Raw genomic sequence first — 230686 nt, forward strand, 5'->3', positions numbered from 1 at the left:
CGCCCCAGCTGGCGACCCAATGCTCCTGTGCCATCGCCGGCGTGCAGGCAAAGGCCAGCAGGAAGGCGGCAGCAATGCGTTGTAGAAACTTCATCGCGAAAAACCCCTCAATCGAAAGCTGTTAGTTGGCGGGAGCCGGCTCGGCCGCCCCTGCCTTGGCACCGCCGTCCGCACCGCCTTCGGCCCGCGGGCCATTCGGCGAGACGGCCATGCGGAATATCCCCTTCTTCGCCTCGGCGAACGGGAAGATCTCGTCCTTCACCGAGCGCAGCCACTTCTCGATCTCGGCCTCAAGGCGGTGAATCAGCGGCTGCTGCGCCGGATCCTCGACCAGATTCTTCATCTGGAACGGGTCGGCGACATTGTCGAAGAGCAGCCAGCGGCCGGTATCGCCCATCACATACGTGTGAGTCCGCGTGCGGATGCCGCGATAGGGCGGGCAATAGCCGGGGCGCGCCTGGCGGGCGGCGGCCTGCGCGCCCTTAAGCTTGGCGCCGGCACCTTCATTCTGGCTGATCAGGAAGACATGCTCGGGCTCCTGGATCGCCTTGCCGCGCATCGCATCCGAAAGGTCGCGCCCGGCGCAGTGCTTCGGGACCGGAACACCGGCCAGACCGCACAGGGTCGGATAGATGTCGACCGCCGAGAACAGCACGTCGGACTTCTGCCCGGCGCGCGTTACGCCGGGATAGCGGATGAAGAACGGCACGCGGCAGCTCTCCTCGAAGGGCACGCGCTTGCCCATCAGGCCCTGCGAACCCATCATCTCGCCGTGATCCGACGTGTAGATGACGATCGTGTCGTCCGCCATGCCGGTCTCTTCGAGCGCCTTGAGCACCCGGGCGAATTCCTCGTCGATGCTGGTGATCGAGCCGTGATAGCCCTGCGCAGCCTTGCTCAGCGCCCGGCCGGTGCGGACGCCCTTATGGATGTCCGCGGCCTTGGGCAGGATCTGGACGTTCGGCCGGGTGGGCTGCATGTCGTCGGGATAGAGATCGCGCTTCTCGGGCGGGGGATCGAAGGGCGGATGCGGCGGGTTCCAGGAGAGCACCAGGAACCAGGGCTTCTCCTTGTCCTGCGCCTTGAGGAAAGTGATCGCCTCGTCGGTCATCCGGGTCGGCTGCCAGCCCTCGGGGAAGATCTTCTCGCCCGTCTCCTGGTCAAACGTCCAGCTATGGTAGTGGTCGTTGGTGTTGCCCCAGACGTGCCAGTCCTCGAAGCCCATGCGGTATGGGCCCTTGGGGATGAACCGGAAATCCTCGCCGCCGACCTTGTCCTGTCCGTGGATGTGCCATTTGCCGACATAGCCGGTGTGATAGCCGGCCTGGCGGAAAGTCTCGCCGAGCGGACCAACTTTGGGATTGAGGATGTCCTCATTGCCCAGCACGCCGCTCTGCTGCGGATACATCCCACTCATGAAGATCGCGCGGTACGGCGTGCACAGCGGATAATTTGAGACGCACTTGTTCATCGAGCAGTTCTGCGCCCGGAATGCCGCCAGGTTCGGCGCCATCGCCTGATTATAGGCCTCGCCGGGCAGAGAGCAGGCGCGGTGCTGGTCGCTGAACACATAGAGCAGGTTCGGCCTGCGCGTCTTGGGCGCCGGTTTGGCCTCGAGCCCCGTCGTGGTGAGGGCAGCCGCGGCGGCGGTGCCCGACATCAGGAAGTCTCTGCGCTTCATGCTCACTCTCCAAAATCCCGCGTCATTTCACCGAACCCGGCCCGAAGGACGGCGGCACGTCGCCGGCACCCGCGCCCCAGGCCTTGTTCGGCGTGCCGGACAGCTGGAAGGCCAGCACGCCGCCCTTGGCGATGAAGTCCGCCGGCAACCACGACTTGCTCCAGGGCTTGCCGCCATAGGTGAGCCCGGTGACATAAGGCGCAGCCAGCGCGGCGCCGCTGCCGCGGATCGTGATCGTCGCCCCACCCGGCCGGCGGATCACCGCCTCGGGAAACAGCGGGCTGCCGATGACCAGTTCCGAGCGCCCCGGATAGAGCGGATAGAAGCCGAGCGCGGAGAAGACGTACCAGGACGACATCTGCCCGAGATCGTCATTGCCCGAGATGCCGTTCGGCGCATTGGTCCAGATCTGCCGCTGCGCGGTCCGCACGATCGCCTGGGTCTTCCACGGCTCGCCGAGGAAATTGTACAGCCAGGGTTGACCAATTGAGGGCTCATTGCCGAGCTCGGGATGGAGGCGCCCGGCCTTTTCGCGGGCATTGGGGCCGTCATCGGTGCTGGTGACGACCCATTCGCCCTTATCGTTCTGGAAATAGCGATCGAGCCGCTTCCGCGCCGTCTCGGTACCGCCGAGTATCTCGAACAGCCCGGCGGGATCGAAGGGCATCATCCAGAGATATTGCGCGGCACTCCCCTCGACAAAGCCGTCGCCGGTGCCCGGCTGGAAGGCCGGCCAGCTGCCATCGGCGTTGCGCTGCTGGATATAGCCACCCTCGGGCGTCGCCTTGGGATTGAACTGGTTGCGCCACCAGCCGGCGCGCGCGCGGAACTTGGCGACATTGGCAGTGTCGCCCGCCTGGCGGGCCAACTCGCTCACACCGAAGTCCGCCGCGGCATATTCAAGCGTGGTCGCCGCCGCGCCCCAGACCGGAGAGCCGACGGGCATGTAGTTGTGCTGCAACCACAGATCGAGGCCGGGGCGCTGGCCGAGGCCGTTCTTCGGCCCGTCCTTCCTGAGGTCGAGCGCGGTCGGCACCGTCGCCGCCTTGAGCAGCGAGGCATAGGCCGATTTGTGATCAAACATCGTGCCGCCAAAGGCGTGGATCGCCGCAACGGTGGGCGGTGCGGGATCGCCGTTCATCACCTGGGTGGCGCCGGTGATATGCGTCCAGCGGTCCCACACGCCGCCATTCTGATCGGCCTGGTTGAGCAGCGACTGGGCGAAATCGGAGCCGACGCGCGGATCGACCAAAGTCACCAGCTGGACCTGCGAGCGATAGACGTCCCAGCCCGAATAATTGCCGTATTGCGCCTTCTGGAACTTCGAGACACGGTGGATCTGCTTGTCGAAGCCCGAGTAACGGCCGTCGACATCGCTCAGCAGGGTCGGGTGGATCAGCGAATGATAGAGCGCGGTGTAGAACACCGTGCGCTCGTCCTTGCCGCCGCCCTTGATCGCGATGCGGCCGAGCATCTCGTTCCAGCTGGCGCGGCCGCGCTGCTGGACCTGCTCGAGCGTGGTGCCCGCCGGGTTCTCGGCGGCAAGATTGGCGCTGGCGCCGGCTTCGTCGACATAGGAAATTCCGACGCGCATGTTGACGGCCTTTGCGGCCCTGGGGTCGAAGCTGATCCAGCCGCCCGAGCCCTTGCCGACCGGAAGCACCTTGCCATAGCCGGTGCCACCCTTTGCGGTGGTGGTGCCGGGGCGAACGCTGTCATTTTCCCAGGTGCCGCCGACGGCGAAGGGCTGGTCGAACTCGGCGATGAAGTGGAGCTTGTAATAGCTGACCTGGCGCTGTGGCTGCTGGCCGCAGAAATTGCCGCTGGCCACCCAGCCCTTCACGGTGCGCTTCGCCGCGTCGATCTCGACATAGGCGTCGCCGCTGCCGACTTCGGAGGCCGAGGCGCGGATCATCAGGTTGGCGGGCTTGTCCGCCGGGAAGCTGAAGCGCGCCGAGCCGGTGCGCAAAGTCGCGCCGAGATCGACGGTCACGCCATTGTCCATCGCGACCTTGTACTTGCCCGGCAGCGCTGTCTCGCGATCATGGCTGAAGCTGCTCGTGTAGCGCTTCACCGAGCTCGCCAGTTCGGGTGACTGGTCGATCGGAATGGTGACCGGCATGAACGGAATATCGCCGCTCGCGCCCTGGCAGCCGCCGCCCATCATATGGGTCATGCTGAAGCCGCGCATCAGCGTGGCGTTCCACTCATAGCCGTTGGTCAGCGTTGGGAATTTGTTGCCTTCCATCGGCACCTGCTCGGGGCTGAACCCGACCATGCCGAAAGGCAGCACCGCGCCGGGAAACTCATTGCCCTCATTGGTGGTACCGATGAAGACATTGACCTCGGCGGCCGGATCCGCCGCCTTCGACGCGGTCTGCGCCTGTGCGATCGGTGCGGCGAGCGCGGCAGTAAGCATCAGCCCCTGATGAAGGGGACGCAGGGTAGCGCGCATCAATCTCTCCAAATCGGATGGCGACCAACCCGATCGCCTCTCTTCTCATGCAAATGTCGCAAGACTATCCCAGCGATCAGATCGGTCGCGTTCGCCCCGCTGCTTCGGCCTGCTTCAGCTTCTTGGTCAGCCGTTCGACGATATCGGGCCGGGCGTGCCACAGATTGTTGAGCTCGCCCGGATCGGACTTGAGATCATAGAGCTGGACCGTCGGCCCGCCCGGCACCGGATCGGCGCTGTCGGGCAGGCTGAACCCGCCCGAGCCAAGGCCCATCTCTAGCTTCCAGCTGCCTTCGCGGATGCTGCGCAGGCCCTTGCCCGATTCGTGGATGATGGTCTCGCGGATCGGCTTCTTGTTACGTCCCTCGAGCAACGGCAGCGCGTTGAAGCTGTCCTCGGCGGCGTCGCTGGGCAGCTTCTGGCCGGTGACCGCAGCGACCGTTGCCATGAAATCGGTGAGCGACAGCATCTCGTTTGAGACGCTGCCGGGGGCAACATGGCCGGGCCATTTGACGATGCACGGGATGCGGTGACCGCCTTCCCACACGTCCGACTTGCGGCCCCGCCAGTCGGCATTGGCGCGGTGGCCATATTGCTCGATCCGCACATCGTCCCAGGGCGCGCCATTGTCGCTGGTGAAATAGATCAGCGTGTCGCCGGCGATCCCGGCATCCTCGATCGCGGCGAGGACTTTTCCGACCATCGCATCGGTCTGGTAGACATAGTCGCCATAATCGCCGGCGCGCGACTTGCCCTTGTACTCGGGCAGCGGCAGCCAGGGATTGTGCGGCGAGGTCAGCGCGAAATAGAGGAAGAAGGGCTCGGCCTTCTTCGCCTGGCGGTTGACGATCTCGATCGCCTTGTCGGTGAAGTCCGGCAGCACCTGCTCGAACTTGAACCCCGGCGCCATCGCACCGCCGCCGCGATGATAGCCGAGATTGCCCCGGCCGCCATTGGCCGCGCCGCCTTCCTTGCCCGCAGCCTCGATCTTGTCGGTCGCCGGGGTCACCAGATGGTCGTTCTCGAAATAGGCATAGGGCGGCATGTCGAGCGACGCGGCCAGCCCGAAATAATAGTCGAACCCGTGATCGGTCGGCGCCGGGTGGAAGGGCTTGGAGAAATCCGTCTTTGGCTGATCACCGAGGCCGAGATGCCATTTGCCGACACCGGCGGTGTAATAGCCGGCCTTCTTCAGCATGCCCGCCACGGTCAGCCTGCCCTGCTTGATCAGCGAGGGCGCGTAGCCGGTCAGCGCACCCGACTTGTCGCTGTTGCGCCACGGATATTGGCCGGTGAGGATCGAGTAGCGGCTGGGCGTGCACACCGCCGACGAGGCGTGCATGTCGTTGAAGCGCATGCCCTGCTTCGCCATGCGATCGAGGTTCGGCGTCGGGATCTTCGAGTTGGGATTATAGGCGGCAATATCGCCCCAGCCCATGTCGTCGACCAGGATGAAGACGATGTTCGGCAGCCGCCGCGGCGCCGCATGCGCCATCGTCGCACTCGCCACCGCGAGTGCCGACGCCCCGCCGATCGCGCCTTGTACGAACCCGCGCCGCCCGACATTCGCCATCACTCAATCCCTCACCTGGTCGCAACCTGTTGCAGCGGCTTTTCACCGCCTGCCCAGCTATCTTATCGTCGGAATATGGCTGGCCGATCTCGGCATCGTCAATAAAATAATTTGTTTTGTTTTATTGCTCTCGGACGGTAAGAAAAGGGTGACGCGGCATGCCCGTGATCCAATAGACATGTGGGAGTAGGATATGACCAGTTTGCGCAATCGATTGCTCGGCATGGCCGCGCTCATCGGCACCGTATCGGTACCCGTTACCGTGGCTCCGGCATCGGCTTTCGCCGGCAAGGGTGCCCGCCCGGCACAGGCGACTCAGCCGCGATCGAAGCCGCGCAACGTGATCTTCATCCTGCTCGACGATCTGCGCTACGACGGCCTCGGCTTCCTGCAGCCGAACATCAAAACGCCCAATATCGACAAGCTGGCGCGTGGCGGCACCTACTTCCCCAACACCGTCGTCACTTCGTCGCTATGCAGCCCGAGTCGCGCGACGATCCTGACTGGCGAGACCGCGCGCAACCACGGCGTGGTCGACAATGGCGGTTCGGACGAGAAGGGCCTGACCTTCTTCCCGTCCTACCTCCAGCAGGCCGGCTACCAGACGGCGTTCATCGGCAAGTGGCACATGGGCAAGGATAGCGATGCCCCCCGCCCCGGCTTCGACAAATGGATCAGCTTCCGCGGCCAGGGCTTCTATTACCCCACCGCCAATCCCATGCAGCGCACGCTCAACGTCGACGGCAAGAGCGTGCCGCAAAAGGGCTATATCACCGACGAGCTGACCGATTACGCGATGGACTGGCTGGAGAAGGGCCGCGACCAGAAGAAGCCCTTTTTCCTCTATCTCAGCCACAAGGCGGTGCACGCCGATCCGCAGCCGGCGAAGCGCTACGAGCACCAGTATGACAACGTCAATTTCGACATCCCGGCGAGCGCCGCCAACACGCCCGAGAATTACAAGGGCAAGCCGATGTGGGTCTATAACCAGCGCAACACCTGGCACGGCCTCGACTTCTTCTACCATCAGGACCGGAAGATGTCGGATTATCTGAAGGACTATTACGCCACGCTCTCCGCGGTGGACGACAGCGTCGGCCGGGTGATGGCCTACCTCAAGAAGAACGGGCTCGAGAAGGACACGCTGGTCGTGTTCACCGCGGACAATGGCTACCAGATCGGCGACCACGGCCTGATCGACAAGCGCACCGCCTATGAGCCTTCGGTGCGCGTGCCGATGGTGATGTACGAGCCGGGCACCGTCCCCGCCGGCGTGGTCAACACCGGTCGCCTGCGCAACCTCGACTATGCGCCGACCTTCCTCGACCTTGCCGGCGCGCCGCGCCCGAAGCAGTTCGAGGGCGTCAGCGCCTGGCCGCTGATCACCGGCCAGACCCCGGCGAGCGAATGGAAGGCACCGGACTTCGTCTATGAGTATTTCTGGGAATGGTCGTTCCCGATGACGCCGACCACCTTCGCGATCGAGCGCGGCAATCTGAAGTATATTCAGTATTACGGCGTCTACGACACCGAGGAGCTGTACGACGTCAGCAAGGATCCGAACGAGATGAACAATCTCATCGCCGATCCGGCCTATCGCGCCAAGACCAACGAGTTGCGCGAGGCGCTGTACCAGCAGCTCGCCAACAGCGACGGCCAGCACAAGATCCCGTTCGGCTTCCGCAACCGCGAAGGCAACGTCCAGCGCCATGAGGGCGGCATCGGCTCGGCGCCGTTCCCCGAGCGGTGGAGCATCCCCTACAAGACCAAGGGCGACGCCGAACATAATTGATCGCACTGACGGGCGGCGTTTCCTCAGGAACGGCGCCCGTTTTGCACCCAGGGATATTCAGCGGAGATCGACGATGCGGATCCGATATGCGAGCACGGCAGCAGCATTGGCCCTGATGGCCTTCACCGGCCCCGGCCATGCACAGAACGCCCCAGCCCCAGCAGCAGCCCCGCCGCGCGCGCCAGCACCCCATGGCGCCCGGCCGAACATCGTCTTCATCCTGGTCGACGACATGGGCTGGCGCGACCTGGGCGTCACCGGATCGACCTTCTACGAGACCCCAGCGATCGACGCGCTGGCGCGCGACGGGATGCGCTTCACCAACGCCCATTCCGCCTATCCGCGCTGCGTGCCCTCGCGCTACGCGATCCTCACCGGACGCAACCCCGCGCGCGGTCAGGTCCCCGGTGGCCCGGAATCGATCAAGGCCTCGGACTATACGATCGCCGAGGCGCTGCACGACAATGGCTATGCGACGTTCTTCGCGGGCAAGTGGCATGAGGGCAAGACGCCCGCCACCCAGCCCCAGGCGCAGGGTTTCGACATCAATATCGGCGGCAGCTCGGCCGGGATGACCGGCACGCATTTCTTCCCCTACAACGCCGGCAAGCACATCCTCGGACCGGGGCTCGAGACCGGCAAGCCGGGCGAATATCTCGCCGACCGGCTGACCGACGAGACGATCAAGTTTCTCGACGAGCATCAGCGCACCAAGCCTGACCAGCCCTTCCTCGTTTATCTCTCGCACTACGGCGTCCACACGCCGCTCGAGGGCAAGCCCGAGCTCGTCGAGAAGTTCAAGAAGAAGCTCGCGGCAATGGGTGGACCCAAGCCCGACGGTTATCTGCAGCGCGACGGCGAGACCAAGAAATATCAGGACGACCCCGTCTACGCCGCGATGATCGCGAGCATCGACGAAAGCGTCGGCCGCGTCCGCGCCGAGCTGGAACGCCTCGGCATCGCCGACAACACGCTGATCGTCTTCACCTCGGACAATGGCGGGCTTTCGAACCGTGGCGAGCACACCAAGAGCGAACGCCCGACCAGCAACCTGCCGCTGCGTGCCGGCAAGGGACATGATTATGAGGGCGGCCTGGCGATCCCGATGATCGTCCGCTGGCCGGGCCATACCAAGGCTGGCAGCGTGACCAGCCAGTTCACCGTCAACAGCGATCACTATCCGTCGCTGCTTGCCGCAGCCGGGCTGCCGCTGCAGCCCAAGGTGCATGTCGACGGCATCTCGTATTTGCCGGTGCTTGCGGGCGGGAAGATGCCGGCCGACCGCATCATCTATTGGTACAGCCCACGCCCGCGCACTCGCCAGACCGGCGACAAGGTGAGCGGCGCGATCCGGATCGGCGACTGGAAATATTATCTGAGCTTCGATCCCTCGGTGCCGAGCGAGCTCTTCAACCTCGCCACCGACCCCTATGAGAAGACCGACCTGTCGGCGAAGCAGTCTGCCAGGGCGGCCGATCTCAAGGGCAAGCTGACTGCCTGGCTCGCCTCGGTCCATGCGCTCGCCCCGGTGCCAGAGGCAGCGCCGGGCGAGAAGGTGGGCAAGAAGGGCAAGCGCGGCGAGAAAGCCGGCGGGGACGACGACGATTGAGGTTCTTGTACGCCTCCTAAAAACCGTCACCCCGGCCTTGTGCCGGGGTCCACCGGGAGGCGAATTCTGGACAAGAGGCGCTTGCCCAGCACCTGCGGCGCAGTGGCCCCCGGCACAATGCCGGGGTGACGAAGAAGCAAGTTAGTCCCGTCGCTTTTGCGCGAGCTGATCGAGCAGTTCGTACTGCGCCCGGTCGGCGGCGGGCTTTGCCTGGGGCTTGACCCCCGGCCTGACCTGCAGGTGCATCACCTTATAGCCAGCCTTCGGGCTGTAACGCGGCCAAACCGGCAGGCCCGGGCCGTTGGGATCACCCTTCTTGGCGAAGTTGCTCCAATAGGAGGTCATGATGTCGCTCATCGCCTGGTGATCGGCGTTCCACGGCAGGTTGCGCGCGGAGAGGTTGCCGAACACGAAGGTGATGTCCGAGGCGTGGTGGGTGCCGCGCGGCCTTTTGCCCGGTTCCTGCGGGATCGGCTGATCGAAGCGATAGCGATAGACCGGCGCGCCGCCGGTCTTCCCCTGCAGTTCGATCCACTTCCAGGTCGAGTAGGTGATGAACAACGCGCTGGCGAGGTCGTGCGCCGAGGTCTCGATCTGCTCGGGCGTATCGCCGGGGAACAGCTTGCGCACCGCAGGCGCATCGGCGCCGAAATCCTCGTCGAGCTTCTTGAGGTAGTTCTCCTGGGTCGGCTCCAGGTTCTGGAAATACTGGTAGGAGCGATGCTCGTCGGCATTCCAGCCCGCCAGCAGCGGGACATGCGCCTGCTTGCCCGCGGCATAGATCGCCATCGGGTCTTCGGGGAAGAAATAGCCGTCCACATTCGGCCAGAATTGCAGGCCCTTCTTCGCCTTCGTCGCCTGGATGATCTGGTCGGTGGACATTGCGCGCAGTGCAGCGAGGTTCGACGCGCCGGCCGCCTGGGCGAAGGCTTCGCCGGTCTTTCCGGTCTCTGTCGCGGGCTTCATCCGCGTCTGCCATTCGGCGATGCCGCCACTCTCGCCGATCGCCCGGTTGAACAGCCCCTTCGACACCGGCGACGCCATCTGCGCGCTGACCGAGATCGATCCGGCTGACTCCCCGAAGATCGTGACATTGTTCGGATCGCCGCCAAAGGCCGCGATGTTCTTGCGCACCCAGGCCAGTGCTGCAGCCTGGTCGAGCAGGCCGTAATTGCCCGAGGCGTGGTGCGGCGATTCCTGGATCAGCTCGGGGTGCGAGAAGAAGCCGAACACGCCCAGCCGGTAGTTCATACTGACGACAATCACGCCCTTGTGCGCGAGCGCCGCACCGTCCTGCCGTGGCTCGGACGAGCCGCCGCCCTGGAAGCCGCCGCCATAGATCCAGACCATCACCGGCAGCTTCGCCCTGGCGGACGCAGCGGAGGTCCAGACGTTCAGATAGAGGCAGTCCTCGCTCTGCTGGGGATCGCGGAAGACCATGTCGTCGAACCCGCCGCCCTGCACGCAGCGATTGCCGAAGCTCGTCGCCTTGCGGACGCCGGTCCAGGCGGCTTCGGCCTGGGGTGGCTGCCAGCGAAGCGCGCCGACCGGGGGCTTGGCATAGGGAATGCCGGCAAAGACGCGGACCTTGCCATCCGGGCTGACCGAGCCCTCGACCGTGCCGGAAGCGGTCTGCGCCGTCGGCAACTGTTGTGCCGCGGCGGGCATTGCCACAGCCAGCGCGATGATTGCGGCTCCGCACCGCCAGACCCCGTTGCCCATCAGATCCCTCCCGTTGGTGATTGCGCTTATTTCGATTTCGGCCCGAAGGAGGGCGGCAGATCCTTGTCCGCAGCGCCCCAACTCGTGTTCGGCTTGTCCGACAGCTCGAAGCCGAGCGTGCCGCCTTTGGCGAGGAAGCTCTCCGGCAACCACGATTTGGACCAGGGCTTGCCGTTATAGGTCAGCGACTGGACATAGGGCGCATTGGTGCCCGCACCGTTGCCGAGGATCGTGATCGTCGCGCCCGGGCGCGAGACCACTGCCTTGCGGAACAACGGGCTGCCCAGGATCAGCTCGCCGCGCCCCGGATAGAGCGGGTACATGCCGAGCGCCGAGAAGACATACCAGGACGACATCTGGCCGAGATCGTCATTGCCCGAGATGCCGCCGGGGCTGTTGGTCCAGATCTGGTTGAGCGCCGTGCGGACGATCGCCTGGGTCTTCCAGGGCTGGCCGAGGAAATTGTAGAGCCACGGATCCCCGATCGACGGCTCGTTGCCCAGCTCGGGATGCTCCTTCCCTGCCCCTTCCTTGGTCTCGGGATCGGTGATGATCCAATTGCCCTTCTCGTCCTTGAAATAGGCGTCGAGGCGGGCGGTTGCGGTTTCCCTGCCGCCCATCATCTCGAACAGGCCCACCGGATCGTGGGGGATCATCCAGAGATATTGCGCGGCGCTGCCCTCGACAAAGCCCTCGCCGGTGCCGGGCTCGAAATCGGGCCAGCTGCCATCGGCGTTGCGCAGCTGGATATAGCCGCCCTTCGGGCTCGCCTTGGGATTGTAGAGGTTGCGCCACCAGCCCGCGCGCTCGCGGAACTTGCGGACATTGGCGGTGTCGCCGACCCGCCGCGCCAGCTCGCCCACACCGAAATCGGCGGCGGCATATTCGAGCGTCGTCGCCGCTGCCCCCCACACGGCAGCGTCCGCCGGCAGGTAATGGAGCTTCAGCCACTGATCGAGGCCCGGACGCTGGCCATAGCCGTTGCGCTGGCCGCCGCGCTTCACATCGAGCGCGGTCGGCACGGTGGCCGCCTTGAGCAGCGAGGCATAGGCCGATTTGAGATCGAACTTGTCGCCGCCAAAGGCATGGATCGCCGCGACCGAGGGTGGCGACGGATCGCCGTTCATCACGCCGGTCGCGCCAGTGATATGCGTCCAGCGGTCCCACACGCCGCCATTCTGATCGGCCTGATTGAGCAGTGACTGGGCGAAGTCCGACCCGACCTGCGGATCGAGCAGAGTCACCAGCTGCACCTGCGAGCGATAGACGTCCCAGCCCGAGAAATTGGCGTATTGCGCCTTCTGGAATTTGGAGACGCTGTGCACCTGCTTGTCGAAGCCGGTGTAGCGGCCGTCGACATCGCTGTAGATCGTCGGGTGGATCACCGAATGGTAGAGCGCGGTGTAGAAGACGGTGCGCTCGTCGGGCGTCCCGCCTTCAATCGCGATCTTGCCGAGCTGGGCATTCCAAATGTCGCGCGCCTGCTTGCGGACCTGCTCGAGCGTGGTGCCCGCCGGGCTCTCCGCAGCCAGGTTCGCGCGCGCGCCGGCCTCGTCGACATAGGAGATGCCGATGCGGACATCGACCGGTTTCTTCGCGCCGCGGAACGAGATCCAGCCGCCCGATCCCTTGCCGAGCGGGGGCGCCGGATAGTCGCCATAGCTGGTGCCGCCGCTGGCGCTCGTCGCGCCGGCCTTGAGCACCTCATTCTCCCAGGTGCCGCCGACCTGGAATGCCTGGTCGAACTCGGCGACGAAGTGCAGCGTGTAATAGCTGCGGCGCTTCTCCGGGGACTGGCCGCAGAAATTGCCGCTCGTCACCCAGCCCTTCACGGTGCGAGTGGCGGCATCGATCTCGATATGCGCGTCGCTGCTGCCGACTTCGGACGCGGAGGGACGGATCAGCAGGTTGGCGAAGCGGCCAGCCGGCCAGGTGAAGCGCGCAAAGCCGGTGCGCTGGGTAGCGCTGAGGTCGACCTGCACGCCGTTCTTCATCTTGACGCTATAGGCGCCCGGCGAGGCGCTCTCGTCGGCATGGCTGAAGCCGCTGGTGAAGGCGGTCTGCGACACCGAGAGCTCGGGCGAGCGATCGACATTGACGGTGACCGGCATGAAGGGGATGTCGCCACCCGAGCCCGCGCATCCCGCACCCATCATATGGGTGAGCGAGAAGCCCTTCATGCCCGTCGCGTTCCACTCATAGCCGTTCGACAGCACCGGCCATTTGCTGCCGGGCATCGCAACTTGTTCGGGGCTGAACGCGACCATGCCATAGGGCAGCACCGCACCGGGGAAGTTCTTGCCCTCGTTGGTGGTCCCGATGAACGTGTTCACTTCGCCCGCCGGATCGCGCGGGGCGTTGTCCGCCTCCTGCGCGCCCGCCGCCGTTCCGATGGCCAACAGGCCTAGCAGCCCTATCCGCGAAGCAAACTTACCCATTCATCCCCTCCGTAAATCAGGGGGACGGGCTTTTGCCCGTTCCCCCTTGTTCGATCGGCCCGGATCAGAGCCGGACGCGGACGCCGACCGTGTAGGTCGTCTCGTCATAGAGCGTCGAATAGCTCAGGCCCCTGAGGCCGTTGTAATTATAGTAATCGAGCGTTCGGCTCCCGAGGATGTTGGTGCCGCCGACATCGATGCGGATTGCCTGGTTGATGTCGTAGCCGATGCTGAAATCGAGCCGCCCTGCCCCGCGGGTGTAGACGAGCGCCGGCGCAGGCACGAGCGGCGGGAGCGGTGTGCCCGACAAATTCCCGGTCACCGGAGCCGACGGATCGATGGGTCGGAGGGTGGGCTGCGCCGTCCGGTCGACATCGAAATAGTTCGACCGCCACGTATAGACCAGCCGCCCGCTCAGCCCGAACTTCTCGTAGAGCAGACCGGCGGTGTAGTTGTATTTCGACACGCCCTGCAGCGGGAAGCCCGCCAGCGGATCGTTGCCGCCGATCTTCGAATCCGAAATGGTAAAAGAGCCCTGCGCGCCGAAGCCGCTCAGCGCACCGGGCAGGAAGTCGAAGAAATACTGGCCGCTGAGCTCGATGCCCTTGAGCTTGGCCTCGCCGACATTGCGCGGCCGCGAGATCGCGTAGTCGATGCCGGCATAGCTCTCGACCTTTGCGCCGGTGATCACGCGATCATGGATGTTGCGGTAATAGCCGGCGAGCGCGACATAGCCCTTGCCGATATAATATTCGAGCGTGGCGTCGAAGCTCTCGGATCGCTGGTCCTTGAGGTTCGGATTGCCTGCCGTGCCCGTGCTCTGCACAAGGTTGTTGAACGACTGGCGCAGCGTCGTCGCCGGATTCAGATCGGGGAAATCGGGGCGGCGGATCGACTTGGAGTAGCTGAGGCGCGACTGGAAGGCACCGTCGCGGAAACGCATCGTGCCGACCGGCAGCACATTCCAGTTGGTCGTATCCGAATGGAGCGGCGCGTAGGTCGTGGTCGCGCCGGAGGTCACGGCCTGGAAACCATCATATACGCGGTGCGCCTGGATCACGCGCACACCGATCACGCCGTCGATCGTCGCATCGCCACCCAGCGGTACTTCATATTCGGCCTGGGCATAGCTGGCGAAGGTCCGCTCCTTCGCGTCGAACCGGCGGCCCGGATCATAGCCCGGGCGGCCGAGCGGCAGCTTGAAGATGGGCCGGATCAGGTCGAGATTGCTCTCGGATAGCAGGAAGTCGGTGCTGGGCACCAGCGCGCGACCGCCATTGTTGAGATCGGGCGTGGGCGCCGACAGCGTCAGGAAGTTGCCGGGCAGGCCGAGCGTGCTCAACTTGACGACATTGGCCTCGTTGGTGCCGAAATTGGGCGAACCGTTGCCGGCGGGTGCCGGCAGGGGCGTGCTCGACTGGACCGACTGGAAGGCCGCGACGCGATTGGCGTAGCGCGCGCCGGCGCTGAGCTTTTTCAGCACGCTGCCGTCGAAGTCCTTGGCCAGATCGATCTTGGTCTGGAAGAGCGTGCCCGAAGCGGTGCTGTAGTTCTGCTGAAAGGCGTTGCGGAGGATCAGGTTGGCGGCGCTCTCCAGCGGACCGCTCGGCGTCGTGTAATGGGGCAGCCCCTCATCGTCGAAGTCGACGGTCATCGTCGCCAGGCGCTGGCCGACATTGATCGTGAAGTCCTGCGTGTCGGTGTCCGAGCGCTGGTACGACAGGTCCACCTTGGCGTGCCAGCCATCCTGGTCATAGACGAAGCCTCCGGCGACCTGCTTGTTGGTCGTCTCGTTGTCGCGCGCGGTGGACGACTGGTTCATCGCCGCGTTGCGGATCGTCATGCTTTTAGGCTGACACAGCGTCTGCACCGAGTTGGCCTCGAGCGTCTGGCGCCCTTGCTGATCGGTGTTGATCGCCGGGTTCTGGCCGGAATTGCTCGCGCGCGTGGTGATGCACTGATTGCCCGGCACCACATCGGTAACCGAGACGATCGCGGTCGTGCCGAAGCTGTTGGTATAGGGCTGGAAGTTGAAGCCCTGCACCGCGCCGCGATCACGGAAGCTGGTGTAGAAGCCCTCGACATAGGCCACCAGCGACGGCGAGGCCTGCCATTGCAGCGCTGCGTTGAGTTCCTTGCGGGTGACCTCGCCGGTCTGCGGCATGTCCTGCATGACGTTGGGCAGGAGCAGGCCGGGCGTGTTGTAGGGCGTCGTCTGCGAGCTGCGGCGATCGACCAGGATGGTCGAGGTGCGAGTATAGCCCTGCTTCGAATAGCTGCCATTCACCAGCACGCCGATCTCGCCGATCCCCGTATCCCAGCGGTCGGTCGCGAGCAGGCCGATCTGCGGCCCGATCCGGTCGTCATAGCGGCCGTAATTGCCGCGCGCGGTGAGCACCACGGTCGGCCTCTTGAACGCGAAAGGCTTGTTGAGCTGGAGGTCGATCGTGCCGGCCAGGCCGCCCTCGATCTGATCGGCGGTCTGCGACTTGGCCACGTCGATCCGGGCAAGCGCCTGGGCGGGCATGTCCTGCAGGTTGAAGCTGCGATCATTGGTCGTGAAGACCTCGCGGCCATCAACCGTGGTCAGGATATCGGGAAGGCCGCGCACCCGGACATCCGCGAGCTCATTGTTGCGATTGACCGACACCAGCACGCCCGGCACGCGCTGCAGCGCGGCGGCGGTGGTCGGATCGGGCAGCTTGCCGATATCGTCCGCGACGATCGAGTCGACGACCTGGAGCGCGTCCCTCTTGATGTCGGCGGCGCGGGTCAGCGAGGACCGGATGCCGGTCACGATAATCTGCTGGTCCTCGGCAACGCCGTCTTCCGGCGCGGTCGCCTGGCCCTGCGTGCCGGAATTCTGGTTCGTTTGCGCCGTCGCGTCGACCGCGGTTTGCGCGTGCGCCGAGCTTACGACCGCAAGCATCGACACCCCAGCCAGGATGCAAATCCTCATCTCACCTCTCCTGATTCTGATCGTTTTCGTCAGATTTTGAAGATGGGTATCACGCAGCAGTGGATATTAAAACAAAATACTTAATTTATAGACCGCGCAAAGGATGCCGCCCCTCACTGAGGGGCGGCGAAAGTGTCTACGGTGTCAGAATTGCGCTGCGGCGCAGCTCGCGAGCACGGGCTCGCCCTGCGCGTTCGGATGCAGCTTATCGAGAGTAATGTTCGGCCGCCACGCGGTCGGCATCGTGGTTCCGCGGACGCAGGCTTCGAAATCGATCACGCCGTCGAACGGCGCCGCTGCACTGCGGATCCAGGCGTTGACGTCGTTGCGGATGTCCTCGGACGCGATCGAATAATAGCCCGACTTGTTGTAGAAGGGGGTCAGCGTGCCCCCGATCACGTTGATCCTCGGCACATGATTATGCGCCCGGGTGACCAGATCGATCATCTTGTCGATGAGCATCTGCGCCGTCGTGTTCGGCGTCTGATTGTTATAATGCCCGACATCGTTGATGCCCTCGAGCAGGATGATCGTCTTCACGCCCGACAGGTTCATCGCGTCATAGCCCCAGCGCTTGTAGAGCGCCGGTGTGATGCCGACCCGGCCCGAACCGTCGTCCAGGCCACCGTCATACAGGATGCGATCGCTTCCGATCCCCGTATTGACCACCGCGAGATGGTCCGTGCTCGCCTGGCCGTTGAGCGTGTTGAACAGCAGGTTCGGCCAGCGGTTGTTCTGGTTGATGTCCGATCCGGTACCATCGGTGATGCTGTCGCCGATCGCGACGACAGCCTGGCTTCCCGCGGGTGCATCGACATCGACAGCCGTGGCGAAATGCCAGGACCGGTAGTTGGTCGGCGTGGTCAGGTTCTTGTTGGCGGCCTGGTTGCCGCTCGCGAAATACGACGTCTGGAACGATTTGAAGTGGCTCGTGTACAGGCTGATCGTCTGCTTCGGCAGGAAGAAGCTGATCGCGAGATCCTCATTGGCGTTGACCGCGAGCGGCGCCGGATCGCTATAGACTTCGGCGCCAGGCGCTATCGTCACCGTCGCTGCCCCACCGTTGAAGGTCAGCGTCTGGCGGCTGGTCGCCAGGATGCTGTCCGCCGTGCCGTCGCGCTTGGCAATGGTCGCCGCATTGATCTTGAGCGATTCCGTGCCGTGCTGGTTGGAGAAGCGCACGCGCACCCGGCTACCGCCGAGCGACATGTGGACGATGTTGCGATAAGTGATCCCGCCAGCGGGAATTGCCTCTCCGGGGGGCGTGTCCTGCGCACCCTCCCCCGCAGCCCAGCTCGCGACCCAGTTCGGAGTCTGCGCAAGCGCCGGCACGGCGACGAACATGCACGCACAGGCCGCCGCGAAATATCTACCAAGTTTCATGATGAATCCCCTGCTGTTGGGTGGCCAACATCCGCCGGTCCACCGCGCACCATCGCGGCCCTCGCAGACGACCGAAGAAACCCCGCCGACGACTATCGGCTGGCTGGACGAACAGGCATTGGCAGGAAGATGCGCACCCCTGCATGGGGTGCGCATCCTTCAGTTAGAAGTCACCGAGACGGTTGGCTTCCCAGGTCCAGGTGCCCCATTTGAGCGGGTCATAGGCAGTCGTGAACGGCGGGGCCCAATGGAGGTCGAACGCCGTGTAGTTCTCGATCGCCGTCGCGGTGATGTTCATCGCCGCCCGCGAGGAGAGCGCGCTCTCCCTTTCGAGGCACGACAGCGCCTCATGCTGCGGCGCGCTCTCATAGTTGATCAGGACCTTGACGCGCCGATAAGCCATCATGTTGGTGATCGTGGTGTTGTTCGGCAGGCCCCAGTTGGTCGCGTCCTTGGTGTGGTCGGGGCAATAGCCCTGCGGCGTGTTCACCTTGGTCAGCCGCACCTGGTAGATCGTCGAATCCAGCTCGGGATTGGTGAACGGGATCGGCTGGTTGTTGATGTCGACCGGCCAGGGATTGAGCATGATGTGCTTGTAGCCAAGGCCGACCGCATAGTTGATCATGCTCTGGATCGCGGCACGACCGCCGGTGCCGCGGTCGAGATAGCCCTGCATGTTCTCGAGCCGGAGATAGTCGGTATAGGGCTTGGCGTTGGCCGCCATCGCCTTGTAGCCGGCGGAGTCGATCCGCTCGCCGGTGTCGGGATCGCCGCCAACGCCGGGGACGATGATGATGCCCCGGGTCTCGGTGATCGAGCGGATGAACGTGTCATATTGCGCGACGTTGGTGACGTTCAGGAAGAACGGCACCAGCGCGGTGACGCCGCCGGGCACCTGGTCCAGCGCGGTGAGCAACTGCGCGTCGGTGTGGTTGAGCGCGGGATCGGAATTGCCCGAAAAGGCCTTTCCTGCGGTCCGCGCGTACACGAAGTGAAGCGGCCGGGAGAACACGCCCGGCGGGACCTGCGCCGAAGCAGGCGTTGCGGTGAACATAGCGACCGGCAGCGCAAGGGCTGCTGAGCAAGCGAGAGTCGTTAAGTGCCGTTTCAAGGTCATGAAAGCTCTCCTCTGTTTTTTTCTAAGGCGTCGCCTCCCTGGTTCCTGGCTCGTTGTGGGTCTGATTTCCCGTTAGCCGAGAGACGCACCGCGTTCGAGCATATGGCGAGCCGTCGATATTAAAAAGCATTTTTGTTTTTCTTTTGGTTCTAAATAAATTAAGTTATTGTAAGAACGATCTAATTACCTGAAACATGAGAGTAAGGGCTGCTGCGCCCTCCCCCCGCCAACCGTGCCGGTTGCCCACGGGCAGGCTTACCGGCGACTAAGGTTCAACCGCGCATGCCCGAACCGCACCCGGACGATTAGGCCCATATTCAGATAAGTATTTTGCTTTTTTAATTTGCTTTTTGAATCGGATTATCCCGAAATGCGGTCAGAGTCGCCCACCACAAGGGCGGCCGAACATGGGACGAGGATCATGGGCATCAACGCGCGCGCCCTGCGGGGCGCCCTTCTCGCTGTATTTGCGATACCGGCCTCCGCCTTCGCGCAGGACGCCGACCCCGCCGGCTCGGGCGCGCTGGTTTCCGCCGTGACCTGGCTGCAGGGCACCCTGCTCGGCACCGTCGCGACGGTGGTGGCGGTGATCGCGGTCGCGTCGGTCGGCTTCCTGATGCTCACCGGCCGGATAAACTGGCGCTACGGCGCCACGGTGATCCTGGGCTGCTTCATCCTGTTCGGTGCGGCGAGCATCGTCGCGGGAATCCAGTCGACCGCGCAATCGAGCCTTTGAAATGAACGGGCTGGAGCGCGATCCGCTCTTCGTCGCGCTCACGCGTCCGCAGATGTTTGCGGGCGTGACTTATAGCTATTTCGTCGCCAACGCGATCATCGCCACCGAATTGTTCCTGATCTTCAAATCGATATGGGCGCTGGTCGCAGCCCTGGCGGTGCATCTGATCGGCGTGCTCGCCTGCCTGCGCGAGCCGCGCTTCTTCGATCTATGGCTGGCGCGAGTCAGCCGCTGTCCGCGCGTACGCAACCACAAGATCTGGCAATGCAACTCCTACCGGCCCTGACCCGCGACCCCAGGGTGGTGGCGAACGAGGCACCAGCCGGACGGCATTTGCCCTATGCGCGCCACGTCGACGATCGCACGATCGAGACACGCGACGGCATGCTGATGCAGGTGATCCAGCTGCGCGGCCTGCTGTTCGAGACGGCGGACACCGAGGAGCTGAACTATCGCAAGCGGCTGCGCGATGCGATGCTCCAGTCGATCGGCTCATCGCGCTTCGCAGTCTACTACCATGTCGTCCGGCGCGCGATCGAACCCACGCTCGATGCCGAATTTCCCGATGCTTTCTCCGCCCAGCTCGACGCGGCGTGGCAGGCCCGCCTTGCCGAGCGCAGGCTCTACACCAACGACCTGTTTCTGACGCTGGTGCGCCGGCCGCTTCAGGGGCGCATGGGCCTGCTCGAACGACTGCGCGGCAGCTCGGCCACGGCCAACACCGTACAGGATCTGCGCGCCCTCGATACGGCGCGCGAGGCGCTGATCGCCACGCTTGGCAGCTACGAGCCGCGGCTTCTCTCGGTCTATCAGGCCGCGCAGGGCAATTGCTCCGAACCGCTCGAATTCCTGTCCTCCCTCTATCACGGCGAGGTCCGGCCGGTGCTGCTGCCGATGCAGGATCTCGGCGCCTATCTCCCCTATCGCCGCATCAGTTTTGGGCAGGAAGCCATCGAGTTCGGCCCCGCCGGCGACTCTCCCCGCAGCTTCGCCGCCATGGTCTCGATCAAAGACTATCCCGGCCAATCGGCCCCGGGCATGCTCGACGAACTGCTTCGCCTGCCCTTCGAGATCACGCTCTCGCAGAGCTTTGCCTTTGTCGAGCGCCAGGCGGCACTCGCGCGTATGAACCTGACGCTCAGGCGCATGCGCTCGGCGGAGGACGAGGCGGTAAGCCTGCGGGCGGAGCTTTCCGGCGCCAAGGATGAGGTCGCCGCCGGCCGCGCCGGCTTTGGCGAGCATCACATGACGATCGCGGTGCGCGGGCACAGCCTGGAGGAGGTTGACCAAGGCGTCGCCGAAGTCCAGGCAACGCTTGCCGAGATGGGCATCATCGCCGTGCGCGAGGAAATCGCGCTCGAGCCCGCCTTCTGGGCGCAGTTTCCGGGAAACTTCAAATATATCGCCCGGCGCGGCCTGATCTCGACCGCCAATTTCGCCGGCTTCGCCAATGGCCACAATCTACCCCATGGCAAGGCGGCGGGAAATCATTGGGGCGAGGCAGTGACCTTGCTGGAGACCACGGCGGCCGGTCCCTATCACTTCAACTTCCACCATGGCGACCTGGGCAATTTCACCGTGATCGGCCCGTCCGGCTCGGGCAAGACGGTGGTGCTCAACTTCCTGCTCGCCCAGGCGCGCAAGTTCAGCCCGCGCATCATCTTCTTCGACAAGGACCGCGGCGCGGAGCCGTTCCTGCGCGCGGTAGGCGGGCGCTACGACCTGTTGCGCCCCGGCACGCCCTCGGGCCTCAACCCGCTCCAGATTGCCGACGAGCCGGCCAACCGCCAGTTCCTGATCGATTGGGTGGCGCTGCTCGCGGGCGGCGCGGACATCGACGAGATTGCCCAGATCAAGGATGCGATCGACGCCAATTATGGCCAGCCGCTGGAGCAGCGCCGCCTGCGTCATCTTGCCCAGCTGTTCCGCGGCAGCCATCGCCCGCACGCCGCAGACCTGTGGGCACGGCTGCGTCCCTGGTGGGGCGAAGGCGAGCGCGCCTGGCTGTTCGACAATGAAACCGACCTGACGGACCTGACTGCCCACACGGTCGGCTTCGACATGACCCAGATCCTTGACGACCCCGCCGTGCGCACCCCCGCTATGATGTACCTGTTCCACAGGGTCGAAGAGCGGCTCGACGGCACGCCGGCGATCATCGTGGTCGATGAAGGTTGGAAAGCGCTTGACGACGACGTGTTCGTTCGCCGGATCAAGGACTGGGAAAAGACGATCCGCAAGCGGAACGGCATCGTCGGTTTCGCAACCCAAAGCGCGCAGGACGCGATCGAGAGCCGCATCGCCAGCGCAATCATCGAGCAGGCGGCGACCCAGATCTTCATGGCCAATTCAAAGGCGCGGCATAGTGATTATGTCGAAGGCTTTGGGTTGACCGAGCATGAATATGAGCTGGTGCGCACCCTGCCCGACAGCGCGCGCTGCTTCCTGATCAAGCATGGCAATGAAAGCGTCGTCGCGCGGTTGAACCTGGGCGGCGAGCGCGAACTGCTCACCGTGCTCTCGGGCCGCGAACGCACGGTGCGGCTGCTCGACCAGATCCGCGCCGAGCATGGCGAGGATCCGGCGGCGTGGCTGCCCCGGCTGGTGGAGCTCGCATGAGCTGCCCCGGCATCGTCGAAAGCGCCTATCTGCAGAGCGTCCTTGGCTTTGTCGACTGCCAGGCGCGGACGATCGGCGCCGCCAGCTATCAGGCGGCGGTGCCGGGATCGTCCTTCTCGCTGCTGAGCACGGGATTGCTCACTTTGTCCGTTGCCTTTTTCGGCTATCGGCTGGTTTTTGGCGACACGCCCAATGTGCGCGAGGGCGTGCTGGCCGTGGCCAAGATCGGTATCGTGCTGGCGCTTGTCACCAGCTGGAGCGCCTATCGCACGCTCGCCTATGATGTGGCGATGCACGCGCCGGCCGAGCTCGTGGCGAGCGCCGGCGCGGGCGCCGACATGCCGGGCACCACGGGCGATCTGGTCGAGCGCCTGCAACAGGTCGATGACGCGCTGATCGCGCTCAACGCGCTCCGCCCACCCGCCGCAAAAGGCCAGCCGGCCGCTGCCACGCGCACTCCGGCCGAGCCGATCAGCGTGATCGATCCCTTTGCGCTCGGTACGGCGCGGGTTACCTTCCTTGTGGCGACGATCGCTGCCTATGCCTCCGTCCGCCTGGTCACCGGGCTGCTGCTGGCGCTCGGTCCGTTCTTCATCCTGCTTTTGCTCTTCGAGGGCTCGCGCAGCCTGTTCGAGGGCTGGATCCGTGCGCTGGTCGCCGCGGCGCTGGGGGCAGTGGCCGTGACCATCCTGCTCGGCGCCGAGCTTGCATTGCTCGAACCCTGGCTCACCGACTTGCTTTCCCGGCGTGTGACAGGCCCCTCGGCCGACGCGGCAATGACCGAATTGTTCGTCACGGCCTTCGCCTTCGGCCTGACGATGCTCGGCGGCCTGGGCATGGCCGCACGCGTCGCGATGGGCTTCCGGATGGGCGTGGTGTGGCGCGGCATGACGGAGCGCATCGTGGCCAGCGCTGCCGGCGCCGAGCGGTTCGTTCAAAGTACATCCGAGCGAAGCCATCAGCCGCCTGCTGCGCATCAATCGCGCGCAGAGGCCGTGGCCGAAGCCGTGTCGCGTACCCAGCGGAGAGAGGCCGCGCCCGCCGCCTCTGCGGGCAACCCCACCGCACGCCTGCCCGACGCCACCAATCTGCGCGGGATCACACCGGGCAAGGCCACGCCGCTCGGCCAGACCAGCCGCCGGACCCGCACCCGGGTCTCGGCCAACGCCACACGACGGGATTCGGGAACATGAAGCACAAGGCGCGCGAGGCGCTGGACGCCTATTATCGCGAGGCCGGCAGTTGGGCCGAGGATCGCCAGGACATGCTTGGCCGATCCCGCCGCGTTGCCTGGGTCGTCGCCGGCGTCGCCTGCTCGGTTGCCCTGCTCGAGGCCATGGCGCTGATCGTGCTCACACCGCTCAAGACGGTGGAACCCTATACCCTGCTCGTCGATCGCCAGACCGGCTTCGTGCAGGCGCTCAAGCCGCTGGACGTGCAGACGATCGCGCCGGACAAGGCGCTCACCCAGTCGTTCCTCGTCCAATATGTGATCGCGCGTGAAAGCTTCGACGCGACCGCGCTCCAATCCAGTTACCGCAAGGTGTCGCTCTGGTCCGAAGGCCCTGCACGCAGCGCCTATGTGGCGGGCATGCAGGCATCGAACCCAGATAGCCCGCTCAACCGGTACCGGCGCACGACGCAGATCGAGACACGCGTGAAGAGCGTTTCGCCGATGGGCGGGAATGCGGCGATGGTGCGCTTCGAGACCGTGCGGCACGACGCGGGCGGCACGGTGCAGCCGGCCAACGCCTGGGTCGCGGTGCTCCACTATCGCTATTCGGGCGAACCGCTCCGGCTTGAGGACAGGTTTGTGAACCCGCTCGGCTTCGGAGTGACGCGCTATCAGCGCAACGCCGAGGCATTGCCTGCCGTCGAACCGGAACACTCCCCGCCCCCTGCAGTCACCCCAACGCCTGCTGAGGCACAGGCCGCGACGGGGACAGCGCCATGAAACATACCCTTGCGCTCCTGCTTGCCCTGCCGCCCGGTGTCGCCGCTGCGCAAGTGACCCCGCAACCCGATGCCGGCGACGCGCATATCCAGCTGGTCGACTACAGGCCCGAGCAAGTCATCCGCGTCGAAGTCGCGCCGGGCTACCAGGCAACGATCGAGCTCGCCGCGGACGAGCATATCGAGAATGTCGCCCTGGGCGACAGCGGCGCCTGGCAGGTAAGCGCGAACCGCCGTGGGGACCGGCTTTTCATCAAGCCGACCGTGGCGGGCATCACCACCAACATGGCCGTGGTGACCGACACGCGGCTCTATAATTTCGAACTTGTCCCCGGCATTGGTGTGGCCAGTGCATGGTCCGTGCGCTTTCGCTATCCCGGCGCCGGTGCCCAAAGTCCGGGCGCTGCCGGCGACAAGGTCGTCGGCCGCTACAAGGTGCGCGGCGAGGAGACACTACGACCGAGCGGCATCCATGACGATGGCGTCCACACCTATATCGAATGGCCCGAGGACAAGGCGCTTCCGGCGATCTACGCACTGAATGGTCAGGGGAAGGAGACGCTGATCAACGGCATGATGCGCGACGGGCGGATGGTGATCGACAGCGTGCAGGATGCGCTGATCTTCCGGATCGACAAGCAGAAGGCGCGGGCGGTGCGCGTCGTGCAGCAACCCTGATGGCATCGGCCTCGCCCCCAGTCGGTGATCCGCGCGACGTCGCGGATCGGACAACGCTCCCTACCGTGGCGCGCGCACGCGGCGGCGCGCCCGCCTGGGTGATGGCGCTCGTGGCAATCGGGCTTGGCCTGGTGTTGTTCGTGGCTCTCGACGCACGCCGGCGGACGCTGAGCGCCCCGGCGGTGCATCCGCGTACCGGCGAAGCGCTTTCCACCCCTTCCGAAATCGCGCCCCTGTTCATTCCGCCTGCGCCGGAGCCCGCCCCCGTCTTGGCGCTTCCGTCGCCCGTGCCGTCTCCCGTCCTGCCATCCTTGCCGGCAGTCCGGCCGCAGCCGCCCGTTTATTCGCCCCCCGCCTATCAGACGCCTCCACCGGCACAGGAGCAGCCGGCGCCCGCACGCGCCGCCGGGGAGCCGGCGCTGGTGATCGACTCCACTTCCGGCAATTCCGGCCGCCGCCCACCAGCGGATGGAGAACCGGCCGCCAAGCCCGGCGTCTCCGGCACGCGCACCGGCGTGGGCGTGCTTGCCAACCGCGCGACCACGGTACCCCAGGGCACGCTGATCCCCGCAGTACTCGAAACCGCGCTCGACTCGACCAGTCCGGGCCTCGCCCGCGCGCTGGTCTCGCGCGATATTCGGGGCTTCGACGGCAGCCGCGTGCTGATCCCGCGGGGCAGCCGCCTGATCGGTGAATTCGGCGCGGACACGCAGAACGGCCAGAAGCGAATGCTGGTCAACTGGACCCGCCTGATCCGCCCGGACGGGGTTACGATCGCCATCAACTCACCGGCAACCGATCCGCTCGGCCAGGGCGGCATCAAGGCAAGCGTGAACTCCCACTTCTTCGCGCGCTTCGCCGGCGCGATCCTGCAATCGGCGCTCAACGTGGGCGTGAACCTAGCCTCGCGCGCCGCCGACAGCTCGGTGATCGTGGCGCTGCCGAACATGGGAACCAGCGCGACACCGCCCCAGAACAGCAACGACATCAGGCCGACGTTGAAGGTGAAGGCCGCAGCGAGCATCTCGATCTTCGTTGCGCGCGACCTGGACTTCACAGGGGTCGAGGATCGTGAGTGAGGTCGTGGTGCCGCTCGACCCCCAGGTCTATCTCACCGCCTATCTGACGCCGCTGGCCGGCATATTGGCGCGCACCGACGTGACCGACATCTATGTGAACTGCCCGGGCGAGATCTGGGCAGAGTCGCTGGGTGGCGGCGTGGAACGGCACCTGGCGCCGGACCTCGATGAGGCGACACTGGCCAGGCTAGCGCGACAGATCGCAGCGCTTTCCCACCAGGGAATCAGCCGCGAGCACCCGTTGCTTTCGGCCAGCCTGCCCGACGGATCGCGCGTGCAGATCGCCGCGCCCCCCGCCACGCGCGGATCGATGGCGATCGCGATCCGCAAGCACATCTCGCCCGATCTTGCGCTCGACGATTATGTCGCGTCGGGCGCCTTTGCCGATACCCGGCGCGGCGTGACGCCGGGCAAGTCGGAGATCGACCTGCGCCTGGCCGACATGCTGGCCGTAGGCGACATTGCCGGGATGCTCGCCACCGCGGTGAAGGCGCGCAAGAACATCCTCGTCTCGGGCGGCACATCGACGGGCAAAACCACCTTCCTGAACGCGCTGATTCGCGAAATTCCCGCGGACGAGCGGCTGATCCTGATCGAGGACACGCCCGAACTGCACCAGCATCACGCCAATCTGGTCGGCCTGCTCGCGGTGCGCGGGGCGCTGGGCGAGGCGCGCGTGAACGCTACGGACCTGCTGGCCGCCTCGCTGCGCATGCGACCGGACCGGATCATCCTGGGCGAGTTGCGCGGCGAAGAGGCCTATACCTTCCTGCGCGCGATCAACACCGGCCATCCCGGCTCGATGACCTCGGTCCACGCTGATTCCGCCGAACGCGCGATCGAGCAGATCGTGTTGCTGGTGCTGCAGGCGGGCACCCAGCTCAGCCGCGACGATGTCCGCCACTATGTGCGCAGCACGGTCGACGTCTATGTCCAGCTCGAGCGGGTCGCAGGACGGCGCCGTGTGTCGGAAGTGCTGCTCGCCTAACCTTAGGTCGGGTAATCCGACATTTGCTGGACCTTATCCGCATAAGGGAACGGGTCGCCCGTCTCCTTCAGCCAGGCGAGGATCAGCGCATCGAGATGCTCCATCAGCGGCCGCTGCGCGGGGTCCGCGGCCAGATTCTTGAGCTGATAGGGATCGGCGACATTGTCGTAGAGCAGCCAGCGGCCTGAATCGGCGACCGCATAAGTGTGCGTCGTCGTGCGGATCCCGCGAAACACCGGCAAATTGACCAGCGGGGGGTAGCGGGCGGTGTTCGGTGGAGACTTGCGCGCGGGGCCGGGGCCGGGGCCGTCGCCATCGTCTTCCTTGCCGCCATCGTCGGCGTTCATCAGGAAGGCATGTTCGGGCGCCTTGGCGAGCGGCTCGCCACGCATCACCGCCGACAGGTCGCGGCCCTCGCAATGCTTGGGCACCGCTATGCCAGCCAGCCCGCAGATCGTCGGGTAGATGTCGATCGCGGCGAACAGCGTGTCGGACTTGGCCTTGGACTTGGTGACGCCCGGATAGCGCACGATGAATGGCACGCGGACCGCTTCCTCGAACGGACATTGCTTTTGCATGCGGCCGTGCGAGCCGAGCATCTCGCCATGATCGGAGGTGAATACGACGATGGTGTTGTCCGCCTGCCCGCTCTCGTCGAGCGCCTTGAGCAGCCTGGCGAACTGCTCGTCGATGCCGGTGATTGCGCCGTAATAGTCGAGCATCACCTTGCGCAGCCCGGCTTCGTCGCGAAGCGCAGAAACCGGATTCTCCATGTCCTTCATCGAGAAGCGGACATTGGGGCGCAGCTTGAAATCGTCGGAGTGATAGGGGCGTTCATGCTCCGGAATCGCCTGATAGGGCGGGTGCGGCGGGTTGTAGGAGACGACCATCATCCACGGCTCGTCCGGCGCCTGCTTCCGGCCTTCTATGATGCCCACCGCCTGATCGGTCATCGCAATCGGCGACCAGCCATCGGGCTGCTGGCGGGCGCCCGTGTCCGGATCATAGGTGAACGAACCGAAATGCGCGGTGGTCTTCTCCCACACGTGCCAATCGTCGAAGCCCATGCGATCCGGACCGACCGGGATGAACTTGTTGCCATGGCCGAGATGCCATTTGCCGACATAGGCGGTATGATAGCCCTGGCCCTTGAACAGCCGCCCGAGCGAGAGTTCGTCCGCCTTGATGTTCACATTGTTGCGCCACAGCCCGGTCTGGTGGGGCCAGCGCCCGGTCATGAACATGCCGCGATACGGCGTGCACAAAGGATAGTTGGAGACGCACTGGTCCATCGAGAAATTGGCGCGGCGAAAGGCGTCGAGCGCCGGCGCGATCACCGAGCTGTAGGGCTCGCCCGGCAGCGATGCGGCGCGGTGCTGGTCGTCGAAGACGTAGAGCAAATTGGGCCGCTTGCGTTTGGTTGCAGCGAAGCTGGTGCCCGATGCACCGATCAGCGTCGCGGTAGTCGCCTGGAGAAATTGCCTACGCTTCATCACGCACCTGCCTTGAATGTCACTGCCTACGGCCGATCGATGCCCTGGGGATGTCCGCCGCCGGGCGGCCCATAAGCGAGCGGCGGATCGGCATATTTGGACGCTTCCTGCCACCACAAAGCCTGCAATCCGGCGACCTTGTCGGGATATTGGGCCGAGACGTCGGTCGACTCCGAAAAGTCCCTGCTGGTGTCGAACAGCTCCCAATGCTCCTGCTCGAACGGCTTGCCCTTGTCGTGCACCGCGACGGCCTTCCATTGCCCCGAGCGGATCGCGCGGCTGCCGCGCAGCTCGAAGAACTGGACCGGCCGGCCAGCCTTGGCATCGGCCGAGGCGAAGCTCGCGCGGACCGAAGCGCCCGCGACCGGGATCTGCTTCTCGCCATTCACCGTGTCGGCAAACTGCGCGCCCGCGACATCGAGGATCGTCGGCGCGAGATCGATGATGTCGACCGGCTGGGAGCGGATGCCGCCCGCATCCTGGATCCCCCTGGGCCAGCTGATCACCAGCGGATCGCGCGTACCCCCGGCATAGGGCCAGACCTTGTAGCGCCGGAACGGCGTGTTCCCCGCCCAGGCCCAGGGGCGCTGGTAGATCGGCTGGGTTCCGGGTGACCCCATCTCGTCGAGATGCGCCAGCCGTTCCGCCAGGCTCGCCTTGTCATGATACGGCGTCCAGAACCCGCCATCGGCATCGCCCTCGGCGGCGGCACCATTGTCCGAGGCAAGGATGATCAGCGTGTTGTCGTAGCGACCGGACTGTTTGAGATAGGCGATCAGCCGTGCGAGCTCACTGTCGGTCTGTTCGATAAAGGCGGCATAGACTGCCATCGAATGCGCATATAGACGCTGCTGGTCGGGGCTGAGGCTGCTCCAGGCCGGGTCCGCCGACGAGCGCTCGGTCAATACCGCGTCGGCCGGTATGATCCCGACTTGCTTCTGCCGCGCGAACCGGGTCTCGCGCAGCCTGTCCCAGCCTCCGGCGTAGCGATTGCCGACCCGGTCGATATAGGATTTCGGCGCCTGGATCGGCGCGTGCGCTGTGCCGAGCGCGAGGTACAGGAAGCTCGGCTTGCCGCTCGCCTTGCCCGCCTTGAGATCAGCGATGGCGTGATCGACCAGATCGACGGTGAGATTATAGCCCTTGGTCTCGGGCGCCGCGATCGGCGTGTCTTCATCGACCAGCTTGGGATGCCATTGGTCGGTCCAGCCGCCCATATAGCCGTAATAATGATCGAACCCGCGCTGCCGCGGCCAGGTTTCCTTCAGCGCGCCGTCGTCGCCCGGCCCGCCGACAAACCCGGGCGTGAGGTGCCATTTCCCCAAGGCATAGGTATTGTACCCGCCGGCCTTCAGCGCCTCCGCAACGGTCTGCGCACGCAACACGAGCCCGCCCTGGAATTTCGAATTGTCGTGCGGGTAAAGCGCCTTGGCGTGGGACGGGAGATCCTCCATTCCCACGCTCTGGTTGTTGCGGCCGGTGAGCAGCGCGGCCCGCGACGCGCCGCAGATGGCACGCGTATCGAAATGGTTGAAGCGCAGACCCGCCTGCGCCAGCGCGTCGATCGTCGGCGTCCGGATCTCCGAACCAAAGGCGCCGAAATCCGAGAAGCCGACATCGTCGAACAGGATGACGATCACGTCCGGTCGGGTATCGGCCTGTGCCGGGCTGGCCACCGGCGCGGGAGCGCTCGACTGGGCCGTCGCGGGTGTCGACAGGCTCGTGGCCGCCAGCAGCGGCAGCACGCGCCACAAAGACGCTTTCCTCATTCCCTCTCCCCCGCGGCCTTGTTGGAAAATGCGCCGCAATCGGTTGTGCCCGCATTAATATGATATTTCTTTGCGGTGCCAGGCCTTTTTGATACGCAGGCGCGAAGAAAAGGGCTCGAGCCCTTCCAGCACCGAGAGGAAATCCGATGATCCGCGCCCGATTGTTCGCCGCCGCCCTTGCTGCGCTCGCTGCCGGCGCCGCGATGCCTGTGGCCGCGCAAGGCGTCCACCGCGATCGCGAGGCCGACATCCGCGGCGGCATCTATGTCACCTCGGATGCGTATAACGCGCCGCAAATGTGGAAGAATTTCAATGCCAAGGAGATCGATCGCGACCTTGGCTATGCGCAGAAGATCCACCTCAACGCGCTGCGCGTCTGGGCGAGCTACGAATATTGGCAGACCAACCCCGCGGACTTCCAGGCCAAGTTCGACCAGTTCCTGGCGCTTTCACACAAGCACGGCATCCGAATCCTGATCTCGCTGTTCGAGAATGACGGCGTTGCGCCGACGCCCGAGCATATGTGGTCGATCGATCCCAAAACTGCCTTCTCAATCCAGTCGCCCGGCAACAAGATCGCCAACGGGCCGGAGGAAGGCTGGGCGGAGCCTCGCGGCTTCGTCGAGTGGTTCATGAAGCGCTATGGCAAGGACGATCGTCTGATCGCGATCGAAGTGATGAACGAACCGCGCGCCGGCAAGGACGGTGCCAAGGGCACGCTCCCCTTCACCCACGCGATGCTGGCTACCGCCAAGGCGCTCCAGGGCAGCGTCCCGCTGACGGTGGGGACGGCGCGGATCGGCGAAGCCAAGGCGCTCATCCCGCTCGGCATCGACATTATCGAAATCCACAACAACTTCCCGCGCGACCCGGCGGACATGAAGAATGCGATCGAACAGGCGATGGCGGTCGGCAAGGAAGCCAATCTGCCGGTCTGGCTGACCGAATGGCAGCGGGTGCGCCCGGGCGGCAACGGCCGCGGCGGCAAGGGTATCGCCAATGCCGAGCGCGGCCCCGACTATGCGTCGCTGGCATCGACGGTGAATGCCTATCCGGTCGCGACCTTCTTCTGGTCGGTGATGGTGAAGCCCGCCTATCTGCAGCGCCAACGCCATATCGGCACGGTCAACGGACTGTTCTGGCCCGACGGTTCGGTCGTCAGCCTGAAGGACGCCCGCGCCATCGCCGAGGACCCGAAGCTGGTACTTCGCGAAAAGCCGATCCCGGAGACGTTCGGCATGGGTGGGGTTCAGAGCAAGCCGGACGACAAGGCGGACGAATAATCGGACTTGTCCGGCGATATACAGAACGCAGGACGAAGCGCGCTCGGGGCGCGCCGTCCTAGGCGTCAGCCCACATTCGCAAGAGGTTATGGTACACGCCGGTCAGCTCGATCACCGATCGATCGCTGCCGCCGAGCTGGCCGGTCAGGCGCTGGACGCTCTGGTCAAGGTCGAAGAGAAGCCGGCGTGCACCGTCATCGCGCACCATCGACTGCATCCAGAAGAAGCTCGCCACCCGGCGCCCGCGCGTCACCGGCGTCACGTGATGCAGGCTCGACGAGGGATAGAGCACGGCATGGCCGGCCGGCAGCTTGACCCGCTGCTCGCCGAAATGATCCTCGACCACCAGCTCGCCGCCCTCATAGGCTTCTGGCGCCTCGAGAAAGACGGTCATCGACAGGTCGGACCGGATGCGGAAGTCGCTGCCGCGCTGGATGCGGATCGCATTATCGACATGGGTGCCGAAGGTCTGGCCTTCGCCATAGCGGTTGAACAGCGGCGGAAAGACCTTGAGCGGCAGCGCCGCGGCGAAGAACAAAGGCGACTGGCCAAGAGCCTCGAGGATGATCGCCCCGCCTTGGCGATGGGCGTCGCTTCCTTCGGGCAACTGCTCGTTCTGCTTGGCGAGCGCCGACTGCGCGCCCGACGTGACGTTGCCGTCCACCCATTCGCCCGCATCGATAATGGCACGCAGCCGGGCCAGGGCATCGGCGTCGAGCAGGTCGGGTATCGCGATCAGCATAAGGCAGCATCAAGTTCGGGCCAGGACGACGCCTTCAGCCAGTCTCGCGCCTTCTGCACAAAAGCAGGTGTCGCAGTCTCGCGGCAACGAGCGAGCCAGCCGCGTGCCGCCTCGACCTGCCCTGCTTCGAGCAGCATCCGGGCATGGTTGAACGCGCCGCGAAAATCGCCGCCTTCGGCTGCCTGCCGGTAGAAATCCGCCGCTTTCACCATGTCGCGCGCCACCACCCAACCATCTTCGTGGAAACTGCCGACATAGTTGATCGCCTTGGCGTTGCCCATTGCAGCAGCCTTGTTGAACCAGGCTAACGCCGCCGCCTTGTCCTCGGTCAATCCCTCGCCGAGCGTGAGCGAAGTCGCGTAATTGTACATGCCCCATTCGAGACCGCGCTCGGCGGCGATGCGGAAGCACTCGGCCGCCCGAACCTTGTCGATCGCGGTGCCCCAGCCGAGATCATAACAGCGCCCGACCATGTTGAGCGCCATCGGATGGCCCTGGCCCGCCGCCTTGTTGAACCAGGCGAACCCCTCGCGCGCCTGCCCGTCATCGAGCAGCATCTGGCCGAGCACCGCCTGCGCCTCGGCGACACCGGCTTCGGCACCTGCCCGAACGAGCGCCGCCCGCTCCTCCGGCGAACCGGAGAGGCGGGCGGCGATTTCCTCCGAAGAGAGGCTGTCCAAATCTTCGGTCAGAACTTGATCCCCAGCGTCCCGAACGCCGAGCGGCCCGGTGCGATCGAGGCATAGTGCGAGGAATAGACCTGGGTGAAATAGGTCTCGTTGGTGATGTTGTTCACGTTGACGCTCACATCGAAATGCTCGTTGATCTTGTAAGCGATGCGGGCATCGAAACGCCAGTAGCCCGGGATGGTGCGCGAGAGCACCTTCGTGGCCGGGTTGATCGTCACAACGCCCGCCGCAGTCTGCGTCGCGCTGCGATTGTCGGCATAGCCGCCGAACTGGCGGCCCGTGTAGAAGGCACCGCCACCGATGCTCAGCCCGCCGGCGGGCTTCAGGTCGCCCCAGAAGGTGAAGCTGTCCTTGGCGGTCTGCGTCGCCTGGCGGCCAGTGGTGACCGAGGGGACGAGCACGACCTTGGCGGCCTGTGCGCCAACCGCCGCGGCGGTCAGCGCGGTGTAGCCGCCATCGACGATCTTCGGATCGAGATGGGTGTAGCCGCCGAACACCGTGAACCACTTGGTGACGTTGCCGTTGAAATTGAACTCGACACCGCGGATGCGGCGCTTGCCGATGAACTGCACAGTATTGTCCGGGCCCGTGGTGCGGGCGTTGTCCGTATCGGTCTGGAAGGCGGCGGCGCTGAGCGCGAGCTGACCGTCGAAGATGCTCGCCTTGGCACCCACTTCATAGCTCTTGGTCTTCTCGACCTTCAGGCTGTCGAGCAGCGCCAGGTTCGCCGTGGTGTTGGTGGTCGGGAGTGCGTTCGGCTCCTGACCTTCGCCCAGCAGGCTGTTCGGCGGCGTCGCCGCGGTCGCGTAGCTCGCATAGATGCTGGTATTCTGCGTCGGCTTGAACACCAGGCCCGCCTGCCAGTTGAACAGGTCATCGGTGCGCTCGAGCGTGACGGTCTGCGTGGCGCCCGCAGCGAGGCCGGGCGTCACCTTCGAAGTGAAGTGATCGTAACGCACACCGAGGTTGAGGATCAGCGACGGGATCAGCGTGATCGAGTCGAAGGCATAGGCCGAGACGGTGTTTGCCTCGTTCTGGGTCTCCGCGCTGTGATCGCCCTTTACGATCGGGGTCTGCACCGTCGAGGTATCGCTGGTGTAGTTTACCCAGGGGTCGCTCGGGTTCGGATTGAACAGGCTGGTGCAATAATAGCGTGCGATCGTCGCGGTATTGCAGCGTGGGCTCACCGTAGAACCGCTTGCCGAAACATAGGCGCCACGACGCGCCTTCTCCCAGCTTACTTCCGCGCCGATCGCGATGCTGTGCTTGACCGAGCCGGTATCGAAGCTGCCGAACAGATCGGTCTGGTTGCCCAGCGTCTCGGTATAGCCGTAGCGGGTGTTGCCACGCCGCCAGACATAGCCGCCAGTCAGCACGTCGCCGCGCGTGCCGGCGGCGCCCGTGGTCGGGTTGGTCGCCGCGGTGCCATAGACATTGCCCTGGCTGTCGTCGGGCAGCAGGAAGATGTAGTTCTGCTCGTTATAGCTGTAGCGCGAGCTGTTGCGCAGGGTGAGATCGCCAAAGTCGTGCTCGACGCGCAGCGAGGCCTGATGGGTATAGGCGTCGCGGAAGTCGCGGTCCTTGAGGCCGTAGAAGGTGTCGCGCTCGACGGTGCCGCTGACGCCACCCGCAGTAGTAATCCGGCCGATTGCCGGAGTGGTCCAGATCTCGCCCGTGCCCGGCGCGTTGCCGATCGTGTAGAGGAACGGCATGCCGCTGTCGGGCAGCTCGTGGCTCTCGAGATAATAATAGGAAGCGGTCAGGCGGGTATCGCTGCCCAGGCCGATCGTGATCGACGGCGCCACGCCCCAGCGGCGTGCCCAGATCGCGTCCCGCTCGGCGAAGTCCTGATCATGCCACATCGCCGCGACGCGCACACCGATGCCGCCGCCCAGATACTGGTTCACGTCGATCGTGGCGTGCTTGTAGTCGGCGGTGCCGGCACTGGCCGAGGCCGTGATGAAGTTGCGCTGCTGCGGCACCTTGGTGATGATGTTGATCGAACCGCCTGCGCTGCCGCGGCCGCCCAGCGTCGAGTCCGAGCCGCGCACGACCTGGACCTGCTCCACCGCGAACACGTCGCGGGTCTGCGCCGCGCTGTCGCGCACGCCGTCGACAAAGGTCGAGCCCTGGCTGTCGAAGCCACGGATGAAGGGGCGGTCGCCGATCGGGTTGCCGCCCTCGGCCGCGCCGAAGGTAATGCCGGGCACGGTACGCAGCGCTTCGGCCAGCGTGGTCGAGCCAGTCTGCTCGATCACGTCCTTGGGAAGGATCACGACCGAGCGCGGCGTGTTCTCCGCCGTTGCGGTCGCCTTGGGCCCCTGCAGCTCGGGGGCACGCGTGCCGGTGACTAGGATCTGGTCCTTGTCCTGCGCGCTGCGGTCCTGCGCATCCTTGTCGGCATCCGCCGGCACGGGAGTGTTGTTGTCGGCAGCATGAGCGGGGGCGGTCGCGATGAAGCCGACGCAAGCCAGCGCAAGATAGGACGCGCTCGTGCGCGCAGTGGTAACTCGACTCACGGAAAGCCCCTTTGCTTTAATTATTTCGGGGGCAGCTATTGCGAAGCGTTCTCAGAGTCAATTGCTAATGCGAGCGCTTCTTAGTTGCTTCACGTAGGCGCGGTGAAGCCGGCGTCGGCGGAGGGCCGCTACGGCGGTGGTACAACCCCTGCGTTCGCGGAGACGGCGTCTAGTCGAACACTACAGTAAGCGATTCCGCGAAGGGGCCGTTCTTGACGAGCTTGCCTGCCCCGCCCGGGGCCCGGCGGAGGTTGGGCCGCTTCAGGAGCGGCTTGAGCATCAGGTGCAGCGTCGCGCGGTTGATATGACGGCCGAAGCATTCGTGCAGATTATAACCAAAATGGATGTAATCGCTCGCGGGACGATGCGGATCGAAGCGCGCGGGGTCGGTGATCCGGCGCGGGTCCATCATCGCCGAGGCGAAGGCGGCGAGCACGGTGTCGCCTGCCTCGACCGGCGTTTCGTGGCTGGTGCCCGCCGCGATCACGCCATCGACCAGCACGTTGCGCGGCAGGCCGGGGGCGAGCGGATCGAAGCGCATCGCCTCGACGACATAGCCCCAGAGCAGATCGTCATCCCCTGCCCGCGCCGCTGCCTGCGCGCCGGCGAGTGCATCGGGGCGGCGCAGGAGCTGCTCCATCGCCTGGGGCACTACCATTGGCGGTTGCGGCGGCCCGCCGACGATGAAGCCCATCAAATTGGTGCGGATCTCGACATCGGAGAAGCCAGGCACGCCCTTCTTCTGCTGGGTGAGGCAGCGCGAGAGGATATCGTCCTTGCCGGGCGCGGCCTTTCGCTTGGCGATCTCGCTGTCGATATGCGCGCGCAGCGCCGGGGCGATCTGGTCGACATCGGCGCGGAGCGCAGGATCGCCCTTGGGATCGGCGAACTGGAACTCGAACAGCCGCGTTCCCCAGACGCGCAGGTCGCCGCCCACCGGCTCGGGCACGCCGAAATAGTCGGCGAGTACCGAAAAGGTCACCCGACGCACCAGCGTGTCGACCACTTCGACCCGGCCCGGTGCGGCCGCGACGATCGCCTCGGCCATCGCCTCGACCTTCTGGCCGAGCCCGGGCAGGTCGCCGGGGCGGACGACCATGCGCATCGCATCGGTGTCGCGGTGGTAGAGCGGCGTGTCCGCCATGCCGAGGAAGAAGGGCTCGCCGCCCATGATCACATCGAGCTTGGGCTTGTAGGGCGCGCCGAACACCGGATCGGTGCCGAACACTTCCTTCACGTCATCATAGCGCGAGGTGAGCGTCATCCCGCCGAACTTCACCACCGGCTTCCAGCGACGGAAAAAGGCGAAGGCATAGGGCATCAGCGCGAAGACCTTGCCCTCGATCCAGCGGGCCAGCCCCTTCTTGCCGGGGCGCAGCACGTCGCGCGAGGTGAGCGCGCTCACAGGCCGCTCAGATAGTTGAGCGCCGGCATGCTCGGCAGGAAGAAATATTCGCCGCCGGCCATCTGGACGAAGGTCTCGACTTCGATGATCCGGCGATAAGGCTCCTCCGGGATCGTCATCGTGCCCTTGGGGCCGATCAGCGGATCGGTCTCGTCATAGAGCACCGCGAAGTTCGGGTTGAGGATCCAGGTCTGCTGGACGAACTCGAACTGGCGGGTGATGTCGGTGTTGAGGCAGACGAACAGCAGTCCGCGGTCGACATCGTCAGGCGTCGGCGGGACGCTGATCGTCTTGCCATATTTCCGGCCGCGCCGAAGGATGCGGTGGTTGTTCGCCGCGTCGAGCAATGTCTGTTTGTCGGCCTCGGTCGGCGCCAGGCCGTCGCGCGGATTGGCACGGCGGACATGGCTGCCCATCGGGCAACCGGCGCCGTGGCGATCGCGGTCCCAGAAGCCGAAATCATTATTCTCGACCGGGATCGTCCCGCCGAGCGGACACAGCAGATTGCCGTGCGTGTCGCGCCCGACCACGCGCTCGGCGAGCCAGGTGGTGGTGACATGGCCCGAGCCTTCGGGATCACGCTCGCGGATATGCGCCGCGCCCGCGCGCATCGACTGCCAGAAGGCATAGACGTCTTGCTTCAATTCGCGGACGACCATGTAGCTGCCGTTCAGCCCGAGATCCTTGAAGCCGACTCCCTTGGGATGTTCGGGCAGGACCGAGGTGTCGCCGATGCCGTCGGCGACCACCGGGCCTTGCGCGATTTCATTGTGGCCGTTCAGATGCCCCATCAGGACCTCGCCGAGCGGCACGCCGTTCCAATAGTCCTTGGGGGCATTCTCGCCGGTCTTGTAGACGACGGTGCCGTCCTCGAACGGGATCGGCTGCGAGATGCCGTCGGCAAAGCCGAAATGCTCGCGGGCGATGCCCTGCTTGTCGAGCCGCAGGTCGAGCGGGAGCCGGTGGACGACAGCGACCTCAAGCGGGGCGAGCTTGTTGCTCACCTCGACGCACCAGGCCTCCGCCGCCTCGTCATGCTCGCAATAGAGGAGGAGGAGCGCGTGGACGGTCACCGGGGTCTTCACCCGCTCCTCGCGGATCTTTTCCCGATCGTCAAAGGCGCGCGCCCCCTCATCGACCGCGGCATCGTCGAGTGGAGTGTTGCCACTCCATTTGGGGCCGCCGGGGATCACCGTGCCCTGCCAGGCATCACCGCGCCGGTCGCCCAGGCGGCGCAGGCGGTCCTCCTGGAACATGCCTTCCTTGAAGGGGCGATCGAACGAGGCGAGCGCGTTGGCGTTGAGCCCCATCTTCTGGAGCCCCGACCAGGTGAAGCCCATCGCCACGGCGCGCGGATCGCGGCCATCGGCGTCGGACACCTTCGCGACTTCGGCCAGCGCCTTGAGCCAGGCGCCGCCGCCCTTCTTCTTCACGCCTTTCCAGCCAAGCTCGAGGAACAGCGCGCGCCCGGTGGGCAGGTCGGCAAAGCCGCTCACCACCAGGCCCTGTGCCTCGGTGTTGGTCGGCGCGGAGAGATGCCAGCTCGGCGCGTTGCCGCCCTCGCTCACAGGTCCATGATCCACGCGGCGGCCTCCTTCTCGCTGAGCTGCTTTTTGCGGAGGCCGCAGGCGATGCGGTAATTGCGCTCGACCTGCTCCGCGGTGAGATCCTTGTACGCCGAGTACCAGAAGCGGCTGACCGCCATCGAATGGCGTGCCCATTCCTTGAACTGGCGGCCATGGCTGGCGCCGTCCTTGACCAGGAAGCGCGTCGGCGGGAAGCCGACCCCGCAGCACCAGGCCAGGGTGAGGCCGGCATGCGCCTTCTCGATGAAGTCATCGAGATAGCTTTCCCAGGTCTGGTCGAAGTTCGAGAAGAACATCAACCGGCTATCGTTGTTGACCCGAGCCCAGTGCGCGAAGTGGATCGTGCGCATCGAGCCGAGATAGCCGTTGCGCGCGGCCTTTTGTGCCCGCAGCAGCAGATGCAGGCCGTGATGGCCGACCCGGATCAGGATCGCGCGCAGCACGCCCGGCTTGATCAGCACGAGCGAGCCCATGTGGTTCTGGGGGATCCAGTCCTCGCGCCGCGCCATTTCGCGCAGCATCTTGGGGTCGACCGGCGGGGCATCCTGCGAAGCGTCGCGCCGCTCGAGCCAGCGCAGCCAGACAAGGATGCCGGCAACCGTCACCGCGATGCTGGCGCCGCTCCACCCGGCCCAGATCGCCATGTCCCACCAGGCCGGCCAAAAGGCCTTTCCGCTGAGCCACGACCAGACCGGCGCCGAGACCGTCGCGGCGAGCGCGACATAGACCGCCACCGCGATCACCACGGGGATGAGCAGGTGCCGGAGGAAGAAGGTCAGGAAGCTGAACCGTGTCGGCGTCGCGGTGCCGGGCAGCGGCTTGCCCATCTCGTAGAGGATGCCGGTGAACACCAAGAACAGCGCGACGCAGAGCGTGACGTACGATTGCCAGACGAGCTGGCTCTTGAGGACCAGCCCGGGGATCGACAGCGCGAACACCACCAGCAGGACGAAGCCGGCGAGCCGGGCATAGTCGCTGAGGCTCTCGGCGAGCGGGATGCGGGCGGGCGCCTTCTGGTTCAGCCATCCGAATTGCGGCAGCAGCGCGCCGCGGATCCGGGCGTGGATCTCGGCCGCGGTCAGCTTGCGATAGGGGCTGGGGCCGCCGTCATTGCTGTGCGCCAGTTCGTTGCGCGTGGCGAGGAACAGCGTGCTCTCGTCGAGGATCCGGTCGCGCGTCATGCCGCGATTGCCGTGGTGGTAGACGGTCGGCGTGAGCGTCCGCGCCTCCAGATAGGGGGCGATCGGGGCGCGGCTGTCGGGCGCGGTCACCGCGTCGTAGAGCGCGCCGCAATCGTCGAGGGGGCGCTTGCAGCAGCGCAGGAATGCGCGGAGATCCGGGCCGATCGCCGCTTCGAGCTGCGCCCAGAACGGCCCGGGCGCGCCATCGAAATTGGCCTCGATCACGAAGAGCGGGTCATAGTCGAAGCCGGGATAGGCGGTGAGCGACATGAAGTGCACCGCGGGCACTGTCGTCAGGAAGTCGGCAAAGGGCCCGGTGCCGCCCGATGGGTTCTGGCTGCGCCGGTCGCGCAGCGCATCGAGCAGGCCCGAGAGGTGGTCGAAGCTTTCCGGCTTCACCTCCAGAGCCACGGATAACGTGGTTTGCCGCATCCCCTTACGCCCCCTCAAGCTTTGGCCGACTGTAGGGTCTGCATTTCGGTGAAGGATAGGAAATTTTCGACTTCGAGCCGAAGTGGACGCAACGTTCACCAATCGCGGCGATGTTGGCGCCACCAAATCGTCTTTCCACGACATGACACCGGTGGCATAAGGTCCGAAACAGGAGAGGATCGGCATGGACATCAGCAGGCGCGGTGCGTTCGGGGCAGTGTTGGCGGGAGGCGCGGCGGCGCTGCTTCGTCCGGACCAGGCGGATGCGACGCCAGTGGACGCTTCGGTCCCCGATTGGAAGCGCGGCTTCGACAACCAGCGGATCTGCGACCTGGGCGACGGGCGATTCCTCAACCCGCTGCTCGCCGGCGACCATCCCGATCCCGCCATCCTGAAGGACGGCGCGGACTATTACATGACCTTCTCCAGCTTCGATTCCTATCCGGGGCTGACGATCTGGCACAGCCGCGACCTGGTGAACTGGCAGCCGCGGGGCGCTGCGCTGACGAAGAATATCGGCGCGGTCTGGGCGGTCAGCCTGGAGAAGCACAAGGGCCGCTACTTCCTCTACATCCCCGTCAAGGCGAGCCCGAACTCGATCTTCGTGATCTGGGCGGATCATATCGACGGGCCGTGGAGCGATCCGATCGACCTGGGGCTGCACGCGCATATCGACCCCTGCCACGCGGTGGGCGAGGACGGATCGCGCTGGCTGTTCCTCTCCGGCGGCGACCGGGTGCGACTTTCGGAGGATGGTCTGTCCACTGCGGGGCCGGTCGAGCATGTCTACGACCCCTGGCACTATCCCGAGGAGTGGGATGTAGAAGGCTTCTCACCCGAGGGCCCGAAGATCCACCGCCATGGCGACTGGTTCTACATGATCACCGCGGTGGGCGGCACCGCGGGGCCGCCGACCGGGCATATGGTGATCGCGGCGCGCTCGCGCTCGATCCACGGGCCGTGGGAGCAATGCCCGGCCAATCCGCTGGTCCGCACGGTCTCGAACGACGAGGCTTGGTGGTCGCGCGGCCATGCCTCGCTGGTCGAGGCGCCTGACGGCAGCTGGTGGTCGATCTATCACGGCTTCGAGAACGGATACTGGACGCTCGGCCGCCAGGCGCTGCTCGATCCGATCGAATGGACCGCAGACGGCTGGTTCCGGATGAAGGGCGGCGACCTGTCGAAGCCGATCCGCAAGCCCAAGGGCGGCGCGGCGCTGCCGCACGGCCAACCGTTGTCCGACAGCTTCACGGGGCCGCTCGCGCTCGGGCAAAAGTGGAATTTCTTCAAGCCGGGTCCGGGCGAAGCGGATCGTGCATGCACCGAAGGTGGCGCGCTGGTGCTCAAGGCTTCGGGCAAGGCGCCGGTGGATTCCTCCCCGCTCCTGCTGATCGCCGGCGACACCGGCTATGAGTTCGAATGCGACATGGAGATCGCGCCGGGCGGCGTGGCCGGGCTGGTGCTCTTCTATGACGAGAAGCTCTATTGCGGGCTCGGCTTCGACGAGAAGAAGTTCGTGACGCACCAGTACGGCATCGAGCGCGGGCGCCCGGCCAATCCCTATGGCCGGCGCCTCAGGATGCGGGTGCGCAATGACAAGCACATCGTCTCGTTCCATCTGTCGGGCGATGACGGGAAGACGTGGAAGCGCTTCGATCGGGGAATGGAAGTGTCGGGATACCACCACAATGTGCGCGGCGGATTCCTGATGCTGCGGCCGGGGCTGTATTCCGCGGGTGCGGGCGAGGCGAAGTTCCGGGATTTCCGGTTCCGGGCGTTGTGAATTTCCGGAGCCTCAACCATTCTTCTTAGGCGTTCGCGATCGCGTCTATCCTAGAATGGCCGAAATTCGCATCTGGAGGGGGCGCCTTGGCCCGAAGGGTTTTCCGGTTCGATCCGAGGCTGGCGCTGGCCGCATTCCTGGCGCTGGGGATCGCGACGCCCTGTCTTGCGCAGGAGCCCAATTTCGCCCCTTCGTCCTGCGGCGCCGGCAAGCTTCCCCGCTATCCCCAGAATTTCGGTCGCGGCGTCCGCACGCACTACATCTTCAGCTACGGCCTGGACCGGGATATCGAGAGAATCCCCGTCGCCAAACGCGACATGTCAGTGGTGATCGAAATCAAGAAGGCGGCCGACGCGCGCGTCGCCGTCGCTGCCAGCAAACTTCCCGATATCATCGGGCGTGACCCGCGATATGATCCCGTCGGGATCTCGCAGGATGCCGTCGGGGTCTCGTCAGGCTATGAAGTGTCGGTCGACGCGAAGGCCTATGCGCATAGCGCGCAGGAACTCGACCGGGAATTCGCCGCCCTGTGCACGATCTTCTCGGAATATGGATATGACATACTGGACCTGCAGATCCGCACCGATGAAGAGGAATATGCTCTGCAGCGGCGCGAGGCCCTGGACTTCCGCCGCTGGGGGCATGCTTTCCTGCTGAACATCCACGAGGAAGAAGTGGAGATCTTCCTCAGGGGCGACTGGAAGACGCTCGGATTCGACTTCTTCCAGATTCCCACGGCGTTCTCGCGGATCAGGGAGCGGGATTTCAACTGCGGATATGTCGATGCCGACGACCCGCTGGAGGATCACGTCCACTGCGAGATCGGCGTGCTCGCCACCTCCGCAGCTGGCCCGGAATATGCGCGGGGCACGATGGACTTCGTTCGCAATCGGGACCGCGCAAAAGGCCCGATCGGCATGCTCATGATCTGGCAGGAGTCGCTGGCGAACATCCTCGTCAACTAGCGCAGATGCGGCAGCCGCCATTCGCCGAACAGCGCGGCGGTGCGCAGCGCGAAGATGGCGAGGCCACCGATCGCGCCGGCAAGGTCTTGGCGGAGCTTGAAGCGGTGGACGAGAACGACGATCAGCGTTGCCCCGGCCACTGCGGCGGTGGCGTAGAAATCCTCGTGCAGCACGGTCGGCACCCGGGCGATCAGCACGTCGCGGAGCATGCCGCCGCCACAGCCATTGACCGTCGCGATGATCACGACCGACGCGCCGTTGAGCTTGTAATCGAGGCATTTGCGCGCGCCCGCGACCGCGGCGAGCGCGAGGCCGCCGCCTTCGAACACATCGACGAGCAAGGGCGGGGTGAAATTGCCGACGCGACCGAGGATCAGCGACGCGACGACGACCGCGACGGTCGCGGCGACCGCCAGCGCGGCATAGCGCCAGTCGCGGAAGGGCGCGGGCGGATGCTCGCCGAGCAGCAGGTCGCGGATCACCGCTCCGCCGACCGCACCGACGAACGACAGCACGAGGATACCGAACAGGTCGAAATCCGCCTGCACTGCGGTCAGCGCGCATTCGACGGCGAGGACGAAAGTCGCGGCGAGATCGACGCCGTCGAGCACCTTGTCGCGAATACGGTCCACGGCGAGATCGTCGAGTTTCATCGCGGGCTCCTTCCGGATGGGCCGTGCGCGCGAGACTAATGGGATGCGGCGCGCTTCTCAACCGGTGACGCCCGCGCTAGGCTCGTCCCGGCATGGGCAAGAGGCGCATATTGATCGTCGGCGGGGGCACCGCGGGGTGGCTGACCGCCGCCTATCTCGCGCGCTTCCTCGACCTGGCGGACAATGCGCAGATCGAGATCACGCTGCTCGAATCACCCGAGCTCGGCATCATCGGCGTGGGCGAAGGCGCGTTCCCGACGATCCGGACGACGCTGCAATTCCTCGGCATCGACGAGACGCGCTTCATCCGATCGGCCTCCGCCACGTTCAAGCAGGGTATCCGCTTCAACGACTGGCTGCACGCGCCCGCAGCCGACGGCACGCGGCACCATTACCTCCATCCGTTCGAGGCGCCCTTCTATACCGAGGGGACCAGCCTGGTGCCCTATTGGCTGCTCCAGGACGAGCGCGCCCGCGTGCCCTTTGCCGAAGCGGTGACGATCCAGAACCGCGTCGCCGAGAACCAGCGCGCGCCCAAGAAACAGGGTGAGGGCGAGTATTCGGGCCCGCTCAACTATGCCTATCATTTCGACGCGTCGCGGCTCGCCAAAGTGCTGCAGGCGCGCGCGATCGAGCTGGGGGTGCGGCACGTCAGCGGGCTGCTCACCGATGTCGCGCTGGACGCGGACGGCGCGATCGCCCGGGTCAACACGCGCGAGCTGGGCGCGCTGGAAGCGGACCTCTATGTCGATTGCTCGGGCTTCCGGGCAGAGCTGATCGGCAAGGCGCTGGGCGCGCCTTTCAAGTCGGTGAAGCATGTGCTGTTCACCGACCGGGCACTGGCCTGCAAGATCCCCTATGCCGATCCCGACGCGCCGATCGAGAGCTTCACGATCGCGACCGCGCACGACGCGGGCTGGACCTGGGACATCGGGCTGGAGGGCGCGCGCGGGATCGGGACGGTCTATTCCTCGACGCACATGTCCGACGACCAGGCCGAAGCGGTGCTGCGGGCCTATGTCGGGCACGACGCCTACAAGGCGCGGATCATTCCGTTCGAGCCCGGCTATCGCGAGGCGCAATGGGTGAAGAATTGCGTGGCAGTGGGGCTGTCGGGCGGGTTCCTCGAGCCACTGGAATCGACCGGCGTGGTGCTGATCGAGGCGGCAGTGGCGATGATCGCCGAGCTGTTCCCGCATAACGGCCCGGTCGATGCGCCGGCGAAGCGCTTCAATGCGCTGATCACCGGGCGCTTCGAGCGGATCATAAACTTCCTCAAGCTTCATTATTGCCTGAGCCGGCGCGACGAGCCCTTCTGGCGCGACAATGCCGATCCGGCTTCGATCCCCGAGGGGCTGCAGGAACTGCTCGCGCAATGGCGCCACCGGCCGCCGGGACGCTTCGACTTCCTGCTCGACCTCGAGAGCTTCGCCTTCTTCAACTACCAGTACATCCTCTACGGGATGGACTATCGCACCGACCTGTCGGGCGGGCGCGGCGATTTCCCCAACATGGCGGCAGCGGAGAAGCTGTTCGCGCGGATCCGCGGGTTTTCCGAGCAAGCGACGGCGGACCTGCCGACGCACCGGGCGCTGATCCGGGCGATCAACGCGGGGTAAACTGCCCGCCCCGCGTCACGCAGGCGGGACGGGCAGCCGGGGGGGCTCAGGCGGTGGCGAGCTTGGGGTCGAGCGCGTCGAGCTCGCCGCTGGCGCGGGCCTTGCGGCCATAGACCGCTTCGAACAGCGGGGTCGCCATCACCGTGGTGATGATCGCCATCAGCACCAGCATCGAGAAAAGCGTGGGGCCGATGATGCCCTTTTGCAGCCCGATGTTGATGATGATCAGCTCCATCAGGCCGCGCGAATTCATCAGCGCGCCGATGCCGAGCGCGGTGCGATTGTCTTCGCCGGCGAGGCGGGCGGCGCCCCAGCAGGCGCCGAACTTGGCGAGGACCGAGACGATAAGGATGCCGAGCGCGATCGCCAGCAGCTCGACCGAATTGACCATGTCCATCCGGGTATTGAGCCCCGAATAGGTGAAGAACATCGGCAGCAGCAGGACGACTGCAAGCGGCTCGACCTTCTTCTTGAGCTCGGCGACGAACAGGCCGCGCGGCATGCACACGCCCATCAGGAAGCCGCCGAAGATCGCGTGGATGCCGATCGCGTCCATGATGAAGGCCGAGGCGCAGAACAGCATCATCGTGACGGCAAGCATCGCGCTGCTCATCTCGCCGCGTTCCTCGACGATGCGGCCGAGCGGGGCGAGGAGCTTGCGACCCCAGAGCAGCATGAAGCCGGTGTAAATTATGGCGCCGCCGATCGCGAGCACCGCCACGCCGGGGCCGGCGCCGAAGGTGGCGAGGACGAGCGCGAGGACGCACCAAGAGGCAGCATCGTCGAACGCGCCGGCAGTCAGCGACAGCGTGCCGAGCGAGGAGTTGGCCAGCCCCTGCTCGTTGATGATGCGCGCAAGCATCGGGAAGGCGGTGAGCGCGATGCAGGCGCCCATGAACAGCGTGGCGTTCGCCTGGCTGATGCCGGGGGTGAACAGGCCGGGCACGGTGAGCAGGAACGGCGTGACCAGGGCGGCGAGCAGGAACGGCGCAACGATGCCCGCGGCCGAGACGCCCGCGGCGCTCTTCGCCTTGGACTTGAAGTGATCGAGCTGGAGCGTGAGGCCGACCATGAACATGTAGAGGCCGACGCCCAATTGCGCGCCGGTGTAGAGCAAATTGCGCGTCTCCTTGGGGAAGACCGCGAGCTGGAGATCGGGGAAGAACAGACCGAACAGCGACGGGCCGAGGACCACGCCGGCGATCATTTCGCCTACCACCTGGGGCTGCTTGAGTAGCTTCTGGCCGAGCCAGCCGACCACGCGGCAGGCGAGGATGATGATCGCGAGCTGCAGGAAGAAATGGACGCTGAAATCGCCCGGCGCATAGCTTTTCGCAGCGTTCACCGCGGGGCCGTGCGGGCTGAGTACATCGGTCAGCGCGTGCCAGGCACCAGTCAGCAGATCGAGCATGAAACCTCCCCCAAATTCCCTTTGCGCGGCCGCTTTTCGGCCTGTCGCGTGGCTTGAGGGAGCAAGCCGCGGCGGGCCTGCGCAACCGCAAAGTGCGGCACCCCCCGGATTTTTCCGGCGCCCGGGCGCTTTATGTTGCAACGGGCGCACACAGTAGTAACGTACCTACATGACAACGCGGACAATCTAGGTACGTAGGTACAATATGAAGGTCATAACCAGCCGCGAATTCAACCAGGATGTGAGTGCCGCCAAGCGAGTCGCGCGCACCGAACCGTTGTTCGTCACCGATCGCGGGCGCCCTACCCATGTGCTGATGAGCATCGACCAGTTCCGTGCGCTGACCGGCCAGCGCGAGAGCATCGTCGACCTGCTCGCCCTGCCCGCCGGCATTGCGGATGCCGCGCTGGCACCGCCGGAGCGCTGGTGATGTTCCTGCTCGACACGCCGATCCTGTTCGAGCTGCGCAAGGCGAAGTCGGGCGGCGCCGAGGCGGGGCTCACCGCCTGGGCATCGCGGGTGGCGCGCGAGCGGCTGTTCCTCTCAGCGATCAGCCTGGTCGAACTCGAGACCAGCGCCGCCGAGGCCGCGCGGCGTGACAAGGCGACGGGCGCGGTGCTGCGCGCGTGGATCGACGAGCAATTGCTCCCGGCGTTTGACGGCCATGTCCTGCCGCTCGATGCCGCGGTCGCGCGCCGGCGCGGGCAGCTGGCGATCACCGAGACGCGCGATGCGCTGTTCGCGGCCACCGCGCTCGAGCATGGCCTGACGCTGGTGACGCGCAACACCGCAGCCTTTCGCGGCGCGCGGGTCAAGCTGTTCGATCCGCACGGCTATACCGAGGATGCCGATGAGGGCGACTGGCGCGATGCGGCAAGAACCGGTCCGCTTTGGCTCAAGAACCTGTTCGTCCGCGCCTAAGTCCAAAAGCTTTGCTGCAACCCTTTTAGGGGCGCGCGCGTAGTTTCACCTTCACCAACTAGTTAGACACTCTGTGGCAAGGGAGTTGCCATGGTACCCAAGCTGAAGCCGATCTTCCATGCGCTTGCGCCGCTTTTGCGGGGCGAAAAGCAGCGCCAGACCGCCGTCGACAAGGTCGACAGCGCCAGGAGCAAGCAATCGCCCGAGCTGCTGGCGATCGTTGAGGAAGTGGCCGCGCTGTTCGGTACCGAGATGGGCATCGCCACGCTGATCGACCGCCAGAGCCAGCACGTCCTGGTCTGCCATGGCGGCGATCTCGATTCGGGGCCGCGCGACATTTCGTTCTGCGGCCACACCATTGCACGCCCCGACGAAGTGATGTGCGTGTTCGACGCTGCGAATGATCCGCGCTTCGCCGGCAATCCGCTGGTGCTCGATACCCCGCATATCCGCTTCTATATCGGCGCGCCCTTGCTCTCGCCCGAGGGCGAGGCGCTCGGCGCGCTGTGCGCGATAGATTCGCTGCCGCGGATGAAGCTGCTGCCCGAGCAGAGCAAGCGGCTGCGCGAACTGGCCGACAAGGCAGCCGCGCTGCTAGCGGTGCGAAACTAGACGCTCTCGCGGCGGAAGTTGTTGTTTCGCAGCACGTCGTTCACGCGCTGCACCAAGTCGTCCGGCTCGAAGGGCTTGACCAGATAGTCGTTGGCACCGGCACCCATTGCGTCGTCGATCTCCGCCTCACCGCCCCTGGCGGACAGCATCAGGATCGGGGTGAGGTAGAGCGCAGGCAGCCGGCGCAGCGCCTTGAGGATATCGCTGCCCTGCATGCCCGGCAGCGACTGATCGAGGATCACCAGATCGGGCTTCTTGAAGGCGATGGTATCGAAGGCGAGCGTGCCGTGGTGGATCACGCCGACGATATGCCCGGCGCGGCTGAGCACCTGTTGCACCACCGCCCCGACCAGTTCGTCATCCTCGACATAGATGATCCGGGCCATGGCTCAGCCCTTCGCCAGCATCTCTTCGACGCGGAAGACGAGCTCGTCCGGGTCGAAGGGCTTTTTGAGATAGTCGTTGGCACCGGCGAAGCGCGCCAGCTCCTCGTCGCGATCGCCGCGGCGGCCGGTGAGCATCATGATCGGCAGATCGGCGAAATCGGGCATTTTCCGCAGCTCCTGGACAAGGAGAACGCCCGAGAGCTCCGGCATGTTGCAATCTAGTATCACCAGATCGGGGCGACGCGCCTTGATTACGCGCAGCGCCTCGGCACCGTCCTGGACAAGGCCTGCGCCGTGCCCCGCCGCGATGAGCGCATCGCGGGCGATCTCGCCCACGATTTCATCGTCATCCGCAATGATGATCCGCGCCATTCGTTCTTCTCGCCCAACTCTAATCTAAATTATAACGCGGGGAGTGCATTTGGTTGCAGCTCCGTGCCGATTTTTGTGCCGTTCGCGTCTTTCCCGCGTTTTGCTGGGAGAGCGCGGAAGGGTGCGTTAACGCTCTTTCCCTAACCGGGGGAGCAGCTGGACAGGAGGCTTGCCGATGGCAGAGATACTGACGCGCCGGTCGCACTGGATCCTGGCCGCCGCGCTCGCCCTGCTCGCCTGCTCCGCCGCTTCGGGCATCTGGCTGTTCGCGCAGAAGCAGAGCGCGGACAATTGGGTGCGCCACACCTTCCAGGTCGCCGACCGGCTTTCGCACGTTCGCATCCTGACGCTGCGCGCCGAAGTCTATCGGCGCGGCTATCTGCTAACGGGCGATCCCGAGGCGCGCGCGAATATCGACGCCGTCCGCCGCGAGCTGCCCGGCGAAGTCGCCGCGCTGCAGGAAATGACCGGCGACAATCCCGTCCAGAACCAGCGCATCGCCTATCTGGCCGGGCTGATCCAGCAGCGGCTGGTCGAAACCGAGCAAACGCTGCGGATGCGCGGCGCCAACCGTGCGGCCGAAGCCACCACGATCCTCGCCAGCGACGCCAACCGGCACGAAACCGCGCGGATGCTCACGCTGATCCGACAGATCCGCGCCGAGGAAGAGCGGCTGATGCAGCAACGGCTCGCGCGCGCGCACGGATATGAAGGACCGATCCAGGTCGCCGGCCTACTCAGCGGGCTGCTGGTGCTGCTGCTCGCCTATCTGATCGCGCGCGAGCGGCGCGAGCGAATGGAAGTGCTGCGCGATGCCAATCGCCGCCTGCACGGCGACATTGCGCGGCGCGAAGTGGTCGAGGCCGAGCTAGCCCTGCTCGCGATGAATGCCACCGACGCAGTGCTGCGCTTCGATCTCAACGGCTGCTGCATCTATGCCTCCCCCTCGACCGAGCCCGTGCTCGGCGTCGAGCCGGCGCATGTGCTGGGCAAGCAGATCGGCTTTGGCGTTTCGGCCGAGCATCGCGACGAGATGTTCGAGTTCCAGCATCTGCTCACCACCGGCGAGGTGGAGCGCGGCGTGATCACCTATCGGACCCACCCGATCGAGGAAACGGCAAGCGCGCAATGGGTGGAGGCGCATTGCGGGCTGGTCCGCGATCCGGCCACCGGCGAGCCGCGCGAGATCATCGCTTCGCTGCGCGACGTCACCCGCCGCAAGCAGCTCGAGCATGAACTGGAAGCCGCACGCGAGCGGGCCGAGGCGGCGGTGCAGGCCAAGTCGAGCTTCCTGGCGAATATGAGCCACGAGATCCGCACGCCGATGAATGGCGTGCTGGGCTTTGCCGACCTGCTGCTCGCCAGCGACCTGCCGCCCGAGCAGAATCGCCAGGCGCAGCTGATCGTCGATTCGAGCCGGGCGATGATGCGGCTGCTCAACGATATTCTCGACCTGTCCAAGATCGAGGCCGGCCAGATGGAAGTCCATGCCGAGCGCGTCGACCTGGGCCACGCGCTGAAGGGCTGCATCAAGCTGATCGAGCCTGCCGCCGCGCAGAAGGGGCTGGCGCTCGCCTTTGAGGTGGACCCTGCCCTGCCCCGCTTCGTGCTGGTCGACGGCCTTCGCTTGCGCCAGGTCGCGCTCAACCTGCTCGGCAATGCCGTGAAGTTCACTGGGCAGGGCAGCGTCACGCTCAGCGCACATCGCAGTGAGGGCGAGGACGGCACCGCGCGGATCGACATCGCGGTCAGCGATACCGGCATCGGCATCCCGCCCGACCGCCACGCCGCAATCTTCGAGCAGTTCGTCCAGGCCGAGCAATCGACCGCGCGCCGCTATGGCGGGACCGGCCTGGGGCTGGCGATCAGCAGCCGGCTTGCGTCGCTGATGGGCGGCGAGCTCGGGCTGCGCAGCACGCAGGGCGAAGGCAGCGTGTTCACGCTGTGCCTGCCGCTCGCCGCCGCCGAGGACGGCGAGGCCGGCGTGGTGACCCCCTCGGGTCCAGAAGGCCCGGCACGGACGCTGCGCCTGCTCGTGGCCGAGGATCACGACGTCAACCAGCTGCTGATGCAGGAGATGCTCGGCCGGCTGGGCCACAAGGTGACCATCGTCGCCGATGGCGCGCGCGCGGTGGAGCTGGCGGTCAGCGCGAATGCGGAGGGCGAACCGTTCGACCTGGTGCTGATGGACATGCAGATGCCGGTGCTCGACGGGATCAGCGCGACGCGCGCGATCCGCGCCGCCGGGCTGTCGGCACAACGGCTGCCGATCCTGGCGCTGACTGCAAACGCCTATGCCGACGACATCGCCGCCTGCCTCGAGGCAGGCATGCAGGCGCATCTCGCCAAGCCGATCCAGCTCGCCGAGCTGGGCGCGGCGATCGATCGCTGGGCATCGCCCGCGCCCGAGGCGCCGCCCGTCCCCGCAGAGCCTGCCGGCACCGAAGCGGGCCTGACCCTTTCGCCCGCGCTCTGGGCCAAGTTCGCCGCGCGCCGGGCCGAGCTGCTCGCCGCCGCCGAGGGGTTCGTCGCGAATGGCGGCGCGGACGATGCGGAGAACGAGGCGCTGCGCGGGCTGCTCCACAAGTTCGCCGGATCGGCGGGGCTGTTCGGCCAGGCGGCGCTGGGCAGCAAGGCATCGGCGCTCGAGGACGCACTGGAAGTAGCGCCGGCGGGCGAGCGGGCCGGCCTTACTGACGATTTCCTGACGGCACTTCGGGCCGCGTGAAGGGATCGCTGCCGGGCGGCGGCAGATTCCCGTAGCGATCCCCGGCACTGAACGCATTCTGGGTGATGTGTCGATATTCCGGGAAATGTTCGAGAATGGCCTGGTCGACCTCGGCATCAAAATAGCCGAGATCCCATTTGCCGAGCCATGGCAGCAATGGCTTCACTTGGCGGGTAACAGGCGCATTGGTGATCTCCACCGTCATGCCGAGCAAGCGGATGCCAGGCAGGATCGCCTCCCCCGGCCCAACCAGCGCGGAATGCAGCGTGCGCGGATTGGCGATGTCGTCGAACCAGGCGAACGCCGGATAATGGCCCGGCGCGACTCGGCGGGCGCCGCGCAGCCCCGCCAGTTCCCGCACCTCGGCCATGCGCTGCGGGTGCCAAGCGTCCCCGATCAGCGCGGGATCGGGATGGGACAGCAGATCGTCATAGCTTGCCAGCAACATCGGCAACGCGCCGTCGCTCTGGTCCCACTGCAGCACCGCGAAGAGACGCTTGCCGCCAGGCAACGCCACCGGCACTGCCTCGCCCTCCAGGTTCCAGCGCAGTCCCTGCGCCTCGGGGCCGGGAAAGGCCGGGCTGTAGTAGGAATGGATCGCGCTGACGCCGGATCCGGCGCGCTTGCCGCCGGGCGTATCCAGCGCAACGCTCAACCGATAGCGGAGAGCAGGTCCGCGATATCCGCACCCGCCGAGTGGCAGCGATACCGCGCCAAGCAGCCCTGCGCAGAACCCACGCCGACACCAGCCCCTCGCCATCGCCTGCATGACCGCCCTCCTGCACCGCATTTCTGGCGCGACGCCCCTTAACGCTTCGCAACACACGCCCCGAAACCGCTCAAAAAGCCTCAAACACAGACATGTGCGCCGCCGCGGCCAGCTTCAATCTGTCGCTCCAATGCAACAGTTTGCATCAATCGGAAATTGTAAACGGTTCCAGTCGATTCAGCCCGATTGACAGACGGTTGGATGATGATAGCGATAACATCGGGGAGGCACCCTGCCCGCCCTGAAATAAATAAAAAGTTGCGCCTAATAAGGCGGCACTGAGGAGGGGTTATGAGAAGCTTGAGGCATTCGCCTATACTTGCGCGTTCCGCATCCATTTTGGCCGTTGCTGCCGGGCTTGCGCTGCCCAGCCTTGCTCATGCGCAAGCCGACAACGCTGTCAGCACTGCCCAGACCGCCGATAGCGGCGGCCAGGAAGCGACGCAGGACGACGGCACGATCGTCGTCACCGGCATCCGCGCCAGCCTTGAACGCTCGATCCAGATCAAGCGCGAGGCCCCGGGCATCGTCGACGCGATCTCGGCCGAGGACATCGGCAAGTTCCCCGACACCAACCTGGCGGAATCGCTCCAGCGCATCCCGGGCGTGTCGATCAACCGCACCAACGGCGAAGGCTCGCAGGTTACCGTGCGCGGCTTCGGCCCGACCTACAATATGGTCACGCTGAACGGCCGCCAGCTCGCCACCGCGGCCGTGTCGGTGGTCGGCGGCGACCAGAATTCGGACGGTGCCCAAGGCACTAGCCGCTCGTTCGACTTCTCGAACCTGGCGACCGAAGGCGTGCGTACGCTCGAAGTCTACAAGACCGGCCGCGCGGCCGTTCCCTCGGGCGGCATCGGCGCGACGATCAACGTCGTCTCGCGTCGCCCGCTCGACGACAAGAAGAGCGGCTTCAACGGCAGCATCGGCGCCAAGGCGGTGTATGACACCAGCGTCAACGACTGCCTCGACTGCGGCTCGAAAGTAACGCCGGAGTTTTCGGGCGTGCTGAGCTGGAGCGATCCGGACCAGCGCTTCGGCGCGATGCTGTTCGGCAGCTATCAGAAGCGCAACTATACTTCGATCGCCGCCACGTCGAACGACTGGAACATCATCCCGTACAGCACATTCCTGACCGGCGGCTTCGCCCGCTCGGCCGGTGCGTGCCCGGCGGGAACGACGACCCCGACCCCGACCTGCACCGTGGTCAATAACGCGCCGACCAACCCGAACCAGCTCGTCGCGATCCCGAACGACAGCCGCTATCACTATGCCGAGGGCACGCGCGAGCGCATCAACGGCCAGGCAGTGGTGCAGTTCAGGCCCACCGACGCGCTGACGATCACCGCCGATGCGCTCTATGCGCAGAACAAGCAGGCGGAGACCCGTTCGGATCTCTCCAACTGGTTCAGCCGTCCGTTCGACGTGGTGACCTTCGACGGCAACACCACCGTCGCCACTGCGCAATATCTGCACGAGACGATCAACGGCCAGAAGGACGAAGGTTTCGAGGCCCAGTCGCGCGCGCAGAAGGGCAAGCTCGAGGATTACGGCCTCAACCTCGAATGGGAGATGGCGAGCAACTTCTCGCTGAAGGTCGACGGCCATATCTCGACTTCATCGAGCACCCCGGACAACGCCAATGGCAACTCATCGACGCTGGTCGGCATGGGTGCCAACGTGGTCGCGGCGCACTCGGTCGATTACTCCAACGGCATCCCGCAGCAGGACATCACCCTTGGCGCGAGCGGCCCGCTCGACGTCAACGATGTCGGCTCGCAGGTCGGCCGCACCTTCCGCTCGACGCAGCGCCAGAAGGTGAAGGAGCTGCGCGCGGACTTCGGCTGGGATTTCGGCGGTGACAGCCGTTTCGATTTCGGCGGCAACTACCGCACCACCGACATGCACCAGACCTTCGTCGCCACGCAGCAGACGCTGGGCGACTGGGGCATCACCAGCCCGGGCGACGTCAATGCACGGGCACCGGGTGCGCTCACGGCCTTCTGCCTCGAGTGCAAGTTCGACAAGTTCAATCCGGGCGGCGATCCCGAATCGCAGCTCGCCTTCCGCGGCGTGGCGTCGGATCTCTACTCGATCCTCTCGCCTTATTATGCCGGCCTCGGCAAGGCAGTGGGCGTCACCGCCAGCCAGGACAACCGGGTCAAGGAAGAGATCTGGGCGGCCTATGGCCAGCTGACCTGGAAGGGTGAGCTGGGCGGTGCGCCGGCGCGCCTCGTCGCGGGCGTCCGCTATGAGCACACCAAATCCGAGACCACCTCGCTCGAGGCGATCCCGGCGGGTATCGCCTGGGTGTCGGACAACGACTTCACGGTGTCGATCTCGAACCAGACGCAGTTCGTCAACGATGGCGGCAGCTACGACAACATCCTGCCGCAGATCGATTTCCAGGTCGAATTCCTGCCCAACATGATTGGCCGCCTGTCGTACAGCAAGACGATCGCCCGGCCGAACTACAACAACCTGTACACCGCGACCACCGTGGGCGGGCCGCCGCGCCCGACCTTCAATGGCGGCATCCCCGGCGCAACGACGGGCAATGCCCGGCTGAAGCCGCTGGAATCGGATAACTTCGACGCCTCGCTGGAATGGTATTTCAAGCCGGACAGCTATGTGTCGGTCGCGTTCTTCGACAAGCGGGTGCGCAACTTCATCGGCAACGGGCAGTTCACTTCCGACCTGTTCGGCCTTCGGGATCCGAGCTCGGGGGCGGCGGGCAGCCGCTCGGGTAGCGCCAGGACGGCGCTGACCGGTCTCGGCGCCGATACGAGTGACGCAAATCTGTTCGTCATGTCGGCGCTGATCCAGGCGACTGGATCCGTGGCCGCCGCGACTGCGCAGTTCAACGCCAACTACAACCCGGTAACGCGCCAGCTCAGCGATGCCTTCGTCCAGTCGGTCAACAACACCTATGACCTGAGCGGGAACGCCAGCGATCCGCTCTACCAGTTCCAGGTGACGCGACCGATCAACAACAAGGACGCCGAGATCTACGGTGTCGAGCTGGCGGGCCAGTATTTCCTCGGGAATACCGGCCTCGGCATCGCGGCAGCGTACACGCTGGTGCGCGGCGACGTGGGCTTCAACATCGGGGCCAACCCGGCGGAAGACCAGTTCGCGCTGCTCGGCCTCTCGGACACGTTCAGCGGCACGCTGATCTACGAGAAGCACGGCCTCTCGGCGCGCGTGGCCTATAACTGGCGCGACAAGTTCCTTTCGGGGATCAACCGCCAGGGCTCGCGCAACCCTGAGTATACCGCGCCCTTCGGCCAGCTCGATGCTTCGTTCAGCTACGAGATCACGCCGCAGATCGCGATCACGCTCGAAGGCATCAACCTCACCGAAACCGCGGTGCGGACCTATGCCCGCGACGAGAAGGAACTGTGGTTCGCGCAGGAGCTCGACCGGCGCTTCCTGCTCGGTGCGCGCTTCAAGTTCTGACGCTCGCACGATCGTAAAAGGGGGACTGGGGGCCGTCGCCATGTGCGGCGGCCCCTTTCTCTCGGATTGAGGCCTGCATCGCTTTGCGCCATGCTGGCCTCCCTCAAAGCTGGACCTTCCCGATGCCCCGACCGGTCGCCCTCGACAATGTCGCCCATGCCGATCTGCGCGTCGCGCTGCGTCACGGCGCCGCGCACGGCGACGCGGTCAACCAGGCGCTGATCTTCCCGACCGAGTTCGCCGAAGCCCAGCGCGAATTCGCCATCCTATTCCGCCGCGACCCGAAGGAGGGTCTCCAGGCGGTCGCCCTGCTCGGGCTCGACCGCGACGAGAATCTCTTCCTCGACGGTGACCGCTGGACCAGCCGGCATATCCCGCTGATCCTCCAGCGCGGGCCCTTCCTGATCGGGCTGAACCCGGAGGGCGGCGCACCGACCATCCAGATCGACCTCGACGATCCCCGCGTCGGCGCGACGGACGGTGAGCCGCTGTTCCTGCCGCATGGCGGACAGACCCGCTATCTCGATCATGTCGGCAAGCTGCTCGCCGCAATCCATGTCGGCATGGGCGACGCCCCGGCGATCTATGCTGCGTTCGACGCGCTCGGGCTTATCCAGCCGGTAGCGTTGGAACTGATGCTCGACGACGAGCGCCGTTACGTGATCCACGACCATGAGGTGCTGTCGGCGGAGAAGCTCGCCGCGCTTGGCCCGGACGCGCTCGACCAGCTCAACCGCGCCGGCCACCTCGGCACCGCGTTCCTGCTCGTCGCCTCACTCGGCAACATGGCGCAGCTGATCGAGCGCAAGCGTCAGGCGCCGGCGTGAACGCGCTCGCGGCCAGCGCCCCGCGGGTCCGCGAGCTGCACGGCGTTTCGCTGGATGCCATTCCCTATGCCGAGCTGCTGGCGGGCCAGACGCCGGTGATCCTGCGCGGCGTCGCCCGCGACTGGCCGTTGATCGCCGCCGCGCGCGAGTCCGACAGCGCAGCGATCGCCTATCTGGAACGCTTCGATGCCGGCCAACCGGTGGTCGGCTTCACCGCGGCGCCGGAGATCGCCGGCCGCTTCCACTACAATGAAGCGCTGACCGGCTTCAATTTCGAGGGCGCCCGGGTCGGGATGACCGACTTTCTCGAGCGGATCCGTACGGGCTTCGACGTCCCTGCCCCCGACAGCTTCTATATCGGCTCGACCGACCTCGACCGCTATCTCCCCGGCTTCCGCGCCGAGAACGACCTGCCGCTGGACGATCCGATGTTCGCGCACGGCGTGCTCGCCAGCATCTGGATCGGCAACCGCACCACGGCACAAGCGCATCACGACATGTCGCACAACATGGCGGTGTGCGCGGCGGGCCGCCGGCGCTTCACCCTGTTCCCGCCCGACCAGATCGCCAACCTTTACCCGGGCCCGCTTGAGCCGACGCCGGGCGGCCAGGTGATCTCGATGGTCGATTTTGCTGCACCCGATTTCGTGCGGCATCCGCGCTTCGAGCAAGCGATCGCCGCCGCACAGATCGCCGAGCTGGAGCCGGGCGACCTGCTCTTCTACTCCGCGCTCTGGTGGCATCATGTCGAGGCGCTCGAACGCTTCAACATTCTCGTCAATTACTGGTGGAACGAGGCGCCGGCGTTTCTCGACACGCCGCAGACCAGCTTGCTCCACGCGATGCTGAGCCTGCGCGACCGATCGGATGCCGAGAAAGCGGGGTGGAAGGCGATGTTCGACTATTATGTCTTCGGCCCCGCCGGCCAGGCCGCGGCGCATCTGCCGGAGCACGCCCGGGGACCGCTCGCGCCGATCGACGCGACGCTGGCGCGGCGGCTGCGCGCGCAGCTGATCAACAAGCTCAATCGCTAGGGGAATGGGGATGGACCAGGCACCGGTCAGGCGCGTCGTGATCGCGGGCGGGGGCACCGCGGGCTGGATCGCGGCGGCGGCGCTGATCAAGTTGCTCGGGCCGCTGATCGAAGTCACGCTGGTCGAAAGCGACGAGATCCCGACGATCGGCGTCGGCGAGAGCACGATCCCGACCGCGCGCACCTTCCACCAGCTGCTCGGCATCGATGAGCGCGAATTCCTGCGCGACACGCGCTCGACCTTCAAGCTGGGCATCCTCTTCCAGGACTGGGCGCGCGAGGGCGACCGCTACATCCACAGCTTCGGCCAGATCGGCAAATCGACCTGGATGGGCGACTTCCACCATTTCTGGATGCAGGCGCGCGAGGAAGGCTGGGGCGGCGAGCTTGGGGATTATTGCTTCGAGCTGCAGGCGGCCAAGGCCGGTGTGTTCGCCATCCCCGAACAGGGGCATATCAACTATGCCTATCACCTCGATGCCGGGCTCTATGCCCGCTTCCTGCACGGCTTCGCCGAGCCGTTGGGCGTCACGCGCATCGAGGGGAGGATCGAGGGCGTCGAGCAGCATCCCGAGACCGGCTTCGTCACGGCGCTCACGCTTGCCTCGGGCGCGCGGATCGAAGGCGATCTGTTCCTAGACTGCACCGGTTTCCGCGGGCTGCTGATCGAGCAGACGCTGCAGGCGGGCTATGAGGATTGGGGGCATTGGCTACCCACCGACAGCGCGATGGCGGTGCAGACCGAGTCCGTCGGCCCCGCCGTGCCCTATACCCGCGCAGTCGCGCACCAGGCCGGCTGGAACTGGCGCATCCCGCTCCAGCACCGGGTGGGCAATGGGCTGGTCTATGCGAAGGACTTCCTCGACGATGACGGCGCCCGCGCGCTGCTCGACAGCAGGATCGAGGGCGAAAAGCTGATCGAACCGCGGATCATCCGCTTCAAGGCCGGGCGCCGGCGCAAGATCTGGGACAAGAACGTGATCGCGCTCGGGCTCGCCAGCGGGTTCGTCGAGCCGCTCGAATCGACGAGCATCCATCTGATCATGATCGCGGTCACCCGGCTGGTGCAGCTTTTCCCGTTCGGCGGCGTCGGCGAAGGCGTGGCGGCGCGCTTCAACGAGCTCAGCCGCGCCGAGATCGAGAAGATCCGCGACTTCATCGTGCTCCACTATCATCTGAACCAGCGCGCGGATGGCGGCTTCTGGGACCAGTGCCGGACGATGGCGATCCCTGACAGCCTTGCCGAACGCATCGAAGCGTTCCGCGACGGCGCGATCGCCTGGCAGGCATCGGACGACCTGTTCCGCGTCGACAGCTGGGTGCAGGTGATGCTCGGCCAGCGGCTGGAGCCGCGCAGCTACCATCATATGGGCCGGATGATCGTGGAAGGCGAACTGCAGACTGCGCTCGGCAAGCTCAAGTCCGACATCGCCCGAACCGTGGCGCAGATGCCGGCGCATCAGGCATTCCTGGAGCGCTATGTTGCGGGGTGAGATTCTCCAGCCGGAACAGGATTGCCACCGGAACGGACTGCATAGAATGCATGAGCTATTGTAGTACAGTTACGTGTGCTCATCGATATTTACATGCAAAACTTCACAATCCGCCCCAATAGACTGATCCAAATTGGCGGATATCTAAACGTTTCGTTCGCCGAACAACTTGCAACGGTATAGCCTGCCCCGCATCAGCTATGGGGGGACACATGGCACACTGGAAGTTGCTTGGGGCAGCAGCAATCGTAGCCTCGGCGGCGATGCCTGCCGCCGCGCAAACCACCGCATCACTGGATGAAGCGCGCTTGCGCGCCGCGATTGCCGAGGCCGAATTGGCACGCGATGCTGCGGCGGCCGCGTTGAAGAAAGCGGACGACGCGATCGCGTTGCTGAAGCGTGCGCTACCCGATCCGCCTGCGGCGCTGGCGGCGCAAGCATCCGGACCTGCGCAGCCGCCCCTATATCGAACCAGCGAGGTTACCCTCCCGGCCGATTGCGACAGACCCGGCAAGGATAAATCGATCGGAGCCTATATGCTCCCACCACCGCCGCCGCCCGCCCTCGATTCCAGGCAAGTCGACAAGGACAAGGACAGCGGCAAGCAGAAGAAGGAAGCCTCATATGATCCGAGCGAGGTTGGCTCCGACCGAGGCGTCAACGCCTTCGTCTATCACTGCCTGGGACTGACACGGGCGACCGACTACGAAACGATCACCAATCTCAGTCTGCAATTCACCGGTACCAAGTCGAACGACAAGGCAGAACTGGTGATTGGCCGCACCGCACGCGCGATAAAATGGGCTAAGGCGAGTGACGGTAGCGACGGAATTGTCTCGACCTATAATCTCTATCGGCTCGGCACTTTCGGAAGCGCGGGCTCGAACGGCGAAGTGCCACTGGTGGACCTCACCACATCCAATTTTGCATCCGGTATCGGCGTGCTCGCAGGGTTCGAATGGGGCCGCACGCGCGCAGTCCCCTTGACCAAATGGCGCACCGATATCCATGACGGGATAGCCAAGGCACGACAGGAATGTATCGCCGCTCACGCCGTCATTGATCCGCTGACAGACCCGAACGCTACGTCGGACCAACCGCCACTGCTCGCCGCGAATCCACTGCCCTCATGCGAGGGGAAGGCGCTCGCGACGTGGATGTCTGATTCCAAGCGAGCCAATCAATATTGGAATGACATCGTCGCACCCCTCTGGGGATACAAGAAAGATCCCGAAATATTCATGGGCGTCGAGGGCCGCTATGCCTTTCAGGATCTCAGCTATTATCCGGTGAAGGACCCAAAAACCAACACGGTGATCGCCACGACGTGGCCTGCGGCGGTGGAGATTCACCCCGAGCCCTATTCGGTCAAACTCTATGGCGGTTTTAACTGGCAGGTGGGGTCTGAGAAGCATCGCATGGCAACGCTGGGACTTACCGGATCATTGAGCTATCGCCGTGAAGTCGATTTTATCGACGGCACCGCTGGAAAAACGATCTGTATGCCAGCGGCCACCGGCGCCAACTTCGAAATCTGCGAAACCGACAAGAGGCTCGCCCCGCCTTACAGCACAACCGGCTTTGTCGGCGGCGTTGCACTGAATCTGCAATTCAAGCGCTTCTGGTATCTGCCGCCAATCGCCCTTTCCCCGCGCCTTACCTACGCCGTAGACACGAAGCGCTTCGGCTACGAGGTGCCGGTATTCCTGTTGACGGACGACAACGGCAAGCTGAACAGCGGCTTCAAATTCACTTGCCGCCTGAAAGGTGAGACGCCGGAGGGATTCGAGCTCAAGAGGAGCTGCAACATCAACCTGTTCATCGGCGGCAGCTTCGGGATCGGCCAGACGCCCTGATCGGCGCTGCGCGTTCGCAGGCGGGCGGGGCCTTGCCGAATCCTGGATAGGGGAATCCGGGGCCTGCAATGCCACGGCTCCAGTGGACCAGCACGTCGCGCTCGGCGCGATCGCGACCAGCATCGCCTGTATCCGGCATTTCGCGCCCCCACTGACGGGTCTTGCCGCCAGGACGCGAGCGAGGGCGGGAACCGCGATTTCGCGTTTCCGATGTCACGTAGATAGCGCAATCTCCATGGGGTCGCCCTGGCCTTCTCCGGGATCGTCGGAAAACTTGACCTGCCATCGGTGTAGGGAAAGGATCGGCTCCAGCAGCTGGGGGACGTGAGATGGACCGACGGCAGTTTCTGGCGAGCGCAGCTTCCATGGGGCTTGTCGCCGTCTGGGCACCACGATCGGCCGCGAAGCCGTCGCAAATCGCATGGCGGGAGGATCGTGCGCTCTATCCGCAAGGCGTGGCGTCGGGAGACCCGGACGAACACAGCGTGGTCCTGTGGACCCGTCGCCCGTTCGACCAGGGCCCCGACCAAATGCTAACGGTCGAGGTGGCGCTGGATGCGGAGTTCCGCCGCGTTGTGGCCAAGGCGCGCGCGCCGGTGCTGGCGGCCTCCGACTGGACCTGCCGCGCGCTTGTCGGCGGCCTCTCGCCAGCGACAATCTACTGGTACCGCTTTACGGACGACAGGGGCGCGGGCAGCCGGATCGGCCGCACGATCACCGCGCCGCGCGCCAGCGATCCGCGCCCGGTCCGCTTTGCCTTTGTCTCGTGCAACAGTGTCAACGAAGGCGCCCAGAACGCCTATGCTCGCATGATCTGGGAGGACGAGCGCGCGCCCGCCGACCGCAAGCTCGGCTTCGTCCTCCATCTCGGCGACTTCATCTACGAAGTCGTCGAATATCCCGACGAAGTGCAGCATCGCTACGCCCGTACCGTCTATGATCTCGGCCGCATCCCCGATGGCCGCAAGGTCGGCAATTTCCACGTGCCGACCAATCTCGCCGGCTATCGCCACGTCTATCGCGCGCATATCGACGATCCCGACATCCAGGACGCCCGCGCGCATTTCCCGTTCGTCTGCATCGGCGACAATCACGAATTCTCGTGGCAGGGCTGGCAGAGTTTCATCAAGTACGGCTCCAAGGTCGAGCCGGCCCAGCAGTTGCGGGTCGCCGCCAACCAGGCGTGGTGGGAATATATCCCTTCGCGCGTCCGTAAGGCCTCGGGCGCCGGGCTCGATCAGTTCGCGCCGCCCGCGGTGACCAACGCGCCGATCGAAACCTTCGACGATCATGGCTTCGGCACCGAGGCCAACAACCGCGTCGCGGTCGGCAGCATGACTGCCTATCGCGCGCTGCGCTACGGCAAGCATGTCGATCTGATCCTAACCGACCTGCACAGCTACAAGGCGGCCGATCCGACCGATCGGCCCGAAGCCGCAGCGCTCGATTCGGGCGAGTATCCGGTCCTCCCCCAGGAGTGGATGGAGATCGTCGATGGCGGGAAGGACTATGCCGGGGGCAAGCCGCCCGCGATGATCGCGATCGGCGACAAGAGCATTCCCAATTTCCGCAAGGACGCGCTTCCCCATACCCTGCTCGGCCGCGAGCAGAAGGCGTGGCTCAAGGAGCGCCTCACCAGGTCGACCGCGACCTGGAAGATCTGGGGCGTGACCAATGGCCCGCTCGACATGCGCACCGATCCGCAGAACCTGCCCGCCGGGCTGGCGAAGGAGAAGTGGCCCGGCAAGGATTACGGCACGTTCGCCAACCCCGATTTCAGCAGCGCCTATGCCGAGCGCGCCGAGATCTACGACTTCATCCGCGACCAGAAGATCCCCGGCTTCGTCACCGTCTCGGGCGATCGCCACAGCTTCTGGGCCGGCTATGCCGCGCCTCGGCTGCCGCCCGCCGCGTTCGACCCGGTGGGCCTCAGCTTCATCACCGGCTCGATCTCCGCCCCCGGCCTCGGCGAAGCCTGCGAGTTCTTCAAGCCCTCCCCCTTGCGCGACCTCTACGTCCGCAAGCCCGAAGGCGCGCCGCCCGAGCACACGATCAACCTCACCATCAAGCGCGGCGTGCGCGCAGCGCTCGAATATGCGGCAAGCGGCGACATCGCCAGGGCGCGGGCGCTGACCAATCCCGGCGTCGCGCCGCATGTGGCGTTCGTCGACATGGCCGGGCACGGCTATGCGGTCGTCACCGCCGGCCCCGAAGCGATCGAGACCGAATTCGTGTGCATCGTCCGCCCGATCGCACGGGCGACCACGCCCGATGGCGGCCCGCTGCGCTACCGCGTTTCCCACCGCGCGATGCTGTGGCAACCGGGCACCGCGCCGAAGCTCGAGCAACAATTGCTCGAAGGGGATGCAAAGCTGTCGATTTGATGCCGTTCGGCCCGTAATGGAAAGGCGCCGCACCGATAGCCCGGTGCGGCGCCCATCCCCGAAACAGCGCGCCCGCTGCTATTAGAACTTCGCCGAGACGCCCACGGAATAGGTGGTGTCGTCGAAGCGGTGGTCACGCGGGAATTCCGGGCGGCCATAATAGCTGCGATAATTGTTCTTGGTGATGTTGGTCGCATCGACGCTGAGCGTGATGCCCTTCGCAACATCGAAACCAAGGCTCGCATCAAGACGGCCGCCGGGGCGAACCATGTTGAGCACGAGAGGGTTGGGCTGGAGCGAGGTGATCGGGCCCTGCGCCGGACGGATGGTCGTGCCGCCGTAGATCTCGTCATAGTAGCTCGAGCGGTGCGTGTAGACGACGCGGCCCGTCACCCCATATTTCTCGTACAGCGCACCGACCGTGAAATTATACTTCGACACGCCCTGGATCGACTGGCCGAGCATGCGGGCATCGACGTCTTCCTTGATCTCGCTGTCGGCGAGCGTGAAGTTCGCCATCATGCCAAGGCCGCTGAACGCGCCCGGCAGGAAGTCGAAGAACGCCTGGCCGGCGACCTCGACGCCCTTCAGCGTCACTTTGCCGACGTTACGCGGACGGGTGATATTGTAGTTGAAGCCGTTGATCGCCTCGACCTGGCTCTGGCTGATCACGCGGTCGGTGATGTTCTTGTAATAGCCCGCCACCGAGATGTAGCTGTCACGGCCGAAATAATATTCGAGCGTCGCGTCGAAGCTGTCCGACTTTTGCGGCTTGAGGTCGGGGTTGCCGCCGCTGCCTGCCGGCAGGATCAGGATGTTGGTGGAGATCAGGTAGCTCAGGCCCGGGTTGAGCGAGCCGAAGGACGGGCGCGCGATCGCCTTGGCATAGCTCAGGCGCGCCTGGAGGCCGCCGCCGAGGCGGAGGCGAGCGCTCGCATTGGGCATGAAGTCATTGTCGTCGGTCGAGGCAGTGTACGGCGTCACCACCGCGGCCGGGGTCGGATTGGCAGGCGTCGCCGCCGGCGTCACCAGTGCCGCGCCGCGAATGTCGCGGGTGGTATGGGTGTAGCGGGCGCCGACAAGACCGTCGATCGACACTGCCCCGCCCAGCGGAATGTCATAGGCCAGCTGGACATAGCCCGAGAGCGTCTTCTCTTCGGCGTTGAAGGCACGCTCCGGCTGGAAGGCCGGCCAGCCCTTTGCCAGGCCGTAATAAGTGCGGAGCTGATCCTGGATCGCAGGATCGCGCAGCATGTCCTGGTCCGGCGCGACGACGCCCAGGCCGTTGTTCACGGTCGGGATGCCCGAGCTGTGGATCATGAAGCCCGCCGGCAGGAACGAGACATTGGTGATCAGGGTGTTGCAGACGGTGCCGCAGGTACCGATCACGGCCTGCTGGTGATCCGCCTTGTGATCGGCGAAGCGCGCGCCGAACTGGATCTCCTTGAGGATCGAGCCGACCTGATAGGCGCCGTCGAACTTCGCGGCGAACTCGCTGCCCTTTTCGCGGATGCTGTCCTGGTTGAGCGGCGACAGCCCGAAATTGACGGGATTGCTGAGGCCCGGCGACGAGTAAACGGTGCCGCCATCGTCATTGAGGTTGGTGATCGTGCTCACCATGCCACCGCCGACCTTGAGCGTGTCGAGGATGAAGTTCTGGTTGCGGATCAGCGAGCGCTGGTACGAAACATCGCCCTTCAGCATGAGCGAACCCGCCTCATATTTGGCGCTTACCGCGCCGAGGAAGAGGTCGGTGCGGTCGTTATGCGCCTGGGTGCTGGTAAAGCCGCCATGGCTGCCGACCGTCATGCTCTGCGCGGTGCAGAGCGTCTCGCGGTGCACCGCGGGATTGGGGCCGGTCGCAGTGTACGGGTTGGCATAGAAGCCATCGGCGCCGACGTCATAGGGATTGCAGTCGCTGGTCGCCTGGACGTTGCTGAATGGGCCGCCGAACAGGTCGTCGATCAGGAAGATGCTCGCCCATTTCGAGGCATAGCTGGTGTAGAGGCCGGTCAGGTCGACCTGGAACTCGGGCGACATCTTCCACTGGATCGCGCCGTTGGTCTGGATACGGCGATAATTGCCTTCGTTGTTCAGGCCGCCGACGCAGGTCGGTGCCGCCAGCCCTGCCGATCCGCCCGCAACCGGGTTGGGTCCGTGGTTGCCGCTGCGATAGTCGCAATTGAACGCGATCGGCCGGTTGAAGTCCGTGCTCGCATAGGAGACGTCGAGCAGCGCGCCGATCTCGCCCGCGCCGGTGTCCCAGCGGTCCGAGACGAGCAGGCCGGCGATCGGGCTGACCTTGTTGGTGTTCTTCGAATAGATGCCGCGCGCATTGGCTGCGACGGTGAAGCCCTTGAAGTCGAACGGCTTGTGCAGGCGCAGGTCGATCGCGCCCACCACACCGCCTTCGATCAGGTTGGCCGAGCTCGTCTTGTATACATCGGCGCCGGCCAGCGCTTCGGCGGGCAGATCCTGGTAGGCGAAGCCGCGGCCGACGCCGGTGAAGATCTCACGCCCATCGAGCGTGGTCATGATGTCGCCGAGGCCGCGGATGATCGGGCCGACGATTTCGTTGTTGCCGCCCACGGTGACCTGCACGCCGGGGACGCGCTGGAGCGCGCCGGCAACGGTGCGGTCGGGGAACTTGCCGATATCGTCCGCGACGATCGAATCGACGACGTTGGCCGAGTCCTGCTTGATCTTCGCCGCAGCGCCGAGGCTGGCGCGCTGGCCCACGACCACGATTTCGCCCTCTGCGGGAGTCTCGTCGGACTGAGGCGGGCTGGTGTCCTGCGCGAATGCCGGCGCGGCACAAAGCACCAGCGCGAGCGCGGTGGCGGACTTCAGGGCAATAGTACGAGAGATCATGCGCTTTCCCCTCCATGGGCGAGCACGATTGAGTCGTGCCCTCATTAATATTATCATTCAGAAATAGCTGACCACGAAACGGGCCACAAGTCCCATTTCTTCGGCGGAATGAATACGGCCGCCCCCTGTGGCGCCGCCGCCACAGGCCTTATGGGCAGGCTGCCAGCACATATTACACTGCTTTATCCGATTTAGCATATTTATTGACGCCGACCCGAATGTGGCGCAATCAATCGGCTGCGTTCCCGGGCGGTGAACCTCCCCCCGAGATGCGCAGAACCAACAGCACCGGCACAAGCCGGAAGAGGGGAGAGAACCGATGAGGTCTTTGTTGCGCGGCGTGTTGCCGCGACTCCTGTGCATATTGGCGTTCGTGACCGCCGGCTGGGCAATGCCCGCCCTGGCACAACGCACCATGCTTGCGCAGGGCATGTATCCGCGAGCCGTGCAGCTCAGTCACAACGCCACCCCGGCGAATAACGGGCGGATCGTTGTCAGCTTCACCACCTTCACCGGCGGTTCCGGCATCCAGCCGATCTACGCCAGCGATGACAATGGCACGAGCTTCACCCAGATCGGCACGATCACCGATCCGCTCTTCTCGCGCGGCCTGTGCTGCGGCACGCTGTACGAACTGCCCCAGGCGGTAGGCGCACTTTCGGCCGGCACGCTGCTCTGGGCCGGTTCGGTGGGCGGCGACACGCCCGCCAACCCGATGCAGATCCGCATCTACAAGAGCACGGATCGCGGCGCGACCTGGAGCTATCTCTCCAACTGCGCGACCGGAACGGTGAATCGCTCCGCCGGTGGCCTGTGGGAGCCGGAATTCACCATCGCCGCCAATGGCGCGCTGGTCTGCTTCTATTCCGACGAGACCGTTACCGGTTTCTCCCAGATGCTCCAGCAGGTCACCTCGACCGACGGGCTCACCTGGACCGCACCGGTTCGCACCGTCGCCAGCGGCGTCGCCGCGGATCGCCCGGGCATGGCGGTCGTCCGCAAGCTGCCCAGCGGCCGCTATTTCATGACCTTCGAGCTGTGCGGCCCGGCGGGATGCACCGTTTTCTACAAGACCTCGCCCGACGGCATCAACTGGACTCCGGCCGGCAGCGTCGGCGCACGCGTCGAAAGCGAGGACGGCCACTGGTTCCTGCACACGCCGACCGTGGCCTGGGCCCCCGTCCCCGGCCTGGCCAATGGCCGCATCTTCCTGATCGGCCAGATCGAAAGCGGCGCGAGCGGTATCGGCTCGGGCAACGGCAATGTCGTCTTCTACAACGACACCGCCGATGGCAGCGGCAAGTGGAAGACCATGGCCGCCCCGGCGCCGATCGCCGGCCTGACCGGCACGAGCAACGTCTGCCAGAACTATTCTCCGCCGCTCCTGCCGCTCGCCGGCGGCACCACGTTGTTCGGCATGACGACTGACTATGACTCGTCGAATGTCTGCCGGGTCTATTTCGGCAAGGTCCCGACCTATGCCTCGTCCCCGACCCTGACGCTCGGTGCCGACGCCATCGGCGTCTCGCTCAACCAAAGCGCCAGCGGCAACGTCACCGTCACGCCCAGCGGCGGCTATCTCGGCACGCTGAAGCTCACCGTCTCGATCCCGAACTTCAACGGCACGGCGAGCTTCGACCACGACACGCTGACCTTCACCGGGGCGGCAGCGCAGACCGCGAAGCTCACGCTGCGCTCGGGCACCAGCACGGCTTCGGCCTCGGGCGGCTCGTCGGGCTTTGGCGGGCTTCCGGCGATGGCGTTCATCGGCTCGGTGCCGTTGTTGCTGCTCGCATCGGTGCTGCGCAAGGCAGTGGGCATGGCCGCGCTGGCGGCGATCCTGGCCCTGAGCGGATGCGGCGCAGCAAGCCGCGGCGACAGTGCCGGGTCGATCGTGACCCCACCTATTCCCACCAAATACACCGCGACCATCACGGCGACCGACACGACAAACGCCGCGATCAAGGCGACGGTCACGACGCAAGTCACGCTCTACAACTGAGCCGATAACCCGAACCTCCCTGCTCCCCGGGCGCGATCCTCGCCCGGGGTTCTTTTTTGCCTGTTCGACAGGCGCTCCTGGAGGAACGGGCAACCGCTCGCGCGCACCGCGCGGGCCATCGAACATCGGCGTCGAATTATGCGGGCCGGAACGCAAGCGCCGCTAGCGGGCGGGCCTGCGCAACAGGCCCCGGTCGCTCCGGCGCCGGCTATCCGCGAGCACATGATCGATTATGCGTCGCATATGGTCGCGGGCGCGATCGGGGTCTCCGGCACGGATCGCCTCCGACACCGATGCGTGATCCGCAAGACTCGGGGTCATGCCGCTGAAATGCGCAGAGGCCCCTAGCGTGGCGCGGAGCAGGCCCTGGAACTGCGCATAAAAGGGATTATGCGCCGCGGTCAGAATGGCGATGTGGAAGGCGACGCTGGCCTCCGTCATGTTGCCCCCGCCCCGCCTGGCAGCCACGATCTCCTTCAGTCCATGGTCGATGCGGGCATGATCATCGGCGGTTGCAGCGGATGCAGCGAGAGCCGCCGCTTCCGGCTCGATCGCAATGCGCAGTTCCTTGAATCGCACGACCAGGCCGCGCGAAAGCCCGCGCTCCACGAGCCAGCGAAGGATATCGGTGTCGAGTAGGTTCCAGGCCTCCTCGGGCTCCGGCACGATACCGCGCCGGGCGCGCACGCTGACCAGCCCCTTGGCGGCCAGCATCTTGACCGCCTCGCGAATGACGCTGTGGCTGACACCATATCGATGCGAGAGCTCGAGCTCTGTCGGAAACGCGGTCTCGTCATAGCGGCCGGCCACAATCGCCAGGCCGAGCCTTTCGAACACTGCGAAGGTCAAATTCCGGCCAAGCGCAGGAAGCAGTTCAGGCGCGGATTCAGAGGAGATCATGGCCCGACCTCCTTCGATCCGCGCGGCACAGGATTGGCAAAAGCACCGCGCTCGGGGCGCCTTGCATCTCGCGATGCAGGACGCCCCTCACGAGGCGATCAGAGCCTGAAGCGGACTCCAAGGCGGTACACCGTCTCGAGGAACCGCACCTGGTACGGATAGACGTCACCCTGCGTGTCGAAGGCGCGGCTGTTGGTGGCCGCCGAGCCCAGGACATTGGCGACGCTGAAGTTCACGCTGATATTCTCGACCGGATTGAGCGTGGCCGAGAGATCGAGCGTGCCGCGGCCCTTCTCGACCACCGGCAGCGTCGGCCCCAGGATGTTGGTCGTGGGATCGATGACCTGATTATAGGTCTGGAAGCTCGACCGATAGTTGTACGCCGCACGCAGCGAGATCGAGCGGTTCTCGTAGAATATCGAGCCGTTGATCAGATGTGAGGAAACACCCGAGATCGGCTGCAGCCCCGGCAGGGTCGCGGCAAGCGTCTGCGGAAGCTCCGACTTGTGATCGAGATAGGTGTAGTTCGCCAGGACGCCGAAATCATGCATCCAGTTCGGCAGCCAGGGCGCGCGCAGGAAAGTGCGGAAACCCGCCTCGAACCCGCCGATACGGCCCTTGCCGCCATTTTCCGGCCGCGTGATCTTCAGGCGATTATAGACCGGGTCGATGATCGTCGTGGTGGTCGTGTTGATGAACCCGGTCAGGTCCCGATAGAAGGCGCCGACCGTGATAGAGCCGTCCTTCGTGAAGTAATATTCGAGCGACGCGTCATAGTTGGTCGACTTGGTCGGCTTCAGGTCCGGGTTGCCGCCGGAGGCCACGCGCAGGCAGTCGGGATCGCTCGGATTGGTGGCGCAGATGTCGGAAGGCAGGCCCACCGTAATCGACGGGCTCAGGCTGGCGAATGCCGGGCGCGTGCGCGTCTGGGTGAAGGCGAGCCGCATCTGGATCTCGCGTGTCAGCTTCGCCCGCAGGCTGACGTTCGGCAAATAGTCGGTATAGCTGTTCTTGCGCGACACCGGCACGTCGACGCTGGTGCCGGTGACCGTCCCGGGGACGGTCGTGAAGCCGTTGATCTCATCGTCGGTGCGGACCGCGCGAATGCCGATCAGGCCATCCACCGGCACGCCGAGATCGAGCGCATAGCGCGCCTGGAGATAGGCCGAATAGCCCTTCTCATTGCCCTGGAAGGTCGGCGCCAGGAACGCCGGCCGCCCCTTGGCCACGCCGACCAGCGTGCGCAGATAATCGGCATTCGACCGGATGGTCTCGGGGGTCGGCGAGACCCAGGACAGGATCGAGTCCACATCGTCGCCCTTGCGGCCGGCGAAGTTGCTGGTGAAGTCGAGCGGCAGCACCGAGAAGAACTGACCTGCCGGCGCCGTTCCGTTGCGCGAATAGGTCTGCAGCTTCGCATCATGGGTGGTGAAGCGGATGCCCCCCTGGATCTTGGTCAGCCCCAGGCGCTCGACCGGATATTCGAAGTCGAGCCGCGCCTGGATGTCCTTTCCGTTCGCGCGCCGGCCGGATTCGTTGAACGCCGTCATCCGGTAGTTGGCGCGGTCATACAGGTCGTAGTTCGATAGGGTGACGGTGCCGCCGCCGACACCGTCGGGAGAGTCGAAATTATAGTTGCGGGTCGGCTGGACCCTGGTCAGCGTGAAGACCAGCGCCTGGTTGAACTGGCTGTAGGTCGAATCCGTGTACGCCGCATCGCCGGTGACGCGCAGCTTGCCCGGCCTCCAGACGAAGCCGGCGCCGGCCTGATAGGTGTCGGTCTTGCCGATGATCGCGTTCTGCGTGCCCGTCGGGAAGGTCCCCAGCGTCGCCGTGAAGCTGCGCACCATGTTGGTGCCCGGGAAATAGGTGATGTTGGAGAGCGTCGCACCCGCGCCGTTGTTGACGGTGAGGTTGCGCCCCGCGTCATCGCTGCGGAAGCCCTGGTACAGGCCATCGGCATAGATTTCGAGGTTGCTGCTCGGCCGCCACTGGAAGGCGGTATGCGCGGACGGGCGATAGCGGTCGCCGGGCGAATAAGTGATGTTGATGTTGTTCGGGTAACGGATCGCCCCGGTCGTGCCGGCAACGCCCGTACGGGTCAGGATCGACTGGCTCACCACCCGGGCGGAATCGAGGAAGTTCACATCGGCATAGGAACCCTCGATCAGGAAGCCCATCTCGCCAATGCCGGTGTGCCAGCGCGTGCTGAGCAACAGGTTCGCATCAAGGCCGATCTTCTGCGACTGGCTCCAGTGCACGCCTGATACGCCGCCCGCAATCCGGCTGCCCTTGAAGTCGAGCGGCATGCGCGAACGGACATCGATCAGGCCAGCGATCCCCGGCTCGACCAGATTGGCGCTCGCCGACTTGTAGACATCGATCCGCGCGATGCTTGCGGACGGGAAATCCTGGAGCGCCACGGAGCGCCCCTCGGCCGTGAAAATCTCGCGGCCGTTATACGTGGTGGTCAGATCGGGCAGGCCGCGTACACGAACACCCGATGCCTCGCCGCCCCCGCGATCGACCTGCACGCCGGTGATGCGCGCGAGCGATTCGGCGCCGGTGACGTCGGGCAGCTTGCCGATGTCCTCGGCGACGACCGAGTCGACGATCTGATCGGAATCCTGCTTGATCGCCTGCGACGTCGCCATGCTGCGACGGATCGCGGTGACCACGATTTCCCCTTCCCCAGCTGGCGCGGGCACCGTCTGTGCGCCGTCCTGGCCAGCCTGGACCTCCGTGGGAGCCGCCTGCGCCATCGCGGCAGCCGGCATGGCCAGCCCGAGCGCCGACACCCCGACAAACAGATACTTTCCGCGTGTAATCACGATTTCCTCCCCCATGCGTTTTGCAGGTTATCAATCGCAATTATCATATTGTATACATAAATCAACAGTTACGGATTATCTGTGCACAATCGCAGCATCGCGAAACGCGCGAGAGTCCAGGCACCACCGATGGGGTCGGGGAAATGAAAGGGTTGCAGGCGCCCGCCCAGGTTCGGGCGAGGCGCAGCCAGTGAGGCGCCAGGCCGTCGCTGCTAGGTGACCGCGCTCACAACCAGGAAGAACAGCGAAGGGCAGAACAGGCAGCCGATTCCGGTATGGAAGGTCGCCGTCAGCGCGCCATAGGGAACCAGGCGCTCGTCGGTGGCCGCCAACCCGCCGGCAACCCCGCTCACCGTCCCCATCAACCCGCCAAACGCCATGGCGCTGCGCGGGTTGTCGAGACCGATGAAGCGGGCGACCATCGGTGTCGCGACCATCACGAGGACCGCCTTCAACACCCCGATCGCGATCGAGAGCGCGATCACCGGCGAGGATGCGCCAAGCGCGGCGCCGGTGACCGGACCCACGATATAGGTGACCGCCCCTGCCCCCAGCGTCGTCAGCGAGACGGCGTCGCGATAGCCGAAGCTCCACGCGATGGTGACGCCCATGACGAACGGCACGATGGTGCCCAGCGCCAGCGCCACTACGCCGAGCAACCCCGCCTTGCGCGCCTCGACGACATCGACCTCGAACGCAGTGGCGACGATGGCGAAATCGCGCAGCATCGCTCCGCCCATCAACCCAAGTCCGGCAAAGGCCGGAATGTCGGCCAGCCCCTTCTTGCCGCCGGTCAGCAGGCCACCCCACCAGGCGAGCGCCAGCGCCGCAACAATGGCTATCGCGCTCGCATGGATCCGCCCCCGGGTCAGCCGGCGCGAAACCAGCGCGCTCAGCCACATCAGGGCTCCCACCAGCGCGAAGGAGAGAACCAGCGCCTGCTCTTCCGCGATCTTCTCGACGACGGCGATCATCGCGTACCGCCCGAAGCGCGGCCCAGCAGGCCGACCAGCGCGAAACAGGTCGCGACCACGGCGACGCCAGTGAGCAGCACCATCGGGCCACCTTCAACCGCCGCCAGCACATTCTGCTGCGATGCCATCGCCACGACGATCGGGATGTACATCAATGCCCAGAATTCGACGCCGAGGCGCATGCCGGGCGCCAGCTTGCCGCGCCGTTGCAGCCAGATTTTCGCGAGGATGAGCAGCAGCATCGCGATGCCGACGCCCCCGACATTCGCCTTGACGTGCAGCAGCCGGCCGAGCGCCTCACCCAGCGCCACGCCCAGCAGCGTGCACAGCGCCAGGAGCGCCGTTCCATAGATCGCCATACATCCCCCCTAGATTTTATCAGTTTTCCGGCGTCGGCTCGCGCTTCGCTGTGAAGCGGTCCAGCGCGGCGGAAGCGTTGAACATGTGCGCGCGCATGCAGCGCGCCGCCTCCTCGCCGTCCCCGCGCATGATCGCCTCCAGCACCTTCTCATGCTCGCCGCGCGATCGGACCGGACGGCCGCTCTCGCGCAACTGCGTCCGGCGAAACGCCGCCATGCGGTCGCGCAGCGCGATCGCCTGCTCCGCCAGGAAGCTGTTGTGCGTGCCCTCGTAGATCGTCCGGTGAAACTCCCAGTTCAGCCGGTCATAGGCATCGATATCGTTGCTCGCGACCATCGCCTCGGACTGGTCGTGCAGCAGCGCCAGCCGGCTGCGCTCGAGCGGCGTCATCCGCCATGCCGCGAGCCGAACGCACATCGCCTCGATCTCGGCGGTCATCTCGAACATTTCCACGATGCGCTCGGCGGTGAAGCCGGCGACGATCGCGCCACGCCGCGGGCGGATTTCGACCAGGCTGGCAGCGGCGAGCTGGCGCAGCGCCTCGCGCACCGGAGTCCGCGAGGCGCCGAACCTGTCACCGATCTGCTGCTCGTCCAGCGCCTGGCCCGCAACCAGCGTGCCGGCCGTGATTTCGTCGGCGAGCGCGATGCGGATACGCTCCGACAAAAGCGGGTTCGGGTTCGCGTCATCGCTCGACATCGTGAAATCCTGCATACGGAAAATGACTAGAGAAACGATCTTGCATACACTAGGGGATGTGACAACTGCACTTCTTCGCCGAACCCTGACCGCCGGGGGTGCCAAAGCTCTGGGGAAATTATGACTTCTGCCGTCTTCTCGATCTTTCAGGACCGCGCAAATCGGTCGCCCGAAGCGCCGTTCCTCCAGCTCGAGGACGGAACCGTCATCACCTACCGTGCCGCATTCGATCGCACGGCTCGCATCGCCAACCTGTTCCTCGCCCACAATGTGAAGCCGGGCGACCGGATCGCCATCCAGGCCGAGAAGAGCGCCGAAGCGCTGCTCACCTATCTCGCGTCGCTTCGCATCGGCGCGGTCTATCTGCCGCTGAACACGGCATATACGCCGTCCGAGATCCGCTACTTCCTCGGCGACGCCCGCCCCGCCCTCTTCCTCCACCGGCCGGAGGACGAGACCGTCATGGCTTCGCTCTGTGCCGAGCTGCGCGTGCCGGAACGCCTTACCCTCGATGCGGACGGCCGCGGTACGCTCGCCGAAGGCGCGGATGCGCAATCGGCTGCGTCCAGGATCCATGTCGGGCAGCCCGACGACCTCGCCGCCATCCTCTACACCTCGGGCACCACCGGCCGGTCCAAGGGCGCGATGCTCACCCATGGCAACCTCGCCTCCAACGCCGCGACGCTGGCGGACTATTGGCGCTTCACTGCGTCCGATGTGCTGCTCCACGCGCTTCCGATCTTCCATACGCACGGCCTGTTCGTCGCCACCAACACGACGATCGCTGCGGGCAGCTCGATCATGCTGCTGCCTCGCTTCGATGCCCGCAAGATCCTGGCGGCGCTTCCGGCGGCCACCGTGATGATGGGCGTCCCGACCTTCTACACGCGCCTGTTGTCCGAGCCGGAGTTCACGCGAGAGCGGGCGGCGCACGTCCGGCTGTTCGTTTCGGGCTCGGCGCCGCTTTCCGCAGAGACGCACCGGGAATTCTCGGCGCGCACCGGCCATGCCATCCTCGAGCGCTACGGCATGACCGAGACGAACATGAACACCTCCAACCCGTATGACGGAGACCGTGTGCCTGGCAGCGTCGGGTTCCCGCTCCCCGGGGTCGAGCTCAAGATCACCCATCCGGAGACGGGCGCCCAGCTGGCGCAAGGCGATGTCGGCATGATCGAGGTGCGCGGCCCGAACGTGTTCATGGGCTATTGGGAGCAACCGGAGAAGACCCGGGAGGACCTCCGGGCCGACGGCTTCTTCATCACCGGCGATCTCGGCGTGATCGATGCGCGCGGCTATGTGTCGATCGTGGGCCGCGCGCGCGACCTGATCATATGCGGCGGCTATAATGTCTACCCGGCGGAGGTCGAGGCGCTACTCGACGCCATTCCGGGCGTTGCCGAGAGCGCAGTCATCGGCCTTCCGCATCCGGATATGGGCGAAGGTGTTGTGGCCGTGGTGCAGGCGCGGGACCCCGCGCTGAGCGAGGACGCGATCCTGGAGGCGCTGGCCGGGCAGCTGGCCCGGTTCAAGCAGCCGCGGCGCGTCGTCTTCCTGCCCGAACTGCCGCGCAACACCATGGGGAAGATCCAGAAGAAGGAGTTGCGCGCGCAGTTCGAGCAAATCTTTGACGGCGTAAAGGCGTGACACCGGTTCGGCCGTTGATCCGGCTCCTGCTCGCGCTCCTCACATTAGGTTGGACCATGCCGGCATTGGCGCATGCTCCGGGCTGTGTCGGCGCCGAACCGGGCAAGGCCAGCCTGGTGGCCATGCCCGGCACCGGGCGCTCGTTGCTGCTCTATCTTCCGCTACGCATCTCGGCGAAGCAGCCGGCGCCGTTGGTGCTGTTGCTGCACGGCAGCGGCGGGAACGGCCGGGAAATCCTCGAGCATTCGCACCTTCGCGAGACCGCTGATCGCAATGGCTTCATCATTGCGGTACCCGATGGCGGCATCGCGCTGGCCAGGGGCTTTGTCTGGAATATTCCGGGCGTACCGTCCGTGAGCGGCCAGATGCCCACGCAAGGCGATGCCGACGATGTCGCGTTCCTCGGCAAGGCCATCGACCATCTGGTGGCGGACCGCTGCGCAGCGCCCGACCAGGTCTTCGTCACGGGCATATCCGGCGGTGGCCGCATGGCTTCCTGGCTGGCCTGCGTCGATGCCGGCCGGATCGCCGCAATCGCGCCGGTGGTTGGCTTGCGCGCAGGCAACCCGCTGGGCGACGACAGGACGCGCCCCGACCCGGCGACCTGCCGGCCGTCCCGGCCGATGCCGATCCTGGCCTTTGCCGGCGATGCGGATCGAACCAATCCGATCACCGGCGGCGGTTCTCGCTATTGGCAATATTCGATGCGGGCAGCCGAAGCGCGCTGGGCCGAACTCAACGGCTGCCGGAGCGCGGTCCCGTCCCGCCCCGTCGTCGGCGACGGGATCTATGAGGAAGGCTTTACCGGGTGCCGGCAAGGCGCCGATGTGCTGGCCCGCGTGACGATCGGCGGCACGCATGACTGGGTGGCCGACAACGAAGTGCTCTGGGCGTTCTTCGCCGCGCACCGCAGGCACCCCGCGCCTCGCACCCACTGACCCGGCCACACACCCCGGACGGCACCGCCGCCCGGGGGTTTCCCTCGACTATTTCGCCGGCATCGAGGCCGCATCCCCGGGATAGGCGGCGACCAGCGCGTCATATTCCTTGCGGCTGATCTCGATCATCGAACCGTGGCGGAAGCCTTCCGGCATCGAGAAGCGGTCCCAGGCCGGCACGCGCGAATTGCCCGACACCTGATACCACGGCCCTTCCAGGCGCGGCGCCTTGGACAGCCCATAGCTCGCCCCGGCATATTGCTCATAATACATCAGCCAGTCCTCGCCGTTGGGCGCGCGGATCAGCGTCGGCGCCTCGCGGAAATTGGGGCTGATCGAGGGTCCCGGCTCCGGGAACGGGCCCAACAGCGTAGGGCCGCAGCTGATCCGCACCGTCTTGCCCGTCGTCCAGTTGTACGACGGATAGCGCTCGTCCTTGATGATCGCGCAATAGCCCTTGCCGTCGTCGTTGGGCCTGACGATCGTGTCGATCGTCGCCATGTCCCAGTCGAACAGCCGCCGCGGCGGTGCGGCGAACGTCTTCAGATCCTTCGACGTCACATAGAGCGTGCGCTGGCTTGCCCAGTAGCGCTCGGGATCCTCAGGCACGCCCGGCACGGTCGCCGTGTGCCAGGTCAGCAGGAAATTGCCCGACGGGGCATCGAAATAAAGCTTGGGCGCGCCGATGCGCTGGAGCGGGTGCGGCAGCCCCGGAATATCGGCGAGCTTGGGCTCATAGGTACCGAAGGGGGTCCAGTGGATCAGGTCGGTCGAGCTCCAGAAGCGAATCGAGCGATCGTTGTCGCTCTTGTTGCCGACCAGATAGTAACGCCCGTCCGGCCCCTTCGCGATCGAAGCATGGCCATGATAGTCCTGCGATACCGGCTGTCCCGCGTTGAGCGCCCGCCAGTGCAGCCCATCGACGCTGACCGCATAATAGAGCACGCCGTAATGCTCGCTTGTCATATGGGCGAAGAGATAGGCCTTGTCCGGATCGACATAGGGCGTCTCCGGCGCGCCCGGCGGAACTGCGACAGGCGCCTGCTTCTGCGCCAGCGCCTCGGACGATGAAAGCGCCCCGGCAAGCAACAGGCTCAACAATGTTAGTCGGCGCGCGTCCGCGTTTCTCAACTTTCCCGGCATCTCTATCCCTCCTATTTTCCGGCTGGTGCAGGTTTTAGCCCAGTAATAATAAGATAAATAGGAATAGTAGTCGAGCTGCTTCGGGATCGCCCTAGCCCTCTTTAGGAGGGCGAAAATGAATCTGATCGAAGGGCATCAGGGACGTTCGAGACGCGAGGCTCGTGACAGTCGAAAGCTCGGCGCGCCCAATCGACTGGCTCCGTGAAACGTTCGCCCCTCGCAGGCCCGCAGGAGAATAGGCCGGCCTAGCGAGAGAGGCGCCTCCGATTAGAGCGGATCTTCTTGCCATAGTGCCGAACAAGGGCGCGCGATGCGCCGCCAGGCGATGCTCCGAAACCGCCCGTCAAAAGGCGCGCCTGCGCTTCGATCGCAGTTTCGATCTTTTCAGCTACCATCAAGTTCGCCTCGGCCATCGCGGCGCTGCCGCCATTTGCGATCTTGAACGTCCGCAAGGCGATTACGGTGTTGGCTTCCACGCTCAGACTCCAGAGGTCGAAGCCAAATTCCCAAGCGCTCGAAAATGCATCACGTGCCATGAGAGTCTCCAGCCTTGGAAAATGAAACCGCGCCTGGTGCCGCGGTCTGTGCCGGTTCTTCGGAAGAGTCCCGCGCGGCCCGGCGGGGGTCATCGTCATAGAGGCGGAAGAAATACCCGGGCATGTCCACACAATGCGCAAGCGCCGCGCGGGTTTCCTCAGCTCCGACTGTATCCTGGCCTGGAACGGCTCAGGGTTGGACCACCCTTAGTCCGCCCGCGCGGATCTTGAATTTCAGCGGCAGATCGAGCTGCTTCACTTCGCCGTCGAGCGCGATCTCGATCGTCGCGGCGTGCCCCCGCACGGTGAGCGCCTCGGTATCGCCGAGCGCGGCGAAGTCCTTGCCACGGTCTGCGAGGCCCAGCGCAGCGCGCAAGCCGAACCACAAAAGCGCCGGCCTGCTGGCGTGCGAGACGGCATAGACCGAGAGCTTGCCGTCGTTCACGGTCTCGCGCGACCCGACCGAGCCCGCGTCGAGCGAATAGCGGTTGTTACCGACGAACAGCAGCGGCGTGACGATCGGCGCGGCGCCCGCGCCCATGTCGATCCGCAGGCGGTGATGGTGCAGGCGCGACACCGCGTCCCAGGAAGCGGGCACCATGGCGAGCCATTTGGGCCAGCCCTTGCGATCCTGGATGGCCTCGCGATCGCGCACCATGAAGGGATAGAGGCCGACCGAGGCGTTGTTGACGAACCGCCGGCCATTGACCTCGGCAACGTCCACGGGCTTCGCCATTCCCTTGGCCGCCAGTTGCGCAGCCTTGGCGAGATCCGTGGGGATTTCGAGGTCGCGGGCGAAGTGGTTGAGGGTGCCGAGCGGAAGGATTGCGAGCTCGACATCCTTGCCCGTCAAAAGCTGGGCAGCGGAAGCAACGGTGCCATCCCCACCTGCGATCACGATCCGCGGATATTCCGTCGCAGCCCTTTCGATCGCGTCGGCCAGGCCATCGGCGGGAAGCATCTGGACATCGGCCTGGGCACCGGCGGCATCGAAGGCCGCTTCCACCTGCGCCTCGAGCCTGTCGCCCGCGGCCTTTGCCGCACCGCCTTCGCGATTGATCAGGACAGGCAATTTGGAAATCGTCATGCCTGCGTAACGAGCGCAGTCGGTCTTTGTTCAGGCCTGGGTGAACCCGATCGGCCAAATGCTCGTTTGCGGGTCATGGCCCGTATCGCACATCTCTCCGACATTCATTTTGGCGCAAACGACCCGGCGATCGTCGCCGGCACCGAAGCCTGGCTCGCCGAGCAGCGCCCGGACCTGGTGATCATCTCGGGCGACTTCACCCAACGCGCGCGGGTCGCCCAGTTCAAGGCCGCAGGCGACTATCTGGCGCGGTTGCGCGCCGCCGGCCACAAGCTGCTCGTCGTGCCGGGTAACCATGACATTCCGCTCTATGACGTCGTCCGGCGCTTCGGCGCGCCGCTGGTCCGCTACCGGCGCTACATCTCCGAGGATCTGTGCCCCTGGTATGAAGATGACGAAGTCGCGGTGCTCGGGCTCAACACGGCGCGTTCACTGACCTTCAAGGACGGCCGGCTCAACGAAGACCAGATTAGCCGGATCGAGCGGCTGTTCACGAACGTGCCGGCGACCAAGACCCGCATCCTCGTCACCCACCACCCGCTTTTCGCCATGCCGATCGGGTCGGGAGACGAGCTGAGCGAAGCCGTCGGGCGACACGAGAAGGCGGTAACCGCGGTGTGTCAGGCCGGCGTCCGCATCGCGCTCGCCGGGCATTTCCACCGCACCTATGCCGAGGCCGCGCGCAAGATGGTGGAGAAGGCGGGATCGGCGCTCGTCATCCAGGCCGGGACCGCGACCTCGACGCGGTTGCGCAACGACGAGCCGCAAAGCTTCAACTGGATCCACACGCACGGGCTGGACGATATCGAGCTTCAGGTGATCGTCTGGGGCGACGGCGTGTTCGAGCGCGCCAACCATATCCGCTATCGCTACGAGAATGCGGACTGGCAGCGCTCCAAGGCCTGACGGATCGCATCCGACCCAATCTCGTTCAGCCTCTGGCGCAGAGGCATCCGACCTTCCGCCGGGCAGCGTAGAGGACAATATGGACGAGTTCTTCACACGGATAGCATCGCGGGCCGCAAGCTGGATGGGGCATCCGCTTGCCTTCGTCATCTCGATTGGCTTTGTCCTGCTCTGGGCGGTGAGCGGTCCGGTCCTGCACTATTCCGACACCTGGCAGCTGGTGATCAACACAGCGACGACGGTGCTGACCTTCCTGGCCGTGTTCCTGATCCAGAACAGCCAGAACCGCGATGGCGCGGCCATGCAGGCCAAGCTCGACGAGCTCATCCGGGCAGTCGACAAGGCGCGCGGCGCCTTTGTCGGGATCGAGCATCTGACCGACGCGCAGATCTGCGAGATCCGCGACGCGCTCGAGAAGGACATGGCCGATGCCGATGAGAAGGACTCTACCGCGCGGCCGACCGTCGAGCGCCTGCTGGCGCGCTACTAGCCAGCGCCTTGGGGGAAGCGTTGCAGGCCCGGAACAAACCGCATCTCAGCGGATTGTCTTCGCATAGCTTTGTACAGGGAGAATTGAGATGGGTTGGATCATCGCACTGATCGTGGGCGGTATCGCAGGCTGGCTGGCCAGCATGGTGATGGGCCGCAACGCCTCGATGGGCATCGTCCTCAACATCGTCGTTGGCTGTGTCGGCTCGGTCATCGGCAACTGGCTGTCGGGTCCGCTGTTCGGCATTCGCGGCAGCGTGCAGGAATTCTCCGTCACCGGGCTCATCATCGCCTTTGTCGGAGCCGTGGTCCTGCTCGGCATCTTTAACCTGGTGCAGCGCAACCGGGTTCGTTGAGCGTTGAGGCAACGCCGGCTGCAATCGCGGACGGCGTTGCCTCGACCCTAATCGTCCAGGTTACCGCACCGGCGCGCAGCCGGCGCTCGGTGCGGGGAGGACGGGTGCCGTGCTGCCCGTGCGCCAGGTCCAGGACTGGCTTCCCTCCGCCCGGCGCCGACACATGACCTGCTCGTGGAGCGCATACATGCCCGGCATCAGGTCGTTGGACGCGCGCGGCACGTCGGCAAATTGCATGAAGGCGCCCGCGGCGCCGATCGCATTCCAGGCCGGGCCGTTTGCCGTAACGGGCTTTCCGTTGCGGGCAAAGCTCGTCCAATAGTCCAGCATCGCGCCGGAGAGCTGCCGTTCGGCGGCGGTGTCCGGGATCGCGGGCCAGAAGGACGGCGTGTTGGTCATCGTGCCGAACACGAACGGCACTTCACTGGCGTGAAAGCCGGTGAGGCCCGCGGCATCGGCGGCCGGATAGCTGTGGCTGAAATAATAGAGATAGGCCGGTTGCCCGATCGCGGCCTGCTTGCGCACCAGCCGCTCGGAGGTCCAGCCGAACACCGCGTCACGCGTGCTGTCGAGACCGTTCTGGGCGAGGTCGCCGGAGGCAGGATAGAGGCGGAGATAGGCATCCGCCAGATCGCCGTACCGCGCCCTGACTTCGGCGGCATAGGCGTCCGCGCTCGCCGATGGCGGCGGCAGCAAATGGCGCAGCGTCCGGATCTCGCCGCTGTTGAAGCCGGCGATCAGCGGAACCGGCGCCTGCTCGCCGCGATCAAAGGTGTCGACAAGCTGACGCTTGAGGATCTTCCCGTCGATCGTGCCATAGGGGACATAGCCCGTCGCGGCGGATGCCTCGACCAGCTTCTGTGCATCCATCGCGCGCAGCGCCGCGAGGTCGGGCGCCGCGAGCTTGCCCATCAGCCAGGTGCCAATGTCTTCGGCGGGGAACTCCTCGCCGCGCTTGGCGCGCAGTTCGGGCATGGTGAAGAGATAGCCGCTCTCGACGATCGCGCGGTCGAAGGTGCCGCGCGCCCGCGGCGAGGCGAGGAGATATTCGGTACTGAGCGCACCCGCGGACTCGCCGAAGACCGTGACATTGGCCGGATCGCCGCCGAACGCGGCGATGTTCCTGCGCACCCATTTCAGCGCCTCGATCTGGTCGAGCAGGCCATAATTGCCCGAAATGCCCTCGGGGGATTCCTTGCTCAACTCAGGGTGTGCGAGGTAGCCGAGCACGCCCAGCCGATAGTTGATCGAGACCAGCACGACCCCGCGCTTGGCGAACTCGCGGCCGTCATACATCTTCGAATGGCCCGATCCCCAGATCAGCGTGCCGCCGTGGATCCACACCATCACCGGCGCCTTGCGCGCGTTCGCCGGCGCGGTCACGTCGAGCGTCAGGCAATCCTCGGACATCGCCACCTTGCCGCGGTCATACGGCCCCGGCGCCATCGGTGGCTGCATGCAGGCGACGCCCATCGTCTGCGCGGCGCGCACGCCTGTCCAGCGCGGCATCGGGGCGGGTGCGCGCCAGCGGCGCTCGCCCAAAGGCGGCAGCGCATAGGGGATCGCGCGGAATACATTGGCGTCACCCTCGCGCAGTCCCTTCACCGATCCGGCCGGTGCGTTCACGACCGGCTGTGCCGAGGCACTGCTCGCTCCGGCGAACGCGGCGGATAGGGCGATGGCGGCTAGCATCAGGCGCGACAGGGTCTTCATGACAGGCTTCCTTCGTGGAGGCGTTCGGTGCGGCGGATCAGCCGGGCGAGGAACAGGAACAAGGCGGCGCCGATCAGGTACATCGGCGCGAGCGCGAAATAGGCCATCTGCAGGGCATGCGGCCCATAGGCCGGGCGGAAGAAGTCGCTGGCCATGCCGACATAGGTGGGCCCCAGGCCAAGCCCGATCAGGTTCATCACCAGCAGCAGCAGTGCCCCCGAGATCACCCGCCGCTCGGGCGGCACTTCGCCCTGCACGAAGGTGACGGTGGCAGAGAGGAAGAACGAATTCAGGAACATCGGCACGCACAGGAAGAGCAGCGCCAGTTGCCAGCCCGGTGCCCAGGCGAAGCCCAGAAAGAAGGGCAAGGCGAGCAGCAGCGAAACCGCGGGAATCGTCGCATAGGCAGCCTTGCTGCGCGCCGCGAACCGGTCGACCAGCCGGCCCGAGGCGTAGATGCCGGCGCCCATGCAAATCCCGACGACCAGCGCGTACCAAATCGCGACCTCGCCCATCGTCATGCCCTTTTCGCGCATGAGGAAGAGCACCGTGAAGTTGAGCAGGCCATAGGTGATGAAATTGCCCGCGCCGCTCGCCAGCGACGCGGTGAGCAGGAGCGGATTGCCGAAGAACTGCGCGATGGTCGCGAAGAAACCCGCTGCCGGGGCGGGGGCGCCTTCCTGCTGCCTGCGGCTCGGCGCCCGGACGACCAGGCAGACGGCAAGTGCAGTCACCACGCCGATCGCGCCGATGACGTAGAAAGGCAGTCGCCAGTTGAACGCCGCCGCGAGCGACGCGCCAAAGGCCACGCCCAGCGCGGACCCGAGCGGCGGGCCGAGGTTGAAGATCGCCATCGCCGTGGTGCGCCGCTCGCGCGGGAAACTGTCGGAGATGATCGCATAGGAGGGCGGCACTCCGCCCGCCTCGCCGACGCCGACCAGCATGCGCGCGGCGGCCAGTTGCATATAGCTGCCCGCCAGGCCGCAGGCTGCGGTTGCCGCGCTCCACAGCGCGCAGCCGACCGACAGCACGGCGACGCGGCTCGTGCGATCGGCCAGCCAGCCGATCGGGATCGCGATCAGGCAATAGAAGAGTGCGAAATAGAAGCCGGTCAGCAGCCCCAATTGCCCATCGCTGATCCGCAAACTGTCCTGGATCGGCTTGGCGAGGATCGAGATCAGCTGGCGGTCGAGGAAATTGAGCACATAGACAAAGCACAGCATCGCCAGCGTGACGCGCGCTGCGGCGCTGGAGCCCGGTGCCGCCTGTGGGCCGGTGTCAGCGGACGGAAACGACATGGCGGTCGAGCTCCCCCTCGGCATAAGCGGCGCGCAGCCGCACCTTGTCGATCTTGCCGGTCGCCGCCAGCGGCATGCTCGGCAGGCGGACCACTTCGTCAGGCAGCCACCAGTCGGCAACCCTGCCCCGCAGCGCCTCGACGAACGCCTGTGCATCGTCGGCCTCCCCGTGGCGAAGCTCGACGACCAGCACCGGGCGCTCGCCCCATTTGGGATGCGGCTTGCCGATCACGGCCACCTGCCCGACGCGCGGATCGCGACCGATGATCGCCTCCATCTCGGCAGGGTTGATCCATTCGCCGCCCGACTTGATCAGGTCCTTCGAGCGGCCGCGGATCGTGAGCGAGCCTTCGGCGTCGATCGTCGCGAGATCGCCCGTGTCGAAATAGCCTTCGGCATCCAGCGCATCCTCGGTTGCGCCGAAATAGCGGTCGATGATGGCGGGGCCCTTGACCTTGAGATGGCCGACCACCCCGCGCTGCTCGGGGAGCGTGACGCCAGCCGCATCGGTGAGCTTCAGATCGACGCCGATCGGCGGACGCCCGGACGAGCGCTCCGCAGCAGGCGGAAACTGCGGGGAGTCGGCCGTGCCGAGGGGCGACATCTCGGTCATCCCCCAGGTCGTCTGGACGCGGACGCCGAGCCGCTCTTCCATCCGCCGGATCAGCGCATCGGGGCATTTCGATCCGCCGATGATGACACGCTCGAGGCTCGGCAAATCCTCGCCGGTAACATCGAGATGGTCGAGCAGGCCGATCCATACGGTCTGCACGCCGCCGGCGATGGTCACCTGCTCGTCGCGGATCAGCGCGGCCAGGCTGGCGCCGTCGAGCTCGCGGCCGGGCAGCACAAGACTGGCTCCCACTGCCGGCGCGGAGAACGGAAACCCCCAGGCATTGGCATGGAACATCGGAATGGCGACCAGGATCGTGTCCTTCGCCGACAAGCAATAGGCGTCGGGCTGGATCGACATCAGCGTGTGGAGATAGTTGGAGCGGTGGGAGAACACGACGCCCTTGGGCTTCCCCGTCGTTCCCGAGGTAAAGCACAGGCCGGCGGGGCTGGCCTCGTCGAACCGGCCCCACGCGACCGCACAGCCTTCTGCCTCGACCAGCGCATCGAGTCCGTCAACCGGGATCCCGCAGGCGCTGTCGATCGGCGAATTCTCATCAAGGACGATCACCCGCTCGATCGCCTCACAAAGCGGCAGCAGTTCGGGGAGCATCGGCAGCAGGCTCCCGGCGATCGCCAGCACCCGGTCCGCCGCCTCGTTGATCATCGCCGCCAGATGCGCCGGCGTGAGCCGGGGGTTCAGCGTGTGGCAGACCAGACCGGCGTTCATCGTCGCATAATAGAGCTCGAGATGGTGCTGGCTGTTCCACGCCAGCGTGCCCACCCGGTCGCCGGGACGGAGCCCAAGCGCAAGCAAGGCGCCGGAAAGCCGGTTGCTGCGCGCCCGCAGCTCGGCATAGCCGGTGCGTTGCTGGATCGCGCCGCGCGACGCCGTGGCGACGGTGCGGGCGCCGTGCCATTTCGCCGCATGATCGATGAACTTGTCGAGGGTCAGTGCGAAGGATTGCATGTGCTGCGTGCTTACTCGGTAAAGGGGCGGAGGCCGTCCGGTATCGGGAAGCGGCGCGCGGGCCCCGACACCGGACGGTGGTTTTCGATCAGAAGGTCTTGCGCAGCCCGACCGACACGTTGCGGCCGAGATTGTAGCTTCCGCCCACGCCGTCCGTCGCCGGGAAGAAGGGGGGCTTCTGGTCGAGCAGGTCGTTCACGAGCAGGGAAAGCTCGGTTCCCTTCGCGAAGCCGATGTCCGGCAGCTTGACCGAGAAGTGGAGATCGATCGTCGTGTAGGACCCGGCGCTATACTGGGCCGTCCCGGTCGGCGTGGCGTAGAGGCCGGTGACGCCGTGGCGATAGTTGACGAAACCGACGCCGGTCACCGGGCCGACCTGCGCGCCGATCGTGCCGCGCAGCGTTGCCTTGGGAATGCCGAGGTCCAGCTGGTTCGACACCGCCGAAGTCGGCGAAAGCCGCGTGTCGAACTTCAGGATGTAGTTGCCGGCCAGGCCGGCGAAGACGGCGCCGAACTTGGTGGATGTGCGATAGCCGATGTCGAAGTCCAGGCCGTTGGTATCGCGGACGCCGAAATTGCCCTGGCGGAAGTCGAGCAGGTTTCCGATCGGCGGAAGCGCGCCAGCCGCGAAGTTCACCGGCACCGCGATCGACAAGAGGCTCGAAAGCTGGGCCGCGCTGGGGTTGCGGAAGACGACCGCCGCAAAGGTCGGATCGGTGAAGGCGATGCTGCCGCCCGGCGTGCCGATCACATCAGTATAATGGATGTCGTAGAAGGTCCCGCTCACCCGCAGGTTCGGCAGGAAGGCGGGCTTCAGGTCCGCGCCGACCGACCAGGTCCGGGCCTTTTCCGGCTGCAGACCGCGATTGCCGCCATAAAGCGCGACCGTATCAACCTGCGCTGCGCCGCGCGACGGATCGCGCAAGGCACTGCCCGCAATCGCGGCTGCGTTGAAATAATAGGCGCCGACCGTGGCCGCGACGTCGCGCAGACCCGGCGCACGGAAGGAGGTGCCATAGGTGCCGCGCAGCATCACGCCGTGCACCGGCTCCCAATTGACGCCGACCTTGGGGTTGGTCGTCGATCCAAAGTCGCTGTAGTCATCGTAGCGGGCGGACAGCGACAGCGCGAGGCTACGCATCAGCGGCGCGGCATTACCGTCCCCGAAGATCGGCACGAAGATCTCGCCGTAGACCGACTTGACGTTGCGATCGAGCGTTTCGGGCACCTGGCTGCCGCCATAGATGCCGCGCTGCCGGAATGCCTCGTGCCGATACTCCGTCCCTGCCGCTACCTTCAGCTGCCCGCCGGGCAAGTCGACGATCGTCCCGTCGACCTTGGCCGCGCCGAGATAGGTCCGCTGGTGGATCGTCAGGTCCCCGGCATAGTCCAGGATCTTGGCGACGACCGCCGGCGAAGTGCCGTTGCCGAACGGGTCTAGCGCGGTGGCAACCGTCGAGGCGGATGCCGCTGCGTCGAGCGCCGTGGGGTTGATCGCCGGCAGGTATGAGTCGTTCCGCGCCCAGTCGAACGTCCCATAGACGCTCAGCTTGAAGTCCCCCGCCAGCCTGGCGTCGAGCCCGGCGGACGAATTGCCCGCCCGCACCCGGAACTTGTTGTCGATATGGTCGGCACCGTAGAGATTGTCGGTGCGGAACTGGACGAACTCGATCGTGGCCCCGCTGCCCGGCGGCGTCCGGAAGAACGGGTTCTGCGAGAAGCCGGGGATATTGTAGAGGATCACGCCTCCCGAAGCCCCTGCGCCGGCCGGCGGCGGCGCCTGGACGGTGTCCTTGCGGTCGGAATAGAGAAGCTCACCCCACAGCGTGATGCGGTCGCTCAGGTCCTGATGGGCGGTGAGATATCCGCTGTGCAGCCGGGTTTCCGGGACAATGTCGGTAACCGCACCGTTGTCACACATATTGCGTGTGTTGGGCGCCAGGCCGGGGGCGGCATAGTAGATCGCATAGGCCGTGGTGTTCACTGCGACGTTCGCCGCGGGACAGACCGTGCTGCGCGAGTCGACGCCGCCATAGGGCCGAAAATCGACCACGCGGAAATCGCGGTCGGCGCCGGTGATGTTGCTGTTCTCGGCATATTGATAGGCCGCGACGAACGATCCGCTGCCCCAATCCTGGCCGAACAGGCCACTTGCGCTGAAGTTGTGATAGTCGTCGGCCATGCCGTAGCGCACCGACGCCTCCAGCCCGGATGCGCGCTTGCGGGTGATGAAGTTGATCACGCCGGCGACTGCATCCGAGCCGTAGATCGCCGATGCGCCGTCGGCGACGATCTCGAGGCGTTCAATCGCGAGATCGGGAATGAAGGGGAAGTCCGGGTTGGTTTCCTTCGTACTGGAGGCGACCAGCCGGTGCCCGTTCATCAGCGGCAGAGTCGCGCTGGCCGGCAAGCTGCGCAGGCCAGGCGCAAACGAGCCCGCTCCGCCGCCGCTGGCACGCGCCGTGGTATTGAAGCTGTTGAGTTGCGGAACGGTCGCGAGCAGATCCGCCGTGGTGTTCGCGCCGATTGTCTTGATGTCGTCGCGCGTAACGCTGATCAGGTTCGAGCCCGTCGGCGGCACGCCGCGGATGCTCGATCCGGTCACGACGATCTGTCCCTCGTCCTGCGCGGCAGGCGCCTGCGCTTCGTCCTGCGGGGCCTTGGCCGCGGTAGCGCCATCCTGGGCGCCGGGCGTGCTCTGCGCCCAGGCCGGCGCCGCCGCGCACAGCAAAGCTGCAAGCGCGCAAGCGCCCATGAGCGGCATGCGCCTGCTCAGATTCCGAGTCCTCATCCTGCAATCCTCCCCACGTCTTTTTTCGTTGGGAGCATCGTCCTCGCCAGCGCGAGCCTTGGCGATGACGGGTTTGACGGCCAAATTTAACCCAAGTGACCAGGCGTGTGTCAGTCAGGCGCCCGTGCGTTCGCTCAGCAACATCGAGGCCGCGGCGAGGCGCGCGCCATCGGGCTTGTAACGGTCGCGATATTGGGAGGGGGTCAGGCCGGCCCATTCGGTGAAGTTGCGCGAGAAGCTGCCGGGCTCGCTGAAGCCCACGCGATAGCCCACTTCGGTGATCGGCAAGTCGGTCACGAGCAGATAGGCGGCCGCCAACTCGCCGCGCAGCCGCGTCCGGATTTGCTGGAAGCTCTCGCCTTCGTGCGAGAGATCGCGGCGCAGCCGGCGTGGGCGGCTGCGCAGCCGCTCGGCGACTGCCTCGATCGGTACCGACCAGTTCCGCGACCGCTGGAAATCCACCAGCGCGTGCTCGGTGCGCGCCCGCCACGTGGTGTTGCCGGTGGGCGTGGCGAACCAGTCCGGGATGCTGGCATTATATTCCTGAACGTCGGCAAGCGTCCCGTGCCGCAGCCGCGTGCTCAGGTCACTGCGGTCGTAGAGCAGCGCGTCGAACGGCGCGTCATAGTGGATCGGGCAGCCGAACACCGCGAACCGGTCGAACCCGTTCGGCTGCACTGGCCGGGGGCCGCGCAACTGCACGCCGCGCAGGCGCAGCGGCCGTCCGATCAGCCAGCTGAAGAACTGGAAGATCCAGATGAAGCGGAACCAGACGAAGATGTCGCGGTCGACGCCTTCGATCGTATGGTAGACGCAGACATGCTTCGCGCCCCAGCGGTCCTCGATCAGTTGCGGGCCGATATCCTCGGACAGCGCCTGGGTGAAACGGATGCTCACCCGGATCGACTCGCCGAAGGTCTCGCAGTGCAGATAGGCAAGCGTGCGCTCCATATCGAGCGCGAGCCGGCAACGCTCGGCCATGAAGCCGATAAAGGCATCGTCCAGCGCCAGCTGGATTTGCTGGACCAACCGAAACACCGAACGGCCGTCGATCGCGGCACGCGCATCGCCATAGACTCTCGCGTCGATGCCGGCCTTGCGCAGCAATGCTTGCGCGTCCTGTCCACGCATCACCGCACCGGCCAGGAGGCTTTCGACTGCAACTCCGTCGAGCCCGGATACGGTTGAAGACCTCGACGCCAGGTCCGGCAAGTTCGCAACGTCGCTCATGCAAATCCTAGGATTCCACGATCGCCAGCGATGTGCCAGCGCATTCGGAATCACGGAGACTTCGTCCAAAGCCGAGAAAAGGCCCCGGCTGAAAATCCGAGGCTTATGACTGCCCTCCCAGACTACCACGATCCGCGCAAAGGATCGCCGCGGTCGCCACCAAGCCCCGCCGCCCCCTCGGAGCGATCCGCCTGACCCACGGCACCGGAACGATTGGCCTGCGGAGCGATTGCTCGCGCATTTGCCCACAAAGGTGAATGTGCCGATAGGCTTTGATTTGGCTGGGGAAATCGCGGATAGCCTGCGACCGGCCAACGCAGAGAGGGGATCGATGACGCAAGCTTCCGACCGCGAGTTCGCGGCCGCGCCTCGATCGGGCATGAACATCGGCACTGGGCTTGGGCTTTTGCTGGTCGTCCTGTTCTTCCTCGTCACCGGAGCGGTGGCCAACCGCAACATCACGGTGCTGCGCGACGACGATGCCAGGATCCGCCATTCGCACGACGTGATCGCCGGCCTCGATGATCTCCTCTCGACCGTGCAGGACGCCGAAACCGGGCAGCGCGGCTATCTGCTGACCGGCAGGGACCAGTATCTCGCGCCCTATAATGAGGCGGTGGCCCAAATCACCGGCAAGCTCGACACGATCGCCTCGCTGACCCGCGACAACATGACGCAGCAGGCCCGGATGGATCCGCTTCGGCGCCATGTGAACGCCAAGCTCGCCGAGCTCAAACAGACCATCGACATCAGGCGCAGCTCCGGCGAGGCGGCGGCACTCGCGATCGTCAACAGCGATCGCGGCAAGGTGGAAATGGACGCGGTCCGCGCCCAGCTCGATCTCATGCAGGCGGAAGAGGCCCGGTTGCGCCAGGAGCGGCTGGCTGAAATGGCGGACGCCTATCAGGCCGCCTGGGTGACCGGTCTCATCGCGGCCGCGGTCGGGATCGCGCTGACCGTGATCATCGGCGAGCTGCTGCGGCGCGCGACAAAGGCACGCGAACGCCAGCGGTGGCTGGAGACCGGCCAGGGCCGCCTGTCCGCCGCGATGCTAGGCGACCAGACCGCCGACGAACTGGGCGAGAACATCCTCGGCTTCCTGAGCGGGTTCCTCGGCGCGAATGGTGGCGCGCTCTTCGCCAGCGACGGCGCCTTCTATCGCCGGATCGCTACGCTGGGCGTACCGGCGGACGCCGACATTGCCGCAGGCTTCGCCCTCAAGGAAGGCCTGCTTGGTCAGGTTGCAGTGCAGCGCGAAGCCACGCTGCTCTCCGACATTCCCGACGGCTATCTCACCATCGGCTCCGCATTGGGCCGGGACAAGCCGCGGCACCTGGTGATCGCGCCGGCAATCGCCGATGACCTGACCCAGGGCGTCCTCGAACTGGGCTTCCTGCAGCCGGTCGGCGCAGATGTGCTCACGTTTCTCGAACTGGCCGCGGAATCGATCGGAGTCGCGCTGCGCTCGGCGCAGATGCGCACCGAACTCCAGAACCTGCTCGAGGAAACCCAGCGCCAGTCCGACGAACTGCAGGTCCAGACCGAGGAGCTTCGCGTCTCGAACGAGGAGCTCGAGGAACAGGGCAATGCGCTCAAGGAGCAGCAGGCCCGGCTCGAACAGCAGCAGGTCGAGCTCGAACAGACCAATGCGCAGCTCGAGGAACAAGCCCAGCAGCTGGAAGTGCAGCGCGACGACCTGACTCGTTCCAATTCGGCTGTCGAGCTGAAGGCGCGCGAGCTGGAACAGGCCAGCCGCTACAAGTCCGATTTCCTCGCCAACATGTCGCACGAGCTGCGCACGCCGCTCAATTCGCTGCTCATTCTCTCCAAGCTGCTCGGTGACAATCCGAAGGGGAATCTGACTGCGGAGCAGGTCAAATATGCGACGACGATCCAGTCCTCGGGCAACGACCTGCTCCAGCTGATCAACGACATCCTGGATCTTTCCAAGATCGAGGCCGGGCATGTGCAGATCCGCTCCGAAAGCGTGGCACTGGACAGCCTTGCCGCGGACATGCGCCAGGTCTTCATGCCGATCGCCGGCGAGCGCGGCCTCGACTTCGATATCCGCATCGCCGGCGATTGCCCCGCGGCGATCGACACCGACCGGCAGCGCCTCGAGCAGATCCTCAAGAACCTGCTCTCCAACGCCTTCAAATTCACCGAGCAAGGCAGCGTCGCCCTCGAGATCGACCTGAGCAGCAAGGATCAGATCGCGCTCAGCGTCGCGGATACCGGCATCGGCATCGCCGAGGATCAGCAGCGCGAGATTTTCGAGGCCTTCCGCCAGGCCGATGGCACGATCAGCCGCCGATATGGCGGGACCGGTCTTGGCCTTTCGATCTCGCGCGAGCTTGCCCGGCTGCTCGGCGGCGCCATCACGCTGACCAGCACCGCCGGCAAGGGCAGCCGCTTCACCCTCACCATCCCGACCGCCTATGACCCGGCACTGGTCGCGGAGCGCGACGAGCCCTTGTCCGGACCGGCCCCCTCGCCGCTTGCTGCGACCCCCGCGCTCGCGGCAAGAGACGAGAAGCCTGCAAAACCGACCCGTCGCCAGCGCAGGGTCGAAGACGACCGCGACAAGCTCGGCACCGGCGAGCGCATCCTGCTCGTGGTCGAGGACGACGGCAATTTCGCCGCCATCGTGCGCGACCTTGCCCATGAGATGGGTTTCCAGTGCCTCGTCGCGGGTACCGCGGAGGAAGCGCTCGAGCTGGCGCGGCGCTACAAACCGAGCGCAGTCGTGCTTGATGTCGGGCTTCCCGACCAGTCCGGCCTTGCCGTGCTGGACAGCCTGAAGCGCGACGTCGAGACCAGGCACATCCCGGTCCATGTCGTCTCGGCCGCCGATCACAGCAAGACCGCCTTGTCTCTGGGTGCGATCGGCTATCTGGTCAAGCCGGTGAAACGCGAAGACCTGGCCGGCGTGCTCGAAGGGCTTGCCGCCAAGCTCTCGAGCAGTGCGCGCAAAGTGCTGATCGTCGAGGACGATCCCGTTCAGCGAGACGCCGTCGCCAAATTGCTGAGCTCGGGCGATGTCGAGACGATCAGTGTCGGCACCGCAGCAGAATGTCTGGAACGGCTCAAGACAGAGACGTTCGACTGCATGGTGCTGGACCTCAGCCTGCCCGACGCTTCGGGCTTCGCGCTGCTCGAGACGCTGCATGCCGACCAGGCGCACGGCTTCCCGCCGGTCATCGTCTATACCGGTCATGACCTGTCCCCGGCGGACGAGCAGCAGCTCCGGCGCTATTCGGACTCGATCATCATCAAGGGTGCACGCTCGCCCGAGCGCCTGCTCGACGAAGTGACGCTGTTCCTGCACCAGGTCGTGACCGAGCTGCCGCCCGAGCAGCAGCAGATGATCCAGACCGCACGCAACCGCGATGCGATCCTCGAAGGGCGCCGCATCCTCATCGTCGAGGACGATGTGCGCAACGTCTATTCGCTGACCAACATCCTGGAGCCGCACGGCGTGACGATCGAAATCGCCCGCAACGGCCAGGAAGCGATCGACACGCTGGAGAAATCGAGCACCGATAGCAGTTCCACCATCGATCTGGTGCTGATGGACGTGATGATGCCGGTAATGGACGGACTGACTGCTACCCGCGCAATCCGCAAGGATGCGCGCTGGAAGCGGCTGCCGATCATCACCCTCACCGCAAAGGCTATGCCGGACGATCAGGAACGCTGCATCGAAGCCGGTGCCAGCGACTACATGGCCAAGCCCCTGGATGTGGACAAGCTGCTCTCGCTCGTCCGTGTCTGGATGCCGCGCTGAGGATCCCGCCCTTGTCCGATGCGATCGAGGATATCGAGATCCGGCTGCTGCTCGAGGCCCTGCACCAGCGCTATCACTATGACTTTCGCAATTACGCCCAGGCTTCGATCCGGCGGCGGCTGAAACAGGCGCGCCAGCAGCTCGGCTTGCCGAGCTTCTCGGCGATGCAGGAGGCCTTGCTCCACAATGAGGCCATGCTGCCGCGCCTGCTCGGCTATCTGACGGTGCAGGTCAGCGACATGTTCCGCGATCCCTCCTATTTCCAGGCGATCCGCGAGAAGGTGATCCCGCACCTCAGGACCTATCCTTCGCTCAAGATCTGGATCGCAGGCTGCAGCGGCGGCGAGGAACTCTATTCCTTCGTCATCCTGTTCCGCGAGGAAGGGCTCGAGGACCGCACGATCTTCTACGCGACCGACATCAGCCAGGATGCGCTCGAGACGGCTTCGCGGGGCATCTATTCGCTCGACCGGATCAAGGGCTTCACGGAGAATCACCGCCTGTCCGGCGGCAAGTCCTCGCTCTCGGACTATTACACGACCGGCTATGGCGGGGCGGTGTTCGACAAGAGCCTGCGGGACCGCGTGGTGTTCTCCGACCATAGCCTGGTCACCGACGCCGTCTTTTCCGAGATGCACCTCATCTCGTGCCGCAACGTGCTCATCTATTTCAATCGCGAGCTGCAGGACCGGGCGGTGGGCCTGTTTCGCGAGTCCCTGGTGCGCGGCGGCTATCTCGGGCTCGGCTCGAAGGAGAATCTGCGCTTCTCGGCCCATGCCGAGGGCTTCACCGACTTCGTCCGCGCCGAGAAGATCTATCAGAGGCGCGAAGGATGAGCGCCGCGCCCCGCGCAGTGGTGATCGGCGCATCGGCCGGCGCGATCCAGGCGCTGTCGCTGATCCTGCCCGAGCTGCCCGCCGACTTCCCGCTGCCCGTGCTGGTCGTCGTCCATGTGCCCGCCGACCGGAGCAACATCCTGGCGCCGCTTTTCGAGCCGAAGTGCCGGATGGCTGTCCGTGAAGCCGAGGACAAGGAGCCGGCGCTGCCCGGCGTCATCTATTTCGCGCCGCCCGACTACCACCTTCTCGTCGAGACCGACGGATGCCTGTCGCTCTCCACCGACGAACCGGTGCTGCACTCGCGCCCCTCGATCGACGTATTGTTCGAGAGCGCGGCGGATGCGTTCGGCGATGCGCTTGTGGGCGTCATCCTCACCGGCGCCAATGCAGATGGCGCACAGGGACTTCGCGCGATTTGCGATGCCGGAGGCACCGCGCTCGTCGAAGAGCCCGAGACCGCCTATGCCGATACCATGCCGCTCGCGGCAATCGCGGCCTGCCCCGCGGCGCGTGTCCTCACGCTCGAGGCGATCGCGGAATATCTCACGAAAGACCTCGCAGCATGAACAGCCCGTCGGTTAAGTTCCTTCTCGTCGACGACCTTCAGGAAAACCTCCTGTCGCTGGAGGCTCTGCTCGGCCGCGACGACTTGGATATCCTCAAGGCGCGCTCGGGCGACGAGGCGCTGGAACTGTTGCTCCAGCACGATGTGGCGCTCGCCCTGCTCGATGTGCAGATGCCAGGGATGGACGGTTTCGAGCTGGCCGAGTTCATGCGCGGCAATGAGCGTACCCGGCATATCCCCATCATCTTCGTGACGGCAGGCACCACCGACGCGCAGCGCCGCTTTCGCGGCTATGAGGCGGGCGCAGTCGACTTCATCCAGAAGCCGATCGAAGCCGACATCCTGCGCAGCAAGGCGGAAGTCTTCTTCGACCTGCATCGCCAGCGCCAGATCGTCGCGGCCCAGCGCGATGCCCTGGAGACGGCAACCCAGGCGCTCAAGGAAGCCGATCGGCGCAAGGATGTGTTCATCGCCATCCTCGCACATGAACTGCGCAATCCGGTCGCCGCGCTCCATGCCGGCATGCACCTTCTCCAGAAGCGCGCCGACACCGATCAGGCGCCCTTTATCCGCGAGCGGATGGAACGCCAGCTCGCACATCTGCGTCGCCTCGTGGACGATTTGCTCGACGTCTCCCGGATTGCAGAAGGCAAGATCTCGCTGAAGAAGGAGCGGATCGATCTCGCGACCGTCCTGCGCTCCGCGATCGAGGCGAGCCAGGCCAATATCGATGCGGCAGGCCATGCCTTCACCACCGACATCCAGGAAGAGCCGGTGTCCCTGGTCGTGGATCATACGCGCGTCGCGCAGATCATTGCCAATCTCCTCAACAACGCTGCGCGCTACACGCCGCCGGGCGGCGCCATTCACCTTCGTGCGCGCAGCATCGACCAGGAAGTCGAGATCGAAGTGCGCGACAATGGCGTGGGTATTCCGCAGGAGATGCAGGCACGCATCTTCCAGATCTTCGCCCAGGTCGAAGGCCAGCAGGACAAGGCTACCGGCGGGCTCGGCATCGGTCTGGCGCTGGTGCGCCAGCTGGTGGGATTGCACCAGGGGACGATCGAAGTCGCCAGCGAAGGCGCCGGCAAGGGCAGCAGCTTTACCGTGCGCATTCCGTTGTCGAGCACCGAAATACAGGCGGGCGAAGCCCTGCCAACGGGCTGAGGTCCGGCCGATCCAATGAAGCGGCTGGTCGCCTTCGACCTCGATGGCACACTTGCCGAGAGCAAGCAGTCCATCGCGCCCGACATGGCGGCCGCGCTGGCCAAGTTGCTCCAGGTCGCCGATGTCGCAGTAATCTCGGGCGCCGGCTGGCCCCAATATGAGCGACAGATAGTCGAAAAGCTCGAACCCGGCGCACGTCTCGGCGGCTTGTGGCTGATGCCCACCACCGGCACCAAGCTCTACCGCTTCGACGACGGCTGGCACCAAATCTATGCCGACAATTTCAGTGATGCCGACAAGGCGAAGATCCGCGCTGCCTTTGACCAGGCCCTGGCCGATACCAGCACCGCACTCCCCACCACGCAGATTTGGGGCGAGCGCCTCGAGGACCGCGGCAGCCAATTCACCTTTTCCGCCCTCGGCCAACAGGCCCCCCTCGAAGCCAAGGAAAAGTGGGACCCAGACCGCACCAAGCGCGCAGCGCTCCAGGCCCAACTCCAGCACCTGCTGCCCGATCTTTCGATCCGCCTAGGCGGCACCACTTCGATCGACGTGACCCGCCCGGGCACTGACAAGGCCCATGCCCTGCGCCGCCTCTCGCAAGAGAGCCACATCCCCATCCACGAGATGATCTTCATAGGCGACGCCCTCTATGCCGGCGGCAACGATGCCCCCGCCAAGGGCACTGGCATCGATACCATCCAGGTCCGAGACCCCGCCGAGACCCTCACCGCCATCGCCGCGATCGTCGCCTGCCTCACGACCATACGCGCCCATCAGGCCCAGGTGCCCCGGCCAATCCAATAATCCCTCATTGCCAATAGCTTGCGCGCATTGAATCCAACGACGCGCACACCCACATCCCAGCTATCGTTCAACAACGGAAAGGAGGTGGTCGGATGTCTCATTGTCACACGCCGCGCGCGGCAGATTCTCTGAGCACGACCTCCACCGCGGGGGTCCGGCTCGTCTGAGCTGTCCGCGTCGGATGACAATGGAAGGGCCGCACCGAAAGGGCGGCCCTTCGCATATCATTCCCGCCTCACCAGGCCAAAACGCGTTCCTGTCCGCTATCCACCGGCAATTATGCACTTTCGCGCTTCGCCCGCGTTGTAGCTCCGAACGGAGCATCAGATGACAGACCGCAAGATCGTCGCGATAGGCTTGCTCACCCAGGCCGATCTTGAGCGGCTGGGGAATTCGTTCCGCGATGCCATCCCGATCAACGATGACCATATCTTCGCCGACCTGCTCGACCGCCTGGACCAGATCGAGGTCGAACCCCTGGGCCGGGGCATCGTGCTCATGCCGCCGGTGAAAGCCTGAACGCGAACGCAAGCGATCAAAAATCGAGAGCCCGAGACCTAGCCCAACTTCCTTCGAGATTGGGAAGGGCTGGCAACGCGTTTGCAGCACGATCTCAAGGAACGCGGGGCCAATGGTCCCGTACGACGGTGCCGGCGACGTTGACTGTGGCCGGCACCATTTTCCAATCACATCGGCGAGATTCTCCCGATGCAAGCCGCGCGCCCCGCGAATGGCCTCACTTCGGCAGCGACGCCATCCAGGCCTTGAGCTGGGCGAGCAGGCGGTCGCGCATTGCCGGCTGGCTTGTGGCCAGATCGGTCGTCTCGCCGGGGTCCTTCACCACATCGTACAGCTGCGGATTGGTGCCGCCTGGTCCGGCGAGCAGCTTCCAGTCGCCATCGCGGATCGCGAAGGGCGGCGCAGTGTCCTTCGCCTGGGCCGGGCTCGGCGGCTGCTTCGCGGCGCCCGCCTTGCCATAGGCCCAGAATAGCGGCGTGCGGCTGGTGACAGGCGTGCCCGCCAGCACCGGCGAGAGATCCACGCCCACGCTGCCCGCGGGTGCCTTGCGGCCGAGAATGGCGGCAAGCGTGGGCAATAGATCGACACCCTGCCCCACCGTGGTCTCGTCGCGCGTGCCGGGCTTCATATGGCCGCGCCAGTACATAATCAGCGGCTGGCGGATGCCGCCTTCGTAGAGGCTGAACTTGCGGCCGCGCAGCATCCCCGAACTGCCGGGCGCCGTCGCGCCCTTCTGGTAGTAGCGCTGGAGCGAGGACGGGCCGTTATCGGCGGTAACGATGACCAGCGTATTCTCGAGCTGGCCCATCTGATCGAGCCGATCGAACAGCCGCCCGAGCGTCTTGTCCATCTTGACCAGGCTGGCGAGGAAGCGGTCGTCATCCGAGCTTTCGCCCTTGCCCATCACTTCGCTGAGTGAATCATCGTCGGGCGCCCAGGGATCGTGGACGTCGTTGAGCCACATGTTGACGAACCACGGCTTGTCCGAATGCTGCGCGACGAAATCGACCACCATGTCGGCGTACAGGCCGGTGAGCTTGGTTTTGATCTCCCAGAAACGCGCGCCGTTGCCCAGCTTGTCCGACTGCTTGGCGAGGTCGCGTTCCTCGTCGGAGACCAGCACGCGGGGGCCCAACCCCTCGAACGTGGTGAAGCTCTGGTCGAAACCATAGGCGGTCGGGCGCGGTGCGTCGCCGATGTCGCGGCCGCCGCCCAGATGCCATTTGCCGATATGCGCCGTAGCGTAGCCGGCATCCTTGAACAGCGCGGCGATGTTGGGGGTCTTGGGATCGAGCCAGTCGACCTGGCCGAGCGCGGCATTGTCGGCGCGCGACGCCGTGATGCCGACAAAGCCGACCGTCGCGGGATAGCGTCCGGTCAGGAAGCCGGCGCGCGACGAGGAGCAGATCGGCGCAGCATCGTAGAATTTCGTCATCAGCACGCCTTCGCGCGCCAGTCGGTCGAGATTGGGCGTCTGCACCTTCTTGTCGCCCATTACCGACAGATCGCCAAAGCCCATGTCGTCGACCAGGACGAACAGGACATTGGGGCGCTGCGCGTCCCGCGCAGGCGCAGGCGCCGCACGATCCTGGGGCTTGGGAGTCGACTGGGCCAGCACCGGCGAGGCGGTGCCAAGCAGACCGACCAGCAACGCCGCCGACATGATGCGCATTTTGCGGTTGGAGATCACTGCAATCCTCTCTCTTCCTTGTGTCCGAGGCGCTGCGCGGCGGCGGATCCGGTCCCGCCGCCGCGCAACCCGTTACAGGCGGACGCGAACCCCGACCGAATAGGTCGTCTCGTCGTACATGCCCTCGAAGGTCAGGAACGACTGGCCCAGATAGTCGCGGGTCTTGGCATGCAGCACGTTCGTGCCGCCAACGTCGATGCGGATCGCCTGGGTGATGTCGTAACCGATGTTGAAATCGAGACGGCCCGCCGGGCGAACATAGCTAAGCAGCGTGTTGTTGCCGACCGGGCGCACCGAGATCGATCCGGTCTGGTCACTGTCGAAATATTTCGAGCGATAGGTATACACCAGCCGACCGCTGATCCCGTACTTCTCGTAGAGCAGCCCGGTGGTGTAATTATACTTCGACACGCCCTGAAGCGGATTGCCCGCCAGCGGATCATTGCCCTCGATCTCCGAGTCAGCGAGCGTGAACGCCACCTGCGCGCCCAGACCCGAGAGCGGCCCCGGCAGGAAATCGAAGAAATACTGGCCGCTGACTTCGACGCCCTTCAGGCTCGCCGCGCCCAGGTTGCGCGGGCGAGTGACGTTATAGTCGATGCCGCCGATATTCTCGAGCTTCGCGCCGTTGAGTACGCGATCCTTGATCTTGCGGTAATAGCCCGCGACCGCGACGTAGCCGCCCTTGAAATAATATTCGAGCGTGGCGTCGTAGCTGTCGGACTTCTGCTCCTTGAGGTCCGGATTGCCCGCGCTGCCGCTGTTCTGCACGAACGGGTTGTTCGACAGCGCCGTGGTGACCGCGGGGTTGAGATCGCCGAATTCGGGGCGGCGGATCGACTTGGCATAGCCCAGGCGCGCCTGGATGCCGTTGTCGAACTTGAGCCGCGCCGTGACCGTCGGCAGGAAATCCGTATCGGTGGTGCTGGCCGACACCGGGCGATAAGTGGTGACGCCGCCGGTGGTGCTCGCGACGAAGGTGGTGATGTCGCGGTCCGTGCGGGTCAGGCGTGCACCGACGATGCCGTCGATCGCAGCGCTGTCGCCGAGCGGGATCTTGTAGTTGAGCTCGGCGAACGAGGCGATCGTCTTCTCGCTCGCGTTGAACTGGCGATCCTTCTGGAAGCCCGGCCGGCCCTTGGGCAGGCCGACATAGGTGCGCAGCGCATCCTGCCCGGCATCCGACAGCAGGAAATCGGGATTGGGGACGTAGAAGGCAGTGCCGCCATTGATGCCAGGCGCAGGCGAGCCCAGCGCCAGGAAGTCGGCAGGCAGACCCGAGGCCGAGACCAGCACGGCCTTCGCCTCGGTCGCAGTGCCGATATTGCCGCCGGGCACCGCGGTGTTGAGCTGGAGCTGGTAGCTGTTGGCGGCGCGCCGGGCATAACGCGCGCCCATCTTCAGGTTCGACAGGATTCCGCCGAGTTCGACTTCGCCGTCCAGCTTGGCCGCGAAGAGATTGCCCTCGGTCAGGCCGAATTGCTGCTGGAAGCTGTTGCGCATCGACAGGCCGGCCGAGCTCAGCAGCGCGCCACCCGGCACGGTCATCTGCGCGATGCCGTCCACGTCCGGCGTTAGCGTCAGGCTGGTCAGGCGCTGGCCGACGTCCTGGATGATCAGCGTGCGATCGTTGCGCGAGGTCTGGTACGAAACGTCGAGGTTCGCCTTGACGCCTTCCTGCTCCACCTTGAACCCGCCGGCGATCGACTTGTTGACCGCAGTGATGTCACGCGCCTGGGTCGTCTGGTTGGAGACGATGTTGTTGAAGGTCGCGCTCTTCAGATAGCAGAGGTGCTGTGGCACCGGCGCCGGCGTGGCGGTGTTGTTCTGCCCCGTCGCGGTGACATAGGCATCGAAGCAGTTGGTGCTCGCCGTGACGTTGCTGATCGTGGTGCCGGTGGTGAATGGCTGGATGTTCGCGCCGTAGTGCGCGCCGATATCGTGCGAGCGCGTGTAGAGCCCGTCGACATAGGCCTCGACATTCGGGCTGATCTGCCACTGGAACGCGGCATTGACTTGGGTACGCTCGAGCTTCCCCTCCTCGGGGAAGTTCTGGATGATGTTGGGGATCAGCAGGCCCGGCGTGCTGAGCGGGGTCGCCGCCGAGCTGCGGATGCCGCTCAGGATCGTCTGGTCGCGCTCATAGTCGTTACGCGACCAGGTGGCGTTCACCAGCAGGCCGATCTCGCCGATGCCGGTATCCCAGCGATCGGTCGCCAGGCCGCCGAACTGCGGACTGAGCTTGTCGGCACGCTTGCCGTAATTGCCGCGTGCCGACAGCACGACGGTGGGATTCTTGAAGTTGAACGGCTTGTTGAGCTGCATGTCGATCACACCGGCCAGACCGCCTTCGATCAGGTCCGGGCTCTGCGACTTGTAGACATCGACGCGCGCCAGCGCCTCGGCAGGCAGGTCGCCCAGGTCGAACTTGCGGCCCGTGGTGCTGAACACCTCGCGGCCGTTGATCGTGGTGAGCACGTCGGGCAAGCCGCGGACGCGGACATCACCGAGCTCGTTGTTGCGGTTGAACGACACCTGGATGCCGGGGACGCGCTGCAGCGCGGCGGCCGTGGTGGGATCGGGCAGCTTGCCGATATCCTGCGCCACGATCGAGTCGACCACCTGAACGGCGTTCTGCTTGATTTCCGCGGCACGGGTGAGCGACGAGCGGATGCCGGTGACGACAATCTCGGGGCTCGTACTTTCCTGCGCGGAAGCGGCCGCATCGGGCGTGGGAGTATTTTGTGGCTCCGCCGTCTGCGCCTGCGCAACGTTCGTTACCGCGAGTGCAAGCAGTGAAGCCGCACACGTAAGTCCAGTCCGAGTGAACATATTCCCCTCCCTTGTAGCTGCATCCTGTCGCCGGTCTTTCGCCGATCGATCCGAAAGCGCTGTCCAGAGGGCGGCGCGCTCCGCGAGGAGGTAGCGTCGCCCGCAATCATAAGGTCCGGTCAGTCGCCCCGGCGCGTGGCCCGAACGCTGACGCGATAAATATGATTTGTTATGTATATTTTACACCGTATCGGTGTGGCAAGCCGATGAAGCCCGAAAAATGCAATAATTATAAGATATATAATTCTTGCAATTCCGCCGACTTTGGCTTGGCTGCGCAAAGCACGGAGTGCGACTCGATTTGGTCAGGCATGTGTCAGGGGACGCGCGCCTTGATCGAGACGAGTGGTCCTATCGCTAGCGGCGGAGACTGAAATGGCCAAGACGATCGACCTAACCCGCCGCGCCTTTGCGGCCGGTGCGATGATCGGCACTGCGGCGCTGATCGGCACCCGCGCGGCGCGCGCTACGTTCGGCGGGGTCGATCCGTTCACGCTCGGCGTCGCCTCGGGCGACCCGACGAGCGAGGGCGTGGTGTTGTGGACACGCCTCGCCCCCTCCCCGCTCGATCCGGCGGGCGGAATGCCGCCGCACCGCGTGCCCGTCCGCTGGGAGATCAGCCCCGACGCGCAGTTCAAGGCCGTGCGGAGCGGCACGGCGATCGCCGATCCTGCCTGGGGCCATTCGGTGCATGTCGAGGTGCAGGGCCTGGCGCCCGGCCGCCCCTATTTCTACCGGTTCATCGCCGGCGGCATCACCAGCCCGGTCGGGCGCACGCGTACCGCGCCGGCGCGCGGCGTGATGCCCGACAAGCTGCGGATCGCCTTCAGCGCCTGCCAGCATTACGAGGCCGGCTATTACGCCGCCCATCACCACATCGCCGCGGAAGAGCCCGATCTCGTGCTGTTCCTCGGCGACTATATCTATGAGGGCAATCCGGGCACCAAGGGCGTCCGCCAGCACCGCAATCCCGAGCCGATCGACCTCGACGGCTATCGCGCGCGCTACGCCACCTACAAGCTCGATCCGATGCTGCAGGCCTCGCACCATGTCGCGCCCTGGGTGACGACCTGGGACGATCACGAGGTGCAGGACAATTATGCCGGCGACCGCGACAAGCATAATGGCGACCAGGCCGCGTTCCTCTTGCGCCGCGCCGCGGCCTACAAGGCCTATTACGAGCATATGCCGCTGCGCGCCGCCCAGCGCCCGAACGGGGCGTCGATGCGGCTGTACCGCACGATCGACTGGGGCGGCCTCGCGCAGTTCCAGGTGATCGATGATCGCCAATATCGCGACGCCCCGCCCTGCCAGCTGCCGGGCACAATCGAGAACCACCTCGATTTCGCAGGCCAGCGCCCCGATTGCGCCGAGCGCTACGATCCCCGCCGCACCATGCTCGGCCACGCCCAGGAAGCCTGGCTGGACGCAGCGCTGGGCCACACGACAGCGCGCTGGAACGTGCTGACCCAGCAGACGCTGATGAAACAGGAGCTGCGCATCCCGCCCAACCACCCCGAAGCGGGCCCCTCGGTCTACAACACCGACGGCTGGGACGGTTTCGCCGCCGCACGGGACCGCGTGACGCGGCGCTGGCGCGATGCAAAGACCCCCAATCCGCTGGTGGTGAGCGGCGATATCCATGCCTTCGTCGCCGGGGACCATCTCGATCCTGACGATCCCAGCCGCGTCGTCGCATCGGAATGGATCGGCGGATCGATCTCCTCGGGCGCCATTGACGGGATGCTCAAACAGTCGCTCGCCGCCAACCCGAAGTTCCACTTCGGCGAGAACCAGGTCCGCGGCTACAGCCGGATGGACCTGAGCGCCACGCAGTGCGAGGTCACCTTCCGCGCGCTGATCGACGTTCGCGATCCGCAGTCGGAGGTTCGTGACCTGGCGAAGTTCCTGGTGGAAGACGGCCGGCGGGGCATGAAGGTCGTCTGATCCTCCGATGGCCGCGCTCGGTCGCCGGAGATGCTCGCATAACGCTTCCATGCCTGGCAATGCGGGGATCGTCGCGCACAATCACGCCCCTAACAGCCAGGTTGGTTATTCTCGATTCGCTTCATCGCTCGGCGGCGATGTCGGCCGAGTGGTCCGCGGAAATGATCAGCCCATCGGCGAGCCATTGGCCGAGCATCTCGCCGGCGCGCGCGATGCCGGCCTCCTCGCCAAGCGCCTCGGCCAGCGCGGCGCATAGTTCCGCGAACGGCATGCCCGCCCGAGCCCAGAGCACCGCCTGGCGTTCGAGTTGGTCGACCACACGGAAGCGCGGCGCCTCCCCGTCACGCCAGGCCAGGATCGCGCCCGCTTCGGGCAATGAGGCGACTGCGGGCGGCTCCGCGCCCTCCAGCGCCGACCAGATCGCTGGCGCATTGGTAGTCAGGTCGGCGAGGTCCAGCGAGGGGGAGAAGCCCAGCACGGCACGATCCCAGTCCACCGCACCGAGATCCGCGCCGGAAAGCGCCGCTGCGTCGGGCGCAACAAAGGCCTCCGCGAGCGCGAGGTCGATCCAGGCAAGCTCGGCGACCTCCGGATCGGCGGGATAGAGCAGCGCCAGCGTCGCGGGAAAATCGCGCGGATAGGCGTCGAGCGTCCAGCTGCTCGGAGGCACGCGTGCGACATGGGCAATCACGGCCTGGTGGAATGCATCCCCGCCGATCCAGTCACGGGTCCGGGCGAAGCTCTCCTCGATACAGGCGACGAGTTGCGCGCGGAAATTATTCTGATGGATGCGCAAGCCTGGCGCGACATCGTCGCCGCCGAGCCGATCCGCCGCCAGCGGATCCTCCCGGATCAGCCAGATGCGCATCTCGCGCTGCAGCTCGAGCAGGCTCATGCCGCCGCCCGCATGCCATCGGCCGCAATGCGCCGGGCGGTGTCGAGCTCGGCGAGCAGCTCATGCAGCGGTGGGATGGCATCGTCGCGTTCGATCATCGTCGCGACAGCGCCGAGCCGCGGCAGCACATGCGCGTAGAGCTTCCACACCGGATCCGGCACCGGCTGATCATGGGTATCGATCAGCAATTCGCTGCCCTGACTGTGCCCGGCGAGATGGACCTGGCGCACCCGTGCATGCGGTATGCCGTCCAGATAGGCGAGCGGATCGAAGCCGTGATTGCTCGCGCTGACGAACACATTGTTGACGTCGAGCAGCAGGCCGCAGCCGGTGCGCGCGCAAAGCTGGTCGAGAAACTCCCATTCGGTCATGTCGGCCGGCGCGAAGTCGATATAGGTCGAAGGGTTCTCGATCAGCATCTCGCGCCCCAGCGCATCCTGCGCGCGCGCGATGTTGCCCGCCACCACGTCGAGCGCTTCGTCGGTGTAGGGCAGCGGCAGCAGGTCGTGCGAATTGAAGCCCTCAATCCGCGACCAGCTCAGGTGATCGGAGACGAACAGCGGCTCGACCTCATCGACCAGCGCACGCAGCCGGGCGAGATAGGCGCCGTCCAGCCCGTCGGCCGAGCCTAGCGACATCGAGACGCCGTGCAGCGCCACCGGATAGCGCTCGCGCACCTCGCGCAGGATGCGGCGCGGGCGGCCGCCCTCGACCATGAAATTCTCGGAGATCAGCTCGACGAAATCGACCGCGACCCGAGTCTCGAGGAACTCGGCATAATGCGGCTTGCGCAGGCCCAGGCCGAAACCGGCAAAGGGAGCGATCATCGGAATGCCTTTCGAGGTGAAGGGAAAGCCGGCCCGGCGCTGGGGACGCCGGGCCGGCGCGCGCTCACTTGGGCGCGGTCAGGCTGCCGCCGGCGGTCTTGCACGCCTTGGCGGTGACAGCCTTGAAGCCCTGGCCCTTGCAGTCGTTCTGGCCCTTGCAGTCGTTCTTCGCCGTCTTGCAGTCCGAGGTGCCCTTGCAGGTATTGATGCCATAGCAATGGACGACCTGGGCGGCGCCGGCGCCGGACTTGGCAATCGCGGCGGTCGGTGCGGCGGCGGTGATGGCGATAACGGCAGCGGAGGCGGCGAGGCTGACGCCGGTGCGGACGATGGTCATGGGGGTGCTCCAGAAAAGGGTTCAGCCGGATTGGCATTCCATATTCGGCGCAGTCCGCCGTACGGTTACAGGCCCGTGCGAAATTACCAACGCAGCAGGCGGGGTCCAAGCAACGCGCCGAGCGACGCGGCGAGCAGGATGCCCAGCGAATACCAGGTCAGTACGAAGATCGCCGACACTTCGGGGCAATGGATGCAATAGACCGTCGCTGCGAAGGCACCCGCCGCCAGCCCCGCTGCCGCGCCTGCCGCGCGCAGGCGTGTCGGTGCCAGGCGGCGGAAGGACCAGAGCAGCCCGATGAAGATCGGCATCGCCAGCGCCAGCACCAGCCAGGGGCAGATCATCCAGCTATGTCCGAGCCACATGGCGAGCCACTTGCCCGGCGGCGTGCGCGCCAGTTCGAGCGCGCCAAGGCCCGCGAGCAAGGTCACGGGAATTGCCAGCAACCAGGTCCAGCGCAGCCTCTGGCTGTCCGGCCGCGCGAGCTGGGCGATCATCACCACTGCGGCGATCGCCAGCGAGAAAGTATAGCTCCATTTCACCCAGAAGGCGGTGCCGCGCATCGCCAGACCAAGGTCGGGGCGGATGCCGAGCACCAGCGCTACCAGCCCGGCCGAGACCAGCCCGCCAAGCGCCAGCCCGATGGCGAGCCGCCAGCCCACCGCGCGCCGCCGCACCGGCGGGACGTCCCGCGAGAGCTGCGCGATCAGGTCGTCGGTGTTCATCGCGCACCTCCCTGGATGCGCGCCACCAGCGCCTTAAGGCCGCGATGCACCGAAACCTTCACATCGGATTCGCCGATGCCGCCGGCCCGGGCGGCCTCGGCGACACTCAGCCCATCGAGCCGGGTCGCACGGATCATCCGGGCCTGTTTGGGCGGAAGCGCCGCGAGCATCTCCTCGATGTCGAGCCGCGCCAGCAGCGCGGGCTCCGGATCCTCGGCGAGCAGCATTTCCTCCATGGCTTCGATGGGTTGCAGGCGGCGGATACGGCGAAAATGGTCCACCATCTTGTAGCGCGCGATCGCGAACAGCCACGCGGTGAAGACGCGTTCGCGGTCATAGGTGGCGCGGCGGTCATGCACTGCGATCAGCGTTTCCTGCACTAGGTCCTCGATATCGTCGGCGGAGCCATTGGCGCGGCGCCGGTAAAAGCCATGCAGCACGGGCACGAGCAGGCGCAGTAATGCCGCATGCGCCGCGGCGTCGCCGCCCAGCCCATCGATCATCAATCCGCGCAGCACGTCCTCGTCCGCTCGCATTCCTCCTCCTTGCAGAACCATTCGGCGTAGCCGGGCTGAAGGTTACACCGCGCCGCAAAATTTTTTCGTGGTGAATGTGTAACGCGCGCGCCGCCGACGACGAATTGGCAGATGTGACCGGGTTCTCCCGCCTCCTCCCCGATCACCGCGCGGCCCGGCACCCCCTGACCAGGGCCGCGCGCCGGAGGCATGGTTCATGAAGGACAGACATCATGCGTTCGACCAACGCCACGCTCGCCGCCACCCTCGCCATCGCCGTCGCGGGCGCCGCGCTTGCGCCCACCGCCTCCGCCCAGCCCGCCATGGAGAAATGCTATGGCGTCTCGCTGGCCGGCAAGAATGACTGCAAGGCCGGCGCCGGCACCAGCTGTGCCGGCACTTCCAAAGTGAATTACCAGGGCAATGCCTGGAAGCTGGTCAAGGCCGGCACCTGCACCGCGATCAAGACGCCCAAGGGCAATGGCTCGCTGACCCCCAAGGCCTGACCGCGCGCGGCCGGCCGCCATGCGCGACCGGCCGCCGCCTCCGGAGATTTCCCCATGACCTCGCTGATCGCGCTTCACGCGCGGCTCACTCGCCGCGTCTCTTCGCTGGTGCCGGACGCCTTGCTGTTGCTCGTCGCGCGGCTGGGCATTGCCGGCGTGTTCTTCATGTCGGGCCGCACCAAGGTGGACGGCATTCTCCATATCACCGACGGAACCTATGAGCTGTTCCGCACCGAATATGCGCTGCCGCTCGTCCCGCCCGCGATCGCGGCAGTGGCGGCGACCTGGTCCGAGCATGTCTTCTCGATCTTGCTCGTGCTCGGGCTGGCGACGCGCTTTTCGGCATTGGCGCTGTTCCTGATGACTCTGACCATCGAGATCTTCGTCTATCCCGATGCCTGGCCCACCCATCTGAGCTGGGCGGCGATCCTGTTGCCGTTGATGGCGCGCGGCGGCGGCGCCTGGTCGCTCGACGCGCTACTTCTCCGGCTCTCGCGAGCGCCCTGATTACCGCCAATCCGACGGCCATGCGGGTCTTGGGCGCAACCGGCCTAAAAGGGTTTCACGACAACCAACGCCGCGATGAATATGACCGCGGCGGAAATGAATGCCGCGACCATGACACCGTGTAGGCGCGTATTTGGCTGTTGCCCCCTTCGAAGCTGTCGCAGCAGGCCCGACTGGACGCCGTGCAATCCCGTCAAAACCAGGACCAGGGCCAGCTTCGGCCAGAGCCACGGACTTGCGAACCAGGCCCCTTCGGCCGCGATCATGGCACCTGTCAGCCATACGGCGAGCATGGCAGGCACCGTGACCCGGCGGTCCCAGCGGTGGGCGAGCGCAACTATAGCGGCATCGCCCCGTCGAGCGGCTGCAACGGCGAACGACTGGGAGAACAGGCCGCCGATGAAGATCAGGACGGAAGCCACATGCGCCGCCTTCATCCAGAGGTACGGCATCACGGCAGCTTCTCCAGCTGGGCGCTAACGACCTTCTGCTTCCGCAGCAGCAGCCCGGCGTTGAGAAACCCTCCGAACGGGACGAAGGCGGCGAGGCTCAATCGCATTATCTCGCGTCGGGACCAGCCGCCGCCCGCGCTGGCTGAAATCACGTTCCAGGCATAGGCGATGAACGCCGCTCCGTGCACCGGCCCCATGATTCTGGTCGCCAGCGAATAGCCGGAGGCGTGCTTGAGCGGCACTGCGACCAGCAAGAGAAGCAGAAGCGTAGTAGCTTCGACAAATGAGGCCAGGCGCAACCGCCGAAGCTGCGCGAGATCGTCGGCGGTCGCCGCGAATGTGGCCGGCTGCGGCATGCCAATCCTCCGGGCTATAAATTCGCGGGATCGGCGCCACTGCGGCGCAACAGCGCGACAAGCGCATTCTGGGCACGCCGGTCGGCTTCGGGATCGCGATGAAAGCGCATCGAACTGTGGTGCGCGAGATAGATGCCGCAGAGTTCCCAGACGACCTGGTCCACGTCCTGCACATGCAGATGACCCAGATCGACCGCCTGCTGGACATGGGTTCGGAGCAGCGCCCGCCATGTCGTCTCCAGTGCGACCACGCGGTCGCGGACCGGGCCCGCCACGTCGTCGAGTTCGAACAGCGCGGCCGCGATGGGGCAACCGCCGCGCAGTCCCGCACGGGCCGACCAGCCGAACCACAAGCCGACAAGCGCCATCAGACGCGCAAGGCCCGCGGGATTACGCATCGCCGGTTCGACAACGTGGTGATTTGCAAGCTGGACGGTCTCCTCGAGCAAGGCGAGCTCCAGCGCCTCGCGCGACCGGAAATGTGCGAACAAGCCGCTCTTCGACAGGCCGGTCGCCTCCGCCAGACGCCCGATCGTGACCGCAGCCAGGCCGCCCTGGCTTAGCGCGTTCAATCCTTCTTCGATTACTCTGGTTCGAGTCGCTTCGGCTTTCATGCCAATTTAGTACGAACGATCGTGCTATTTGGCAAGCCAGCTTACCCGCCGGCGTCCTGCTAGCGCGGCACGACGCGCCGATTAGCCACGCCAAGGCCGGGTGCCATGACCGTCGACCTGACGGGCCGCTAGAACTGCTTCCTGATGGCGATCCGGACGGTTCGGCCAAGAGGGTCGATATCCCCTCCCAAATAGCCGTCAGGCGTACGCCCGTCGGGCAAGGCAACCCGCGGGTAGGAATTGAGGGCGTTGTGAATATCCAAGGAGAACTTCAACCCCCTGGACCAGCCGCTCCCCCGCGTACCGACGAGATATTCGAGGTTCAGGAAAGACGTGAGATCGAAGACGACCGGACTGGTCCGGCGCAGGGTTTCGTCCGGGCTCGTGATGAAGCTCGCGCTTTTCCAGGTTGCGTTGAGCGACGATCCAAAGGCGCGCTTCCCGACATTCAAGCGAAAGGTGGCTGAGTGCCGGGATGTCCCGGACTCGGCCAGCCAATCGATTACCGGCAACCCCGGCCGGATCAGGCTCTTGCTCGCCAGCTGCAGCTGGTACGTCAGGGCCAGATTCGTCTGAAGCGGATTGCGTGCCGGGAGGGGCCGCGTGCGCCGGGAGGCGCTGCGCCGGCCCGTCAATCGAAGGCTGATGCCCGATGTCAGCACCGCGTCATCCTGCCGGGCGACGCTGATGGACCGAGCATCCACCGAGAGCAGCTTGCCGGCAGCGTCGCGGACGACGCGCTCGGGGAAGGCGGCCTCGATGTCCGGGGTCAGTTCGGGAAAAGCCGTGGACGCATTGCGCGCGGAAGAGCGGCGATAGCCGACGCTTAGAGACAGATCCTGCCTGACGAGGGGTTTGACGGCCATCGTGAGCGTCAGGCCGCTTTGCCGTCCGGGCCTGAGCAAGGGATTGCCGCCGATGGTCCAGGATATGTCGATAGTCTCCAGTCGGGAATAGTCGAAGATGCGGCTGACGGTTGTGACGAGCGGCCCGTTCAGTTGGTCCGATGCGGGCACGATCTGCATGCGATCGAGTGCACCACGGACCTCAATGCCTCTCAGCGGTATCCAGCCCAGGCCACTGCCATAGCTTAATGCGGCACCGCTCCCGCCCATCGATTGCCGATTGAACGAGAAGTCCGCGTCCAGATTGCCAAACAGGGCGAACGCGGAACCGGTGCGCGAGATCGGAATATTCACCGAAATCTGTTCGGCGGACATGGCTTGGGAGAAACTGCTGGAGAGGCTGTTCGCGGTTCCGATTTGCGAGACCAGGCTGTGCGAGCGGCTGACACTGGCACCTAGGCTCCAGGAGACCTCGCCGGCGGGCAGCTGCAGGAATGCCTTTTGGAGGTTGAGGCGGATGTTCGTGCTCGTGGCGCGTGAGCGGCTCCGGGACGCCTGCAGGAAGGAGACCCCGATCGGCCCGAATGGATCGAAGGCCGCATCATTGTCGTCGAGGCGCCTCTGCAGGCTCGCTACGGCCACACCGGTCTCGACAAGATTGCTGCTGGTGGAGTTGGACATGCTGATCACAAGGTCGGTCTGAACGCCCCATATCCGCCCAGTCAGCGAGAGGGATCCACCCAGGCTCTCGGCACTGTTTTGGCTCCTGAGCGCACGCGTGCCGTTGAATGCCCGCTCCAGCGTGACGGGGGCGCCGTCCAACGACCAGGGACTGCCGGCCGGCAACACAAGGGTGATCCAGGGAATGCCCGACAGGCCATTGCTCGTGGTGCGCATCGCATTGAGCGACAGCGACGCGGAAACTCCGCCCAGCGGCCGCGCCACATTGAGGTTCATGCCGCTCGTCCGGCTCGATGGCTGCAATGTATCGAAGTCGTCCGCGTCGAACGCTTTCCCGAGTGTCGCCGAATAGGGGGGATTCAATGGGCGCAATGCTTCGCCGCGGGGTAGATCTACGACGTGTGCTGAACCTGCCTGCGAACAGGCCGCGTGACAATCGAACGCTATCCGCGCGATCTACAACCGCACCTCCTACTGGAACGTCCGGGTCGAGATGATGCAGGCGTGGAGCGACCAGCTGGACGCCCTGAAAAAGCAGGCTTCGGGACTACCGGAGGGGCCAAAAATCGAGGCCCCCAAAAGGCCCCCAGCGGAGCCCCGAAAGGCCCCCGCTCGCACGCGAACGACTGCGGGCCTGGCGGGTCGCATCTAGCGATATTTTCGTTATTTCTCTGGGCACCATCCACCCATTCGCTGGAATCTCAGCGAATGGGTGGATGGTGCCCAGAAGAGGAGCGAGCCGGGGCGCACGAGCGGTCAGTCGGCTCGCTTCCGTGGGCGCGGCGGGATTAAATCCAGCGTTTTCAGTGATGGAGGGTTCGAGTGCCAGAAGAGGACTCGAACCTCCACGCCCTTGCGAGCGCCAGCACCTGAAGCTGGTGCGTCTACCAATTCCGCCATCTGGGCACGGGGTAGGCGTGGGCCTCTACGGGTGGGGCACTGGGCTGTCAACCGCCACAAAGGGCATTTTGCGCAGCCGGCGTATTTTTCTGCCGTTCTCCCCCATGTGCTCTCGGGAACTCGGCTGCGGCGGACTCAACCGGAGCGCGGGCGAAGCGTGGTTTTGCTCATGACATGGGCGTCGACGGCAGCCCGGCTGAACAGCATCGGCTGCATCCTGCCCGCGATCCACGGTGCATAGGCATCGCGATAGTGGGGCGAGCGCGGGTCGTTTGACTGGCCGGGGAAGTTCAGCATGAGCGAATTGTCCCAGGCGCCGACATCGATCACCTGGAGATAGCTCGCCCCGCCGCTCACGGCCCAGCCGCGCAGCCAGCGCGCCATCACGGTGTAGGAATCGCCGCCGGTGCCCTCGCCTTCGATCGCAGGGAAAGCGGCGGCGATGGCGGGGATGCGGGCGAGCGGGTGCGCGATGCGGACCTTGTGCAGCGTATCCCAGCGCCACGTGGCGGAATTCGGCCCGAGCTGCTCCTGCGCGGTCTTCCAGGCGGCCACGAGCGCGGCATCGAACAGCGCGTCGCGTGCGGCTGGGGGATTGGGGCCAAGGCGTGCGTCAGGCTTGGCGAGGAGGCCAAGCAGGACCGGAGGGGCGATGCCGTCGACCAGCCCCCGCGCACGCTCCGGCACAATCGCGGCGAGCATCCTCCGGCCGAGCTCGCGCCACAGCATCTCGTAGAGCACGGCGGCGGCGCTATCCGGGGCAATGCGGGCGTCCCAGCCGCGCAGCATCGCGAGCGCTGGCTCGGCACCCGGCGAACTGCGTGCGGGCAGCAGCGCCAGCAACTGCTTGGCGGGCGTCGACAGCGTGTCATGCTGAAGCGCGACGCTGTCGGCCAGGCTGTGCTTCGGCTGGGCTGAGAGCACGTCGGCGATGCGGTTGTAGCGATAGGGATCGCGGAACGAGAAGGCCGGGATGCGGTCGCGCGGCCAGCCCGCGGGGAGATTGTTCTGGTTGGCCGAGGCGAACCAGCCCTTTGCCGGGTTATAATCGTTGGGCAGCGCGCGGAAGTCGCGCATTCCGGTCCAGTCATAGCGCCCGTCGCCCGGGACCGGCAGCAGCCCGTCGCCCTTCCGGCGCGCCGGGATATAGCCGATTGCCTGCCAGCCATGATTGCCGTCGACATCGGCATAATGGAGGTTGGTCGGCGAGGGATGGAGACGGAAGGCAGCCTGTTGCAGCCCCGCCCAATCCTTTGCGAGGTTGATCGCGATCATCGCGAACACGCCGCTCGCGCCCGGTTGCATCCCGATCGAGGCGAGCACGGTCGCGCGGTGCCGGGCGGGGTTATGCGAGACCACCGGCCCCTGCACCGAATAGCGCAGCGTCGCCGCCTTGGGCGCGCCGCCCTTTACCGGGATCGCGATGTCGACCCGCTCGAACTGCTTCCAGCCGTCGCCGTGGCGATACTGCTCGGGGTTCGCGGGATCGAGCTCGAGGATGAACAGGTCTTCCTGGTCGATATGGAAATTGGTGCGGCCAAAGGCGAAGCGATCGGTATGGCCCTGCATGATCCCGGGCAGGCCGGGCGCACCGCCGCCGATCAGGTCCAGCCCGGGCGCGGTGAGATGCGCGACGTGGCGCGGGCTTAGGCCGCCGATGCCGAGATGCGGATCGTTGGCGAGGATCGGGCGACCCGTCGCGGTGCGCTGCGGCCCGACGGTCCAGGCGTTGCTCCCGGCATTGGCGCGGTCGTTCGCGCTGGCGGCGATGCCGCTCTCCGCGTCGGGAACGATCGCGCCGAACGGCGGCGAGCCGAGGTTGAGTACGCCAAGATCGGCTTCGGATACCGCCGCCGCGTCCAGCCCATCGGGCACGCGCATCGGCCAGGGCGGATTGAGCGGTGCGACGATTGCGTCGAGATCGAGCAGCCCGAGCGCGGCCAGCCGCGCGCGGCGCACCTCGTCATCGACATTGCCGACCGAGGCGTTGCGGGCGCGCATCAGGTCGCGCAGGTCCCATTTCAGCGGGGCGACGCCCAAGATGCGATATTCGAGGGGAAGCCGCGTCGGATCGGCAAGGACTTCGTCGATCCTTGCGTTGATCCCGGCGACATAGGCGCGCCCGCAGGCCAGGACATCGGCGGGAACATCGGCCAGTTCCTGCTCCAGATCGCCGCGATAATGGAACAGCCGCGCCGCCGCGTCATACGGCGCGAATGCCGCGCCAAAGGCTTCGGCCAGCCGCCCCATCTCGCGGCGATGCGCCAGGTCGAGCTGGAACAGCCGATCGCGCGCGACGACATAGCCCTGGCCGAAAAAGGCGTCGGGGATCGAGGCTGCGCGGATGTGCGGGACGCCGTAAGGATCGTCGAGAATCTCGATCGGCGCGGCGAGCCCGGGCGCGGCAAGGTCACGCGTTTCCGAACGGCGCCAGAGCCCTGCGGCATGGCCGGCGGCTGGGGCCAGCGCGGCCGTCGCAACCGAACCGAGCAAGAAAGAACGGCGGTTCAACATCGACCCTGACTCCTGGCACCTAGGCGATACAGGCTAGTGGCGCGTCCGAGGCCGCGTCCTATGACAAGCGCTGGTTCGACCATAGTGCCGGGCTATGGAGAAGCGCGAAAGCCATAGGCTGCGCTTATGCTCCGCCCAAACAATAGACGGGCATAGAGCCTTGACGCTATTCGCCATCGCCCGGCACCTTCCGTGTTGGAAATCCGCGTAATGACATCGCACGCAAGATGCAGATGCAGCGGGGCCGCAGGAACGGGAACGTCCAGTTCCGCCGAGTGGCGGGCGTACAGTGCTTAGGGGATTCATATGACAGTTCGGTTGAAGCTTGGTCGACGCGAGCGAAAGGCAGCGTTTCTCTGCAGCATGAGCATGCTGGCGATCGCCGGCTCGGCGCACGCGCAGACGGCGCCCGCCACGCAGGATCCGCCCCAGGTCACCGCCCCCGCCGATGAGGGCGAAATCCTCGTCACCGGCTCGCGCATCCGCCGCGACGGCTTCCAGAACCCGACGCCGCTCACCGTGCTGACGCAGGAAGACATCCAGAATACCTCGCCGACGAACAACATCGCCGACTTCGTCAACCAGATGCCGCAGCTCGCCGGCTCGACCAAGCCGGCCAATTCGCGCCTCAACCTGTCGAACGGCTCGGCGGGCATCAACGCACTCAGCCTGCGCAATCTCGGCGAAGGCCGCACACTGATCCTGCTCGACGGCCGCCGCTCGGTCGGTTCGACCATCTATGGCTGGGTCGACATCAACACGATCCCGCAGGCGCTCGTCGAGCGCGTCGAGATCGTTACTGGCGGCGCATCGTCGGCTTATGGTTCGGACGCCGTCTCGGGCGTGGTCAACTTCATCCTCAACAAGAAGCTCGAGGGGCTGAAGATCGAGGCCGACAGCGGCATCACTACCTATGGCGATGGCGGCAATTATTCGGGCAGCATCGCGGGCGGCAAGTCGTTCGCCGGCGGCCGCGGCCACATCCTGCTGAGCGCCAATGTCGATCACCAGGACGGCATCTTCGAGGTCGGCAACGAGCGCGAGTGGAACCACACCGGCTATGTGCGTGCCGAGAACCCGGCCTGGGTGTCGGGCAGCAGCACGTTCAACCGCTATTTCACCACGCTGCGCAATGTCGGCGCGTCCAACTCGACCCCGGGCGGCCTGATCACGGCATCGGCCGGCACCAGCGCGAACGCCCTGCGCGGCCTGTATTTCGGCTATGGCGGCGCGGTAAACACCTTCGACTATGGTAGCTTCACCTTCCCGGCGTTCACCCGCGCGGCCGGATCCTCGGCGCCGAGCGTGACGCAGAACGGTTCGTGGCAGGTCAACGACTCCGGCACCCGCATCGGCCTGATGCCGAAGGATGACCGCTGGGGCGTGTTCGGCCGGCTGAGCTACGAAGTCGCCGACGGCGTCGAGCTCTTCGCCGAGGGTTCGTACAACAAGCAGAAGGTCTTCTTTAACGCGGGCCCGAACCTGTCGACCGGCATCACCTACAACACCACCGGATGCACCACCGTCCCCGTTCCGATCACCTGCAATGCCTTCGCGCTGCAGTCGCTCGGCGCGGCGCGGCTCGCCGGCGTCACCAGCGTCACGGTGGCGACCACGGCGGCCGATCTGCCGTTCCGCGGGATCGACAATGAGCGCAAGGTGCAGCGCTACGTCATCGGCGCCGAGGGCAATTTCGAAGCATTCGGCAAGGCCGCCCATTGGGACGTCTATGCCCAATATGGCCGCTCCGATCTGCGCGAGCAGCTGCGCAACATCATGCACAATACCCGCATGGCCAATGCGACGGCCGCTGCCTACGCACCGGCGGGCAATGCGCGCGGTTATGCCACCGGCTCGATCCAGTGCCTGATCAACGTCGATGCCAGCACCACCAACGACGATGCGGCCTGCGTGCCGCTGAACCGCCTCGGCGTGGGCGTTGCCAGCGCCGACGCCATCAAATATGTGCTCGGCGATCCATATCGCGATCAGGTGATGCAGCAGTTCGTCGCCGGCACCAACTGGTCGATCACGCCGTTCGCCACCTGGGCGGGCGATGTCAGCGTTTCCTTCGGTGGCGAAGTCCGCAAGGAGAAGATCCGCGGCACCGTGCCGACCCAATATCAGCCGGTCATCACCACCACCGGCACGACCAACGCGTGGTCGGTCGGCAACTATCTGCCCTTCACCGGCGAATACAGCGTGAAGGAAGCCTATCTCGAAACCGTGGTGCCGCTCGGCCTGGGCCTCGAGTTCAACGGTGCAGTCCGCGCCACCGACTATTCCAACGCGGGCTATGTCACCACCTGGAAGCTGGGTGCGACCTGGTCGCCGATCCCGGACATCCGTGTTCGCGTGACGCGTTCGCGTGACATCCGCGCACCCAACCTCAACGAGCTCTACCAGGCCGGCACCGCCAACAGCGACTCGGTGCGCAATCCGAAGTACACCGCAGACGGCCTCAACGGCCCGCAGACCTTCGGCTATTCGGGCCTCGTCACCGGCAATCCGAACCTCCGTCCGGAAATCGCCAATTCGTGGAACATCGGTGCGGTCCTCTCGCCGCGCTTCCTGCCGGGCTTCTCGGCGTCGGCCGACTACTTCCGGATCAATCTCGAAGGTGCGATCGACTCGATCAGCGCCCAGGAGATCATGAACCGCTGCGCCGAGGGCATCGCCGAATATTGCTCCGCGATCAGCGACGATCCGGTCCGTTCCACGCCAGCCGCGCCGTACAAGCTGATCCGCAGCCAGCCGTTCAACTTCGTGCGTAAGCTGGTGCGCGGCATCGATTTCGACCTAGCCTATCGGATGCCGATCGGCTCGGACAGCTTCACGATCAAGGGCGTCGCGACGCGCTATATCGAGAATTTGTCCGACACCGGCATCGCCGGCCAGGTGGCGATCAACACCGTCGGCGCCAATGGGGGCCAGGCCAGCACGCCGACCTGGATCTTCCGCGGCAGCGCGACCTATGAGACGCAGACCTTCTCCGCGACGGTCACCGGGCGTGGCGTGAGTTCGGGCGTATATTCGGCCACCGGTATCGAGTGCACCACGAGTTGCCCGGTCACCACCACGACGTCGACCTATCAGACCTATGACAACAACCACGTCTCGGGCCTGTTCTATGTCGACCTCAACCTGACGCAGACTGTGCCCTTCGGTAACAACAAGGCGCAGTTCTTCGTCAACGTCACCAACCTGTTCAACCGCTGGCCGCTGCTGGTGCCGGAAACCGGCCTGGCCGCGAACAGCACCTATTCGGACATGCTCGGACGCCAGTTCCGCGCCGGCATCCGTATCGAACTGAAGTAAAATGCTATCGGGGGGGGAGCGAGTATTTCGCTCCCCCTCCCTTCCTTGCGACGATCACTGGAAATTAAACTTTCGGCGCAATCTAGCCGAAGATCAGTTAATACCGATCTGCGCCTTTAGGCGGTTCTGCGAGTTCGAGGGAGGACGAGTGGCGTCGGAAGCTGACCCAGGACGATCAGAAGAACTCGTGCGGGTGCTCTACGATGAGCTCCACCGCATCGCCGGGCGCGAGCATCGCCGCGCGGGCAGCCCGATGACCCTGCAGCCGACCGCGCTGGTGGGCGAAGCCTATATCCGAATGCAAGGACGCTCCGAATGGGCCAATCGGGCGCATTTCCTCGGCTGCGCAGCCACGGCCATGCGGCATGTCCTGCTCGATGCGGCGCGGGCGCGGTTGCGGGCCAAGCGTAACGCTCCGATGGCGAGCCTGACGGGCGCATTGGCGACGCTCGCGGCGCAGCCCGCCGAGGACACCGAGATGGTGCGGCTGGGTGATGCACTGGCTGCGCTGGGCCAGCACGATCCGCAGCTCGCCAAGCTGGTCGATTGCCGTTTCTTCGCCGGACTCGACGAAGTGGAGACCGCCGAGGTCCTCGGCGTCACCGACCGGACGGTGCGGCGCTGGTGGATCCGCGCACGCGCCTGGATCCACGAAGAGATGGCGGAGCGCTGACGCTCGCCTCGACCTAGTGCATTGCGCGGACCCGGGCATCGATCCGCTTCATCGCCTGCACGCCATAGGTGCCCACCGGCCCCATCGCAGTGAAGGCGGCGATGCCACGCGCGACCGCCGCCTGCGCCGCTGCCTTGTCGCCGCGCTTGAGCGCGACCACGGCCTCGGTCAGTGCCAGTTGCGGCGCCAGCGGATTTGCCGGCGGCATCGCCGCGATCGCAGGCCGCACCCGGCTGAGCGCAGCCTCGGCGCCCGTTGCCTCGCCCAGTTCGGCAAGCGTCTGGGCCTCGGCGAGATCCAGCACCATGACCGACACCGATCGCTCGCCGAGGAATCGCACCGCCATCGGCCGCGCCTCGGCGAGCGAGATGCGCGCCTCGGCAAAGCGACCGCCGGCGATCTGGGTTTTGGCAAGCTGCAGGAGGTCGTTGGCGAGACCGGGCGTCTGGCCGAACAGCCGGCGGCGGCGCGCGACGACATCGGTGGCGATCTTCTCCGCGCCGGCGAGGTCCCCGCTGCGCAGCCGCCAGGCGCCGCGAATCTGCTCGATGCCGAGCGCCTGGATCATGTCGCGCCGCCCGGGCTGCGCCAGCGCGCGATCGACGCGGGCGAAGACCGACGCGGCCTCCGCAGGGCGGTTCGCTTCGACCAGATAGACGAGGAAGTTGTTGTACCGGGTGAGCAGCGCGCTGTCGTTGCCAGCATAAGCGCGCTCGCCCGCATCGAGGTTCGCCGTCAGCAGCGCGATCGCCGTATCATAGTCGCGCGCGCGCCGGGCGATCGCCGCCCGGGTCGAGATCACATCCTGGAGGTCGGCTGCGTTACGCTCGGGATCGGCGGCGAACACCTTGTCCGCCTGGTCGAGCAGCGGCGGCGCTTCCGCACCGGCGCCGGTCGCCACCGCCGTGTCGGCGAGGCGGATCTTGAGGCGGGCCGTGAGCAACGCATCGTCGGCACCGATGCCACGCGACAGCGCCTCCTTTGCGAGTGCGTAACCGCCCTTGGCGTCGCCCAGATTTATGTAGAGGTCGACCAGTGCGTTGATCGCACTGCCCGAGCGGGCGCTGCGGTCGAGTGTGGCGAGCATGCGCAACGCCGATTCGTCGAGCGTCTGCTTGAGCGTTAGATCGTTCGAATAGCCGCCCTGAGCGAACATCAGCGTCAGCGTCTGAACGATCGAGTCCGAGCGTTGCGCCTCGGCGAGCGCTGCATCACGCTGGATCGCTGTGCGATGGGCCTGCAGCGCGATGCCGCCGGCGCCCAGCAGCAGCGCGACGAACACTGCCGCCACCGCGGCTACGGCGACCCGGTGGCGGCGCAGGTAGCGCGCCAGCCGATAGCGCCGCGAACCGACCCGGGCGCGCACCGGCTGCGCGGCCTCGTAGCGGCGGACGTCCTCGGCCATCGCCTCCACCGAGGCATAGCGATCGGTTGGGACCTTGCGCATCGCCTTGAGCACGATCGCGTCGAGATCGCCCCGCAACCGGCTTGCGGCTATCGGAGCGTTGGGGCCTGCAATGCGGCTGGGCGCAGCCGGCTCCTCATTGAGCATGCGGCGAACGAGCGTGGGCAGCGAACCGCCCGTGCCACCCCAGGGCATCATGCCGGTGAGCAGCTGGAAGAGCACCAGGCCAAGCGCGTGGACATCGGTAGCGACCGTGACGACTTCGTCGGCCAGCTGCTCGGGCGCGGCATAATCCGGGGTCATCAACGCCATGGTCTGCAACGTGTCGATGCCGCCTCCGTCGCCGATCAGCTTGGCGATGCCGAAGTCGAGAAGCTGCACGCGCCCGCTTGCATCGACGAGGATGTTGGATGGCTTGAGATCGCGGTGGACCACCAGATTGGCGTGGGCAAAGGCTACCGCCTCGCAAATATCGCGGAACAGGCACAGCCGCTCGGCCAGGCCGGCGCGGTGCTGGGTGCACCATATGTCGATCGGGAGGCCCTCGACATAGGCCATCGCCATCCACGGCCGGCCATCCTCAGTCATGCCGCCGTCGATCAGCCGCGCGATGCCCGGATGTTCGAGCCTAGCGAGCACGCGGCGCTCGCGATCGAACAAGGCGGCGTTAGGCACGGCGTCGAGCCGCAGCAGCTTGATCGCCACGCGCTGTTCGAACGCCGCGCCGTCGCGCTTCGCCAGATAGACTTCGCCCATGCCGCCACGGCCGATCGGCCGCTCGATCGCGAACGCACCGATACGCGTGCCGGCGGCAAGGCCTGCAGCCTCTGCTTCCTCACTCGGCAATCGGGGCGGCGCGTCGAGGATGCCGACCTGCTCGCTGCTGCGGAGCAGCGCAGTAACGCGGCGGGCGACATCCGGATCCAGCCGCGCCAGCGCCGCTTCGCGCGCCGCCGCATCGAGCGGCTCGATCGCATCGAACGCATCGGCCACGGCACTCCAGGCTCCGGCCTCGCTCGGCTTCATTTGGTTCCCCTCATCCGCGCACTGCCCCTGCGGGAACATGAAGCTATCGCGCCCTGTCCGGTTTGGCGAGCCAAAGTCGTTTGGTCTGGCAGGGAAGCCGGAGCGTCGATGCGCGGCCAAGCGGAGGGATGAAATATGTCGGTGCTGCGTCTCACATCTGCATGGCCGGTGGCGATGCTGGGCTTCCTCGCGATGCCGGCCAGCGCACAGGTAATTCTCCTCGATGGCAAGTCCACCATCGGCGCCGATTCTGCCTCGGGTCAGAGCATCCGCATCGTCTCGGTCAATCCGGGCAGCGCGCGGGTGTCGATCGACACCAATCCCGATGTCGCGCTTATCTGCGACGACAAGGCACCGAAGACGACCTGCTTCGCCTGGGTGAAGACCGGATCGGTGATCCGGGTGTCACTGCGCCGCCCGCCAAACGCGCGCACGCTGCCCGGCCAGGGTGTGGCGCCGAGCCCGGCGCAATGGGCACAGGATTGCGCGGGAACCACCGGGCCAGATTGCATCGTCAGGATGAATCAGGCGCGCACGGTATTCGTCGACTGGGCGGCCGGCGCCGCGAAGCGGGGGAAGTGATTATGAAGCGGGTCATCACAATCGCCGCGCTCCTCCTGGCTGGATGCGGCGGCAATGCCGGCTCGAACAGCGCCGCCACGGGCGATCCGGTGAAGCTGACGTCGGGCAGCAGCTGGGATGCTGCCGACGCCTGCGCATCGCTCGGGCGCGACAAGGCCGCAGCGGCGGGCGGCACGGCCGTCGCCGACGCCAAGCTCGACAAGATGTCAGCCGGCGGAAACGGGCTGGCGGTCGTTTCGATGTGCACCTTCACCTACGCCAATGGCGCGATGCTGACCGTTCTCACGCGCGAGGCACCGGACGACGACGCGTCGCCGGACGCGATCGAGAATGCCCGCACCGGCGGCGGGCTGACAGCGCCGGCGGATCCCGTGCCAAGGCTTGGCAAGGCGGCCTTCTGGAACAGCAAGACCCTGCAGGCGCAGATGTTCATCGACGATCGGCGCTATGTCGTGATCAATTTCTTCAAGCTGCCCGCGGGCGAGGATGCCAAGGCCCGCTCGCTCGCCGTCGCCAAGGCATTGCTGTGATGCGGCGGGCAGGCGCCGCGCTGGTCGCGCTGCTGCTCGTGATGGCAGCGCCGGCCTGGGCACAGTCGCAAGAGATCGTCGGCGACATGGCCGGCCCCTATCAAATCATCCCGACCGACGGCGGCGCGGCGTGCGGTATCCAGCTCACCGCCGAGCGCATCGGCGATGCCTGGCGTGCCCGCCCCGATCCGAACTGTGCCGCCCGCGTTCGCGCCAGCGCGGCGGTGGTCGCCTGGCGGCCGATGGACGGGATCGTCCTGCTCGATGCCAAGGGCGGGGCGGCGATGACCTTTGTCGAAGACGAAACCGCCCTGCCCAGCAGCCCCGATCTCCGGGCGCCCAAACATTATCTGGTGCCGCGGATCGCGGGTTATACGCGGATGCCGCGCCCTGCCGAGCTGGTCGGGCAATGGACACTGCGCAGCCGCGGGCGTGCGCCCTGCCTTATTACGCTCAAGGAGGCGCGCGTCGGGAACGGCAAGCCGAAGCGCACGATCGCGCTGGGCCAGGGCTGTGCCGGCAAACCGCTTCCCGGGCGCCTCACCGAATGGTCGATGGAGGACATGAAGATCATGCTCTGGGGCCCGGATGACATCATGCTTATGCTCAATCCGGTGGCCGACAACCGCTACATCGCCGAGCCCGGTGCCTGGGTGCTCTCCCGATAAATGCAGCCACACGCATAAATAGTTCGTCCGGCATGTCCGGTCTGCGCGGCGAATCTCGTTTCCTCAATCGACAACGGGAATGGCGCGACTGAGGGGCCGTCGGCGCGCAGGGCACAGAGATGCCGATCCTTCCCGAACCGTCACTGCAACGAAGAGGGAAAGATTCATGACGACCTTTGGGATCAAGAGCCGTACCGCGCTGCGCGGATTCGCCACCGTTTCGATGGGCGCGATCGCGATGATGCTCGCTACCGGCGAAGCACAGGCGCAGAACGTCCAATGCCGCGACGGCGCCGACAACCCCGTCGGAACGGTCGCGCCGGGCACCACCAATACCGTGGTCTGCGGCAATGCGACTGCGCAGGGCGTCTCCAACGTCGCGATCGGCTTCGGCGCGACCACGCAGGGCCCCGGCAACACCGCGGTGAACGCCGCGGTCGCAGTCGGATATTCGGCGGACGCCACCGGTGACACTGCGATCGCGATCGGCGCAGTCGCCGAGGCGCTGGCCGATGATTCGATGGCCGTGGGCTTCGGCGCGAGCGCCACCGGCAACGATTCGCTGGCGCTGGGCCTGGTCTCGCGCGCGAGCGGCGAATCCTCGGTCGCGGTCGGCTCGACCAGCCTCGCCGCGGGCACCGAAAGCATCGCAATCGGCAAACTGGCGACGGCGAACGGCGCCTTCTCGATCGTGATGGGATCGGGCGCGAACTCTGCGCAGGGCGACAACATCATCCTCGGCCGCGACGCCACCGGCACCGACTATGGCTCGATCGCGATCGGCTATAATTCGCAGGCGGGCAACCAGGCGCTGTCGGTGGGCTTCATCTCCGCCGCGACCGGTAGCCAGGCGTCGGCGTTCGGCCTCGCCGCCGTTGCCAGCGGCAACTACTCCACCGCACTCGGGTCGGGCACCACGGCATCGGCGGAGGGCGGAGTCGCACTCGGCTATGGCGCGACCAGCTCGGGCGCCAGCGCCGTCTCGCTCGGCACCTTCCTCGGCGGCAACTACACCACCGCCGCCGGCGTAAACAGCGTCGCACTCGGCGCGGGCAGCAACTCGACCGGTACCGGATCGGTCGTGGTCGGCGCCGGCGCCACCACCAACGACCAGGATTCGATGGCGCTCGGCTACAATGCCGTGGCCAACAGCTTCAATTCGACCACGGTCGGCTCGGGATCGCATTCGGGCCAGGCGGCGACTGCGCTCGGCCAGAATGCCAACGCCGCCGGTCAGGGCAGCACCGCGCTCGGCCTCGCGGCGACCACCAGCGGCCAGTTCGGTGTCGCGGTGGGCTTCACCTCCTCGGCATCTGGCGCACGTACGGTCGCGGTCGGCCTTAACGCCACGGCGTCGGGCGTCCAGTCGGTGGCGATCGGCGGGCAGAGCGGCGGCGGTACCAGTACGCTCGCATCAGGAGCGCGCAGCATCGCCGCCGGCTCAACTGCATCTGCCACGGCGAACGACAGCGTCGCGCTGGGCTATGCGGCGAGTGTCGTTGCGGACGGCGCGGTCGCGCTGGGCGCGAATTCGGTGGCCGACCGTACCAACACCGTGTCGGTGGGCGCGGTTGGCGTCGAGCGGCAGGTGACCAATGTCGCGGCGGGCACGCAGGCGACCGACGCGGTCAACTTCGCCCAGCTCACTGCGGTGCAGGGAACTGCCAACACCGCGCTCGCCAACGCGGCGACCGCGCAGGCCACGGCCACCAACGCGCTGGCCGCAGCGACGACCGGCGGCGCGACTGCCAACCAGGCGCTCCTCGCCGCCAATGCCGCGCAGGGCAGCGCGAACACCGCGATCGCCAATGCAGCGACGGCGCAGGGTACCGCCGATACCGCACTCGCCAACGCGGCAACCGCACAGGGGACCGCCAACACCGCCCTGGTCAACGCAGCGGCGGCGCAGACCACCGCCAATACCGCGGCGGCGAACGGTGCCTATTTCCGCACCAACATGAGCGGGCCCGGGCCGCAGGCGACCGGCGCCAACTCGATCGCCGTGGGCAGCAATTCCGTGGCAGGCGGCGAATCGTCGGTGGCGATCGGCAACGGTGCGCGGGCGGTGACGGGCCAATCGGTCTCGATCGGCGCGGGCAATGTTGCGAGCGGCAACGGCGCGGTGGCGATCGGCGATCCCAACACCGCCACCGGCCAGGGTGCGGTGGCAATGGGCCGCAACAACACCGCGACCGGCCAGGGTGCAGTCGCGCTGGGCAATGCCAGCACGGCCAATGGCGCATCGGCAATTGCACTGGGCGATGGCGCGAATGCCGGCGCGGCAGGCAGCGTCGCGATCGGCCAGGGTGCGGTGGCGACGCGCGCCGGCCAGGTCGCGCTGGGCTCGGGCACGTCGACCTACACCATGTCCGGCATCAACTCGTCGGCGAGCAAGGCGGCCCAGTCGGGTGCGCTGAGCCTGGTGACCAGCGACGCCGCCGGCAATCTGGCCACCTCGTCGATCGACCTGACCGAGATCGGTACGCTCGGCACCCGGATGACCAATGCCGAGGGACGGATCGATCTCAACGCCCGTCGCGCCAATGGCGGCATCGCCGCCGCGATGGCGCTGGCCGGTACGACGATCCCCGGCGACATGAAGGTCGCGGTCTCGTTCAACCTCTCGACCTATCGCGGCGAGCAGGGCTTTTCGGGAGCTGCCGTCGCCAAGGTCGATGACCATGTCTGGGTGAGCGGCGGCTTCGCCGGCTCGACCGTCAAGGGATCGACCGGCGGCCGGGTGGGCATGACCTTCGGCTGGTAAAACCCTGGGCAAATCGCGGCCGCGCTCGTTCGTCACGAGCGCGGCCGTTTTGCGTCATCCTCTCACAATCCGTGATTGCGTGCGAACCGCTCGAACAGGCCCGGCCAGGGATGATCCCTGCCCGCTTCCCTGAGCGGCAGGCCATGGCCACCCTTCTCGAATATGTGCAGCTCGGACGGGATTTTCGCGGCCTGCAACGCGGCGAACATCGCCAGGCTGTTGGCGGGGCTGACCACCGGATCGTCCGCGGCACAGGCGACGAAGGTCGGCGGCATGTCGGACATCAGGCGGTTCTCCGCGGAGAAGCGGGCGATCCGCTCCGGAGTCACATCGCCGCCCAGCAGTTCGCGCTTGGAATCCCCATGTGCGGCGGGCTCGGTCAGGGTGATGACGGGGAAGAACAGACCCGCGACGGTCGGGCGCGCGGAGTGCGCGTCGGCGTCGTCAACGGGTTCATAGGTCTTCAACGCCGACCGGCTGGCGAGCCGCGCAGTGAGATGACCGCCCGCCGAGAACCCCATCGCAGCGACCCTCGCCGGATCGATCCGCCACTTCTCGGCGCCCGACCGGATAAGCCGCATCGCGCGCTGCGCATCCTGGAGCGAGACGTCGGGCCCCGCTGCCCAGCGATCGTGCGGCAGGCGATAGAGCAGCTCGAATACAGTGTAGCCGCGCGCCGCGAACGCCCGCGAAATCCCCGATCCCTCGCGCCCCACCGCGACGCGGACATAGCCGCCGCCGGGGACATAGAGGATCGCGCCGCCATTGGGCTGCGCGGCCGGCACAACGTTGAGCATCGGCGTCGCGACATGCGTCCAGGCGATGTCGTCCGCCGGACCATTTGCCGAGCGCCGGACCGTCGTGTCGCGCACGCTGAGCCCCTCCCCGCCCGGCGGCGAGCCCGGCCAGATCGGAAACCGCTCGATCGGTGCGGCCGATGCTGCGTGGGGCGCCGCCGCGACTGCAACGGAGCCGGCGAGCAGCGTTCTGCGGCTGAGGTCCATGCTATTTCTGCAGTGCCTTGAAATCGTCGATATACGCGTAGTTGAACGCCGCGCTGCCATCGGGGTTCGGCTGGATCGTGCGCCCGGCGAAGACGCTGTTCAGCAGCCAGGGCGTGGTGTTCTCACCGAAATTGCGGCTCATCGAACTGGCCTGCTTGAAGCCGTAGGTGGCCACCGCCAGGCGCCCCGAAGCCCGGAAGATCGCCATCTGATCACGCAGATAATGTTTATGGTCCTCGAACCACGGGCTCGCAGCGAGGAATGCGTCCCATTCGGGCTTGGGGAAAGGCGTCTCCAGCGCGGCCTTGATGACCTGCCAGTTCTTCGCACCCTGCGGCAGATGGTACTTCGCCACGAAGCCAGCCGAAGCCGGGGTCTTCATATGCTGCTCCCACCAGCGGACGATCGAGAATTCGGTGGAGATGAACTTCTGGTCCGGCCGCATCCGCGCGGTCACATAGTCGACGAAGACCTTGGATCCCTCGATGTCGGGCAGATGCGGGTGGATATCGACGCCATCGATCTCGGGCGTCGCCTTGACGAACGCCATCCAGCGCTCGGTCGAGGGCGTCCGGTTGATCTCGAGGTCGAGCCGGTTGAGCGCGCCCATGTACAGGTGCGTCCTGCACCCGCTCGCGCAGTGCGCCTTGCGGTACGCAATGACGCGATTGGCCAGCGCCTCGTAATAGACGTTGAGGTCGAGGTCGCGATCTTCGCGGCGGCTCTCGATATAGGGCTCGTTGCCGATCACGAGCATGTCGATCTTGCCCATCACCAGCGGCAGCACCTGATCGAGCCATGCAGTCTCGCGCGCCATCTCGGCGCTGCCCGGCGCGGGGAAGTCGCGCATGTTGCGCGGAAACTTCAGCGACAGGATCGTCTTGTAGCGCGCGCCGACCTTGAGGATCGTCTGGACCGCGCCATGCTCGGCCGCGGGGATGCGATCGAGCTCCGGCATGGTCAGGAACAGCCGCACCCAGTGCGCGCCGGCCTTGTCGAGATCGCGAGAATCCACGTCCTCGAAATGCTCGTTATAATTGGCGCCCAGCGCGCCCTGCGCATGCGCCGCGGGAATGCCTAGTAGCGCGACGCATGCGGTCATAAGCTTTTTCATTGCTTTTGCAGTGCCTTGAAGTCGTCGATCCAGGCGTAGTTGAACGCCGCGCTGCCGTCGGGATTCCGCTTGGCGCTGCGCCGGACGACGACGCTGTTCAACTGCCAGGCAGCCGCACCCGGGGTGAGCTTGTCCGCCGGCGCCAGCCCTTGCGGAAAGGCGATGGTCGCGACCGCGAGGCGGCCGGTATCCCGGAAAACCTGCATCTGGTTCGCGACGAAATGCTTGCGGTTCTCGAGCCACGGGCTCTGCGACAGGAACTCGTCCCACTGCGCCTTCGAGAAGGGCGTCTCCAGCGACGCCTTTACGATCTGCCAGTTCTGCGCGTTGCGCGGCGCGCCATATTTGTCGGCAAAGGCCCTGGGAATCTCGCCGCGCATGTTCAGCTCCCAAGTCTTCACCAGCGAGAAGTCGGTCACGACGAACTTCTGCTCCGGGCGCATGCGGGGCAGTATATATTTCAGATAGGCCTTGGAATCATCGACTTCGGCGATGTGGGTCTGGATCGCCACGCCGTCGATTTCAGGGGTCGCCTTCACGAAGTTCATCCAGCGATCGACCGTCTTGCCCCGCTCGGCAGGCATTTCCAGCCGGATGAGCGCGCCCATGTAGAGGCGCGTCTTGCAGGTCGCCGCGCAATTCTTCGCGCGGTGCGCGATCACATGCTTCGCGATCGCTTCGTAATAGGCGTTGAAGCTGTCATCGCGGTTCTTCTCGGGGACCTCGAGAAAGGGATCGTTGCCGATGACCAGCACATCGACCTTGCCGGTCACCAGCGCCAGCACCGAATCGAGCCGTGCGACGTCCTTCAGATAGGCATCGCTACCCACCTGCGGCGGGATCGTCCCGACATAGCCGAGCTTGAGCGACAGGACGGTGCTGTATCCGCGCTCGGAGACTTCGAGCACCTTGTTGAGAACGGCGTTGCTGCCGACGCCCTTGTCGAGCTGCGGCAAGGGCAGCGACATCCGCACCCATTTCGCGCCCGATTTTTCGAGGTCGCGATAGTCCAGTTCGCCGACCTGGTCGTTGAAACTGGCGCCGAGCGCGCCTTGGGCGTGCGCGCTGGGTGCAGTGGCGGCGCCGAGCAATGCGGCGGCGATCGTTAGAAGCTTCAACATCTTGCCTCCCCCTTTTTGTTATTTCGCGATGGTCTCCGGCGGCGCGAGATAGGCCGTGGCGAGCCCGCCCAGGTCAAAGACCAGCGAGTCGAGCACCACGCCCGGATCGAGCGCATAGACGCGCAGGCGATGCTCGCCCGCGGTCAGCGCCGGCCAGTCGGTGACCGACGTGATGGCATTGCGCTGCACGCCATCGTCCCAGTCGCGCTTGGCCTCGGCATCGACGATCTGGAGCGGGCCGCCGTCGATAGAGACCGCGTAGCGCAGCTTGTTCTCGGCATTGAGCGCGAAGCTGGGCATCAGCGTCGTGCGCAGCTTGGCGGCACCCGCGGTGCTCACCCGGAAGCGATATTCGGCATAGGGCGCCTTGGCGGGTTCGGCGGCGCTGGGCAGCTCGACGCTGCTCTGCAGCGCCTGCCCCGAACGGCCGAGGCCCGGCATCGCCTGCCAGCCGAGCCCGCCGACGGGCTGCAGCTTGGCATAGCGCTGCGCCGAGAAGGCGATCACACCATTATCCTCGACCAGCATGCCCCTGGGCGCAGCGACGTTGCGCGCCTCAATCGCGATACTGCGGCTGGCGCCGGCGGCGGAGACGGTCAAGGTGCCCGTCGCGGTCTCGCCCGCCCTCAGCTTGCGCCAGTCGATCGAGACCCAGAGCCGCTGGTCGCCGCCCGGCTGCGCTTCGCGCTCGATCTTGATCCAGGGCGCGGAGCCGGTCGCTGCGATATCGAGCGATCCGGTGCCGGTGTTGAACGCGTCGATGAAGTGGCGCGCATCGGTTGCGCGCTCAAACCGCGGAAGCCGGTCGTTCGACGCGCCGGGATTGCGCCAGCGCTGGACCCGCAGATGCGTATCCGCGGCATCCGCAGCCTCGGCCGGGCGCTCGGCCCAGGCGTCGATCGATCCCTCGACCGCGACGCCCAAGCCGGGCGTGGCGGAAGGCGTCACGCGGGTCAGCGGCGGCATGTTGAATACCGATTGCATCCGCGGCTCGTCGCTCATGAAATGCGTCCATTGCCCGCCGCCGACTGCGTTATACGCCTCGGTCGCCTGCTTGGTGCGCTTGAACGCGTCGATCGCGGCATCGGCCTGGAGGTTGGCGCTCGCCCGTCCTTGGTGGGCATAGAGGAAGCTGCGATCGGCGCTGAGCATCTTGATGTTCATCATCGCGCTGCCGCGCACCGGATAGAGCACCAGGTGATAGAAGCCGTCGCGCTTCTCCGCCGGCAGCGCCGCCGCGATCGCTTCGGCACGCTTGTCGAGATCGCGGAACTCGGCGGTACGCTTGCCGGCCTCATCGCCGTACGCGACCGGCGAGAATTCGGTCGGGCGCGGCGCGGTCTCGGCGTCGTTCCAGCCCATATGCTCGGGCTTCCGGGCATAGTTGAGCCGGTAATAGTCGCCGAGCAGCGCCGCGATCGCGTCCGCCTGCTCCGCACCGAAATTCTCGGCCGCCCAATGCTTCAGCCAGCCCTGCTGCCCGAGCTTCGCGGTGCCGTCATAATCATAAGCAAGGTCGAAGAAGTAGTTCAGGCCCTTCTCGCCGGGCTTGATGTCGCCGACATTGACGACCCACAGGCGCCGGGAATTGGTGGCATAGGCCTTGCCCATCTCCTCGCCGATCAGCGCCGGCGGGGTGGTGTCGAGCCACAGATAGTCGTTGGGCACGCCCCAATAGGAGATGTGGTAATAGACGCCGCCGCCGCCCGGGCGCTGCTGCTCCGCCTTGGTCGAGAGCTGGCGGATATAGCCGTAATTGTCGTCGACCCAGGCGAGCGTCACATCCTCGGGCACCTTCATGCCCTTGCGGTAGATGTCGAGCACCTCCTTGTAGGGCACGAAGATCTGCGGGACCTTGGTGGGATCCATCCTCACTTCGCTGAACAGCCCGCGCTGGTCACTCACCACCCTTTCGAGCAGCCGCACGCCATCGAAGCCCTTGTTCATCTCCGCCGGGCTGTCGTGGATGCCGCGCATGCCGACGGTGTAGACATTCTCATACTGGTGATTGGCCTTCACCCGGTCGCGCCAGTATTCGAGGATGTTCTTGCCGTTCTTGGCGTAGTTGAACTCACCGCGCTGCTCGAAATTCCATTCGGCGACATTGTCGCGCAGCATCGGCTCGGCGTGGCTGGCGCCCATCACGATCGCATAGCGATCCGCCATCTCGGCATTGCCCGGTACCTGGTTGAAAGCCGAGCTGACCTTGTGCATCGCCGGCCACAGGAAGTTGGCGCGCAGGCGCAGCAGCAGCTCGAAGACATGGGCATAGGTCGTCGGACCCATGTCGCCGGTCGGATCGATCTGCGTCGCCCAGGGGCGGATCGACCAGTCCTCGTCGTTGATGAACAGGCCGCGATAGCGGACCGAGGGCGAACCCTGGACGAAGGCGCTGCCGGCAAGGCTCAGCCGGTCGCGCTTGGTCGGCGCGACATTGGCCCACCACACCCAGGGCGAGACGCCGATCTGCTCGGAAAGATGGAAGATACCGTACGCGGTGCCGCGCCGGTCCGCGCCCGCGATGACCAGCGCGCGGGCGACGCCGGGCGCCGGGTTCTCGACCATGGCGATCGTGTAGGCCTCGCTCTGCCCAGCGACCTTGTCGACCGCGATCCGCTTGTCCGCGATCAGCTTGTCGATCAGCGGCGATCCGCCGATCGTGCCCGCCAGGATCGCCAGCTTGCCGCGCGGCGCTTCCTGCGAGACCTGCGGCTTCACGCCCGAGACCTTCTCGACATCGCCGGCAAAGGCGCGCGCGGCGATCTCGACCACCGGGGCGTCGCCCGCGCTGATGAAGATCGTCGGCGCCGCACCGTTGGCGACCAGGTCGAAGCCCGGAGCGGACGCGGGCGCCTGCTGCGCCAGCGCTTCCGCCGGGGCCAGGCCGGGAACGGTCGCGGCGAGGCTGAGCGCAGCCAGGATGCGGACAAGGGCCAATTTACTCTCCTGTTTATCGTTGGGGCGCGTGGCCAGGCTTATTTCAGATACGGGCCCCTGGCGTTCCAGCCGATCTCGGTGGCGGCCAGCGTCCAGCTCTTGCCGCGGTCATTATTGCCCTGGAAGAACAGGAAGGTGCGGTTGCCGTACTGGAAGATGCCGGGATGGCCGGATTCCGACGCGTTCCAGCTCCCCTTCGGGCCATTGGCGAGGAACGGCTTGTCCGACAGCCGCTTCCATTTCACCCCGTCGGTGCTCACCGCAACGCCGATCTGCTGCGGCTCGTTGTTATAGCCGCCAGCGTAGAACATGTAGAGCTTGTTGCCGCGGCGGATGACGCTCGGCGCCTCGATGCAGCTGCGCTCCCAGGCGAGCTCGGGCTCGAGGATCGACTTGTCGTTGTTGAGGTTCGTGAAGTCGCCCTTGGTGAACTTCGAGTTCAGCGGCGCGCTGGCGACGCCGACCTTCTGCACCTTAAATTCGGGGTCGCGCGTGGCGTAATAGAGCATCAACCGGTTGCCCATCACGAACGCATCCGCATCGATCGCGCGGCCGACGCTCCACTTGGCGGTGGCGGGATCGGGATGGAAGACCGGGTTGCCGGGATCGCGCTCGAAGACGATGCCGTCTGACGACCAGGCATGGTTGATCGCGTCGCGCGGGCCGTTGCCATAGGTCTGGTAGAACAAATGGACCTTGCCGCCGATCACGACCGCGCCGGGTGCGGCGATGCCATTGCTCTCTGCCTGCTGCTTCGGAAGGATCTCGCCGACCTTGGTCCAGCTCTTAAGGTCGCGGCTCTCGGCGATGCCGATCGCCAGGCCCTTGGGGAAGTCCTTCACGCCCACCGGATTCTCGCGCGGGGCGGGCGCGGTGTAGTACATCAGGAAGCGGCCGCCGAAGCGGATGACGGTAGGATCCTTGGCCCAGGGCGTGCCCAGCCGGCTTGAGTCCGAATATTTCGCGACCAGCCTGGCCTCTTTCACCGGCGCATCCTGCTGCGAAATTGCCGTGATCGGGAACGCCAGCACGCCGGCCGCGAGCCCTGCGCCCGCCAGGAAAATCTGCGCTCGGCGCTTTTCGGTGCTCATCCGGTCCCCTCCTTGTTTTGGTCAGGCCAATATAGTAACATTTATCTGACCAATCTAGCCAGAAATACGCGTTGGCGGCGAATTGGCCAAGCTTGAGGGGGAGATTTGGATGTCGCGTTGGTTTTTGGGTGGCCTCGCCGCCGCCTTGCTGGCCGGAGGCACCGCGGTTGCGCAGCAGTGGCCGGTGGAAACGCCACCGGGCGCGCCGGTGATTCCTTATGAGGATCCGGCCAAGGCGTACCTCTTCGCGCACATGACCAGCGAGCATTACGGCGTACTCTATTATTCGGTCAGCCTCGACGGGCTGCACTGGCGCCGGCTGAACGGCGGCGAGCCGGTGTTCCCCGACTATCACGGCCATCCTTCGATCGCGCGCGCGCCGGACGGGCGCTACATTCTGGCGGGCAACAAGAGCGACAGCGACAATCTGATCCGCTTCTGGAGCTCTCCGGACCTCATCCACTGGGCGCCCTATGGCACGGTGCAGCCCGATCTCTCGCACGTCCGCGGCTTCCCCAACCCCTTGCCGCGACTGGGCGCCCCGAAGCTGTTCTTCGACAAGCTCTCGGGCAAGTTCCTGGTGACCTGGCACACGCCCAACGTGCCCTGGGTCAAGGAGGATCCGGAGCGGCTCTGGGCCAGCCAGCGCACACTCTACATGACGTCGCGCGATCTCAAGACCTTCGACGGACCGCCCAAGCTGCTGTTCGACTGGGACATCGCGACGATCGACACGTTCATCGTGCCCGGCGACGACGGCAAGGGCTATTGCGCGATCGTCAAGGACGAGCGCTATCCCTCGTATAACTGGACCACGGGCAAGGCCGTGCGAGTCAGTTGCGCGCCGTCGCTGCTCGGCCCCTATCCGATGCCGGGCGCCTCCATCAGCCCCAATTTCCGCGAGGCGCCGACGCTGATCCGCGCGCCCGGCGGCAAGGACTGGCTGATGTATTATGAGCAATATGCCGGGGTGAGCTACGGCGTATCCAAGGCGCCGCGGCTCGAGGGACCGTGGTTCCAGATGCAGGGCAATAGTGGCGTGGAGCGGTGGAACCGCTTCTCGATGCCGGCCGGCACGCGCCACGGCTCGATGCTGGAGATCAGCCGCAAAGAATATGACGCGATCCTCGCCGCCTTCCCCGAAGCGCGGAAGCCCTGAGCATGAACATGCGCGCACAGCCGCTGGATGCTCCCATGGCCCGGCGCCCGAGCACTGGTTTCGCGGGATTGTCGGACCGGGGAGAGGGACGCATGCAACTGGGGCACAACCTCACCTTCGGGCTGGTCCATGCGATCGGCGGGGCGATCGCCGGCGGGCATTATGACGACAAGCCCTTCCCCACTGAGGCCGAACTGGTCGAGCAATATGGCACCAGCCTCTCGGTGACGCGCGAGGCGGTGAAGATGCTCACCGCCAAGGGGCTGCTCGCCAGCCGCCCGCGCCAGGGCACCTATGTCCAGCCGATTTCGGCCTGGAGCCTGCTCGATACTGACGTCCTTCGCTGGCTGCTCCAACGGCGTCACGCTGCTGAGGTGCTCCGCCAGTTCAACCAGCTCCGCGCCGCGATCGAGCCGACCGCGGCGGAGTTCGCGGCGCGCTTCGCCTGGCCCCGCGACGTCCGCCGCATCTCGGAAGCGTTCGAGCGTATCGCGCAATGCGAAGCCGATCAGGAAGATCCGCTAGAGCCGCAAATCGCCTTCCACGCCGCGATCCTCCACGCCTCGCGCAACCCGTTCTACGCGCAGCTTCAGGATGCGGTCGGCACCGCGCTGAGCCTGTCGAACCGCATCCTGCGGCGGTCGAACAATGGCGCGCTGGATCTCGGCGCCTATTCGGCTGTGCGCACTGCGATCGCGGGCGGAGATTGGGAAGGCGCGCGCGATTCCATGCACGCCATCGTCGCCGCCGGAATCGAGATTCTCGGCGATTCCGGCCTGGAAAGCGCATCTCCCCGTTCTGACGGAGAGCATCCCGCCTCGTAGCGGGACGCCCGATTTTCTACGCGACATGAAGCACTTGGCGGGAATCTGGCCTGACAAAAGGCAAGATATTGTCAGGCCAATTTTAGTATGATAATTCGGATAGATAAGCCCCGAGTGCGCAAACTCGGACGATATGGGAGGGGATAACATGGTTCGGCGAAATTCTGGTTTGTTGATTGGCGCGTCTGCGCTCGCACTGATGGCGATGCCGGGCGTGGCGGCCGCGCAGGAAACGGCAGTCCCGCAGGTTGACGATACCACTGAGCAGGAGATCGTCGTCCAGGGCTATCGCGCCAGCCTCGCGACCGCGGACGCCATCAAGAAGGATTCCGACGACATCGTCGATTCGCTGGTCGCGGAGGATATCGGCAAGCTCCCCGATTCCACCGGCGCCGAATCGCTCGCGCGCATCACCGGCGTGCAGGTCGACCGCCTGAACGGCGAAGCAGGCGGCGTCCGCCTGCGCGGCCTGCCCAACATCACCACCACCTATAATGGCCGCGAGATCTTCACGGCCGAAGGCCGCAACGTGGCTTTGCAGGATTTCCCGGCAGCCTCGGTGTCGCGCTTCGACGTGTACAAGACCGCGGGCGCCAACATGGTCGAAGCCGGCATCGCCGGTGAGATCGACGTGAAGTCGCACAAGCCGTTCGATTTCAAGGGAACGCGTATCGTCGGCGGCGTCACCGGGCTGCACTGGCGCCAGTCGCAGGAGTTCGGCGTCGATGCCAATCTGCTGATCAGCAACCGGTGGAATACCGGCATCGGCGAGATGGGCCTGCTGATCGAGGGCAGCTACACCGACAACAAGTTCGTCGACTCCTATCGCGACGACAACACCGCGATCTTCCGTCACGCCGCGAACGTCGTCGTCAACGGCCAGCCGAACTATCCCAACGTCCGCTATCCGCAGCGCGTCTCGTTCCAGTATCCGAGCTCCGATCGGTTCCGGCCCTCGGCGGCGGCGTCGTTCCAGTGGCGCCCGAGCCAGAATTTCGAATTCTACGCTGACTTCCTGTTCCAGGGCTTCCGCGCGGCGGGCGAGTCGAGCGCGCTGCATTTCGACACGGGTAGCAATGCGCCTTTGTACGACGTCACTCTGTGCCCCAACAGCACCGATCTGGTCTGCCAGATGACGATGCGCGGCGCGGGTAACGGCATCACCGGCTACCAGGTCGCCCAATGGAACAAGACCGACACCTATCAGGGGGGCAGCGGGTTCATCTGGAAGGTGCCCGGCGGTGGCCGGATCACCGGCGATGTCGCGAAGACCGATTCGCGCAACTGGAACCGCAACATGCAGTTCAACATCTTCACGAACTCGCTGGGCACGCGCGTCTTCAATTTCGACGACCAGTCGGGCGGCGGCGGCGCGTCGGCCTATGTGACCGACATCGATCTCTCCAATCCCGCCTCGTGGCGCATGCTGAACTTCGCGGAGAATGGCGCCAACAACCACGGCACCAGCTTCCAGGCGCGCCTCGACGCCGATCTCCCCATCAAACTGGCGATCTTCGACCGGCTCCAGGCGGGCGTCCGTTACAGCAATCGCGACGCCGATTCGTACAATGACCCCGCGGAGAACCGCACGCCGGTGCTCGGCGCGACCGACCCGCGGATCCAGTATGTGAACCTGCCGCTCGACTTCAACATGTCGATGATCGGCTTCCGCGGCGATCCGACGGTGCACCCGCGGACCTGGATCACGCCGACCCGGCAGAGCATCATCCACAATGCCGACTATCTGCGCATGCTGGTCGGCCAGCCGGCGGGCTATCCGAAGATGGACTGGGTCTATAGCGCCGGCGAGAAATCCTATGCGGCCTATATCCAGACGCACTATAAATTCCCGCTCGGGACGATGGAAGTCGATGGCCAGATCGGCCTTCGCGCCGTTCGCACCACCAACGACGTCCTCGGCACGCTGAAGATCGGCAGCGGCGCCGGGCAGCCCTATTCGAAGGACAATAATTACCTCGACCTGCTGCCCAACGTCAGCGCCCGCCTGAAGCTGTCGCGCACCCTGCAGGCGCGCCTGTCCTTCACCAAGACGCGCACGCGGCCCGACTTCGGCTCGCTGAACCCGACGCTGACCGTCAATGCCACGCTGGCTTGCGACAACAGCGTCACGCCGCCGGTGTGCAACTACCGCACGGCGAGCGGCGGCAATCCGGACCTCCAGCCGATTCAGTCGACGAACTATGACGCCTCGCTCGAATATTATTTCTCGCGCTCGGGCTCGGCGACGGTTCAGATCTTCCGTCGCGACGTCACCGGCTTCATCAACAATGCGACCGTGTTCATGACCGACCCGGATCTGGGGCCGCTGCGCGTCGACCGGCCCGAGAACGGGCAGAAGGGCTATATCCAGGGCGTCGAGGCGGGCTTCCGCACCTTCTTCAAGCTGCCGTCGCTGCCACAATGGGTGCAGAATTTCGGCATCCTCGCGAACTTCACCTATCTCGACCATGGTTCGGAGCTGTCGCCGAGCGCAGCCGCAACCCTGCCGGGCGTCCAGCCGCTCAGCGGCGTGTCCAACTATCTGGCGAATGCGCAGATCTTCTACGACAGCAAGCCGCTCTCGCTGCGCCTCTCCTACAATTGGCGCTCGAAGTTCCAGACCTACGGCGTTGTGACCGACCCCGCGGTGACCACCCAGCTCACCCTGCCGACCGTCGAGAAGGACGAGCCGACGGTGGACTTCTCGGGTTCGCTCAATCCAACGGACAATGTGTCGCTGAACGTCTCGATCGCGAACTTGCTCGGCTCCAAGCAGCGCACCACCCGCGCGTTCAATGCCAAGGGCGATACCTACCCCGTGTCCACGCGCTATCTCGAGACAGTCTACCGGGTGGGCGTCCGCTTCCGTTTCTGACCTAACCGAAAACCGGCTCCCCGTCGGTTATCTGGCGCCGCACGCGGCTCGCTTCGTGCGGCGCCCTTTTCGACCAGTCCTGTCCCCCTCCCGATCCGATCGGGAGGGCTCGTCGCACGCGTCTTCTGATCAGGGCGGCGGAGTCCCGCGCCGGTCGCCTGATACGGACAAGCGGGAATAGGAGAGAGACAATGATCAGGCGAACCAAGACTAAACGGACCTACAAGCACGCGCTCAGCCGCGCCGCGCTCCTGGCCACGCTGGCCGTGATGGGCACCACCAGCGTCGCGCAAGCCCAGACGCTGCTCACCAGCGATGCCCGCTATCCGCGCGTCCGCCTGCTCCCCAGCGGCGAACTCATCGCCTCGGTGCTGTCCTTCCCCGGCGACGACAATATCAAGATCTTCTCGAGCACCAATTCGGGTGCCAGCTTCACCCAGGTCGGCACGATCAACGACCCGGAATTCCAGACGCTCAAGTCGAGCAGCCCCAACCTTTTCCGCGTGCCGCAGGCCGTCGGTTCGCTGGCGGCAGGCACGCTGATCCTCGGCATCGTGGTCGATACCCAGAAGACCGTCACGAGCCGCGCCAAGATCAAGATCTACAAGAGCACCGACGATGGCCGGAACTGGAGCTTCGTCTCGGTGGCGGTGTCGTCCGCCAACAGCCAGGGCCTGTGGGAGCCGGATTTCTCGATGGGCACCGACGGTGCGCTCGTCATGCACTATGCCGACGAGAGCAGCTCGTGCTGCAGCCAGAAGCTGGTGCGCCGGCGGACCTATGACGGGGTCAACTGGATCGACCAGACCAACGACGTCGCCCTTATGAGCGATTTCAACCTGCGGCCCGGCATGCCGGTGGTGTCCAACCTCGCCGACGGCACGCGGCTGATGACCTATGAGGTTTGCGGCCAGGCCGCGCCGCTCAACTGCGCGACCTATTACAAGACCTCAACCGATGGCTGGAACTATGGCAGCACCAGCACCATCGGCACGCGCATAACGGATTCGCTGGGCCGTTTCTTCTCGAACACGCCCGTAAACAAGGTGCTCCCCGATGGCAGCATCCTTTGGATCGGCCAGTATATGCGCGTCGCCGACGGCAGCCCGTCGGGGCTCAACGGCACTGTAATGTTCAAGAGTGCGAGCGGCAGCCCGAACGGCCCCTGGGCAACGCTCGCGGCGCCGGTGACGCTGGCCAACCCCGTCACCAATGGCTGTGAGGGCTTCTCGCCGGGCCTGCAATGGGTCGCGTCCGGAGCGACTATCGTAGAGCTGCAGACGCGCCTCGAGGGCGGTGTCTGCAAGGTCTATTTCGGGAGCGGGCCGGCCAACTAGGCGGCATCGAGTGGCGGTCCCTGGCCACGCAGCACGTGCGGCGCGGCCAGGGGCCAACCCCTTGCAACATCGGAGCGCTAGGCCGTGAACACAGCAAATAGTCGGCGCTGGGCACTGGGCACCGCGCTTCTCGTTTCCGGTGCGCTACTGACAGGCTGGCTGGTGCTTCCCTCCGGGCGCTCGCCGAGCGAGGCCGGCGTGGTGAGGCTCGCGGACCGCGCGGGCGCGCCCGCCGCCTCGCCATCCGAAGCGCCACGCCCGACTGGAGCAGAGGCAACCCGCGCGCCGCCAAGCCCGCAGCGCAACTCGGAGCTGGCCGACGACAGCCAGTATCTCGTGGTGCGCGAGCCGCGGGACAGCGGCTGGGCCGATCGAAGCGAGGCAGCGCTTCTCGCCTTCATGCGCACCATCCCCGCGATCGATCGCCGCGCGCTCGTGGCCAAGTGTTCCACCAGCATGTGCGAAGTCTCCGGTCTGGCGGACGAAGACCCCGCGACGGGTTCGATGGGCCCCACATGGGCGGCAATGGAACGGGAAACCGCGGCCGAAGCGCTCGGCAGGCAAGGCCTCGAGCGCACCGCGACGACCCTGGGGACCGGCAGGGTTCGGGAGGCATTCGCGATCTACTATCGACGCATCGCTTCCCCAAATGCGCAATAGCGGCCGGCGCACAGCCGGTTACTGGCCGGAAAGCGCCTGTCAGCAGTGGCCGGGAAGAAAATCGACTAGGTTGCCGATAAAGGCGCGCGGGTCTGTCAGGCGCGGGTCGGCCATCGCCTCCAGAAAGCGGCCATGCTCCGGATGCTCGGGCAGGAACACCGCCTTGCGCGTATAGTCCAGCTGCGAGAACGTGCCCCAATTGGTGATCCGGCCGAAATAGACGCCGTCGGCGCCGACCTTCTCTGCAAGGGTGATCATCTCGCCCATCTCGTGATAATTCTCGACCTGCGCGACAAAGCCCAGGTGAAAGGCGTCGATCAGCCCTTGCCGGCGAAGCTCGCCTGCGAATGCCAGGTTTCGCTCCATGACTTCCCAGCGGGCGCCGCGACGAAGCGTCTCGTGCGTGGCGGCCGAGGCGCCGTCGAGGCTGATCGACAGCAACTCCACACGACCGTGCAGCGCGGGGAAGCGCTCCCATTCGCGCGGCGTGAACAGCATGCCGTTGGTCATGACGTGGAACTTGAGCTCGGGATATTCCTCGACCGTCAGCCGCTCCATCATCCGGCGGAAATTCTTGCTCGCAAAAGGGTCGCCCGAGCCGGTGACGGTGACGCGCCGCGTGTCCTTCAGCATCGGCAGGATGACCCGCTCCTGCAGCGCATCATATTGCATGCGCGTCGCCTCATCGGCCGCATATTTGCTGGTGCGGCAGCTCGGGCAGCTCAGATTGCAGGTCTTGTCATAGGCAAGATTGACCTCCTCCGGCCCTCGCTCGACCCGGGTTTCACCTGCCTCAACGATCCGCCGCCATCCGCTCGATCGGGCGGCAAGGTCCGCCGCCGGCGGCAGGCTGTTCGACTGGATCGCCGGGCAAGCCATCTTGTCGCAGTAGCGGTAGCTCCCGTCGTGCATGCTGGCGCGGATCGCCTCGGCCGATTCCGAATTCCAGACATCGCGCCAGTCGGCGGCCTCGTGAAGATTGCCGATGCTCGGCTTGAGGAAGCTCGCGCAGCACAGGTGGCTGCTCGTCTCGAGCACTTCCAGCCGCTCGAACGGCACCGGGCAGATCTTGCCCTTGAGCTGGTATTTGGGGTTCTCGGGCTCGGCCAGGCCCTGGATGAAGAAGGTGACACCCGTGACAAGCGGCGACTGCGGGTTGACCGCGAGGAGCGGCATCATGAACCCGATCGCCTCGTCCAGCTTGCCGGAATGCGCGGCGCTGAGCGCCAGAACGATGATCGCAGCCTGAACCATGGCCGGATCGCGCCTGGCATAGAATTGCAGGGCTGCCTCGGCCTGGCGGGGAAGCTTCGGGACCGCAGCAAGGAATTGGGGGAAGGCCTCCCAAAGCTCCGGGCGGTCCATGTCCTCCAGCAGGTCCTGCGCGATCACCGCAAAGATCTCGATGGCCTTGTCCGTCTCCGGATCGGTGCGGGGAGCGATGTCGGTGATCGCGTTCATGATGTTCCCTGATTGCTTTCGCTGGTCGTGGGGCCGGACATGACGAGCAACTCATAATCTCATCATGCGAGGCGGCTGCTTGCCAGCCGCGAATGCGGATATTTGGGCCGACAGAAGCTCTTCCGGCGGCCCTTTACCCCATTATAGGCCAGCCCCCCGCGACAGGGGCTTGCTGGCGCGCGCTAATTGCGTCGGCAACCGGATTCCGATGATCACCGAAGGGCACCGGCCTCCCAGGAAAAATTCGACCGTAATGGCGGAAACGCGGTTCCCGCGGCTCTCAGGCGGCAGCGCATGTGCGCTGAGACGGGAAGCATGGGGGCATTACAATGAAGTTGGATCGTTCGGTTCTGTTTTGTGGTTCGGCAATCGCCGCAATTGCGATCGCCCTGCCCGCATTCGCGCAGGACCGGGGAAGCCCATCGCCCACCCAGGCCAGCGAGCGCGCAATCGGCGAAGGCACGATTGCCGGCACCGTTGCGACGGAAGCCGGCGGCAACCTGCTTCGCAATGCCGACATCTCCATCGATGCGGTCGACAAGCACTATTCCGTCGTGAGCGGTGAAGACGGCTCCTATGAAGTGAAGAACGTGCCGGCCGGCCCGGTCACGGTCACGGTCAGCTTTGTCGGCTATGTCTCGCAGACGCAGGACGCCGTGATTGCGCCCGGCGGGAGCGTGCAGCTGGATTTCAACCTCGCCCAAACCGGCCGCAACGGCCAGGCGGCGCGCGAGAACGAGATCGTCGTCAACGGCGAGCGCGAAGGTCAGGCCAGCTCGATCCAGGCGCAGCGCCGTGAAATGCAGATCGCCGACATCATTTCGACCGAGGCCTATGGCGATGTCGCCGGCGGTAACCCGGCGGAGATGATCAAGTACATGCCGGGCGTCGATGTCGATGGCACCAACGGCACCTCGATCTACGCGTCGCTCCGCGGCCTTCCCGGCGAGTTCACCCGCACCCAGCTCAACGGCATGGACGTGATCTCCGCCAACGCCAACTCGCCCACCGGCTATGCCAATTCGGCCGCCGCCGCGCGCGTGTTCAGCTATGAGGCGATCGGCATCTCGGCGATCGATTCGATCGTGCTCTACAAGACGGTCGGCGCCGACCAGAACGCCGACGCACCCGCGGGCATCGTCGATCTGCGCACCAAGCACGCCTATAATCGCAAGAAGCCGGTCCTCACGTTCTCACTGAGCGCGTTCACGTCGGACGACATGCTCGACAAATATAAGCATACCGGCCCGAAGTCCGACGGCTGGGGCTCCAAGCGCTTCCTGCCGAATGGCAGCCTGTTCTTCGCCGACAGCTTCTTCGACCACCGCTTGGGAGTGATGTTCTCGCTGGGCTTCAACGACCAGTATCTCGGCTACGAGCAGAACACGATGAGCCGCAGCTATGCGCCGACGGCCAAGAGCCCGTCGCCGCTGGCCTATTCCGCCTATGAAACCGCCGCCAACCCGCGCGAGACCACGCGCCGCACCGGCTCGCTCCAGCTCGATTTCAAGGCGAACGACAAGCTGAGCTTCGGTTTCCTCTCGATCCTCTATCGCGGTGACGTCTACCAGAACACCACCGGCGACGTGACCTACACCACCGGCGCGCGCAGCGGCGTGACCGGCGACCCGCTGAGCAACTTCACCACCACCACCGGCGCCAAGATGACGGTCAGCGGTGGCGGCCAGTACAAGATCAACAACGGCAACATCCTGGCGCCGAGCTTCGAATGGAAGAGCGGCAATTTCCACCTGGACGGCAGCTTCGCCTATTCGGACAGCCACAGCTATTACAACACGCTGCACCGCCAGCAGGTGGGCACCGCACCAACGCTGACGCTGTCGGGCACGCCGCAGTTCAACATGACCAAGAACAGCCCGGGCCTGATGGGCACCGACTGGACCGTCACCCAGACCGCCGGCCTCGACTGGTCGAACCCGGCCAACTACACGATCAGTGCCCCGCAGATCCGCACCAGCGGCGGGCAGGATGCGTTCATCTATGAGAAATCGGGCCAGATGAACGCCCGCTATGAGGGGCATCTCGGCAATGTGCCGCTGACGCTGCAGTCGGGCTTCAAGATCAGCAACGTCAATTACCGCTTCGGCGACGACACCTTCCTCGACAGCATCTACAACTATGTCGGCCCGATGACGAACGCCCAATTCATCCAGGCCTTTGTCAGCCCCTATCAGCGCACGGTGTTCGACCAGTCGGGCTCATACCATTATTCGCTTAACGGCTCGAGCTACATCCCGACTTTCGACACCCACAAACTCTATCTCGACTTCACCAACAACCCGAGCAATTGGGCCAAGGCAGTGCCGACCGCGGCCAATTATGCGGCCGCCGCCTATAACAACACCACGCGGTTCCAGGAGAACATCAAGTCGCTATACGGCATGGCGACCGCGGAGCTCGCGCCGCGCCTGAAGTTCCGCGCCGGCCTGCGTGCCGAATGGACCAGCAACACCTCGTTCGGCTACACCCAGATGCCTGCGGCGGATCTCAAGACGCATCTCGATCCGGCCACCGGCAAGGCCTGCGCGGTCGCCGCGACCGGCGTCGCCACCACCATCCCCTGCATCGACATCCAGTACGGCACCAACGGGATCCAGAAGACCACGGGCCGCTATTTCAACCTGTTCCCCTCGGCGTCGATCAAATGGACCTTCGGCGAGAGCAACGACATCGACGCGGGCTACAGCCACACCATCCTGCGCCCCGGCCTGAACGCGACCGCGGGCAATGCCAGCTATGATCCGCTCGGCGGCGATCTCGGCACCGGCCTGATCACCATCCCCAATCCGGGCCTGTCGCCGGCGACGTCGGACAATTTCTCGGCGCGCTACTCGCGCTATTTCAAGAGCGTCGGCCTGTTCAACGTCGGCGTCTATTACAACCGGATCAAGGGCCTGGCGGTCGCCCAGTCTGACCTGACTGCCGACGAAGCGGGCTCCGCCGCAGCGCAGGCGCTGGCACAGCTCGGCATCGACGATCCGACAGGCATCTATTTCACCACCTACAAGCAGGTCAGCCTGGTCACCATCAAGGGCATCGAGGCGAGCTTCCAGCACAGCTTCAGCTGGCTGCCTTCGCCGCTAAACGGCCTGTCGGTGCGCGGCGCCTTCATGCACAACGAGCCCAACACGCATGGCGACGACCCGCTGCTGCGCCTCGGCAACAATATCGGTTCGGCCGCGGTCATGTATGAGAAGGGGCCGGTGCGCTTCTACGTCAACCTGCTGTGGAACGACGACAAGCTGCGTTCGACCACGCCGAGCTGGTTCCAGGCGCGCACCGATGTGAGCCTCAACCTGCGCGTCAAGGTCACGAAGAACTTCGAGCTGTTCGGCACCATGTCGAACGCGCTCAACAAGCCCTACAACGTCGTCGTCCCGGGGGTTGCGCCGGGCACGCAGACGGCGGACCCGAACCTGGCCAATCACACGGCGATCGAGAACTGGTTCGGTCGCTCGGGCACCATCGGCATCCGCGGCCGCTTCTGATCCCGGGAGAGACCGCATGACGCTCGTGCTCGATCGCCGCAAGCTGCTCGCCGGTGCCGGCAGCCTCGCTTTGTTTAGCGGGCTTGCCCCGGTGTCCTGGGCGGCGCCGAAGTTCAGTCGCTACCCCTTCTCGCTGGGGGTCGCCGCAGGCGATCCCTGGCCCGACGGGTTCGTGATCTGGACGCGGCTGGCACCCGAGCCGCTGGCCGAACATGGCGGCATGCCGATGGCCGCGGTGCCGGTGCGCTGGGAAGTCGCCGAGGATGCGCGGTTTGCGCGCATCGTCCAGTCGGGTGCGGCAGTCGCCCGCCCCGAGCTTGGCCATTCGGTGCATGTCGAGCTCGGCGGGCTCAAGCCGGCTCGACCCTATTGGTATCGTTTCCTGGTCGAGGGCGCCGAGGCGAGCCCGGTCGGCACGGCGCGGACGGCGCCGGCCGCCGGCGCGACGGTCGATCGCCTGCGCCTCGCGGTCGCCGGCTGCCAGGCCTATCCGCAGGGCTGGTACGAAGCGTGGCGCCATATCAGCCAGGAGCCCGATCTCGATGCGGTCTTCCACTATGGCGACTATATCTACGAAAGCGCGATGCACCCGGCGACGAAGAACATGCTGATCCGCGATGCGGGCGGCAGCATCGTCTCGCGCGATCATTTCGGCGACGAGATCTACAGCGTCGACGATTATCGGCGGCGGTACGCCCAATATAAGAGCGATCCCGATCTCCAGGCAGCGCACGCCGCCGCCGCCTTCGTCATGTCGTTCGACGACCACGAGGTCGACAATAACTGGGCGAGCAGATTCGATCAGGACGGCACCCCGCCCGAGGCGTTCCTGCTGCGCCGTTTCGCCGCGATGCAGGCCTGGTACGAGAATGTGCCGGTGCGCCGCGCCCAGATGCCCGGGCCGGGCGGGATCACCATGTACCGCCGGCTCGACTTTGGCGGGCTGCTGCGCATGCATGTGCTGGACACGCGCAGCTACCGCGACGACCAGCCCTGCGAGAAGCCGGGCGAGACGGCCTGCCGCACCACCAGCGGACCCGAGACGACGATCATGGGCAAGGCGCAGGAGGCCTGGCTCGACCAGGGCTTCGCCAGCAAGGCGCGCTGGAACCTGGTCGCGCAGCAGGTCTTCGTCATGCCGCTCTACGTCACGGCCGCCGACGGCACCCGCCAGCTGCGGCCCGGCCCGGACAATTGGAGCGGCTATCCGGCGGCGCGAGCCCGGCTCGTCCGCTCGATCGCGCGCCACAAGCTGAGCAATGTCGTGATCGCCACCGGCGACGCGCATATCCATGCGGTCGGCACGGTGCCGATGCGCGACGATGCGCCGGACGGCCCGGCCGCTGCGGTCGAGTTCCTCGCCACCTCGATCACCTCGGGTGGTGACGGCACCCCCGGCGAAACGCCGCGCCACAAGACGCTGCGGGCAGCGAGCCCCAATGTCGCGCTGCTCAACGACCAGCGCGGCTACCAGCTGTTCGACATCACTGCGAAGGAATGGCGGACGGATGTGAAGGTGATGGACCAGGTTCAGGCGCCGGGTGGAGCAATCAGCAGCCTGGCCCGCTTCGCAGTCGAACCCAACCGGCCGATGCTGCATCGTCTCTAACCACGTCGATCGCCCGAGGCGCTGAGCGACCAAAGGCGGCAAATCCACGAACCAGCCTGCACCAGGAGGCCGCCTTTCCAAGGCGGTCCCCTGGCAGCGCCGCTCCCCGATATACCCAAGCCGCCACCCGGCCGAACGTCCGTTCGTCGGGAAATCCACCGATGTTGGAAAATGGTGCCGCCTACAGGACTCGAACCTGTGACCCCCGCATTACGAAGGCCGGTGACGGGCCGGCCGGAAAACACGGCTTTCTGCCGTTTTTGGCTGGCGAGAAAGGAAAGTTTCACCCCGACCCATGTCAGACCCAAACCCGACTAAGATCAGGCCTGCTCGCCTTCTAAGCGGGAGATGCTTTGGCAAGAAGCAGTTCACGAAAGCGACCTGCGCCATACCTCAACCCCCGGGCTTTACCGCTGCCTTGAGAATATCCCGGCTGCAGCTGAATGATCGGCATTAGGGCTTCGCCCAACAGCCACTTCTGCGGCGATCTGGGCGGAAGCGACGCCGCGAACATTGCCACGCTCGCCGCCTAAACTTTCTTCGGCAGTTTCTTGATCTGGAGCTCAAGCTCAGCGAGCACGTCTGCGGCATCCTCTTGGGTGCGCGTAATCATCAGCTCGCCCATGCGATCTCGAAATCGGCGGTCGTAGACACTCCCCTTCAGAGCGGCAGACTGTCTAGCATATCGGGTGAGGTCGCACATTTCGATGGTGATTGATCCCTTCCTGGAGTCCGAAGGGGCTGCGTAAACGACCGGACCGATCCAGTGAATATGGTCATCATATTCGTCGAAGTGTGGATGGACGATAATGTAGTCTGTCGATTTGCTGGGGAAGGTCTTTCGGTCCTTGTTTTTCAGGACACCCTTCACAGACTTCGCTATGTTGCAGTCTTTGCAGGACACCGCGAGATTACGGGGCTCGAACATGAAGGCAGGCTTGGTTTCCCGCGAGATCACGTGCTCTCCATCCCACACCGCGTTGTTATTAGTCGCAATGTGGTGGCCGCAGTAGCAACACCGCTGGTGCTGCTCTTCGATGTAATGATCCTTAATTGCCTTTCTCACCGGCCCCGCTGCATCGGTTGACCAGTAGGCTGCCACCTTCTGATCCGCCGGTATGCTGTTGTAGGCCGCGACGATATCGGCGACTGCGCCGTCGTACTTAACTGGCTGCATTCTTATTTCCGATGGCGTGAGCCGCCGCCTTGCTGAGGCCATCGACTACCATGCGTACGCCATCCTCGGGATCAAGTTTGGAGGTGATCTTCTCCAGGTGGGCCACTTGATCGCGGAATGCCGGGCTATCCGCCTCACCATCAGCAGCAACCCGCATTGCATCCAGCATCAGGTCGCGAAGATGGAGATTATTGTTGGAGGTGAGCTGAAAGGCTTCGGCTAACTGGAAGTCTGACGATTGCCCAGCAAGCTCGGCCGCAGAGGGCGCATCAGGATTGTCCAACGCGACCAGGGTGGCGTGAGAAGGCAGCTCCGAAATCACGAGCGGAGAGTGCGTGGCGATGATGAAGTGGCATCCACGGTAGCCGCGAAACGTATCGAGCAATAGGTCGATATATTTGATTTGCCAGTCGGGATGCAGGCTTAGTTCGGGCTCATCGATTAGGACAAGGCTACCGTCTTGGATCTCGGAAGCGAGCGAAAGCAGCGCCGTCGCGATACTGATTTGGCCCGAGCTCGCACGCTTTAGGTCGGTTATGAGGCCGCTGTCCTGCTCCACCTCTACAGCCGTCAGCTGCAAGAACCCGGCACGGCGAATTGGCTGCAACAATGCGAAGTCAGGATCGACGTAACCGTCCGCTTCGAAGTTTGCAGTCAACCGGACAAAACCTCTATCCTTAATCCTGTCAGCATAGAGGATCGCATCGATCAGCTCCTCTTCAGTTGCTTGACCAGACTTAACAACCTCTTGAGATCTTCGAAGACGGCTACTGTCGCGCATTACCTCGCCGTTGAGAATGGGGCCGCCGTCATGACATGCCCGAAGCACCTCACGTGACACTCTCAGTCGGTACACCACTGTCAACTTTGGCTTGAGCTTCAGAAAGTCGAAAACACGACTGATGCGGGCGCGACTCACCGCCGGATTGCTCTTGGTTTCAAAGAGGCTGTTGAGCGAACGGAAAAGTAGATTCTCGATCGATGCCTTTCCGGTTCTGTCGCGGAGGCCAAGATAGCGATATCTGGACTCATCCATCGGCTGCACGGAAAACGTGGCAAGGCGCGGCACCGGAAACTTGTCAAATGGCGTGATCGTGAGTGCTACGATGCGCTCGGGCAGGGGCACCTCATCGAGCGTGACTTGAACGCCATCGACGAGCGCCGTCGCCCTTCCCTCGTCCACCCGCTCAAGGACAATAGTACTGGAGCCTACATTATAGGATAGCCGCTGGAGCGGCAGCTGCCGGGTGCCGCTCACGCGTCCCTTCGCAGCATTCTCGATTGCGAGCATGCAGTCGATAATTGAAGCGAGAAGGTGAGTCTTACCGGTGCCGTTCTGACCGATGATCGCTGTCAAGCGGCCGACTTCATCTGGCGCGCGCTGAGGCTCGTGCGCGAGTTTGATCTGCGGATGCATCAATACGCGATCGCGGCGCCACATCATGGTTACATCGACCGGCGCAGCTTCGGCATTGAGCAGTTGGAAGTCGAGCATAGGCGACGCTACCGAACCGGCACCTTCGTGTGAAGGCAAGGAACCCACCGAATTGCGTCAATTTGGTTGCGACATAACTGGCCCGCATGATCGTCACGGAGCGCAATCTAGGCCCAGAAACCGATTGCAACCGCCTCAGGATAGTGGAGCGACAGTACTGAAGGTCCAAAAAATGAGCCGTGAGTAAGGCACGCGATCACATATCGCGCCCGCCCCTTTTGAACGAAATGCACCGAGCTCTCGCTCGGGTTTCACAACAAAATAGGAAATGGTGCCCAGAAGAGGACTCGAACCTCCACGCCCTTGCGAGCGCCAGCACCTGAAGCTGGTGCGTCTACCAATTCCGCCATCTGGGCACGGGGTAGGCGAGCGCCTCTACGGGGGACAAAATGTGCTGTCAACCGCCGCGAGCACAATTTGTGGATCAATTCGTCGCGCTCGGCAAAATGACGAGCTAGTCCCTTGATCCATCAGCGATCGCAGCAAGAATAGCCCATCGTGGCGCCACTGCCAGCAGGAGATCGGATGTGCTCGAGGATGACCGTGTTCAGGCGGTGAAGCAGCTCCTGTTCGAGCACGTGAAAAGCCCTTCCCTTCGCCACATCAAAGACCCGTATGTTCTCATCAAGCTGGCGCAGCAGATTGTGAACAAGCTCGATCGCGGGAACTCAATGTGGACCAAGTGGAGTGGCCTGCGGGACCAGCTCGCACAATCGGCAGTGCCGTGCTGGATCCCGGTTTCCGATCTGCGAGACCACCTCAACCGTATGGAGGGGCCGAGGCTGACCCTCAGCGACGTCGAGCAGCGACTAAGAGCGTTCGAGGAAGAGCGCTACAGCGAGTTCCCGCGCGATGAGTTCCAGACCGGTTGCCTCGCGATCTACGAGGCGGAGAAGGCCGAGGGGACAGAGCTGCCGGCGATCGTTGGCGTGTTGCGCGCGCACATCGAAAGCGAAGAAGCTCGCCTGGAGCAGGAGCATCGTGACCGATACGCGAAGCTGAAGGAGGAGCAACGTCTGGCCGCTGAGCAACGCTTGCTGTCTGGCGCCGATTGCAAATGGACGCCTTGGGCGGGCACCAAAGATCTTTACTGCCGAGTAGGTGGCCGACTATTTCGCTTGGCACCTCGGGATGACAAGTTCCTGGACCTCTTCCGTGTTGAGGAGATCGATTCCAGCGAAGGGCACCTACTCGGCCGGTACATGAAGCGCGGCGACGCTACGAAGGCGGTGGAGCGAATTGCATATCAACCGGAAACCCACCGGTAGTGCCGGCCGATGCGATAAACGCCTTATGTTAAGTCGAAGCGATCAGCCGATACGGATGTACCCCTTCGCCGCATCATTGCGCAGGTCAGCGGGCAGAATACCTAGTGAAAGCGCCCCACCGACTGTCCGCGCGCGGGGATGGGAGTAGAGTTCGTACCGCCCGTGCGCCATCGACCCCGCCTTCTTAGGGTTAGCATTCATAATCAGCGTCAGAGATGCGTCAGCCGCCAACTTTGCTCCTGGTGTGGCCTTCGGACCTTCCTTTGCCGAGCCGCGAATAAGCAGCTTGGCGACAATTGAAGAGACCTGATTGCTGTACCCATCCCGTGCCCTCTCTTGCAGCCGGTCGCGCAGCCAATCTGGCCCGAAGAACAGCCAACCCTTCGACTGAATATGTTCTGGCAGCCGCTCTTCGTCGCCGCGCTTCACCTTGCCCGCCACCATCGCAAGGCGCACCTTCGTGGTGTCCCTGCAGCGTCCAGTCTCCACCATCTGCGTGCGCAGACGGTTAAGCACCACGCTGTGCAACTCAGGCTCACGAAACAGTTTGTAACGCTTGCTGGCATGGCCGTCTTGAAGTTCGGCCCATTTCACTCCGGTTGAGTCGAGGAAGCTCTTGCACTCGATGGCGAGCAGATCATCGGTTGCCGCCTTGTAAGCGACCACATCGATCTCCCACCGCGGTGAGGATGCTCGCCCCACCGCGGCTTTTTCCTCCTTGGTCAGTTCGACCTTGAAGGACGTTTGAACCCAATACCCTTCCGCGAAAAACAACTCGGCAACCAGCTGTTCAAAGGCATCCATATTCGTCCCTCCTTCTGGAACAGCTTCGGCGATTACTCAGCGGAAGATCAAACGATAAGCCTGTACCGCCCATCGTCGCTCCGATGCCACCTCACGCCCGTGAGTCGTTTCAGGATGATACCGGCGTGACGCCTGTTCATTTCCAGTGTCGCGAGAGCGCCTGTTATTCGCCTACCCTGGTCGAAGCCGTGGAATATCGCCGCGCCGATAAGCAGTTCGGCGAGTTCATCATCGTTCATCGATTTCTCATGCTGCCGCTTCAGGGCACGCAGGCTGCGGAAAATTGCATTGAGCTCATCGGCGGTCATGTCGGCCGGGGCGGATTCATTCGTCATGGTGTTGCTCCGAAAAAATAGAAGGGGGATGCCCCCGCCCGCGATCCAGCCTGAGCCAGTCGCGAGCGGGGTTAGGGATTAGGCCTGCATCTTCTTCGCGCCGGCCTCGACGGCGGCCAGCAGGGCGTCCTGGGAGAGATGCGAATAGCGCATCGTAGACTTGTGATCCGCGTGCCCCAGCACTCTGCCCACAGCGAACAGGTCGATGCCGGCCGTGACCATTGCAGAGGCGGCAGCGTGACGCAGGTCGTGGAGCCGAAGCCCCGCCAGCTTCGCTTCATCGCGTGCAGTCTGCCAGACCCGCTTGATCGCCACGAACGGCTTTCGGGTCTCGGGATTCGGCACGACATAGGGGCAGCCGTCGAAATGCGGTGCGGCCTTCAGCACCTCAATCGCCGCGCCCGACAGCGGCACCCGCCTCGCTTTCCCCGTTTTTGACATGGGAATCAGCCACTGCCGCCTATCGAGATCAACGTTCTTCCACTCTGCGTGCAGCAGCTCGGACAGCCGGGCGCCGGTATAGAGCAGCAACGGCACGATGATCTTGAGCTGCGGATTGACCGAAGCCTCGCACGCCGCGAGCAGCCGCTTGGCTTCGTCCGCCGTCAGGCTGCGATCCCGAGCGTTGTTGATTGGCTTGCGCGGGATGCCCTTGACCGGGTTGCGGGTAACGCCCGGCAGGTTCCAGCGGATCGCCAGTTCGAAGCTGCGGTTGAAGATGACGCGCACCTTCTCGACCGAGGCCGGTGACAGCGGCCCCTCCCCCTTCTCCGCCAGCCACTTCGCAACCTCGGGCTGGGTGATGTCGGAAAGCAGCACGCGATCCCATCTGGGCCGGATATGCCGGCGCATATAGCCCTCGATCGTGTCGTAGGACCGAGCCGTCCCCTTCACGAAGTCGAGATGCTTCTGCGCCAACTCGGAATAGGTCGGGATCGCCTTCTTTTCGGCCTTCTTCGCTGCCGGGTCGCCGCCGAGGGTGACTTCCGATCGAAGCCGCTGGGCCTCCCTTTTGATCTTGTCGAAGCTTGCATCGCCATAGCCGGCGATCCGGTGCTGCTTCTGCCGGCCGTGCTGGTCCTGATAGCGCAGGTAGAAGGTCTTCCCGCCACCGGCGCGGCATTCCAAGGTAAATCCTTTTATTCCAGTATCATAGTAATCTGTTTTACGCTTGTCCGCCTCGCATTGGGCGGTGAGGCAGAAAGCCGCGTCGAGCTTGTGGACTGGCATCGTCGTTTCCTTTGCTGAAATGAAGTTGGCGCGCGCATGCAGAGCGGCGCGCAGGGGCACGTCGCGGGGTCGCGATGGGGGTAGGGATCGGGATGGGCCGCGAAGGGCACTCTCGGGCCGCCTCGGGGCAACGGTGGGCGGCGAGGAGGCCCGGAGCCGGGGCTAGTAGATTTCGCCGTTGATCATCACGGGCTCTCGTGGATCGATTGGGGCTTCAGTCCTCGCTGAGGATGCATTTCCCACGCTCACGCCCGAGTAGGAATCGCCGATCGTTTGCACCGACCAAGCGGTGCGTTCGGAGTTATCTTCCCGCTGAAAATGCAAGCCATCGACAATGCGGTTCGCGTTGCGCTTCAGGTACCAGCCGAGCTTGTTTCGATTGATGGCGCCGCGCTCGACGAATGGCAGCTCCATCATAGCATCCAGCAGTGCACCATTATCGCGCTCCGCTCGATCGACGACTTTGCGCAAGGTCATCGGCTTTGATCCGAACGCAAGCCTCCACGCCTCCATGAACCGGGCGAGCGATTCCGCGTCCGGATCGGATCGCACCTGTTGGATCAGGCTGGTCGCAGGGTCCGGCTCTCCGAGCCAAAGCAAAGGCTGCCGCACCTTGTCGGACCAAGCCCCGAAGCTGGCGATATCCGGTACGTCGGTGCGAGGGCGGCCCGCAGCCTGCCAGGCTTGGACGATGGTCAGAGCCAGAGACACAAATCGCCCTCGGTTCGCCCTCACAGCATCGACGGGCCGCCCAGCATAGCTGAGCGTCGCAGGCGAACCTGTCGGGGGTCGCAGCTGGATCGTCACTACCCGGCGGGACATATCGCGCACGGGTGACACGTTGTTGCCGGTCCCCATGACAAATACATTGGTCGCGGCTGTAACCGTTCGGCTCACACCGAGCACGCGATCGGTGACTGTCTCGCTGGTGAGCATCCGGTTGATCATCCCGAACGGCAGCCAGTCGGTCTGCATGTCATCGAACGAGATCACCGCCGGCTTGCCCAGCAGTGCGGCAAGCATGCTTTTCGAGGCCTCTTTCGCCGTTGTCGGATAGCTCATGTTGAGCGGCTCGCCCGGTCCGGCGAATGGCGTGATCAGCGCGCCGAGATAGCTCTTGCCGCTTCCAGGCGTGGATGCCGAGATGTTGAAAGCTGGCGCGAGCGGGAGCGAGGAGCGGACAGCAGCCGTCAACATCGCACAAAGCGCAGCAGATCGGTCGCACTCTGAAGCGAAATGAAACTCGCTGATCAGATCCTTCAGCGCGCCTAGCGCATCGCGCGCTGCAGCCTCCGACACGTCCGACACGACGAACGCCTCTCGGTCGAACACGGCGTAGACTTTCGACTGCGCGTCGTAGCCGGGTTCGGCGACGAGTGTGTCATCTGCCTTGCGGAAATAGGGCTGACGGGCAACGCCATCGAGGACCGGCAGGTGATCATAGGTTTGGGCGTTCAGAAGTTGCCGAACGATTTGCGTTGGAGGATCAGACGGTTTCCACTCTTTCGACCGACCGTCGAACTTCTCCCAATCCGCGACCCTCGCCAACGCCTTGGTCAATACGTTGTCGTTGACCAGCGAAACGGCAGCATCGCCCTTCGCTGTCGCGTTGACCGTGACGATCACACCGCCCGATTGATAGAAGGTGTCCAGGCGCAGCAATGATCGCTCCGCCGCGTCCAGCACGCGCAGCATTTCCCCCGAGACAAGCCTGATGCTTGGCTTGCACCGTGCATGCGCCGCCTCGATTCCCAGACGTTCAAGCAGCCGGTCGATCTGCACCCGCTCGGTGTGCGGATAAGGACAGAAGAATTTGCCGATAGGCCGCATGGTGGTGGGCTCGGTATAGATCGCCGGGCCTGGATCATCGCTGCCATGTTCCTGCGCCCAGGGGCAGATGAGCGAGTGCTTTCCGGCCCCCAGGCCCGGCAGATAGAGCCCTTCTTCCTGTAGTGCCGCGACTACAGGGTTCTGATGCGGCGCGGGGTTGTAGACGTCGTCGCGCTCTCGAGCCGAAGTCGCGCTCGGCGAAACACTTTTCGCAGCCGGCGAGGTGGAAACCGGAGAAGGAGGTAAGGAGGGGCTCGCACGCTCCCCCTTTCCTTCTTCACCCCCTTTCGCGCCGTCCGACGCGGGAAAAGGAACGGTCTGTGCTGCCTCGTCGGATGCCGCCGGAGCTGGCGGAATGGTCTGGGACCATACAATCATGGAGAGGTCGGTTCGTGACCCCGGGGAAGTGCTGTTCAAAATACCCTCGTGGATTTTGGGCATGGAGCAGCGACGTGGACTCCGCGAGCGGGCCACGGCGTTACGCCAGCGCTGGATGATTTCAGTAGTTGCGGCTCAGTCAGCGCGTACTTCGCACTCGCCGCTTACGGTCGATTTGTATTACTTTACGCTTCGTCTTCGGAGGCACCCAAAGGATCGTACCGCCATTGTGCCAGGCCGGGCCGGCACAGATCCGTGCAAAGTTTGTACCTGCCCGAGGGCAGACGATGCCAAAGGTTGATCGCCCAGTCGTTACCTTCGTACATATCGAGCAGGCGCTTCAGCAGCGTAGCGCTGTCCCGGTGATGCTCGGCGATCACTTCGTGGATGAGATCAGCGGGCAGTCCACTCCGCATCGCTGCCGACAAGATGCCGACTGCGACGCCGGGGCTCATCCGGCTTGCTCGGCCAGGAATGCTGACCTGGGCACGCATCGCCTGCTCGAATGCTCCGGCCCCAAGATAAATGTCATTGCCAGTGTATATAGTCATTTTTGAATCCGATTAATTTTGAATAAAAATAGCGGACGTGGGTATTTCGCGAATATTCTACCCCCGCCACCGAGCCGCCATCTTCGACGAGGACTTGGCTGCGAAAACACCGCAACCTCATCGCAGCGGTAAAAGGTGCGTCAGGACTCACTCGATATTTAACCTCCCTGGTCAGGTCGACAATAAGCCTTCGCCTATTGAACTGGGCAGGGCGTAATCCTTTGTAAATAGGCAAAAAACACAAAATTTATCATGCAAAAAACGCATAGGCCGAATTGCCGAAATTCAGCTCTATCCATGCGATTTTTGCACAGGTCTATGCGATTTTCGCATCGACATATTCCTAGGCGGGCGTAAGCTGCGGGGGCTCTTCGCGTTCCAAAACCGGCGGAGCGAACACTGAGCGCATCGAATTGGCGAATCGGAATCGGCCTGAAGGATCACGTGATGAAGAAAGAAACCAAGCTCGTCCCATTTCGCCTGGCCTGGGTTCAAACATTCTTGGCCGTGCGAAACGAAGGCTCGTTCAGCGCGGCTGCACGGGTGATAGGATGCGATCAAAGCTCAGTGTCGAGGTCTATCGACCAGCTGAACACCTTCCTTGGCGGTAAGCTGTTCGATGGACATACGCCGCCCAAGCCCACGGCTTTGGGACTGGCCTTCGAGGCAAAAGCCGTGGAATTGATGGATTGGGCAAGCGCCTGCAGAAAACTGAAGGACTTGGAGGCTGCGCCGCCGCAGCCAGCCCGCAAGGGGCTTCGCAATAGGCTGTGGGATTTGCTTGCGCGTTAGGATCGCCTCGGCATTACCGGCGTTGCAGCTGACGCAACACGGCAACCAGAACGGCCAAGCCCGCGATCAAAATCGGCTGCTGGATCGCCATGCTGGCGACGATACAAAGCGACAGCAATGCGAACGTCTCACGCGGGGCGGCGCAGAAGCCCCAGATCACGCCGACGAGCAGGACGAGCATCAGCGCCACCGCGATGGCCTGCGCGGCCGCAATGACCAGCGAGGCGAGAAGGATCCACCCAATCAACTTCATGCAGATATCCTTGAGCTGTGCCGGCGTCGCACTCGCCGGCATTTCGGGGATCAATTCGCGTAAGTGCGGCAGAGGGCGATCAGGTCAGGATCGGCGCCCTCGTCGTCTTCGATCAGCAGGGTGAAGACAGCCTCGTTGCCTGCCGTGACCAGCAACTCGAACCAGCCGCCCCGATCAATCAGGGCATCGTGCAGCGGTCGGTAGGATTCCTCGCCGAACAGATGGCCGTCCAGGTCGATCAGCACCGACCAGCCCAGTTCGTCGGCAACATCGGCAGCGGCACAGCCGGCCGGCACGATCAGGAAATAACTCGTCTCGCGCACGTCGAAGTCAAGGGCGTTGATGTGGGTGACGCGTTCGCCAAGAAGGCGGCGCAGCTTGGGATCAAGCGGCAGGGTAAGGGCGCGCTCGAGCGAGGGGGTGTCGAACAGGGAAAGCATGGGCGTTCCTTTCAGGCATGAAAAAGCGCCCGCGGCGGGATGCCGGGACGCTGGATGGGCCGCTGACATTCGAGGATTCGTTGGAGTTGCGCGCCCGAGACGGCGTCCGATTGGGCTCCGTAGTGGACGCCGAGCGGCGTTAGCCCTGAACTTGACTCACTTAACGGCGCTGCTAGCCGGAACATCGGCGAAGGCGCGGATGATCGCGATCAACGTCGGGTCGATGCCATCGCGGTCAGGGATCAACAGCACCGCGCCACTGCCATCGTCGCTGGTCACGTAGGCGACTTCGTACCAGCCCTGATCGGCTTCGCAGTATTCCCAGCTAGGCACATAGGCTGGGTCCGGGAAGCGAGCGCCATCGACTAGGTTGGTGGCGATCGGGATGCCCGCCGCCTGCTCGATCGCTTCAAGCTGATCTCCGGCCACGATCACAAGGAGGGGGCCGAGCTCACCGACGCCGCAGCCCGCCTCATCAAGTCGCTTACCGTACCGCGCTAAGCGGCGCCGCAGCGACGGGTTTATATAGGTCGCCAAGGCATTCGCCATGGCGGCGGGGGTGTCGATTATTTCCATAGGCAGAGCTCCAGAATCAAAAGGCCCCCGGAGTCTTTCGACGCCGAGGGCCCGATGGGTGTGGGAAAGGTAATGGGACTAATCGAAGTCCGGATCGTCCAAGGCGAGAGCGCCCCTCTCCACTCCGTTCTTCATTACGACGCCCGCTGTGATGAGCGCCGCAGCAAGGCTGAGGCCCAGCACAGGGCTCACCGCGATCAGGCTGAGCAGACCGCCCAGCATCAGCAGACCAACGGTGGTCTTGGTGCGAAAGATCAGGCCGGCGACCACCAGCGCAACTATGACCGTTTTAATCGCCGCCATCGCCAGCAAGAAAGAAGACCGCCAACAGGAACCGCCCGACTAGCGCGGCCCGCCCTCGAACGGCTGCATCTCATGAATCATCGAGACGCATTCGTCGAACATTCCGGCGATACCCTGGAACTTCCAGGCTTCCTTACCGGCCGGGCTGACAAAGCGCGCCGCCTGGGCGCCTGTGTAGCCGCCACCTGGCCCTTTGGCATTGATCTCCAAGCACGCCCAATCGCGGTTCTTCGAGTTAACCTGCTCGAAGCGCCCGAACTTAGCCGAATCAGGGTCCTTCATCACGGAACGAGCCATATTCTTCATTTCGGTGTGAGCTTCGCCGCAGCCGCATAGGACGATCGCAGCAAGCACGATTATCTGTTTCATTATGCCTCCATTGGAATGTGGACGCGCAGCATCGCGTCAGGGCGCGGGTGCGCTGACGTGTCGTGTCGATGCTGGCATGGATATCGCCCCCTGTTGCGGAGCGACGTTCGGCTTAGACCCTCGTGCCGCCCCTATGTACCTCTCGGAGCGACGGCCGAAGCCGGATGTTGGAAACCCGCTGAGACAACGAGCGCATGCGCCTTTACCGTTGCCGGCTGGACATACGCGCATGCCACCCGGCCTCCGCTTTCGCGGTGACCGAGTTGTCTCAAGAGGGGTTTCCACGCCCCACCCTCCCGGCTTTCACGGGAAGGCGTTGCGATCATGGTCAGCCTCAACGGCGTTCGCAATAGGCGTTTGCGGCGAGAAGACCGAAGGCTGGGGGCACCTTCATATAAGATGGTCCAATTTGCGCGCCGCATCTATGAAACGCCCAACACCTTAGTGCGAGACCTCACGCAGCAGGATCTCAGCTTGGGCAAGCACGGTCTGGACTGCCTCATCCGCCAAATCGGGCGGGTAGCCATATTTTTTAAGGATACGCTTCACCAGTACCCTCATACGTGCGCGAGCGCTTTCGCGCTGATGCCAGTCTACAGTCACGTTGCCGCGCAGTTGTTCCAGCAGCTCGTGGGCGATCAGCCGGAGCTTTTCGTTGCCCATCGCCTCCACCGCGCTCTCGTTTTCGGCAAGAGCATCGTAGAAGGCGATTTCTTCCGGACTAAGCCCCTGTTCCTCGCCCCGCGCGCGGGCGGTCTGCATATCCTTGGCTAGCGCGATGAGTTCCTGAATCATCTCCACGGCGGAAATCGCGCCCGCATGATAACGGGCCACGGCCTCTTCCAGCCGGTTGGAGAACGCGCGACTTTCAACCAGATTGGTCTTGGACCGGCTGACAATCTCGCCGTTGAGGAGCTTCTTCAACGCTTCCAGCGCAAGATTCTTTTTCTCCATCTTCTCGACTTCCATCAGGAATTCGTCGGAGAGGATCGAAATGTCGGGCGACTGGATGCCGGCCACTTTCAGGATGTCGATGATTTCCGAAGAGGCAACGGCGCGGTCCACCAGTTGCTGGACGGCAAAGGAACGGTCCTTCTCACTGATTTTGCCGGTGGCTGTGGTTTTGGCCAGCGCCGCACGGATCGCCTGAAAGAAGCCGACCTCATCGCGGGTCGTCCGCGCTTCGTCACTTGCGGAGGCGAGGGCATAGGCTTTTGAAAGTTCCAACACCATGTCGAGATAGCGGCGATGGGCGCGCTTCTTGGCCTCGGCATCCTTTTCCTTAGCGGCCTGTGATTCCTGCCATTTGAGCACCCAATCGATCGCCCCACCAAGACAGATAAGACGCTCGCGCGGCTGGCCATCGATACCGGGGCGATAGTCAAAGCCGTGGAACAGGTCCCGGATGGCCTCATACCGTTCCATCATCGCGGCAACCGCGGCGGCTTCGTCGATGCCGGTCTGGTCGCGGTCTGCATCGGTATATTGGGCAAGCGCACTGCGTAGATTCTGCGCCACGCCGATGTAGTCGACCACCAGCCCGCCGGGCTTGTCCTTAAACACTCGGTTCACGCGGGCAATCGCCTGCATCAAGCCGTGGCCGCGCATCGGCTTATCGATATACATCGTGTTCATGCACGGCGCGTCAAAGCCGGTCAGCCACATATCGCAGACGATCACCAGCCGCAGCGGGTCATCCGGGTTACGCACCCGCTTGGCGAGGTCGTCCCGGCGCTTCTTCGCGCCGATATGCTGTTGCCAATCGAGAGGGTCGGAAGCGGCCCCGGTCATCACGATCTTGACCGCGCCCTTGTCATCATCGGTCGAATGCCATTCCGGGCGAAGCGCGACAATGCGATTATAGAGCGCCACGCAGATGCGGCGGCTCATGCAGACGGCCATCGCCTTTCCGTTCATCGCCTCGGTGCGCGCTTCAAGGTGCGTCACCATATCCGCCGCAACCTGGGCCAGCCGCTTGTCGGCCCCGACCAACGCCTCCACGGCAGACCACTTCGCCTTCATCTTCTCGGCTTCGGTCAGCGAGGCATCTTCGATCAACGCTTCGATTTCCGCATCGATCAGGGGCTTTTCGTCCTCGTTCAGTTCAATGCGGGCAAGGCGGCTTTCATAGAAAATCGGCACGGTGGCGCCATCTTCCACGGCGCGGCTGATGTCGTAAATGTCGATGTATTCGCCGAAGATGGCCGGGGTGTTGATGTCCGCCGCCTCAATCGGGGTGCCGGTAAAGCCGATGAAGGAGGCGTTCGGCATCGCCTGCCGGATGTAATGGGCATAGCCATAGCGCCGCAGCCCGGTTTCCCGGTTGAGCTTCGAATCAAAGCCATACTGGCTGCGGTGGGCTTCGTCCGCGATGACGATGATGTTGCGCCGGTCCGACAGCAGCGGGAAACTCTCTTCCCCGCGCTCCGGCGAAAACTTCTGCACGGTGGTGAACACCACGCCGCCCGCCGCCTTGTCGAGAAGCTGCTTCAAGTCCTGCCGACTGTCCGCCTGTTCGGGGTTCTGGCGGATCAGGTCACGGCACAGCCCGAATGTGCCGAAAAGCTGATCGTCCAAATCGTTGCGATCCGTCAGGACAACCAGCGTCGGGTTTTCCAACGCCTCGGATTTCACGGCAAGCCCGGCGAAGAACGCCATCAACAGGCTCTTGCCCGATCCCTGCGTGTGCCAAATGACGCCGATCTTGCGATCCCCGTCCGGGCGGGTGGCCTCCACCGCCTGCCGCACCGCTTTTTGCGCACCGTGGAACTGGTGATAGCCCGCGACGATCTTGAACGGTCCTTCGCCCTTGTCGCCAAAGACAATGAAATCGCGGATCAGCGCCAGCAGGTTTTCGCGGGTGAACACCCCGCGCAGCAGCGTTTCAAGTTCCGGGGTTCCCCGGTGAGCAAAGTCCTGGCCGTCCACTGTCCGCCACGGCATGAAGCGTTCGGCGTCGGCGGTGATCGATCCGATCCGGGCTTCCATGCCATCGGACGTGACCAAAACGGCGTTGGTGCTGAACAGGCTAGGGATTTGGTGGAGGTAGGTTTGTAGCTGATTGAAGGCGTCCGCGATCGTGGCGTTCTGCGACGCGGCATTCTTCAACTCCAGCACGGCAAGCGGCAGGCCGTTGACGAACAACACCACGTCCGGGCGACGGTTGGTCCGGCTCTCGACCACGACAAGCTGGTTTACCGCGAGCCAGTCGTTGGCGTCCGGGTTGCCAAGATCGATCAACCAGATTTTCGTGGAAGCGGTCTTGCCGTCATCCCCGCGAAACTCGACATCGACGCCTTCGGTCAGCAGCTTGTGGATACGCCGGTTTTCCTCGACAAGCGAAGGAAGTTCGCCAGTCAGCACCCGGCGCATGGCCTCATTACGCGCGCCTTCCGGGGCATCCGGGTTGATCCGCGCAACTGCTGCTTCCAGCCGCTCGACCAGCGCGACATCGCCAAACGAACGCCGCTCCGGCGCACTGCCATCGGGCGCGATCACAGAGCCGTGGAGGTAGGACCAACCGAGCTCTTGCAGCGTTTCCAGCGCGGCGAGTTCGACAATATCTTCGGTAATGCTCATGAGGTTGCGCTACCCACTGCCTGGCTCAGCACCGCCGAGCGGATTTCTTCGTTGTCAAAATAGGCAGTTTCCAGTCCCTTGGCCCCGGCGAAGTCGGCTTCAAGGATATCCTCTGAATCCCGAAAATCAGCATTGCTGAACCGGCAGCCCGTGAACGAAGCTCCCCGCAAGCTCGCACGATAAAACGGCCCATAGCTCGACTGCGCCCGAGCAACGCTGCCGTCCTCCTCCTCCTCCCATTCTTCCATGTGCGTTTCTGGTGGCGGCTCGCTCCAATGAAGTTCCGAGCCATTGAATCGCGAATTTTGAAGGTCGACTTCGTTAAACGAACAATCGACGAAATGTGAAAAATGGATCGCAAGATCGCCGAGGCCTGATAGCGGGTTGTAGGGCGAAAAGGTCACATTACGGCAGTTCAAGTGATCGAACGAAACCTTGTTCAGCTTGACCGAACTGTCGCCAAATCGCTCCCCCCAACGTCCATCGTAAAATGTCGAGCCTTCGAGGCTTTGGACGCCAACGCGAGCGAAACCAAAGTCAGTCAGACGCGCCCCTGACATATCGAGCGCAAACACGCCCATCCGATTGAGACGCCGGATTGCCCCGGCGATCCGCAAATGCGCCTCGGGATGATCCCATCGCTTGTAGTCGTCGATCACCTCGCGCTGGCGCGCAATGTCCTGCCGTTTGCTCCGGCGATGCTCGAATAGTGCGAAGACGATCAGGATGAAAAAGACATCCAGCGTCATCCCGCCCATTTCGGGCCAAAGATTGTTCGGGTCCTGCGGATCGAGCCGCCACCAGATAAAGGTGATCGTCGCGCAGGCGGCGAATAGCCCGATCGCCATGGGAAAGTTCGTATCGTTCCAGAACGACCGCCACTTCCGCGCAGCGCGGGATCGGCCAAACTTGTCGCGCCAGAGCTTTAGACGGGAGCGCTTACCTCCCATTCTTAGCCCGCCAGCTTGCTGCGAAAAACTCGATCAGGCGCCGCGCGCCAGTCTCCGCGACCGCCCGGTTGACGCTGTTGCTCATAAGGAACTTGCGGAACTCCAGCTTGAGGCGAAGCTCGGACGCGGAGCGTTCGGGCCAATCTGTTTCAGCTGTACGATCATAGAGCGAGATGATCTTGGGAGCCCAACCAGCCAATACTTCGGGAGGAAACTCGCTATCGTTGCGCAAGGTATTCCGAAGCAGGCCCGCAACGGCATCTTCTGACACTTCCTGCGCTGCGGCAGGCTGTGGCTCGCGCTCGGCCAGCGCCCTGTCTGCCGCATCCTCGACGGCCTTGGCCTCGGCGGCATCCCGCCGCTCCTCAGCTATCAACCGGGCTAGCCAGTCATTGCAATATTTCGATGCGCCGCCCGGATCGGGGAAGAGGTTGGCGTGGTGAATGTTCATCTTGCGCAGGGTGTTGACGCATTCCACCCGGTTCTCGTTCGGCACATGGATCTTGGCGATATAGCGGGCCACGTCCATCGGCTCGTCGGGGTTGATGACCTCGTTCTCGGCTAGTTCGTTGAGGATCGCCGAAACCAGATTGTCCTTGCCGCTGGGGGTGATCGTGAACAGCCCGGCCTGATTGACCAGCCGCGCGTTTTCGTGGTGCGTCGGCTCAAAGATGATTTGCGAGAGGTTTTCGTCGGCGCGGATGGCCGCCATGTTCAGACAGAAAACCGCGCGCGATGGATTTTCGACACCTTCCACGTCCGGTTCGTCAAAGGCGAAGAACAGCGCGACATATGGCGATTTGGTCCAGTCGATCAGTGGGGTGCGCAGCCCGTGGTGCTGGCCGAAGGCCCAAAGCTCCTCATCGTCCAGCTTGCTGCAATCCAGCCCTCGCCCGCGCATGGCAAGGCGGAATTGCGCCAGCAGGTTTTCCTGATGCGGCCCCGGCACCGCGCCGCCGTCGAACAGTCGGGCGAGCGTGGACGACAGATGCCAGTTATGCCCGGCCTGCCCGCGGTAGACGAATTCGCTAGCCGCCCGGTTATGATCCGGCGAGCGCATGGCGGCGATGAAGGCTTCCCAGCTTTCCACCCGGCAGGCGGGCACCAACCCGTCAATCGCCACATCCCCGAAAGTGTAGGTGGGGAACAGCGGCAAGGCGCGAAAATAGGGATCGGCCATCAGGCGACTTCAGCCTTGGGCGCGACCCGCACCATGCCAGACATCAGCCTGGGCAGGAGATAGTCGCGGGTTTCGGCGAGGGTGCGGCTTTCTTGAGTCGACAGTTTTAGCTTCTGATCCATCGGCCCTGCGATGGCCTCGAATGCTTCCACAACCGCGTTGCTGGACTTTACGATCGGCAGCCTCTCAAACTGCTTGCGGTTAATCGCGCCGAACACGGTCCCGGTGTGTTCGTACAGTTCCAGCTCCGGCTGGAGTGAGCGGAGCGTGTAGAAGGTGTAGCTTGTGCTCCCAGATTTGTGTCGCGCGCACGCAACGCCACGGCCAATACAGCATCGTTCCCACGCCATATTCAAATCGCCGACTGGGGCACGAACGCTGATGAGCGTATCACCGGCGTTTGCGATCCGGCTCGGAGCGGAACAAAACTTGCGATTTTCCGGGTATCTGAAACCGAAATCGGTTCGCCCCTGGAAGAATGGCAAGCCATCCCCGGTATCGTTGTATGTGTCTCCTGGCGGCGATTGCCCCATTGTAAGGTCAAACTCCGCGCCAAATTCAGCTTGGGTCCACCCCCCCGGCAAGCCATCGTCGCCGAAGGCGGCGGGGAAGAGGGCGGCGAGGTCGGCAGCGCGCGCGGGGTCTGGGATCAGGCCGCCCATGATCGCCACCGGATCGGCCTCGCCAGCCGCTTTACGGCGCGTGGGGCCGAAATCGACAAACCAATCCCGAAAGATCGCCTGCGCCATCCCTTCCAGCGTCTCATTCATCCGTCGATTGAGTTCGATTTTCCTTACGAGTGGATCGATGATTTCGACAATACTGTCTTGCTGCGCCTTGTCATGAAGATAGATTGGCAACTTATGCTGCGCAGTTATGCCAATGTATGCTCTAGTTGATCCATCACCGGCCCATGATTTCATGGTCTTCTGGAATTCATGCGAATCGAAAACGTATTTGAGATATTCAGGCGACAGTTTGCTTCTGTCTTTCACGCGATAGTATGTGACTTGCGGTGTAAGCATCACAAATGGGAACGGATTTTCCTGTATGATCGCCGTTCTGCCAATTGTTGCCTTATGCGAAAGCAGTACATCACCAACCTGTGCAAAGCCCTTTCTCAAGGATTTGGCCTGCTTCTCTGTGATGTGATAGCACGTCTCGAAATCAACCCTTCCGTCGACAAGGTCAGTCGCCATCACAAATGGTATGCCAGTTGGCACATAATCTGTAGATTTTGGGTGAATTGATCCGTGGTTTCCATCAATTGGCCGATGGATTATTCCGGCATCGATCAAACCCTGGACGGTTGTCGCCACGGGATCACTCATTCGGACTTACCTGACCAAGAGCGAGTTCAATGGCTTGGTCGAGCAGGCGGCTCTCAGCGAAGTTGACGAAAACCTGCGATCGCATCTTCTCAAACTTTTCCGAGAAGGGAATTCCATCGTCCTCCAGCGCCACACCCTCGACATAGCGCCCCGGTGTAAGAACATGGCCGTGGTTGCGCACTTCCTCCAGCAACGCTGAACGGCAAAAGCCGGGAATGTTCTGATATTCGTCCAGCCCCGCGTCAGGCTTTGCCCGCCAGCGGTGGTAGATATCGGCGATCGTGGCGATGTCGCTTTCGGAAAACTCGCGGCGGGTTCGGTCCACCATGTGGCCAAGGTTGCGAGCATCGATAAACAGGATTTCGCCGCGCCGATCCCGATGGCCGTTCGCGCTCTTGTCGCGGGCCAGAAACCACAGGCAGGCGGGAATTTGCGTGGAATAGAAAAGCTGGCCGGGCAGCGCGACCATGCAATCCACCACATCGCCCTCGATCATCGCCTTGCGAATGTCACCCTCGCCGGATTGCTGCGACGACATCGAACCATTGGCCAGCACAACGCCTGCCGTGCCGCGCGGAGCCAGGTGATGGATAATATGCTGCAACCACGCGAAATTGGCGTTGCCCGCTGGCGGCTGCCCGTATTTCCAGCGCACGTCGCCCTCAAGTTGGGGCTGCCACCAGTCCGAAATGTTGAATGGCGGGTTGGCCATCGCATAGTCGAACTTGAGCGTGGGGAAGGCATCGTTGAGGAACGAGCCTTCGTTGTTCCACTTGATGTCCGCATCGATGCCGCGCACCGCGAGATTCATCTTGCAGAGCTTCCAAGTGGTATGGTTGCGCTCCTGACCATAGATGGCGATGTCGCTGCGACGGCCCTGATGGTTTTCAATGAACCGTTCGGACTGAACGAACATGCCGCCAGAGCCGCAGGCGGGGTCATAAACCCGGCCATGATGCGGCTCCAGCATCTCCACGATGGTCTGCACCACGGATCGCGGCGTGAAGAACTCGCCCCCGCGCCGCCCTTCCGCCCCGGCAAACTGACTGATGAAATACTCGTAGGCGCGGCCCAGCAGGTCTTTCGATTTTCCGTCCGCGCTGTGCATCCCGACCTTAGAGAACAGGTCGATCAGTTCACCCAGCATCGTCTTGTCGAGTTGTGGGCGGCCGTATTCCTTGGGCAACACGTCCTTGAGCACGGCCGCGTTGGCGCGCTCAATGGAGTCCATCGCGTTGTCGATCAGATTGCCGATGTCGCCCACCCGCTCCTTGCCGGTGTTCACATCGATGAAGGTGATCTGAGGGCGTTTGGCGTTGGCCTGCAAATGCTCCCACCGCGCTTCGGGCGGCACCCAGAAAACGTTGGCAGCAAGATATTCTTCCGCGTCTTCCGGATCCGCAAATTCCTCCTGCTCAAGTTTCGCGTGATAGGCAGCGAACGCTTCGGAAATGTACTTGAGGAAGATTAGTCCAAGGGCAACATGCTTGTACTCGGACGGCTCCAGATTTCCGCGCAGCTTGTCGGCCGCCTTGAAGAGATCGGCTTCGAAGCCAAGGTCACTACCGCTATTCAACTGAGAAGCCATTCCGAGAATATCCCCCACTCTGCAGGCGTGGGTAGCGGAGGCGCGAGCCCTTCTGCAACAGATCGTGTCGCGATCGATGCTACATATTCGGTTGAAATCGGTTCTACGTGGCCCTCACCCGGCATCCAGCCGAAAGCACCACCCACGCGGTACCCAAGCGACAACCCAGCCGAACGCCCGTCCGCAAGGGAGCGCCCGCAGGCCTTTGTTTCAACGCTATAAAGTGGGTGGTGCCGCCTACAGGACTCGAACCTGTGACCCCCGCATTACGAATGCGATGCTCTACCAGCTGAGCTAAGGCGGCCAATCCGGGGCGCTGAGCCCCGAAGGAGCGGCGCGCTTACCAGCATGTTTTGTAGCTGACAAGCGTTGCGAAAGCGTTGTCGCGAAAACCCCCGTAAAACCCCGCCTTTACGCGACGTTTACCACATGGCGGGCACAAGGCGTCCTACAAATACAAAGGGGCCTGTTGCCCCGAGTGGAGCATTTGGCATGGATATGGCGCGCGGCATCAACCACCCGCTCGACTCGCATCCCGAAAACGGCGCGGACGACGCCGTCAACGATCGGGCGCTGGAAATCAGCAATGACGAGCGCCGCATGCACGTGCGCGCCTATAATCACTGGGTCTCGCTGCTCCACGGCCGCGCCTATCCGGCGATCGAGGATCTCGATCCCGACAACATTATCGACTTCGGTGCGCACTCCGTGCTGCTCGACTTCTCCAAGGGCGTCGACGATCCCGCGATTCGCTTCCTCGGCCGCGCGCTGCGCGAGGAGACCGGCCTCGACACCTCGATCACCCATGTGAACCAGGTGCCCAGCCGCTCGCTCCTCTCGCGCCTGACCGACCATTATCTCCAGATCATCGCCAATCGCGCGCCGATCGGCTTCGAGGCCGAGTTCGTCAGCTCGCGCGGGCACAACACGCTCTATCGCGGCATCCTGATGCCCTTCTCGTCCGATGCGGACGCCGATCGGAGCACGATCGACTTCATCTACGGCGTGATCAACTGGAAGGAACTGGTCGACGCCGAGACCCAGTCCAGGCTCGAAGCCGAAGTCGAGGAAGCCCGTCGCACAGCGCCGCGCAGCCTGGTTGCCGCGCCCGTCTGGGCCGATGGCCCGAGCGCAGGCTTCGCACCGAGCGAGCTGGCTCCGGCCGTGGCAGCCGAAGAGCCGCTGGTGCTCGATTCGCCGATCGCCAACGATGCCAGCCTGGCCGACAAGCTGCTGCTCGCCCGCGAATCGGCAGCCGCCGCCCGCGCATCGGACACGCGCAGCCGCTCGGCGCTCTACCGCGCGCTCGCTCGTGCCTATGATTTCGCGCTCGCCTCGGACGACGACGCCGAGACCTATGCCGAACTGCTCGAGGATGCCGGGCTGACCGTCCAGGCACGCGCGCCGATGACGCCCGCCGTGAAGCTCGTCTTCGGCGCCGACTACGACAAGACCCGCGTCACCGAATTCGCCGCGGTGCTCAGCCATGCCAAGCGCGCCCATGTGCCGCAGGGCGGGCTCGATGCGTTCCTCGACGCTGCCGAAGGTGGCATCAAGGGTGTGGTAAAGGCCGAGCGCGACTTCCGCCGCCCGGCACCCAAGCCCGACATGTTCGCCCAGATCGCCGCCGAGCTGCGCAGCCGTCCGCCGCTGGCGCATGTCGACATCGAGATGCCCGCGAACAGCGAGTTCGTCGTGCTGCTGGCCCGCGCCGGCAAGCGGGGCCTCGACATCGTCGCCCGCGTCGAAGACGAGCCGCTCACCGAGCGCGCCGTCCGCAAGGCCGCTGCCTAGGCTTTTATCGCCCGTCTCGCCGACACTTTCGTGCGCTTCCTCCGTAATGTCCGCATGATTGTAATTTTCTTGCGCACGAGTCTTGAGCCGGTCACCGCACAGGCGTAGGCCTTGCTCTCATGAAGAACATGATGACGTCGCTGACGCAGGCGTTCGAGGCGCGGTTGCTCGAAGGGGCGCTGCCAGGAGAGTTGGAAGATTTCGGAGAGGCCGAGCGGGCCGAAGCGGCGAATTTCGTCGCGGAAGCCGCCGCAGTGCGCCCCCCCGATACCGCGAAGGTCGCGCTGGAGAGCTTCCAGGGCGATGAGAGCCGCCGGATGCGGCTTGCGGTCGTCAATGACGACATGCCCTTCCTCGTCGATTCGATCTCGGGCGCGATTGCCGCGCACGACATCGCTGTCCACCGGATCATTCACCCCGTCATTGCCGTCGAGCGCGACGCCGCCGGCAAGCTTGAATCGATCGGGACGGGCAAGCCCGAATCGATGATCTATATCGAGATGGAGCGCGCTGATGCGCGCACCCGCCGCAACCTGGCCGCCGAACTGGAGCGCACGCTCGCCCAGACCCGCGACGCCGTGCATGACTGGCGTGCGCTGCAGAGCGCGATCGGCGCCGACGCCTCCACCGTCGGCTCGCGCGAAGGCACCAAGCTGCTGCGCTGGTTCCAGGAAGGCGCGATGACCTTGCTCGCGCACGAAACCTGGCGCACCGACGGCACCCGCGACAATCAGCTCGGCATCGCCAAGCACGAGCTCGAAACGCCGATCCTGGCGGACGCGTCGCGCAAGGCCGCGGTCGCCTATTTCAAGCAGGGCGGCGAGGCGCCGCTGCTGCTCAAGTCCAATTCGATCTCGCCGATCCACCGCCGCGTGCCGCTCGACATCGTCGTCGTGCCGATCACCACCGGCAGCGACGTGACCGGCCTGTCGATCCATGCGGGCCTGTGGACCAGCGCGGCGCTGTTCGCCGATCCGGACGAAGTGCCAGTGCTGCGCGCCCGCCTCGAAGGGCTGGAGCGCAAGTTCGGCTTCGATCCCAAGGGCCATACCGGCAAGGCGATGACGCATGCGCTCACCGCGCTGCCGCACGACCTGACCACCGCATTCGACGCCGATTCGCTCGAGCATCTCGTACTCACCTCGATGTCGGTCGCCGATCGGCCGCGTTCGAAGCTGGTGCTGGTGAAGAGCCTGCTCGGCAGGCATCTGTTCGCCTTTGTCTGGCTGCCGCGCGACGAAGTCACCACTACGCGCCGTGAAGCGGTGGGCGGCATGCTCGCCGAGGCGGCCAACGCCAAGATCATCAACTGGTCGATCGCGCTCGAAGACGGCGAAGTCGCGCTGATGCGCTACACGCTCGATCTGCGTCAGGGCGGCACCATGCCCGATGCCGATGCGCTCGACCGCCAGCTCGAGCGGATGATGCGCGGCTGGGTGCCTGCGGTGGAAGCCGCGCTCAGCGAGGAGGCCGGTGTCACCGGCGCCACCCGCCTGGCGCTGCGCTATGCCCAGGCCTTCCCGCCCGCCTATCGTACCACCGCCACCCCCGAAGAGGCGGCGCGCGACATCCTGTGCTTCGCCAAGCTCGATGGGCCCGGCGACCGCTCGGCGCGGATCACCCCGGTCGCGGGCAAGGCCGGCGAATATCGTGTGAAGCTCTATGCCCAGGGCGGCGCGCTGGCGCTGTCCGACGCGGTGCCCGCCTTCGAGAATTTCGGCTTCCGCGTGATCGAGGAAGTGCCGACCGAGCTGACCGGTGGCGCCTTCGTCCATGATTTCGCCGTGTCCGCGGCTGCGCTGAAGGGCGACGTCACGGTAATCGAGGACGCGCTTGCCGCCGTCCTCGAAGGCAATGCCGAGAATGACAGCTTCAACCGGCTGATCGTCGAGGCGGGCATGGCGCCGGCGTCCGTCGTGCTGTTCCGGGCCTGGTTCCGCTATCTGCGCCAGACCGGCATGAATTATGGCATGGCCACGGTGGTCGACGCGCTGCGCCGTGCGCCCGGTGTCGCCAATGCGCTGATCGAGCGCTTCGACGCCGCACACAATCCGGCGCGTGCCGGCGACGACAAGGCGGTCGAGGCCGCTACCGCCGCGATCGAGACGGGGCTGGCACAGGTCCAGGCGATCGATGACGACCGCATCCTGCGCACGATCCGCGGTGTCGTCCTCGCGACGCTGCGCACCAATGCCTATGCGCCCGCCGCCAGGGAGGCGCTGGCGTTCAAGATGGATTCGGCCAAGGTGCCGGGCCTCCCCGCCCCGCTCCCGTGGCGGGAGATCTGGGTGTACTCGCCCCGCGTCGAGGGCATCCATCTGCGCGCCGGCCCGGTCGCGCGTGGTGGCCTGCGCTGGTCCGACCGCCGCGACGACTTCCGCACCGAGATCCTTGGCCTGATGAAGGCGCAGCGCGTGAAGAACGCAGTGATCGTGCCGACCGGCGCCAAGGGCGGCTTCTACCCCAAGCAACTCCCCTCGCCCGCCACCGACCGCGACGCCTGGTTCGCCGAGGGCACCGAGAGCTACCGGATCTTCATCCGCACCCTGTTGTCGATCACCGACAACATCGTCTCGGGCGCGGTCGTCCACCCCGAGGGTGTGACGATCCTCGACGGCGAGGATCCGTATTTCGTCGTCGCCGCGGACAAGGGCACCGCGACCTTCTCCGACGTCGCCAACGCGATCGCGATCGAGCGTAACTTCTGGCTGGGCGATGCCTTCGCCTCGGGCGGCTCGCACGGATACGACCACAAGGCGATGGGCATCACTGCCAAGGGCGCTTGGGTCTCGGTCCGCCGCCACTTCCTCGAAATGGGCACCGACATCCAGTCCGAGCCCGTCACCGTCGCCGGCTGTGGCGACATGTCGGGCGACGTGTTCGGCAACGGTATGCTGTTGTCGAAGTCGATCAAGCTGGTCGCCGCCTTCGACCACCGCCACATCTTCCTCGATCCCGATCCCGATCCGGCGAAGAGCTGGGACGAGCGCGACCGCATGTTCGCGCTGCCGCGCTCGAGCTGGGCGGACTATAACCCCGCGCTGATATCGAAGGGCGGCGGCGTGTTCCCGCGGACCGAGAAGTCGATCCCGCTTTCGCCCGAAGTGCAGAAGCTGCTCGGCCTCGACGTAAGCGAACTCGATCCGACCTCGCTGATCACTGCGATCCTCAAGGCCCAGGTCGGGCTGCTCTGGTTCGGCGGCATCGGCACCTACATCAAGGCGGCTTCCGAGAGCCACGGCGATGTCGGCGACCCGGCGAACGACCGCCTGCGCGTCAATGCCGAGCATCTGCGCTGCAAGGCGATCGGCGAGGGCGCGAACCTGGGCGTGACCCAGGCGGCGCGCATCGCCTTCGCCTCGCTTGGCGGACGGATCAACACCGACTTCATCGACAATTCGGCCGGCGTCGATTGCTCGGATAACGAGGTCAACATCAAGATCGCGCTCAACCGCGAGATGATCGAGGGCCGTCTTGAGTTCGAGGATCGCAACCAGCTGCTCGTCTCGATGACCGACGACGTCGCGCATTTGGTGCTCGAGGACAACCGCCTGCAGACGCTCGCGCTCTCCTTCATGGAGAATGACGGCTATGTCGCGCTGCCGAGCTATGTCCGCGTCATCGAGATCCTCGAAGGCTCGGGCCGGCTCGACCGCGCCGTGGAGGGCCTGGGCTCGAACGAGGACCTGCTCCGCCGCGCGCAGGACAAGAATGGCCTGACCCGCCCCGAGCTCGCCGTCCTCCTCGCCTCGACCAAGTTGGCGCTGCAGGATGCGATCGAGCATGCCGCGCTCGGCCATGATCCCGCGCTGGAGAGCGACCTGTGCAACGCCTTCCCCAAGGCGATGCAAGAGCGCTTCGGCAAGGCGATCGAGGAGCATCGCCTGCGCAGCGAGATCGTCGCCACCAAGCTCGCCAACCGCGTGATCAACCGCCTCGGCGTGCTCCATCCCTTCGAGCTTGCCGAAGAGGAAGGCGCGGCGATGGCCGATATCGCGGCCATGTACGTCGTCGCCGAGCGGCTGTTCTGCCTGCCCGCGATCTGGGAAGCGGTCGAGACCGCCGAAATCTCCGAAGGCGCGCGCATTGCGCTGCTCGACGAGATGGCAGTCGCGGTGCGCGGCCAGGTCGCCGACCTGCTGCGCGTCTGCAAGCCCGGCGCCAGCCCGGCCGAAGTGATCGCGCGCCTGAAGCCCGGCATCGATGCGCTCGACAAGGCCGCCAAGGGGCTGCTGTTGGACGAGGTCAAGGCGCAGTCGAACCGCATCGCCTCGCGCCTCGAAGCCGCCGGCGCGCCGAGCGAGCTGGTCGCCAAGGTGGTCAAGCTGTTCGAACTCGACGGTGCCGTCGGTCTGGCCGATCTCAGCGTCCGTATGGGCCTCGAGGTTACCCCGCTAACCCGCGCCTTCACGTCGCTCGGCCAGGCGCTCGGCCTCGACTGGGCCCAGTCGACTGCGGCGCGCATCACCACCGGCGATGTGTGGGAGCGCCTGCTGATCGCGGGGCTCGCCCGCGACTTCCAGCAGATCCGCCTCGATTTCCTGGCCCGCGGCCAGGGCGAGGAGCCGCAGGCTGGGGTGGATGCCTGGGTCCGGGCCAATGCCGGACGCGTCGATCAGTTCTCCGCGCTGGTCCGCCGTGCGCGCCAGTCCGCGGTGCCCAATGCCGCAATGCTGGCGCAGATCGCTGGCCAGGCGCGCGTGCTGCTCGGCCGCTGATAAAGAGAAACCCGGCCGGTCTGGTGACCGGCCGGGCTCTCGCATTTCAGGACACAGGCGTCAGGCTTCCGGATCGGTGCTCCGGGCCGGCGTGGCGCGCAGGATCATGTACATGCCGCCCAGGCTGGCGATCACGCCCAGTCCGCAAATCACCGCCAGGTCGATATAAAGTCCCGACATCCAGTCCTCCCCAAGTCTTTTCTGGAAGGGAAGCTGCGTAATTTCTTGGAACTCGGCAAGAAACATTCGTAGCTGCATTGCAGCGCAACCTTGCTGCATCTGCGAGAAGGCGTGTCGGACCGGGACGCAATTCTGCGCGTCTTGGTCGCCCCATCCGCCCGCCACGCCACGCAGAATCTATCACCAAAACCGGGGCCCGAGGTTTGCAATTGCGAATCGTTCGCGTTACGGACCGGCATCGAATCGAACCGGAATCGCTCACCCGACATGCACGCCCCTACCGCCCAGGCAGATCAGGCCAAGGCCAAAGCAAAGCGCGCTCGCAAGAGCTTCTGGCTGAAGCAGCTCCATACCTGGCACTGGATGAGCTCGGCGATCAGCCTGGTCGGGCTGATGCTGTTCGCGATCACCGGCTTCACGCTCAACCACGCCAGCGACATCGAGGGCGCTCCCAAGTCGCTCGATCGTGCCGCGCAATTGCCGCCCGCGCTATTCGCCAAGGTGAAGAACGACGACCAGCCCGACAGCAAGAAGCCGATCCCGGCCGATGTCGCGAAGTGGATCGAGGGCCAGGTCAAGCTCGAGGCGAGCGGCACCGCCGAATGGTCCGCTGACGAGATCTACCTCGCCAAGCCGCGCCCGGGCGGCGACGCCTGGATCGCAATCGACCGCGCCACCGGCGCCGTCACCAGCGAGACCACCAACCGCGGCTGGATCGCGTATCTCAACGACCTCCACAAGGGCCGCAACTCGGGCGGCTGGTGGAAGCTGTTCATCGACATCTTCGTCGTCGCCTGCATCGTGTTCACGCTCACCGGACTGGTGCTGCTGTGGATGCACTCGAAACATCGCAAGAGCACCTGGCCGATCGTCATCGCCGGCCTCGTCATCCCGGCGCTCATCGCCATTTTCCTGATCCACTGAGAAGGACCGTTCCATGCAGTTCCGTATCACCGGCCTGACCCTCGCCGCGATCGGCGGCGCCTTCCCGGCCGCTGCGGGCGCGCAGACGCTCGACGTCACGCTGACCCTGCCGCGCATCAACGTCGCCGAATATCACAAGCCCTATGTCGCGGTCTGGCTGGAAAAGGCCGGCGGCCCCACCACCACGCTCACCGTCTGGTACGACGTCAACAAGCGCAACGACGCAGGCAAGAAGTGGCTGTCGGACGTGCGCATGTGGTGGCGCGCCTCGGGCCGCACGCTGACGCTGCCGGCCGACGGCGTCTCGGGCGCCACGCGCGCGCCGGGCACGCACAAGATCAGCTTCGTCGGCGGCCGCGGCAAGGTCCCGGCTCTGGGTGCGGGCGCCTATACGCTGGTGGTCGAAGCCGCACGCGAAGGCGGTGGCCGTGAAGTCGTCCGCGTGCCGGTCACGATCGGCGCGAATGGTGCCGGCGCGGGCAAGGCTGCCGGCAAGGGCGAGCTCGGCGCCGTCGCCGTCGCCGCACACCGCTAACAGGAGGGATCCGCATGCAGTTCTTCCGCCATCCGCTCACCACCGCCGTTGCGATTGCCGCAATGGTCGTGCCGCAGATCGCCGCCGCCGCCCCGCGCAGCTGGCTGCTGCCGTCGGCGACCAACTTCAACGGCGGGGACGCCTGGGTCACCGTCGATGCAGCACTGTCGACCGATCTCTATTATCCGGACCACCCCGGCCAGCCCTGGACGCCGATCGCGATCGCGCCGGACGGCACCAATGTCCAGGTCGAGAATCTCAGCAAGGGCAAGCTGCGCCTCACCTTCGACCTGCATCTCGCCACGCAGGGCACGTACAAGCTCGCCGTGCTCAACAACGGCGTGATGGGCAGCTACATGCTCGACGGCGAGCGCAAGATGCTGCCGCGCGGCACGACCACGGATACGCTGGCCCAAGCGATCCCGGCAGGCGCCACCGAGGTTTGGACCGCCGAGAACAACAGCCGTGTCGAGACTTTCGTCACTTCGGGCGTGCCCAACGACACGGTGTTCAAGCCGACCGGCAAGGGCCTGGAGATGGTACCCGTCTCGCACCCGACCGATCTTTCGGTGCAGGATGCCGCGACCTTCCAGTTCCTGCTCGACGGCAAGCCCGCCGCCGGCATCTCGGTCAGTGCGATCAACGGTGGCGTGCGCTACGCGCCGAGCATGCAGCAGCTCGAGCTCAAGACCGATGCTGCCGGCAAGGTCACGATCAAGTGGCCGGCCCCCGGCATGTGGTGGGTGAGCGCAAGCATCGGCGCCCCCCGCGCTGAAGGCGGCCCCGGTGGTCCCGGCGGCCCCGGCGCGGGTGGCCCGGGTGGCCCCGGCATGCAGGGAGAAGGGCCGCGCGCACCGATGGGCCCGCCCCAGCGCCGCGCCAGCTATGCGATGACGGTCGAGGTCCTCGGCTGATCCGTATCGCAATTCCCCAAGGGCTCTCGCCTGCGGCGTTCCATCGCCGCCAGGCGGGAGCCCCGGTTATTTCCTGCGCCGGCGAGACGATGGGCACCAGTTGGTCGGCCCGCATCGTCGCCGCGCCCGACGGTATCGCCGCCCGCATCCAGGCCGAGCTCGACCGCGTCGTCGCCGAGATGAGTCATTGGGACCCGGCCTCGGCGCTCTCCCGCTTCAACCGCAGCGAGCCGGGCCGATGGCAGCCTCTGCCCGCCGGTTTCGCCGAGGTGCTCGCCGCCGCGCTCGACATTGCGGAGAAGAGCGAAGGCGCCTTCGATCCGGCCATGGGCGCGCTAGTCGACCTCTGGGGCTTCGGCCCGCCCGGCCCGCGCAACGGCCTTCCCGGTGACGCCGAGATCGCCGCAGCAATCACTGGCCGCGCCCATATCGAGCAGGACGACCGCCGCGCCCGCCGCACCGCCCTCGCCGCACTCGACTTCTCCGGTATCGCCAAGGGGCACGGTGTCGATCGCGTGGCCGAAATGCTGCGCAGCATGGAGATCCCCGACTTCCTGATCGAAGTCGGCGGCGAGCTGCGCGGTGAAGGCATCAAGCCCGATGGCCAGCCCTGGTGGGTGGATTTCGAGCCCGTGCCCGGCAGCCCGCTGGTCACGCTTCGTGTTGCCCTGCACGGCCTGTCGATCGCCACCTCGGGCGACTATCGCCGCAGCTTCTCGCACGACGGGCGCAGCTATGCCCACACGCTCGATCCCCGCACCCGCCGCCCGCTGAAGAACCGGGTTGCCTCGGTCAGCGTGCTGCACCCGCGCTGCATGCTCGCCGACGCTTGGGCGACCGCACTGAGCGTGCTTGGGCCCGAGGGCATGGCGCTGGCCGAACGCGAAGGCCTGGCGGCGCATATGGTGGTGCGCGAAGGGAACGGCTTCGCGGAACACCTGTCGCCCGCCCTGGACGGAATGCTTGCCTAAGCGCGCGTTTGCGCCAGCAACCAGGTACGGATCGCGCTGGCGAGGTTGGGCGGATCCTCGCCCGAGATCCGGGCATGATCGATAGCCGCGACCAAGGCATTAAGCGGCAACGACCGCTCCGTCGCAGCCGCCTCCAGCGCATCCCAGAACAGCGGCTCGAGGCTGATCGAAGTCTGGTGCCCGGCAATCGTGACCGACCGCTTGATCGGCCCCTCAAAGCCACCCGCGGGCGGCGCGATCTTCATTCCGTATCGAACAGTGCCGCCAGCTGCTCGACCATCGTGCCGGCCAGCTGCTCGGCATCCATGATCGTCACGGCGCGGCTGTAATAGCGCGTCACGTCATGGCCGATGCCGATCGCGACCAGCTCGACCGGCGAGCGCGCCTCGATCCAGCCGATCACCTGGCGCAGATGGCGCTCCAGATAGGAGCCCGAATTCACCGACAGGGTAGAATCATCGACCGGCGCGCCGTCCGAGATCACCATCAGGATCTTGCGGTCCTCGCTGCGGCCGATCAGCCGCTGGTGCGCCCAGAGCAGTGCCTCGCCGTCGATATTCTCCTTTAGCAGCCCCTCGCGCATCATCAGCCCGAGCGCCTTCTTGGCGCGGCGCCAAGGCTCGTCGGCCTGCTTGTAGACGATGTGGCGCACGTCGTTGAGGCGGCCCGGCTGGGCGGGGCGGCCATCGGTCAGCCACTTCTCGCGGGACTGCCCGCCCTTCCAGGCGCGCGTAGTGAAGCCGAGGATCTCGGTCTTCACGCCGACGCGCTCCAGCGTGCGCGCCATGATGTCGGCACTGATCGCGGCGATCGAGATCGGCCGCCCGCGCATCGAGCCCGAATTGTCGATCAGCAGCGTGACCACCGTGTCCTTGAACTCGGTGTCCTTCTCCATCTTGTAGGAAAGCGACTGCATCGGGTTGACCACCACGCGCGCCAGCCGCGCCGCGTCGAGCAGGCCCTCTTCCTGGTCGAAGTCCCAGCTGCGGTTCTGCTGCGCCATCAGCCGGCGCTGGAGCCGGTTGGCAAGCTTGGTCACCGCGCCCTGCAGATGGAGCAGCTGCTGGTCGAGATAGGAGCGGAGGCGATCCAGTTCCTCGGCATCGCACAGATCGGTGGCCGCGATCACCTCGTCGAACTGCGTCGTATAGGCGCGATACTCGAACTGCGGCGGCAGGTCGCTCCATGGGCGATTGGGGCGTACGGGCAGCATGCCCTCATCGCCTTCGTCGCCGGGCTCGCCGTCGCCATCCTCCATTGCGTCGGACTGCTGCTGCTCGCCGTCCTCGCCTTCATCGGAGTCGCGCTGCTCGCCACGCGCCTCGGCCTGGCCCTCGCTTTGGCTCGACTGGTCCTCGCCTTCCTCGTCGCCGGGCTCGTCCTGGTCTTCTGTGCCCTCGTCCTCGCCGCCGCCGTCATCGGCTTCGTCGGGGATCAGGTCGCCTTCGGTCAGCTCGAGATCCTGGAGCAGCTTAGAGGTGAGCGAGGCAAAGGCCTGCTGGTTGTCGATCGCCAGCGCCAGCGCATCGAGATCGGAGCCTCCGCGCTCCTCGATCCAGTCGCGGATCAGCGCCATGCCGAGTGCCGCGGCGCCGGGCGACTCGCGCCCAGTCAGGCGCTCGCGAACCATCAGGCTGATCGCCGTGGAGAGCGGCACTTCCTCGCGATTGCGCGCCCGGGTGATCGGATCGGCGCGCAGCTTAACTTCGAGCGCGTGGTCGAGATTGGCAGCAATGCCGGCATAGCCGCGCGACCCCAGCGCCTCGACCCGCGCGGTCTCGACCGCATCGAACACCGCGCGCGCCACCGGCTCCTTGGGCGCGGCCTTCAGATGCAGGGCATTGTCGTGGTGGCGCAGGCGCAGCGCGAAGCTGTCGGCAAAGCCGCGCGCCTCGGCCACTTCCTCGGCGGGCAAAGTGCGCGACGGCGTCGGCACCTTGATCTGGCGCCCGTCCTGGCGCGGCGCCTCGCCGGTGAAGCTCAGCTCGGCCTCATGCTCGCCCGAAAGCGCGCGCACGGCGCCGCCCAACACATTGCGGAAGCGTTCGAGGGGAGAGTCGGCAGCCATTTGCCAGCGCTATAGCCGCGGCGTTCCGCCAAAGGAAAGCCGCGCCGGGATGGTTTTCCCGGCGCGGCCCTCTCAACTCACTTCACATCGAGGAACGGCATCGGCGCGCCGCCGCCCATATAGGTGGGCATCACGCCGTTCCATTTCTCCACTGCGCGCATCTTGACGATCTCCGGATTGGTGCGGATCGCCTCCGCTTCGACCTGGATAGCCTCTGCGTCGCCCTTGGCCTTGGCGATGCGTGCATCGGAATTGGCGCGGGCCGTCGCGACATTCGCCTGCGCGGCCAATGCCGCCTGCTCGTTGGCGATCTTGGCGTTGATCTGCGCGAGCACGCTGTCCGGCACCACGATGTTGCCCGCCCAGTAGATCTGCTCGATCTGCAGCCCCACCGGCGCGAAGAAGCCCTGCACCCGGCGCTGCGCCGTGGCGATCAGCTCGGCCTTGTGGCTGCCGTAGATCTCCTCGACCCCCAGCTGCGCCGCGCGCTCGACGATGGCGTTGCGGATCGCATTGCGCAGCGGCCCGGCGATGATCTGGTCCATGTCCGTCCGATAGCGCTGGAACAGGATCGAGGCGCGCTGCGGATCGACATGGTAGGAAACCGCCACATCGGCCTTGAGCGACAGGCCGTTCTTGTCCTGGAAGTTGAAGCTCTCATTGACCGCTGTCTGCTCGGTATCTGCCGCGGTCCAGGTATAGGTGCGGGTGAACACCGGATATTGGTAGATATGCGTTCCCGGCGGCGCGAAATACCAGCCGACCGGGAGTGAGTTGGCCGAGACACCCCCGGCGATGTTGTTGACCCGGATGCCGACCTGGCCCGGCTCGACGCGTGCGAAGCTGGTCATCGCCGCCCAGGCCAGAACAATCGCCACCACGCCCAGGCCAATGCGACGGCCGACACCGCCGCCACGTACCACGCGGCCCATGGTACGGCCGATCGCCTCCGCTGGATTCTCCGATTCATATGCCACCTGTTCTTCTCCCTTTGGGGAAAGTCCGCCCCAGATGCGGTCGTTCGTGGCGGGACGGCGGATATGCCGCCCGCGCAGGGCCGAACGCGGCCGAGCTCGCTCGACGCGGGTATCGATCGGGATGGGTGGGTCGGGCGGATGCATACTTCCCGAGGGAAGGGCGCAGGCGGGACGACACAGCGGCAACCAAATCGCGTGCGATCCACTGGATCGACACAATCCGAAAGCTCATGCCAACGTCGCTAGTCCCTGCTCCTCAAATGCTCCGAACGAGATGGAATCTACGCTTCCCACGGCGGCGGACAAGCGGAATCGGCCTGCACGCCAGGCTATCGTGATTGCAGTTTTTGCAACACAATCCGTGAATGCTTAGCGAAACCGCAATCGCTCGCGCAGCCGGCGCCACCAACCGCGCTTCGGCGCCAGCGGCGGCGCGTTGAGCGGATCGGGCTCGCAATTCCCGACGCCCATCCGGCTGTGCACCAGGTCCTTCAGATAGGCATATTCGTCGCCGGTGATCGGCCCGCCCTCGCCCCCGCGCGCCGTCCAGCGGCGGGGGTCGAGCGGATCGTCTTCCGGCGTGTCGCTCAAGCCTTGGCGACCACGCTTTCGGGCAGGTCCTTGCCGAACACGCGCTGGTAATATTCAGCCACCTGCGCGCGCTCCGCCTCGTCGCACTTGTTGAGGAAGCTCAGCCGGAAGGCGAAGCCGACATCCTTGAAGATCTCGGCATTCTGCGCCCAGGTGATCACCGTGCGGGGCGACATGACCGTCGAGATGTCGCCGTTGACGAAGCCCTTGCGGGTCAGGTCGGCGACGCGGACCATATTCTCGACCAGCTCCTTGCCGCCGGGCTTGTCGAAATCACCCGACTTGGCGAGGACGATCTGCGCCTCGACCGCGGCGGGGAGATAGTTGAGCGTCACCACGATGTTCCAGCGGTCCATCTGGCCCTGGTTGATCTGCTGGGTGCCGTGATACAGCCCGCTGGTGTCGCCCAGGCCCACGGTGTTCGCGGTGGCGAACAGGCGGAAATAGGGGTTCGGGCGGATCACGCGGTTCTGGTCGAGCAGGGTCAGCTTGCCCTCGGTCTCAAGCACGCGCTGGATCACGAACATCACGTCCGGACGGCCGGCGTCATATTCGTCGAACACCAAGGCGGTCGGCGTCTGCAGCGCCCAGGGGAGCAGGCCCTCGCGGAACTCGGTGACCTGCTGGCCGTCCTTGAGCACGATCGCGTCGCGGCCGATCAGGTCGATACGGCTGATATGCGCATCGAGGTTGATGCGGATGCACGGCCAGTTGAGGCGCGCCGCGACCTGCTCGATATGCGTCGACTTGCCGGTGCCGTGATAGCCCTGGACCATCACGCGGCGATTATAGGCAAAGCCCGCCAGGATCGCGAGCGTGGTGTCGGCATCGAAGACATAGGCCGGATCCATGTCGGGTACGCGCTCATCCGCCTCGCTGAACGCGGGCACTTCGAGATCGCTGTCGATCCCGAACAGGTCGCGCACCTTCACCATCTTGTCGGGCGCTTCGAGGATCGTGGTTTCCCGGCTGTCGGGCTGGGTGTTGGGGATGTCCGCCATGTCTTCGTCCTTCTGTCGCGTGAGCGACTAGATGCTCGCGTGCCGCACTGCAACGGGGATCACGCAAAACGCGTGATCGGCGGCTTCCGTCGCAAGCCCTTTCCTCGAATCGGCTTTCATGGGATCATGACGTCAAAGCAACGGTCGCGCGCAAAACCGATTCTTTCGTCTCTTGGGGAAGTCGATGAACTGGAAGCTGCTGTTCCTGGCGCTGCTCGCGCCGCTTGCCGGCTGCGACTGGGGCCAGCAACCTCCTCCGCCCCCGCGGCGCCCTCCGCCCATCGTCCGCCCGGTCGATCGCGAGCCCGACTGGCTTGTCGCCGTGCCCTATTGCGAGGGCGCGCTGCGCCGCGGCCAGTGGCTGGTGTGTGACAATAAGGGGCTGAACTGGCTGCACCGCACGCTCGCCAACCAATGGGCGGAAGACCGGCAGGGCGCGAGCCGCCAGCAGCTCTGGGTCCAGCGCCAGCAGCTCCAGGCGCTGGCAAGCGAGCGCGACGCCTGCGAGACGGCGGACTGCGTCGCCACCGCCTATCGCCGCTATCTGCGCAAGCCCGAGCGCTGGACGCCGGAGCCGGGCTGGCGCCCCGCGCCGCCGCCGCGCCCGATCTATCACCGCCCGCGCGAGAAGCGCTGGAACTGGCGCGACGACAGCTCGACCTGCGCCTCTAAGATCGGCTGGCAAAAGGCGTCGCTGCTCGCGCGGCAATGCTCGGTGGTCAATCCCGACGGCCAGTGCGGCCCCCAGCGCAGCTGCGCGTCGCTGAAGACGATGATCCTCGACGGCTGCTGGGACATGGGCGATCGCAAGCCGGGATTCTGCGGGCGGGTCTAGCCGCGTCCTACATCGGGCGCGGCACCGACTCGGCAAAGGTCACGAAGTACGGGCCCAAAGCGGGTTTTCGCGGCGCTTAGGTTGACTCGGTTCGGAGGAACGCCGCGCGTCTCGCAACATCCTTGCGCGAGCGGGATCCTATTTTTCCTACAGGGTCAAAGAGCGGCCGACGGCAGATCGAGGCAAGCAGGCGAAATCCTACATTGCAAGGGGCGGCGGAAGCATTCCTGTTCCCCGGCGAAGGCCGGGGCCCAGCCTCGACGTCTGTCGTTAGGCGCGTGAACCTCTCGAACGGCATTGCAACTGGACCCCGGCCTTCGCCGGGGAGCAGCTTGGGGTGACGGCCTGGCATGAGGACGGGCCTAGCTAATCGTTCTCGAACCTGGGCAGCCCGAACAGGTCGACGAAGCGCTGGCCGAGCGCGATGTCGCCGGTGACCACCACCCGCCCCTCGCGGATCGACTCGGTCAGCGGTGCCGGCCCGTAGAAGGTCGCGGCGAGGAAGGTCGGCTGGCCTTCGAAGATCACGTCGGCACCCGCCGGATCGCGGCGCTCGATCACCAGGCCGCCGTCGACGATCGCCGCGCGGAACGGCTCGCCGCCGATGCGGAAGCCCAAGTCGATCGACAAATCCCGCGCGGGCTCGCGCGCCATCATCGTCTTCAGCGAGAGCATGAAGGCGCCGTTGCTGAGCGGCAGGCGGACATCGTGCGCGGGCGATCCCGCTGCCCAGCGGCTGAGCGCGAAGATCGGTTCTTCGAGCGCGGCGCCCCATTTGGTGAGTTCATAGACCTGGGCATTGACCGGCGAAGGCAGCTGCTTGCGGCGCAGGATGCCGGCCTTCTCCAGCCCCTCGAGCCGCTGCGTCAGGATATTGGCGCTCAACCCTTCGAGCGCACCGCGGATTTCGCCGAAGCGACGCGGGCCCAGAAGCAGCTCGCGAACGATCAGCAACGACCAGCGTTCTCCGATCAGATCCATCGCCAGCGCGGTGCCGCACGCGTCCTGATACCAGCGCCGCGCCTTGCCGAAATCGTTGTCAGTTACTTTTTGTGACTCCATGGTTGCTTTTAATAACTCAGTCGGGCATCAGGATCAAGCAAGCGATTCGCTGACCACCCAAAGCGGAGGTTTAGTTCGATGCCATTGGTTCCCGCCGCAGAGCTGGCCACGCGTGAGACGACACGCTGGCCGGGAGAGTCCGAAGACTATCGCGCGGCGCGTACTTCGCTGCTCGCCGCGGAGATCGACCTGCGCCGCCAGATCGAAGCGGTCGCCGAGCAGCGCCGCGCGCTGCCGGCCGGCCCCGAGGTCACCCGCGACTATATGTTCGAGGGCGAGCACGGCCCGGTTTATTTCGCTGACTTGTTCGGCGCGCACGATAGCCTGGTGGTCTACACGTACATGTTCGGCCCCCAGCGCGAGCGGCCCTGCCCGATGTGCACTTCGCTGCTGTCTTCGTGGGACGGCGAAGTGCCCGATATCGCGCAGCGCGCCGGCTTCGCGGTGATTGCGCGCTCGGGCATCGACAAGCTCAAGGCGTTCAAGGCCGAGCGCGGCTGGCAGCATCTGCCGCTCTATTCGGACGCGAGCCAGGACTTCAGCCGCGACTATGGATCGATCGCGCCCGACGGCAGCGACATCCCGCAGTTCATGGTCTTCACCAGACGGAACGGCACGATCCGGCTGTTCTGGGCGGGCGAGATGGGTCCCGACAGCGCGGATCCCGGACAGGACCCGCGCGGCGCGCCCGACCTGATGCCGCTGTGGACGATCCTCGATTCAACCCCCGAGGGCCGGGGGACCAGCTGGTACCCCTCGCTCAATTACTGATCCCAGGAGAGAGAAAATGACCCAGATGATCTTCGTCAACCTGCCCGTCAGCGACGTGGCCAAGTCGACGGCCTTTTACGAAGCAATCGGCTGCACCAAGGATGACCGCTTCAGCAACGAGCAGGCATCGGCGATGCAGCTCAGCGACACGATCGTGTTCATGATCCTGTCGAAGGACTTCTTCCAGACCTTCACCTCCAAGCCGATCGCCGACGCGCACAGCGTCACCGAAGCGCTGATCTGCATCTCGCGCGACAGCCGCGATGCCGTGGATGCGATCGTCGAGGCAGCGCGCAAGGCGGGTGGCAAGGCCGATACCCGCGACGCGCAGGACATGGGCTTCATGTACGGCCGCAACTTCGAGGATCTCGACGGCCATATCTTCGAGCCGATGTTCATGGACATGGAAGCCGCGATGGCCGCCTTCCCCGAAGGCCCCGCGCATGAGCCGGCCTGAGCCCATGAAGCGCGAGCGCATCATCGGCTGGGTGCTGAGCGGCCTGGTCCTGCTGTTCCTGGCGATGGACGCAGGCGGCAAGCTGATCGCCCCCGCGATGATGATCGCCAACAGCCCGCCGCTGGGGATTCCGGCCGATACCGGGCTGTACCAGCAGCTCGGGCTGATCCTGGCGGTGTGCGGGATACTCTATGCCGTGCCGCGCACCGCGGTGCTCGGGGCGATCCTGCTCACCGGCTATCTGGGCGGCGCGGTCGCGATGCAATGGCGCGTCGGCAACCCGCTGTTCAGCCACACCTTGTTCGGCGTCTATCTCGGCGTGATCGCCTGGGGCGGACTGTGGCTCCGCGACCCGCGCGTCCGCGCGCTGATCCCGATCGCCGGCTGATATTCGACACTTCAGAGTCCAAAGGAGAGGACCGATGGCAGACAAGATCACTACCGTCCTGTGGTTCGACCATGTGGCCGAGGAGGCCGCGAACTTCTACGTCTCGCTGCTGCCCGACAGCAAGGTCGGCAAGGTGCACCGCGCACCGGGCGACAATCCGAGCGGCAAGGAAGGCGCGGCTTTGGTCGTCGAGTTCACCCTCGCCGGGCGGGCCTATGCGGGCCTCAACGGCGGCCCCAATTTCAAGCCCAATGAGAGCGTCTCCTTCCAGATCCTCACCGAGGACCAGGAAGAAACCGATCGGCTGTGGAACGCTATCGTCGGCAATGGCGGCGCCGAGTCGATGTGCGGCTGGTGCAAGGACAAATGGGGCTTCAACTGGCAGATCACCCCGCGCCGGCTGATTGAGATAAACTTCGGCGACGATCCCGAGGCCGCGCGGCGCGGCTTCGAGGCGATGATGACGATGAAGAAGATCGACATCGCGGCGATCGAAGCCGCGGCGAGGGGCTGAGCCATGACCATCGAGATCACTGCGCTCAACTGGGTGCCCGATTTCGCCCGCGGCTATGTCCGCGACCTGCGGCCGCGCTGGGCGTGCGAAGAAATCGGCCTGCCCTATGCCACCAGGCTGATCAGCCCGGTCCCGCCCAAGCCGGCCTGGTATTTCGAGGAGCAGCCCTGGGGCCAGGTACCGGTGCTCCACGATGGCGATGTCCAGATCTTCGAGAGCGGGGCGATTCTGCTCCATCTCGCCGAGAAGGACACGCGGCTTTTGTCGCATGACCCGCAGCAGCGCGCGACGAGCATCGCCTGGGTGTTCGCCGCGCTCAACAGCGTCGAGCCGGGGCTGTTCGAGCTGGGCAATGTCAGCCTGTTCTCCAAGGACGAGGAATGGGCGAAGCTGCGCCGGCCGAGCCTGTTGGAGGATATCGGCAAGAAGCTTGATCGCCTGGTCGATGCGCTGGGCGAGCGGGAATGGCTGGGCGAGGCGTTCAGCGTCGCCGACATCGCGATGGTCACGGTGCTCCGCAACGCCGACCGCAGCGAGCTGGTGCTCTCGCGCCCGACTTTGGCCGCCTATGTCGCGCGCGGCATGGCGCGGCCCGCCTTCCAGCGCGCGATGGATGCGCAGCTGGCCGATTTCCAGCCCGCGCCGGTCGCGGCCTGACAGCTACCTGAGAGGAGAACCGAAATGGCGTATATGGACGGTTATGTGCTCGCGATCCCCGAGGGCAACAAGGAAGCCTATCGCAAGATGGCCGAGAAGGTCGCGCCGATCTTCACCGAGTGCGGCGCGCTGAGGGTGATGGAAGGTTGGGGCGACGACGTGCCCCGCGGCAAGCTCACCGACTTCTACATGGCGACCAAGGCCGAGGAAGGCGAGACGATCGTTTTTTCCTGGGTGCTGTGGCCCGACAAGGCGACGCGCGATGCCGGCTGGGCGAAGCTGATGCAGGACGAGCGGATGCAGCCCGACGGCGAGTCCCCCTTCGACGGCAAGCGCATGTTCTGGGGCGGCTTCGAGCCGATCCTCGATACGGGAGAAGCCAAATGAACGCGCATGGAAGCTGGATCTGGTACGAGCTGCTGACCAAGGACGCAGGCAAGGCCAAGACGTTCTACGACGCAGTGTGCGGCTGGAACATCGACGCCCAGCCCGCGCCGGGCGGCATGGACTATCGCATGATCAACGCGGCGGACGGCGCGGCGGGCGGGCTGATGCAGCTGAGCGCCGACATGCTGGCCGGCGGCGCGCAGCCGACCTGGCTCGGCTATATCGGGGTCGATGACGTCGATGCCTCGGTCGCGGCGGTGGTCGAGGCCGGCGGGCAGGTGCATCTCCCTGCCTTCGACATTCCCGATGTCGGCCGGCTGGCGATGGTCAGCGATCCGCAGGGCGTGCCCTTCTACGTGATGCGCGGCGCCACCGAAGGGCGCGACAGCACCGCCTATCAGCGGATGGGCTTTGGTCATGTCAGCTGGAACGAGCTGCGCACCACCGACGATGCCGCCGCGCTCGATTTCTACGGCAAGCTTTTCGGCATCGAGAAGGTCGGCGGCATGGATATGGGCGAGATGGGCGAATACAGCTTCATCGCCAACGGCGACACCAAGGGCGAGGCGATGGGTGCGGTCATGCGCGGCGAGCCCGGCGGCAAGCCGGCCTGGGGTTTCTACTTCCGCGTGCCCGACATCACCGAGGCGCAGGCGAAGGTGGAAGCCGGCGGCGGCAAGGTCGTGTGGGGCCCGCACCAGGTGCCCGGCGGCGAATGGGTGATCAACATCGCCGACCCCGAGGGCGTGAGCTGCGGCCTCGTTTCGCCGAACAAAAGCTGATCGACGTGACGATCACGATCACCGCCTTCGATCGCTCCCCCGATGGCGGCAAGGGCCTGGCGCGCGATACGCGCGTGCGCTGGGCGCTGGAGGAGGCGGGCCAGGACTATGACGTCCGGCTCGTCACCTTTCCCGAGCTCAAGCAGCCGGCGCATCTGGCGGTCCATCCCTTCGGCCAGATCCCGACCTATGAGGAAGGCGATCTCGCGCTGTTCGAAACGGGCGCGATCGTCTTCCACCTCGCCGATCGCTTTCCGGGGCTGCTGCCCGGAGATCCCGACGCGCGGGCGCGCGCGATCACCTGGATGTTCGCGGCGCTCAGCAGCGTCGAGCCGCCGGTCCTCGAACTCATCACCGTGCGCTTCATCGAGGGCGACAAGCCCTGGGCCGAGGAACGCATGCCGCTGGTGATGGACCGCATTCGCGCTCGCCTGAAGCAGCTCGCCGCACGACTTGGCGACAGCGAGTGGCTCGACGGCGAGTTCAGCGCGGGCGACCTGATGATGATCTCGGTGCTGCTGCGCACGCGGCCCTCGGGCATTCTCGACGAGTTTCCGAACCTCGCCGCCTATGTGGCGCGCGGCGAGGCGCGCCCGGCCTATCAGCGCGCCTTTGCCGACCAGCTCGCGGTCAACACGCGGCCGACCGACTAGACGAACGCGGGGGACGCCCGGAGGTGTTGATAGGCCTCGATCACCCGCTGGAGCCGCGTCTCATGGCTGCGGTCGCCGCCGTTGCGGTCGGGGTGGTACTTCCGCACCAGCTCCGAATAGCGTTTGCGCAGCGCGCTGCGGTCGGCGTCGATCTCGAGGTCGAGGACCTTCAGTGACTCGCGGTCGAGGCCCGAGAGCGGCTTGCCGTCTTTGCGCTCGGCGCGGTCCTTCATGCGGTCCCGAAACCGTGCGCCGATCGCATCGAGCGGGTCGGCGAAATCGGCCCAGCGCGGCGGGCGGTCGGCGCCGCCGGTGGCGTTGAACGCACGCGTCTCGCGCTCCCAGCCGGCATAGGGCCGCTGGGCGTCGTGGATCTCGTCGGGGCTCATGCCCTGGAAGAAGTTATAGCCCGAGTTGAACGCGCGGACGTGATCGAGGCACAGCCAGCGAAACTCGCCCGGCCCGTCATAGCCGCCGCGGGTATGGCCCATCGGCGCGCGGAACTCGCCCGGCTCGTTGCAGCCCGGCTCGGCGCATAGCCTGCCCGTCGCCTCCACCCGGCCATGGAAACGCGCATTGGGCCGATCTTTCTTCGGGTGGCTTTCGGCCACGGTACCTCCGTTGAACAAACGCGCTATATAAGCGCGATGACCGACACTGCCAGCGGCGGACTCGCCGATATCATCACCGCCCGTCTCATCGCCGCGCTCGCTCCGGCGCACCTCGAGGTGATCAACGACAGCCACCTGCATAGCGGCCATCTCGGCGATGACGGCACGGGCGAATCGCACTGGACCGTTGTGGTGGAAAGCGGGGCCTTTCAGGGCCAGTCGCGCGTTCAGCGCCAGCGAATGATCAACACCGCACTTGCCGACCTTCTCGTCCACCGCATCCACGCGCTGGCGATTCGGGCCCGCGCACCGGGAGAGGGATGATGCCGTACAAGCTCTGGTACTGGGCGGAAATCCAGGGCCGGGGCGAATTCGTCCGGCTGGCCATGGAAGCCGCCGGGATCCCTTATGTCGATGTTGCCCGTGAGAAGGGCAGCGACGCGCTGATCGCGGACATGAAGGCGCGCGACGATCGCCCGCCCTTCGCTCCGCCCTATCTCGACACCGGACAATGCGTGATCGCGCAGGTTGCCAATATCCTGCTCTGGCTGGGCGACCGCCACGGGCTGGCGCCCGACGATGTCGTGACGCGCTACTGGCTGCACGAAGTCCAGCTGACCGTCACCGATTTCGTCGCCGAGGTGCACCAGGTCCACCACCCGGTCGGCGTCGCGCTTTACTACGAGGACCAGAAGGCCGAAGCGAAGCGGTTCGCCGAGGAATTTCGCGAGAAGCGCATGCCCAAATTCCTCGGCTGGTTCGAGCGCTCGGTCGCCGGCGAATGGCTCGCGGGCAATCGCTGGAGCTATGGCGACACCTCGATCTTCCAGCTGATCGAGGGGCTGCGCTACATGTTCCCCAGCCGGATGGCGGCGATCGAGGGCGATTATCCCAAGCTCGTTGCAATCCGTGACCGCGTCGCCGCGCTGCCGGGGATCAAGGCCTATCTCGACAGCGAGCGGCGAATCGCCTTCAACACCCAGGGCATCTTCCGCCACTATCCGGAGCTCGATGCCGCCTGACCCGAAAGGGTAGGTTTCCAAACTGTAGCTGTCCGCGCCAGGTGCCGCGGGCTATGCAGTGCGGGACGAGAGGGCAGACATGACCGACGAGCTTTTCACCCAGATCATTACGCCGACCACCCATGATTTGGGCGGCTTCAAGGTCCACCGCACGCTGCCGTCCAAGCCGCGCACGATGGTCGGGCCGTTCATCTTCTTCGACCAGATGGGCCCGGCGCGGCTGACCGTCGGCACCGGCATCGATGTGCGCCCGCACCCGCATATCAACCTGGCGACGGTGACCTATCTCTATGCCGGCGCGATCGACCATCGCGACTCGCTCGGCACCTTCGCGACGATCGAGCCCGGCGCGGTCAACCTGATGACCGCGGGCCACGGCATCGTCCATTCCGAGCGCTCGCCGAGCGCCGAGCGCGCCAAGGGGCCGGAGCTTTCGGGCATCCAGACCTGGCTGGCGCTGCCCGAAGCGATGGAAGAGATGAACCCGGCGTTCGAGCATGTCGCCGCGGCCGACCTGCCGATCGTCGAGGACATGGGCGCGCGCTGCCGGGTGATCATGGGCGAGCTGTGGGGCGTGAAGGCGCCGACCACGACCTATGCCCAGACCATCTATGCCGATATCGAGCTGGAAGCGGGCGGCGCAGTGCCGATCGATCCGTCCGCGACCGAACGCGCAATCTATCTCGCGTACGGCGATGCCAGCATCGACGGGATCGAGATGGAAGTCGCGACGCTCTACATATTGCGCCCGGGCATCACGGCGATCCTGCGCTCGGGCAGCGGCGGCCGGGTGGCTTTGTGCGGCGGCGAGGATTTCGCGACGCCGCGCCACGTCTGGTGGAACTTCGTCTCGTCGAGCCGCGACCGGATCAACCAGGCCAAGGAAGACTGGAAGGCCGGCAACTTCCCCACGGTGCCGGGCGACGACAAGGAATTCATCCCGATCCCCGAAGTGCCCAAGACGGTGAGCTATCCCTAGCACCAAGCTCAGCGTCTGCCGCCGCAAGGCACGCTATCCCTCGCGGGAGGCGGCGCTGGCGGCGATCGCGAAGAGCGGCTGGGAGCTGCGGCCCTATCGCTGCGACCGGTGCTTTCAGTATCATCTGACCAGCCGGACCAAGGGCAAGCGGCCGCTTCCCCCATCTCCATAGCCGTCATCGCCGCGCAGGCGGGTATGACGGTTGAGGATTGGCACCGCGCCCTCTAGCCTCCCGCAAAACAGGAGAGGCGACATGGCGGACTTCGAACTCCAGCGGATCGCATTGCCCACGGGCGTCGAGCTGAACGTGGCGATCGCGGGCGATCCGGCGAACCCGCCGATCATCCTGCTCCACGGCTTTCCCGAATCGCATCGCACCTGGCGCCACCAGATCCCGGTGCTCGCCCGCGACTATTATGTCATCGCGCCCGACCAGCGCGGGTTCGGCGGCTCGTCCAGGCCCGAGGGCGTGGCGAACTACACGCCCGACAAGCCGGTGGAGGACCTGCTCGCGCTTGCCGACCATCTCGGCATCGGGCCGTTCACCTTGGTTGGGCATGACTGGGGCGGCGCGATCGCCTGGATGGCGGCGCTGCAGAATCCGCAGCGGATCACGCGGCTGATCATCGTCAACGCGCCGCACCCGCTCGTCTTCCAGCGCAGCCTGTTCGACGATCCCGCCCAGCGCGAAGCGAGCCAGTATATCACGGCGTTCCGCAACCTGGATTTCGAGAAGTTCATCGACCGGATCGGGCTGGAGACCTTTTTCGACACCAGCTTCGCCAAACATGCCGACGCCGCGCTGCTCGCACCGGAAAAGCCCGCCTATCTCGCCGAATGGGGCCAGCCCGGCGCGATGACCGCGATGCTCAACTGGTACCGCGCCAGCGCGATCCTGGTGCCCGGGCCGGAGGAGACACCCGCCCGCCCCGTCTGGCTCGACGCGCCCTTCCCGCCGATCACCCAGCCGACCCTGGTGATCTGGGCGATGCAGGACAGCGCTTTGCTCCCCAGCCAGCTCGACGGGCTCGAGGCGCTGGTGCCCGACCTGACCTTGGTGCGCATCGCCAGCGCCGGCCATTTCGTGCCCTGGCAAAAGCCCGAGCTGGTGACCGAGGCGATCCTGGAGTGGCTCGCCTAGCAATCAGTTTTACAGCCGCACCTCCGCCGCCGCGTCGAGCAGGATGCCCTGTTCGCTGCTGCGTTCCTCGCCCGGGCGGACCCAGGCGGCATGTGCATGGGCAGTGGCGACGACGATGCGCGGGCCGCCATCGGGCCAGGTCCGTACGCTCACGACTTGCTCGCCGAGCGCCCGGTCAGGCTCCATCGCCACCCAGGCAAGCGGGCGTTCGGGCGTCGCCTGCGCACCGGCGGCCTCCATCGCGACGCGGATGCGCGCGGTGCTGGCATCGGGGACATATTGCCAGACGACCGAGTGCATCAGCACCCGTGTCACGCCCTCGGCCTGCGGTTCGGCGAGGCGCGCCTCGACCCAGTCGGCGGCATCGGCGCGTTCGAGGTCAACGCCTTTTTCACGGATCATCGCTATGGCGCGTTTCAGCCGTTCGAGCCGCATCGGCGTCTCGGCCCAGACATAGGCGGACAGGCGGGCCTCGACGGCGGGATCGGTGACGTCGAGCGGCTGCACGTCACAGCCCCGCGTCGAGACGATCTCGAGTGGCGGCAATTCGGGGGGATCGCCGAGCCAGGCAGGCGCGATGGTGACGGGCGAGTCCGCCGGGCCGAGCATCGCGCCGCCCAGATCGAAGCGATAGCGGTCGATCAACAGGTTGAGACCGCCACTCGATCCGATCTCGAGGATCTCCAGCTTGGGCCCGAGCCGGCGTGCGACTTCGATCAGCCCGACGATCAGCGCCCCCGAGCGGCCGGGCTCGTTGGTCTGGGGCGGACCGTCGAGCCAAGGGAGCAACGCCGCGTCGTTGCGGGCGAGCACGCGGTTGAGCGCTTCGGCGCTGACCTGTCCCGCGAAGATTTCCCCCAGCTCGGCATCGGCGTCCGCCAGCACCAGCGCGTGGAGCCCGCCGATCAGCCGCAGCGGCAGCGCGTCGCGAGTCGGCTCGCCCGGCCAGTCGAGCACGCGGCGCCCGGTCTCGCTGCCGCGGTCGAGCCTCTCGGCGATCGCCGCGCAGATATCGGCATAGATGAGCGCGTCCATCTTGCGGCAGTAGAATTCCTGGATCCGGAACGCGCCGCGATTGGTCTCTTCACTGGCCACAAGAATAGCTCCTCGGCCGGTCTGTTGCGCCCTGAGGGTGCCCCGAGTAAAGCCCCGGCTTCGATGACCGAACCGCTGATCCTTGCCGTCCCCAAGGGACGCATCCTCGACGAGGCGCTGCCGCTGCTTGCGCGCGTCGGCATCATCCCCGAGCCCGACTTCGCGAACGAGAGTTCGCGGGCGCTGCGCTTCAAGACCAACACGCCGGCGATCGACCTGATCCGGGTGCGCGCGTTCGACGTGGCGACCTTCGTCGCGCACGGCGCCGCGCAGCTCGGCATCGTTGGGTCGGACGTGCTCGCCGAGTTCGACTATTCGGAGCTCTACGCGCCGGTCGACCTGGGGATCGGCCATTGCCGCATCTCGGTCGCCGAGCCGGCGGACCTGGCGAGCCAGGACGATCCGCGCGGCTGGAGCCATGTCCGCGTCGCGACCAAATACCCGCACATCACCCGCGCCCATTTCGAGGCGCGCGGCGTGCAGGCCGAGTGCATCAAGCTCAACGGCGCGATGGAGCTGGCCCCCGTGCTGGGGCTGGCACCGCGCATCGTCGACCTCGTCTCCTCGGGCCGCACGCTCAAGGAGAACGGGCTGGTCGAGGTCGAAGTGATCGCCGAGGTCAGCAGCCGGCTGATCGTCAACCGCGCGGCGTTCAAGACGCGCGCCACCGAAGTCGTCCCGCTGGTCGACAAGTTCCGCAAGGCGGTCGCCGAATGATCCGGCTGAACGCCAGCGATACAGGCTTCGCCGCGGCGTTCACCGAACTGGTCAACGCGCGCCGCGAGGCCGACGAGGATGTCGCGCGCGACGTGACCGCGATGATCGCCCGGGTGCGCAGCGAGGGCGATGCGGCGGTCAAGGACCTTACCCAGCGCTTCGACAAGTTCGACCTCGATGCCCAAGGCTGGAAGATCGACCGCGCCGATTGCCTCGCTGCCTGGCAAGGCCTGACGCCCGAGCTGCGCGACGCGCTCGAACTGGCCGCCGAGCGGATCGCCACCTACCATGCCAAGCAGAAGCTCGAGGATCGCGACGAGATCGACGCCCAGGGCATCCGTCTTGGCGCGCGGTGGCGGGCAGTGGATGCGGCGGGCGTCTATGTGCCCGGCGGGCGGGCCGCCTATCCCAGCTCGGTGCTGATGAACGCGCTGCCGGCGCGCGCCGCAGGGGTCGGCCGGCTGGTGATGGTCACGCCGACGCCGAACGGCGAGATCAACCCGCTGGTGCTCGCTGCCGCGCATCTCGCCGGCGTCGACGAGATCTGGCGTGTCGGCGGGGCGCAGGCGATCGCGGCGCTGGCCTATGGCACCGAGAAGATCGCGCCGGTCGATGTGATCACCGGCCCCGGCAATGCCTGGGTCGCCGAGGCCAAGCGCCAGCTCTACGGCGTGGTCGGGATCGACATGGTCGCCGGGCCGAGCGAGATCGTCGTGGTCGCGGACAGCAAGAACGACCCCGACTGGATCGCCGCCGACCTGCTCAGCCAGGCCGAGCACGACCCGACCAGCCAGTCGATCCTGTTCACCGACGATGCGGCGTTCGCCGACCAGGTCGCCGAGGCCGTCGAGCGCGCGCTGGCACAGCTCGCCACCGAGAAGACCGCGCGGGCAAGCTGGGACGCCAATGGCGCGATCATCGTCGTGTCCGACCTCGTCGCCGCGATGCCGTTGGTTGATCGGCTGGCGCCCGAGCATCTCGAACTCGCCTGCGACCGCGCCGAGGGGCTGTTCGACATGGTGCGCCATGCCGGATCGGTATTCATCGGCCGCTACACGCCCGAGGCGGTGGGCGATTATGTCGCGGGGCCGAACCATGTGCTGCCGACCGGCCGCCGGGCGCGTTTCGCCTCGGGCCTGTCGGTGCTCGATTTCATGAAGCGGACAAGCTTCCTGTCGCTCGACGAGGAGGGGCTCGCCGCGATCGGCCCCGCCGCAGTCGCGCTCGCCAATGCCGAGGGGCTGCCGGCGCATGCGGAATCGGTCGCGATCCGGTTGAGGAGCATCTGATGCGCATTCCCGATCTCGACGACGACGGCTGGTGCCTGGGCAGCGCGGCGGAATATCACGCGCTCGATTCCGAAACCTTCGAGATTCCCGACGAAGCGGCGCGCACCGGCCTCAAGCCCGGCGACTTCGCTAAGCTGATCTTCGTGATCGCTGTCGAGGAAGACGAGGAGCCGATCACCGACCGGATGTGGGTGGTGGTGCGCGAGGCCGCGGACGGCGGCTATTTCGGGCTGCTCGATAACGAGCCCGACATCGACGAGAATGACGAATTCTGGCTCGGCACCGAGCTGCCGTTCGGCCCGGAACACGTCATCGAGGTCGAGAAGGGCAATGCGGAGAGCAGCGAATATGCCGCCCGCACGCCGCTGCGGAGCTGGCCGCGCGACTAGGGGAATACCCCCTTTCCCTTTGGCCCTTTGCCTTTGGCGGCGCACACGCCTATCTGCGCGCCATGCCTAGCCCTACCGCAAAGTCCCGTTCCAAGGCGCGCGCAGCCGCGCGCCTCGCCGCCGTGCAGGCGCTCTATCAGCTCGAGATGGAGAAGCCTTCGATCCCGGCGCTGCTCCACGAATTCCACCAGCACCGCCTGGGCGCGACCATCGAAGAGGTGGAATATGCCGAGGCGGACATCAATTTCTTCGACGATATCGTCGTCGGCGTGCATGAGCGCGTCGAGGAAATCGACCGGATCATCGCCTCGAAGCTGGCCGCCGACTGGAGCATGGAGCGGCTCGACAAGCCGATGCGCCAGATCCTGCGCGCCGGCACCTATGAGCTGATGGCGCGCAAGGACGTGCCGGTCGGCGCGGCGATCAGCGAATATCTCGACGTGACCGACGCGTTCTACGACCGCCGCGAAAAGGGCTTCGTCAACGGCATTCTCGACGCCGTGGCCAAGGAAGTCCGCGCCTGAACGAAGCCCAGTTCATCGCTGCATTGCGCACCCTGCCGCTCCATCCCGGGGCGGAGGGGCTGCGCGACGATACGGCGGTGATGGAGGTCGGCGGCGAGCGGCTGGTCCTCACCCATGATGCGATTGCCGAGGGCGTGCATTACCGCCCCGGCACCGACCCGTTCGACATTGCCTGGAAGCTCGTCGCGGTGAACCTGTCGGACCTCGCCGCCAAGGGCGCCGAGCCGCTGGGGGTGCTGATCGGCGCGGTGCTGGTCGAGCGCGCCGAGCGCTTCGTCGAGGGGCTGCGCGCGGTCCTTACCGAATATGACGTGCCGCTGCTCGGCGGCGACACGATCTCGGTTTCCCCGGCGACTTTCGGCTGCACGGCGATCGGCCGCGCCACCAGTCCGCGAGTGCCGCGGCGCGACGGCGCGCGGCCCGGCGACGCGCTATGGGTCACCGGCCCGATGGGTGCGGCGATGCTCGGCTTCGAGGCCGGCACCGGCACTGCCTATCTGCGCCCCCGCCCCCGCCTGAGCGACGGCCGCGCACTCGCCGCGCATGTCCACGCGATGATGGACGTCTCGGACGGGCTGTTGCTCGACGCCAGCCGCATGGCGGAGGCGAGCGGCTGCACCGCCGAGATCCGGCTTGCGGACGTGCCCATCGCCGCCGGTGCCGATCCGCTGCGCGCGGTCACCTGGGGCGACGATTATGAGCTGCTGTTCGCCGCACCCGCCGATTTCACGCCGCCGGTGGCGGCCGCGCGGATCGGCCATATGACGGAGCGCGGCGCGGTGCCGCTGCTGCTCGATGGCGCCGCCCCCGATTTCCCCTTGGGCTACCAGCATCGCTGAGCGGCTTGCGCTAAGGCCAAGCGCTCGATAGCCTCCCCCCACCGGGCCCTTTCAATACCGGCACACAGACCGGCGCGGCTCGATATCCAATAGGGGAAGGGCTTGAACGCATGACGATTGTGTACATCGCCATAGCCTGCGGCGTGCTCGCAGTGCTTTATGGCTTGTTGACGAGTCAGCAGGTGCTTAGCGCGCCCGCGGGCAACGAGAAGATGCAGAGCATCGCCGCTGCCATCCAGGAAGGCGCCAAGGCCTATCTCGGCCGGCAATATATGACGATCGCCATCGTGGGCGTGATCGTTGCCGTGATCATGTTCTTCACGCTGGGCACGCTCTCGACGATCGGTTTCGTCCTGGGCGCAGTGCTTTCGGGCGTTGCCGGTTTCGTCGGCATGAACATCTCGGTGCGCGCGAACGTCCGCACCGCGGAGGCCGCGCGCGGCTCGCTGCAGGGCGGCCTCACCCTCGCCTTCCGCTCGGGCGCGATCACCGGCATGCTGGTGGCGGGCCTCGGCCTGCTCGCGATCTCGGTGCTGTTCTGGTACCTGGTCGGCGTCGTCGGCGAGGCACCCAATAGCCGCAAGGTGATCGAAGTGCTCACCGCGCTCGCCTTCGGCGCCTCGCTGATCTCGATCTTCGCGCGTCTCGGCGGCGGCATCTTCACCAAGGCCGCCGACGTCGGCGCCGACCTGGTCGGCAAGGTCGAGGCCGGCATCCCCGAGGACGACCCCCGCAACCCCGCCGTGATCGCCGACAATGTCGGCGACAATGTCGGCGACTGCGCCGGCATGGCCGCCGATCTGTTCGAAACCTATGTCGTGACGCTCGGCCTCACCATGGTCTCGATCGCGCTGCTGATGAAGAACCTGGTCGACGAGAAGCTGCTGGCGCTGATGACGCTGCCGCTAATCGTCGGCGGCGTGTGCATCGTCACCTCGATCATCGGCACCTATATGGTCCGCCTGGGCAAGAGCCAGTCGATCATGGGCGCGCTCTACAAGGGCTTCTGGACCACGGTGATCCTCTCGGTTCCCGCGATCTGGTTCGCCACCCAGTACACGCTGGGCGACATGAACGCCGTTATCGGCGCGCTGCCGGTCGACCCGAGCGCATTCCTCGAATCGACCGATCACGTGACCGCCGAAGCGGCGCTCGGCCTCGCCGCCGGGCCGCAATTCACTGGCACCAGCCTGTTCATCTGCATGATGATCGGCCTGGCGGTGACCGGCCTGCTGGTGTGGATCACCGAATATTACACCGGCACCAACTATCGCCCGGTCAAGTCGATCGCCAAGGCTTCGGTGACCGGCCACGGCACCAACGTGATCCAGGGCCTGGCGATCAGCCTCGAATCGACCGCGCTGCCGACGCTCGTCATCGTCGTCGCGGTGATCGCGACCTTCCAGATCGCGGGCATCATCGGCGTGGCCTTCGCCGCGACCTCGCTGCTGGCGCTGGCCGGCATGGTCGTCGCGCTCGACGCCTATGGCCCGGTGACCGACAATGCCGGCGGCATTGCCGAGATGGCCGGCCTGGAAGACGAAGTGCGTCACAAGACCGACGCGCTCGACGCAGTGGGCAACACCACCAAGGCCGTGACCAAGGGCTATGCCATCGGTTCGGCCGCGCTCGCAGCACTCGTGCTGTTCGGCGCGTACACCACTGACCTCAAGGAGTTCTTCCCGACCGTCATGGTCGATTTCTCCCTGAGCAATCCGTACGTGATCGTCGGCCTGCTGCTCGGCGCCTTGCTGCCCTATCTGTTCGGCGCCTTCGGCATGACCGCCGTCGGCCGTGCGGCGGGTTCGGTGGTCGAGGACGTCCGTGCGCAGTTCCGCGACAATCCGGGCATCATGCAGGGCACCAGCCGGCCCGACTATGCCCGCACCGTGGACATCGTCACCAAGGCGGCGATCAAGGAAATGATCATCCCGTCGCTGCTGCCGGTGCTGTCGCCCATCGCGATCTACTTCATCATCACCGCCGTTGCGGGCCAGGGCCAGGGCTTTGCCTGCGTCGGCGCGATGCTGCTCGGCGTGATCGTCTCCGGACTCTTCGTGGCCATCTCGATGACCTCGGGCGGCGGCGCGTGGGACAATGCCAAAAAGTATATCGAGGACGGCAATTACGGCGGCAAGGGATCGGATGCGCACAAGGCGGCCGTGACCGGCGACACCGTGGGTGATCCCTATAAGGATACTGCCGGCCCGGCGGTGAACCCGATGATCAAGATCACCAACATCGTCGCGCTGCTGCTGCTCGCGGCACTGGCCGGACACGCCGCCGGCTGATCCGACCAACAAGAAGAACTGGCCCCGCCCGGACAGGCTCCGGGCGGGGTTTTCTTTGGTCAGATCTCGGCTTCGGGATTGCCCTCCGGTTCGAGCGCAGGCGGGATGCTGGTGCACTGCGCCTTCGGGTCCGCCGCCTTGGCCTTCACCAGCGCCTCGGCCTCACGGAAGCGCTCGATCACTTGCGGCATGACCGACAGGTCGAGCGCGCCGCCACGAACATAGTCGTGGTAGAATTGGTGATCGCGGAACACGATCTCCTCGATCGAGAAGACCAGGCTCCTGCGGTCGCCGGCAAAGGCCTTCAGATCTTCCCAGCGCAGATAGATCGACGCGCTACGGAGCCATGCCGGTATCTCGGCGAGGCCACCGAGCGGCGGTTCGCCGTCGCTTATCATCTTTCGGAGCGTGAGCAGCCGTGGCCGCTTCATCTTCCGCGTCTCCAGGGCCTCGATCTCGACCGAAAGCAGCGCGGGATCGAACTGCGTTGGTGCAGGCGTCTTGCGCTGCAGGCCATAGGCCTCGCCGAAGCTGACGTGGAGCGTGATGTCGTCGAGGTCCGCGCGCCCGACCTGCGGCCAGCCCATCCGGCCCGACTGAATCCAGTAGATGCGCAGATTGGTGATGGTGCCGTCGGGATCGACGCGCGCGCCCGCATGCACGCTTTCGGAACCGCGGTTTCCGCCCTTCCACTGCCAGGTCGGTCGCTTCGGCTTGAGCGGGTATTTGAAGGCAGGCGCGGCGCCATAGGGGCCCGGCAGATTGAACTCGACATCGGCGGCGCATTCATAGGAGAGCCCGTCGGGCCGGCCCGATGCGAGGGCCGCCGACGAGCAGAGACCCGGCACCAGCAGCGCGCACAGGCCGGCGAATTGCGGCATGCCGATGCACCGCATCACCGCTTCGGCCCGATCACGACGCGGCCGATCAGCCGCCCTTCCCTGTCGTCGCCCAGCACTTCGATATCGACCGACTCGTCGCTCTGGTTCGGCCGGCCGAAGTTGCGGATGACATGCGCAGTGACCACCGACGGGCCATTGGGATCGATCCGGTCGCTGGCGAACACGTTGGCGCGGATCGTGTAGGTGCCGTTCGGCGCGTGGCGGATGAAATATTCCTCGGGGCCATAGCCATTGGTCATGTCGTTGGAGAGATGCCCGCCGATCGCAGTGCGCGGATTGTTATAGATCGCGCGCTCGCCGGTCGGTTCATCGACCCACAGGTCGAGATCGGTCGCATCGGTGTTCCATTCGGCGATCACCCGGATATCGGCGTCGAGCAGTGTCACCAGCCGGCGATCGAGATCGATGTCGCCGCCCAGGGCGCGCAGCTTGGGGATCAGCGCATTGGCTTCCATCAGCGCGATCGTCTCGACGCCCTCCCAGATGTCCGGCCAGGGAGTGAGCGCGACTTCCGAGAGCAGGGCCACCGCGCGCTCCAGATCGGCGCGGGCATGTGCCGGCACCGCGGCGGCGCGCCGGGCAAGGGCAAGCGCGAGCAGGCGCTTGGGCTGCGGGCGGGTCGGATCGAGCGCCGCCTCGCGTTCGCGCAGCTCGATCGCGCGATCCCAGGCGCCGTAGCGCTCGAGCCGGGCAGCGACCAGGCCAAGCGTGACTTCGTTGGCGACCGGCAGATCAAGCGCGGCGAGCACCATCTCGCTTGCCTCTGCAGTTCGGCCATGGCGGCGCAACCATTCGGCGGTGTCGAGATAGAAAGCGGGCAGCGATCCGTGCACCTTCTCCTGCTCGAGGAAGACCGCGTCGAACCGCGCCGGTGCGGCATCGAACGCCTTTAGATACGGGCGGTCGGGCTGCCAGGCATCGATCTCGATCCGCGCGCCTTCCGGAGGCGCATTCTTGTCGGGGAAGCGCCCAATATCCTCGGCGGAGACAACGGTGATTGCGCTGACCGAGTCGCTGACGGTCGAGTCCAGCCGCGTTCCGGTCACCACCACCTGATTGTCGTTCGAGGGGAGCGGCTCCGGCATCGGCGTTGGCGCAGGCGCAGGCATGACTGCGGGGGGCGCCACCAGGTTGTCCGATCGCCCGCTGCGCGCCGGTTTCGGGCGGGCAGCGGGGCTGAACTTGCGCCGCCACCAGCTGACCTGCTCGTTCCACAACCCAACCACCTCGTCGAGCCGCTCGCGCTTGCTCTCGGCGGCGTCTTCGTCGGCGACCTTGCGTGCTGCGCGATAGGCGGCAAGATCCTCGCCGGCATAGCTGGCCGGCGGCGCGACATCGGCCCGGACATAGTCGGCCGGGGTTTCGAGCACGAGGAACGACAGGCTCGGGCTCGCCACGCCGTAGCGGCGGCTGAGCGCGACATAATCGGCGCGGCGCTCGGTGGCGCCCAGCGTGGCGAGGGTATCGACGGCGATCAGCGCACCTTCGCCGGCGAAGTCCGCCGCCTCGGGCACGGCGCGGCGCTGCTCGGCCCCGCCGATCACCACGCGCACGCCGCCGCGATCGGGCGCACGCGCCGCGACCAGCCATTGGCCGTTGCCGCTCTCGGTCGGCACAAAGGGTAGCCGCCGGCCCTGATCGTCGAGCACTGCGGTAACGCTCGGCCCGGCCTGGACCAACCCCTTCTCGACGTCGCCGATATCGTCGCCAAGCCGCCAGGCGCGCCCGCCATGCAGTGTCGCGAAGTGGCGCAGCCAGGCCATGTCGGCGCTCGCTTCCGCCGTTACCGCATCGACCCGGCAGGGCAACGCGACGCTCGCATCGCGGTCGATCGCCGGCCTGCCATTCGTGAAGAGCAGGCATCGATCGGCGCGGACCAGATCGCCGGCTAGCCGCGCGAAGCTGGTCGCGCCGCGATAGCGTACACCCTCGAGCAGCGCGATCGCGGCATCTGCGCTCGCGACCTTGCGGCGCTCGACCCCGCTCGAATTGAACGTCACCACTTCGATCTCGCGCGGCTTGAGCCCGGCGAGCGTGCGGCGGAGCAATGCCAGCTCGGCCTTGTGGCTGCCGAGCCGGGCACGCGAACGGTCCCAATAGATGCGCACGCGGTCCGCGGTGGCCGCCGCGCCCGCCGGCAACCTGCCCGAAAGCTGGACGAAGCGCTCGCCCAGCGCATTACGGCTCGCCAGCGCCTCGGGCAGCGCCGGGCGGCCGAGGATCAGCAGTCCGTTGAGCGCACGCACGCCTTCCTCGCGCGCCGCGAAGCCGGAGCCGCTGCGCTCCATCGCGATCGCGTCGCGCCCGGGCCAGGTCAGGCTGGGTGCGGCGAGCACGCCTTCGGCACGTACGCTGATCGACCAGCCTTCCGCCGGTGCCGGCAGATCGAGCGGCAGGACATAGACGTCCTCGCCGCGATGCGAATTGAACAGGGGCGCGACATAGCGCAGGCGGATGGTGCGGCTGCCCTTGGCGGGGATCGGGAAGACGCGCGTGTGAAACACGCCTTCGGGCTCGACTTCGGCCAGGCCCGGGTCGACCCGACCGCGGACATTGGCCTCGTACACAGCCCTGGCGCGGCCGCGATCGACCAGCACGCCGTCAAGCATCCGGTCCTTGATGTCGAGCGCATAGCCGGTGACCACCGCGTCGGCCGGAAGCGCAAGGCGGAAATCGCCTTCGAGCGGGTCCTTGCCGTTATTGGCGAACTTGGCGGTCACCACCGTCTCGGCGATGCCTCCGCGCAGCGTGATCGCGATGTCGAGCCGGCTAAGCGCGATGTCGCGGATATGGGCCGGATCGCGCACGCCATTGGCGAGCGCCGTGAGGCTGGGGCTCCCCTTGGGGGGCGGCCCCGCTGGCTGCGCCGCTACGGCGACAGGCGCCAGAAGACACAGCAAGCCCATTGCCCAACATACGCGCATCCGTCCCTCCTCCGGATTATGTTACTTTGTATCATGTCGCGAAAATCAGGCGATTGGAAGCGATATCTCCCGGCCCCGGCTGGTAAAGCCGCGCTATTGCTCCCATATCGGAGCGAGCGGCGCGCCCTGTGCGGTGTGCGCACCCTACTCCTTTCCTTTTTGCTTCCCGCGCTGTAAAGGCACCGCCACTTTAGGCGCGCGCTGATCCACGAGGTATTTTTTGGCCAAAGAAGAACTGCTTGAAATGCGCGGACAGGTCGTTGAGCTTCTGCCCAACGCCATGTTCCGTGTTCGGCTTGAGAATGATCACGAGATCCTCGGCCACACCGCCGGCAAGATGCGCAAGAATCGCATCCGCGTGCTGGTCGGCGACGAAGTGCTCGTCGAGCTCACGCCCTACGACCTGACCAAGGGCCGTATCACCTACCGCTTCAAATAACGGGCCGCTCGTGCGGCTCGTTTTGGCATCGACGTCTCCGCGACGGCTCGATCTGCTCAAGCGGATCGGGGCCGAGCCCGCGCGCGTCGCCGCCCCGGACGTGGACGAGGATGTCCGCGCCGGCGAGACCCCGCGTGCCTATGTCCAGCGCGTCGCGATCGACAAGGCGCATGCTGTGGCGCGCGGCGAGGACGAGATCGTGCTCGCCGGCGACACCACCATCGCCGTCGGCAAGCGTATCCTCGCCAAGCCCGAGAACGAGGCCGATCTGCGCCGCATGCTCGGCCTGCTGTCCGGCCGGCGCCACCATTGCCTTTCCGCGGTCTGCCTGATCGGACTGGATGGCAAGGCGCGCACCCGGCTTTCCGACACCGTGGTCACCTTCAAGCGGCTGAGCGAGGCCGAGATCGACTGGTACGTCGCCAGCGGTGAAGGCATGGGCAAGGCGGGCGGCTATGCCATCCAGGGCAAGGCCGAGGCCTTTGTCCGTGCGCTGTCCGGCAGCCATTCGGGCGTGGTCGGCCTGCCCGTGTTCGAGACCCGCGCGCTCCTGGCGAGCGCCGGCTATGTCCTTGGCTGAGTGGCTCTACGAAGCCGGGATCGGCGAGAACCGCGCCGCGCTGGTTTCGCGCGGAGTCATCTGGAAGGCGCGGATCGAGCTTGAAAGCACCCGCCCCCGTGTCGACGCAGTGCTCGACGCCAGGCTGATCGACAAGACCACCAAGCTGATCGCGTTCGACGGCGGCGGCGAGGCTTTGTGCGACCATCTCCCCAAGGCGCTGACCCAGGGCGCCAAGCTGCGCGTGAAGATCGTCCGCGAGGCGATTCCCGAGCCTGGCCGCGCCAAGCTGCCCAAGGCAGTACCGAGCGACGAGCCGCTGTCCGACGGGCCGAGCCTGCTCGATCGCATCACCGCCACGGGCCTGCCCATCCGCACGCTGCGCGCGCATGAGCCCGATGCGCTCGAGGAAGCCGGCTGGTCGGAGGTGCTCGACGAGGCGATCACCGGCGAGATCGTCTTTTCCGGCGGCGCGCTGCGGCTTTCGCCGACCCCGGCGATGGCGCTGTTCGATGTCGACGGCTCGGGCAACCTCGATGCGCTGGCGGTGGCCGCGGCCCATGCCGTGGCGCGCGCGATCGAACGGCACGGCATCGCCGGATCGATCGGCGTGGATTTCCCGACGCTCGCCGGCAAGGGCGCGCGCAATGCGGTGGCGGAGGCGATCGACGCCGCTTTGCCCCAGCCCTTCGAGCGCACCGCGGTCAACGGCTTCGGCTTCCTCCAGATCGTGCGGCGGCGCACCCGGCCCTCGCTGCCCGAACTGCTTCGCGCCGACCTGATCGGCGCCGAGACGCGCGCGACGCTGCGCCAGCTCGAGCGGCTTCCCCCGCCACCCCCGACTACCCATATGGTGACCAGGAACATCGCCCGCCGCCTCGCCCAGCAGCCGAGCTGGACCGCGGAGCTGGCGCGGCGCATCGGCGGCGTGACCGAATTCACGTCTGCTAGGGACTGAAATGGCGAAGAAAGACTGCTGCCCCGTCTGCGGGCGGCCGACGAGCACCGAAGACAAGCCCTTCTGCAGCCGCGGCTGCAAGGACCGCGACCTGCTGCAGTGGCTGGGCGAGGGCTATCGCATTCCCGGCGAGCGCGTTGATCCCCATGCACATTCAGGGGTGGACAGCCCCGATTCGCCCGACTAAGAGGCGCGCTCCCCGGCATTCGCCGGGCACGCCCGGGTAGCTCAGTTGGTAGAGCATGCGACTGAAAATCGCAGTGTCGGCGGTTCGACTCCGTCCCCGGGCACCACTTTCCCAGACAGCATGAATTGCGCGCCGCGCGCTAGCTGCCGCCGCCGGGACCGGGCACGCCGGACGCGTTGCCAACGGCCGCGCCCTGCTTCATTTCCTGATAATGGCTGAGGTTCAGCCCCAGGAAGATCGCCACCACCAGCAGCAGCACGACGATCACGATGATGACCAGCCCACGCCGTTTGCGGGGCGTAAGCGGCGGCGATTCTTCTGACGGGTCCATAAGGGCTGATACCCGCCGCACCCGCCCCCGGTTCCGCATCTAGCGGCCGAGCAGCTCCATCCATTCGATCGGCCGGCGCTTGGTGCGTTCGATGACCTTCACGGCGACACCGCGCGATTCGGCGCGGATCAGCGAGGCGAGCATATAGGTGTTCACCGCATTGCCAGGGTCCCAGGGATGCGCGGCATATTCCTTCTGCCCCGCCTCGGCCCGCTCGCGATCGAAGGCGATCTGCGAATGGACGAACTCGATATGCGTCTTCTCACCCGTAGCGTAGGGCTCGAGCCACGCAAGCGCGCCGGCCAGGCTCGATCCCGAGGGGCTCGCCCAGCCAACCCAGTCCTCGCCATGCGCCCTGGCCGCGAGCGCCGCCATCAGCAGCGGGTCGAGATCATAGGTGACATAGTGCAGCGCGTCGCGCTCATGGAAGTCGAACACCGATCCGTCGGGCTGGATGTTCGAGCCGACATGCTTGCGGAACGCCGCGCGGGCGCGCGCGATCAGCGTCGCGTCGCCCGTTTCGAACGCCGCCATCGTCGCGAGCTTGATGCGGTGGCTCTGCCAGTTGGTGTGCGAGTTCTTGGGCTTGCCGTCCATCGCGTCGAGATAGCCGGTCGCCATGCGCCGCCAGAAGCCGTCGAGCTTGGCGCGCAGCCTCGGATCGAGGTCCGCCTCGGTCAGGTCGGTGGCGAGGATCAACGTGTCGAACCCGGTCTCGTCGATCGGGTTGAACGACATGTGATAGATGTCCGCCCAATTCTCGAGATAGCGCGCGGTCTGGTCGAGATAGCGCCGGTCGCCGGTCAGCCGCCAGGCGAGCCCCAGCGCGATCACCACGCCCTGATCCTCTTTGGCCTTGAGGCTGACCTCGCGAATGCCCTTGCCGGGCAAGGTGCCCTCGGTGTGGAGCTCGGGGATCGCGCCGGGCGGCCGGGTGAGCGCGGCATCGGCGCGGGCGAGCACGCGGCGCGCCACCGGGTCCTCGCGCGGCACCGCACGGGCGAAGCCGGGCCCGAGGATCGCCTGATCCTGCGCGGACGCAGGAACGGCGCCGAGCGCCAGGAGGGCGGCGGCGCTGCAAAGGACAAGCTTCATGGGGATACTCACCGAAAGAGATGCGGAGCGGCTGGGAGATAGCCGCTCCGCATACAGTAAGGCTAGAAGCTGCTGCGGATCGTCAGCGTATAGGTGCGCCCGTCATAGTCGATGCGGCGCGGCAGCATCGGATCGTTCTCATATTCCGATCGCGTCGCGTTGGTCAGGTTGAACGCGTCGAGCGAGATCGAGAAGTTCTTCATGATGTTGAGCGAGGCCGAGGCATCGAGCTGGCTGCGCGCCTTCACGGTGCGGGCATCGCCGACGAAGCTGTTGCCCGCCGCGAGGTCGTACTTCCCGCGATGGTTGAACACCACGCGCAGGCCGAAGAGCTTGGTCTCGTAATAGCCGATCAGGTTGAGATTGTGCTTGGCGACGCTGGGCAGCGTGATCGGGTTGCCCTGCGCATCCTTCCCGTTGATGTCGGTGTAGGTGTAGTTCGCCGCGCCGCCGAGATACTTTAGGAAGCCCGGCAGGAAATCGAGGTTCTGCTGCACCGAGACCTCGACGCCGCGCACGCGCATCGGCTTCTGGTTGGTGACGCCGCTCGCCTGCACGCGCGCCGCCGGGCTGCTGCCGACGATGTTGCAGTTGGTGCCGTCGTCCTGGAGCGTGCCCAGACCGAAATCGATGCCGTTATAGATGCCGTTGGTCGGGCAGAGCACGCGGCGATCGGTAATCGGGCCGACATAGCCCTGGATGTCCTTCTGATAGACCGCGATCGCGAAGGCGCCGCCGGGGCGGTTATACCATTCGAGCGACAGATCGTAGCTGTCCGAGGTATAGGGGCTCAGGCTGGTCGCGCCGATGATGACGTTGTAGGTCGGCGTGCCGACCACCGCCGGATCGGGGATCTGCACCGAGGTCGTCGGGATATTGTCGCGCGGCTGCGGGCGGACATAGGTCTGGTAATAGGCACCGCGGAAGACGAGGTTCTTGGCCAGGTCCGCCGCGAACATCGCCGAGGGCAGCCAGTAATCGTAATTCTGCTTGTAGGTGCGGTTGGTCATGCTGTGATTGACCGGCGGCGCGGCGATCACCGAGAGGCCGGCCAGGCAGTTGCGGCAATCGAGCGCGTCGATCTTCTGCGTGGTCGCCTCGTAGCGCAGGCCGGCATTGCCGCGGACATGGATGCCGAACAAATTCCCATCGAACTTCGCCATGGCGTAGGTCGACATCACCTCGCGCTTGTTGGTGAAGTTGTTGTTCCAGTAATTGGGATCCCAATAATTGTTCACCAGCCCATAGGGCGTGAGGAACACCCCGCCGCTGCCGAAGACGAACTGGCCGGGCAGGCCGTTGGGGTTGGCGGTGGTGCGCGGCGCGGTATTCACCGGCGTGATCGCGCCCAGCACCTGATTGACGTCGAGCCCGCGCCAGTTCGAGGTATAGCCGCCCGCGGTGCCGCCGAAGAAGTCGCCGACATAGGGGTTCACCTGCGACATCGCGGGCGTGACGTTCACGGTATTGGCGCCGAGCGACGTGTTGCGCGATCCGGTCGAGGTATATTCGTTATTCTCGTAGCGCATCCCGACCTGGAAGCCCGACAGGAAACTGTCGGCAAAGCTGCGCTCGATATCGAGCTGGATCGCGTCGAGCGCATTCCAGGACTGGCCGTTGGTGCCGGTGACGCCGAAGCGGTCACCCTGCGTGTTCGCCGGCGCGCCCGGCATCTGTGCACCCGCCTGGGTCGCCTGGCTCGCCGCCGAGGGCAGGCCATAGCCGCCGGTCGGGATGTGCGAGGCATTGGGCGTGTTCAGCACGAACACCGCGTCCTGCAGGCTGGTACCGCCGGTGAAGACCGAGGCGGTGATGCCGTTCAGCCCCACCGTGCCGAGGTTGCGATACGGGTTCTCGATGATGTCGAGCTCGATCTGGTTGGCGAGCACCTGCGCGCGCGAGATCGTGCCTTGTCCCGTCACCCGCCAGTCATCGTTCTTATACTCGATCGTCGGGTTGATCGCCCAGGTCTTCTGCTTGGCCGGCTCGGAGCGGATCGAGTCGTAGGTCTGCAGATTTTCGGCAGTGAACTGGTTGATATAGGCGCGCGGACCGGTCGGGGTCTGGACGACATAGGGCGTGCCGAGGCTGGTGAAATGCGCCACCGCCGAGGTAGCCGCCAGCGCCCCGGTGCCGCCATTGCCCGCCGAGGTATCGATATAGAGCAGGTGGTTGGTGCCCTGGTCGAGATTGCGCTCGGTATAGAAGCCGGTCGCGCCGAACTTCAGCGTGTCGGTCGCCTGCCACTCATAACCACCCGCGCCGGTGAGTAGATGGCCCTTGTTGAGGCGGACGAACTGGCGGACCTGGGTCGGGTAGTAAACTCCGCCCGGATACTGGGCCATCAGCGCCTGATAGGTCGGATTCGAGGCCGGAACCGCCTGGTTGCCGACCTGGATCGAGCCGAGCTTGTTGGCCCAGCTGTTGACCGAGATCGAGTCGCGGCGGAACTTCTCGTCCTTCCACGAGACCACGCCGAACACCGCGAAATTATCGGTGATGTGGGCGTTGTAGCCGGCCGAGAGCGCCGGACTGCCGAGGTCGCCCAGGTCGTTATATTCATACGACGCCTTGGCCCAGCCGCCTTCCTTGCGGCTCAGTGCCGAGGCGATGCGCAGGTCGACATTGCCCGACAGGCCGCCGGCGAGGTTCGCGGCGTTGGGCGACTTGATCACCGAGATCGCCGAGAAGATGTCCGAATTGAACGCGCCGAGCGGAGTCGACGAAGTGTTGGTCGCGCTGCCCAAAATCGGATCGGCGAAGCCGCCGCCGTTCAGCGTGGTGCGCGCGAACGAGCCCGGCAGGCCGCGCAGCGAGATCGTCGCGTTGCGCGAATCGGCCTCGCGGTTGATCTGCACGCCCGGGATGCGCTGCACCGCCTCGCCGACATTGAGATCGGGGAAACGGCCAAGGCCGTCCGACGAGATCGAATCGGTGATCTGATCGGACTCGCGCTTGATGTTGAGCGCGTCGGCATAGGCCCGGCGGAAACCGGTAACCACGATCTGGTCCGAAGCCGGCGGTGCGGGCTCCTCGGCCTGGGGCGGGGTCGTCTGGCTGTTGGTATCAGTGTTCTGCGCGAACGCAGGCGTAGCGATCAGGACCGCGCAGAGCGCAGTGCCGGCATAAAGAGCAGTCTTCATGACTCTCCCTCCCCATCTGTTTGTCCCGGCTTGTTGTATCGCCAGTCATGCTGGCTACCGGTGTCAGACCAATAAGGCCGATATGGCTGCGACTGTCAATAGAATGGTCAGGCCACATTGTTTTATTGGTCGGGCACGCGAGCCGTACACACAGGCGCAGACCGCCTTGGCGACGCGCACGGGACAGTTGGTCAGGGCTTAGGTGGCCTGTCCAGCTACACTTTCGGGTGAGGGCCGGCGCGGCAGCCGGCAGAATCAACCACGCCCCGCGCGCCTTATGGCACGCGGGGTCGCGGGGGCGGAGGCCGGGCTATCAACCCTGGGGTGGCTGCTGCCAGCCCCCGCCAAGCGCTAGGAACAGAGTGACTGTTGCGTCGGAGAAGCTCGATTCGGCCTGGGCGAGCAGCAGTTCGTTGCTCGCTTCGGACCGCTCGGCATCGAGCACGGTCTGGAAGCCCTCGGCACCAGCGCGGTAGCGCAGGCGGGCGATGCGGGCAGCCTCTCCGCTGGCATCGCGCGCACGGCGCAGCGATTCGACCCGCTGGCCCTGCGCCACATAGGCGGCAAGCGCGGTCTCGGTATCCTGCAGTGCAGTCAGCCAGGTGCCGTCGAACGTGGCGAGCGCAGCGTCCGCCCCGGCCCTGGCCTGGGCGATGCGCGCGCGGGCAACGCTCATGTTCGGGAAGCTGAACGAAAGCAGCGGCCCGATGCTGAAGTTCAGGCCCGAGCTCTTGAACAGCCCTTCCGGCGAATTGGCGGTCGAGCCGATCGAGCCGCCGATCGAGACGTTCGGATAGAGGTCCGCAGTGGCGACGCCGATCTGGGCGGTCGCCGAGGCAAGCCGGCGCTCGGCAGCCCGGACGTCGGCGCGGCGGGCGAGCAAGGTCGCGCCATTGCCGACCGGGATCGCCTGCTTGACCACCGGCGGCGCCTCGCAGGCGGCGACATCGGCGGGGAACTCGGCCGGCGGCTTGCCGGTGAGCACCGCGAGCCGGAACAGCGCCGCCTTGCGCTGCGCCTCGAAGATCGGGACGGTCGCGCGGGTCTGCTCGAGCAGCGCCTGGCCCTGGCTGGTCTCCAGCCCGGTGCCGCGCCCGCCTGCCTCGAGGCGGCGGGTCAGGTCGTAGGTGTCTTCCTGAAGCTTCAGCGTGCGCGCCGAGACCGAGAGCTGCTGCCCCGCCGAACAGGCATCGGTATAGGCACGGATCGTCTCCGCGACGACGGTGACGCGGGTCAGGTCATAGGCGGCCTGGCTGGCCTCGACATCGGCGCGCCCGGCCTGGATGGCGCGCGTGATCTTGCCGAACAGATCGACCTGGTAGCCGAGCCCGAAACTCGCGCTGTAGCTGTCGCCGCGCGGTCCCGGGCCGTCGATGCCAAGCGTCGAGCCCGAGGTCTGGCCATAGCCGCCCTGCGCGTTGATCGTGGTGCTGGGCAGCCGCGCCGAGCGCGTCTCGCGCAGCACGGCCTGTGTCTGGCGCAGGTTCGCCGCGGCGACGCGCAGATCGGTATTGGCCGCCAGCGCTTCGCCGACCAGCCGCTCGATCGTGGCGTCGTTGAACAGCCGCCACCAATCGGCGGGCGGTTCGTCGGCGACGAAGCCGGGGGCGTTCGCCTGGCTCAGGTCGCCCTGGGCCGGCGCCTTGGGCGCGGGCGAGACATAATTGGGGCCGACGACGCAGCCCGACAGCGTCAAGCCAGCGGCGAGGAGGGTAAGGGTCCGCTTCACTGGGCTTCTCCCGTAGCGGTGGCAGGCGTCTCGGTCGGCTCCGCCGGCGCTTCCTTGCTCACCCGGCCGCCGCCCCAGCGGCGCATCAGCACATAGAAGATCGGCGTGAAGATCAGGCCGAACAGCGTGACGCCGATCATGCCGAACACCACCGCGGTGCCGAGCGACTGGCGCATCTCCTGGCCCGGGCCGCTCGCGATCGCGAGCGGGATCACGCCGAAGATGAACGCGAACGACGTCATCAGGATCGGGCGGAGACGCGAGCGGGCCGCGTGGATCGCCGCGTCGAACCGGTTCATGCCCTCTTCCTCGCCCTGCTTGGCGAACTCGACGATCAGGATCGCGTTCTTCGCGGCCAGCGCGATCAGCACGACGAGGCCGACCTGGGTGAGAATGTTGTTGTCCATCCCGCGCAGATTGACGCCGAGCAAAGCCGCCAGAATGCACATCGGCACGATCAGGATCACCGCGAGCGGCAGCGTCAGCGCTTCGTACTGGGCTGCCAGCACGAGGAAGACGAACACCACGGCGAGCACGAAGATCAGTGCCGAGGAGCTGCCCGCCGCCTTTTGCTGATAGGCAAGGCCCGTCCATTCGAAGCCATAGCCCGGCGGCAGCGTCTTGGCGGCCATCGCCTCCATCGCCGCGAGCGCATCGCCCGAGGAGACGCCCGGCGCCGCGGCGCCCTGCAATTCCACTGCGGGCAGCAGATTATAGCGCACCACGCGCGACGATCCGGAGTCGCGGTTGAACGTCGCCACTGCCGAGAGCGGCACCATCGCCCCGCTCTTCGAGCGCACCTGCAGCCGGCCGATATCGCTGATGTCGTCGCGCGAGGCCGGCTCGGCCTGCGCTGTCACGCGGAAGGTGCGGCCGAGCAGGTTGAAGTCGTTGACATAGGTCGAGCCGATATAGGTGCTGATCGCATCGAACACCTGGCCGGGCTCGACGCCCATGATCTGCGCCTTGTCGCGGTCGACATCGGCACGGATCTTCGGGTTGGCGGTGTTGAACAGCGAGAAGACCTGGGTGACCTTATGCTCCTGCATCGCGGCGCCCATCATCGCGCCGGTCGCGCCCTCGAGCCCGCGCCAGCCGCCATTGGCCGACTTGTCCTCGACCATCATCACGAAGCCCGAGCCGTTGCCGAGGCCCTGCACCGCGGGCGGCGCGATCATGAAGATGTTGGCGCCGCTGATCTGCCCGGCGATCGCGCCGGTCAGCTGGCCCGCCAGCGCTTCCGCGCTCTGCTTCTTGCCGCGCTCGGACCAGTCCTTCAGCTTGATGAAGAACACGCCCGCATTCGACGCCTGGCTGAAGCTCGCGCCGTCGAGGCCGGCGAACGCCGCGCCGTCGAGGATGCCGTCGGTCTTGCTGGCGATGTCATAGGCCTTGTCGACCACTTCGCTGGTGCGCTCGAGCGACGAGCCCGGCGGCAGCTGGACGACGCCGATCAGGAAGCCCTGATCCTGCTCGGGAATGAAGCCCGTCGGCGTGGCGGTCAGGCGCCAGCCGGTCAGTGCGAGCAGGCCCGCATAGATCAGCATCATGATCAGGCCCATGCGGATCACGCGGCCGGTGAAGCGGCCATAGCGATCCGACAGCCAGTCAAAGCCCTGGTTGAACTTCTCGGCGCCGACCTTGATCGGGCGCATCCAGCGCGGGCCCCTGTCCGCATCGATATGCTCGTGCGGCTTGAGCAGCAGCGCGGCGAGCGCCGGCGACAGCGTCAGCGAGACGAGCAGCGAGATCGCCGAGGCCGCGGCGATCGTCACCGCGAACTGGCGGTAGAAGATGCCGGGGATGCCGCCGACCATCGCGGTCGGGATGAACACCGAGACGAGCACCAGGCCGATCGCGACCAGCGCGCCCGAGACTTCGCGCATCGTACGGTGCGCGGCCTCGCGCGGGGCCAGCCCCTCGCGGATATGCTTTTCCACCGCTTCGACCACGACGATCGCGTCGTCGACCACGATGCCCACGGCGAGCACCAGCGCGAAGAGCGACAGCGAGTTGATCGAGAAGCCGAGCGCGAGCTGCACCGCGAAGGTACCGACCAGCGCAATCGGAATGGCGACGATCGGGATCACCGCCGCGCGCCAGGTCTGGAGGAAGATGATCACGACGATGACGACGAGGACCACCGCTTCGAGCAGCGTGTGCTGCACGGCCTCGACCGATGCCGAGACATATTCGGTCGGGTTGTAGGGGATCGAGTATTGAAGGCCCGCCGGGAAGTCCTTCTTGAGCGTGTCCATCTCCTTCAGCACCAGGTCCGCCGCCGAGAGCGAATTGGCGCCCGGCTGCTGGACAATGGCGAGCGCGATGCCGCGCTTGCCGCCGAACGAACCGCGGATCGAATAATCCTGGCTGCCCAGCTCGATGCGCGCCACGTCGCCGAGCTTGGTCAGGCTGGCGCCGGTCGGATCGGACTTGATCGTGATGTTGGAGAATTGCTCGACGCTCTGCAGGCGCCCCTGCACGTCGACGGGCACTTCGAACGAGGGATTGTCCTTGCCCGTCGGCGCCGAGCCGAGCGCGCCGCCCGCGGTCTGGACGTTCTGTGCCTGGAGCGCGGTGATGATCTCCGCCGCGGTCAGGTTGCGCGCCGCCGCCTTGTCCGGATCGATCCAGACGCGCATCGCGTAATTGCCGCCACCGAAGATCTGGACGGTGCCGACGCCTTCGAGGCGCAGCAGCCGGTCCCGGATCACCGTGTTGGCGTAATTGCCCATGTAATCGACATCGAGGCTGTTGTCGGGCGAGGTCAGCGCCACGATCATCAGGAAGCCCGATTCCTGCTTGTTCACCGTCACGCCGATCTGGCGGACCTGCGCGGGCAGGCGCGGCAGCGCGAGGTTGACGCGGTTCTGCACCAGCACCTGCGCGGCATCGAGATCGGTGCCCGGCTTGAAGGTCACCGTGACCTGGCCCGCGCCCTGGGTGGAGGACGAGCTCATGTAGAGCATGCCCTCGACGCCGTTGATCTCCTGCTCGAGCGGCGCGGACACCGTCTCGGCGATGATCTCGGGCGAGGCGCCGGCATAGGCCGCCTGCACCGAGATCGTCGGCGGGGCGATCTCGGGATATTGCGAGAGTGCGAGCAGCGGATAGCAGAAGGCGCCGATCAGGGTGATGAACACCGCGATCACGCCGGCGAAGATCGGCCGCTCGATGAAGAAGCTCGAGAAGCCGCCGCGCACGGGCGCTTCGGGCGGATTGGCCTGGGTGTCGCTCATTGCGCCGCTCCTCAGCGGTTGCCGGCGGGCAGCGCGGTGGAGGCAGGCGCGTCGGAGGGCGGCGCCGATGCGGCGGCCGTCTCGGTGATCTTGCCGGGCTGCGGCGTGACCTTCACGCCCGGGCGGGCGCGCTGGGTGCCGTCGATGATCACGCGGTCATCCTTGGTGATGCCCGAGCGGATCACGCGCAAATTCCCCCGGAGAGGGCCGGTCTGCACCGGGCGCGCCGTCACCGTGTTGCTCTTGTCGACGACGAACACGATCTGGCGCGCGGCATCGGCCATCACCGCCGTGTCCGGCACCAGCAGCGCCGGATAGGGCCGCGACGCCTCGAGGCGCGCCGAGCCGAACATGCCGGGCTTCAGGAAGCCGCCGGGATTGGAAACGATCGCGCGGGCGCGGATCGTGCCCGCGCCGGCATCGAGCGCGTTGTCGACGAAGTCGAGCGTGCCCGAATGGCTATACTCGCTCTCGTCCGAGAGCTTGATCTTCACCGGGGTACCGTTGCGGTCGCCGGTGCCCTGCCGCTGATACTTCAGCAGCAACGCTTCCGAGCCCTGGAAGACGAAGTGGAGCGGATCGACCGAGACGATCGTGGTCAGCACCGTCTGGTCGGTGGCGACGGTGTTGCCGACATCGACCTTGCGCTCCGAGATGCGGCCGCTTAGCGGCGCGACGACGCGGGTGAAGCCGAGGTCGAGCTTGCGCGCACGCAGATTCGCCTGGGCGGCAGCCACCTGCGCACTGCCCGAACGGAGCGCGGCGCGGCGCTGCTCGAGCTCTTCCTGGCTCGCGGCGCGCTGGGCGACGAGTGCTTCGGAGCGGGCATATTCGGTCTGCGCATTGGCGAGCGTCGCCTGGGCCTGGGCGAGCTGCGCGGCAGCCTGGGCAACGGCGGCCTGGGCCGGGCGCGGATCGATCGTGAAGAGCAGCTGGCCCTTCTGGACATACTGGCCGTCCTTGAACCACACGCCCTGCAGATAGCCGGTCGCGCGCGGGCGCACCTCGACATTCTGGACCGCTTCGAACCGGCCGACAAACTCGTCCCAGTCGACCACGTCCTGCACGAGCGGAGCGGACACGGTGACGGGCGGGGCACCCTGCTGGGGCGGCTGCTGGCCGCCTCCACCGCATCCGGCGAGAGCGAGCGTGGCTGCGAGAGCCGGGATAAGCAGCTGGCGGTTCTTCGAATACATGTTCGATCCCTAAATCCGTGCCCTTGGCCGGACATCCTCCGCGGCGTCGTTGCTCTAAACGAACGACTTCCGATTTGGCCCCGCTAAGCCGGTTCCCGGAACTTGTCAACGACTGTAGACATATGTCCACATCTGTTGACTATGTTCACCGCCGTGTTAGGGAAATTGCCCATGATCCCACCGGTTCCGTCGCGCCATCGCAATGCCGTTGCGACGCGCCAGGCCATCCTCGCCTCGGCTAGGCGGCATTTCGCGCGCGAGAATTACGAGAATGTCGGCCTGCGCGAGATCGCGGGCGATGCCGGCGTCGATCCGGCGCTGGTCAGCCGCTATTTCGGCAGCAAGGAAGCGCTGTTCCGCGAGACGCTGCGCGACGATGACAAGGACATCATGGACGGTGCGACGCGCGAGAATCTCGCCGCGCATTTCGCCCAGCTCTTCCTCGACAAGGGCGACGTGCCGCAGGACGAGCGCGACATCCATATCGAGCGCATCCTGACCCTGCTCCACTCGATCGGATCGCCCAAGGCAGGGCAGATCATCCGCGAGACGATCGATGCGGACATCCTCGGCCCCGTCGCCCGCGCGCTGGGCGGCCAGGATGCCGACATGCGCGCGGCCATGGCCTTCGCGGTCTTGATGGGCATGGGGATCATGCACAACACGCTCGCCATCGATCCGAGCCAGTGCAGCGAGGCGGAGAATACGCGCTTCGAAACGCGGCTGACGCGCATCTTCGCCGCCGCGCTGGAGCCGATGGACGACTGACATGGCAGGGCCGCCGGTCCGCAAGATCATCCATGTCGACATGGACGCCTTCTACGCATCGGTGGAGCAGCGCGACGATCCCGCGCTGAAGGGCAAGCCGGTGGCGGTCGGCTATGCCGCGGCGCGCGGCGTCGTGGCGGCGGCGAGCTATGAGGCGCGGGTGTTCGGCGTGCGGAGCGCCCTGCCCTCGGTCACCGCAATGCGGCGCTGCCCCGAGCTGGTGTTCGTCAAACCGCGCTTCGACGTCTACCGCGCAGTCTCTCGCCAGATCCACGCGATCTTCGCTGACTATACGCCGATCATCCAGCCGCTCTCGCTCGACGAAGCCTATCTCGACGTCACGGCGAACCTGCGCGGGATCGAGACGGCCTGGGCGACCGCCAAGGAGATCCGCGCGCGCATCCTCGAGGAAACCGGGCTCACCGCTTCGGCGGGCATCTCGTACAACAAGTTCCTCGCCAAGCTCGCCTCGGACCAGCGCAAGCCCAATGGCCAGTTCGCCGTGACGCCCGAGATGGGCGCGGCCTGGGTGGAGACTTTGCCGGTCAAGCGCTTCCACGGCGTCGGCCCGGTGACTGCCAGGAAGATGGAAGGGCTGGGCATCGAGACCGGCGCCGATCTGCGCGCCAAGCCGATCGAGTTCCTCCGCGCCCATTTCGGCAGCTCGGCCGACTGGTATTACGCGATCTCGCGCGGCGAGGACGAACGCCCGGTGCGGGCGGATCAGGTGCGCAAATCCTCGGGCTCCGAGACCACGTTCGACAGCGACCTGACCGCCGATGCAGAGATCGAGGCCGGCGTGCTCGAAATGGCCGAGGAAGTCTGGACCTGGTGCGAAAAGGCGCAGGAATTCGGCCGCACGGTGACGGTGAAGATCAAGTACGGCGACTTCCAGATCATCACCCGCAGCCGCAGCCTGTCCGCCGGGCTGGTCGATCGCCGCGAGGCGCTGCGCGACATGAGCCTGTCGCTGATCCGCTCGGTGCTGCCGACGCCCAAGGGGATAAGGCTGGTCGGCGTGACGGTGTCGAACTTCGAGGAAAGGCTAGGCGAGGAATTGCCGTTCTGAAGGCAGGGAGAGACCAATGCCCGATCTACGTGCCGCGCTCGAAGCGGCATCACGCCCCGGCCTGCTCCGCTATCTCGCGGGCGTTATCCACGGCTTCACGATCATGGCGCGCGACCCCGACACCAGCAGTGAGAGACGCGCGGCGATTAACAACTGCATCCATTATATCGCCGGTCACTTGCGCGGCCTGAGCGATCCCGCAGCTCCGCTGGACCTCTGGCGGCTGGACGGCATCCTGGAGCAGGCCGCCCGCCTGAACTCCGGGCTGGCGGCAGATCTCGAGGCAGAGTTGCGCCGGCCCGGCGCTTGATGTGATACACCAAGCAAATGCTGGACCCCGCCTTCTTCGACCGCGACGCGGTGACCGTGGCGCGGGACCTGATCGGGGTCGAAGTGCTGATCGACGGCGCCGGCGGGCCGATCGTCGAGACCGAGGCCTATGACGTCAACGACCCCGCCTCGCACAGCTTTGGCGGGCCGACGCAGCGCAATGCCGTGCTGTTCGGGCCGCCGGGGCACACCTATATCTACCGGATCTACGGGCTGCACTGGTGCATGAACTTCGTGTGCAGCCCGATCAGCGCGGTGCTGATCCGTGCGATCGAGCCGCGGCACGGGCTTGCGGTGATGGCACAGCGGCGCGGAACCGGCGATGCGCGGATGCTCTGCTCGGGGCCCGGCAAGCTTTGCCAGGCGCTCGGGGTGGATCGCACGCTGGACGGGCTCTCGCTCGACGCCCCGCCAATCGAGCTGCGCCCGGTGGATGGCCCGCGCACCGTCGCGGTCGGACCGCGGATCGGGATCAGCAAGGCCGTCGATACGCCGTGGCGGTTCGGCGAGGCCGGGTCGCGTTACCTCAGCAAGCCGTTTCCGCGACCATGACCGGCGATCCGATCCCCGTCTCCGATGTCGCGCAGGTCCGCGCGCTGTTGATCGATGCTGCGCGTGAGCACCGGGCGGTCAGCTATTCGGAGATGCTGGCGCTGCTCGGCCACAGCTTCACCCGCCCCTTGATGCGGGCGCTGTGCAAGACGCTCGACGTGATCGACGATGCAGCCGTGCAGGACGGCCAACCCGAGCTTGCGGTGCTGGTCGTCCGCGAGTCGGATCACATGCCCGGGCAAGGCTGGTGGGTGAGCTCGCGCGGGTCGCTCGCGGGATATGACGGGCCGTGGGAGGGGCCGAGTGCCCGCGCCCTGGTCGACAAGCTCCAGCGCGCGGCGTTCGACTATTGGTCTAAAGCCTAAGCGTTCAGAGTTTCCGCTCCCCGGCGAAGGCCGGGGCCCAGCTTCGGCGCAGCCTGTGAGTCGCGCGAACCTCTCGAACGACATCGCAACTGGGCCCCGGCCTTCGCCGGGGAGCAGAAGAGCCCTATCCCCCGGCCTGTACACCCGCTCGACATGCCCCTTGAGATCCTCGGGGTAGAAATAGACCGGCCGCAGATCGCCCGCGGCATAGCGCCCGGCCTGATCGGCGAAGTGCTTCGCCCCCGGATGCCCGCTCTCGCCGCCGGCGGTGACGGCCCAGGCGCGAACCTTCGGCCCGAACTCCACTGTCGCGACGAAGCTGTTGCCGCTGGTGCCGTAATAGCGCTTCGTCCCCGGATAACGCTTGGCGCCGAACGAGGCGAGCGAGCCCCATTGCGCCGAGGTAAAGGGCACCGGGATGCTCGGCTTCGTATCGTCGAATTTCTGGGTGATCGCGCCGTCATTACGCTGGAAGCGGTTGATCTCGCCCCAAGGCACCTGCCAGCTGCCGAAGTCCTGCGTCAGCCGGTCGACCGCCGCCGTCAGCGCATCGATGCGCTGCGCATCTGTGGCGCGCTCGGCCATATATCCCCAGACCGAAATCCCCGCATCCTTGGCCGGCTGCGCCGAGGGCACCCAGAGCGCCTCGCCCCAGAACACCGCGAGCGAGGTCGCGGTCGAGTCCGCCGCCCAGCGCCGGTCCCAGCCCTTCAACAGCGCTACCGGCCCGGCGAGCTTCGCCTTCGCATCGCCTTCGGGCAGCCTCTCCCACGCAGTCACCAGCCCGGGCAGCAGCCGGTCAAAGGCTGGAAGGAAGCTGTCATAGGCCGCCTGGCGCAGCGTCTCGGGGGTGAAGTCCTTGCGCGCGTTCAGCACCAGCAGCGCGTGGAGGCCACGCGGGCTCTCGCCGGACTGGTCGAAATAGAGCGGATAGTCTGCTGCCTTCGGACTGTCGGCGCCCGCGGCGGTCCAGGGCCAATTGTTCGAGTTGAAGGCCCAGCCGTTCTTCGGGTTCACCGCCTGAGGCAGACTGGCGAGGCTGTGCAGGCCCTTCCAGTCGGTCGCCGGATCGCTGCCGTCCACCGGCTTGCGATAGTCGAAGCGATTGTCGCGCACCGGCATGAACTGCGGCATCAGGAACGCGATCTCGCCCCTCGAATCTGCGAACAGCGTGTTGTTCGAGCTGTTGGCCTTGAGCTCGGCGACCTTGAGGAAGCCGGCGTAGTCGGTCGCCTTGGTGCGCAGGAAGCTCTGCTGCAGCGCCTCGACCGGCTTGTTCATCAGCGCAGCCGCAATCCACTTGCCGTCCGCCTCGCGCACGATCGGGCCGTGGTGGGTGGCGTATGTTCGGAAGCTGTGCGTGGCCTGGGAGCCATCCGCCGCACGGTAGGAGATCGTGATCGGCTTCACCGTAACCGGCCGCTTCTCCCCGCCATAGCGATAGAAGAGTTCCTTCTCCCAGCCCCCGCGATCGACCGTCTCCGCGAACTCGTCGACATTGTCGACGCCGCTCGAGGTGTGCATCCAGCCCGCCTTGGCGTTGAACCCCTGGTAGATGAAGAACTGCCCCCAGGTCGCGGCGCCATAGGCGTTGAGCCCCTCGCCGCTCGTCACCTGCTGCTCGGCGCGGAAGAAGAAGCTGGTGTGCGGGTTGATCAGCAGCAGCGCATGGCCGTCGCGGGTATGACTCGGCGCGATCGCCATGCCGTTCGAGCCCTTGGGTTCCTTGAAGAGCAGGCCCTTCTCGGTGTCGGTCATCGCCAGCTTCTGCTTGCCGTAGAATGATTCGAGCTGGCTCAGCGGCACGCGCTCGATATCGCCGCCGATGCTGCCTTCGGAAAAGCTCAGCGCCATCCACGGCTCGAAATGCGTGATCACCCGCGGCTTCACCTCCGAGTGTGTCGCGAGATAATAGTTCAGCCCATCTGCCCAGCTGTCCATCAGCTTGCGGAGGAACGCCGGGCTCTTCGCATAATCGGCCTTGAGTACCTCCGGATCGACGAACAGCCGCTGGCGCAGATCCTGCCAGATCGCCCCCTCGCCCTCCGCCTCGGCGAGCCGGCCGAGGCTGACCAGATAGTTGGTCTCGATCCGGTTGAAGTCGTCCTCGGCCTGGGCATAGATCATCCCGAACACCGCATCGGCATCGGTCTTGCCGGCGATATGGGCGACACCCCAATCGTCGCGCGTGATCGTCACCCGCGCCGCTTCCGCCTTCCAGCGATCGGCATCGGTCTGAGCGTGCGCAGAGGTGGAGGCGAGCAGCGCGGCGGCGAGGAGCAGGCGAGTCATGCCGCCAGCATATGCCGAGTTTGGCTCAGTCCGGAATCGTTTCGACCGCAACGATCTCGATCGCCTCGGTCTTCCCGCCGAAATCGACCTTCTCGCCCTCTTCCGCGCCGATCAGCGCATGGGCAAGCGGCGCCTGGAACGACAGGCGGTCGGCCGAAGGATCGGCCTCGTCATGCCCGACCAGGTCGATCACCCGCGCCTTGCCGTTCATCTTGATCCGCACGCGCGAGCCGATGCCGACCACGCCCTCTTCGGGCGCAGGCGCGATCTGCGCGGTGGTGCGCCGCGTATTCCAGTAGCGCAGCTCGCGCTTGAGCACTTCGAGCGCCTCTTCCTCGCCACCCGCCGCAATCGCGGCCTGCAGCTCGGCTTCCTTCGCCTCGATCAGCGCCAGCCCGCGCGCCGTGACCATATTGGGTCCCGATGGCAGCGGCAGCTCGAACTTGGGTTCCTTATGTTCCTCGTCACTCTCGCGACGGAAGGCGACACTCATTGTCCGGGTAGTTCCTCGATGCTCGATGAGACCTTCCAAAGATCGAGCGCGCCGTCGGTTGCATGCCGGTCGATCTCGGCCAGCTCTTCGGCGCTGAAATCGAGATTGTTGACGGCGTCCAAAGAGTTGTCGAGCTGCGCCACCGTCCGCGCGCCGATCAGCGCCGAGGTGACGCGGCTGTCGCGCAGCACCCAAGCGATCGCCATCTGCGCCAGCGTCTGCCCACGCTTCTCGGCCATCGCGTGGAGCGCGCGGATGCGGGCGATATTGTCGTCCGAGAGCAGGCGCTGGTTGAGCGAGCCGCCCTTGGCCGCGCGCGCATCCTCGGGCACGCCGCTCAGATATTTGTTGGTCAGCATCCCCTGCGCCAGCGGCGAGAAGGCGATGCAGCCGGTGCCGAGCTCGCCCAGCGTGTCGAGCAGCTCGCCTTCCACCCAGCGATTGAGCATCGAATAGCTCGGCTGGTGGATCAGCAGCGGCACCTTGTGCTCGGCAAGGATCGCGGCGGCCTGACGGGTCAGCTCGGGCGAATAGCTGGAGATGCCGACATAGAGCGCCTTGCCCTGGCGGTGGAGCTGCGCGAGCGCGCCCATCGTCTCCTCGAGCGGGGTCTTGGGATCGACGCGGTGCGAATAGAAGATGTCGACATAGTCGAGCCCCATCCGCTTGAGGCTCTGGTCGCATGAGGCGATCAGATACTTCTTCGATCCGCCGACATCGCCGTACGGCCCGGGCCACATATCCCAGCCCGCCTTGGTCGAGATCACCAGTTCGTCGCGATGCGATGCTAAGTCGGCCGCCATCACGCGGCCGAAATTCTCCTCGGCCGAGCCATAGGGCGGGCCGTAATTGTTCGCGAGGTCGAAATGGGTGACGCCGCGGTCGAACGCCCGGCGGAGCATCGCGCGGCCAGTCTCGAACACGTCCTCGCCGCCGAAATTCTGCCAGAGGCCAAGGCTGATTGCCGGCAAATCGAGCCCCGAGCGGCCGCAGCGGCGATAGGGCATGCGCCCGTCATAGCGGGCGGGATCGGCGTGCCAGGGCGTGGGGATCGGCATAAGGGGAGCTCCGACTGCGTTGTCGGTCGTCCCTATGCCGACCGCATCAGACCGTAAAGCTCTCGCCGCAGCCGCAGCTGCCCTTGGCATTCGGGTTCTGGAAGGTGAAGCCGGCGGTGAAGTCGTCTTCCACCCAGTCCATCGTCGAGCCGATCAGATAGAGGATCGAGCTGCCATCGACATAGAAGGTCCCGCCGGGCGTCTCGATCTTCTCGTCGAACGGCTTGGCCTCGGTGACGTAATCGACCGAATAGGCCAGCCCCGAACAGCCGCGGCGCGGAGTCGAGAGCTTGACGCCCACGGCGTCCGCCGGCGCCTTGGCCATCAGATCGGCGATGCGCTGCTCGGCGGCGGGCGTCAGGTTGAGCGCGGCGGGACGAATGCGGGTCGTGGCGTTCATCACAGCATCCCCAGTTCGAGCTTGGCCTCGTCGCTCATCTTCTGCGGATCCCATGGCGGATCCCAGACGAGATTGACTTCGGCATGGCCGATCCCCGGCACCGAGCCGACGCGCAGCTCGACTTCGCCGGGCATCGATTCCGCCACCGGGCAATGCGGCGTGGTCAGTGTCATCTGCACCGCGGCATGGCCGTCGGCGGTGATGTCGACGCCGTAGATCAGCCCGAGATCATAGATGTTCACCGGGATCTCGGGGTCGTAGATTTCCTTGAGCGCAGTGATCACCGCCTCATAGAGCTCGCCGCCCGGCTCGGTGCCCGACAGCGATTGCGGCTTTTGCGAGAGGAAGCCGGCAAGATAGTCGCGCTTGCGCTCGAAGATCTCGGCGACTTCCTCGCCCACATCCTCGACACGCGCCTTGGGCGGGGCCGCCACGGCCTCCACTTCCTCGACTTCGATCTTGCGTTCCTCGTTCACCCGAAAATCCTCGTCACGCGCTCGATACCCTTGACCAGCGCGGCGATATCGTCCGCGCCATTGTAAACCCCGAAGCTGGCCCGCGCCGTTGCCGGCACGCCCAGCGCGTCCATCAGCGGCTGGGCGCAGTGATGCCCGGCGCGGATCGCGACATTGCCTTCATCCAATATGGTGGCGACGTCGTGCGGGTGCACCCCCTCGACTGCGAAACTGACGATGCCGGCGCTGTCCTCGGGGCCGAACAGCCGCACCGAGTTGAGCTGCGACAGCGCCTCGCGCGCCTGGCGGACCAGCGCGGTCTCATGCGCGTGGATGCGCTCGAGCCCGATGGCATCCACGTAGTCGATCGCCGCATGCAGCCCGACCACGCCGACGATATGCGGCGTCCCCGCCTCGAACCTTCCGGGGGGCGGTGCATAGGTGGTCTTCGCAAAGGTCACCCGGTCGATCATCGAGCCGCCACCCTGATAGGGCGGCATCGCGTCGAGCAATTCGTAGCGGCCCCAGAGCACGCCGATGCCGGTCGGCCCGTAGAGCTTGTGGCCCGACATCACATAGAAGTCGCAGCCGATCTCGGCGACGTTCACGGCCATGCGCGGCACTGCCTGGCAGCCGTCGAGCAGCACTTTCGCGCCGACCTTGTGCGCCAGTTCGGTGGCGCGCTTCGCGTCGAGCACCGAGCCGAGCACATTCGAGACATGCGCGAGCGCGACCAGCTTGTGGCGCTCGGTCAACATTGCTTCCATCGCGTCGAGGTCGATGCGCTGGTCGGCGGTGAGCGGCACCACGTCGATCTCGGCGCCCACCCGCTCGGCGACCATCTGCCAGGGCACGATGTTGGAATGATGCTCGAGCGTGGAAAGCAGGATGCGGTCGCCGGCCTTGAGCTGGGTGCCGGCCCAGCATTGCGCGACCAGGTTGATCCCCTCGGTCGCGCCGCGGACGAAGACGACTTCCGCTTCCTTGCCGCCGAGGAACGCCGCCACCCGCTTGCGCGCCGCCTCATAGGCGAGCGTCATGTCCGCCGAGCGCTGGTACACGCCGCGATGCACGGTGGCGTAGGTCTCGCCATAGGCGCGGTTGATCGCGTCGAGCACCGGCTGCGGCTTCTGCGAAGTCGCCGCGGTGTCGAGATAATGCCAGTCCGCCCGGATCGCCGGGAAATCGGCAAGCAGGTCGAGCGGACGCGTGTCGAAGGTGACGGTCATAGCGCCGTGTCCAGCCAGGTTTCCGCATCCACCGCGAACGCTTCACGCACCGCGTCCTCGCCGATCCGTGCGAGTGCGTCGGCGACAAAAGCGCGGGTGAGCAGCGCCTTGGCGCGGCTCTCATCGATGCCGCGGCTCTGCAGGTAGAACAATGCCATCTTGTCGAGCTCGCCCACGGTAGCGCCGTGCGCGCACTTCACATCATCGGCGAAGATCTCGAGCTCAGGCTTCAAATTCACCGTCGCCGAGCGCTGGAGCAGCAGGCCACGCAGCGACTGCTCGCCATCGGTCTGCTGCGCGCCGCGCGCCACTTCGACGCGTGCCGCCAGGCTCGCCACCGACTTGTCCGCCGCCACCGCACGCCACAATTGCCGCGAGGTGCCCTCGATATTCTCGTGCCGCACCGCGACCGCGGCTTCCTGGCGCTGGCTGCCCGAGGTCAGCAGCGCGCCGCCCATCTCGGCGAACCCGCCCTTGCCGCTTACCAGCAGCGAACCGTCGATCCGGCTGCCCATGCCGCCGGCACCGAGGAATACCGAGACCAGGCTCGCCGCCTCGCCGACTTCGGCTTCCTCGCGCAGCGAAACAAAGCCCTCGCTCTGGAGCAGGCGCACCGAGCGCATCAGCCGCGCCCCGCGCTCGAGGCACAACGTCGTCAGCCGGTTAGCCCAGCCGATCCCGGCATAGGTCTCGACCACGCTCGCCACCGCGTCCTCGGCGAGCATCATCCGCGCCGGCACATGACTCTCGCCGCCGGTGCCGAGATGGACGATCTGGATCGACGTCGCGGCGTGCTCCTTGCCCAGATGCAGCGACCAGCCCTCGCCATCGGTGAGGCTGCCGAGCGGGTGATCGGTGGTGGCGAGCTGCTGCGTCACCTGCACCGGGCCGGGCTTGCTGTGCGCGGGCTCGAAGCGCCCGTCGACGAACAGCAGCCGCGGTCCCTCGATATCGAGGAACAGGCTGGCGGGGTCGATGTGGCTGTCGCGCTGCGGGGTCCCGGCAGCGGTCTTGAGCGCGCCCATATCGGACCAGCGCCATTCTTCCTGGCGCGGCGTGGGGAGTTCGAGCAGGCTCATCGCGCGCCTCCCCGATAGGAGCGGCGGAAATCCTCGAGCAGCGCCGGCTTGCGCTGGTCGACGCAGGCCTTCACGTCGCCGGCACCCTTACGGACACAGGCGGAGGCGGTGCGGCAGAGCTGCTCGTCGAGCCGGGCATGGCCGCTCGATGCGCTGAGCGAGCAGCCGAGCTTGCCCTTCGCGTCACGGCCGACGCTCACCGTGATCGCGGCGAGCTTGCGCCCGACCACGACGATCTCCGCGTCGTCCGGCGCGGCCGGCGCGGTCTGGAGCATGAGGAGCAAAGGCAGGATCACGCCGCCACCGCTCCATAGCCTTCACGCTCCAGCTCGAGCGCCAGTTCAGGCCCGCCCGAGCGGACGATGCGGCCGTCGGCAAGGACATGGACGAAGTCGGGCTGCACATAGTCGAGCAGCCGCTGATAATGGGTGATCAGCAGCACCGCCTTGTCGGGCGCGCGCATGATCCGGTTGATCCCCTCGCCCACCGCCTTGAGCGCGTCGATGTCGAGGCCCGAATCCGTCTCGTCGAGGATCGCCAGCTTCGGGGCGATGATGCCCATCTGGACCATCTCGTTGCGCTTCTTCTCGCCGCCTGAAAAGCCGACATTCACCGGCCGCTTGAGCATCTCGACATCCATGCCAAGCGCCTCGGCCTGGGCCCGCGCGAGCTTCAGGAACTCGCCGCCCGACAGCGGCGCCTCGCCACGCGACCGGCGCTGGCTGTTGAGCGCCTCGCGCACGAAATGCAGGTTGGAGATGCCGGGGATCTCGACCGGGTACTGGAAGCCGAGGAACAGGCCCGCCGCGGCACGCTCATAGGGCGCCAGCTCGAGCAGTTCCTGTCCGTCGAAGCTGACGCTGCCGCTGGTCGCTTCATAGCCCGGGCGCCCGCCCAGCACATAGCCGAGCGTCGACTTGCCGGCGCCGTTCGGCCCCATGATCGCGTGGATCTCGCCCGCATTGACGGTGAGGCTCAGGCCCTTGAGGATTTCCTTGCCGTCGATTTCGGCGCGGAGGTCGGTGATCTTCAACATATGGTCGTTCATTCCTTGGGCCCGAAATTGGGGCCCTTGTCTGTGTCATCGCGTTTCGGTTCATTGCCCGTGGTGAAGCGCACCACCGGGCCGTCCGAAGCGGGGTTCACCGGCGGCGCGATCTTCTTGACGCGCTGGCGCTCGGTCTCGCGGCTTTCCTCGGTATTTTCATTGGGGCCGATCGTAGTGGCGGAGAGCACCGGCTTGGGCTGGACCAGCTTGGGGATCTCGAAAATTCCCGGCTTGCCCGCGGCCGGCGCGAGCGGTGACGGCGCGCCGATCGCCGCGGCCTGATCGAGCACGGTCATCTCGGCGCAATCGGTCACTTCATCGGCGGTCTTGGCATAGCAGACCGGCGTCGCCTGGCAGGCCGTGGTGTCGCGTCGCTGGCTGCCGCTTGAGATCATCACCCGGCAGTTGCGCAGCTTGCCGTCCGCGCCCTTGTCGAACAGCATCGTGGTCCGCCCGAAGCTGGCGCGCACGACGATCTGCGCGTCGTCTTCAACGGGCGTGGCGACGGCCTGCGTCGCGGGGACGTCCTGGGCGAAGAGAAGGGCGGCGAGCAGCAGCATCGGATCAGGCAGCAATGATCCGCACGCGGATGGTGCCGGGTACGAACTGGGCTCCGACTTCAACCAGCTTGCCGTCCGGCAGCTCCCACATCGCCTTGAATGCAGTCCCGGCCGGTGCCGCGAGCACTATCGAAGTCGCGTCTGCCTGTTCGGCGTCGAGCAACGGCTGAACCTGCTTCCACCAGCTCTTCGGAAAGGGCTGGCCGTTCATCCTGAGATTACCCTCGGCATAGCTCGCCTCGCTGAGCGCGCGGCACGCCTGGATCGCAGCGTCGAGCGCCGATTTGCGCGCGACCATGTCGGCCGCCACGGCGCCCAACCTGGCAGCGATGCAGCTGGTTTGGCTGGATACGATCGGCAGATGCGTCTTGTTCGACACCGCAACGCCACCGCTCGCCAGTGCGATCGCAAACAGCATCATCCGACCGACCCCTCCAGCGAGATCCCCAGCAGCTTCTGCGCCTCGACGGCAAACTCCATCGGCAGCTGCTGCAGCACTTCCTTGGCGAAGCCGTTGACGATCAGCGCCACCGCGGCTTCCTGGTCGAGCCCGCGCTGCATCGCGTAGAACATCTGGTCCTCGCTGATCTTCGAGGTGGTCGCCTCATGCTCGATCTGCGCGGTCGGGTTCTTCACCTCGATGTATGGCACGGTATGCGCGCCGCACTGGTCGCCGAGCAGCAGGCTGTCGCACTGGGTGAAGTTGCGGACATTCTCGGCGCCTGCATTGACCAGCACCTTGCCGCGATAGGTGTTGTCGCTGCGCCCGGCGCTGATGCCCTTCGACACGATCGTCGAGCGCGTGTTCTTGCCGATGTGCAGCATCTTGGTGCCGGTATCGGCCTGCTGGCGGCCATTGGTGACCGCCACCGAATAGAATTCGCCGACCGAGCCGTCGCCCTTGAGCACGCAGCTCGGATACTTCCAGGTGATCGCGCTGCCGGTCTCGACCTGCGTCCAGCTCACCTTCGAGTTCCGCCCCTCGCATAGGGCGCGCTTGGTGACGAAGTTGAAGATGCCGCCGACGCCATTCTCGTCGCCCGGATACCAGTTCTGCACGGTCGAATATTTGATCTCGGCATCGTCCAATGCGACCAGCTCGACCACAGCGGCGTGGAGCTGGTTCTCGTCGCGCATCGGCGCGGTGCAGCCCTCGAGATACGAGACATAGGCGCCCTTGTCGGCGACGATCAGCGTGCGCTCGAACTGGCCGGTATTCTCGGCATTGATCCGGAAATAGGTGCTCAGCTCCATCGGGCAGCGCACGCCCTCGGGAATGTAGACGAAAGTGCCGTCGGAGAAGACCGCCGCGTTCAGCGCCGAGAAGAAATTGTCGCGCACCGGCACCACCTTGCCGAGCCACTTCTTCACCAGCTCGGGATATTCGCGGATCGCCTCGCTGATCGAGCGGAAGATCACGCCGGCTTCCTCAAGCTCCTTGCGGAAGGTGGTCGCGACCGAGACGCTGTCGAACACCGCGTCGACCGCGATCTTGCGCGCGCCCTCGACGCCGGCGAGCACTTTCTGCTCCTCGATCGGGATGCCGAGCTTCTCATAGGTCCGCCGGATCTCGGGATCGAGATCGTCGAGGCTGTTGATCGTCTTCTTCTGCTTGGGCTCCGCGTAATAATACGCGTCCTGATAATCGATGTGCGGGATCTGCAGCTTGGCCCACTCGGGCAGCGTCATTTCCTGCCAGATGCGGAACGCCTTCAGCCGCCAGTCGAGCATCCACTCGGGCTCGCCCTTCTTGGCCGAGATGTAGCGGACCGTGTCCTCGTTCAGCCCCTTGGGCGCGAACTCCTGCTCGACGTTCGAGGCAAAGCCCCATTCATATTTCTTGTTGGCGGCTGCGAGCGCCTCGGCGTTCTTGGTGGCCATCAGGCAATCTCACTCACATTTGCGCTCAAACTGGCAAGGCTCACGCTCGCGAGCGCGCCCTTTACTGCGCCGTTGACGACATTCCAGTGCGGTTTTACCCGGCAGGTCTCCTCGACGCAGCAATCATGCTTGCCGCCATCGACGCACGCAGTGAGCGCGATCGGCCCCTCGACTGCCTCGACGATGTCGGCGAGGCTGATCGCCGCGGCCGGACGCGCCAGCCGGAAGCCGCCGCCGGTGCCGCGCGCGCTTTCCAGCAGCCCGGCGCTCGACAGCCTGCTGACCAGCTTCTGCACGGTGGGCAGCGGCAGCCCGGTCTCCTCGGCAAGCGTGGTCGCGTTGAGCCGGCACGTCGCGCCGCAATGGCGCGCCGCCGCGGACATCATCACGACTGCATAATCGGCAAGGCTCGATAGCTTCACGCAGTTCCTTCGCTGGCCCTTCGGACCAATCGGACAAATTCGTTCCGATTGGGCAAATGGGCTCAGCGGCGGCGAAGGTCAACCGATTCGGGGATCACATCGGGCAGGAAGTGGAAGGTTTCGTTGTCGAGCGTCACCGCCAGCACCGGATCGATGCCCGCGCGCAGCGACGTCGGGGTGTGCCCGGTGAAGTGCCGCACTTCGTTGATCATGTGCGACTGGTCGGAGAACGGCTCGACCACCTCGTCCACCGACGCGCCCTGATAGAGGCGCATCGCCGCACCGATCGCGCGGAACTTGCGCTTCAGATGCGCAGGCGACCCGGCGAAGTAATCCTTGCACAGCCGCTGCACCTGGCGCTCGCCGATGTTCGAGCTCTGGCGGATCCGCACATAGAGATCATCGATCGTCGGGTCCTTGGTCGCCGCCCATTCGCGGACGGCACGCAGGAAGACGAGGTGCGCCTTGGGCACCGGCTTCACTTCATACTGGCGCAGCTTGAGCAGCGGCTCGATCGCGTCGACCATCTCGTCGAGCGTGTCCATCTTGTGGAGGCGCTGCCACAGCATCGGCGCCTGCTCGCAGAACAGCTTCTCGCCGTCGATCAGGTGATCGGTGACCTTGTAGGCGGGGATGCCGATCAGCGCCTTCCAGCCGATCGCGCGCAGCGACACGCCGAAGCAGTGGAAGGGTCCGCGGAAGCGATATTGGGCCGCGGCGGTGCCGGGGCCGTTGATCATCACCTTCTTGGTCGGCTCGGTGCGGCCGTCGGGGAAGGTCACTTCGCCCTCGCCGCGGATCACGAAGCGGAGCTGGCCGAGGTCGACGCGCTCGACACCCTCGATATCGTCCGCGTCGTGGCGATAGAGATAATAGGATTCGACGTGCGGGAGCAGCGCGCCTTCCGCCTTGCGGAATTCGATCTGCGGCCGCGGATCGCGGTCATTTTCTGCGGCCGGCTGGGCCGTCGTCATCCTGGGTGCGCCCCGCATGTTTACCCTGCTCGATCCGAGTATTTCCCCTCCTCGGATTCTCTTTTCTTGGCGCAAATGTACCGGATAGTCGCCAAATAGAAAAGTGGCCCGGCCAGCCGAAGCTGGACCGGGCCAAAAGGAAAGGGTTCCCCCATTGAGCGGAAACCCCTCGGGTCGCAGTTCTCGTCTAGCCGGGGGCCTGCCAAGCGTATTGGAAGGAATCGACATACGCATCTTTACGGAGGGAAAATCCGATGCGAAGGCCATGCCCATGGCCTATAGCTTCCGCTCCGCGCTCTTCGCCCTCGACGCCGAAAGAGCGCACCGCGCCGCGATCCGTGCGCTCGCGCTCTGGGGCTCGCTCGGCACCGCTTTTAGATCCGAAATGGTTGAATCACCCGTCCAATTGGGAGGTTTGACCTTCCCGAACCGAATCGGGCTGGCCGCCGGGCTCGACAAGGACGCCGAGGCGATTCCGGGCCTGTTCGCGCTCGGTTTCGGCGCG

Annotated in this window: 189 protein-coding genes, 4 tRNA genes and 1 pseudogene (2 of these 194 only partly in view); 89 read left to right on the forward strand and 105 right to left on the reverse strand. The window is 65.5% G+C overall.

The annotated features are described in order from the left end of the window. The 4 genes from HZY97_RS07840 to HZY97_RS07855 all read right to left on the reverse strand — a co-directional run. Nucleotides 1-94, reverse strand: the 5' portion of a protein-coding gene (locus HZY97_RS07840; RefSeq protein WP_180142271.1) for an SGNH/GDSL hydrolase family protein. It extends 1151 nt beyond the left edge of the window; the window shows 94 of its 1245 coding nt (coding positions 1-94); its start codon is at nt 92-94; its stop codon lies beyond the left edge, outside the window. 27 nt (nt 95-121) lie between these two features. Continuing rightward, on the reverse strand, nt 122-1681 hold the full coding sequence (locus HZY97_RS07845; protein WP_180142273.1) for a sulfatase: 1560 nt from the start codon (nt 1679-1681) through the stop codon (nt 122-124). Nucleotides 1682-1703: 22 nt separating this feature from the next. Next, entirely contained in the window at nt 1704-4136 is a 2433-nt protein-coding gene (locus tag HZY97_RS07850) for a GH92 family glycosyl hydrolase (protein WP_180142275.1), read from the reverse strand. Between the two features lie 76 nt (nt 4137-4212). Further along, nucleotides 4213-5709: an arylsulfatase gene (locus tag HZY97_RS07855; RefSeq protein ID WP_180142277.1), complete on the reverse strand. Its 1497-nt coding sequence runs from the start codon at nt 5707-5709 to the stop codon at nt 4213-4215. A gap of 193 nt (nt 5710-5902) precedes the next feature. Between HZY97_RS07855 and HZY97_RS07860 the strand changes: the two genes are divergently transcribed. Together HZY97_RS07860 and HZY97_RS07865 are read left to right on the forward strand one after the other, a co-directional pair. Then, a complete protein-coding gene (locus HZY97_RS07860; RefSeq protein WP_257214954.1) occupies nt 5903-7501 on the forward strand; it encodes a sulfatase in 1599 nt (532 codons plus the stop codon). A 73-nt stretch (nt 7502-7574) separates the two neighbouring features. Next, nucleotides 7575-9110, forward strand: a complete 1536-nt coding sequence (locus HZY97_RS07865) for a sulfatase (RefSeq protein WP_180142279.1) — start codon at nt 7575-7577, stop codon at nt 9108-9110. Nucleotides 9111-9251: 141 nt separating this feature from the next. On the opposite strand, the gene HZY97_RS07870 is transcribed toward HZY97_RS07865, so the two are convergent. From HZY97_RS07870 to HZY97_RS07890, 5 genes are all read right to left on the reverse strand, one after another. Then, entirely contained in the window at nt 9252-10832 is a 1581-nt protein-coding gene (locus HZY97_RS07870; protein ID WP_218942963.1) for a carboxylesterase/lipase family protein, read from the reverse strand. Between the two features lie 26 nt (nt 10833-10858). Further along, on the reverse strand, nt 10859-13270 hold the full coding sequence (locus HZY97_RS07875; RefSeq protein WP_180142282.1) for a GH92 family glycosyl hydrolase: 2412 nt from the start codon (nt 13268-13270) through the stop codon (nt 10859-10861). A gap of 64 nt (nt 13271-13334) precedes the next feature. Further along, nucleotides 13335-16229 carry a TonB-dependent receptor gene (locus HZY97_RS07880; RefSeq protein WP_180142284.1) on the reverse strand — a complete coding sequence of 965 codons (2895 nt, stop codon included), beginning with the start codon at nt 16227-16229 and terminating at the stop codon, nt 13335-13337. A gap of 144 nt (nt 16230-16373) precedes the next feature. Then, a complete protein-coding gene (locus HZY97_RS07885) occupies nt 16374-17612 on the reverse strand; it encodes a GDSL-type esterase/lipase family protein (protein ID WP_180142286.1) in 1239 nt (412 codons plus the stop codon). 163 nt (nt 17613-17775) lie between these two features. Further along, nucleotides 17776-18666 carry a hypothetical protein gene (locus tag HZY97_RS07890; protein WP_180142288.1) on the reverse strand — a complete coding sequence of 297 codons (891 nt, stop codon included), beginning with the start codon at nt 18664-18666 and terminating at the stop codon, nt 17776-17778. Nucleotides 18667-19150: 484 nt separating this feature from the next. On the opposite strand from HZY97_RS07890, the gene HZY97_RS07895 reads away from it, so the two are divergent. The 8 genes from HZY97_RS07895 (at nt 19151) to virB11 (ending at nt 26782) form a co-directional block, all read left to right on the forward strand. Further along, complete coding sequence (locus HZY97_RS07895; protein ID WP_180142290.1) at nt 19151-19465, forward strand: TrbC/VirB2 family protein; 315 nt, start codon at nt 19151-19153, stop codon at nt 19463-19465. A gap of 1 nt (nt 19466) precedes the next feature. Beyond that, a complete protein-coding gene (locus tag HZY97_RS07900; RefSeq protein ID WP_180142291.1) occupies nt 19467-19751 on the forward strand; it encodes a type IV secretion system protein VirB3 in 285 nt (94 codons plus the stop codon). Next, nucleotides 19730-22084, forward strand: a complete 2355-nt coding sequence (locus HZY97_RS07905) for a VirB4 family type IV secretion/conjugal transfer ATPase (RefSeq protein WP_180142293.1) — start codon at nt 19730-19732, stop codon at nt 22082-22084. The genes HZY97_RS07900 and HZY97_RS07905 overlap by 22 nt, the downstream gene beginning before the upstream one ends. After that, nucleotides 22081-23277, forward strand: a complete 1197-nt coding sequence (locus HZY97_RS07910; protein ID WP_180142295.1) for a type IV secretion system protein — start codon at nt 22081-22083, stop codon at nt 23275-23277. Before HZY97_RS07905 ends, HZY97_RS07910 begins: the two co-directional genes overlap by 4 nt. Continuing rightward, entirely contained in the window at nt 23274-24038 is a 765-nt protein-coding gene (locus HZY97_RS07915; RefSeq protein WP_180142297.1) for a virB8 family protein, read from the forward strand. The genes HZY97_RS07910 and HZY97_RS07915 overlap by 4 nt, the downstream gene beginning before the upstream one ends. Then, nucleotides 24035-24715 (forward strand): TrbG/VirB9 family P-type conjugative transfer protein, encoded by a 681-nt coding sequence (locus tag HZY97_RS07920; protein ID WP_180142299.1) that lies wholly within the window; start codon nt 24035-24037, stop codon nt 24713-24715. The genes HZY97_RS07915 and HZY97_RS07920 overlap by 4 nt, the downstream gene beginning before the upstream one ends. A gap of 101 nt (nt 24716-24816) precedes the next feature. Then, nucleotides 24817-25794: a TrbI/VirB10 family protein gene (locus HZY97_RS07925; protein ID WP_180142301.1), complete on the forward strand. Its 978-nt coding sequence runs from the start codon at nt 24817-24819 to the stop codon at nt 25792-25794. Next, a complete protein-coding gene (gene virB11, locus HZY97_RS07930) occupies nt 25787-26782 on the forward strand; it encodes a P-type DNA transfer ATPase VirB11 (protein WP_180142303.1) in 996 nt (331 codons plus the stop codon). Before HZY97_RS07925 ends, virB11 begins: the two co-directional genes overlap by 8 nt. Before the next feature lie 2 nt (nt 26783-26784). Here virB11 and HZY97_RS07935 read toward each other — a convergent pair whose 3' ends face one another. Beyond that, the gene (locus tag HZY97_RS07935; RefSeq protein ID WP_180142304.1) at nt 26785-28275 is read right to left on the reverse strand and encodes a sulfatase; all 1491 of its coding nucleotides are present in this window, start codon (nt 28273-28275) and stop codon (nt 26785-26787) included. 26 nt (nt 28276-28301) lie between these two features. Further along, complete coding sequence (locus tag HZY97_RS07940) at nt 28302-30044, reverse strand: arylsulfatase (RefSeq protein ID WP_180142307.1); 1743 nt, start codon at nt 30042-30044, stop codon at nt 28302-28304. Nucleotides 30045-30190: 146 nt separating this feature from the next. Here HZY97_RS07940 and HZY97_RS07945 point away from each other — a divergent pair, with 146 nt between their 5' ends. Further along, entirely contained in the window at nt 30191-31327 is a 1137-nt protein-coding gene (locus HZY97_RS07945) for a cellulase family glycosylhydrolase (RefSeq protein ID WP_180142309.1), read from the forward strand. A gap of 58 nt (nt 31328-31385) precedes the next feature. Here HZY97_RS07945 and HZY97_RS07950 read toward each other — a convergent pair whose 3' ends face one another. The 6 genes from HZY97_RS07950 to HZY97_RS07975 form a co-directional block, all read right to left on the reverse strand. Then, complete coding sequence (locus HZY97_RS07950; protein ID WP_180142311.1) at nt 31386-32069, reverse strand: Fe2+-dependent dioxygenase; 684 nt, start codon at nt 32067-32069, stop codon at nt 31386-31388. Next, nucleotides 32063-32749 (reverse strand): tetratricopeptide repeat protein, encoded by a 687-nt coding sequence (locus HZY97_RS07955; RefSeq protein WP_257214955.1) that lies wholly within the window; start codon nt 32747-32749, stop codon nt 32063-32065. The genes HZY97_RS07950 and HZY97_RS07955 overlap by 7 nt, the downstream gene beginning before the upstream one ends. 8 nt (nt 32750-32757) lie before the next feature. After that, complete coding sequence (locus tag HZY97_RS07960) at nt 32758-35277, reverse strand: TonB-dependent receptor (protein ID WP_373684318.1); 2520 nt, start codon at nt 35275-35277, stop codon at nt 32758-32760. 169 nt (nt 35278-35446) lie between these two features. Further along, a complete protein-coding gene (locus HZY97_RS07965; protein ID WP_180142313.1) occupies nt 35447-36682 on the reverse strand; it encodes a cytochrome P450 in 1236 nt (411 codons plus the stop codon). Continuing rightward, nucleotides 36679-38265: a hypothetical protein gene (locus tag HZY97_RS07970; RefSeq protein WP_180142316.1), complete on the reverse strand. Its 1587-nt coding sequence runs from the start codon at nt 38263-38265 to the stop codon at nt 36679-36681. Before HZY97_RS07970 ends, HZY97_RS07965 begins: the two co-directional genes overlap by 4 nt. After that, on the reverse strand, nt 38247-39860 hold the full coding sequence (locus HZY97_RS07975; RefSeq protein WP_180142318.1) for a hypothetical protein: 1614 nt from the start codon (nt 39858-39860) through the stop codon (nt 38247-38249). Before HZY97_RS07975 ends, HZY97_RS07970 begins: the two co-directional genes overlap by 19 nt. A 205-nt stretch (nt 39861-40065) precedes the next feature. On the opposite strand from HZY97_RS07975, the gene HZY97_RS07980 reads away from it, so the two are divergent. Beyond that, nucleotides 40066-41664: a family 43 glycosylhydrolase gene (locus tag HZY97_RS07980; protein ID WP_180142321.1), complete on the forward strand. Its 1599-nt coding sequence runs from the start codon at nt 40066-40068 to the stop codon at nt 41662-41664. An 86-nt stretch (nt 41665-41750) separates the two neighbouring features. Beyond that, entirely contained in the window at nt 41751-42629 is an 879-nt protein-coding gene (locus HZY97_RS07985) for a hypothetical protein (protein ID WP_180142324.1), read from the forward strand. Here HZY97_RS07985 and HZY97_RS07990 read toward each other — a convergent pair. After that, nucleotides 42626-43282: a trimeric intracellular cation channel family protein gene (locus HZY97_RS07990; protein WP_180142327.1), complete on the reverse strand. Its 657-nt coding sequence runs from the start codon at nt 43280-43282 to the stop codon at nt 42626-42628. The genes HZY97_RS07985 and HZY97_RS07990 overlap by 4 nt on opposite strands. 92 nt (nt 43283-43374) lie before the next feature. Between HZY97_RS07990 and HZY97_RS07995 the strand changes: the two genes are divergently transcribed. Then, entirely contained in the window at nt 43375-44901 is a 1527-nt protein-coding gene (locus HZY97_RS07995) for a tryptophan halogenase family protein (protein WP_180142328.1), read from the forward strand. 46 nt (nt 44902-44947) lie between these two features. Here the strand turns inward: HZY97_RS07995 and HZY97_RS08000 are convergent, their stop codons facing one another. Beyond that, a complete protein-coding gene (locus HZY97_RS08000) occupies nt 44948-46312 on the reverse strand; it encodes a cation:proton antiporter (RefSeq protein ID WP_180142331.1) in 1365 nt (454 codons plus the stop codon). A 205-nt stretch (nt 46313-46517) separates the two neighbouring features. Between HZY97_RS08000 and HZY97_RS08005 the strand changes: the two genes are divergently transcribed. From HZY97_RS08005 to HZY97_RS08015, 3 genes are all read left to right on the forward strand, one after another. Then, nucleotides 46518-46742, forward strand: a complete 225-nt coding sequence (locus HZY97_RS08005; protein ID WP_180142333.1) for a type II toxin-antitoxin system Phd/YefM family antitoxin — start codon at nt 46518-46520, stop codon at nt 46740-46742. Further along, nucleotides 46742-47233, forward strand: coding sequence for a type II toxin-antitoxin system VapC family toxin (locus HZY97_RS08010; RefSeq protein WP_180142336.1), 492 nt, complete (start codon nt 46742-46744; stop codon nt 47231-47233). Before HZY97_RS08005 ends, HZY97_RS08010 begins: the two co-directional genes overlap by 1 nt. Before the next feature lie 90 nt (nt 47234-47323). After that, nucleotides 47324-47845: a GAF domain-containing protein gene (locus HZY97_RS08015; protein ID WP_180142339.1), complete on the forward strand. Its 522-nt coding sequence runs from the start codon at nt 47324-47326 to the stop codon at nt 47843-47845. Here the strand turns inward: HZY97_RS08015 and HZY97_RS08020 are convergent. Together HZY97_RS08020 and HZY97_RS08025 are read right to left on the reverse strand one after the other, a co-directional pair. Continuing rightward, nucleotides 47842-48231, reverse strand: coding sequence for a PleD family two-component system response regulator (locus tag HZY97_RS08020; RefSeq protein ID WP_180142342.1), 390 nt, complete (start codon nt 48229-48231; stop codon nt 47842-47844). The genes HZY97_RS08015 and HZY97_RS08020 overlap by 4 nt on opposite strands. 3 nt (nt 48232-48234) lie before the next feature. Next, entirely contained in the window at nt 48235-48603 is a 369-nt protein-coding gene (locus HZY97_RS08025) for a response regulator (RefSeq protein ID WP_180142343.1), read from the reverse strand. Between the two features lie 175 nt (nt 48604-48778). Between HZY97_RS08025 and HZY97_RS08030 the strand changes: the two genes are divergently transcribed. Then, nucleotides 48779-51331, forward strand: coding sequence for an ATP-binding protein (locus tag HZY97_RS08030; RefSeq protein ID WP_180142346.1), 2553 nt, complete (start codon nt 48779-48781; stop codon nt 51329-51331). On the opposite strand, the gene HZY97_RS08035 is transcribed toward HZY97_RS08030, so the two are convergent. After that, complete coding sequence (locus HZY97_RS08035) at nt 51294-52100, reverse strand: hypothetical protein (RefSeq protein ID WP_180142350.1); 807 nt, start codon at nt 52098-52100, stop codon at nt 51294-51296. The genes HZY97_RS08030 and HZY97_RS08035 overlap by 38 nt on opposite strands. A 291-nt stretch (nt 52101-52391) precedes the next feature. Between HZY97_RS08035 and HZY97_RS08040 the strand changes: the two genes are divergently transcribed. The 6 genes from HZY97_RS08040 to HZY97_RS08065 all read left to right on the forward strand — a co-directional run bounded on the left by HZY97_RS08040 (nt 52392) and on the right by HZY97_RS08065 (nt 63152). Next, nucleotides 52392-55559: a TonB-dependent receptor gene (locus HZY97_RS08040; protein ID WP_180142353.1), complete on the forward strand. Its 3168-nt coding sequence runs from the start codon at nt 52392-52394 to the stop codon at nt 55557-55559. A 122-nt stretch (nt 55560-55681) separates the two neighbouring features. Next, nucleotides 55682-56386 (forward strand): SapC family protein, encoded by a 705-nt coding sequence (locus tag HZY97_RS08045; RefSeq protein WP_180142356.1) that lies wholly within the window; start codon nt 55682-55684, stop codon nt 56384-56386. Further along, nucleotides 56383-57420: a cupin-like domain-containing protein gene (locus tag HZY97_RS08050; protein ID WP_180142359.1), complete on the forward strand. Its 1038-nt coding sequence runs from the start codon at nt 56383-56385 to the stop codon at nt 57418-57420. Before HZY97_RS08045 ends, HZY97_RS08050 begins: the two co-directional genes overlap by 4 nt. Nucleotides 57421-57430: 10 nt before the next feature. After that, nucleotides 57431-58912, forward strand: coding sequence for a tryptophan halogenase family protein (locus HZY97_RS08055; RefSeq protein ID WP_180142361.1), 1482 nt, complete (start codon nt 57431-57433; stop codon nt 58910-58912). A 212-nt stretch (nt 58913-59124) separates the two neighbouring features. Further along, a complete protein-coding gene (locus HZY97_RS08060; RefSeq protein ID WP_180142363.1) occupies nt 59125-60768 on the forward strand; it encodes a hypothetical protein in 1644 nt (547 codons plus the stop codon). Between the two features lie 365 nt (nt 60769-61133). Beyond that, nucleotides 61134-63152 carry an alkaline phosphatase gene (locus HZY97_RS08065; protein ID WP_257214956.1) on the forward strand — a complete coding sequence of 673 codons (2019 nt, stop codon included), beginning with the start codon at nt 61134-61136 and terminating at the stop codon, nt 63150-63152. A gap of 81 nt (nt 63153-63233) precedes the next feature. On the opposite strand, the gene HZY97_RS08070 is transcribed toward HZY97_RS08065, so the two are convergent. Further along, on the reverse strand, nt 63234-66023 hold the full coding sequence (locus HZY97_RS08070; protein ID WP_180142369.1) for a TonB-dependent receptor: 2790 nt from the start codon (nt 66021-66023) through the stop codon (nt 63234-63236). Nucleotides 66024-66453: 430 nt separating this feature from the next. On the opposite strand from HZY97_RS08070, the gene HZY97_RS08075 reads away from it, so the two are divergent. Next, a complete protein-coding gene (locus HZY97_RS08075; protein WP_180142372.1) occupies nt 66454-68025 on the forward strand; it encodes a sialidase family protein in 1572 nt (523 codons plus the stop codon). A 162-nt stretch (nt 68026-68187) separates the two neighbouring features. On the opposite strand, the gene HZY97_RS08080 is transcribed toward HZY97_RS08075, so the two are convergent. The 5 genes from HZY97_RS08080 to HZY97_RS08100 all read right to left on the reverse strand — a co-directional run bounded on the left by HZY97_RS08080 (nt 68188) and on the right by HZY97_RS08100 (nt 73789). Then, nucleotides 68188-68925, reverse strand: a complete 738-nt coding sequence (locus tag HZY97_RS08080; RefSeq protein WP_180142375.1) for a FadR/GntR family transcriptional regulator — start codon at nt 68923-68925, stop codon at nt 68188-68190. A 98-nt stretch (nt 68926-69023) separates the two neighbouring features. Then, on the reverse strand, nt 69024-71756 hold the full coding sequence (locus HZY97_RS08085) for a TonB-dependent receptor (protein ID WP_180142377.1): 2733 nt from the start codon (nt 71754-71756) through the stop codon (nt 69024-69026). Between the two features lie 212 nt (nt 71757-71968). Further along, entirely contained in the window at nt 71969-72730 is a 762-nt protein-coding gene (madM, locus tag HZY97_RS08090; protein ID WP_180142380.1) for a malonate transporter subunit MadM, read from the reverse strand. Continuing rightward, a complete protein-coding gene (madL, locus tag HZY97_RS08095; protein ID WP_180142383.1) occupies nt 72727-73089 on the reverse strand; it encodes a malonate transporter subunit MadL in 363 nt (120 codons plus the stop codon). Before madL ends, madM begins: the two co-directional genes overlap by 4 nt. Nucleotides 73090-73108: 19 nt before the next feature. Continuing rightward, nucleotides 73109-73789 (reverse strand): GntR family transcriptional regulator, encoded by a 681-nt coding sequence (locus HZY97_RS08100; RefSeq protein WP_218942966.1) that lies wholly within the window; start codon nt 73787-73789, stop codon nt 73109-73111. Nucleotides 73790-73909: 120 nt separating this feature from the next. Between HZY97_RS08100 and HZY97_RS08105 the strand changes: the two genes are divergently transcribed. Next, nucleotides 73910-75436 (forward strand): malonyl-CoA synthase, encoded by a 1527-nt coding sequence (locus HZY97_RS08105; protein WP_180142388.1) that lies wholly within the window; start codon nt 73910-73912, stop codon nt 75434-75436. 14 nt (nt 75437-75450) lie between these two features. Further along, nucleotides 75451-76374, forward strand: coding sequence for a PHB depolymerase family esterase (locus tag HZY97_RS08110; protein ID WP_257214957.1), 924 nt, complete (start codon nt 75451-75453; stop codon nt 76372-76374). A 48-nt stretch (nt 76375-76422) separates the two neighbouring features. On the opposite strand, the gene HZY97_RS08115 is transcribed toward HZY97_RS08110, so the two are convergent. The 3 genes from HZY97_RS08115 to HZY97_RS08125 form a co-directional block, all read right to left on the reverse strand. Continuing rightward, on the reverse strand, nt 76423-77472 hold the full coding sequence (locus HZY97_RS08115; RefSeq protein ID WP_257214958.1) for a glycosyl hydrolase family 43: 1050 nt from the start codon (nt 77470-77472) through the stop codon (nt 76423-76425). 290 nt (nt 77473-77762) lie between these two features. Continuing rightward, nucleotides 77763-78053: a hypothetical protein gene (locus HZY97_RS08120; RefSeq protein ID WP_180142394.1), complete on the reverse strand. Its 291-nt coding sequence runs from the start codon at nt 78051-78053 to the stop codon at nt 77763-77765. Nucleotides 78054-78243: 190 nt separating this feature from the next. Beyond that, a complete protein-coding gene (locus tag HZY97_RS08125; RefSeq protein ID WP_180142395.1) occupies nt 78244-79140 on the reverse strand; it encodes a diacylglycerol kinase family protein in 897 nt (298 codons plus the stop codon). A 75-nt stretch (nt 79141-79215) separates the two neighbouring features. Between HZY97_RS08125 and HZY97_RS08130 the strand changes: the two genes are divergently transcribed. From HZY97_RS08130 to HZY97_RS08140, 3 genes are all read left to right on the forward strand, one after another. Next, on the forward strand, nt 79216-80046 hold the full coding sequence (locus tag HZY97_RS08130) for a metallophosphoesterase (RefSeq protein WP_180142398.1): 831 nt from the start codon (nt 79216-79218) through the stop codon (nt 80044-80046). 79 nt (nt 80047-80125) lie between these two features. Next, nucleotides 80126-80536, forward strand: coding sequence for a low affinity iron permease family protein (locus HZY97_RS08135; RefSeq protein WP_180142399.1), 411 nt, complete (start codon nt 80126-80128; stop codon nt 80534-80536). 88 nt (nt 80537-80624) lie between these two features. Continuing rightward, nucleotides 80625-80891, forward strand: a complete 267-nt coding sequence (locus tag HZY97_RS08140) for a GlsB/YeaQ/YmgE family stress response membrane protein (protein ID WP_180142403.1) — start codon at nt 80625-80627, stop codon at nt 80889-80891. A 60-nt stretch (nt 80892-80951) separates the two neighbouring features. On the opposite strand, the gene HZY97_RS08145 is transcribed toward HZY97_RS08140, so the two are convergent. The 5 genes from HZY97_RS08145 to HZY97_RS08165 form a co-directional block, all read right to left on the reverse strand. Beyond that, complete coding sequence (locus HZY97_RS08145; RefSeq protein ID WP_180142406.1) at nt 80952-82604, reverse strand: carboxylesterase/lipase family protein; 1653 nt, start codon at nt 82602-82604, stop codon at nt 80952-80954. Continuing rightward, nucleotides 82601-83902: an MFS transporter gene (locus HZY97_RS08150; protein ID WP_180142409.1), complete on the reverse strand. Its 1302-nt coding sequence runs from the start codon at nt 83900-83902 to the stop codon at nt 82601-82603. The genes HZY97_RS08145 and HZY97_RS08150 overlap by 4 nt, the downstream gene beginning before the upstream one ends. Beyond that, complete coding sequence (locus tag HZY97_RS08155; RefSeq protein WP_180142412.1) at nt 83883-85484, reverse strand: AMP-binding protein; 1602 nt, start codon at nt 85482-85484, stop codon at nt 83883-83885. Before HZY97_RS08155 ends, HZY97_RS08150 begins: the two co-directional genes overlap by 20 nt. 88 nt (nt 85485-85572) lie before the next feature. Next, nucleotides 85573-88248 (reverse strand): TonB-dependent siderophore receptor, encoded by a 2676-nt coding sequence (locus tag HZY97_RS08160; RefSeq protein ID WP_257214959.1) that lies wholly within the window; start codon nt 88246-88248, stop codon nt 85573-85575. A gap of 141 nt (nt 88249-88389) precedes the next feature. Next, on the reverse strand, nt 88390-89406 hold the full coding sequence (locus tag HZY97_RS08165; RefSeq protein ID WP_257214984.1) for an AraC family transcriptional regulator: 1017 nt from the start codon (nt 89404-89406) through the stop codon (nt 88390-88392). A gap of 478 nt (nt 89407-89884) precedes the next feature. Here HZY97_RS08165 and HZY97_RS08170 point away from each other — a divergent pair, with 478 nt between their 5' ends. From HZY97_RS08170 to HZY97_RS08195, 6 genes are all read left to right on the forward strand, one after another. Next, nucleotides 89885-93292, forward strand: coding sequence for a response regulator (locus HZY97_RS08170; RefSeq protein WP_180143164.1), 3408 nt, complete (start codon nt 89885-89887; stop codon nt 93290-93292). Beyond that, complete coding sequence (locus tag HZY97_RS08175) at nt 93277-94128, forward strand: protein-glutamate O-methyltransferase CheR (protein ID WP_373684332.1); 852 nt, start codon at nt 93277-93279, stop codon at nt 94126-94128. The genes HZY97_RS08170 and HZY97_RS08175 overlap by 16 nt, the downstream gene beginning before the upstream one ends. After that, nucleotides 94125-94697, forward strand: a complete 573-nt coding sequence (locus HZY97_RS08180; RefSeq protein WP_180142422.1) for a chemotaxis protein CheB — start codon at nt 94125-94127, stop codon at nt 94695-94697. The genes HZY97_RS08175 and HZY97_RS08180 overlap by 4 nt, the downstream gene beginning before the upstream one ends. Further along, a complete protein-coding gene (locus tag HZY97_RS08185; protein ID WP_180142425.1) occupies nt 94694-95863 on the forward strand; it encodes a hybrid sensor histidine kinase/response regulator in 1170 nt (389 codons plus the stop codon). Before HZY97_RS08180 ends, HZY97_RS08185 begins: the two co-directional genes overlap by 4 nt. Before the next feature lie 15 nt (nt 95864-95878). Next, nucleotides 95879-96670: an HAD-IIB family hydrolase gene (locus HZY97_RS08190; protein ID WP_180142427.1), complete on the forward strand. Its 792-nt coding sequence runs from the start codon at nt 95879-95881 to the stop codon at nt 96668-96670. Nucleotides 96671-96997: 327 nt separating this feature from the next. Beyond that, entirely contained in the window at nt 96998-97189 is a 192-nt protein-coding gene (locus HZY97_RS08195; RefSeq protein WP_180142429.1) for a hypothetical protein, read from the forward strand. Nucleotides 97190-97406: 217 nt separating this feature from the next. Here HZY97_RS08195 and HZY97_RS08200 read toward each other — a convergent pair whose 3' ends face one another. Both HZY97_RS08200 and HZY97_RS08205 read right to left on the reverse strand, forming a co-directional pair. Then, complete coding sequence (locus tag HZY97_RS08200) at nt 97407-98861, reverse strand: sulfatase-like hydrolase/transferase (RefSeq protein ID WP_218942969.1); 1455 nt, start codon at nt 98859-98861, stop codon at nt 97407-97409. 90 nt (nt 98862-98951) lie between these two features. Further along, nucleotides 98952-101711, reverse strand: a complete 2760-nt coding sequence (locus HZY97_RS08205; RefSeq protein WP_180142431.1) for a TonB-dependent receptor — start codon at nt 101709-101711, stop codon at nt 98952-98954. Nucleotides 101712-102086: 375 nt separating this feature from the next. Here HZY97_RS08205 and HZY97_RS08210 point away from each other — a divergent pair, with 375 nt between their 5' ends. Next, entirely contained in the window at nt 102087-103658 is a 1572-nt protein-coding gene (locus HZY97_RS08210; protein ID WP_180142433.1) for an alkaline phosphatase, read from the forward strand. 121 nt (nt 103659-103779) lie between these two features. Here HZY97_RS08210 and HZY97_RS08215 read toward each other — a convergent pair whose 3' ends face one another. The 5 genes from HZY97_RS08215 to HZY97_RS08235 form a co-directional block, all read right to left on the reverse strand. Continuing rightward, the gene (locus tag HZY97_RS08215; protein ID WP_180142434.1) at nt 103780-104553 is read right to left on the reverse strand and encodes a DNA-binding domain-containing protein; all 774 of its coding nucleotides are present in this window, start codon (nt 104551-104553) and stop codon (nt 103780-103782) included. Then, the gene (locus tag HZY97_RS08220; protein ID WP_180142436.1) at nt 104550-105380 is read right to left on the reverse strand and encodes a DUF692 domain-containing protein; all 831 of its coding nucleotides are present in this window, start codon (nt 105378-105380) and stop codon (nt 104550-104552) included. The genes HZY97_RS08215 and HZY97_RS08220 overlap by 4 nt, the downstream gene beginning before the upstream one ends. A gap of 64 nt (nt 105381-105444) precedes the next feature. After that, nucleotides 105445-105717, reverse strand: coding sequence for a hypothetical protein (locus tag HZY97_RS08225; RefSeq protein WP_180142438.1), 273 nt, complete (start codon nt 105715-105717; stop codon nt 105445-105447). An 83-nt stretch (nt 105718-105800) separates the two neighbouring features. Then, the gene (locus tag HZY97_RS08230; RefSeq protein ID WP_180142440.1) at nt 105801-106442 is read right to left on the reverse strand and encodes a DUF1109 domain-containing protein; all 642 of its coding nucleotides are present in this window, start codon (nt 106440-106442) and stop codon (nt 105801-105803) included. Continuing rightward, a complete protein-coding gene (locus HZY97_RS08235) occupies nt 106439-106978 on the reverse strand; it encodes a sigma-70 family RNA polymerase sigma factor (RefSeq protein WP_180142442.1) in 540 nt (179 codons plus the stop codon). Before HZY97_RS08235 ends, HZY97_RS08230 begins: the two co-directional genes overlap by 4 nt. Nucleotides 106979-107190: 212 nt before the next feature. Between HZY97_RS08235 and HZY97_RS08240 the strand changes: the two genes are divergently transcribed. Together HZY97_RS08240 and HZY97_RS08245 are read left to right on the forward strand one after the other, a co-directional pair. Further along, nucleotides 107191-107463: a DUF2282 domain-containing protein gene (locus HZY97_RS08240; RefSeq protein ID WP_180142444.1), complete on the forward strand. Its 273-nt coding sequence runs from the start codon at nt 107191-107193 to the stop codon at nt 107461-107463. 54 nt (nt 107464-107517) lie between these two features. Beyond that, nucleotides 107518-107970, forward strand: a complete 453-nt coding sequence (locus tag HZY97_RS08245) for a DoxX family protein (RefSeq protein ID WP_180142446.1) — start codon at nt 107518-107520, stop codon at nt 107968-107970. A gap of 44 nt (nt 107971-108014) precedes the next feature. Here HZY97_RS08245 and HZY97_RS08250 read toward each other — a convergent pair whose 3' ends face one another. From HZY97_RS08250 to HZY97_RS08275, 6 genes are all read right to left on the reverse strand, one after another. Further along, nucleotides 108015-108422 (reverse strand): CopD family protein, encoded by a 408-nt coding sequence (locus HZY97_RS08250; protein WP_180142448.1) that lies wholly within the window; start codon nt 108420-108422, stop codon nt 108015-108017. Continuing rightward, nucleotides 108422-108778: a DUF3817 domain-containing protein gene (locus tag HZY97_RS08255; protein WP_180142450.1), complete on the reverse strand. Its 357-nt coding sequence runs from the start codon at nt 108776-108778 to the stop codon at nt 108422-108424. The genes HZY97_RS08250 and HZY97_RS08255 overlap by 1 nt, the downstream gene beginning before the upstream one ends. 14 nt (nt 108779-108792) lie before the next feature. Continuing rightward, entirely contained in the window at nt 108793-109392 is a 600-nt protein-coding gene (locus tag HZY97_RS08260; RefSeq protein ID WP_180142452.1) for a TetR/AcrR family transcriptional regulator, read from the reverse strand. A 128-nt stretch (nt 109393-109520) separates the two neighbouring features. Continuing rightward, nucleotides 109521-111281 carry a hypothetical protein gene (locus HZY97_RS08265; RefSeq protein ID WP_180142454.1) on the reverse strand — a complete coding sequence of 587 codons (1761 nt, stop codon included), beginning with the start codon at nt 111279-111281 and terminating at the stop codon, nt 109521-109523. 459 nt (nt 111282-111740) lie between these two features. After that, a tRNA-Leu gene (locus HZY97_RS08270) sits at nt 111741-111825 on the reverse strand. Between the two features lie 128 nt (nt 111826-111953). Beyond that, a complete protein-coding gene (locus tag HZY97_RS08275; protein WP_180142456.1) occupies nt 111954-114332 on the reverse strand; it encodes a penicillin acylase family protein in 2379 nt (792 codons plus the stop codon). 363 nt (nt 114333-114695) lie between these two features. On the opposite strand from HZY97_RS08275, the gene HZY97_RS08280 reads away from it, so the two are divergent. Together HZY97_RS08280 and HZY97_RS08285 are read left to right on the forward strand one after the other, a co-directional pair. Next, on the forward strand, nt 114696-117650 hold the full coding sequence (locus tag HZY97_RS08280) for a TonB-dependent siderophore receptor (RefSeq protein ID WP_180142458.1): 2955 nt from the start codon (nt 114696-114698) through the stop codon (nt 117648-117650). A 148-nt stretch (nt 117651-117798) separates the two neighbouring features. Next, nucleotides 117799-118323 (forward strand): ECF-type sigma factor, encoded by a 525-nt coding sequence (locus HZY97_RS08285; protein WP_373684319.1) that lies wholly within the window; start codon nt 117799-117801, stop codon nt 118321-118323. Nucleotides 118324-118336: 13 nt separating this feature from the next. On the opposite strand, the gene HZY97_RS08290 is transcribed toward HZY97_RS08285, so the two are convergent. After that, nucleotides 118337-120754 (reverse strand): serine/threonine-protein kinase, encoded by a 2418-nt coding sequence (locus HZY97_RS08290; RefSeq protein ID WP_180142462.1) that lies wholly within the window; start codon nt 120752-120754, stop codon nt 118337-118339. A 135-nt stretch (nt 120755-120889) separates the two neighbouring features. Between HZY97_RS08290 and HZY97_RS08295 the strand changes: the two genes are divergently transcribed. The 4 genes from HZY97_RS08295 (at nt 120890) to HZY97_RS08310 (ending at nt 125298) form a co-directional block, all read left to right on the forward strand. Then, on the forward strand, nt 120890-121336 hold the full coding sequence (locus tag HZY97_RS08295; RefSeq protein ID WP_180142464.1) for a hypothetical protein: 447 nt from the start codon (nt 120890-120892) through the stop codon (nt 121334-121336). A gap of 2 nt (nt 121337-121338) precedes the next feature. Next, nucleotides 121339-121866 (forward strand): hypothetical protein, encoded by a 528-nt coding sequence (locus HZY97_RS08300; protein ID WP_180142466.1) that lies wholly within the window; start codon nt 121339-121341, stop codon nt 121864-121866. Next, a complete protein-coding gene (locus tag HZY97_RS08305; protein WP_180142468.1) occupies nt 121866-122534 on the forward strand; it encodes an AprI/Inh family metalloprotease inhibitor in 669 nt (222 codons plus the stop codon). The genes HZY97_RS08300 and HZY97_RS08305 overlap by 1 nt, the downstream gene beginning before the upstream one ends. A gap of 166 nt (nt 122535-122700) precedes the next feature. Continuing rightward, nucleotides 122701-125298, forward strand: coding sequence for a YadA-like family protein (locus HZY97_RS08310; protein ID WP_180142470.1), 2598 nt, complete (start codon nt 122701-122703; stop codon nt 125296-125298). Between the two features lie 62 nt (nt 125299-125360). Here the strand turns inward: HZY97_RS08310 and HZY97_RS08315 are convergent, their stop codons facing one another. Genes HZY97_RS08315 through HZY97_RS08335 form a run of 5 tightly spaced genes read right to left on the reverse strand, consistent with a single transcriptional unit; the run spans nt 125361 to nt 132565 of the window. After that, on the reverse strand, nt 125361-126302 hold the full coding sequence (locus tag HZY97_RS08315) for an alpha/beta hydrolase (RefSeq protein WP_180142472.1): 942 nt from the start codon (nt 126300-126302) through the stop codon (nt 125361-125363). Nucleotide 126303: 1 nt separating this feature from the next. Further along, nucleotides 126304-127416 carry a hypothetical protein gene (locus tag HZY97_RS08320; protein ID WP_218942970.1) on the reverse strand — a complete coding sequence of 371 codons (1113 nt, stop codon included), beginning with the start codon at nt 127414-127416 and terminating at the stop codon, nt 126304-126306. Continuing rightward, nucleotides 127413-128537: a hypothetical protein gene (locus HZY97_RS08325; RefSeq protein ID WP_180142474.1), complete on the reverse strand. Its 1125-nt coding sequence runs from the start codon at nt 128535-128537 to the stop codon at nt 127413-127415. The genes HZY97_RS08320 and HZY97_RS08325 overlap by 4 nt, the downstream gene beginning before the upstream one ends. Before the next feature lie 18 nt (nt 128538-128555). Then, the gene (locus HZY97_RS08330; protein WP_180142476.1) at nt 128556-131474 is read right to left on the reverse strand and encodes a glycosyl hydrolase 115 family protein; all 2919 of its coding nucleotides are present in this window, start codon (nt 131472-131474) and stop codon (nt 128556-128558) included. A 38-nt stretch (nt 131475-131512) separates the two neighbouring features. Continuing rightward, a complete protein-coding gene (locus HZY97_RS08335; protein WP_180142478.1) occupies nt 131513-132565 on the reverse strand; it encodes a family 43 glycosylhydrolase in 1053 nt (350 codons plus the stop codon). Between the two features lie 109 nt (nt 132566-132674). On the opposite strand from HZY97_RS08335, the gene HZY97_RS08340 reads away from it, so the two are divergent. The 5 genes from HZY97_RS08340 to HZY97_RS08360 all read left to right on the forward strand — a co-directional run bounded on the left by HZY97_RS08340 (nt 132675) and on the right by HZY97_RS08360 (nt 139420). Next, entirely contained in the window at nt 132675-133724 is a 1050-nt protein-coding gene (locus HZY97_RS08340; RefSeq protein ID WP_180142481.1) for a family 43 glycosylhydrolase, read from the forward strand. Between the two features lie 92 nt (nt 133725-133816). Further along, a complete protein-coding gene (locus HZY97_RS08345; RefSeq protein ID WP_257214961.1) occupies nt 133817-134548 on the forward strand; it encodes a FadR/GntR family transcriptional regulator in 732 nt (243 codons plus the stop codon). 199 nt (nt 134549-134747) lie between these two features. Continuing rightward, the gene (locus tag HZY97_RS08350) at nt 134748-137423 is read left to right on the forward strand and encodes a TonB-dependent receptor (RefSeq protein WP_180142485.1); all 2676 of its coding nucleotides are present in this window, start codon (nt 134748-134750) and stop codon (nt 137421-137423) included. A gap of 191 nt (nt 137424-137614) precedes the next feature. Beyond that, nucleotides 137615-138760, forward strand: a complete 1146-nt coding sequence (locus HZY97_RS08355) for an exo-alpha-sialidase (RefSeq protein WP_180142487.1) — start codon at nt 137615-137617, stop codon at nt 138758-138760. Nucleotides 138761-138844: 84 nt separating this feature from the next. After that, nucleotides 138845-139420, forward strand: coding sequence for a hypothetical protein (locus HZY97_RS08360; RefSeq protein WP_180142489.1), 576 nt, complete (start codon nt 138845-138847; stop codon nt 139418-139420). A gap of 39 nt (nt 139421-139459) precedes the next feature. On the opposite strand, the gene HZY97_RS08365 is transcribed toward HZY97_RS08360, so the two are convergent. Beyond that, on the reverse strand, nt 139460-140881 hold the full coding sequence (locus HZY97_RS08365) for a radical SAM protein (RefSeq protein WP_180142491.1): 1422 nt from the start codon (nt 140879-140881) through the stop codon (nt 139460-139462). A gap of 329 nt (nt 140882-141210) precedes the next feature. On the opposite strand from HZY97_RS08365, the gene HZY97_RS08370 reads away from it, so the two are divergent. Together HZY97_RS08370 and HZY97_RS08375 are read left to right on the forward strand one after the other, a co-directional pair. Then, on the forward strand, nt 141211-144390 hold the full coding sequence (locus HZY97_RS08370) for a TonB-dependent receptor (protein WP_180142493.1): 3180 nt from the start codon (nt 141211-141213) through the stop codon (nt 144388-144390). 16 nt (nt 144391-144406) lie between these two features. Then, nucleotides 144407-145999, forward strand: coding sequence for an alkaline phosphatase (locus HZY97_RS08375; protein WP_180142495.1), 1593 nt, complete (start codon nt 144407-144409; stop codon nt 145997-145999). 529 nt (nt 146000-146528) lie between these two features. Here HZY97_RS08375 and HZY97_RS08380 read toward each other — a convergent pair. From HZY97_RS08380 to HZY97_RS08390, 3 genes are all read right to left on the reverse strand, one after another. Beyond that, nucleotides 146529-147176: an HNH endonuclease gene (locus HZY97_RS08380; RefSeq protein ID WP_180142498.1), complete on the reverse strand. Its 648-nt coding sequence runs from the start codon at nt 147174-147176 to the stop codon at nt 146529-146531. Beyond that, nucleotides 147163-148671, reverse strand: coding sequence for an AAA family ATPase (locus HZY97_RS08385; protein ID WP_180142500.1), 1509 nt, complete (start codon nt 148669-148671; stop codon nt 147163-147165). The genes HZY97_RS08380 and HZY97_RS08385 overlap by 14 nt, the downstream gene beginning before the upstream one ends. Before the next feature lie 269 nt (nt 148672-148940). After that, nucleotides 148941-149027: transfer RNA gene (locus HZY97_RS08390), tRNA-Leu, on the reverse strand. Between the two features lie 171 nt (nt 149028-149198). Here HZY97_RS08390 and HZY97_RS08395 point away from each other — a divergent pair. Then, entirely contained in the window at nt 149199-149939 is a 741-nt protein-coding gene (locus tag HZY97_RS08395; protein WP_180142502.1) for a hypothetical protein, read from the forward strand. 42 nt (nt 149940-149981) lie between these two features. On the opposite strand, the gene HZY97_RS08400 is transcribed toward HZY97_RS08395, so the two are convergent. The 5 genes from HZY97_RS08400 to HZY97_RS08420 all read right to left on the reverse strand — a co-directional run bounded on the left by HZY97_RS08400 (nt 149982) and on the right by HZY97_RS08420 (nt 155067). After that, a complete protein-coding gene (locus HZY97_RS08400; RefSeq protein ID WP_180142504.1) occupies nt 149982-150743 on the reverse strand; it encodes a hypothetical protein in 762 nt (253 codons plus the stop codon). Between the two features lie 47 nt (nt 150744-150790). Beyond that, nucleotides 150791-151078: a hypothetical protein gene (locus tag HZY97_RS08405; RefSeq protein ID WP_180142506.1), complete on the reverse strand. Its 288-nt coding sequence runs from the start codon at nt 151076-151078 to the stop codon at nt 150791-150793. A gap of 78 nt (nt 151079-151156) precedes the next feature. Beyond that, nucleotides 151157-152368 carry a tyrosine-type recombinase/integrase gene (locus HZY97_RS08410; RefSeq protein ID WP_373684322.1) on the reverse strand — a complete coding sequence of 404 codons (1212 nt, stop codon included), beginning with the start codon at nt 152366-152368 and terminating at the stop codon, nt 151157-151159. 102 nt (nt 152369-152470) lie between these two features. After that, nucleotides 152471-154516 carry a hypothetical protein gene (locus tag HZY97_RS08415; RefSeq protein WP_180142508.1) on the reverse strand — a complete coding sequence of 682 codons (2046 nt, stop codon included), beginning with the start codon at nt 154514-154516 and terminating at the stop codon, nt 152471-152473. Nucleotides 154517-154701: 185 nt separating this feature from the next. Beyond that, a complete protein-coding gene (locus HZY97_RS08420; RefSeq protein ID WP_180142510.1) occupies nt 154702-155067 on the reverse strand; it encodes a hypothetical protein in 366 nt (121 codons plus the stop codon). Nucleotides 155068-155514: 447 nt separating this feature from the next. Between HZY97_RS08420 and HZY97_RS08425 the strand changes: the two genes are divergently transcribed. Then, a complete protein-coding gene (locus HZY97_RS08425) occupies nt 155515-155859 on the forward strand; it encodes a LysR family transcriptional regulator (RefSeq protein ID WP_180142512.1) in 345 nt (114 codons plus the stop codon). A gap of 13 nt (nt 155860-155872) precedes the next feature. Here the strand turns inward: HZY97_RS08425 and HZY97_RS08430 are convergent, their stop codons facing one another. The 11 genes from HZY97_RS08430 to HZY97_RS08480 form a co-directional block, all read right to left on the reverse strand. After that, nucleotides 155873-156112, reverse strand: a complete 240-nt coding sequence (locus HZY97_RS08430) for a hypothetical protein (RefSeq protein ID WP_180142513.1) — start codon at nt 156110-156112, stop codon at nt 155873-155875. Nucleotides 156113-156162: 50 nt separating this feature from the next. Beyond that, nucleotides 156163-156552 carry a hypothetical protein gene (locus HZY97_RS08435; protein WP_180142515.1) on the reverse strand — a complete coding sequence of 130 codons (390 nt, stop codon included), beginning with the start codon at nt 156550-156552 and terminating at the stop codon, nt 156163-156165. 156 nt (nt 156553-156708) lie between these two features. Next, nucleotides 156709-157128 (reverse strand): hypothetical protein, encoded by a 420-nt coding sequence (locus tag HZY97_RS08440; RefSeq protein WP_180142517.1) that lies wholly within the window; start codon nt 157126-157128, stop codon nt 156709-156711. Nucleotides 157129-157206: 78 nt separating this feature from the next. Beyond that, nucleotides 157207-157431: a hypothetical protein gene (locus tag HZY97_RS08445; RefSeq protein WP_180142519.1), complete on the reverse strand. Its 225-nt coding sequence runs from the start codon at nt 157429-157431 to the stop codon at nt 157207-157209. A 39-nt stretch (nt 157432-157470) separates the two neighbouring features. Beyond that, complete coding sequence (locus HZY97_RS08450; RefSeq protein WP_180142521.1) at nt 157471-157800, reverse strand: hypothetical protein; 330 nt, start codon at nt 157798-157800, stop codon at nt 157471-157473. A 441-nt stretch (nt 157801-158241) separates the two neighbouring features. Next, entirely contained in the window at nt 158242-161379 is a 3138-nt protein-coding gene (locus tag HZY97_RS08455; protein ID WP_180142523.1) for a type I restriction endonuclease subunit R, read from the reverse strand. Next, nucleotides 161376-162227 (reverse strand): pentapeptide repeat-containing protein, encoded by an 852-nt coding sequence (locus tag HZY97_RS08460; RefSeq protein WP_180142525.1) that lies wholly within the window; start codon nt 162225-162227, stop codon nt 161376-161378. Before HZY97_RS08460 ends, HZY97_RS08455 begins: the two co-directional genes overlap by 4 nt. Nucleotides 162228-162318: 91 nt before the next feature. Continuing rightward, a complete protein-coding gene (locus HZY97_RS08465) occupies nt 162319-163509 on the reverse strand; it encodes an FRG domain-containing protein (protein WP_180142527.1) in 1191 nt (396 codons plus the stop codon). Beyond that, a complete protein-coding gene (locus HZY97_RS08470) occupies nt 163509-164840 on the reverse strand; it encodes a restriction endonuclease subunit S (protein WP_180142529.1) in 1332 nt (443 codons plus the stop codon). Before HZY97_RS08470 ends, HZY97_RS08465 begins: the two co-directional genes overlap by 1 nt. Then, the gene (locus tag HZY97_RS08475; RefSeq protein WP_180142531.1) at nt 164833-166428 is read right to left on the reverse strand and encodes a class I SAM-dependent DNA methyltransferase; all 1596 of its coding nucleotides are present in this window, start codon (nt 166426-166428) and stop codon (nt 164833-164835) included. Before HZY97_RS08475 ends, HZY97_RS08470 begins: the two co-directional genes overlap by 8 nt. Nucleotides 166429-166656: 228 nt before the next feature. Then, nucleotides 166657-166732: transfer RNA gene (locus HZY97_RS08480), tRNA-Thr, on the reverse strand. Between the two features lie 188 nt (nt 166733-166920). Here HZY97_RS08480 and HZY97_RS08485 point away from each other — a divergent pair. The 6 genes from HZY97_RS08485 to HZY97_RS08510 all read left to right on the forward strand — a co-directional run bounded on the left by HZY97_RS08485 (nt 166921) and on the right by HZY97_RS08510 (nt 176464). Beyond that, on the forward strand, nt 166921-168222 hold the full coding sequence (locus HZY97_RS08485) for a hypothetical protein (RefSeq protein ID WP_180142533.1): 1302 nt from the start codon (nt 166921-166923) through the stop codon (nt 168220-168222). A gap of 119 nt (nt 168223-168341) precedes the next feature. After that, on the forward strand, nt 168342-172940 hold the full coding sequence (locus tag HZY97_RS08490) for an NAD-glutamate dehydrogenase domain-containing protein (protein ID WP_180142535.1): 4599 nt from the start codon (nt 168342-168344) through the stop codon (nt 172938-172940). 447 nt (nt 172941-173387) lie between these two features. Beyond that, entirely contained in the window at nt 173388-174044 is a 657-nt protein-coding gene (locus tag HZY97_RS08495; RefSeq protein ID WP_180142537.1) for a PepSY-associated TM helix domain-containing protein, read from the forward strand. Between the two features lie 13 nt (nt 174045-174057). Beyond that, nucleotides 174058-174579 (forward strand): DUF2271 domain-containing protein, encoded by a 522-nt coding sequence (locus HZY97_RS08500; protein WP_180142539.1) that lies wholly within the window; start codon nt 174058-174060, stop codon nt 174577-174579. Nucleotides 174580-174593: 14 nt separating this feature from the next. Then, entirely contained in the window at nt 174594-175493 is a 900-nt protein-coding gene (locus tag HZY97_RS08505) for a DUF4198 domain-containing protein (protein WP_180142541.1), read from the forward strand. Nucleotides 175494-175582: 89 nt separating this feature from the next. Then, nucleotides 175583-176464: an FAD:protein FMN transferase gene (locus tag HZY97_RS08510; RefSeq protein ID WP_180142543.1), complete on the forward strand. Its 882-nt coding sequence runs from the start codon at nt 175583-175585 to the stop codon at nt 176462-176464. On the opposite strand, the gene HZY97_RS08515 is transcribed toward HZY97_RS08510, so the two are convergent. The 5 genes from HZY97_RS08515 to cobS all read right to left on the reverse strand — a co-directional run bounded on the left by HZY97_RS08515 (nt 176461) and on the right by cobS (nt 181101). Beyond that, the gene (locus HZY97_RS08515) at nt 176461-176709 is read right to left on the reverse strand and encodes a ribbon-helix-helix domain-containing protein (protein WP_180142544.1); all 249 of its coding nucleotides are present in this window, start codon (nt 176707-176709) and stop codon (nt 176461-176463) included. The genes HZY97_RS08510 and HZY97_RS08515 overlap by 4 nt on opposite strands. Further along, nucleotides 176706-178532, reverse strand: a complete 1827-nt coding sequence (cobT, locus tag HZY97_RS08520; protein WP_180142546.1) for a cobaltochelatase subunit CobT — start codon at nt 178530-178532, stop codon at nt 176706-176708. Before cobT ends, HZY97_RS08515 begins: the two co-directional genes overlap by 4 nt. Before the next feature lie 77 nt (nt 178533-178609). Continuing rightward, nucleotides 178610-179509 (reverse strand): SPFH domain-containing protein, encoded by a 900-nt coding sequence (locus HZY97_RS08525; RefSeq protein WP_373684323.1) that lies wholly within the window; start codon nt 179507-179509, stop codon nt 178610-178612. Between the two features lie 369 nt (nt 179510-179878). Beyond that, entirely contained in the window at nt 179879-180100 is a 222-nt protein-coding gene (locus HZY97_RS08530; RefSeq protein ID WP_180142548.1) for a hypothetical protein, read from the reverse strand. Further along, nucleotides 180097-181101 (reverse strand): cobaltochelatase subunit CobS, encoded by a 1005-nt coding sequence (cobS, locus tag HZY97_RS08535; protein ID WP_180142550.1) that lies wholly within the window; start codon nt 181099-181101, stop codon nt 180097-180099. The genes HZY97_RS08530 and cobS overlap by 4 nt, the downstream gene beginning before the upstream one ends. 184 nt (nt 181102-181285) lie before the next feature. On the opposite strand from cobS, the gene HZY97_RS08540 reads away from it, so the two are divergent. Continuing rightward, a complete protein-coding gene (locus tag HZY97_RS08540) occupies nt 181286-181936 on the forward strand; it encodes a hypothetical protein (protein ID WP_180142552.1) in 651 nt (216 codons plus the stop codon). Nucleotides 181937-182302: 366 nt separating this feature from the next. Here HZY97_RS08540 and HZY97_RS08545 read toward each other — a convergent pair whose 3' ends face one another. Further along, nucleotides 182303-182998 carry a winged helix-turn-helix transcriptional regulator gene (locus tag HZY97_RS08545; protein WP_180142554.1) on the reverse strand — a complete coding sequence of 232 codons (696 nt, stop codon included), beginning with the start codon at nt 182996-182998 and terminating at the stop codon, nt 182303-182305. 78 nt (nt 182999-183076) lie between these two features. Here HZY97_RS08545 and HZY97_RS08550 point away from each other — a divergent pair, with 78 nt between their 5' ends. Genes HZY97_RS08550 through HZY97_RS08585 form a run of 8 tightly spaced genes read left to right on the forward strand, consistent with a single transcriptional unit; the run spans nt 183077 to nt 187607 of the window. Continuing rightward, entirely contained in the window at nt 183077-183769 is a 693-nt protein-coding gene (locus tag HZY97_RS08550) for a DUF899 family protein (RefSeq protein ID WP_180142556.1), read from the forward strand. A gap of 16 nt (nt 183770-183785) precedes the next feature. Beyond that, entirely contained in the window at nt 183786-184226 is a 441-nt protein-coding gene (locus HZY97_RS08555) for a VOC family protein (protein WP_180142558.1), read from the forward strand. Between the two features lie 4 nt (nt 184227-184230). Next, the gene (locus HZY97_RS08560) at nt 184231-184614 is read left to right on the forward strand and encodes a DoxX family protein (RefSeq protein WP_218942971.1); all 384 of its coding nucleotides are present in this window, start codon (nt 184231-184233) and stop codon (nt 184612-184614) included. Nucleotides 184615-184648: 34 nt separating this feature from the next. After that, the gene (locus HZY97_RS08565; RefSeq protein ID WP_180142562.1) at nt 184649-185128 is read left to right on the forward strand and encodes a VOC family protein; all 480 of its coding nucleotides are present in this window, start codon (nt 184649-184651) and stop codon (nt 185126-185128) included. Nucleotides 185129-185131: 3 nt separating this feature from the next. Beyond that, a complete protein-coding gene (locus HZY97_RS08570; RefSeq protein ID WP_180142564.1) occupies nt 185132-185785 on the forward strand; it encodes a glutathione S-transferase family protein in 654 nt (217 codons plus the stop codon). Nucleotides 185786-185809: 24 nt separating this feature from the next. Further along, a complete protein-coding gene (locus HZY97_RS08575; protein ID WP_180142566.1) occupies nt 185810-186172 on the forward strand; it encodes a DUF1428 domain-containing protein in 363 nt (120 codons plus the stop codon). After that, entirely contained in the window at nt 186169-186954 is a 786-nt protein-coding gene (locus tag HZY97_RS08580) for a VOC family protein (protein WP_180142568.1), read from the forward strand. The genes HZY97_RS08575 and HZY97_RS08580 overlap by 4 nt, the downstream gene beginning before the upstream one ends. 5 nt (nt 186955-186959) lie before the next feature. Beyond that, nucleotides 186960-187607 (forward strand): glutathione S-transferase family protein, encoded by a 648-nt coding sequence (locus tag HZY97_RS08585; RefSeq protein ID WP_180142570.1) that lies wholly within the window; start codon nt 186960-186962, stop codon nt 187605-187607. On the opposite strand, the gene HZY97_RS08590 is transcribed toward HZY97_RS08585, so the two are convergent. Beyond that, nucleotides 187604-188218 (reverse strand): J domain-containing protein, encoded by a 615-nt coding sequence (locus HZY97_RS08590; RefSeq protein WP_373684324.1) that lies wholly within the window; start codon nt 188216-188218, stop codon nt 187604-187606. The genes HZY97_RS08585 and HZY97_RS08590 overlap by 4 nt on opposite strands. 36 nt (nt 188219-188254) lie before the next feature. On the opposite strand from HZY97_RS08590, the gene HZY97_RS08595 reads away from it, so the two are divergent. The 4 genes from HZY97_RS08595 (at nt 188255) to HZY97_RS08610 (ending at nt 191360) form a co-directional block, all read left to right on the forward strand. After that, nucleotides 188255-188542 (forward strand): BolA family transcriptional regulator, encoded by a 288-nt coding sequence (locus tag HZY97_RS08595; RefSeq protein ID WP_180142572.1) that lies wholly within the window; start codon nt 188255-188257, stop codon nt 188540-188542. Beyond that, nucleotides 188542-189240, forward strand: coding sequence for a glutathione S-transferase (locus HZY97_RS08600; protein WP_180142573.1), 699 nt, complete (start codon nt 188542-188544; stop codon nt 189238-189240). Before HZY97_RS08595 ends, HZY97_RS08600 begins: the two co-directional genes overlap by 1 nt. 79 nt (nt 189241-189319) lie before the next feature. After that, on the forward strand, nt 189320-190219 hold the full coding sequence (locus tag HZY97_RS08605) for a pirin family protein (protein WP_180142575.1): 900 nt from the start codon (nt 189320-189322) through the stop codon (nt 190217-190219). Between the two features lie 253 nt (nt 190220-190472). Next, complete coding sequence (locus HZY97_RS08610; RefSeq protein WP_180142577.1) at nt 190473-191360, forward strand: alpha/beta fold hydrolase; 888 nt, start codon at nt 190473-190475, stop codon at nt 191358-191360. Nucleotides 191361-191369: 9 nt separating this feature from the next. On the opposite strand, the gene HZY97_RS08615 is transcribed toward HZY97_RS08610, so the two are convergent. Then, entirely contained in the window at nt 191370-192455 is a 1086-nt protein-coding gene (locus tag HZY97_RS08615; protein ID WP_180142579.1) for a DUF2332 family protein, read from the reverse strand. Nucleotides 192456-192518: 63 nt separating this feature from the next. Here HZY97_RS08615 and hisG point away from each other — a divergent pair, with 63 nt between their 5' ends. The 6 genes from hisG to HZY97_RS08645 all read left to right on the forward strand — a co-directional run bounded on the left by hisG (nt 192519) and on the right by HZY97_RS08645 (nt 198504). Further along, a complete protein-coding gene (gene hisG / locus HZY97_RS08620) occupies nt 192519-193172 on the forward strand; it encodes an ATP phosphoribosyltransferase (protein ID WP_180142581.1) in 654 nt (217 codons plus the stop codon). Further along, nucleotides 193169-194461 carry a histidinol dehydrogenase gene (hisD, locus tag HZY97_RS08625; RefSeq protein ID WP_180142583.1) on the forward strand — a complete coding sequence of 431 codons (1293 nt, stop codon included), beginning with the start codon at nt 193169-193171 and terminating at the stop codon, nt 194459-194461. Before hisG ends, hisD begins: the two co-directional genes overlap by 4 nt. Then, the gene (locus HZY97_RS08630) at nt 194461-194850 is read left to right on the forward strand and encodes a DUF2314 domain-containing protein (protein WP_180142585.1); all 390 of its coding nucleotides are present in this window, start codon (nt 194461-194463) and stop codon (nt 194848-194850) included. The genes hisD and HZY97_RS08630 overlap by 1 nt, the downstream gene beginning before the upstream one ends. Before the next feature lie 62 nt (nt 194851-194912). Beyond that, nucleotides 194913-195374, forward strand: coding sequence for a transcription antitermination factor NusB (nusB, locus tag HZY97_RS08635; RefSeq protein ID WP_180142587.1), 462 nt, complete (start codon nt 194913-194915; stop codon nt 195372-195374). Between the two features lie 23 nt (nt 195375-195397). Further along, complete coding sequence (gene thiL, locus HZY97_RS08640) at nt 195398-196213, forward strand: thiamine-phosphate kinase (protein WP_257214962.1); 816 nt, start codon at nt 195398-195400, stop codon at nt 196211-196213. A 110-nt stretch (nt 196214-196323) separates the two neighbouring features. Beyond that, the gene (locus HZY97_RS08645; protein ID WP_180142589.1) at nt 196324-198504 is read left to right on the forward strand and encodes a sodium-translocating pyrophosphatase; all 2181 of its coding nucleotides are present in this window, start codon (nt 196324-196326) and stop codon (nt 198502-198504) included. A 59-nt stretch (nt 198505-198563) separates the two neighbouring features. On the opposite strand, the gene HZY97_RS08650 is transcribed toward HZY97_RS08645, so the two are convergent. Further along, nucleotides 198564-199385, reverse strand: coding sequence for a hypothetical protein (locus HZY97_RS08650; RefSeq protein WP_180142591.1), 822 nt, complete (start codon nt 199383-199385; stop codon nt 198564-198566). Between the two features lie 14 nt (nt 199386-199399). Then, a complete protein-coding gene (locus HZY97_RS08655; protein WP_180142593.1) occupies nt 199400-202330 on the reverse strand; it encodes a VIT domain-containing protein in 2931 nt (976 codons plus the stop codon). A 220-nt stretch (nt 202331-202550) separates the two neighbouring features. Between HZY97_RS08655 and infA the strand changes: the two genes are divergently transcribed. The 5 genes from infA to HZY97_RS08680 all read left to right on the forward strand — a co-directional run bounded on the left by infA (nt 202551) and on the right by HZY97_RS08680 (nt 204579). Beyond that, entirely contained in the window at nt 202551-202769 is a 219-nt protein-coding gene (gene infA, locus HZY97_RS08660) for a translation initiation factor IF-1 (protein WP_003049127.1), read from the forward strand. Between the two features lie 10 nt (nt 202770-202779). Continuing rightward, nucleotides 202780-203349, forward strand: a complete 570-nt coding sequence (locus tag HZY97_RS08665; RefSeq protein WP_180142594.1) for a Maf family protein — start codon at nt 202780-202782, stop codon at nt 203347-203349. Continuing rightward, entirely contained in the window at nt 203342-204286 is a 945-nt protein-coding gene (locus tag HZY97_RS08670) for a ribonuclease (RefSeq protein WP_180143172.1), read from the forward strand. The genes HZY97_RS08665 and HZY97_RS08670 overlap by 8 nt, the downstream gene beginning before the upstream one ends. 1 nt (nt 204287) lies before the next feature. After that, nucleotides 204288-204473, forward strand: a complete 186-nt coding sequence (locus HZY97_RS08675; RefSeq protein ID WP_180142596.1) for a DNA gyrase inhibitor YacG — start codon at nt 204288-204290, stop codon at nt 204471-204473. Nucleotides 204474-204503: 30 nt separating this feature from the next. Beyond that, nucleotides 204504-204579, forward strand: a tRNA-Phe gene (locus HZY97_RS08680). 33 nt (nt 204580-204612) lie between these two features. On the opposite strand, the gene HZY97_RS20925 is transcribed toward HZY97_RS08680, so the two are convergent. From HZY97_RS20925 to HZY97_RS08705, 6 genes are all read right to left on the reverse strand, one after another. After that, on the reverse strand, nt 204613-204741 hold the full coding sequence (locus HZY97_RS20925; RefSeq protein WP_257214963.1) for a hypothetical protein: 129 nt from the start codon (nt 204739-204741) through the stop codon (nt 204613-204615). Between the two features lie 102 nt (nt 204742-204843). Next, nucleotides 204844-205899, reverse strand: coding sequence for an alginate lyase family protein (locus HZY97_RS08685; RefSeq protein WP_180142599.1), 1056 nt, complete (start codon nt 205897-205899; stop codon nt 204844-204846). 62 nt (nt 205900-205961) lie between these two features. Further along, nucleotides 205962-209042, reverse strand: a complete 3081-nt coding sequence (locus HZY97_RS08690; protein WP_180142601.1) for a TonB-dependent receptor — start codon at nt 209040-209042, stop codon at nt 205962-205964. A 313-nt stretch (nt 209043-209355) separates the two neighbouring features. Beyond that, nucleotides 209356-210771, reverse strand: coding sequence for an efflux transporter outer membrane subunit (locus HZY97_RS08695; RefSeq protein WP_180142603.1), 1416 nt, complete (start codon nt 210769-210771; stop codon nt 209356-209358). Then, a complete protein-coding gene (locus HZY97_RS08700) occupies nt 210768-214010 on the reverse strand; it encodes an efflux RND transporter permease subunit (protein WP_180142605.1) in 3243 nt (1080 codons plus the stop codon). Before HZY97_RS08700 ends, HZY97_RS08695 begins: the two co-directional genes overlap by 4 nt. Before the next feature lie 11 nt (nt 214011-214021). Then, complete coding sequence (locus tag HZY97_RS08705) at nt 214022-215206, reverse strand: efflux RND transporter periplasmic adaptor subunit (protein ID WP_180142607.1); 1185 nt, start codon at nt 215204-215206, stop codon at nt 214022-214024. Between the two features lie 171 nt (nt 215207-215377). Between HZY97_RS08705 and HZY97_RS08710 the strand changes: the two genes are divergently transcribed. From HZY97_RS08710 to HZY97_RS08725, 4 genes are read left to right on the forward strand one after another with little or no spacing between them, the layout of a single operon-like run. Beyond that, nucleotides 215378-215974 carry a TetR/AcrR family transcriptional regulator gene (locus tag HZY97_RS08710; protein WP_180142609.1) on the forward strand — a complete coding sequence of 199 codons (597 nt, stop codon included), beginning with the start codon at nt 215378-215380 and terminating at the stop codon, nt 215972-215974. A 1-nt stretch (nt 215975) separates the two neighbouring features. Beyond that, on the forward strand, nt 215976-217043 hold the full coding sequence (gene dinB / locus HZY97_RS08715) for a DNA polymerase IV (protein ID WP_180142611.1): 1068 nt from the start codon (nt 215976-215978) through the stop codon (nt 217041-217043). A 16-nt stretch (nt 217044-217059) separates the two neighbouring features. After that, nucleotides 217060-217353, forward strand: coding sequence for a hypothetical protein (locus HZY97_RS08720; protein WP_180142613.1), 294 nt, complete (start codon nt 217060-217062; stop codon nt 217351-217353). Nucleotides 217354-217370: 17 nt separating this feature from the next. Further along, nucleotides 217371-217925: a DNA-3-methyladenine glycosylase gene (locus HZY97_RS08725; RefSeq protein WP_180142615.1), complete on the forward strand. Its 555-nt coding sequence runs from the start codon at nt 217371-217373 to the stop codon at nt 217923-217925. Nucleotides 217926-218416: 491 nt separating this feature from the next. On the opposite strand, the pseudogene HZY97_RS08730 reads toward HZY97_RS08725, so the two are convergent. The 14 genes and pseudogenes from HZY97_RS08730 to HZY97_RS08795 form a co-directional block, all read right to left on the reverse strand. After that, nucleotides 218417-220582, reverse strand: a pseudogene (locus HZY97_RS08730) (penicillin acylase family protein); the annotation flags it as partial. Between the two features lie 25 nt (nt 220583-220607). Continuing rightward, nucleotides 220608-221075 (reverse strand): GreA/GreB family elongation factor, encoded by a 468-nt coding sequence (locus HZY97_RS08735; protein WP_180142617.1) that lies wholly within the window; start codon nt 221073-221075, stop codon nt 220608-220610. After that, on the reverse strand, nt 221072-222133 hold the full coding sequence (gene mgrA / locus HZY97_RS08740) for an L-glyceraldehyde 3-phosphate reductase (protein ID WP_180142619.1): 1062 nt from the start codon (nt 222131-222133) through the stop codon (nt 221072-221074). Before mgrA ends, HZY97_RS08735 begins: the two co-directional genes overlap by 4 nt. A 46-nt stretch (nt 222134-222179) precedes the next feature. Continuing rightward, the gene (locus HZY97_RS08745) at nt 222180-222533 is read right to left on the reverse strand and encodes an iron-sulfur cluster assembly accessory protein (protein WP_180142621.1); all 354 of its coding nucleotides are present in this window, start codon (nt 222531-222533) and stop codon (nt 222180-222182) included. Further along, complete coding sequence (locus HZY97_RS08750; RefSeq protein WP_180142623.1) at nt 222533-223009, reverse strand: SUF system Fe-S cluster assembly protein; 477 nt, start codon at nt 223007-223009, stop codon at nt 222533-222535. Before HZY97_RS08750 ends, HZY97_RS08745 begins: the two co-directional genes overlap by 1 nt. Beyond that, nucleotides 223006-224217, reverse strand: coding sequence for a cysteine desulfurase (locus tag HZY97_RS08755; protein WP_180142625.1), 1212 nt, complete (start codon nt 224215-224217; stop codon nt 223006-223008). Before HZY97_RS08755 ends, HZY97_RS08750 begins: the two co-directional genes overlap by 4 nt. Continuing rightward, on the reverse strand, nt 224214-225296 hold the full coding sequence (locus HZY97_RS08760) for a SufD family Fe-S cluster assembly protein (RefSeq protein WP_180142627.1): 1083 nt from the start codon (nt 225294-225296) through the stop codon (nt 224214-224216). The genes HZY97_RS08755 and HZY97_RS08760 overlap by 4 nt, the downstream gene beginning before the upstream one ends. Beyond that, nucleotides 225293-225592, reverse strand: coding sequence for a hypothetical protein (locus HZY97_RS08765; RefSeq protein WP_180142629.1), 300 nt, complete (start codon nt 225590-225592; stop codon nt 225293-225295). The genes HZY97_RS08760 and HZY97_RS08765 overlap by 4 nt, the downstream gene beginning before the upstream one ends. Next, nucleotides 225589-226332, reverse strand: coding sequence for a Fe-S cluster assembly ATPase SufC (gene sufC, locus HZY97_RS08770; protein WP_180142631.1), 744 nt, complete (start codon nt 226330-226332; stop codon nt 225589-225591). Before sufC ends, HZY97_RS08765 begins: the two co-directional genes overlap by 4 nt. Before the next feature lie 8 nt (nt 226333-226340). Then, nucleotides 226341-226904: a hypothetical protein gene (locus tag HZY97_RS08775; RefSeq protein ID WP_180142633.1), complete on the reverse strand. Its 564-nt coding sequence runs from the start codon at nt 226902-226904 to the stop codon at nt 226341-226343. A 4-nt stretch (nt 226905-226908) separates the two neighbouring features. Further along, entirely contained in the window at nt 226909-227325 is a 417-nt protein-coding gene (locus HZY97_RS08780; protein ID WP_180142635.1) for a hypothetical protein, read from the reverse strand. After that, nucleotides 227322-228785 carry a Fe-S cluster assembly protein SufB gene (sufB, locus tag HZY97_RS08785; RefSeq protein WP_180142637.1) on the reverse strand — a complete coding sequence of 488 codons (1464 nt, stop codon included), beginning with the start codon at nt 228783-228785 and terminating at the stop codon, nt 227322-227324. Before sufB ends, HZY97_RS08780 begins: the two co-directional genes overlap by 4 nt. Continuing rightward, the gene (locus tag HZY97_RS08790; RefSeq protein ID WP_180142639.1) at nt 228785-229207 is read right to left on the reverse strand and encodes an SUF system Fe-S cluster assembly regulator; all 423 of its coding nucleotides are present in this window, start codon (nt 229205-229207) and stop codon (nt 228785-228787) included. Before HZY97_RS08790 ends, sufB begins: the two co-directional genes overlap by 1 nt. 62 nt (nt 229208-229269) lie before the next feature. Continuing rightward, on the reverse strand, nt 229270-230181 hold the full coding sequence (locus tag HZY97_RS08795; RefSeq protein ID WP_180142641.1) for a helix-turn-helix domain-containing protein: 912 nt from the start codon (nt 230179-230181) through the stop codon (nt 229270-229272). A 271-nt stretch (nt 230182-230452) separates the two neighbouring features. Here HZY97_RS08795 and HZY97_RS08800 point away from each other — a divergent pair, with 271 nt between their 5' ends. Next, nucleotides 230453-230686: the start of a quinone-dependent dihydroorotate dehydrogenase gene (locus HZY97_RS08800; protein WP_180142643.1), read on the forward strand. It continues 741 nt past the right edge of the window; only the first 234 of its 975 coding nucleotides appear in the window; the start codon lies at nt 230453-230455; its stop codon lies off the right edge, out of view.

It is taken from the genome of Sphingomonas sp. R-74633 (genome assembly GCF_013416555.1).
Taxonomy (GTDB): Bacteria; Pseudomonadota; Alphaproteobacteria; order Sphingomonadales; family Sphingomonadaceae; genus Sphingomonas.

Excerpts from the sequence above, each read along its gene's own strand:
- HZY97_RS07845 (WP_180142273.1), bottom strand. The coding sequence starts at position 1,681 with ATGAAGCGCAGAGACTTCCTGATGTCGGGCACCGCCGCCGCGGCTGCC.
- HZY97_RS07850 (WP_180142275.1), bottom strand. The coding sequence starts at position 4,136 with ATGCGCGCTACCCTGCGTCCCCTTCATCAGGGGCTGATGCTTACTGCC.
- HZY97_RS07855 (WP_180142277.1), bottom strand. The coding sequence starts at position 5,709 with ATGGCGAATGTCGGGCGGCGCGGGTTCGTACAAGGCGCGATCGGCGGG.
- HZY97_RS07860 (WP_257214954.1), top strand. The coding sequence starts at position 5,903 with ATGACCAGTTTGCGCAATCGATTGCTCGGCATGGCCGCGCTCATCGGC.
- HZY97_RS07865 (WP_180142279.1), top strand. The coding sequence starts at position 7,575 with ATGCGGATCCGATATGCGAGCACGGCAGCAGCATTGGCCCTGATGGCC.
- HZY97_RS07870 (WP_218942963.1), bottom strand. The coding sequence starts at position 10,832 with ATGGGCAACGGGGTCTGGCGGTGCGGAGCCGCAATCATCGCGCTGGCT.
- HZY97_RS07875 (WP_180142282.1), bottom strand. The coding sequence starts at position 13,270 with ATGGGTAAGTTTGCTTCGCGGATAGGGCTGCTAGGCCTGTTGGCCATC.
- HZY97_RS07880 (WP_180142284.1), bottom strand. The coding sequence starts at position 16,229 with ATGAGGATTTGCATCCTGGCTGGGGTGTCGATGCTTGCGGTCGTAAGC.
- HZY97_RS07885 (WP_180142286.1), bottom strand. The coding sequence starts at position 17,612 with ATGAAACTTGGTAGATATTTCGCGGCGGCCTGTGCGTGCATGTTCGTC.
- HZY97_RS07890 (WP_180142288.1), bottom strand. The coding sequence starts at position 18,666 with ATGTTCACCGCAACGCCTGCTTCGGCGCAGGTCCCGCCGGGCGTGTTC.
- HZY97_RS07895 (WP_180142290.1), top strand. The coding sequence starts at position 19,151 with ATGGGCATCAACGCGCGCGCCCTGCGGGGCGCCCTTCTCGCTGTATTT.
- HZY97_RS07900 (WP_180142291.1), top strand. The coding sequence starts at position 19,467 with ATGAACGGGCTGGAGCGCGATCCGCTCTTCGTCGCGCTCACGCGTCCG.
- HZY97_RS07905 (WP_180142293.1), top strand. The coding sequence starts at position 19,730 with ATGCAACTCCTACCGGCCCTGACCCGCGACCCCAGGGTGGTGGCGAAC.
- HZY97_RS07910 (WP_180142295.1), top strand. The coding sequence starts at position 22,081 with ATGAGCTGCCCCGGCATCGTCGAAAGCGCCTATCTGCAGAGCGTCCTT.
- HZY97_RS07915 (WP_180142297.1), top strand. The coding sequence starts at position 23,274 with ATGAAGCACAAGGCGCGCGAGGCGCTGGACGCCTATTATCGCGAGGCC.
- HZY97_RS07920 (WP_180142299.1), top strand. The coding sequence starts at position 24,035 with ATGAAACATACCCTTGCGCTCCTGCTTGCCCTGCCGCCCGGTGTCGCC.
- HZY97_RS07925 (WP_180142301.1), top strand. The coding sequence starts at position 24,817 with ATGGCGCTCGTGGCAATCGGGCTTGGCCTGGTGTTGTTCGTGGCTCTC.
- HZY97_RS07935 (WP_180142304.1), bottom strand. The coding sequence starts at position 28,275 with ATGAAGCGTAGGCAATTTCTCCAGGCGACTACCGCGACGCTGATCGGT.
- HZY97_RS07940 (WP_180142307.1), bottom strand. The coding sequence starts at position 30,044 with ATGAGGAAAGCGTCTTTGTGGCGCGTGCTGCCGCTGCTGGCGGCCACG.
- HZY97_RS07945 (WP_180142309.1), top strand. The coding sequence starts at position 30,191 with ATGATCCGCGCCCGATTGTTCGCCGCCGCCCTTGCTGCGCTCGCTGCC.
- HZY97_RS07950 (WP_180142311.1), bottom strand. The coding sequence starts at position 32,069 with ATGCTGATCGCGATACCCGACCTGCTCGACGCCGATGCCCTGGCCCGG.
- HZY97_RS07980 (WP_180142321.1), top strand. The coding sequence starts at position 40,066 with ATGGACATCAGCAGGCGCGGTGCGTTCGGGGCAGTGTTGGCGGGAGGC.
- HZY97_RS07990 (WP_180142327.1), bottom strand. The coding sequence starts at position 43,282 with ATGAAACTCGACGATCTCGCCGTGGACCGTATTCGCGACAAGGTGCTC.
- HZY97_RS07995 (WP_180142328.1), top strand. The coding sequence starts at position 43,375 with ATGGGCAAGAGGCGCATATTGATCGTCGGCGGGGGCACCGCGGGGTGG.
- HZY97_RS08000 (WP_180142331.1), bottom strand. The coding sequence starts at position 46,312 with ATGCTCGATCTGCTGACTGGTGCCTGGCACGCGCTGACCGATGTACTC.
- HZY97_RS08005 (WP_180142333.1), top strand. The coding sequence starts at position 46,518 with ATGAAGGTCATAACCAGCCGCGAATTCAACCAGGATGTGAGTGCCGCC.
- HZY97_RS08010 (WP_180142336.1), top strand. The coding sequence starts at position 46,742 with ATGTTCCTGCTCGACACGCCGATCCTGTTCGAGCTGCGCAAGGCGAAG.
- HZY97_RS08015 (WP_180142339.1), top strand. The coding sequence starts at position 47,324 with ATGGTACCCAAGCTGAAGCCGATCTTCCATGCGCTTGCGCCGCTTTTG.
- HZY97_RS08020 (WP_180142342.1), bottom strand. The coding sequence starts at position 48,231 with ATGGCCCGGATCATCTATGTCGAGGATGACGAACTGGTCGGGGCGGTG.
- HZY97_RS08025 (WP_180142343.1), bottom strand. The coding sequence starts at position 48,603 with ATGGCGCGGATCATCATTGCGGATGACGATGAAATCGTGGGCGAGATC.
- HZY97_RS08030 (WP_180142346.1), top strand. The coding sequence starts at position 48,779 with ATGGCAGAGATACTGACGCGCCGGTCGCACTGGATCCTGGCCGCCGCG.
- HZY97_RS08035 (WP_180142350.1), bottom strand. The coding sequence starts at position 52,100 with ATGCAGGCGATGGCGAGGGGCTGGTGTCGGCGTGGGTTCTGCGCAGGG.
- HZY97_RS08040 (WP_180142353.1), top strand. The coding sequence starts at position 52,392 with ATGAGAAGCTTGAGGCATTCGCCTATACTTGCGCGTTCCGCATCCATT.
- HZY97_RS08045 (WP_180142356.1), top strand. The coding sequence starts at position 55,682 with ATGCCCCGACCGGTCGCCCTCGACAATGTCGCCCATGCCGATCTGCGC.
- HZY97_RS08055 (WP_180142361.1), top strand. The coding sequence starts at position 57,431 with ATGGACCAGGCACCGGTCAGGCGCGTCGTGATCGCGGGCGGGGGCACC.
- HZY97_RS08060 (WP_180142363.1), top strand. The coding sequence starts at position 59,125 with ATGGCACACTGGAAGTTGCTTGGGGCAGCAGCAATCGTAGCCTCGGCG.
- HZY97_RS08065 (WP_257214956.1), top strand. The coding sequence starts at position 61,134 with ATGGGGCTTGTCGCCGTCTGGGCACCACGATCGGCCGCGAAGCCGTCG.
- HZY97_RS08070 (WP_180142369.1), bottom strand. The coding sequence starts at position 66,023 with ATGATCTCTCGTACTATTGCCCTGAAGTCCGCCACCGCGCTCGCGCTG.
- HZY97_RS08075 (WP_180142372.1), top strand. The coding sequence starts at position 66,454 with ATGTATCCGCGAGCCGTGCAGCTCAGTCACAACGCCACCCCGGCGAAT.
- HZY97_RS08080 (WP_180142375.1), bottom strand. The coding sequence starts at position 68,925 with ATGATCTCCTCTGAATCCGCGCCTGAACTGCTTCCTGCGCTTGGCCGG.
- madM (WP_180142380.1), bottom strand. The coding sequence starts at position 72,730 with ATGATCGCCGTCGTCGAGAAGATCGCGGAAGAGCAGGCGCTGGTTCTC.
- madL (WP_180142383.1), bottom strand. The coding sequence starts at position 73,089 with ATGGCGATCTATGGAACGGCGCTCCTGGCGCTGTGCACGCTGCTGGGC.
- HZY97_RS08100 (WP_218942966.1), bottom strand. The coding sequence starts at position 73,789 with ATGTCGAGCGATGACGCGAACCCGAACCCGCTTTTGTCGGAGCGTATC.
- HZY97_RS08105 (WP_180142388.1), top strand. The coding sequence starts at position 73,910 with ATGACTTCTGCCGTCTTCTCGATCTTTCAGGACCGCGCAAATCGGTCG.
- HZY97_RS08120 (WP_180142394.1), bottom strand. The coding sequence starts at position 78,053 with ATGGCACGTGATGCATTTTCGAGCGCTTGGGAATTTGGCTTCGACCTC.
- HZY97_RS08125 (WP_180142395.1), bottom strand. The coding sequence starts at position 79,140 with ATGACGATTTCCAAATTGCCTGTCCTGATCAATCGCGAAGGCGGTGCG.
- HZY97_RS08130 (WP_180142398.1), top strand. The coding sequence starts at position 79,216 with ATGGCCCGTATCGCACATCTCTCCGACATTCATTTTGGCGCAAACGAC.
- HZY97_RS08135 (WP_180142399.1), top strand. The coding sequence starts at position 80,126 with ATGGACGAGTTCTTCACACGGATAGCATCGCGGGCCGCAAGCTGGATG.
- HZY97_RS08140 (WP_180142403.1), top strand. The coding sequence starts at position 80,625 with ATGGGTTGGATCATCGCACTGATCGTGGGCGGTATCGCAGGCTGGCTG.
- HZY97_RS08145 (WP_180142406.1), bottom strand. The coding sequence starts at position 82,604 with ATGAAGACCCTGTCGCGCCTGATGCTAGCCGCCATCGCCCTATCCGCC.
- HZY97_RS08150 (WP_180142409.1), bottom strand. The coding sequence starts at position 83,902 with ATGTCGTTTCCGTCCGCTGACACCGGCCCACAGGCGGCACCGGGCTCC.
- HZY97_RS08155 (WP_180142412.1), bottom strand. The coding sequence starts at position 85,484 with ATGCAATCCTTCGCACTGACCCTCGACAAGTTCATCGATCATGCGGCG.
- HZY97_RS08160 (WP_257214959.1), bottom strand. The coding sequence starts at position 88,248 with ATGCCGCTCATGGGCGCTTGCGCGCTTGCAGCTTTGCTGTGCGCGGCG.
- HZY97_RS08165 (WP_257214984.1), bottom strand. The coding sequence starts at position 89,406 with ATGCGTGGACAGGACGCGCAAGCATTGCTGCGCAAGGCCGGCATCGAC.
- HZY97_RS08170 (WP_180143164.1), top strand. The coding sequence starts at position 89,885 with ATGAACATCGGCACTGGGCTTGGGCTTTTGCTGGTCGTCCTGTTCTTC.
- HZY97_RS08180 (WP_180142422.1), top strand. The coding sequence starts at position 94,125 with ATGAGCGCCGCGCCCCGCGCAGTGGTGATCGGCGCATCGGCCGGCGCG.
- HZY97_RS08185 (WP_180142425.1), top strand. The coding sequence starts at position 94,694 with ATGAACAGCCCGTCGGTTAAGTTCCTTCTCGTCGACGACCTTCAGGAA.
- HZY97_RS08190 (WP_180142427.1), top strand. The coding sequence starts at position 95,879 with ATGAAGCGGCTGGTCGCCTTCGACCTCGATGGCACACTTGCCGAGAGC.
- HZY97_RS08195 (WP_180142429.1), top strand. The coding sequence starts at position 96,998 with ATGACAGACCGCAAGATCGTCGCGATAGGCTTGCTCACCCAGGCCGAT.
- HZY97_RS08200 (WP_218942969.1), bottom strand. The coding sequence starts at position 98,861 with ATGCGCATCATGTCGGCGGCGTTGCTGGTCGGTCTGCTTGGCACCGCC.
- HZY97_RS08205 (WP_180142431.1), bottom strand. The coding sequence starts at position 101,711 with ATGTTCACTCGGACTGGACTTACGTGTGCGGCTTCACTGCTTGCACTC.
- HZY97_RS08210 (WP_180142433.1), top strand. The coding sequence starts at position 102,087 with ATGGCCAAGACGATCGACCTAACCCGCCGCGCCTTTGCGGCCGGTGCG.
- HZY97_RS08215 (WP_180142434.1), bottom strand. The coding sequence starts at position 104,553 with ATGAGCCTGCTCGAGCTGCAGCGCGAGATGCGCATCTGGCTGATCCGG.
- HZY97_RS08220 (WP_180142436.1), bottom strand. The coding sequence starts at position 105,380 with ATGATCGCTCCCTTTGCCGGTTTCGGCCTGGGCCTGCGCAAGCCGCAT.
- HZY97_RS08225 (WP_180142438.1), bottom strand. The coding sequence starts at position 105,717 with ATGACCATCGTCCGCACCGGCGTCAGCCTCGCCGCCTCCGCTGCCGTT.
- HZY97_RS08230 (WP_180142440.1), bottom strand. The coding sequence starts at position 106,442 with ATGAACACCGACGACCTGATCGCGCAGCTCTCGCGGGACGTCCCGCCG.
- HZY97_RS08235 (WP_180142442.1), bottom strand. The coding sequence starts at position 106,978 with ATGCGAGCGGACGAGGACGTGCTGCGCGGATTGATGATCGATGGGCTG.
- HZY97_RS08240 (WP_180142444.1), top strand. The coding sequence starts at position 107,191 with ATGCGTTCGACCAACGCCACGCTCGCCGCCACCCTCGCCATCGCCGTC.
- HZY97_RS08245 (WP_180142446.1), top strand. The coding sequence starts at position 107,518 with ATGACCTCGCTGATCGCGCTTCACGCGCGGCTCACTCGCCGCGTCTCT.
- HZY97_RS08250 (WP_180142448.1), bottom strand. The coding sequence starts at position 108,422 with ATGCCGTACCTCTGGATGAAGGCGGCGCATGTGGCTTCCGTCCTGATC.
- HZY97_RS08255 (WP_180142450.1), bottom strand. The coding sequence starts at position 108,778 with ATGCCGCAGCCGGCCACATTCGCGGCGACCGCCGACGATCTCGCGCAG.
- HZY97_RS08260 (WP_180142452.1), bottom strand. The coding sequence starts at position 109,392 with ATGAAAGCCGAAGCGACTCGAACCAGAGTAATCGAAGAAGGATTGAAC.
- HZY97_RS08275 (WP_180142456.1), bottom strand. The coding sequence starts at position 114,332 with ATGTTGAACCGCCGTTCTTTCTTGCTCGGTTCGGTTGCGACGGCCGCG.
- HZY97_RS08280 (WP_180142458.1), top strand. The coding sequence starts at position 114,696 with ATGAGCATGCTGGCGATCGCCGGCTCGGCGCACGCGCAGACGGCGCCC.
- HZY97_RS08290 (WP_180142462.1), bottom strand. The coding sequence starts at position 120,754 with ATGAAGCCGAGCGAGGCCGGAGCCTGGAGTGCCGTGGCCGATGCGTTC.
- HZY97_RS08295 (WP_180142464.1), top strand. The coding sequence starts at position 120,890 with ATGTCGGTGCTGCGTCTCACATCTGCATGGCCGGTGGCGATGCTGGGC.
- HZY97_RS08300 (WP_180142466.1), top strand. The coding sequence starts at position 121,339 with ATGAAGCGGGTCATCACAATCGCCGCGCTCCTCCTGGCTGGATGCGGC.
- HZY97_RS08305 (WP_180142468.1), top strand. The coding sequence starts at position 121,866 with ATGCGGCGGGCAGGCGCCGCGCTGGTCGCGCTGCTGCTCGTGATGGCA.
- HZY97_RS08310 (WP_180142470.1), top strand. The coding sequence starts at position 122,701 with ATGACGACCTTTGGGATCAAGAGCCGTACCGCGCTGCGCGGATTCGCC.
- HZY97_RS08315 (WP_180142472.1), bottom strand. The coding sequence starts at position 126,302 with ATGGACCTCAGCCGCAGAACGCTGCTCGCCGGCTCCGTTGCAGTCGCG.
- HZY97_RS08320 (WP_218942970.1), bottom strand. The coding sequence starts at position 127,416 with ATGAAAAAGCTTATGACCGCATGCGTCGCGCTACTAGGCATTCCCGCG.
- HZY97_RS08325 (WP_180142474.1), bottom strand. The coding sequence starts at position 128,537 with ATGTTGAAGCTTCTAACGATCGCCGCCGCATTGCTCGGCGCCGCCACT.
- HZY97_RS08335 (WP_180142478.1), bottom strand. The coding sequence starts at position 132,565 with ATGAGCACCGAAAAGCGCCGAGCGCAGATTTTCCTGGCGGGCGCAGGG.
- HZY97_RS08340 (WP_180142481.1), top strand. The coding sequence starts at position 132,675 with ATGTCGCGTTGGTTTTTGGGTGGCCTCGCCGCCGCCTTGCTGGCCGGA.
- HZY97_RS08345 (WP_257214961.1), top strand. The coding sequence starts at position 133,817 with ATGCAACTGGGGCACAACCTCACCTTCGGGCTGGTCCATGCGATCGGC.
- HZY97_RS08350 (WP_180142485.1), top strand. The coding sequence starts at position 134,748 with ATGGCGATGCCGGGCGTGGCGGCCGCGCAGGAAACGGCAGTCCCGCAG.
- HZY97_RS08355 (WP_180142487.1), top strand. The coding sequence starts at position 137,615 with ATGATCAGGCGAACCAAGACTAAACGGACCTACAAGCACGCGCTCAGC.
- HZY97_RS08365 (WP_180142491.1), bottom strand. The coding sequence starts at position 140,881 with ATGAACGCGATCACCGACATCGCTCCCCGCACCGATCCGGAGACGGAC.
- HZY97_RS08370 (WP_180142493.1), top strand. The coding sequence starts at position 141,211 with ATGAAGTTGGATCGTTCGGTTCTGTTTTGTGGTTCGGCAATCGCCGCA.
- HZY97_RS08375 (WP_180142495.1), top strand. The coding sequence starts at position 144,407 with ATGACGCTCGTGCTCGATCGCCGCAAGCTGCTCGCCGGTGCCGGCAGC.
- HZY97_RS08380 (WP_180142498.1), bottom strand. The coding sequence starts at position 147,176 with ATGCAGCCAGTTAAGTACGACGGCGCAGTCGCCGATATCGTCGCGGCC.
- HZY97_RS08385 (WP_180142500.1), bottom strand. The coding sequence starts at position 148,671 with ATGCTCGACTTCCAACTGCTCAATGCCGAAGCTGCGCCGGTCGATGTA.
- HZY97_RS08400 (WP_180142504.1), bottom strand. The coding sequence starts at position 150,743 with ATGGATGCCTTTGAACAGCTGGTTGCCGAGTTGTTTTTCGCGGAAGGG.
- HZY97_RS08405 (WP_180142506.1), bottom strand. The coding sequence starts at position 151,078 with ATGACGAATGAATCCGCCCCGGCCGACATGACCGCCGATGAGCTCAAT.
- HZY97_RS08415 (WP_180142508.1), bottom strand. The coding sequence starts at position 154,516 with ATGATTGTATGGTCCCAGACCATTCCGCCAGCTCCGGCGGCATCCGAC.
- HZY97_RS08420 (WP_180142510.1), bottom strand. The coding sequence starts at position 155,067 with ATGACTATATACACTGGCAATGACATTTATCTTGGGGCCGGAGCATTC.
- HZY97_RS08425 (WP_180142512.1), top strand. The coding sequence starts at position 155,515 with ATGAAGAAAGAAACCAAGCTCGTCCCATTTCGCCTGGCCTGGGTTCAA.
- HZY97_RS08430 (WP_180142513.1), bottom strand. The coding sequence starts at position 156,112 with ATGAAGTTGATTGGGTGGATCCTTCTCGCCTCGCTGGTCATTGCGGCC.
- HZY97_RS08435 (WP_180142515.1), bottom strand. The coding sequence starts at position 156,552 with ATGCTTTCCCTGTTCGACACCCCCTCGCTCGAGCGCGCCCTTACCCTG.
- HZY97_RS08440 (WP_180142517.1), bottom strand. The coding sequence starts at position 157,128 with ATGGAAATAATCGACACCCCCGCCGCCATGGCGAATGCCTTGGCGACC.
- HZY97_RS08445 (WP_180142519.1), bottom strand. The coding sequence starts at position 157,431 with ATGGCGGCGATTAAAACGGTCATAGTTGCGCTGGTGGTCGCCGGCCTG.
- HZY97_RS08450 (WP_180142521.1), bottom strand. The coding sequence starts at position 157,800 with ATGAAACAGATAATCGTGCTTGCTGCGATCGTCCTATGCGGCTGCGGC.
- HZY97_RS08455 (WP_180142523.1), bottom strand. The coding sequence starts at position 161,379 with ATGAGCATTACCGAAGATATTGTCGAACTCGCCGCGCTGGAAACGCTG.
- HZY97_RS08460 (WP_180142525.1), bottom strand. The coding sequence starts at position 162,227 with ATGGCGATCGGGCTATTCGCCGCCTGCGCGACGATCACCTTTATCTGG.
- HZY97_RS08465 (WP_180142527.1), bottom strand. The coding sequence starts at position 163,509 with ATGGCCGATCCCTATTTTCGCGCCTTGCCGCTGTTCCCCACCTACACT.
- HZY97_RS08470 (WP_180142529.1), bottom strand. The coding sequence starts at position 164,840 with ATGAGTGATCCCGTGGCGACAACCGTCCAGGGTTTGATCGATGCCGGA.
- HZY97_RS08475 (WP_180142531.1), bottom strand. The coding sequence starts at position 166,428 with ATGGCTTCTCAGTTGAATAGCGGTAGTGACCTTGGCTTCGAAGCCGAT.
- HZY97_RS08485 (WP_180142533.1), top strand. The coding sequence starts at position 166,921 with ATGGATATGGCGCGCGGCATCAACCACCCGCTCGACTCGCATCCCGAA.
- HZY97_RS08490 (WP_180142535.1), top strand. The coding sequence starts at position 168,342 with ATGAAGAACATGATGACGTCGCTGACGCAGGCGTTCGAGGCGCGGTTG.
- HZY97_RS08495 (WP_180142537.1), top strand. The coding sequence starts at position 173,388 with ATGCACGCCCCTACCGCCCAGGCAGATCAGGCCAAGGCCAAAGCAAAG.
- HZY97_RS08500 (WP_180142539.1), top strand. The coding sequence starts at position 174,058 with ATGCAGTTCCGTATCACCGGCCTGACCCTCGCCGCGATCGGCGGCGCC.
- HZY97_RS08505 (WP_180142541.1), top strand. The coding sequence starts at position 174,594 with ATGCAGTTCTTCCGCCATCCGCTCACCACCGCCGTTGCGATTGCCGCA.
- HZY97_RS08510 (WP_180142543.1), top strand. The coding sequence starts at position 175,583 with ATGGGCACCAGTTGGTCGGCCCGCATCGTCGCCGCGCCCGACGGTATC.
- HZY97_RS08515 (WP_180142544.1), bottom strand. The coding sequence starts at position 176,709 with ATGAAGATCGCGCCGCCCGCGGGTGGCTTTGAGGGGCCGATCAAGCGG.
- cobT (WP_180142546.1), bottom strand. The coding sequence starts at position 178,532 with ATGGCTGCCGACTCTCCCCTCGAACGCTTCCGCAATGTGTTGGGCGGC.
- cobS (WP_180142550.1), bottom strand. The coding sequence starts at position 181,101 with ATGGCGGACATCCCCAACACCCAGCCCGACAGCCGGGAAACCACGATC.
- HZY97_RS08540 (WP_180142552.1), top strand. The coding sequence starts at position 181,286 with ATGAACTGGAAGCTGCTGTTCCTGGCGCTGCTCGCGCCGCTTGCCGGC.
- HZY97_RS08545 (WP_180142554.1), bottom strand. The coding sequence starts at position 182,998 with ATGGAGTCACAAAAAGTAACTGACAACGATTTCGGCAAGGCGCGGCGC.
- HZY97_RS08550 (WP_180142556.1), top strand. The coding sequence starts at position 183,077 with ATGCCATTGGTTCCCGCCGCAGAGCTGGCCACGCGTGAGACGACACGC.
- HZY97_RS08555 (WP_180142558.1), top strand. The coding sequence starts at position 183,786 with ATGACCCAGATGATCTTCGTCAACCTGCCCGTCAGCGACGTGGCCAAG.
- HZY97_RS08560 (WP_218942971.1), top strand. The coding sequence starts at position 184,231 with ATGAAGCGCGAGCGCATCATCGGCTGGGTGCTGAGCGGCCTGGTCCTG.
- HZY97_RS08565 (WP_180142562.1), top strand. The coding sequence starts at position 184,649 with ATGGCAGACAAGATCACTACCGTCCTGTGGTTCGACCATGTGGCCGAG.
- HZY97_RS08570 (WP_180142564.1), top strand. The coding sequence starts at position 185,132 with ATGACCATCGAGATCACTGCGCTCAACTGGGTGCCCGATTTCGCCCGC.
- HZY97_RS08575 (WP_180142566.1), top strand. The coding sequence starts at position 185,810 with ATGGCGTATATGGACGGTTATGTGCTCGCGATCCCCGAGGGCAACAAG.
- HZY97_RS08580 (WP_180142568.1), top strand. The coding sequence starts at position 186,169 with ATGAACGCGCATGGAAGCTGGATCTGGTACGAGCTGCTGACCAAGGAC.
- HZY97_RS08595 (WP_180142572.1), top strand. The coding sequence starts at position 188,255 with ATGACCGACACTGCCAGCGGCGGACTCGCCGATATCATCACCGCCCGT.
- HZY97_RS08600 (WP_180142573.1), top strand. The coding sequence starts at position 188,542 with ATGCCGTACAAGCTCTGGTACTGGGCGGAAATCCAGGGCCGGGGCGAA.
- HZY97_RS08605 (WP_180142575.1), top strand. The coding sequence starts at position 189,320 with ATGACCGACGAGCTTTTCACCCAGATCATTACGCCGACCACCCATGAT.
- HZY97_RS08610 (WP_180142577.1), top strand. The coding sequence starts at position 190,473 with ATGGCGGACTTCGAACTCCAGCGGATCGCATTGCCCACGGGCGTCGAG.
- hisG (WP_180142581.1), top strand. The coding sequence starts at position 192,519 with ATGACCGAACCGCTGATCCTTGCCGTCCCCAAGGGACGCATCCTCGAC.
- hisD (WP_180142583.1), top strand. The coding sequence starts at position 193,169 with ATGATCCGGCTGAACGCCAGCGATACAGGCTTCGCCGCGGCGTTCACC.
- HZY97_RS08630 (WP_180142585.1), top strand. The coding sequence starts at position 194,461 with ATGCGCATTCCCGATCTCGACGACGACGGCTGGTGCCTGGGCAGCGCG.
- nusB (WP_180142587.1), top strand. The coding sequence starts at position 194,913 with ATGCCTAGCCCTACCGCAAAGTCCCGTTCCAAGGCGCGCGCAGCCGCG.
- HZY97_RS08645 (WP_180142589.1), top strand. The coding sequence starts at position 196,324 with ATGACGATTGTGTACATCGCCATAGCCTGCGGCGTGCTCGCAGTGCTT.
- HZY97_RS08650 (WP_180142591.1), bottom strand. The coding sequence starts at position 199,385 with ATGCCGCAATTCGCCGGCCTGTGCGCGCTGCTGGTGCCGGGTCTCTGC.
- HZY97_RS08655 (WP_180142593.1), bottom strand. The coding sequence starts at position 202,330 with ATGCGCGTATGTTGGGCAATGGGCTTGCTGTGTCTTCTGGCGCCTGTC.
- HZY97_RS08675 (WP_180142596.1), top strand. The coding sequence starts at position 204,288 with ATGGCGAAGAAAGACTGCTGCCCCGTCTGCGGGCGGCCGACGAGCACC.
- HZY97_RS08685 (WP_180142599.1), bottom strand. The coding sequence starts at position 205,899 with ATGAAGCTTGTCCTTTGCAGCGCCGCCGCCCTCCTGGCGCTCGGCGCC.
- HZY97_RS08690 (WP_180142601.1), bottom strand. The coding sequence starts at position 209,042 with ATGAAGACTGCTCTTTATGCCGGCACTGCGCTCTGCGCGGTCCTGATC.
- HZY97_RS08700 (WP_180142605.1), bottom strand. The coding sequence starts at position 214,010 with ATGAGCGACACCCAGGCCAATCCGCCCGAAGCGCCCGTGCGCGGCGGC.
- HZY97_RS08705 (WP_180142607.1), bottom strand. The coding sequence starts at position 215,206 with ATGTATTCGAAGAACCGCCAGCTGCTTATCCCGGCTCTCGCAGCCACG.
- HZY97_RS08710 (WP_180142609.1), top strand. The coding sequence starts at position 215,378 with ATGATCCCACCGGTTCCGTCGCGCCATCGCAATGCCGTTGCGACGCGC.
- dinB (WP_180142611.1), top strand. The coding sequence starts at position 215,976 with ATGGCAGGGCCGCCGGTCCGCAAGATCATCCATGTCGACATGGACGCC.
- HZY97_RS08720 (WP_180142613.1), top strand. The coding sequence starts at position 217,060 with ATGCCCGATCTACGTGCCGCGCTCGAAGCGGCATCACGCCCCGGCCTG.
- HZY97_RS08725 (WP_180142615.1), top strand. The coding sequence starts at position 217,371 with ATGCTGGACCCCGCCTTCTTCGACCGCGACGCGGTGACCGTGGCGCGG.
- HZY97_RS08735 (WP_180142617.1), bottom strand. The coding sequence starts at position 221,075 with ATGAGTGTCGCCTTCCGTCGCGAGAGTGACGAGGAACATAAGGAACCC.
- mgrA (WP_180142619.1), bottom strand. The coding sequence starts at position 222,133 with ATGCCGATCCCCACGCCCTGGCACGCCGATCCCGCCCGCTATGACGGG.
- HZY97_RS08745 (WP_180142621.1), bottom strand. The coding sequence starts at position 222,533 with ATGAACGCCACGACCCGCATTCGTCCCGCCGCGCTCAACCTGACGCCC.
- HZY97_RS08755 (WP_180142625.1), bottom strand. The coding sequence starts at position 224,217 with ATGACCGTCACCTTCGACACGCGTCCGCTCGACCTGCTTGCCGATTTC.
- HZY97_RS08760 (WP_180142627.1), bottom strand. The coding sequence starts at position 225,296 with ATGAGCCTGCTCGAACTCCCCACGCCGCGCCAGGAAGAATGGCGCTGG.
- sufC (WP_180142631.1), bottom strand. The coding sequence starts at position 226,332 with ATGTTGAAGATCACCGACCTCCGCGCCGAAATCGACGGCAAGGAAATC.
- HZY97_RS08775 (WP_180142633.1), bottom strand. The coding sequence starts at position 226,904 with ATGCTGCTGCTCGCCGCCCTTCTCTTCGCCCAGGACGTCCCCGCGACG.
- HZY97_RS08780 (WP_180142635.1), bottom strand. The coding sequence starts at position 227,325 with ATGATGCTGTTTGCGATCGCACTGGCGAGCGGTGGCGTTGCGGTGTCG.
- sufB (WP_180142637.1), bottom strand. The coding sequence starts at position 228,785 with ATGGCCACCAAGAACGCCGAGGCGCTCGCAGCCGCCAACAAGAAATAT.
- HZY97_RS08795 (WP_180142641.1), bottom strand. The coding sequence starts at position 230,181 with ATGACGACGGCCCAGCCGGCCGCAGAAAATGACCGCGATCCGCGGCCG.